The sequence below is a fragment of the Streptomyces sp. NPDC086147 genome (assembly GCF_040702165.1).
In the GTDB taxonomy this organism is placed as follows: Bacteria; Actinomycetota; Actinomycetes; order Streptomycetales; family Streptomycetaceae; genus Streptomyces.
In genome coordinates this window covers 55,449-277,167 of sequence record NZ_JBFBJO010000007.1, presented here as the reverse complement: position 1 = coordinate 277,167, position 221,719 = coordinate 55,449, and the positions used below count along the sequence as shown (strand labels likewise).

Annotated in this window: 222 protein-coding genes, 3 tRNA genes, 6 pseudogenes and 1 riboswitch (2 of these 232 only partly in view); of the genes and pseudogenes, 120 read left to right on the top strand and 111 right to left on the bottom strand. The window is 72.9% G+C overall.

Translation table 11 applies throughout. The annotated features are described in order from the left end of the window. Nucleotides 1–1,935 carry the 3' portion of a VCBS repeat-containing protein gene (locus tag AB0398_RS18640; RefSeq protein ID WP_366376333.1) on the top strand. The gene continues 360 nt to the left of window position 1, outside the view, so only the last 1,935 of its 2,295 coding nucleotides appear in the window; its start codon lies off the left edge, out of view; it ends in the stop codon at nt 1,933–1,935. Here AB0398_RS18640 and AB0398_RS18635 read toward each other — a convergent pair. Further along, nucleotides 1,926–2,339: an ATP-binding protein gene (locus tag AB0398_RS18635; RefSeq protein WP_366376331.1), complete on the bottom strand. Its 414-nt coding sequence runs from the start codon at nt 2,337–2,339 to the stop codon at nt 1,926–1,928. The two genes, AB0398_RS18640 and AB0398_RS18635, sit on opposite strands and share 10 nt — an antisense overlap. Before the next feature lie 90 nt (nt 2,340–2,429). On the opposite strand from AB0398_RS18635, the gene AB0398_RS18630 reads away from it, so the two are divergent. From AB0398_RS18630 to AB0398_RS18615, 4 genes are all read left to right on the top strand, one after another. Further along, complete coding sequence (locus tag AB0398_RS18630; RefSeq protein WP_366376329.1) at nt 2,430–3,293, top strand: helix-turn-helix transcriptional regulator; 864 nt, start codon at nt 2,430–2,432, stop codon at nt 3,291–3,293. Nucleotides 3,294–3,298: 5 nt separating this feature from the next. Continuing rightward, nucleotides 3,299–3,541 (top strand): DUF397 domain-containing protein, encoded by a 243-nt coding sequence (locus AB0398_RS18625; RefSeq protein WP_366376443.1) that lies wholly within the window; start codon nt 3,299–3,301, stop codon nt 3,539–3,541. A 531-nt stretch (nt 3,542–4,072) separates the two neighbouring features. Continuing rightward, a complete protein-coding gene (locus tag AB0398_RS18620; protein WP_366376327.1) occupies nt 4,073–6,064 on the top strand; it encodes a protein kinase in 1,992 nt (663 codons plus the stop codon). Nucleotides 6,065–6,154: 90 nt separating this feature from the next. Then, the gene (locus AB0398_RS18615) at nt 6,155–7,336 is read left to right on the top strand and encodes an NAD(P)/FAD-dependent oxidoreductase (protein ID WP_366376325.1); all 1,182 of its coding nucleotides are present in this window, start codon (nt 6,155–6,157) and stop codon (nt 7,334–7,336) included. Nucleotides 7,337–7,342: 6 nt separating this feature from the next. Here AB0398_RS18615 and AB0398_RS18610 read toward each other — a convergent pair whose 3' ends face one another. Together AB0398_RS18610 and AB0398_RS18605 are read right to left on the bottom strand one after the other, a co-directional pair. Continuing rightward, nucleotides 7,343–8,650: an MFS transporter gene (locus AB0398_RS18610; RefSeq protein WP_366376323.1), complete on the bottom strand. Its 1,308-nt coding sequence runs from the start codon at nt 8,648–8,650 to the stop codon at nt 7,343–7,345. Between the two features lie 92 nt (nt 8,651–8,742). Next, nucleotides 8,743–9,342 (bottom strand): TetR/AcrR family transcriptional regulator, encoded by a 600-nt coding sequence (locus AB0398_RS18605; protein WP_366376441.1) that lies wholly within the window; start codon nt 9,340–9,342, stop codon nt 8,743–8,745. A gap of 68 nt (nt 9,343–9,410) precedes the next feature. Between AB0398_RS18605 and AB0398_RS18600 the strand changes: the two genes are divergently transcribed. After that, nucleotides 9,411–9,848, top strand: a complete 438-nt coding sequence (locus AB0398_RS18600) for a hypothetical protein (protein ID WP_366376322.1) — start codon at nt 9,411–9,413, stop codon at nt 9,846–9,848. A 100-nt stretch (nt 9,849–9,948) separates the two neighbouring features. Then, nucleotides 9,949–10,941, top strand: a complete 993-nt coding sequence (locus AB0398_RS18595) for a helix-turn-helix domain-containing protein (protein WP_366376321.1) — start codon at nt 9,949–9,951, stop codon at nt 10,939–10,941. Nucleotides 10,942–11,053: 112 nt separating this feature from the next. On the opposite strand, the gene AB0398_RS18590 is transcribed toward AB0398_RS18595, so the two are convergent. Further along, complete coding sequence (locus AB0398_RS18590; RefSeq protein WP_366376319.1) at nt 11,054–11,506, bottom strand: ATP-binding protein; 453 nt, start codon at nt 11,504–11,506, stop codon at nt 11,054–11,056. Between the two features lie 537 nt (nt 11,507–12,043). Between AB0398_RS18590 and AB0398_RS18585 the strand changes: the two genes are divergently transcribed. Together AB0398_RS18585 and AB0398_RS18580 are read left to right on the top strand one after the other, a co-directional pair. After that, entirely contained in the window at nt 12,044–12,625 is a 582-nt protein-coding gene (locus AB0398_RS18585) for a sigma-70 family RNA polymerase sigma factor (RefSeq protein WP_366376317.1), read from the top strand. Then, nucleotides 12,622–13,938, top strand: coding sequence for a maleylpyruvate isomerase N-terminal domain-containing protein (locus AB0398_RS18580; protein ID WP_366376315.1), 1,317 nt, complete (start codon nt 12,622–12,624; stop codon nt 13,936–13,938). Before AB0398_RS18585 ends, AB0398_RS18580 begins: the two co-directional genes overlap by 4 nt. A 44-nt stretch (nt 13,939–13,982) precedes the next feature. On the opposite strand, the gene purU is transcribed toward AB0398_RS18580, so the two are convergent. Next, nucleotides 13,983–14,834: a formyltetrahydrofolate deformylase gene (gene purU / locus AB0398_RS18575; RefSeq protein WP_366376313.1), complete on the bottom strand. Its 852-nt coding sequence runs from the start codon at nt 14,832–14,834 to the stop codon at nt 13,983–13,985. Between the two features lie 59 nt (nt 14,835–14,893). Beyond that, nucleotides 14,894–15,337, bottom strand: a complete 444-nt coding sequence (locus AB0398_RS18570) for a hypothetical protein (RefSeq protein WP_366376439.1) — start codon at nt 15,335–15,337, stop codon at nt 14,894–14,896. 216 nt (nt 15,338–15,553) lie between these two features. Here AB0398_RS18570 and AB0398_RS18565 point away from each other — a divergent pair, with 216 nt between their 5' ends. Next, nucleotides 15,554–16,837 carry an ABC transporter substrate-binding protein gene (locus tag AB0398_RS18565; protein ID WP_366376312.1) on the top strand — a complete coding sequence of 428 codons (1,284 nt, stop codon included), beginning with the start codon at nt 15,554–15,556 and terminating at the stop codon, nt 16,835–16,837. A 46-nt stretch (nt 16,838–16,883) separates the two neighbouring features. On the opposite strand, the gene AB0398_RS18560 is transcribed toward AB0398_RS18565, so the two are convergent. Both AB0398_RS18560 and AB0398_RS18555 read right to left on the bottom strand, forming a co-directional pair. After that, nucleotides 16,884–18,287 (bottom strand): hypothetical protein, encoded by a 1,404-nt coding sequence (locus AB0398_RS18560; RefSeq protein WP_366376310.1) that lies wholly within the window; start codon nt 18,285–18,287, stop codon nt 16,884–16,886. Between the two features lie 133 nt (nt 18,288–18,420). Further along, nucleotides 18,421–19,803: a transcriptional regulator gene (locus AB0398_RS18555; protein WP_366376308.1), complete on the bottom strand. Its 1,383-nt coding sequence runs from the start codon at nt 19,801–19,803 to the stop codon at nt 18,421–18,423. A gap of 258 nt (nt 19,804–20,061) precedes the next feature. Between AB0398_RS18555 and AB0398_RS18550 the strand changes: the two genes are divergently transcribed. The 3 genes from AB0398_RS18550 (at nt 20,062) to AB0398_RS18540 (ending at nt 23,347) form a co-directional block, all read left to right on the top strand. Further along, a complete protein-coding gene (locus tag AB0398_RS18550) occupies nt 20,062–20,751 on the top strand; it encodes a bifunctional DNA primase/polymerase (RefSeq protein WP_366376306.1) in 690 nt (229 codons plus the stop codon). Nucleotides 20,752–20,825: 74 nt separating this feature from the next. Next, nucleotides 20,826–21,701 carry an ABC transporter ATP-binding protein gene (locus AB0398_RS18545; RefSeq protein ID WP_366376304.1) on the top strand — a complete coding sequence of 292 codons (876 nt, stop codon included), beginning with the start codon at nt 20,826–20,828 and terminating at the stop codon, nt 21,699–21,701. Continuing rightward, entirely contained in the window at nt 21,701–23,347 is a 1,647-nt protein-coding gene (locus tag AB0398_RS18540) for a transporter (protein WP_366376302.1), read from the top strand. The genes AB0398_RS18545 and AB0398_RS18540 overlap by 1 nt, the downstream gene beginning before the upstream one ends. Before the next feature lie 18 nt (nt 23,348–23,365). On the opposite strand, the gene AB0398_RS18535 is transcribed toward AB0398_RS18540, so the two are convergent. Beyond that, nucleotides 23,366–24,292, bottom strand: a complete 927-nt coding sequence (locus AB0398_RS18535) for a hypothetical protein (RefSeq protein ID WP_366376301.1) — start codon at nt 24,290–24,292, stop codon at nt 23,366–23,368. A 168-nt stretch (nt 24,293–24,460) separates the two neighbouring features. Here AB0398_RS18535 and AB0398_RS18530 point away from each other — a divergent pair, with 168 nt between their 5' ends. Continuing rightward, nucleotides 24,461–25,321, top strand: a complete 861-nt coding sequence (locus tag AB0398_RS18530) for a TetR/AcrR family transcriptional regulator (protein ID WP_366376300.1) — start codon at nt 24,461–24,463, stop codon at nt 25,319–25,321. On the opposite strand, the gene AB0398_RS18525 is transcribed toward AB0398_RS18530, so the two are convergent. Beyond that, the gene (locus AB0398_RS18525; protein ID WP_366376298.1) at nt 25,318–25,755 is read right to left on the bottom strand and encodes a GNAT family N-acetyltransferase; all 438 of its coding nucleotides are present in this window, start codon (nt 25,753–25,755) and stop codon (nt 25,318–25,320) included. The two genes, AB0398_RS18530 and AB0398_RS18525, sit on opposite strands and share 4 nt — an antisense overlap. A gap of 252 nt (nt 25,756–26,007) precedes the next feature. After that, a complete protein-coding gene (locus tag AB0398_RS18520) occupies nt 26,008–26,382 on the bottom strand; it encodes a cupin domain-containing protein (RefSeq protein ID WP_366376437.1) in 375 nt (124 codons plus the stop codon). Between the two features lie 68 nt (nt 26,383–26,450). Between AB0398_RS18520 and AB0398_RS18515 the strand changes: the two genes are divergently transcribed. Then, nucleotides 26,451–26,891: a MarR family winged helix-turn-helix transcriptional regulator gene (locus AB0398_RS18515; RefSeq protein ID WP_366376296.1), complete on the top strand. Its 441-nt coding sequence runs from the start codon at nt 26,451–26,453 to the stop codon at nt 26,889–26,891. Between the two features lie 16 nt (nt 26,892–26,907). Here the strand turns inward: AB0398_RS18515 and AB0398_RS18510 are convergent, their stop codons facing one another. Further along, nucleotides 26,908–27,909, bottom strand: coding sequence for an alpha/beta hydrolase (locus tag AB0398_RS18510; RefSeq protein WP_366376294.1), 1,002 nt, complete (start codon nt 27,907–27,909; stop codon nt 26,908–26,910). Between the two features lie 576 nt (nt 27,910–28,485). Beyond that, nucleotides 28,486–29,175 (bottom strand): metal-dependent transcriptional regulator, encoded by a 690-nt coding sequence (locus tag AB0398_RS18505; RefSeq protein WP_161372783.1) that lies wholly within the window; start codon nt 29,173–29,175, stop codon nt 28,486–28,488. A gap of 162 nt (nt 29,176–29,337) precedes the next feature. Between AB0398_RS18505 and AB0398_RS18500 the strand changes: the two genes are divergently transcribed. Further along, nucleotides 29,338–30,093, top strand: coding sequence for an SIS domain-containing protein (locus tag AB0398_RS18500; RefSeq protein ID WP_366376292.1), 756 nt, complete (start codon nt 29,338–29,340; stop codon nt 30,091–30,093). 60 nt (nt 30,094–30,153) lie between these two features. Here the strand turns inward: AB0398_RS18500 and AB0398_RS18495 are convergent, their stop codons facing one another. After that, a complete protein-coding gene (locus AB0398_RS18495) occupies nt 30,154–31,053 on the bottom strand; it encodes an NAD(P)-binding domain-containing protein (RefSeq protein ID WP_366376290.1) in 900 nt (299 codons plus the stop codon). Nucleotides 31,054–31,152: 99 nt separating this feature from the next. Here AB0398_RS18495 and AB0398_RS18490 point away from each other — a divergent pair, with 99 nt between their 5' ends. Next, nucleotides 31,153–31,503: a helix-turn-helix domain-containing protein gene (locus AB0398_RS18490; RefSeq protein ID WP_366376288.1), complete on the top strand. Its 351-nt coding sequence runs from the start codon at nt 31,153–31,155 to the stop codon at nt 31,501–31,503. 121 nt (nt 31,504–31,624) lie between these two features. Here AB0398_RS18490 and AB0398_RS18485 read toward each other — a convergent pair whose 3' ends face one another. Further along, nucleotides 31,625–32,959, bottom strand: coding sequence for a PAS domain-containing protein (locus AB0398_RS18485; protein ID WP_366376286.1), 1,335 nt, complete (start codon nt 32,957–32,959; stop codon nt 31,625–31,627). A gap of 434 nt (nt 32,960–33,393) precedes the next feature. After that, nucleotides 33,394–34,023, bottom strand: a complete 630-nt coding sequence (pdxH, locus tag AB0398_RS18480) for a pyridoxamine 5'-phosphate oxidase (protein ID WP_366376435.1) — start codon at nt 34,021–34,023, stop codon at nt 33,394–33,396. A 275-nt stretch (nt 34,024–34,298) separates the two neighbouring features. Here pdxH and AB0398_RS18475 point away from each other — a divergent pair, with 275 nt between their 5' ends. Further along, nucleotides 34,299–35,399 (top strand): citrate synthase 2, encoded by a 1,101-nt coding sequence (locus AB0398_RS18475; protein ID WP_030208616.1) that lies wholly within the window; start codon nt 34,299–34,301, stop codon nt 35,397–35,399. On the opposite strand, the gene AB0398_RS18470 is transcribed toward AB0398_RS18475, so the two are convergent. The 4 genes from AB0398_RS18470 to AB0398_RS18455 all read right to left on the bottom strand — a co-directional run bounded on the left by AB0398_RS18470 (nt 35,378) and on the right by AB0398_RS18455 (nt 39,701). Then, nucleotides 35,378–36,421: a 2-oxoglutarate and iron-dependent oxygenase domain-containing protein gene (locus AB0398_RS18470; RefSeq protein ID WP_366376284.1), complete on the bottom strand. Its 1,044-nt coding sequence runs from the start codon at nt 36,419–36,421 to the stop codon at nt 35,378–35,380. The two genes, AB0398_RS18475 and AB0398_RS18470, sit on opposite strands and share 22 nt — an antisense overlap. Nucleotides 36,422–36,826: 405 nt before the next feature. Further along, entirely contained in the window at nt 36,827–37,405 is a 579-nt protein-coding gene (locus tag AB0398_RS18465) for a TetR/AcrR family transcriptional regulator (RefSeq protein ID WP_366376283.1), read from the bottom strand. Beyond that, nucleotides 37,393–38,118 (bottom strand): enoyl-CoA hydratase family protein, encoded by a 726-nt coding sequence (locus AB0398_RS18460; protein WP_366376281.1) that lies wholly within the window; start codon nt 38,116–38,118, stop codon nt 37,393–37,395. Before AB0398_RS18460 ends, AB0398_RS18465 begins: the two co-directional genes overlap by 13 nt. Continuing rightward, a complete protein-coding gene (locus AB0398_RS18455) occupies nt 38,115–39,701 on the bottom strand; it encodes an AMP-binding protein (RefSeq protein ID WP_366376279.1) in 1,587 nt (528 codons plus the stop codon). Before AB0398_RS18455 ends, AB0398_RS18460 begins: the two co-directional genes overlap by 4 nt. Before the next feature lie 496 nt (nt 39,702–40,197). Between AB0398_RS18455 and AB0398_RS18450 the strand changes: the two genes are divergently transcribed. Beyond that, the gene (locus AB0398_RS18450; protein ID WP_366376278.1) at nt 40,198–41,004 is read left to right on the top strand and encodes a sporulation protein; all 807 of its coding nucleotides are present in this window, start codon (nt 40,198–40,200) and stop codon (nt 41,002–41,004) included. Between the two features lie 67 nt (nt 41,005–41,071). Here the strand turns inward: AB0398_RS18450 and AB0398_RS18445 are convergent, their stop codons facing one another. From AB0398_RS18445 to AB0398_RS18415, 7 genes and pseudogenes are all read right to left on the bottom strand, one after another. After that, on the bottom strand, nt 41,072–42,205 hold the full coding sequence (locus tag AB0398_RS18445; RefSeq protein WP_366376276.1) for an acyl-CoA dehydrogenase: 1,134 nt from the start codon (nt 42,203–42,205) through the stop codon (nt 41,072–41,074). After that, nucleotides 42,202–44,127, bottom strand: coding sequence for a biotin carboxylase N-terminal domain-containing protein (locus AB0398_RS18440; RefSeq protein ID WP_366376274.1), 1,926 nt, complete (start codon nt 44,125–44,127; stop codon nt 42,202–42,204). Before AB0398_RS18440 ends, AB0398_RS18445 begins: the two co-directional genes overlap by 4 nt. An 8-nt stretch (nt 44,128–44,135) precedes the next feature. Continuing rightward, complete coding sequence (locus tag AB0398_RS18435) at nt 44,136–45,740, bottom strand: carboxyl transferase domain-containing protein (RefSeq protein WP_366376272.1); 1,605 nt, start codon at nt 45,738–45,740, stop codon at nt 44,136–44,138. Between the two features lie 46 nt (nt 45,741–45,786). Further along, on the bottom strand, nt 45,787–47,484 hold the full coding sequence (locus AB0398_RS18430) for an acyclic terpene utilization AtuA family protein (protein ID WP_366376270.1): 1,698 nt from the start codon (nt 47,482–47,484) through the stop codon (nt 45,787–45,789). After that, nucleotides 47,484–48,284 (bottom strand): TIGR03084 family metal-binding protein, encoded by an 801-nt coding sequence (locus AB0398_RS18425; protein ID WP_366376269.1) that lies wholly within the window; start codon nt 48,282–48,284, stop codon nt 47,484–47,486. The genes AB0398_RS18430 and AB0398_RS18425 overlap by 1 nt, the downstream gene beginning before the upstream one ends. 129 nt (nt 48,285–48,413) lie before the next feature. Continuing rightward, complete coding sequence (locus AB0398_RS18420) at nt 48,414–48,833, bottom strand: hypothetical protein (RefSeq protein WP_366376267.1); 420 nt, start codon at nt 48,831–48,833, stop codon at nt 48,414–48,416. Nucleotides 48,834–49,010: 177 nt separating this feature from the next. Beyond that, a pseudogene (locus AB0398_RS18415) lies at nt 49,011–49,226 on the bottom strand (aminoglycoside phosphotransferase); the annotation flags it as partial. A gap of 73 nt (nt 49,227–49,299) precedes the next feature. Here AB0398_RS18415 and AB0398_RS18410 point away from each other — a divergent pair. Together AB0398_RS18410 and AB0398_RS18405 are read left to right on the top strand one after the other, a co-directional pair. Then, the gene (locus AB0398_RS18410) at nt 49,300–49,602 is read left to right on the top strand and encodes a hypothetical protein (protein ID WP_366376265.1); all 303 of its coding nucleotides are present in this window, start codon (nt 49,300–49,302) and stop codon (nt 49,600–49,602) included. Next, nucleotides 49,599–50,420: a class I SAM-dependent methyltransferase gene (locus tag AB0398_RS18405; protein WP_366376263.1), complete on the top strand. Its 822-nt coding sequence runs from the start codon at nt 49,599–49,601 to the stop codon at nt 50,418–50,420. Before AB0398_RS18410 ends, AB0398_RS18405 begins: the two co-directional genes overlap by 4 nt. 204 nt (nt 50,421–50,624) lie before the next feature. On the opposite strand, the gene AB0398_RS18400 is transcribed toward AB0398_RS18405, so the two are convergent. Both AB0398_RS18400 and AB0398_RS18395 read right to left on the bottom strand, forming a co-directional pair. Next, complete coding sequence (locus AB0398_RS18400; protein ID WP_366376262.1) at nt 50,625–52,964, bottom strand: excinuclease ABC subunit UvrA; 2,340 nt, start codon at nt 52,962–52,964, stop codon at nt 50,625–50,627. Between the two features lie 319 nt (nt 52,965–53,283). Then, entirely contained in the window at nt 53,284–53,472 is a 189-nt protein-coding gene (locus tag AB0398_RS18395) for a DUF1272 domain-containing protein (protein ID WP_366376260.1), read from the bottom strand. Nucleotides 53,473–53,610: 138 nt separating this feature from the next. Here AB0398_RS18395 and AB0398_RS18390 point away from each other — a divergent pair, with 138 nt between their 5' ends. Then, nucleotides 53,611–54,195, top strand: a complete 585-nt coding sequence (locus tag AB0398_RS18390; RefSeq protein WP_366376258.1) for a hypothetical protein — start codon at nt 53,611–53,613, stop codon at nt 54,193–54,195. Nucleotides 54,196–54,485: 290 nt separating this feature from the next. Here AB0398_RS18390 and AB0398_RS18385 read toward each other — a convergent pair whose 3' ends face one another. Together AB0398_RS18385 and AB0398_RS18380 are read right to left on the bottom strand one after the other, a co-directional pair. Beyond that, a complete protein-coding gene (locus AB0398_RS18385) occupies nt 54,486–55,022 on the bottom strand; it encodes a hypothetical protein (protein WP_366376256.1) in 537 nt (178 codons plus the stop codon). A gap of 47 nt (nt 55,023–55,069) precedes the next feature. Beyond that, nucleotides 55,070–55,447: a VOC family protein gene (locus AB0398_RS18380; protein ID WP_366376254.1), complete on the bottom strand. Its 378-nt coding sequence runs from the start codon at nt 55,445–55,447 to the stop codon at nt 55,070–55,072. A gap of 355 nt (nt 55,448–55,802) precedes the next feature. Between AB0398_RS18380 and AB0398_RS18375 the strand changes: the two genes are divergently transcribed. Then, the gene (locus tag AB0398_RS18375) at nt 55,803–57,770 is read left to right on the top strand and encodes an FG-GAP-like repeat-containing protein (RefSeq protein WP_366376252.1); all 1,968 of its coding nucleotides are present in this window, start codon (nt 55,803–55,805) and stop codon (nt 57,768–57,770) included. Nucleotides 57,771–57,824: 54 nt separating this feature from the next. Here AB0398_RS18375 and AB0398_RS18370 read toward each other — a convergent pair whose 3' ends face one another. Together AB0398_RS18370 and AB0398_RS18365 are read right to left on the bottom strand one after the other, a co-directional pair. After that, the gene (locus AB0398_RS18370; protein ID WP_366376433.1) at nt 57,825–58,118 is read right to left on the bottom strand and encodes a hypothetical protein; all 294 of its coding nucleotides are present in this window, start codon (nt 58,116–58,118) and stop codon (nt 57,825–57,827) included. A 203-nt stretch (nt 58,119–58,321) separates the two neighbouring features. Then, a complete protein-coding gene (locus AB0398_RS18365) occupies nt 58,322–59,227 on the bottom strand; it encodes an EamA family transporter (RefSeq protein ID WP_366376431.1) in 906 nt (301 codons plus the stop codon). A gap of 160 nt (nt 59,228–59,387) precedes the next feature. Between AB0398_RS18365 and AB0398_RS18360 the strand changes: the two genes are divergently transcribed. Then, nucleotides 59,388–60,266 carry a LysR family transcriptional regulator gene (locus AB0398_RS18360; RefSeq protein WP_366376250.1) on the top strand — a complete coding sequence of 293 codons (879 nt, stop codon included), beginning with the start codon at nt 59,388–59,390 and terminating at the stop codon, nt 60,264–60,266. A 97-nt stretch (nt 60,267–60,363) separates the two neighbouring features. Here the strand turns inward: AB0398_RS18360 and AB0398_RS18355 are convergent, their stop codons facing one another. Beyond that, nucleotides 60,364–63,207 carry an FAD-binding and (Fe-S)-binding domain-containing protein gene (locus tag AB0398_RS18355; protein WP_366376248.1) on the bottom strand — a complete coding sequence of 948 codons (2,844 nt, stop codon included), beginning with the start codon at nt 63,205–63,207 and terminating at the stop codon, nt 60,364–60,366. A 51-nt stretch (nt 63,208–63,258) separates the two neighbouring features. Here AB0398_RS18355 and serC point away from each other — a divergent pair, with 51 nt between their 5' ends. Next, entirely contained in the window at nt 63,259–64,377 is a 1,119-nt protein-coding gene (serC, locus tag AB0398_RS18350) for a phosphoserine transaminase (RefSeq protein WP_366376247.1), read from the top strand. 91 nt (nt 64,378–64,468) lie between these two features. Here serC and AB0398_RS18345 read toward each other — a convergent pair whose 3' ends face one another. Beyond that, nucleotides 64,469–65,296: an ABC transporter permease gene (locus tag AB0398_RS18345; protein WP_366376246.1), complete on the bottom strand. Its 828-nt coding sequence runs from the start codon at nt 65,294–65,296 to the stop codon at nt 64,469–64,471. Next, the gene (locus tag AB0398_RS18340; RefSeq protein WP_366376429.1) at nt 65,293–66,363 is read right to left on the bottom strand and encodes an ATP-binding cassette domain-containing protein; all 1,071 of its coding nucleotides are present in this window, start codon (nt 66,361–66,363) and stop codon (nt 65,293–65,295) included. Before AB0398_RS18340 ends, AB0398_RS18345 begins: the two co-directional genes overlap by 4 nt. Nucleotides 66,364–66,548: 185 nt before the next feature. Here AB0398_RS18340 and AB0398_RS18335 point away from each other — a divergent pair, with 185 nt between their 5' ends. Continuing rightward, nucleotides 66,549–67,292, top strand: a complete 744-nt coding sequence (locus tag AB0398_RS18335; RefSeq protein ID WP_366376245.1) for a TetR/AcrR family transcriptional regulator — start codon at nt 66,549–66,551, stop codon at nt 67,290–67,292. Here AB0398_RS18335 and AB0398_RS18330 read toward each other — a convergent pair. Further along, on the bottom strand, nt 67,279–68,277 hold the full coding sequence (locus tag AB0398_RS18330; RefSeq protein ID WP_366376244.1) for a WD40 repeat domain-containing protein: 999 nt from the start codon (nt 68,275–68,277) through the stop codon (nt 67,279–67,281). The genes AB0398_RS18335 and AB0398_RS18330 overlap by 14 nt on opposite strands. A 69-nt stretch (nt 68,278–68,346) precedes the next feature. Between AB0398_RS18330 and AB0398_RS18325 the strand changes: the two genes are divergently transcribed. Beyond that, the gene (locus tag AB0398_RS18325; RefSeq protein ID WP_366376243.1) at nt 68,347–69,186 is read left to right on the top strand and encodes an alpha/beta hydrolase; all 840 of its coding nucleotides are present in this window, start codon (nt 68,347–68,349) and stop codon (nt 69,184–69,186) included. A 69-nt stretch (nt 69,187–69,255) separates the two neighbouring features. Further along, nucleotides 69,256–69,945, top strand: coding sequence for a GDSL-type esterase/lipase family protein (locus AB0398_RS18320; protein WP_366376241.1), 690 nt, complete (start codon nt 69,256–69,258; stop codon nt 69,943–69,945). Between the two features lie 14 nt (nt 69,946–69,959). Here the strand turns inward: AB0398_RS18320 and AB0398_RS18315 are convergent, their stop codons facing one another. Both AB0398_RS18315 and thpR read right to left on the bottom strand, forming a co-directional pair. After that, nucleotides 69,960–70,949 (bottom strand): aldo/keto reductase, encoded by a 990-nt coding sequence (locus tag AB0398_RS18315; RefSeq protein WP_366376239.1) that lies wholly within the window; start codon nt 70,947–70,949, stop codon nt 69,960–69,962. A gap of 141 nt (nt 70,950–71,090) precedes the next feature. Next, nucleotides 71,091–71,669, bottom strand: coding sequence for an RNA 2',3'-cyclic phosphodiesterase (thpR, locus tag AB0398_RS18310; protein ID WP_366376237.1), 579 nt, complete (start codon nt 71,667–71,669; stop codon nt 71,091–71,093). A 33-nt stretch (nt 71,670–71,702) separates the two neighbouring features. Between thpR and AB0398_RS18305 the strand changes: the two genes are divergently transcribed. Next, on the top strand, nt 71,703–72,203 hold the full coding sequence (locus AB0398_RS18305; protein ID WP_366376236.1) for a GNAT family N-acetyltransferase: 501 nt from the start codon (nt 71,703–71,705) through the stop codon (nt 72,201–72,203). 144 nt (nt 72,204–72,347) lie between these two features. Here AB0398_RS18305 and AB0398_RS18300 read toward each other — a convergent pair whose 3' ends face one another. Both AB0398_RS18300 and AB0398_RS18295 read right to left on the bottom strand, forming a co-directional pair. Then, nucleotides 72,348–73,685 carry an MFS transporter gene (locus AB0398_RS18300; RefSeq protein WP_366376234.1) on the bottom strand — a complete coding sequence of 446 codons (1,338 nt, stop codon included), beginning with the start codon at nt 73,683–73,685 and terminating at the stop codon, nt 72,348–72,350. Between the two features lie 26 nt (nt 73,686–73,711). Continuing rightward, the gene (locus AB0398_RS18295) at nt 73,712–74,155 is read right to left on the bottom strand and encodes a MarR family transcriptional regulator (RefSeq protein WP_062753095.1); all 444 of its coding nucleotides are present in this window, start codon (nt 74,153–74,155) and stop codon (nt 73,712–73,714) included. Nucleotides 74,156–74,429: 274 nt separating this feature from the next. Between AB0398_RS18295 and AB0398_RS18290 the strand changes: the two genes are divergently transcribed. Continuing rightward, a complete protein-coding gene (locus AB0398_RS18290) occupies nt 74,430–74,684 on the top strand; it encodes a hypothetical protein (protein ID WP_366376232.1) in 255 nt (84 codons plus the stop codon). On the opposite strand, the gene AB0398_RS18285 is transcribed toward AB0398_RS18290, so the two are convergent. Next, nucleotides 74,654–76,105 (bottom strand): NCS2 family permease, encoded by a 1,452-nt coding sequence (locus AB0398_RS18285; protein WP_366376230.1) that lies wholly within the window; start codon nt 76,103–76,105, stop codon nt 74,654–74,656. The genes AB0398_RS18290 and AB0398_RS18285 overlap by 31 nt on opposite strands. A 158-nt stretch (nt 76,106–76,263) precedes the next feature. Here AB0398_RS18285 and AB0398_RS18280 point away from each other — a divergent pair, with 158 nt between their 5' ends. The 3 genes from AB0398_RS18280 (at nt 76,264) to AB0398_RS18270 (ending at nt 79,510) form a co-directional block, all read left to right on the top strand. Then, complete coding sequence (locus tag AB0398_RS18280; protein ID WP_366376228.1) at nt 76,264–76,563, top strand: DUF2530 domain-containing protein; 300 nt, start codon at nt 76,264–76,266, stop codon at nt 76,561–76,563. Nucleotides 76,564–76,724: 161 nt separating this feature from the next. Then, nucleotides 76,725–79,133 carry an HAD-IC family P-type ATPase gene (locus AB0398_RS18275; RefSeq protein ID WP_366376226.1) on the top strand — a complete coding sequence of 803 codons (2,409 nt, stop codon included), beginning with the start codon at nt 76,725–76,727 and terminating at the stop codon, nt 79,131–79,133. 38 nt (nt 79,134–79,171) lie between these two features. Beyond that, nucleotides 79,172–79,510 (top strand): VOC family protein, encoded by a 339-nt coding sequence (locus AB0398_RS18270; protein ID WP_366376224.1) that lies wholly within the window; start codon nt 79,172–79,174, stop codon nt 79,508–79,510. 269 nt (nt 79,511–79,779) lie between these two features. Here the strand turns inward: AB0398_RS18270 and AB0398_RS18265 are convergent, their stop codons facing one another. Together AB0398_RS18265 and AB0398_RS18260 are read right to left on the bottom strand one after the other, a co-directional pair. Next, nucleotides 79,780–82,935 carry a molecular chaperone Hsp90 gene (locus AB0398_RS18265; protein ID WP_366376222.1) on the bottom strand — a complete coding sequence of 1,052 codons (3,156 nt, stop codon included), beginning with the start codon at nt 82,933–82,935 and terminating at the stop codon, nt 79,780–79,782. A gap of 109 nt (nt 82,936–83,044) precedes the next feature. After that, complete coding sequence (locus tag AB0398_RS18260; RefSeq protein ID WP_366376220.1) at nt 83,045–83,974, bottom strand: DUF3027 domain-containing protein; 930 nt, start codon at nt 83,972–83,974, stop codon at nt 83,045–83,047. Nucleotides 83,975–84,573: 599 nt separating this feature from the next. Between AB0398_RS18260 and AB0398_RS18255 the strand changes: the two genes are divergently transcribed. The 4 genes from AB0398_RS18255 (at nt 84,574) to AB0398_RS18240 (ending at nt 88,213) form a co-directional block, all read left to right on the top strand. Further along, entirely contained in the window at nt 84,574–85,953 is a 1,380-nt protein-coding gene (locus tag AB0398_RS18255) for an MFS transporter (protein WP_366376218.1), read from the top strand. A gap of 154 nt (nt 85,954–86,107) precedes the next feature. Beyond that, nucleotides 86,108–86,590, top strand: coding sequence for a DUF2771 domain-containing protein (locus tag AB0398_RS18250; RefSeq protein ID WP_366376216.1), 483 nt, complete (start codon nt 86,108–86,110; stop codon nt 86,588–86,590). 7 nt (nt 86,591–86,597) lie between these two features. Continuing rightward, nucleotides 86,598–87,365, top strand: a complete 768-nt coding sequence (locus AB0398_RS18245; RefSeq protein WP_366376214.1) for a futalosine hydrolase — start codon at nt 86,598–86,600, stop codon at nt 87,363–87,365. After that, the gene (locus tag AB0398_RS18240; protein WP_366376213.1) at nt 87,362–88,213 is read left to right on the top strand and encodes a 1,4-dihydroxy-6-naphthoate synthase; all 852 of its coding nucleotides are present in this window, start codon (nt 87,362–87,364) and stop codon (nt 88,211–88,213) included. The genes AB0398_RS18245 and AB0398_RS18240 overlap by 4 nt, the downstream gene beginning before the upstream one ends. A gap of 6 nt (nt 88,214–88,219) precedes the next feature. Here the strand turns inward: AB0398_RS18240 and AB0398_RS18235 are convergent, their stop codons facing one another. Further along, a complete protein-coding gene (locus AB0398_RS18235; RefSeq protein ID WP_366376211.1) occupies nt 88,220–88,603 on the bottom strand; it encodes a cold-shock protein in 384 nt (127 codons plus the stop codon). 135 nt (nt 88,604–88,738) lie between these two features. Between AB0398_RS18235 and AB0398_RS18230 the strand changes: the two genes are divergently transcribed. Beyond that, nucleotides 88,739–89,017 carry a hypothetical protein gene (locus AB0398_RS18230; RefSeq protein WP_366376210.1) on the top strand — a complete coding sequence of 93 codons (279 nt, stop codon included), beginning with the start codon at nt 88,739–88,741 and terminating at the stop codon, nt 89,015–89,017. Here the strand turns inward: AB0398_RS18230 and AB0398_RS18225 are convergent. Both AB0398_RS18225 and AB0398_RS18220 read right to left on the bottom strand, forming a co-directional pair. Further along, nucleotides 89,005–89,625, bottom strand: coding sequence for an HAD hydrolase-like protein (locus tag AB0398_RS18225; RefSeq protein WP_366376209.1), 621 nt, complete (start codon nt 89,623–89,625; stop codon nt 89,005–89,007). The genes AB0398_RS18230 and AB0398_RS18225 overlap by 13 nt on opposite strands. 108 nt (nt 89,626–89,733) lie before the next feature. Beyond that, on the bottom strand, nt 89,734–90,951 hold the full coding sequence (locus tag AB0398_RS18220; RefSeq protein WP_366376208.1) for a hypothetical protein: 1,218 nt from the start codon (nt 90,949–90,951) through the stop codon (nt 89,734–89,736). A 72-nt stretch (nt 90,952–91,023) separates the two neighbouring features. Between AB0398_RS18220 and AB0398_RS18215 the strand changes: the two genes are divergently transcribed. Continuing rightward, nucleotides 91,024–93,597, top strand: a complete 2,574-nt coding sequence (locus AB0398_RS18215; RefSeq protein WP_366376206.1) for a helicase C-terminal domain-containing protein — start codon at nt 91,024–91,026, stop codon at nt 93,595–93,597. A gap of 26 nt (nt 93,598–93,623) precedes the next feature. On the opposite strand, the gene AB0398_RS18210 is transcribed toward AB0398_RS18215, so the two are convergent. After that, nucleotides 93,624–94,202: a Uma2 family endonuclease gene (locus AB0398_RS18210; protein WP_366376205.1), complete on the bottom strand. Its 579-nt coding sequence runs from the start codon at nt 94,200–94,202 to the stop codon at nt 93,624–93,626. Nucleotides 94,203–94,330: 128 nt separating this feature from the next. Between AB0398_RS18210 and AB0398_RS18205 the strand changes: the two genes are divergently transcribed. Beyond that, nucleotides 94,331–95,971 carry a DNA repair helicase XPB gene (locus AB0398_RS18205; protein WP_366376204.1) on the top strand — a complete coding sequence of 547 codons (1,641 nt, stop codon included), beginning with the start codon at nt 94,331–94,333 and terminating at the stop codon, nt 95,969–95,971. An 8-nt stretch (nt 95,972–95,979) separates the two neighbouring features. Here AB0398_RS18205 and AB0398_RS18200 read toward each other — a convergent pair whose 3' ends face one another. Continuing rightward, a complete protein-coding gene (locus AB0398_RS18200; RefSeq protein WP_366376202.1) occupies nt 95,980–96,300 on the bottom strand; it encodes a hypothetical protein in 321 nt (106 codons plus the stop codon). Between the two features lie 88 nt (nt 96,301–96,388). Further along, nucleotides 96,389–96,577 carry a hypothetical protein gene (locus AB0398_RS18195; RefSeq protein WP_366376200.1) on the bottom strand — a complete coding sequence of 63 codons (189 nt, stop codon included), beginning with the start codon at nt 96,575–96,577 and terminating at the stop codon, nt 96,389–96,391. 255 nt (nt 96,578–96,832) lie between these two features. On the opposite strand from AB0398_RS18195, the gene AB0398_RS18190 reads away from it, so the two are divergent. Then, nucleotides 96,833–98,896, top strand: a complete 2,064-nt coding sequence (locus tag AB0398_RS18190; protein WP_366376198.1) for a UvrD-helicase domain-containing protein — start codon at nt 96,833–96,835, stop codon at nt 98,894–98,896. Between the two features lie 10 nt (nt 98,897–98,906). On the opposite strand, the gene AB0398_RS18185 is transcribed toward AB0398_RS18190, so the two are convergent. From AB0398_RS18185 to AB0398_RS18175, 3 genes are all read right to left on the bottom strand, one after another. Beyond that, nucleotides 98,907–99,812, bottom strand: coding sequence for an aminoglycoside phosphotransferase family protein (locus tag AB0398_RS18185; protein WP_366376197.1), 906 nt, complete (start codon nt 99,810–99,812; stop codon nt 98,907–98,909). Nucleotides 99,813–99,952: 140 nt separating this feature from the next. Beyond that, nucleotides 99,953–100,660 carry a copper homeostasis protein CutC gene (locus AB0398_RS18180; protein WP_366376195.1) on the bottom strand — a complete coding sequence of 236 codons (708 nt, stop codon included), beginning with the start codon at nt 100,658–100,660 and terminating at the stop codon, nt 99,953–99,955. Nucleotides 100,661–100,712: 52 nt separating this feature from the next. Further along, a complete protein-coding gene (locus AB0398_RS18175) occupies nt 100,713–101,654 on the bottom strand; it encodes a hypothetical protein (protein WP_366376193.1) in 942 nt (313 codons plus the stop codon). A 199-nt stretch (nt 101,655–101,853) separates the two neighbouring features. Here AB0398_RS18175 and AB0398_RS18170 point away from each other — a divergent pair, with 199 nt between their 5' ends. The 5 genes from AB0398_RS18170 (at nt 101,854) to AB0398_RS18150 (ending at nt 107,432) form a co-directional block, all read left to right on the top strand. Next, nucleotides 101,854–102,141 (top strand): cation transporter, encoded by a 288-nt coding sequence (locus AB0398_RS18170; RefSeq protein WP_366376192.1) that lies wholly within the window; start codon nt 101,854–101,856, stop codon nt 102,139–102,141. Nucleotides 102,142–102,239: 98 nt separating this feature from the next. Beyond that, nucleotides 102,240–104,501, top strand: coding sequence for a heavy metal translocating P-type ATPase (locus AB0398_RS18165; protein WP_366376191.1), 2,262 nt, complete (start codon nt 102,240–102,242; stop codon nt 104,499–104,501). Between the two features lie 174 nt (nt 104,502–104,675). Continuing rightward, nucleotides 104,676–105,647, top strand: coding sequence for a helix-turn-helix domain-containing protein (locus AB0398_RS18160; RefSeq protein WP_366376190.1), 972 nt, complete (start codon nt 104,676–104,678; stop codon nt 105,645–105,647). Nucleotides 105,648–105,747: 100 nt separating this feature from the next. After that, entirely contained in the window at nt 105,748–106,989 is a 1,242-nt protein-coding gene (locus tag AB0398_RS18155; RefSeq protein WP_366376188.1) for a DUF418 domain-containing protein, read from the top strand. Between the two features lie 71 nt (nt 106,990–107,060). Then, entirely contained in the window at nt 107,061–107,432 is a 372-nt protein-coding gene (locus AB0398_RS18150) for a hypothetical protein (RefSeq protein WP_366376186.1), read from the top strand. A gap of 25 nt (nt 107,433–107,457) precedes the next feature. On the opposite strand, the gene AB0398_RS18145 is transcribed toward AB0398_RS18150, so the two are convergent. The 3 genes from AB0398_RS18145 to AB0398_RS18135 all read right to left on the bottom strand — a co-directional run bounded on the left by AB0398_RS18145 (nt 107,458) and on the right by AB0398_RS18135 (nt 108,772). Further along, nucleotides 107,458–108,072, bottom strand: coding sequence for a LysE family transporter (locus AB0398_RS18145; protein WP_366376184.1), 615 nt, complete (start codon nt 108,070–108,072; stop codon nt 107,458–107,460). Beyond that, a complete protein-coding gene (locus tag AB0398_RS18140; protein ID WP_053641508.1) occupies nt 108,069–108,389 on the bottom strand; it encodes a DUF2087 domain-containing protein in 321 nt (106 codons plus the stop codon). The genes AB0398_RS18145 and AB0398_RS18140 overlap by 4 nt, the downstream gene beginning before the upstream one ends. 104 nt (nt 108,390–108,493) lie before the next feature. After that, nucleotides 108,494–108,772, bottom strand: a complete 279-nt coding sequence (locus tag AB0398_RS18135) for a hypothetical protein (RefSeq protein ID WP_366376182.1) — start codon at nt 108,770–108,772, stop codon at nt 108,494–108,496. A 167-nt stretch (nt 108,773–108,939) separates the two neighbouring features. On the opposite strand from AB0398_RS18135, the gene AB0398_RS18130 reads away from it, so the two are divergent. Further along, nucleotides 108,940–109,464 carry a DUF6328 family protein gene (locus AB0398_RS18130; protein ID WP_366376180.1) on the top strand — a complete coding sequence of 175 codons (525 nt, stop codon included), beginning with the start codon at nt 108,940–108,942 and terminating at the stop codon, nt 109,462–109,464. A gap of 86 nt (nt 109,465–109,550) precedes the next feature. Here AB0398_RS18130 and AB0398_RS18125 read toward each other — a convergent pair whose 3' ends face one another. The 3 genes from AB0398_RS18125 to AB0398_RS18115 form a co-directional block, all read right to left on the bottom strand. Continuing rightward, nucleotides 109,551–109,865 carry a hypothetical protein gene (locus AB0398_RS18125; RefSeq protein WP_366376178.1) on the bottom strand — a complete coding sequence of 105 codons (315 nt, stop codon included), beginning with the start codon at nt 109,863–109,865 and terminating at the stop codon, nt 109,551–109,553. An 87-nt stretch (nt 109,866–109,952) separates the two neighbouring features. Then, complete coding sequence (locus tag AB0398_RS18120) at nt 109,953–110,135, bottom strand: DUF397 domain-containing protein (protein WP_366376176.1); 183 nt, start codon at nt 110,133–110,135, stop codon at nt 109,953–109,955. Next, nucleotides 110,132–110,938 carry a Scr1 family TA system antitoxin-like transcriptional regulator gene (locus tag AB0398_RS18115; protein WP_366376175.1) on the bottom strand — a complete coding sequence of 269 codons (807 nt, stop codon included), beginning with the start codon at nt 110,936–110,938 and terminating at the stop codon, nt 110,132–110,134. Before AB0398_RS18115 ends, AB0398_RS18120 begins: the two co-directional genes overlap by 4 nt. Before the next feature lie 192 nt (nt 110,939–111,130). On the opposite strand from AB0398_RS18115, the gene AB0398_RS18110 reads away from it, so the two are divergent. The 5 genes from AB0398_RS18110 (at nt 111,131) to AB0398_RS18090 (ending at nt 115,049) form a co-directional block, all read left to right on the top strand. Then, nucleotides 111,131–111,286, top strand: coding sequence for a hypothetical protein (locus tag AB0398_RS18110; RefSeq protein ID WP_366376173.1), 156 nt, complete (start codon nt 111,131–111,133; stop codon nt 111,284–111,286). Between the two features lie 20 nt (nt 111,287–111,306). Further along, nucleotides 111,307–111,519, top strand: coding sequence for a hypothetical protein (locus tag AB0398_RS18105; protein WP_366376171.1), 213 nt, complete (start codon nt 111,307–111,309; stop codon nt 111,517–111,519). Nucleotides 111,520–111,668: 149 nt separating this feature from the next. Beyond that, on the top strand, nt 111,669–112,682 hold the full coding sequence (locus tag AB0398_RS18100; protein WP_366376169.1) for a hypothetical protein: 1,014 nt from the start codon (nt 111,669–111,671) through the stop codon (nt 112,680–112,682). A gap of 241 nt (nt 112,683–112,923) precedes the next feature. Next, entirely contained in the window at nt 112,924–113,598 is a 675-nt protein-coding gene (locus AB0398_RS18095) for a hypothetical protein (RefSeq protein ID WP_366376168.1), read from the top strand. A 224-nt stretch (nt 113,599–113,822) separates the two neighbouring features. After that, a complete protein-coding gene (locus AB0398_RS18090; RefSeq protein WP_366376427.1) occupies nt 113,823–115,049 on the top strand; it encodes a Cmx/CmrA family chloramphenicol efflux MFS transporter in 1,227 nt (408 codons plus the stop codon). Between the two features lie 100 nt (nt 115,050–115,149). Here the strand turns inward: AB0398_RS18090 and AB0398_RS18085 are convergent, their stop codons facing one another. Together AB0398_RS18085 and AB0398_RS18080 are read right to left on the bottom strand one after the other, a co-directional pair. Beyond that, complete coding sequence (locus tag AB0398_RS18085; RefSeq protein WP_366376166.1) at nt 115,150–115,419, bottom strand: DUF4031 domain-containing protein; 270 nt, start codon at nt 115,417–115,419, stop codon at nt 115,150–115,152. Nucleotides 115,420–115,489: 70 nt separating this feature from the next. Further along, entirely contained in the window at nt 115,490–115,846 is a 357-nt protein-coding gene (locus AB0398_RS18080) for a hypothetical protein (protein WP_366376164.1), read from the bottom strand. A gap of 110 nt (nt 115,847–115,956) precedes the next feature. On the opposite strand from AB0398_RS18080, the gene AB0398_RS18075 reads away from it, so the two are divergent. The 5 genes from AB0398_RS18075 (at nt 115,957) to AB0398_RS18055 (ending at nt 121,399) form a co-directional block, all read left to right on the top strand. Next, a complete protein-coding gene (locus AB0398_RS18075; protein WP_366376162.1) occupies nt 115,957–116,874 on the top strand; it encodes a MurR/RpiR family transcriptional regulator in 918 nt (305 codons plus the stop codon). Between the two features lie 101 nt (nt 116,875–116,975). Continuing rightward, the gene (murQ, locus tag AB0398_RS18070; RefSeq protein ID WP_366376160.1) at nt 116,976–117,914 is read left to right on the top strand and encodes an N-acetylmuramic acid 6-phosphate etherase; all 939 of its coding nucleotides are present in this window, start codon (nt 116,976–116,978) and stop codon (nt 117,912–117,914) included. Between the two features lie 47 nt (nt 117,915–117,961). Beyond that, nucleotides 117,962–119,530, top strand: a complete 1,569-nt coding sequence (locus AB0398_RS18065; RefSeq protein ID WP_366376158.1) for a PTS transporter subunit EIIC — start codon at nt 117,962–117,964, stop codon at nt 119,528–119,530. Nucleotides 119,531–119,658: 128 nt separating this feature from the next. After that, nucleotides 119,659–120,630, top strand: a complete 972-nt coding sequence (locus AB0398_RS18060; protein ID WP_366376156.1) for an aldo/keto reductase — start codon at nt 119,659–119,661, stop codon at nt 120,628–120,630. A gap of 49 nt (nt 120,631–120,679) precedes the next feature. After that, the gene (locus AB0398_RS18055; RefSeq protein WP_366376155.1) at nt 120,680–121,399 is read left to right on the top strand and encodes a transporter substrate-binding domain-containing protein; all 720 of its coding nucleotides are present in this window, start codon (nt 120,680–120,682) and stop codon (nt 121,397–121,399) included. 54 nt (nt 121,400–121,453) lie between these two features. Here AB0398_RS18055 and AB0398_RS18050 read toward each other — a convergent pair whose 3' ends face one another. Further along, a complete protein-coding gene (locus tag AB0398_RS18050) occupies nt 121,454–124,588 on the bottom strand; it encodes a VCBS repeat-containing protein (protein ID WP_366376153.1) in 3,135 nt (1,044 codons plus the stop codon). 356 nt (nt 124,589–124,944) lie between these two features. Here AB0398_RS18050 and AB0398_RS18045 point away from each other — a divergent pair. Then, nucleotides 124,945–125,067, top strand: a pseudogene (locus tag AB0398_RS18045) (SAM-dependent methyltransferase); the annotation flags it as partial. Nucleotides 125,068–125,172: 105 nt separating this feature from the next. On the opposite strand, the gene groL reads toward AB0398_RS18045, so the two are convergent. From groL to thrC, 4 genes are all read right to left on the bottom strand, one after another. Further along, nucleotides 125,173–126,801: a chaperonin GroEL gene (gene groL / locus AB0398_RS18040; RefSeq protein ID WP_062753193.1), complete on the bottom strand. Its 1,629-nt coding sequence runs from the start codon at nt 126,799–126,801 to the stop codon at nt 125,173–125,175. A gap of 349 nt (nt 126,802–127,150) precedes the next feature. Beyond that, the gene (locus AB0398_RS18035; RefSeq protein ID WP_015035246.1) at nt 127,151–127,354 is read right to left on the bottom strand and encodes a cold-shock protein; all 204 of its coding nucleotides are present in this window, start codon (nt 127,352–127,354) and stop codon (nt 127,151–127,153) included. Nucleotides 127,355–127,765: 411 nt separating this feature from the next. Then, on the bottom strand, nt 127,766–128,044 hold the full coding sequence (locus tag AB0398_RS18030; RefSeq protein WP_366376150.1) for a MoaD/ThiS family protein: 279 nt from the start codon (nt 128,042–128,044) through the stop codon (nt 127,766–127,768). 47 nt (nt 128,045–128,091) lie between these two features. Then, the gene (gene thrC / locus AB0398_RS18025; protein ID WP_366376148.1) at nt 128,092–129,378 is read right to left on the bottom strand and encodes a threonine synthase; all 1,287 of its coding nucleotides are present in this window, start codon (nt 129,376–129,378) and stop codon (nt 128,092–128,094) included. Nucleotides 129,379–129,395: 17 nt separating this feature from the next. Further along, a riboswitch (SAM riboswitch) is annotated at nt 129,396–129,540 on the bottom strand. A gap of 149 nt (nt 129,541–129,689) precedes the next feature. Between thrC and AB0398_RS18020 the strand changes: the two genes are divergently transcribed. From AB0398_RS18020 to AB0398_RS18005, 4 genes and pseudogenes are all read left to right on the top strand, one after another. Then, nucleotides 129,690–130,631 carry a glucosyl-3-phosphoglycerate synthase gene (locus AB0398_RS18020; RefSeq protein WP_366376146.1) on the top strand — a complete coding sequence of 314 codons (942 nt, stop codon included), beginning with the start codon at nt 129,690–129,692 and terminating at the stop codon, nt 130,629–130,631. 47 nt (nt 130,632–130,678) lie between these two features. After that, complete coding sequence (locus tag AB0398_RS18015) at nt 130,679–130,939, top strand: hypothetical protein (RefSeq protein ID WP_366376145.1); 261 nt, start codon at nt 130,679–130,681, stop codon at nt 130,937–130,939. Between the two features lie 110 nt (nt 130,940–131,049). Further along, complete coding sequence (locus tag AB0398_RS18010; RefSeq protein WP_366376143.1) at nt 131,050–132,411, top strand: trehalose-6-phosphate synthase; 1,362 nt, start codon at nt 131,050–131,052, stop codon at nt 132,409–132,411. Nucleotides 132,412–132,414: 3 nt separating this feature from the next. Then, a pseudogene (locus tag AB0398_RS18005) lies at nt 132,415–132,919 on the top strand (GNAT family N-acetyltransferase). Nucleotides 132,920–132,931: 12 nt separating this feature from the next. Here the strand turns inward: AB0398_RS18005 and AB0398_RS18000 are convergent. From AB0398_RS18000 to AB0398_RS17975, 6 genes are all read right to left on the bottom strand, one after another. Then, nucleotides 132,932–133,315, bottom strand: a complete 384-nt coding sequence (locus AB0398_RS18000; protein ID WP_366376141.1) for a helix-turn-helix domain-containing protein — start codon at nt 133,313–133,315, stop codon at nt 132,932–132,934. Nucleotides 133,316–133,936: 621 nt separating this feature from the next. After that, a complete protein-coding gene (locus tag AB0398_RS17995) occupies nt 133,937–135,196 on the bottom strand; it encodes a hypothetical protein (RefSeq protein WP_366376139.1) in 1,260 nt (419 codons plus the stop codon). Between the two features lie 55 nt (nt 135,197–135,251). Continuing rightward, nucleotides 135,252–135,325, bottom strand: a tRNA-Arg gene (locus AB0398_RS17990). A gap of 60 nt (nt 135,326–135,385) precedes the next feature. Continuing rightward, a complete protein-coding gene (gene otsB, locus AB0398_RS17985) occupies nt 135,386–136,228 on the bottom strand; it encodes a trehalose-phosphatase (protein ID WP_366376137.1) in 843 nt (280 codons plus the stop codon). Nucleotides 136,229–136,290: 62 nt separating this feature from the next. Next, on the bottom strand, nt 136,291–136,563 hold the full coding sequence (locus AB0398_RS17980) for a DUF3263 domain-containing protein (protein WP_366376135.1): 273 nt from the start codon (nt 136,561–136,563) through the stop codon (nt 136,291–136,293). A gap of 12 nt (nt 136,564–136,575) precedes the next feature. After that, nucleotides 136,576–137,859 carry an extracellular solute-binding protein gene (locus AB0398_RS17975; RefSeq protein ID WP_366376132.1) on the bottom strand — a complete coding sequence of 428 codons (1,284 nt, stop codon included), beginning with the start codon at nt 137,857–137,859 and terminating at the stop codon, nt 136,576–136,578. Nucleotides 137,860–138,113: 254 nt separating this feature from the next. Between AB0398_RS17975 and AB0398_RS17970 the strand changes: the two genes are divergently transcribed. The 3 genes from AB0398_RS17970 (at nt 138,114) to AB0398_RS17960 (ending at nt 141,261) form a co-directional block, all read left to right on the top strand. After that, nucleotides 138,114–139,064, top strand: a complete 951-nt coding sequence (locus AB0398_RS17970; RefSeq protein ID WP_366376130.1) for an ROK family protein — start codon at nt 138,114–138,116, stop codon at nt 139,062–139,064. Continuing rightward, the gene (nagA, locus tag AB0398_RS17965; protein WP_366376128.1) at nt 139,064–140,218 is read left to right on the top strand and encodes an N-acetylglucosamine-6-phosphate deacetylase; all 1,155 of its coding nucleotides are present in this window, start codon (nt 139,064–139,066) and stop codon (nt 140,216–140,218) included. The genes AB0398_RS17970 and nagA overlap by 1 nt, the downstream gene beginning before the upstream one ends. Nucleotides 140,219–140,340: 122 nt before the next feature. Next, a complete protein-coding gene (locus tag AB0398_RS17960; protein ID WP_366376126.1) occupies nt 140,341–141,261 on the top strand; it encodes a 1-phosphofructokinase family hexose kinase in 921 nt (306 codons plus the stop codon). Between the two features lie 67 nt (nt 141,262–141,328). On the opposite strand, the gene AB0398_RS17955 is transcribed toward AB0398_RS17960, so the two are convergent. Together AB0398_RS17955 and cdgB are read right to left on the bottom strand one after the other, a co-directional pair. Beyond that, nucleotides 141,329–142,312, bottom strand: a complete 984-nt coding sequence (locus AB0398_RS17955) for a carbohydrate-binding protein (RefSeq protein ID WP_366376125.1) — start codon at nt 142,310–142,312, stop codon at nt 141,329–141,331. 142 nt (nt 142,313–142,454) lie between these two features. Next, on the bottom strand, nt 142,455–144,122 hold the full coding sequence (cdgB, locus tag AB0398_RS17950; RefSeq protein ID WP_366376123.1) for a diguanylate cyclase CdgB: 1,668 nt from the start codon (nt 144,120–144,122) through the stop codon (nt 142,455–142,457). A gap of 275 nt (nt 144,123–144,397) precedes the next feature. Here cdgB and AB0398_RS17945 point away from each other — a divergent pair, with 275 nt between their 5' ends. Further along, nucleotides 144,398–144,967, top strand: coding sequence for a flavin reductase family protein (locus AB0398_RS17945; RefSeq protein ID WP_366376121.1), 570 nt, complete (start codon nt 144,398–144,400; stop codon nt 144,965–144,967). Between the two features lie 12 nt (nt 144,968–144,979). Here the strand turns inward: AB0398_RS17945 and arfB are convergent, their stop codons facing one another. After that, complete coding sequence (arfB, locus tag AB0398_RS17940) at nt 144,980–145,417, bottom strand: alternative ribosome rescue aminoacyl-tRNA hydrolase ArfB (protein ID WP_366376120.1); 438 nt, start codon at nt 145,415–145,417, stop codon at nt 144,980–144,982. A gap of 116 nt (nt 145,418–145,533) precedes the next feature. Here arfB and AB0398_RS17935 point away from each other — a divergent pair, with 116 nt between their 5' ends. Further along, complete coding sequence (locus AB0398_RS17935; RefSeq protein WP_030221799.1) at nt 145,534–146,109, top strand: TerD family protein; 576 nt, start codon at nt 145,534–145,536, stop codon at nt 146,107–146,109. Between the two features lie 272 nt (nt 146,110–146,381). Beyond that, nucleotides 146,382–146,870 carry a hypothetical protein gene (locus AB0398_RS17930; RefSeq protein ID WP_366376118.1) on the top strand — a complete coding sequence of 163 codons (489 nt, stop codon included), beginning with the start codon at nt 146,382–146,384 and terminating at the stop codon, nt 146,868–146,870. Nucleotides 146,871–146,940: 70 nt separating this feature from the next. Here AB0398_RS17930 and AB0398_RS17925 read toward each other — a convergent pair whose 3' ends face one another. Together AB0398_RS17925 and AB0398_RS17920 are read right to left on the bottom strand one after the other, a co-directional pair. Then, complete coding sequence (locus AB0398_RS17925; RefSeq protein ID WP_366376425.1) at nt 146,941–148,287, bottom strand: M1 family metallopeptidase; 1,347 nt, start codon at nt 148,285–148,287, stop codon at nt 146,941–146,943. Between the two features lie 290 nt (nt 148,288–148,577). After that, nucleotides 148,578–149,117: a heme-binding protein gene (locus tag AB0398_RS17920; protein WP_366376116.1), complete on the bottom strand. Its 540-nt coding sequence runs from the start codon at nt 149,115–149,117 to the stop codon at nt 148,578–148,580. 285 nt (nt 149,118–149,402) lie between these two features. On the opposite strand from AB0398_RS17920, the gene AB0398_RS17915 reads away from it, so the two are divergent. The 4 genes from AB0398_RS17915 to AB0398_RS17900 all read left to right on the top strand — a co-directional run bounded on the left by AB0398_RS17915 (nt 149,403) and on the right by AB0398_RS17900 (nt 153,150). Beyond that, on the top strand, nt 149,403–150,575 hold the full coding sequence (locus tag AB0398_RS17915) for a sensor histidine kinase (protein WP_366376114.1): 1,173 nt from the start codon (nt 149,403–149,405) through the stop codon (nt 150,573–150,575). Nucleotides 150,576–150,624: 49 nt separating this feature from the next. After that, a complete protein-coding gene (locus AB0398_RS17910) occupies nt 150,625–151,248 on the top strand; it encodes a response regulator transcription factor (protein ID WP_366376112.1) in 624 nt (207 codons plus the stop codon). A 117-nt stretch (nt 151,249–151,365) separates the two neighbouring features. Next, nucleotides 151,366–152,577 (top strand): FAD-dependent monooxygenase, encoded by a 1,212-nt coding sequence (locus AB0398_RS17905; RefSeq protein WP_366376111.1) that lies wholly within the window; start codon nt 151,366–151,368, stop codon nt 152,575–152,577. A 63-nt stretch (nt 152,578–152,640) separates the two neighbouring features. Beyond that, nucleotides 152,641–153,150, top strand: coding sequence for a hypothetical protein (locus AB0398_RS17900; protein ID WP_366376109.1), 510 nt, complete (start codon nt 152,641–152,643; stop codon nt 153,148–153,150). A 24-nt stretch (nt 153,151–153,174) separates the two neighbouring features. Here the strand turns inward: AB0398_RS17900 and AB0398_RS17895 are convergent, their stop codons facing one another. Then, nucleotides 153,175–153,861 (bottom strand): pentapeptide repeat-containing protein, encoded by a 687-nt coding sequence (locus AB0398_RS17895; RefSeq protein ID WP_366376108.1) that lies wholly within the window; start codon nt 153,859–153,861, stop codon nt 153,175–153,177. Between the two features lie 101 nt (nt 153,862–153,962). Here AB0398_RS17895 and AB0398_RS17890 point away from each other — a divergent pair, with 101 nt between their 5' ends. Continuing rightward, a complete protein-coding gene (locus tag AB0398_RS17890; RefSeq protein ID WP_366376106.1) occupies nt 153,963–155,126 on the top strand; it encodes an NAD(P)-binding protein in 1,164 nt (387 codons plus the stop codon). Nucleotides 155,127–155,283: 157 nt separating this feature from the next. After that, nucleotides 155,284–156,294 carry a zinc-binding dehydrogenase gene (locus tag AB0398_RS17885; RefSeq protein WP_366376105.1) on the top strand — a complete coding sequence of 337 codons (1,011 nt, stop codon included), beginning with the start codon at nt 155,284–155,286 and terminating at the stop codon, nt 156,292–156,294. Between the two features lie 8 nt (nt 156,295–156,302). Here the strand turns inward: AB0398_RS17885 and AB0398_RS17880 are convergent, their stop codons facing one another. The 3 genes from AB0398_RS17880 to AB0398_RS17870 form a co-directional block, all read right to left on the bottom strand. Next, nucleotides 156,303–156,650, bottom strand: a complete 348-nt coding sequence (locus tag AB0398_RS17880) for a hypothetical protein (protein WP_366376103.1) — start codon at nt 156,648–156,650, stop codon at nt 156,303–156,305. A gap of 9 nt (nt 156,651–156,659) precedes the next feature. Beyond that, nucleotides 156,660–157,142, bottom strand: coding sequence for a GNAT family N-acetyltransferase (locus AB0398_RS17875; protein ID WP_366376101.1), 483 nt, complete (start codon nt 157,140–157,142; stop codon nt 156,660–156,662). Between the two features lie 175 nt (nt 157,143–157,317). Next, entirely contained in the window at nt 157,318–158,211 is an 894-nt protein-coding gene (locus AB0398_RS17870; RefSeq protein ID WP_366376100.1) for an aminoglycoside phosphotransferase family protein, read from the bottom strand. Between the two features lie 127 nt (nt 158,212–158,338). On the opposite strand from AB0398_RS17870, the gene AB0398_RS17865 reads away from it, so the two are divergent. Beyond that, nucleotides 158,339–159,727, top strand: coding sequence for an FAD-dependent oxidoreductase (locus AB0398_RS17865; RefSeq protein WP_366376098.1), 1,389 nt, complete (start codon nt 158,339–158,341; stop codon nt 159,725–159,727). A gap of 30 nt (nt 159,728–159,757) precedes the next feature. Here AB0398_RS17865 and AB0398_RS17860 read toward each other — a convergent pair whose 3' ends face one another. Further along, nucleotides 159,758–161,815, bottom strand: a complete 2,058-nt coding sequence (locus AB0398_RS17860) for a restriction endonuclease (protein WP_366376096.1) — start codon at nt 161,813–161,815, stop codon at nt 159,758–159,760. 34 nt (nt 161,816–161,849) lie between these two features. Here AB0398_RS17860 and AB0398_RS17855 point away from each other — a divergent pair, with 34 nt between their 5' ends. The 3 genes from AB0398_RS17855 to AB0398_RS17845 are packed head-to-tail and all read left to right on the top strand — an operon-like array spanning nt 161,850 to nt 163,856. Next, entirely contained in the window at nt 161,850–163,331 is a 1,482-nt protein-coding gene (locus tag AB0398_RS17855; RefSeq protein WP_366376094.1) for a hypothetical protein, read from the top strand. After that, nucleotides 163,253–163,693 (top strand): hypothetical protein, encoded by a 441-nt coding sequence (locus tag AB0398_RS17850; protein ID WP_366376092.1) that lies wholly within the window; start codon nt 163,253–163,255, stop codon nt 163,691–163,693. Before AB0398_RS17855 ends, AB0398_RS17850 begins: the two co-directional genes overlap by 79 nt. Before the next feature lie 34 nt (nt 163,694–163,727). Next, nucleotides 163,728–163,856, top strand: coding sequence for a hypothetical protein (locus tag AB0398_RS17845; RefSeq protein WP_366376091.1), 129 nt, complete (start codon nt 163,728–163,730; stop codon nt 163,854–163,856). 103 nt (nt 163,857–163,959) lie between these two features. Here the strand turns inward: AB0398_RS17845 and AB0398_RS17840 are convergent, their stop codons facing one another. After that, entirely contained in the window at nt 163,960–164,184 is a 225-nt protein-coding gene (locus tag AB0398_RS17840) for a cold shock domain-containing protein (RefSeq protein ID WP_366376089.1), read from the bottom strand. A gap of 287 nt (nt 164,185–164,471) precedes the next feature. Between AB0398_RS17840 and AB0398_RS17835 the strand changes: the two genes are divergently transcribed. Then, the gene (locus AB0398_RS17835) at nt 164,472–164,738 is read left to right on the top strand and encodes a hypothetical protein (RefSeq protein WP_366376087.1); all 267 of its coding nucleotides are present in this window, start codon (nt 164,472–164,474) and stop codon (nt 164,736–164,738) included. Between the two features lie 508 nt (nt 164,739–165,246). After that, nucleotides 165,247–165,846, top strand: coding sequence for a DUF6058 family natural product biosynthesis protein (locus tag AB0398_RS17830; RefSeq protein WP_366376085.1), 600 nt, complete (start codon nt 165,247–165,249; stop codon nt 165,844–165,846). A gap of 42 nt (nt 165,847–165,888) precedes the next feature. Here AB0398_RS17830 and AB0398_RS17825 read toward each other — a convergent pair. Beyond that, nucleotides 165,889–166,143: pseudogene (locus AB0398_RS17825) on the bottom strand (IS256 family transposase); the annotation flags it as partial. 258 nt (nt 166,144–166,401) lie between these two features. Continuing rightward, nucleotides 166,402–166,911 carry a hypothetical protein gene (locus AB0398_RS17820; RefSeq protein ID WP_366376083.1) on the bottom strand — a complete coding sequence of 170 codons (510 nt, stop codon included), beginning with the start codon at nt 166,909–166,911 and terminating at the stop codon, nt 166,402–166,404. Between the two features lie 323 nt (nt 166,912–167,234). Here AB0398_RS17820 and AB0398_RS17815 point away from each other — a divergent pair, with 323 nt between their 5' ends. Continuing rightward, entirely contained in the window at nt 167,235–167,996 is a 762-nt protein-coding gene (locus AB0398_RS17815; RefSeq protein WP_366376423.1) for an SDR family NAD(P)-dependent oxidoreductase, read from the top strand. A gap of 45 nt (nt 167,997–168,041) precedes the next feature. Then, a pseudogene (locus tag AB0398_RS17810) lies at nt 168,042–168,438 on the top strand (NUDIX domain-containing protein). Nucleotides 168,439–168,617: 179 nt separating this feature from the next. Here the strand turns inward: AB0398_RS17810 and AB0398_RS17805 are convergent. The 3 genes and pseudogenes from AB0398_RS17805 to AB0398_RS17795 all read right to left on the bottom strand — a co-directional run bounded on the left by AB0398_RS17805 (nt 168,618) and on the right by AB0398_RS17795 (nt 170,062). Further along, nucleotides 168,618–168,689 (bottom strand) — tRNA-Tyr (locus AB0398_RS17805). A gap of 390 nt (nt 168,690–169,079) precedes the next feature. Then, nucleotides 169,080–169,274: a hypothetical protein gene (locus AB0398_RS17800; protein WP_366376082.1), complete on the bottom strand. Its 195-nt coding sequence runs from the start codon at nt 169,272–169,274 to the stop codon at nt 169,080–169,082. A 24-nt stretch (nt 169,275–169,298) separates the two neighbouring features. Further along, a pseudogene (locus AB0398_RS17795) lies at nt 169,299–170,062 on the bottom strand (GntR family transcriptional regulator). Between the two features lie 78 nt (nt 170,063–170,140). On the opposite strand from AB0398_RS17795, the gene AB0398_RS17790 reads away from it, so the two are divergent. The 6 genes from AB0398_RS17790 (at nt 170,141) to AB0398_RS17765 (ending at nt 176,010) form a co-directional block, all read left to right on the top strand. Then, on the top strand, nt 170,141–170,419 hold the full coding sequence (locus AB0398_RS17790; protein WP_366376422.1) for a hypothetical protein: 279 nt from the start codon (nt 170,141–170,143) through the stop codon (nt 170,417–170,419). Between the two features lie 12 nt (nt 170,420–170,431). Beyond that, nucleotides 170,432–170,620 carry a hypothetical protein gene (locus AB0398_RS17785; protein WP_366376080.1) on the top strand — a complete coding sequence of 63 codons (189 nt, stop codon included), beginning with the start codon at nt 170,432–170,434 and terminating at the stop codon, nt 170,618–170,620. A 407-nt stretch (nt 170,621–171,027) separates the two neighbouring features. Then, a complete protein-coding gene (locus tag AB0398_RS17780; RefSeq protein WP_366376078.1) occupies nt 171,028–171,723 on the top strand; it encodes a GntR family transcriptional regulator in 696 nt (231 codons plus the stop codon). Continuing rightward, nucleotides 171,720–172,022: a hypothetical protein gene (locus AB0398_RS17775; protein WP_366376077.1), complete on the top strand. Its 303-nt coding sequence runs from the start codon at nt 171,720–171,722 to the stop codon at nt 172,020–172,022. Before AB0398_RS17780 ends, AB0398_RS17775 begins: the two co-directional genes overlap by 4 nt. Before the next feature lie 365 nt (nt 172,023–172,387). After that, entirely contained in the window at nt 172,388–174,358 is a 1,971-nt protein-coding gene (locus AB0398_RS17770; RefSeq protein WP_366376075.1) for an AAA family ATPase, read from the top strand. Continuing rightward, the gene (locus AB0398_RS17765) at nt 174,355–176,010 is read left to right on the top strand and encodes an ATP-dependent helicase (protein ID WP_366376073.1); all 1,656 of its coding nucleotides are present in this window, start codon (nt 174,355–174,357) and stop codon (nt 176,008–176,010) included. The genes AB0398_RS17770 and AB0398_RS17765 overlap by 4 nt, the downstream gene beginning before the upstream one ends. Nucleotides 176,011–176,384: 374 nt before the next feature. Here AB0398_RS17765 and AB0398_RS17760 read toward each other — a convergent pair whose 3' ends face one another. Then, nucleotides 176,385–176,873, bottom strand: a complete 489-nt coding sequence (locus AB0398_RS17760) for a hypothetical protein (protein ID WP_366376072.1) — start codon at nt 176,871–176,873, stop codon at nt 176,385–176,387. Between the two features lie 261 nt (nt 176,874–177,134). Between AB0398_RS17760 and AB0398_RS17755 the strand changes: the two genes are divergently transcribed. Next, a complete protein-coding gene (locus tag AB0398_RS17755) occupies nt 177,135–177,449 on the top strand; it encodes a PadR family transcriptional regulator (RefSeq protein WP_366376070.1) in 315 nt (104 codons plus the stop codon). A gap of 77 nt (nt 177,450–177,526) precedes the next feature. After that, nucleotides 177,527–178,255: a hypothetical protein gene (locus AB0398_RS17750; protein WP_366376068.1), complete on the top strand. Its 729-nt coding sequence runs from the start codon at nt 177,527–177,529 to the stop codon at nt 178,253–178,255. A gap of 520 nt (nt 178,256–178,775) precedes the next feature. Here AB0398_RS17750 and AB0398_RS17745 read toward each other — a convergent pair. Together AB0398_RS17745 and AB0398_RS17740 are read right to left on the bottom strand one after the other, a co-directional pair. Next, nucleotides 178,776–178,985, bottom strand: a complete 210-nt coding sequence (locus AB0398_RS17745; RefSeq protein WP_366376067.1) for a hypothetical protein — start codon at nt 178,983–178,985, stop codon at nt 178,776–178,778. Nucleotides 178,986–179,094: 109 nt separating this feature from the next. Then, the gene (locus AB0398_RS17740) at nt 179,095–179,565 is read right to left on the bottom strand and encodes an NUDIX domain-containing protein (RefSeq protein ID WP_366376066.1); all 471 of its coding nucleotides are present in this window, start codon (nt 179,563–179,565) and stop codon (nt 179,095–179,097) included. Nucleotides 179,566–179,583: 18 nt separating this feature from the next. Here AB0398_RS17740 and AB0398_RS17735 point away from each other — a divergent pair, with 18 nt between their 5' ends. The 10 genes from AB0398_RS17735 to AB0398_RS17690 all read left to right on the top strand — a co-directional run bounded on the left by AB0398_RS17735 (nt 179,584) and on the right by AB0398_RS17690 (nt 186,533). Then, a complete protein-coding gene (locus tag AB0398_RS17735) occupies nt 179,584–180,363 on the top strand; it encodes a GntR family transcriptional regulator (protein ID WP_366376064.1) in 780 nt (259 codons plus the stop codon). A gap of 137 nt (nt 180,364–180,500) precedes the next feature. Next, nucleotides 180,501–180,857 carry a hypothetical protein gene (locus AB0398_RS17730; protein ID WP_366376062.1) on the top strand — a complete coding sequence of 119 codons (357 nt, stop codon included), beginning with the start codon at nt 180,501–180,503 and terminating at the stop codon, nt 180,855–180,857. Between the two features lie 2 nt (nt 180,858–180,859). Continuing rightward, the gene (locus AB0398_RS17725) at nt 180,860–182,227 is read left to right on the top strand and encodes an FtsK/SpoIIIE domain-containing protein (protein ID WP_366376061.1); all 1,368 of its coding nucleotides are present in this window, start codon (nt 180,860–180,862) and stop codon (nt 182,225–182,227) included. 88 nt (nt 182,228–182,315) lie between these two features. Next, on the top strand, nt 182,316–182,972 hold the full coding sequence (locus tag AB0398_RS17720) for a DUF2637 domain-containing protein (RefSeq protein WP_366376059.1): 657 nt from the start codon (nt 182,316–182,318) through the stop codon (nt 182,970–182,972). A gap of 17 nt (nt 182,973–182,989) precedes the next feature. Then, nucleotides 182,990–183,184, top strand: coding sequence for a mobile element transfer protein (locus tag AB0398_RS17715; protein WP_366376058.1), 195 nt, complete (start codon nt 182,990–182,992; stop codon nt 183,182–183,184). A 13-nt stretch (nt 183,185–183,197) separates the two neighbouring features. Continuing rightward, nucleotides 183,198–183,356, top strand: coding sequence for a hypothetical protein (locus AB0398_RS17710; RefSeq protein WP_104860443.1), 159 nt, complete (start codon nt 183,198–183,200; stop codon nt 183,354–183,356). Nucleotides 183,357–183,382: 26 nt separating this feature from the next. After that, the gene (locus tag AB0398_RS17705; RefSeq protein ID WP_366376056.1) at nt 183,383–183,703 is read left to right on the top strand and encodes a SpdD-like protein; all 321 of its coding nucleotides are present in this window, start codon (nt 183,383–183,385) and stop codon (nt 183,701–183,703) included. Between the two features lie 90 nt (nt 183,704–183,793). After that, nucleotides 183,794–185,185, top strand: a complete 1,392-nt coding sequence (repSA, locus tag AB0398_RS17700; RefSeq protein ID WP_366376054.1) for a replication initiator protein RepSA — start codon at nt 183,794–183,796, stop codon at nt 185,183–185,185. Next, nucleotides 185,182–185,373: a helix-turn-helix domain-containing protein gene (locus AB0398_RS17695; protein ID WP_366376053.1), complete on the top strand. Its 192-nt coding sequence runs from the start codon at nt 185,182–185,184 to the stop codon at nt 185,371–185,373. Before repSA ends, AB0398_RS17695 begins: the two co-directional genes overlap by 4 nt. Beyond that, nucleotides 185,373–186,533, top strand: coding sequence for a site-specific integrase (locus AB0398_RS17690; RefSeq protein WP_366376051.1), 1,161 nt, complete (start codon nt 185,373–185,375; stop codon nt 186,531–186,533). The genes AB0398_RS17695 and AB0398_RS17690 overlap by 1 nt, the downstream gene beginning before the upstream one ends. Nucleotides 186,534–186,609: 76 nt before the next feature. Here the strand turns inward: AB0398_RS17690 and AB0398_RS17685 are convergent. Continuing rightward, nucleotides 186,610–186,686: transfer RNA gene (locus tag AB0398_RS17685), tRNA-Thr, on the bottom strand. 182 nt (nt 186,687–186,868) lie between these two features. On the opposite strand from AB0398_RS17685, the gene ugpC reads away from it, so the two are divergent. The 3 genes from ugpC to AB0398_RS17670 all read left to right on the top strand — a co-directional run bounded on the left by ugpC (nt 186,869) and on the right by AB0398_RS17670 (nt 189,469). After that, on the top strand, nt 186,869–187,966 hold the full coding sequence (gene ugpC / locus AB0398_RS17680) for a sn-glycerol-3-phosphate ABC transporter ATP-binding protein UgpC (RefSeq protein ID WP_366376049.1): 1,098 nt from the start codon (nt 186,869–186,871) through the stop codon (nt 187,964–187,966). Between the two features lie 224 nt (nt 187,967–188,190). Continuing rightward, nucleotides 188,191–188,601, top strand: a complete 411-nt coding sequence (locus AB0398_RS17675; RefSeq protein WP_366376048.1) for a hypothetical protein — start codon at nt 188,191–188,193, stop codon at nt 188,599–188,601. Between the two features lie 151 nt (nt 188,602–188,752). Beyond that, nucleotides 188,753–189,469 carry a nucleotidyltransferase family protein gene (locus tag AB0398_RS17670; protein WP_366376046.1) on the top strand — a complete coding sequence of 239 codons (717 nt, stop codon included), beginning with the start codon at nt 188,753–188,755 and terminating at the stop codon, nt 189,467–189,469. Nucleotides 189,470–189,559: 90 nt separating this feature from the next. On the opposite strand, the gene AB0398_RS17665 is transcribed toward AB0398_RS17670, so the two are convergent. The 6 genes from AB0398_RS17665 to AB0398_RS17640 all read right to left on the bottom strand — a co-directional run bounded on the left by AB0398_RS17665 (nt 189,560) and on the right by AB0398_RS17640 (nt 195,850). Further along, on the bottom strand, nt 189,560–191,158 hold the full coding sequence (locus AB0398_RS17665) for a DoxX family membrane protein (RefSeq protein WP_366376044.1): 1,599 nt from the start codon (nt 191,156–191,158) through the stop codon (nt 189,560–189,562). A gap of 106 nt (nt 191,159–191,264) precedes the next feature. Next, nucleotides 191,265–192,221 (bottom strand): 23S rRNA (guanosine(2251)-2'-O)-methyltransferase RlmB, encoded by a 957-nt coding sequence (rlmB, locus tag AB0398_RS17660; protein ID WP_366376042.1) that lies wholly within the window; start codon nt 192,219–192,221, stop codon nt 191,265–191,267. A 76-nt stretch (nt 192,222–192,297) separates the two neighbouring features. Continuing rightward, nucleotides 192,298–193,695, bottom strand: coding sequence for a cysteine--tRNA ligase (cysS, locus tag AB0398_RS17655; RefSeq protein WP_366376041.1), 1,398 nt, complete (start codon nt 193,693–193,695; stop codon nt 192,298–192,300). Between the two features lie 73 nt (nt 193,696–193,768). Next, on the bottom strand, nt 193,769–194,275 hold the full coding sequence (gene ispF, locus AB0398_RS17650) for a 2-C-methyl-D-erythritol 2,4-cyclodiphosphate synthase (protein WP_366376039.1): 507 nt from the start codon (nt 194,273–194,275) through the stop codon (nt 193,769–193,771). After that, nucleotides 194,265–195,014: a 2-C-methyl-D-erythritol 4-phosphate cytidylyltransferase gene (ispD, locus tag AB0398_RS17645; protein ID WP_366376037.1), complete on the bottom strand. Its 750-nt coding sequence runs from the start codon at nt 195,012–195,014 to the stop codon at nt 194,265–194,267. Before ispD ends, ispF begins: the two co-directional genes overlap by 11 nt. A 353-nt stretch (nt 195,015–195,367) precedes the next feature. Further along, a complete protein-coding gene (locus tag AB0398_RS17640; RefSeq protein WP_003953493.1) occupies nt 195,368–195,850 on the bottom strand; it encodes a CarD family transcriptional regulator in 483 nt (160 codons plus the stop codon). Nucleotides 195,851–196,477: 627 nt separating this feature from the next. Between AB0398_RS17640 and AB0398_RS17635 the strand changes: the two genes are divergently transcribed. Then, the gene (locus tag AB0398_RS17635) at nt 196,478–197,143 is read left to right on the top strand and encodes a DUF461 domain-containing protein (protein ID WP_366376035.1); all 666 of its coding nucleotides are present in this window, start codon (nt 196,478–196,480) and stop codon (nt 197,141–197,143) included. A 133-nt stretch (nt 197,144–197,276) separates the two neighbouring features. Here AB0398_RS17635 and AB0398_RS17630 read toward each other — a convergent pair whose 3' ends face one another. Together AB0398_RS17630 and AB0398_RS17625 are read right to left on the bottom strand one after the other, a co-directional pair. Continuing rightward, nucleotides 197,277–197,957, bottom strand: a complete 681-nt coding sequence (locus AB0398_RS17630; protein ID WP_017242433.1) for a response regulator transcription factor — start codon at nt 197,955–197,957, stop codon at nt 197,277–197,279. Then, nucleotides 197,954–199,180, bottom strand: a complete 1,227-nt coding sequence (locus AB0398_RS17625) for an ATP-binding protein (protein WP_366376033.1) — start codon at nt 199,178–199,180, stop codon at nt 197,954–197,956. Before AB0398_RS17625 ends, AB0398_RS17630 begins: the two co-directional genes overlap by 4 nt. Before the next feature lie 297 nt (nt 199,181–199,477). On the opposite strand from AB0398_RS17625, the gene phoU reads away from it, so the two are divergent. Together phoU and AB0398_RS17615 are read left to right on the top strand one after the other, a co-directional pair. Next, nucleotides 199,478–200,158 carry a phosphate signaling complex protein PhoU gene (gene phoU / locus AB0398_RS17620; protein WP_366376032.1) on the top strand — a complete coding sequence of 227 codons (681 nt, stop codon included), beginning with the start codon at nt 199,478–199,480 and terminating at the stop codon, nt 200,156–200,158. A gap of 110 nt (nt 200,159–200,268) precedes the next feature. Beyond that, nucleotides 200,269–200,421, top strand: a complete 153-nt coding sequence (locus AB0398_RS17615; RefSeq protein ID WP_366376031.1) for a hypothetical protein — start codon at nt 200,269–200,271, stop codon at nt 200,419–200,421. Between the two features lie 104 nt (nt 200,422–200,525). On the opposite strand, the gene AB0398_RS17610 is transcribed toward AB0398_RS17615, so the two are convergent. Further along, the gene (locus AB0398_RS17610; RefSeq protein WP_366376030.1) at nt 200,526–201,011 is read right to left on the bottom strand and encodes a GNAT family N-acetyltransferase; all 486 of its coding nucleotides are present in this window, start codon (nt 201,009–201,011) and stop codon (nt 200,526–200,528) included. Between the two features lie 100 nt (nt 201,012–201,111). On the opposite strand from AB0398_RS17610, the gene AB0398_RS17605 reads away from it, so the two are divergent. Further along, nucleotides 201,112–201,606, top strand: a complete 495-nt coding sequence (locus AB0398_RS17605) for a hypothetical protein (protein ID WP_366376028.1) — start codon at nt 201,112–201,114, stop codon at nt 201,604–201,606. Nucleotides 201,607–201,624: 18 nt separating this feature from the next. Continuing rightward, on the top strand, nt 201,625–202,746 hold the full coding sequence (locus tag AB0398_RS17600; protein ID WP_366376026.1) for an endonuclease NucS domain-containing protein: 1,122 nt from the start codon (nt 201,625–201,627) through the stop codon (nt 202,744–202,746). Between the two features lie 78 nt (nt 202,747–202,824). Here AB0398_RS17600 and AB0398_RS17595 read toward each other — a convergent pair whose 3' ends face one another. The 3 genes from AB0398_RS17595 to AB0398_RS17585 form a co-directional block, all read right to left on the bottom strand. Beyond that, nucleotides 202,825–203,274, bottom strand: a complete 450-nt coding sequence (locus AB0398_RS17595) for a hypothetical protein (protein ID WP_366376024.1) — start codon at nt 203,272–203,274, stop codon at nt 202,825–202,827. An 82-nt stretch (nt 203,275–203,356) separates the two neighbouring features. Further along, nucleotides 203,357–204,094: a dienelactone hydrolase family protein gene (locus AB0398_RS17590; RefSeq protein ID WP_366376420.1), complete on the bottom strand. Its 738-nt coding sequence runs from the start codon at nt 204,092–204,094 to the stop codon at nt 203,357–203,359. A gap of 196 nt (nt 204,095–204,290) precedes the next feature. Beyond that, the gene (locus AB0398_RS17585; protein WP_366376022.1) at nt 204,291–205,052 is read right to left on the bottom strand and encodes a phosphoglyceromutase; all 762 of its coding nucleotides are present in this window, start codon (nt 205,050–205,052) and stop codon (nt 204,291–204,293) included. A gap of 124 nt (nt 205,053–205,176) precedes the next feature. On the opposite strand from AB0398_RS17585, the gene AB0398_RS17580 reads away from it, so the two are divergent. Beyond that, complete coding sequence (locus tag AB0398_RS17580; RefSeq protein ID WP_366376020.1) at nt 205,177–206,502, top strand: MFS transporter; 1,326 nt, start codon at nt 205,177–205,179, stop codon at nt 206,500–206,502. Between the two features lie 33 nt (nt 206,503–206,535). On the opposite strand, the gene AB0398_RS17575 is transcribed toward AB0398_RS17580, so the two are convergent. Further along, on the bottom strand, nt 206,536–207,483 hold the full coding sequence (locus AB0398_RS17575) for an MBL fold metallo-hydrolase (protein WP_366376418.1): 948 nt from the start codon (nt 207,481–207,483) through the stop codon (nt 206,536–206,538). 159 nt (nt 207,484–207,642) lie between these two features. Here AB0398_RS17575 and AB0398_RS17570 point away from each other — a divergent pair, with 159 nt between their 5' ends. After that, nucleotides 207,643–208,656, top strand: a complete 1,014-nt coding sequence (locus AB0398_RS17570) for an AraC family transcriptional regulator (RefSeq protein WP_366376019.1) — start codon at nt 207,643–207,645, stop codon at nt 208,654–208,656. Here AB0398_RS17570 and AB0398_RS17565 read toward each other — a convergent pair. Both AB0398_RS17565 and mshA read right to left on the bottom strand, forming a co-directional pair. Beyond that, entirely contained in the window at nt 208,601–209,158 is a 558-nt protein-coding gene (locus AB0398_RS17565) for a YbjN domain-containing protein (protein WP_366376018.1), read from the bottom strand. The genes AB0398_RS17570 and AB0398_RS17565 overlap by 56 nt on opposite strands. Beyond that, nucleotides 209,151–210,518, bottom strand: a complete 1,368-nt coding sequence (mshA, locus tag AB0398_RS17560) for a D-inositol-3-phosphate glycosyltransferase (RefSeq protein WP_366376016.1) — start codon at nt 210,516–210,518, stop codon at nt 209,151–209,153. Before mshA ends, AB0398_RS17565 begins: the two co-directional genes overlap by 8 nt. 348 nt (nt 210,519–210,866) lie before the next feature. Between mshA and AB0398_RS17555 the strand changes: the two genes are divergently transcribed. The 3 genes from AB0398_RS17555 to AB0398_RS17545 all read left to right on the top strand — a co-directional run bounded on the left by AB0398_RS17555 (nt 210,867) and on the right by AB0398_RS17545 (nt 214,610). Further along, on the top strand, nt 210,867–211,661 hold the full coding sequence (locus AB0398_RS17555) for a class I SAM-dependent methyltransferase (protein WP_366376015.1): 795 nt from the start codon (nt 210,867–210,869) through the stop codon (nt 211,659–211,661). Nucleotides 211,662–211,893: 232 nt separating this feature from the next. Further along, nucleotides 211,894–212,940 carry a C40 family peptidase gene (locus AB0398_RS17550; protein ID WP_366376013.1) on the top strand — a complete coding sequence of 349 codons (1,047 nt, stop codon included), beginning with the start codon at nt 211,894–211,896 and terminating at the stop codon, nt 212,938–212,940. A 434-nt stretch (nt 212,941–213,374) separates the two neighbouring features. Next, the gene (locus AB0398_RS17545; protein WP_366376417.1) at nt 213,375–214,610 is read left to right on the top strand and encodes a PP2C family protein-serine/threonine phosphatase; all 1,236 of its coding nucleotides are present in this window, start codon (nt 213,375–213,377) and stop codon (nt 214,608–214,610) included. A 41-nt stretch (nt 214,611–214,651) separates the two neighbouring features. Here the strand turns inward: AB0398_RS17545 and AB0398_RS17540 are convergent, their stop codons facing one another. The 3 genes from AB0398_RS17540 to AB0398_RS17530 all read right to left on the bottom strand — a co-directional run bounded on the left by AB0398_RS17540 (nt 214,652) and on the right by AB0398_RS17530 (nt 216,153). Further along, nucleotides 214,652–214,996 carry a DUF2516 family protein gene (locus AB0398_RS17540; protein WP_366376011.1) on the bottom strand — a complete coding sequence of 115 codons (345 nt, stop codon included), beginning with the start codon at nt 214,994–214,996 and terminating at the stop codon, nt 214,652–214,654. 90 nt (nt 214,997–215,086) lie between these two features. After that, nucleotides 215,087–215,668, bottom strand: a complete 582-nt coding sequence (locus AB0398_RS17535) for a hypothetical protein (protein WP_366376009.1) — start codon at nt 215,666–215,668, stop codon at nt 215,087–215,089. A 35-nt stretch (nt 215,669–215,703) separates the two neighbouring features. Beyond that, nucleotides 215,704–216,153, bottom strand: a complete 450-nt coding sequence (locus tag AB0398_RS17530) for a helix-turn-helix transcriptional regulator (RefSeq protein WP_366376007.1) — start codon at nt 216,151–216,153, stop codon at nt 215,704–215,706. Between the two features lie 180 nt (nt 216,154–216,333). Here AB0398_RS17530 and AB0398_RS17525 point away from each other — a divergent pair, with 180 nt between their 5' ends. Beyond that, nucleotides 216,334–216,957, top strand: a complete 624-nt coding sequence (locus AB0398_RS17525; RefSeq protein WP_366376005.1) for a histidine phosphatase family protein — start codon at nt 216,334–216,336, stop codon at nt 216,955–216,957. Between the two features lie 96 nt (nt 216,958–217,053). Then, nucleotides 217,054–217,956 (top strand): endonuclease/exonuclease/phosphatase family protein, encoded by a 903-nt coding sequence (locus AB0398_RS17520; RefSeq protein WP_366376002.1) that lies wholly within the window; start codon nt 217,054–217,056, stop codon nt 217,954–217,956. Here AB0398_RS17520 and AB0398_RS17515 read toward each other — a convergent pair. Then, nucleotides 217,943–218,500: an HAD domain-containing protein gene (locus AB0398_RS17515; protein WP_366376415.1), complete on the bottom strand. Its 558-nt coding sequence runs from the start codon at nt 218,498–218,500 to the stop codon at nt 217,943–217,945. The two genes, AB0398_RS17520 and AB0398_RS17515, sit on opposite strands and share 14 nt — an antisense overlap. 111 nt (nt 218,501–218,611) lie before the next feature. On the opposite strand from AB0398_RS17515, the gene AB0398_RS17510 reads away from it, so the two are divergent. From AB0398_RS17510 to AB0398_RS17490, 5 genes are all read left to right on the top strand, one after another. Beyond that, complete coding sequence (locus AB0398_RS17510) at nt 218,612–219,007, top strand: helix-turn-helix transcriptional regulator (protein WP_366376000.1); 396 nt, start codon at nt 218,612–218,614, stop codon at nt 219,005–219,007. 121 nt (nt 219,008–219,128) lie between these two features. Then, nucleotides 219,129–219,545 (top strand): VOC family protein, encoded by a 417-nt coding sequence (locus tag AB0398_RS17505; RefSeq protein WP_366375998.1) that lies wholly within the window; start codon nt 219,129–219,131, stop codon nt 219,543–219,545. Nucleotides 219,546–219,604: 59 nt separating this feature from the next. After that, a complete protein-coding gene (locus AB0398_RS17500; protein ID WP_366375996.1) occupies nt 219,605–220,318 on the top strand; it encodes a DUF5710 domain-containing protein in 714 nt (237 codons plus the stop codon). A 176-nt stretch (nt 220,319–220,494) separates the two neighbouring features. Further along, nucleotides 220,495–220,980, top strand: coding sequence for a MarR family winged helix-turn-helix transcriptional regulator (locus AB0398_RS17495; protein WP_366375994.1), 486 nt, complete (start codon nt 220,495–220,497; stop codon nt 220,978–220,980). A 114-nt stretch (nt 220,981–221,094) separates the two neighbouring features. Then, a protein-coding gene (locus AB0398_RS17490) for an MFS transporter (protein WP_366375992.1) crosses the window boundary here: on the top strand, nt 221,095–221,719 show its 5' portion. Its footprint extends 851 nt past the window's final position; 625 of the gene's 1,476 nt are visible here — the first part of the coding sequence; its start codon is at nt 221,095–221,097; its stop codon lies beyond the right edge, outside the window.

Here is a 221,719-nt window from a genome sequence, read left to right as displayed (position 1 = left end):
ACGCTCCGGGACATGACGACCGACCAGGACGTCCTGTCCTTCTCGTCCGGAGTCGCCGGCCGCGACGGCCGCTACGTCGGGGCCGTCGGCCGGACCGCGTTCGTCAAGGTGCCCCACACCTCGGGCGGACACGACGTGCACCTGCTCTCCCGGGGCGACGGGGGCGTGCTCGCGGACCGGACCGTGACCGGCCTGCCGAAGGACGCGAGGGACCCGGTGGTCCGGCAGGGCACGTCCGACACCGCCCTGCTCACGTACCTCACCGGTACGGGCGCGGGTGCGCGGCTGCACTGGGCCACCGTGGACCTCGCCACCGCCGCGCTCACGAAGACCGCGCCCCTCCCGGGCGCTCCGGACCGGCAGCCCTCGATCGCCCTGTCGGGCGGGCACGTCGCCTGGCTGGAGTCCGGCGCCGGGGGCGCGGCCACGGCGGTCGTCACCGAGCGGGGCCCCGCCACCGGCACCCGGCGGATCGCCCTGCCCGCCGGCGTCGACTCCGTCGGCCTGGCCGGCGACTGGCTGACGTACGCGCGGAGCCGCGGCTACGAGGAGCGCAACCCGTCCCCGGCGTACGCCGTGACCGCGCGCCACCTGGGGAACGGCACGACCCGGAAGCTCATGGACGACATGACGCTCTCGGCCGTGGCCCCCGACGGCGCGCTGGTCGTGCAGGGCGGCACGATCGACGGCGGCGAGGGCCTGTACCGGATCGTCCCCGGCACGGGCGGCGTCCCGGCCGTCACCCGGGTCGCCTCCTCCGGCCTCTCGACCAAGGTCACGCTGCTCGGGCACGACGTCCCTAAGGTCGTCGACCTCGACAGGACCGGCGGCCGGTTCACCATGGTCTGGCGGCTCAGCCGGTCCGAGGTCGAGATGCGGGTCAAGATCCGCAACACCCGGACGGGCGAGACCCTGTCGGACGACGTCCTGCCGCTCAACGTGCCCGAGTACGACCCGCACGCGGCGCCTTACACCTGGGAGGGCCGGCTCGCCTGGAACGGGACCCGCGACCTGTGGACGGGCGCGTCGGACGGCCCGTACACCTGGGAGATCACGGCGAAGCCGCTCAACGGCATCGGGCCCGAACTGCGGTCCTCCGGCTCGTTCACGGTGACCCGCAGGCCCGGTCTCCACGACTACGACGCCGACGGCTCCCCGGACGTGCTGTCCCGGGACGCGGCGGGCCGCCTGTGGATCGGCGACACGCTCTTCTCGCCGTACGCGGACCAGCTCGACCAGAACCCGGGCCTGCTCGTCGGGGGCGGCTGGCAGGTCTACGACCGGATCGAGGCGGCCGGGAACCTCGGCGGCTCGGCGGTGTCCGACGTGGTGGCCCGGGACCGCTCGGGCGCCCTGTGGCTGTACCGGGGCACGGGCGACGGCAGGGCCCCGCTCGGCGGGCGGACGTGGATCGGCGGCGGCTGGGGGACGTACGACACGTTCACCGGCGGCTCCGACCTGACCGGCGACGGCCGCCCCGACCTCGTGGCCGCCGACCGCACGGGCGTCCTGTGGCTCCACCCGGCCACCGGCGACACGAGCGCCCCCTTCGGCGCCCGCAAGAGGATCGGCGGCGGCTGGGGCGCCTACAACCAGCTCACCGCCACCGGGAACATCGGCGGCGGAACCGCCGGGGACCTCGTCGCCCGCGACAAGGACGGCGTCCTCTGGCTGTACCTCGGCAAGGGCGACGGCACGTTCGCGCCCCGCGCGCGGATCGGCGGCGGCTGGAACACGTACGGCCACCTGGTCGGCATCGGGGACGCCGACCGCGACGGACGGCCCGACCTGTACGCCTCGCGCACCGACGGCAACCCCGCGAATGTCGTCCTCTACAAGGGGACCGGGGACTGGAAGCGACCGTTCCGGCCGGCGTCGACGGTCTCGGTGTATTCGACGACCGGAAACGATCCCGCCCGCAACCTCTACCTCTGAGGGGTCAGCGGGACGGTCGCCCAGACCGTCTTGCCGACCTCCCGCTCCTTCACGCCCCACGCCGTGGCGAGGGCGGCGACGAGCAGCAGCCCGTAGCCGCCCTCGTCGGGCGTCGCGGACGGTAACGGCCGCCGCTCGCCGCGCGCGTCGGACAGCTCGATCCGTACGTGGTCGTCGCCCCGCTCCATCCGCACCTCGAAGTCCCTCCCGGGCACCCGCCCGTGGAGGGCCGCGTTGTTGGCCAGCTCGGCGAGGACCAGCTCGGCGGCCTCGGTCGCCGGGCCGGTCACGCCCCAGTCCCGGAGCTGCTGCGCGCCCAGCAGACGCGCCAGGCGCGCGCCCCGGCGCGTCGCGGAGAGACGGAGCACGAACTCACCGGTCGGGGTGGTGGTTTCTGACTTCATGCCCCGAGCGTGGGCCCCCGCCCCTACGCTGACCAGCAGCGACGCGACGACGCTGCGTAACGGTACGGGCACGCCAAGAGGGCGGTACGGATGTCGGGAAACGAGGAGGAGAGGCCGGAACGGCCCTCCGAGGTGGACGGTACGGCGCACCTTTTCCAGGCGCTGGGCAAGATCCTGAAGGTCCTGCGCCGCAACGCGGGCCTGAGCCAGGCGGAGCTGTCCGACCTGGCGCATTGCAGCGAGGACCTGATCTCGTCGGTGGAACGGGGCGTACGGACTCCGCAGCCGGATTTCCTGGTGCGGGTGGATCCGCTGGTGAAGGCGGGCGGGGCGCTTGCCGCGACGGCGGACGACGTACGGGAGGCGCTGGCGAAAGCGCGGGTACGACACCCTGACTGGTTCCGGGACTTCGCCCACGAGGAGGCGAAGGCGGTCGCGCTGCACTACTACGAGGTCCAGGCGGTGCCCGGTGTCCTACAGACGCCCGCGTACGCGCGGTCGCTGTTCGAGCACCGCCGTCCCATGCTGGACGAGGACACGATCGAGAAGCGGGTGGCGGACCGGATCTCGCGGCAGGTACTGCTCGACCAGTGGCCCGCCCCGACGATCAGCTTCGTCCTGGAGGCTGCCGTCCTCCTCCGGCCGTTCGGCGGCCCGGAAGTACACCGCGAGCAGTTGCTGCGCATCCTCGAAGTGGCCAGGCGGCGCACGATCGAGCTCCAGATCATGCCGCAGGACAAGGACGAACACCCCTATCTGGAAGGCGCCTTCACCCTGCTCACCGCGAAGGGGCGGCGGGAGGTCGCGTACACCGAGATCTACGGGCACTCCCGGCTGATCACCGACCCGGAAGAGGTGCGCGCGTACACCGAGCGCTATGGGATCATCCGGGCGCAGGCACTCACCCCGCGCGAGTCCCTGGACTGGATCGAGAAACTGCTGGGAGAACGGTGAACACCATGGAACTGGCCTGGTTCAAGAGCAGCTACAGCGGTCCCGAGGGCGGCAACTGCGTCGAGGTCGCCTATGACTGGCGCAAGTCCAGCTACAGCAGCTCCGAAGGCGGCAACTGCGTCGAGGTCGCCACCCACCCCACCACCGTCCACGTCCGTGACTCCAAGGTCCCGCACGGCCCCCAGCTCGCCGTGGCCCCCGCCGCCTGGGCCGCGTTCGTGGGCGTGGCCTCCGCCGTGGACGCCTGACCCAGGCGTAATTCACGTGCCCCGGGCTCCTGATCCCGGTTACGCTCCTGCCGTCCCCGGGTGCTGACAAGCTCGGGGAACCCACCGGCGACCGCGTCCGCCTAGCTCCTCCTCGGAGCGGGGTCCGTCTCATGACGGGCGGTCGCCGGCACCTTTTCCCGAACCGGTCACCGCGATCTCGGTGGAACGACGTCGGCCGACCTCGGGGCCGGAGCCGCCTGTCACGCCGCCCACCTGGCCGTGCACCACGCTCCGGTCCGGGTCGACGCCGTGGACGCCTGGTCTTCTCCCCGCTCGCGCACCACCTGTCCGGGGCACCCGCGCAACCGAACGTCACGGCGGTCGGCATCCCGGTGAAGACCCCCGGGCCGCCGCCGCCTTTCTGATCGCCGCCGAGCACCCTTCCGCGCGGGCCTGACGCGGTCGTCGCCAGGTGCTTTCATCGCCTCTCCATCGTTTCTTCAACAGCCTTGCATCAATGAGCAGTTGGAGGACACCCGGTCGGCGAACCGCTCGGTTATCGTGGCGCGCATGCAGGGGGAACCGAACAACAATTCCAGTGCGGGCGGTCTGAGCGGCAGCGGAGCGATGCCGCTGGACGCCGAGGATCCCCGAAGGATCGGGGCGTTCAGGCTGCTCGGCGTGCTCGGGTCCGGCGGCATGGGGCGGGTCTACCTCGGCGCCGTGCCGGGGAAGTTCGCCGCCGTGAAGCGGGTGCTGCCGATCCTCGCGGAGGACGCGGACTTCCTGAGCCACTTCGGGCACGAGCTGGACAACCTGGCCCGGCTGCCCGGCGGCGCCAACACCAAGCTGCTCGCGAGCGACCGCACCTCGAAGCCGCCGTGGTTCGCGACCGAGTTCATCCCCGGCGTCACCCTCAACGAGGCCATCCGGCTCAACGGCGGCCCGCTGTCCGGCGGGGCCCTGTGGCGGCTGCTGCGGGGCGCGGCGACGGGCCTGCGGGTCGTGCACGGCGCCGACATGGTGCACCGCGACCTCAAGCCGTCCAACGTGATGCTGACCGGGGACGGGCTCTCCCTCATCGACTTCGGCGTCGCCCGCGCCGCCGACCAGAGCCGGCTGACCAGGACCGGCATGGTCATCGGCACCCCCGCCTACATGGCGCCCGAACAGGCCGTCGCGGAACGGGTCCTGACCGGCGCGGCCGACGTCTTCGCGCTCGGCAGCCTCCTGCTGTACGCGGCGAACGGGCGGCCTCCGTTCGGTGACGGTTCCGGCCCCGACCTGCTCTACCGGGTGGTCCACGGCGAGCCCGACTTCGGGGGCCTGGCCGAGGCCGACCCCGCACTCGCGGAGCTCGTACAGAAGTGTTTCTCCAAGGACCCGGCGGACCGGCCGACCGCCGCCGAGCTGGTGGAACTCACCGAGGAGCGGGCGGCGGGGGCCGTCTGGCCGGACGCCGTCGCCGCGCGGATCGGGGAGCGGGCGGCCTTCGCCGCCGGGGCGCCCACGGCCGAGCAGCTCGCGGAGCTGGAGGCGGCCGATCCCGCCCGGGACGTGCCGACGGCCTCGCTCACCCCGCAGGCCGGGAAGGAGCCCGCGACGGCCTCGCCGGACGTGCTCGCCGTGACCGCCGCCGCCGGGCCCGGGAAGCCGGAGCGGCGGCGCAACCGTTTCGTCATGCTCGCCGTGCCCGTCGTCGTCGCGACCGGCACCACCCTGACCGTCGCCCTCGGGCCGTACGAGGTCGGGCGGCTCGGCGCGGCCCCGCAGGACTCCGCGCCTCCGTCCACCGTGGCCTCGCAGCCGGCGGCGGTCCCGTCACCGGTCGGGCCGTCGGCCGGGTCCTCCGCCGCTCCTTCGGCGCCGAAGCCGTCGTCGGGAGCGCCGTCGGGGGTGCCGTCCGGGGCTCCGTCCGGGCAGCAGCCGCCGGGGGCGGTTCCGCCGCCGCCGGGTGATGGTGGCGGAGGTGTCCTGCCGGGCGGCTCGGGGTCGGGGTCGGGCGGTTCGGGCGGCTCGGGGTCTGGCGGCGGGGGGACGGCTCCCACCACGCCCTCCGGCGGCACGAGGACGACCCGGCCCCCGGCCCCGAAGCCGACGACCCAGAAGCCCGCCCCTCCCCCGTCGACCGGTGGCGGCAGCGGCGGTTCGACGCCCTCGGGGACGTACTCCCTGGAGAACGGGAGCAGCGGGAACTGCCTGGCGGAGTACAACTCGGGGTTCGGCCACGTCATCACGGCCGCCGCCTGCGGCTCCAAGAACCCCAATGGCACCCCCTACTGGTACTCCTGGACCTACCGGTCCGGGGCGAACGGCACGTTCCGTCTGGTCAACCGGACGAGCGGGCGCTGCCTCCAGCCCACGGGCGGCATGGGGCTCACCACCAACCCCTGCGACGGCTCCTCCGCCCAGTCATGGAAGGTCCTCTCCTCCACGTCCTCGGGGCGGACCATCAGGAACACGGGCGACGGGATGTGCCTGACGGCCGGGTCGATGGCGCTGACCTACACCTGCGGCGGGGCCCAGGGCAGCCAGGTGTGGCGGAACGTCAGGGCGTTGTAGCTCGCACGCGGGCGCGTGTATACCGATTCGCAACCGAAACCCCGCCCGGTCGAGACCCACTACGTGTACACGTCATTACGCTCGGTTCTCATGGTCACCACCCCGCACGAGCCCCCCGCCCACCCCGCCCCTCCGGTGTACGTCGTCGGCGGCGGCCCCGGCGGGCTCGCGGTCGCCGCCGCCCTGCGCGGGCGGGGCGTCCGGGCGGTCGTCCTGGAGAAGTCCGACGCCGTCGGCGCCTCCTGGCGCGCCCACTACGACCGGCTGCGGCTGCACACCACCCGGCGGCTCTCCGGGCTCCCGGGCCTGAGGATGCCCCGCTCGTTCGGCCGCTGGGTCGCCCGCGCCGACGTGGTGCGCTACCTGGAGAAGTACTCGGAGAAGCACGAGCTGGAGGTCGTGACCGGCGTCGAGGTCTTCGGCATCGAGCGGTCCGGCGCGGAGTGGGTCCTGCACGCGACCGGCGGGCGCCGGCTCGTCGGCAGCGCGGTGGTCGTGGCCACCGGCTTCAACCACACCCCGAACCTGCCCGAGTGGCCCGGTCTGGACGCGTACGGGGGCGAGGTGAGCCACGCGCGCGCGTACCGCGCCCCGGAGCCGTACGCGGGCAAGGACGTCCTGGTCGTGGGCGTCGGGAACACCGGCGCCGAGATCGCGGCCGACCTCGCCGGGGGCGGCGCGAAGCGGGTGCGGCTCGCGGTGCGGACGGTCCCGCACATCGTGCGGCGCACGACGGCCGGGTGGCCGGCCCAGCGCACCGGCATCCTGATCCGGCGGCTGCCGGTGCCGGTGGTCGACCGGCTGGGGGCCGTGATGGCCCGCGTCGCCGCGCCCGACCTCACGGCGTACGGACTGCCCCGGCCCGACACCGGCCTCGCCACCCGGCAGCGGCAGGGCGCGATCCCGGTGCAGGACGTGGGCCTGGTCGACGCCGTGCGGTCCGGGAAGGTCGAGGTCGTCGCGGCCGTCGAGGGCTTCGAGGGTGACGAGGTGCTCCTCGCGGACGGCACCCGGATCACCCCGGACGCCGTCATCGCCGCGACCGGCTACCGCCGCGCCCTGGAACCCCTGGTGGGCGACCTGGGCGTCCTCGACGCCCGGGGCCGCCCGGTCGTCCACGGCCCCCGCTGCTCCCCCGGCGCCCCGGGCCTGTACTTCACGGGCTTCACGAACCCGATCAGCGGCATGTTCCGGGAGCTGGCGATCGATGCGGAGAAGATCGCCCGCGCGATCGCGCGCCGGTCGGCGAAGGCGAAGGCGAAGGCGGCATGAAGACGCTCACCCTCCCGCCGGAAGCCCCGACTCCGTCCGGGGCCGGCTGATGACCAGGGCCATCAGGGCCGCCGCCGCGCACAGCGCGCCCGAGGCGTACCAGACGACGTCGTAGGTGCCGAAGACGTCGCGGGCCAGGCCGCCCGCGAAGGCGACGACAGCCGCGCCGACCTGGTGGGAGGCCAGGACCCAGCCGAAGACGATCGCCGAGTCCGCGCCGAAGTGCTCGCGGCACAGGGCCATCGTGGGCGGGACGGTGGCCACCCAGTCCAGTCCGTAGAAGACGATGAAGAACAGCATCGGCGGGTGCACGGACGGCGCGAGCAGGATCGGCAGGAAGCAGAGCGAGATCCCGCGCAGCGCGTAGTAGACCGCCAGCAGGCGGCGGGCGGAGAAGCGGTCGGTGAACCAGCCGGAGGCCACCGTGCCGACCACGTCGAAGACCCCGATGACGGCGAGCAGTCCGGCCGCCGCCGTGATCGGCATGCCGTGGTCGTGGGCGGCCGGCACGAAGTGGGTGCGGATCAGGCCGTTGGTGGAGGCGCCGCAGATCGCGAAGGACCCGGCGAGCAGCCAGAAGGGGCCGGTGCGGGCCGCCTTGAACAGGACGGTGACGGCCCGGCGGGCGGCGCCCGTGACGGGCGCCGGCTTCTCCACGTACTCCCCGCCGTACGGGGCGAGCCGGACGTCCGCCGGGTGGTCGCGGAGCAGCAGCCAGACGAACGGGACGACGGCGAGCGCGGCGAGGGCCACGGTCACGGCGGCGGGCCGCCAGCCGTGGCGCTCGACCAGCCAGGAGAGCAGCGGCAGGAAGATGAGCTGGCCCGAGGCCCCGGCGGCGGTGAGGACGCCGGTCACCAGGCCCCGGCGGGCGACGAACCAGCGGTTGGTGACGGTCGCGGCGAAGGCGAGGGCCATGGAGCCGCTGCCGAGGCCGACGAGGATCCCCCAGTAGAGGACGAGCTGCCAGGCGGCGGTCATCCACACCGTGAGGAGCGAGCCGAGCGCGATGACGGCGAGGGCGACGGCGACGACCCGGCGGATGCCGAAGCGGTCCATGAGCGCGGCGGCGAAGGGGGCGGTCAGGCCGTAGAGGGCGAGGTTCACCGAGACCGCGAACCCGATCGTGCCGCGCGACCAGTGCAGTTCGCCGTGGAGCGGCTCGATCAGGAGGCCGGGCAGGGAGGCGAAGGCCGCGGCTCCGATGATCGTGACGAAGGTGACCGCCGCGACGGACCAGGCGCGGTGGAAGCGGGGGGTGCGGACCGGTCCGCCGTCGGGTGTGCGGGCGGGGGTCTCGGTTGTCTGAGCCATGCCACCGAGCATCCCGGCCGCTCCCGCCCCCTGCCATTGGCCCGGACGACAGCTTTCCAACGGATCGGGCCATCCCCTGCCGGAAGGACGGCTCAGTCGTGCGCGCCGTCCGCCAGCGCCCGCGCCGCCTCCGCCCAGTGCTCCTCGTCCGCGTCCGCCGCGAGGCCGAGGACGACGCCCTGGCCGAGGCCGGCGAACAGGGCCCGGAGCGCGACCGCGAGGCGCCGCGCCCGCTCCGGTCCGACCGTGCCGCCCCGGTGGGCCCGCCCGGAGAGCAGCGCGATCAGGTGCTCCTCCCCCGCCCGGACGGACGCGGCGAGCCGCTCGCCCAGCTCCGGGTCGCGCAGGGCCATGTCGAGCAGGGTGACCTGGAGCGCGACGGCGGCGCGGGCTCCGGGGGCGTCGCAGTCGCGCCGCTGCCGGCGGGCGAGCGCGTCGACCGCTCCGAGCAGGTCCGCGCCGGCGGGCACGGCCCGTTCGATCTCCTCGTAGTGCGGCGCCAGATGGTCGGTCACCAGGGCGACGACCAGGCCGTTCTTGCTGCCGAAGAGCGAGTAGACGGCGCCGGTGGTCAGTCCGGCCCGCTCGGTGATCTCGGCCAGCGCGGCACGGTGCCCGTCCCGGGAGACCACGTGGAACGCCGCGTCCAGCAGGGCCCGCCGGTTGCGTTCCTTCGTCTCGGCCCTCGTCATTCGCATAACTTCATTATTACAGTAATCGAGTTACGAGAAAGAGGACGCCCGTACGAGGAGGAACGCCCATGGACCGCCACGCCGACACCACCGGAGCCACTGCCGCCGGAGCCCCCGCCACCGGAGCCACCGCCGTCGGCATCGTCGCCGACGGCGGCTTCAAGGTGCTGCTCGGCGCCGCCTTCGCCCTCGGCGCCGCCCCGCTCTCCCGGCCGCTCGGCGTGCCGCTCTGGCTGCTCGTCGTCTCCGGCGCGGCGCTCCTCGCCGGCGGCGCGGCGGAACTCGCGTACGCGCGCGTGCGCCCGGCCCGCGCGTACGTCCGCCTGATGATCGGCTACGACACCGGCTGGGCCCTCGCGACCCTCGTCGGCGTCCTGGTGGCGGCGCGGGGCGGCACCGCCGGGAGCGAGGTCTGGATCGGCTACCAGGCGGTCGCGCCCCTCCTGTTCACCGCGCTCCTGGCGAGCGCCGCCCCCGCGCGCCTCACGCCCTCGGCGGCGTCCTGACCGGGCGTACGCGGAGGTTACGGTTTCAGGACAGCCACCGGAAAACGGTCCGGACCACCACCGGTCCGCACCGCCGCCGCTCTCGGAGGGAGCACCGCCCGTGCCGTCGCCGCACCGCGTCGCCGTCCTCGCCCTGCCCGGCATCCTCCCCTTCGAACTGGGCATCCCGCACCGCATCTTCGGCGGCGCCCGGGACTCCGAGGGGCGGCGCCTGTACGAGATCGTCACCTGCGCGACGGCCGCGGGCCCGGTCCGCACCGACGCCGACTTCGCCGTCCAGGTGGAGCACGGCCCGGAGGCCCTCGCCACCGCCGACACGGTCGTGGTGCCCGCCTCGTACGAGCTCGGACCGGTCTACGAGGAGGGCAGGCTGCCCGCCGAACTGGCCGCCGCCCTCGCGCACATCCGGCCCGGCACCCGGCTGGTCTCCATCTGCACCGGCGGGTACGTGCTCGCCGCCGCGGGCTTCCTCGACGGGCGCCCGGCCACCACGCACTGGACCTCCGCCGAGCACTTCCAGCGCCTCTTCCCGAAGGTGCGGGTCGACGCGGACGTCCTCTTCGTCGACGACGGCGACGTGCTGACCTCGGCGGGCGTGGCCGCCGGGATCGACCTGTGCCTGCACCTGGTGCGCCGCGACCACGGGACGGGCGTCGCCAACGAGGTGGCCCGCAGGACGGTCGTGCCGCCGCACCGGGACGGCGGCCAGGCGCAGTACGTCGCGCGGCCCCTGCCGCAGGCCGGGACGCACACCACGACCGCGGCCCGCGCCTGGGCGCTGGCCCGCCTCCACGAGCCGATCCAGCTGCGGGACCTGGCGGAGCAGGAGGCGATGAGCGTACGGACGTTCACCCGCCGGTTCCGCGACGAGGTCGGCGTCAGCCCCGGCCAGTGGCTCACCCAGCAGCGCGTCGAACGCGCCCGGCACCTCCTGGAGTCCACCGACCTGCCCGTCGACCGGGTCGCGCGGGACGCCGGCTTCGGCACGGCCCAGTCGCTGCGGACGCACCTGATGAGCGCGATCGGGGTGACCCCCACCTCCTACCGGCGCACGTTCCGCGTCACGGGCGCGGAGGCCGTGTCGGGGGGCTGAACGCCCGCGCCCCGAAGGTCCGGAGGGAGAGGACACCCGCGCCCCGAAGGCCCGGAGGGAAGGGCGTCCGGACGGACGGCACCGGCCCCCGGGGCCCCACGGCCTCCCGCCGTCAGGCGGGCACGCGCCCCGGCGAGACCACACCCGTCGGCGTCACCGCGGGCGCGGGCTCGACCGGGATCCGGTCCACCTCGCACCAGATGCTCTTGCCGCGACCCTCGGGCTGCCAGCCCCACCGGTCCGCGAGGCCGTCCACCAGCTCCAGGCCGCGCCCGTTGGTGTCGTCGCCGTGCGCGTGCCGGGGCTTCGGCGGGCGGTCGCTCGCGTCGGCCACCTCCACCCGTACCCCGCCCTCCGCCGCGAACAGCATCCGCAGCACGGCCGGGCAGCCCGTGTGCACCACGGCGTTGGTCACGAGCTCGGAGATGATCAGCACCAGCGTCTCGGCCAGCGGTTCGTCCTCCCTTATGCCCGAGCCGGCGAGCCGCGACCGGGCCCACCTCCGGGCTCGCCCCACCTCCGCCGGGTCCGGCCCGACCTCCAACTGAACCTGAAGCACCTGCACCGTTCACACCATCCGAACCGGCGGACACATCGCCTCGCGCCCCACAGCCATCGACGCCCTTACGGAACGTGATTCCCTTGCGAGACAGCATGGTTGACGTACAGTCACCGCAACAAGCGCTTCGGGCATATTCCAGCGCGAAGGAGTACGCATGGTCCATACTGTGCGACGCACGCTGCGGGGAGTCGAACAGGAGGGCGCGGGGCGCCTCCAGGGGGCGCGAGCGGGGCGCATTCCGGGGCGCGGAGTCACCGCAGGGGCGACACCGGGACGATCCGGGTCAACGTGCGCTCGCATCCCACGCAGAGTACCGGAGCCGGAGGCCGACTCCGGGCCGTGACGGCCCCGCCGCGGGACACGACCCGGTATCGACGTTCCGTCACGCGGTGAGACCGCCGGACCGCGGGCCGGAGAGCGGCGCCTCCCTTATCACCCGGGCCTCCGTCAAGGGCGCACTTGCGGCAAACGGGGGTGCGCCGTCGGCACGGCGCATTACTTTGGAGGGGAACCGGAGGGTCGGCACGGGCGGAGGGTCGGATGGCGAAGGACACACCACCGCGCTGGGACCGCAGGATGCAGCAGCGGCTGGCGCGCGGGGAGGCCGCGGCCCTCGGCGAGCTGTACGACCGGTTCGCCTCGCTGGTGCACAGCCTCGCGCACCGGGTCCTCGACGACGACGCGGCGGCCGACCAGGTCACCCGCGAGGTCTTCGGCTACATCTGGGAGAACCCCGACGCGTACGACCCCCGTCAGGGGAACATGCGCGCGTGGGTGGCCGGGCTCGCCCAGCGGCAGGCCGTGCACCGGCTGCGGCTCGCGGAGGCGACGGCGTACGCGGAGACGGGGATCGGTTCCGCCGAGGAACTGGAGCAGAAGGTGCGCCGGGCCTCGATCGCGGCCCGCGCCGACTACATCGTGACGTCGATGCCCGCGCCGCTGCGGGCCGCGCTCGAACTCGCCCACTTCCAGCGGCGGGACTACCGCCAGACCGCCGCCGACCTCGGGGTCACCGAGGACGAGGCGCGCCGGCGCCTCCGGCTCGGCCTCCAGCTCCTCTCCACGGCGAACACCCGGCCGCTCGAAGGGACCTCCCCGCCCGGCTACGGACGGGCCCTGTGACCGGGGCGGACGACGACGCGGACGGCGTCGCGCGCACTCCCCGGATACCGGGCCCCCACCGGTCCGCGGACGACCACGCGGACCTGACGGCGCGGCCGGGACCGGAGGAACCGCGGCAACCGGACGAACCGGAGGGGGGTGGACCGGTGGAGGAGCCGGAGGGGGACGGATCGGTGGAAGGACCGGTGGAGGAGCCGGAGCCGGACGTGCCCGTCCTCGGCCACGGAGTGCTCAAGTCCCTGCTCGGGGCCTGGGCGCTCTCCGCGTGCTCCGCCGGGGAGACCGCGGCCGTCGAGGCGCACCTCACCGAGTGCGGCCCGTGCGCCGACGAGGCCCTGCGGCTGCGCGACGCCGTCGCCCTGCTCCACCGGGACCGCGACCTGGACCTCGATCCGCTGCTGCGCTCCCGGGTCCTGGAGAACTGTCTGGGCCGCCGCCCCGCCCGCATCCCGGTCCCCGACTGGGTTACGCCGTACGACGCGGAGACCGCCCGGCTCGACGCGCTGCTGCGGGACATCGGCGACTCCGAGTGGCACGCGCCGGTACGGCTCAAGTGGTACGAGGAGGACCGGCCGGTGCGCCGCAAGGCGACCGTCGCCGGGGTCATCGGCCACCTCTTCGCCGTGGACGGCCTGGTGGCCGGTGCCCTCGGGCTCGACGACCCGCTGGGCGCCGGCACGCCCGAGCTGTCGCCGTCCGAGCGGACCGAGGCGTTCTGGTCGGGCCTGGGGCGGCCGCCGGGCCGGGGGCTGCGGGAGCCCTGGCGGGACCAGAGCCACACCCTGATCCGCACGGTCTCCTTCGCCGGGCGCGGGGTGGCCGACCTCACGGTCACCTACAAGGACTTCGCGCTGCCGCTGCGGGACTCGCTCCTGGAGCGGGCCTTCGAGTGCTGGCTGCACGCGGACGACATCGCGAACGCGGTGGCGTACCCGTACGACCCGCCCTGCGGCGCCCATCTGCACGAGATGATCGGCCTGGCGACGCGGCTGCTCCCGGCGGCCCTGGCCGGCCGTCGCCGCACCGGTCTCGCCTCGCCCGCCCGGCACCTGGTCGCGGCGGGCGCGCCGGGCCGCTCGCTGCACCTGGAGGTCGAGGGCGCGGGCGGCGGCCACTGGTACATCGCCCTGGACTCCCCGGCCGCGATCGGCGACCCGGACCAGGCGGTGGCCCAGGTCGCCATGGAGGGCGTCGAGTTCTGCCAGCTCGTGGCGGGCCGCGTCTCCCCGGAGGAAGCGGCGGCGGGCCAGGACGGCGACCGCGAGGCGATCCGCGACGTCCTGGGCGCGGCGGCCTCCCTCAGCCGGCTGTAGAACGGGCCCCGGGGCGTGTCCGGCGAATCAGGGCCGGGGATGTTTCACGCGAAGACGACCGTGCGGCTGCCGTTCAGCAGGATGCGGTGCTCCGCGTGCCACTTGACCGCGCGGGCGAGCGCCTGGCACTCCACGTCGCGGCCGATGGCGACGAGCTGGTCCGGGGTCACCTCGTGGCCGACCCGCTCGACCTCCTGCTCGATGATCGGCCCCTCGTCGAGGTCGGCCGTCACGTAGTGCGCGGTCGCGCCGATCAGCTTCACGCCCCGGGTGTGCGCCTGGTGGTACGGCTTGGCGCCCTTGAAGCTCGGCAGGAAGGAGTGGTGGATGTTGATGATCCGGCCGGAGAGCTGCTTGCAGAGGTCGTCGGAGAGGACCTGCATGTAGCGGGCGAGGACGACCAGCTCGACGTCCTCCTCGCGCACGAGGTCGAGCAGCTCGCCCTCCGCCTCCGCCTTGTTGTCCTTGGTGACGGGGATGTGCCGGAACGGCAGCCCGTACGAGCCGACCAGCTCCTCGAAGTCCGTGTGGTTGGAGACCACGGCCACGATCTCCACCGGCAGCGCCCCGATCCGGGAGCGGAACAGCAGGTCGTTCAGGCAGTGCCCGAACTTCGACACCATGAGGACGACCCGCATGCGCTCGTCGGCCCGGTCGATCCGCCACTCCATGCCGAAGGCGTCGCCGACCGCCGCGAAGCTGGCCCGCAGCTTCTCCACGTTCACCGGCGCCTCGGCCGAGAAGTGGACGCGCATGAAGAAGAGCCCGGTGTCCCGGTCCCCGAACTGCTGGCTGTCCTCGATGTTGCACCCCGTGATGAAGAGGTAGCTCGACACGGCGTGCACGATGCCCTGCTTGTCGGGGCACGAGAGGGTGAGGACGTACTGGTCGGTCATCCCGCCAGCCTGCCACACCGGGGCGGGGGCGAGACGCACCGTCCGTCAGGCGGAACGGTTCAGGACCGCGTCATGATACGGAGCAGGTCGAGGGAGCGCGGGGGCGTGTCGGGGTCCTCGCCGTCGGCCAGCGCGAGGCGCACGTGGGCCTCGCGGGCGGCCCGTACGGCCTCCGGCCAGCCCTGGTGCTCCAGGTAGGCGGAGACGGGCGCGTCGGGTCCGACCTGGTGCAGGATGCGCAGCACCCGCAGGACGGCGACGTCGACGAGGGCGGCCTCGCCGGAGTCCCGGAAGATCGCGCCGACGTACTTCTCGGCGGACCAGCTGTCGAGCCAGGTGTCCTCGACCAGGCGGTAGACGGCGTCGGTGACGTCGCCGTATCCCTCCCGGCCGGCCAGCCAGGTCGTCTCGTGGAACGCGGGGTCGGAGAGCATGTGCAGCGCCGAGCGCACGTTGCTGCGCCAGCGCCACCACGGCATGTCGTTGAGCGGCATGCCGCCCATGGTGGAGGAGCGACGGCCGCGACGGGAAGGGTTCCCCGAACCGGGGCCCGGACCGGTGGTGGGGTCGATGGCTGGACTGGACACGTTTCGATCGTACGTTCCCCTGTCCGGCGGGCGGACCCGCCCCCGGCCGACCCCCGTAATTCACCCTCCCGTCACCCACCGTCGATCCGCGCTCACTCCCGCGTTACCCCTGGGGAGGAAATGTGCGTGTCCATGACCGGCAGGCGACTGACCCCACTCCTCGCGTACGTCACGGCCACGGCGGCCGGTGCGTCGCTGCTCACCGGATGCGGTGTGATCCCCGGGGCCACGGGGGGCTCCAGGGAGCCCATCACCGTGATGACCTGGGCACCCGACCGCACCAAGGCCACCAACATGCCCGGCATGCCCGCCATGGCGCAGGCCTTCGCCCGCTGGGTCAACTCCCAGGGCGGCATCGACGGGCACGAACTGCGCGTCCTCACCTGCAACGAGCGCAACACCTCCGAGGGCGCCGCCGACTGCGCCGGCCGGGCCATCGACGAGAAGGCGGTCGCCGTCGTCGGCTCGTACAGCCAGCAGGGGCGGATCTTCATGAACTCCCTCGAAGCGGCCGGCATCCCGTACATCGGCGGCTACGGCGTCACGGACGACGAGTTCACCAGCCCGCTGTCGTACCCGGTCAACGGCGGGCAGGCCTCGCTGGTCGCCGGGCACGGCATGCAGCTCGCCGACGCCTGCGAGAAGGTCGCGCTCGTCCGGCCCGACACCGTCGGCGGGGACAGGCTGCCCGCCCTCCTCGACTCCGGCCTGCGCGGGGCGAAGCACGGCGGGGCCCTCGACGTCCCGGCCGCCGAGGACGCCGCCGAGTACACCCGGCCGGCCGGGCGGGCCAGGGCCGGGGCGAAGGGCGCGGGCGGCTGCGTGGCCGCCGTCCTCGGCGAGCGCACCCAGACCTTCTTCGACTCCTTCCGGCGCCTGCCGGAGAAGGAGGGGCGGAGCGGGAGCGGGAAGGACGGGAAGGGCGGCGGCGTCCGCATCTCCTCGGTCCTCGGCAGCGTCGACCAGCCCGTGATCGACCGCACCGGCGGCGCCCACAGCCCCTTCGAGGGCGCGTTCGTCACCGGCTGGTACCCGGAGGCGGGCGACAAGAGCTGGGCGCCGATGCGCAAGGTCGTCCGGGAGCACGCGTTCGTCGACAACCGGGTCGACCCGGCCGACACGGGCGTCCAGACCACCTGGATCGCGTACACGGTCCTCAAGGCGGTCGTGGAGTCCCTGGACCGGGACCGGATCACGGCGACGGAGATCGCCCACGCCCTCGACCGGGGCGAGCGGATCGACACCGGGGGCCTCACCCCGGCCCTGCGCTGGAAGTACACGGACCTGCTCGGCGCCTCCGGCTTCCCCCGGATCGTCAACCACCAGGTGACCTTCCAGGTGGTGCGCCAGGGACGCCTGGTGGCGCAGAAGCCCGGCTTCGTCGACGTCGGCGCGACGCTCCTCGCCGTCCCCTGATCCCGGGTCCCCGGCCCCGGGGGCAAGGGGGGCCGGGGCGGGCCCCTCAGAGCTGGTGGTAGGCGCGCTTCTCCAGGCCGTACGTGTCGGCGGTCGGGTTCCACAGCCCGGCCGCCTTCTTCTTGGCCCTGGTGGCGGTGCCGCTGTCCTTCTCGGCCGCGCCCAGGTGGTTCGTCCTGCGGGCCTTGCCGCCCTTGCAGCCGTCCTTGGCCTTCACTTGGTCGGCCCAGGCGGCGTAGTGGTCGTCGGCGGACGCGGAGGCCTTCCAGGCCTCGACGAGCGCGGCGGTCAGCCCGGCGTTGTCCGGGACCTTGTCGACCGACAGCGACTGGAGCCTGGTGATCAGGCCCCGGCGCTGCTGGGCGGCGCCCCGCAGGTCCGCGGCGGCCTTGTCCAGGTTCTTGCACTGGTTGATGGCCGCGACCGAGTTGATCACCGTGTCGCGGCTGTCGCTGCTGGTCGCCAGCAGCTTGCTCAGTTCCTGGGCCTGGCCCTCCGCCGGATCGGCCGGCTTCTCCGACGCCTGTCCGGCGGCGGGCGCGGAGGAGGGCGCCGCCGCGGTCGCGCCGCCCTTCTCGGGCTTCTTCTCGTCGCCGTCGCCGCTGAGCAGCGCTCCGGCGCCGAGGCCGACGACCGCGCAGCCGACGACGACGGCGGCGATCAGGGCGACCGGCGACTTGCGGCGCGGCGCGGGCTCCTCCTCGTAGTACGCCTCGTCGTAGCCGTACCCCTGCTGCGGGGGCTGCGGCGGCTGCTGGTGCTGCGGGGGCTGCTGGTACAGGGCGGGGGCCGGGGACGGCGTCCGGTGGCCCTGCGGCTGCTGCGGGGCGCGGGGCGCCTCCGTGCGGAAGAGGCTGTCGAACTCGGCGGGCGGCTGGCGCTCGCCGGACGCGGCCGGGGGCACGGGGTCGATGTACCGGGTCGTGTCGGAGGCCCCGGCCGGGCCGGACCCGCCCTGGTGCGACAGCGGGCCCGTGCCCAGGAACTGGGTCGAGGCCCCGCCGTCCTGCTGCGGCGGCACCGGCGCGATGTGCTGGGTGGCCTGCACGTCGGCGGCGGCGGCCGGGTGCGGGTAGCCGTAGCCCGGCTGCGGCGCCTGGGCCTGGTGCGGATAGCCGTACCCCGGCTGCGGCGCCTGGGCCGGCGGCATCGCGCCCGGCACCGGCGCGATGTGCTGGGTCGCCTGCATGTCGGCGGCGGGCCCCGGGCCCGGGTAGCCGTAGCCGGGCTGCGGGGGTATCGGCGGCAGGTACTGGGTGGACTGCATGTCGGCGGCGCCCGGTGCCGCCTCCGGGGGCAGCGGCTGCGCGGGCGGCAGCGGCTGTCCGCCCGGCTGACCGCCGGCGGGGGCCCAGCCGCCGTCCCACGACCGCGCTCCCCCGTGGGCACCGTCGTGCGCGGGGGGCACCGCCGGGTACTGCGGTTCCGGACCCTGTCCGTTCTGCGTCACCGGGACTCCTACTGATGGACCTACGGAATCGTCGGTTCACGCTACCGGGTGGGCCCGGGGGTCCGCACACACGTGTGAGGCCGGTTACAGAACTGGTTCACGCGACCGACCCGGGCGCTCCCCCCGGCCGGGCTCAGGCCGCGTACAGCTCCATCCGCACCCCGAACTCCCGTACCGCGGGCTCCCCGGAGAACGGCTCCAGGCGGTCCCTCAGGTCCTCCAGGTACTCCATGCCGCGCGACGACCGCAGCGTGCCCAGGAGTTCGAGCGCCCGCGTCCCCGTCCGGCAGGCCTGCTCCACCTCCCGCTGCTGGATCCGCGCCGCCGCGAGCAGGGCGAGGCCGATCGCCCGCCGCCGCGCGCGCGTCTCCGGGTGCCCGGCGACCGACTCCTCCGCCGCCCGCGCCGCCGCCTCCGCGCGGCCCAGGTCCCGGTAGCAGTGGGCCAGTTCGTCCGCCAGATAAGCCCGGTCGAAGTGGGTGATCCACACGGGCTCGTCGCCCGCCTCCGGGTCGGCCCGCTCCAGGGCCCGCACGGCGGCGCCCGCCGCGGCCTCGAAGGCGCGGTCGTCGCCCATCAGGGCGTGCCCGCGCGCCTCCGCCGCGAAGAACATCGCCTCCGCCCGCGGCGGCACCTTCCCGCGCGCGCCCTCCTGCGCCGCCCGCGCCAACTGGGCGATCTCCCGGGGGTTTCCGAGCTGCGCGGCGAGGTGGCTCATGGAGGCGGCGAGGACGTAGCCGCCGTAGCCCCGGTCCCCGGCGGCCTGCGCGAGCCGCAGCGCCTGGATGTAGTACCGCTGGGCGAGGCCCGGTTCGCCGGTGTCCACCGCCATGTACCCGGCGAGCTCGGTCAGTCGGGCGGCCGCCGCGAAGAGCTGTCTGCCCACCGCCTCCCGGTACGAGCCGGACAGCATCCCCGCCACCACGCTGTCCAGGTAGTGCACCACCACCGGGCGCACGTGCCCGCTGCCGAACCGCCGGTCGAGGTCGACGAGCGCGGCCGTCGTCTCCCGCACGGCCGCCACGTCCGCGACCCCGACGCGGGCCCCGGCCGTCCGGGCCACGTGCGCGTCCGGCACCGTGATCAGCCAGTCGCGGCTGGGCTCGACCAGGGCGGAGGCCGCCACCGTGGAGCCGGACAGGAACTCGCGGCGCCCCACGTCGCTGCGCCACAGCTCGCAGACCTGCTCGATCGCCCCGGGCACGGTCGGCGCGAACTGGAGGCCCACCCCGGCGGCGAGGTTCCGGCCGTTAGCCATGCCGACCTCGTCGATGGTGACCGTGCGGCCCAGCTTGCGGCTCAGCGCCTCCGCGATGATCCCGGGCGCCCGGCCGCGCGGCTGCTGCCCGCGCAGCCAGCGCGCCACGGACGTCTTGTCGTACCGCAGGTCGAGGCCGCGCTCCGCGCCGACCGTGTTGACCCTGCGGGCGAGGCCGGCGTTGGAGCAGGCCGCCTCCTGGATGAGCGACCGGAGCCGTTCGTTGACCTGGCGCGGAACGAGTGGCCTGGCTGCCATGAAGTACCCCCTGAGGCCGTGCGGGTGATCGCTGGGAAGGGATCACTGCCCGGCGGATATCCGGTCAATGCCGATGTGAACACGCGAAACCGGACACGTCGGCCGTGTGCCCCGCCGGCGCCCCCACCTGTGCGTACCCGCCCCCGCGCCCCGGCCCTCCGCGCGCCCCCGTCCGTGCACCGGTGCGCCCCGCGTGCGGAATCGTTGCGTCACCCCGCTTCCCGCCCCCGCCCGTAACTCCGGGTGGTGCCGGGAGTTGTGCTCACCGTGGAAGAGACCATCGGAGTCACGGAGGCCGCACGGGTCCCCGAGCAGCGGAGCGAGCCGCTGCTGGACAGCGCCGTGCGGTACGCGGAAGAGCGGCACTGGGACGTCGTTCCAGGGACCTGGCTGGAAGCCGCCGAGGGCCGGGAGCGCTGCTCCTGCGGCGCGGACGACTGCGCGCTGCCGGGCGCCCATCCGTCCCGGCCCGACTGGTCGGCCCAGGCCACCGGCAGCGGGGTCGGCGCCCGGCGGATGTGGACGAAGCAGCCGGGGTCCTCGATCCTGCTGCCGACCGGCCGCACCTTCGACGCGATCGAGGTCTCCGAGTCGGCCGGTTTCCTCGCGCTCGCCCGCATGGAGCGGATGGAGCTGGCGCTCGGCCCGGTGACCTGCGCCCCGGACCGCCGGATGTACTTCTTCGTCCTGCCGGGCGCCGTCGCGAAGGTCCCGGACCTCGTCCGCAGGCTGGGCTGGATCCCGTCCTCCCTCGACCTCGTCACGCGCGGCGAGGGGTACTACGTGGCGGCCCCGCCGACCCGGGTCGGCGGCCGGGGCGCCGTGCAGTGGGCCCGCCGCCCCACCCCGGCGAACCGCTGGCTCCCCGACGCGGAGGAGCTGCTCAGCGCCCTCGCCTACGCGTGCGGCCGCGAGGCGGCGGACGCGAGGACGGCCCGGGCCTCCTGACTCCTGGGCCCCCGTGGGGCCCGCCCGTAGGGTGGGCCCCACAACGACGGGGACGACCGAGGGGCTGACGAAGCATGCCTGACCAGGCATCAGAGGGAGTGTTCGAGAAGACGGGCACGGCACCGGGGGACGGTGCCGTGCCCGCCGTGCGGGTCGAGGGGCTGTGGAAGCGCTTCGGGCAGCAGATCGCGGTGCAGGGGATCGACCTGGTCCTGCCCGCGGGCAAGTTCATCGGGCTCGTGGGGCCCAACGGAGCGGGCAAGACCACCACGCTCTCCATGATCACCGGCCTGCTGCGGCCCGACCAGGGACGGATCCTGGTCGCCGGGGACGACGTGTGGGCCGACCCCGGGTCGGTCGCCCGCGTCAAGGCCCGCATCGGCATCCTGCCGGAGGGCCTGCGGCTCTTCGAGCGCCTCTCGGGCCGTGAACTCCTCGCCTACAGCGGCCGGCTGCGGGGGCTGCCCGGCGCCGAGGTCGACAAGCGCGCCGACCAGCTCCTGGACGTGCTCGGCCTGACCGGCGCGCAGCACAAGCTGGTCGTGGACTACTCGACCGGCATGCGGAAGAAGATCGGCCTGGCGGCGGCCCTCCTCCACAACCCCGGGGTCCTCTTCCTCGACGAGCCCTTCGAGGGCGTCGACCCGGTCTCCGCGCAGACCATCCGGGGCGTCCTGGAGCGGTACACCGCGTCCGGCGCGACCGTCGTCTTCTCCAGCCACGTCATGGAGCTGGTCGAGTCGCTCTGCGACTGGGTCGCCGTGATGGCCGCGGGCCGGATCCGCGCCCAGGGCCCGCTGGCCGAGGTCCGGGGCGACGCGCCCTCGCTCCAGGCGGCCTTCCTTGAACTGGTGGGCGCGAACGAGCGCGCGGCGGCGGGGGATTCGCTGGACTGGCTCGGTGGCGGCAACGGTACGGGGTCGGATACGGGTTCGGGCGGGGCCCAGTGATGAGTGCCGTCCCCTCCGCCACCGCCCCCGCGCCCCCGTCCGCCGCCGTCCCCTCCCTCACCTCCGTCTTCGTACGGCTCAAGCTGTCGCTGCTGCGCAACGGGCTGCGGCAGTCGGGCGGGCGGACCGCCGCCTACGTCGTCTCCGCCGTCTTCGGCGCCCTCTTCGCGGCGGGGATGCTGCTCTCCTTCGTCCTCCTCCGGGGCAACGGCAACGCCGGCACGGTCGCGGTCCTCCTCACCGGGATGGTCGCGCTCTCGTGGGCGGTGATGCCGCTGTTCATGCCGGGCGGCGACGAGACCCTCGACCCGTCGCGGCTCGTGATGCTGCCGCTGCTCCCCCGCCCGCTGGTCCGGGCGCTGCTCGTGGCCTCGCTCGTGGGCATCGGCCCCGTACTGACGCTGCTCCTGGCGTTCGGCGCGGCGCTTTCCGTGGCGCACGGCGTCGCCGGGACGGTCGCCGCCGTGCTCGCCGTGCCGCTGGTGACGGTCACGTGCGTGGCGCTCTCGCGGGCCGTGGCCGCCGCCAACATCCGTCTCCTCACCTCCCGCAAGGGCCGTGACCTGGCCCTCCTAAGCGGTCTGGTCATCGCGGTCGGCATCCAGGTCGTGAACTTCGCGGCGCAGCGGCTCAGCGAGCCCGGCGGGCTGAACGCGATCGAGCCGGCGGCCTCCGTCGTCGGCTGGCTGCCGCCCGCCGCCGCGATCGGCGCGGTGGACGCGGCGAGCGACGGCGACCACGCGGTGGCGGCGGTACGGCTGCTGCTCACGGCGGCGACGCTCGCCGGGCTCCTGCACTGGTGGGAGCGGAGCCTCGTGCGGCTGATGGTCGAGCCGGACGGCTCCACGATCGGCGCGTCCCCGGACGCGGGCGCCCGGGGGAAGGACGGCGGCACGGGCCTCCTCGGCCGGGTCCTGCCGGGCGGGCGGACGGGCGCGGTCATGGAGCGCAGCCTGCGGTACGTGTGGCGGGACCCGAAGACGAAGGCCGCGTGGGTGACCTCGCTCGCCCTCGGCCTGATCGTGCCGGTGTTCAACGCGCTCCAGGGCGCGGGCTCGATCTACTGGGCGTGCTTCGCCTCCGGCATGCTCGGCATGCTGATGTACAACCAGTTCGGGCAGGACACGTCGGCGTTCTGGATGGTCGCGCAGACCATCTCGACCCCGGCCGACGCGTACGCGGAACTCCGGGCGCGGACGCTCGCGCTGCTCGCCGTCACCCTGCCGTTCACGGTGCTCGTGACGGTCCTGACGACCGCCGTCCTGGGCGACTGGGCGCGCCTCGCGGAGGGACTCGGCCTGGCGTTCGGCCTGCTCGGCGCGATGCTGGCGACGGGCGCGGTGGCCTCGGCCGTCTACCCGTACTCGATCCCGCAGGACAGCGGCTACAAGAACGTGGTGCCGGGGCAGGCGGGCCTGGCCTGGATCTCGATCTTCGGCGGCATGCTGGCGGCGGCGCTGCTGTGCGCCCCGCTGATCGGCGCGGCGGTCTACTTCCACGTCGCCGACCGCCAGTCCCTCCTCTGGACCCTCCTGCCGGCGGGCGCCCTCTACGGCGCGCTCCTCGTGTGGGCGGGCCTCAGGACGGCGGCGCCGCGCACGGCGAACCGCCTGCCGGAGATCCTGGCGGCGGTCAGCAAGGGCTGACGCCGCCGGGAGAGGGGGTCAGGCCGGGACGGCGAGCCGCTCGGTGTCCGGTGCCGCGTCGCGCCGGGCGTGCGCGCCCCGGCGGTCGGCGACCAGGAGCAGGACGAGGCCGAGGGCGACCCAGGCGGCGAGGGTCAGGGCCGGGACCGCCGCGCCGGTGCCGTCGAAGAAGGCGAGGGAGCGCAGCAGGCTGCCGGAGGCGCCGGGCGGCAGGACCTGGCCGAGGGTCGACCAGCCGGAGGGGAGCCAGTACGGGCCGCTGCCGAGGCCGGTGAGCCAGTGGTTCCCGGCGAGCGACCCCGTTCCGTACTGGAGGCACCCGGCGACGGCGAGTCCGGCGAGCAGCGAGAAGAGGACGACGCCGGTGACGCGGGTGCGCAGGCCGGAGTGGCCCGGGAAGAGCCGGGTGAGGACGACGGCGGGGAAGATCCCGCCGAAGACCAGCGGGAGCCCGGCGGCAGCGAGTCCGGCGCCGCGCGGGTCGTCCCCGGGGAAGGGCACGAGGTCGTGGACGGTGGCCTTCGTCTGCTGCTGCGCCGCCGCCGCGTTGCCGAGGGCGGTCAGGGCGCCGGTGGCCGTGGGGGCTCCGGCGGTGGCCGTGTAGACGTCGATCCCGCCGGTGCCGAGGGCCAGGCCGCCCGCCACCTCGCGCTCCTGGATCGCGGTGGTGAGGGCGGCGGTGTCCTCGTAGACGGTGACGTCCCACTCGGGTCCGTCGAGCTTCTTCTCGAACGCCTGGGCGGCGGCCTGGGGGCCGGTCACCCCCAGGGGGACCTCGTGGGGGCCGCCGTTGACGCCGGGCAGGGCGAAGGCGCAGAGCATCAGGACGACCACGGCGGTCAGGCCGAGCAGGACGGCCGCCAGCTTGCGGGGCGTGCTCGGGCCCGGCCCGGGGGCGTCGGTCTCCACGGCTTCCGCCGGGGGTGTGCGGTGCTGCTCGGACATGGGGGCCTCTTTCCGGTCCGTCCGGCGACCACCCCGCACGGCGGGAGCGGACCGGACGGTCGACGGGACGGGAGTGAACGGGAGCGGGCGCGGAGGAACACCGCGTCGCGGAAGACGGCCGGGTGGAACATCCGGCATGACACACGATTACAGGGTAGACTTATCCATGTGTCAAACCTCAGTGACCCGTCGCCCCCCGGTGGCCCGCGCCTCCTCGGCGATCCGCCGCCGCACGCCGTCCCCGACGACCTGGTGCGGGCCGCCCTGCGCGTCGCGCGCGCCCGGGACGTCCCCGTCGCCGACGTCCCCCTGATCGCGGTCGCCGAGGAGGCCGGGATCTCCCGGAGCACCCTGATGCGCCGCCTCGGGGGCTCCCGCCGCGCCCTGGACGAGGCGGTGCGCGCCGCCGGAGTGGACCCCGGCGGACAGCGGCCGGTCCGCGAGCGGGCCGTGGCCGCCGCCGCCGGCCTCATCAGCGAGCACGGACTCGTCGCGGCCACCCTGGAGCGGGTGGCCGACGGCGCCGGATGCTCCGTGCACAGCCTCTACGCGGCCTTCGGCGGCCGGGACGGCCTGCTGCACGCCGTGTACGAGCGCTACAGCCCGATCCTGGACGTCGAGGCCGTCCTCGCCGCGCCGCACGAGGACCTCCAGGAGACCGTCCGCACCCTCTACCGCCTGCTGACCGAGGCGCTCGTCCGCGAACCGCGCGTCGTGCCCGCCATGTTCGCCGACGCCCTCGCGCGCCCCGAGGACCCGGCCGTCCAGGCCGTCTTCCGGCACGCCTTCTCCCGCATGGTCGACGGCGTGGGGACGTGGCTCACCGACGAGATCGCCGCCGGCCGCATCCGCGACCTCCCCCCGCTGCTCCTCGTGCAGCAGATGCTCGGCCCCCTGGCCTCGCACTTCCTCATGCGCCCGGCGGCGGCCCAGCTGTCCGTGACGGACCTGCCCACGTCCGAGGAGGCCGTGGAGCTCTTCGCGGACAACTTCCTCCGTGCGGTGGGGAGTCGGCCTCCGACCTCCTAGAGCGCCTTGTACAGGTAGACGTCCTCCGCACCGCCCGGGACCCCCGGCACCCGGCCCTTCTCCACGTAGCCGTGCCGCTCGTAGAAGGCCGGGGCCTGGAAGGTGTACGAGGACACGCAGGCGCGGTCGCAGCCGCGTCGCCGGGCCTCGGCCTCGGCGGCGCGCAGGATCCTGCCGCCCCAGCCGTCGTGACGGCTGTCCTCGCGCACCCACAGCATGTCGACGGAGAGCAGCCCGCCCCAGGTCGAGGCCGTGAGCCCGCCGACGAGCACGCCCTCCGCGTCGACGACCTTCACGGACAGCTCGCCCAGGTCGTCGGTGGTGGTGCCGGTCGCTTCGAGGTTGTACGCGTCGAGCCGCTCGCCCAGGTACGTGCCGAGCTCGGTGTCCTCGGCGCCGACGCTCAGGGCCGCTTCGCGGTGGTCTTCCGTCATGCCTCCCGAGTCTGGCACGGCCGCCCGCCGCCCGTACGGCTCGGGTGACGGCCCCGCGGGCGACCTTGGCGACCTTGCCGAAGCGATCCCGCCGGACCGCCCCTCGGCCGGGACGGCCGCCGTCGCCTCCGGCGGGCGCTCCGGGAGCTTCACCGTCAGCCGGTGCCGGAGGAACCCGACCGCCGACCGCACGCCGTCGACAACCCCACGAGCCCCGAGGCCTTCGATCTGGAGCCGGTGGCGGGACAGCCTTCAACGGGCCCAGGGCGGCGCGAGGGTGGTGCCGTCGGGCAGGGCGGCGGTGAGGCCCGTACGGGTGGTGACCCACATGTGCGCGGGCCGGTCGGTCGCGTTGGTGACCGTCAGCGCGGAGCCGGCCGGGGCCACCGCCGCGTCGCCGGCGGCGAGTTCGGCGCTCTCGCCGTCGACGGTGAAGCGCAGGCGTCCGGACAGGACGTAGAACACCTCCTCCCGGCTGATCACATGGGGCCGGCCGGGCGTACCGGCCGGGACCTCGCCGCGCCAGGCGGCCAGGTCGCGACTGCCCGTGTCCGTACGGGCGTAGGAGACGAAGCGGACGCCGTGAATCTCGTGTACGGCGGCGTCGGTGCTGCGGATGAAGGGCATCTCGACCTCACTATGGACAAGGAGCTTGCCCATAAAGACAAGCAACTTGTCGAGTTATAGTCAAGGGCATGGACGACGCCCTGGCCTTCTCCTCACTCGTACTGGCGCTCTCCGGCCACCTGGTGCAGGAGATCCACGCCCGCGTGGCCCGGGAGGGGTTCGAGGACCTGCGGCCCGCGCACGGCTTCGCCTTCGTCCGGATCTCCCGGGGGGACGCCACCACTGCCGATCTGGCCGCGCACCTGGGGGTGACCAAGCAGGCCGCAGCGCAGCTCGTCGAGGAGCTGGTCCGCAAGGGGTACGTGGAGCGGCGCCCGCACCCCCGCGACGCCCGCGCCAAGCTCCTGGGACTGACCGGGACCGGGGTGGCCGCCACGCAGGCCGCCGACCGGGCGGCCCGGGAGGCCGTCGCGCCCTGGCGGGAGGCGCTGGGCGAGGAGCGCTTCGGCGCACTCGTCGGCGACCTCGCCCGGTTCGCCCCGCCGGGGCCGGTCCGGCCCGCCTGGTGAGCCGGGCCCTACCGGGTCACGGGGTCAGAACGCCGTTCAGGAAGGGCTCCACGGCCTCGCGCCACGCGTCCGGGTGCTCGTAGTGGAGGAGGTGGCCGGCGTCGGGGATCTCCGCGTACTCCCCGTGCGGGAGGACCCGGACCATCTCCTGGGCCTCGGCGCGGCCCAGTTCGCCGTCCAGGCCCCGGACGACGAGGGTCGGGCAGCGGACCTGGGCGAGCGAGTCCCAGTGGGCGTCGTGGACCCAGGTCTCGCGGGAGGTCAGCATCTGCTCCGGGTCGAAGACCGGGCGCCAGCCGTCGGCGCGCTCGGTCATCACCTCGGCGAAGAAGGCGCCCCGGGCCGGGTTCGGGGTCTCCACCCAGGGGTCCTCGTCGCCGAACCAGCGGTGGACGGCCTCCAGGGACGGGAAGGGCGCCGGCCAGCCCCGGAACCAGTCCTGCCAGGCGCGCTGCGAGGCCGCGCCGAGGGCGGAGGCACGCATGTCGCAGATGACGAGGGCGCGGACGAGGTCCGGCCGCTCGGCGGCGAGCTGCCAGGCCGTCAGGGCGCCCATGGAGTGGCCGATCAGGGTGACGGGGCCGAGGCCGAGCTGCTCGACGACGGCGGCCGCGTCCGCCACGTACGCCTCGCGCGTGAACGGTCCGGCGGCGGGCTTCTCGCTGCCGCCGTGGCCGCGCTGGTCGAGGGCGACGAGCCGGTGCCCGCCGGTGAGCCGGCTCGCGGCGCGGGCCCAGTGGCCGCCGTGGCCCATCAGTCCGTGGAGGAGTAACACGCCGGGGGCGGTGGCCGGGGTCCGGGGAGCGGGAGGCCCCGGGACGGGACGGCCGCCCGGGCGCGGGACGGCGCCCTGGCCGGGTCCGGGCTGCGGGACGATGCCGGGGGCGGGGGCGGCGGTGCGGCCGGGGGCGCCGCTGCCCGTGGTGCCGTTCGTGCCGCCGCCCTCGGGTCCGGCCGTGTAGTCCCAGGCCGTCAGCCGGACGCCGTCGGCCCCGGTGACGTCGAGTCGTCGCGCCATGTCTCCGGCACCCCCTCTTTTCCGTCGAACCTCGCCAGAGTATCGAACTCGCATTCGAAAATGCTCTCCCGCCACACAACACCCCTCGTTCGAGTGACAGGCCTCAAGGATTGACGCCCGCGACCGAGGGGAGATCTTGAGCGGGAGGCGGACCGCTCGGGGAAAAACGGTCCGAGGGGAACGACCTTGAGAGCTCGGGGCTCCAGGTCGTAACCGGGGAGGACAGGCCCCGGCGCCCAAGGGCGCCGGGGCCCTCTGTCTTCGGTGGCGTCGTTCGCGGCCCTCACGGCCCCACCCCCTCCACGCCCGGCTCGTACCAGCGTGGCACGCCGAAGGGGCGGGCGTGGCCATTCCGACGTAAACCGGGGCGGTGTCACGGGGGCGGCGACGGAATTCCGACGGCCCGTCACGAATCCCGGGCGGCCCGGCGGGGGTCCACACACGTGTGCCGGGCGCCCGCCCCCGTACCGCCCCTCACACGGAACCCCGTACACGCACACGCGAAAGGGCCGCCCCGGCCTCTCGGCCCGGGACGGCCCCGCTTCGCGCTCCGCCGCTCTCCGGCGGAGCCGCGTCTCAGCGCTTCGCGACGAACACGTGCGCCGCGACCTCCGCGTCCAGCTCGGCGGCCTCGCCGCTGCTGCCCACCAGGATGCCGCCCGCGGACTCCGAGACGGAGACCACGGAGCCGGGCTGCACGCCCGCGCGCCGCAGGGTGTACATCAGCTGGGCGTCCGTCTGGATCGGCTCGCCGATCCGGCGCACGACCACCGTCTTGCCGCCGCTCGCGTCCAGGTCCGCGAGGGAGACCATCGAGTCGTCGAGGAAGGCCTCGGCCTCCGCCTTCTCGCCCAGCTCCTCCAGGCCCGGGATCGGGTTCCCGTACGGCGACTCCGTCGGGTGCCGCAGCAGTTCCAGGACCCGCCGCTCCACGGCCTCGCTCATCACGTGCTCCCAGCGGCACGCCTCCGCGTGGACCTGCTCCCACTCCAGGCCGATCACGTCGACGAGCAGACACTCCGCGAGGCGGTGCTTGCGCATCACGCGGGTGGCGAGGCGGCGTCCCTCGTCCGTGAGCTCCAGGTGGCGGTCGCTCGCCACGGCCACCAGGCCGTCGCGCTCCATCCGGGCCACCGTCTGGCTCACCGTGGGGCCGCTCTGGTCGAGCCGCTCGGCGATCCGGGCACGCATGGGGACCACACCTTCCTCCTCAAGCTCGAGGATGGTGCGGAGATACATCTCCGTTGTGTCGATCAGTCCGGACATACGTGCCCCTCGATGAGTCGTGCGCTGGCCCTGCCCCAATTCTGACGCATCGGACGGACAACCGGGCCTCGCCCGGGTGAGGCGGTACCGGAGGCGGTATTGACAGAGCAATGGTCCAGACCGCACCGTGATCGGCGACCACGACGAGAAGGAGCCGCCGCGATGGGCGAGAGCAAGCTGGCCGGACAGTTCTTCGACGCCGCGATCAGGCTGCTCCAGGAGGTGCGCGACGGGGACTCCGCCGAGATCGCCGCCGCCGGGGCGGCCATCGCCGAGGCCGTCGCGAACGGCAACCGGCTCTTCGCGTTCGGCGCGGGCCACTCCTCCCTCGCCGCGCAGGACGTCGTCTACCGGGCCGGCGGCCTGGCCCTCATGAACCTGCTCGCCGTCCCCGGCGTCGTCGGCGTCGACGTCATGCCGGCCACCCTCGGCTCCGCCCTGGAGCGGGTCGACGGCCTCGCGGGCGCGGTCCTCGACTCCTCCCCCGCCAAGGCCGGGGACGTCCTGATCGTCATCTCCCTCTCCGGGCGCAACGCCCTGCCCGTCGAGATGGCCATGAACGCCCGCGCGCTCGGCCTCACCGTCATCGGGGTCACCTCGGTGGCGTACGCGACGGAGACGAAGTCCCGGCACGTCTCGGGCACGTACCTCAAGGACCACTGCGACGTCGTCCTCGACTCCCGGATCGCCGTCGGCGACGCGGAGCTGACCCACGAGGGCATCGAGGCCCCCTTCGCGCCCGCGTCCACCGTCGTCACCAGCGCCCTCATGCAGGCCACGCTCGCCGCCGCCGCCGAGGAGCTCGTACGGCGCGGCATCGAGCCGCCGCTGCTGCGCTCGGGGAACGTGGACGGCGGGCACGAGTGGAACGGGCGCGTCATGACGGAGTACGGGGACCGGATCTTCTACCGGCGCTGACGGCGGGCGGCCCCCCGGCCGGAACGGGCCCGGGAGGGGCCGGGCCCTCGCCCCCTCGCCTCAGCGGAGGTCCAGGAGCTCCGTCACCCGGGTGAAGCCGTCCGTGCCGTACCCCCGGTCCACGGCGCGGCGGGTCAGGGCGGCCGTGGCGCGCATGACGCTCGCGTCGATCCCGTGGCCCTCGGCGGCGTGCACCACGTGCTCCATGGTCGACAGGCCCGAGGTGAGCGGGTTCCCCTCGCCCGAGTACGTGCGGTCGTCCACGTCCCCCGCCCACTCCTCGAACAGCGGCGGCAGGATCGCCCCGATCCCCTGCGCGAACGGCGCCAGCTCCCGGGCCGTGATCCCCTCCGCGCGGGCGAGCGCGAGGGCGTGGACGTACCCCGACATCGACGTCCAGAAGATGTCGAGCAGCGCGACGTCGTACGCGGCGGCCCGGCCGATGTCCTCGCCCAGGTGCGTGTGGGAGCCGCTCAGCGCGTCGAGCACCGGGCGGTGTTCGAGATAGAGCGGCTCCGGACCCCCATACAGGAAAACGCCCTCGGGCGTGCCGATGCTCGGGGTCGGGGTCATGATGGCGCCGTCCAGGTACCCGATGCCGTGTTCCGCGGCCCAGCGGCCGGTGTCGCGCGCCCGGTCCGGGACGTCGGCGCTCAGGTTCGCCACCGTCCGGCCCTTGAGCGCGTCCGTGACGGCCGGCCGGCGCAGCACGGAGTCGGTGGCGTCGTAGTTGACCAGGCAGATCACCGTCAGGGCGCTCGCGGCGACCGCCTCCTCGGCGCTCGCGGCCAGGACCGCGCCCCGCTCGGCCAGGTCGCCCTCCCGGCCCGGGGTCCTGTTCCACACGGTGGTCCGGACCCCGGCGTCCAGGAACGCGCCGGCCAGCGCCCGGCCCATCGGCCCGAGTCCGAGGACGGTGACGGAGAGCTGTCCGGGGTTCGGCCGGAGGGAAGAAGACATGGCTGTGTTTCCTTTGTCCGTGGTGAAGGGTGTGTCGTGAAGGGCTTGTCCGTCGTGGAGCGGACACGCGGGCGACCGAACGAGGAGAGGGGCACGCGCATGGCGAGCCGCCGGGGCCAGGAAACGAACGTCTGCGGTGTCACGGCCGCGATCTCCGTGATCGACGGCAAGTGGAAGACGTCGCTGCTGTGGCTGCTGGAGTCCGGACCGCAACGGCCCGGCGAACTGCGCCGCAGGCTCCCCGGGATCAGCGAGAAGGTGCTGACCCAGGCGCTGCGGGAGATGACGGAGGACGACCTCGTCCACCGTGAGGCGCACGACGTCCTGCCGCCGAAGACCGTCTACTCGCTGACGGACGCCGGACGCGAACTGTCCGCACTACTCGGCCCCTTGTCGGACTGGGGCCACCGGCGGCTCGACCGGCTCGCGGAAGCGCGGACCGCTTCCTGAGGCCCCGTCGCTCCCCTCTCCGTCCGGGCCCACGACCAGGTTCTCCCGGGCGCCGGGGAGCGACAAGTACCCACAAAAAAGTGGGTGTCGCGGAGCGCGCCGGGCCCTGCCGGCACCCGGGTCAGTACGCCGCGGGCCCGTCCCCGAGCGCCAGGAACGACGCGACCCCCGTCGCCACCGACTCCGCGAAGACCGCGTCCTCGCGCTCGAAGGCCGGGCGGCAGGCGGCCCGCAGGAAGGTGAGGACGCCCAGGGTCCGGGCCCGGGAGCGCAGCACCACGCACAGGGCGTGCGCCGCGTCGCCGGGCCACTGGTGGGCCTCCGCCCACACCTCGGCGGTACGGCCCGCGCTCGCCCGGACCGTGCCCGTCCGGTCCCAGGCCTGGAGCGCCGGGTGCCTCGGCCCGTACCGCAGCGGGATGCCGCCGCCCACGGGCGGGGAGGACGGGCCGGGGGCGGTCGCCGGGACGGCCAGGGCCCGGGTCAGACGGCGGTCGCCCGCCACCCGGTCCACCAGGGCGTGGTCCGCGAACCCGGCGAGCGAGAACTCCAGGAGGACCGCCGCCGCCTCCGCCGGGTCCTCGCACTCGGCCGCCGCCGCGCCCGCCCGGTGGAGCTGGCTCCACCGGAACCGCAGCCGGTCCGCCTCGCGCGCCGCGAGCCGCTCCTCGGTCACGTCCTGGAACAGCCAGGCGACCCCCAGCGGCACCGCCGCCTCCGTCATCGGGGACGCGAGCCGCAGGAAGCCGCTGCGCCAGCAGCGCCGCCGCTCCCCCGAGGGTGTCCGCAGCGTCACCCACACCTCGGCGGGCGCGGGCGGGGTGCCCTCCGCCAGGACGTGCTGGAAGGCGGCCTCCAGCTCCTCGGCCCCGTGCACGACGACGTCGCCGAGCGGGCGCCCGAGCAGGGTCGTGCGCCCGGCCCCGAAGGACCGGGCCGCGTGGGCGTTGACCATGGCGGGGCGCAGGTCGGCGTCGACCAGGACGACGCCCCAGGAGGCGTCGTCGAACAGGGCCTCGCTGAGGGCGACCGAACGCTCCAGGTCGAGCTGGACGTGGACCTCGCTGAACGCGCAGTACACCCCGGCGGGCGCGCCGTCCGCGCCCCGCACCCCGGCCGCCTGGCTCCGCACGAGCACCCGCCCGCCGTCCTTGCGGAACAGCGTGAACTCGTGGACCTGCCGCCCGGCCCCCCTCATGGCCCCCATCAGGCGCCCCAGGGTCTCCTCGGCGTCCGCGCTCCGCGCCGCCCACCCCTCGAACCCGCGCCGCCCGACGGCCTCCCCGGCGGACCACCCGAGGATCCGCTCGGCCTCCCGGTTCCAGTGGGTGACCGTCCCGTCGGCGTCGAAGGCGCAGAGCGCCGCGTCCATCCCGTCGAGCAGCGCGGCCAGCAGATCGGCCCCCGCCCCGGGAACGGAAGCGGCCTCACTCGTGGACTCCGCGAAAGCACTCACCCGACACCCCCCATGCTGTGGACCATTCAACTGGAACGTGACGCAGAGCACACCACCTTCGTCCACATTGTTTCCTGCCGGAAACGAACGGGAGCGGGCGAACGAGCCCTTTCCGGAGGCGCGGATAAATCCCTTGAAGGGCGCCGGGGCGGTGCCTAGGGTGGGGGTACACGCGAAAGGAGGTGATCCGAAAAAATGGTTTCTTTTCGGACTCGTGAGGTGACTGCGGGCTAAGGCCTGCCGTCGCACTCTGTGCACCTCGGCAGGCCAGTCTGCCGAAGACCAACGCAGTCACCCGACCCGTGAGCCGCCGGTCAGTCCGGCCGGCTCCCGTCCGACCCAGGCGCCTGGGCGGACGGGACCAAGGCTCACGGGTCGTCTGCGTTTCCGGGGCCGTTTCAGGAGGCCGGAGGTCTTACGGGTCCCCGGGGCCCTTACGGGGCCAGGCGTTCCACGCGCCAGGTGGCGTCCGGCTCGCGGACGTAGCGCAGGCGGTCGTGGAGGCGGTTCTCGTGGCCCTGCCAGAACTCGACCGTGTCCGGGACGACCCGGACGCCGCCCCAGTGCGGGGGGACCGGGACCTGGGCGTCCTCGGGGTAGCGGGCCGCCAGTTCGTCGTAGCGGGCGAGCAGCTCCTCGCGGGAGGCGATCACCGAGGACTGCGGGCTGGCCCAGGCGCCGAGCCGGGAGCCGTGCGGGCGGGTGCGGAAGTACGCCACCGTCTCGTCGCGCCCGACGCGCTCGGCGCGGCCCGTGACGACGACCTGGCGGGCCGCCGGGTGCCAGGGGAAGAGCAGCGAGGCGTACGGGTTGGCCGCCAGCTCCCGGCCCTTGCGGGAGTCGTAGTTGGTGAAGAAGACGAAGCCGGCCCCGTCGTAGTGCTTGAGCAGGACCGTCCGGGAGGACGGGCGGCCGTCGGGGGTCGCGGTGGAGACCACCATCGCGTTCGGCTCGTGGATCGCCGGGTCCTCCGCCGCCTCCTTGAACCAGCGGGTGAACTGCGCGACCGGCTCGGGCGCGAGGTCGGCCGGGGAGAGTTCCGTGGTGCGGTACTGCTCGCGCATGTCGGCGGGGTCCGGGGCGCCGCCGGTCGCCGGACGGGTCGCCGGGCGGTGCGTGGGATCGTCGCTCGCGGAATCGGTCACGGGGCCATTCTGCGGCAGCGGGCCAGTCTGCCCGGCACCGGAGGGCCCTAATCCTTCGCCGCCGGATCGGCGGAGTGTGCCGGACGTCACGCTTCCCCGCATCATCGGAACCGTACAGACTCTTCGGCTGGATGACTGTTGATTCCCGCCATCGATCAACCCACTTGATCGATCATCGATAGAGGAGCCGCCTGATGTCCGACTTCGTACCCGGGCTTGAGGGAGTCGTCGCGTTCGAGACGGAGATCGCCGAACCCGACAAGGAGGGCGGCGCCCTCCGCTACCGCGGCGTCGACATCGAGGACCTCGTCGGCCACGTCTCGTTCGGCAACGTCTGGGGCCTGCTCGTCGACGGCGCCTTCAACCCCGGCCTGCCCGCCGCCGAGCCGTTCCCGATCCCCGTCCACTCCGGCGACATCCGCGTCGACGTGCAGTCCGCGCTCGCCATGCTCGCGCCCGTCTGGGGCCTCAAACCGCTCCTCGACATCTCGCCCGAGCAGGCCCGCGACGACCTCGCCCGCGCCGCCGTCATGGCCCTCTCGTACGTCGCGCAGTCCGCGCGCGGCCAGGGCCTCCCGATGGTCCCGCAGAGCGAGATCGACAAGGCGCAGTCCATCGTCGAGCGGTTCATGATCCGCTGGCGCGGCGAGCCCGACCCGAAGCACGTCAAGGCCGTCGACGCCTACTGGACCTCCGCCGCCGAGCACGGCATGAACGCCTCCACGTTCACCGCCCGCGTCATCGCCTCCACCGGCGCCGACGTGGCCGCCGCGCTCTCCGGCGCCGTCGGCGCCATGTCCGGCCCGCTGCACGGCGGCGCGCCCTCCCGCGTCCTCGGCATGATCGAGGAGATCGAGCGGACCGGCGACGCCACCGCGTACGTCAAGCAGGCCCTCGACAAGGGCGAGCGGCTCATGGGCTTCGGCCACCGCGTCTACCGCGCCGAGGACCCCCGCGCGCGCGTGCTCCGCCGTACCGCCAAGGAGCTGGCCGCGCCGCGCTTCGAGGTCGCCGAGGCCCTGGAGAAGGCCGCCCTGGAGGAGCTGCACAACCGGCGCCCCGACCGCGTCCTGGCGACCAACGTGGAGTTCTGGGCGGCCATCGTCCTCGACTTCGCCGAGGTCCCGGCGCACATGTTCACCTCGATGTTCTCCTGTGCCCGCACGGCCGGCTGGTCGGCGCACATCCTGGAGCAGAAGCGCACCGGCCGCCTGGTCCGCCCCTCGGCCCGCTACACGGGTCCCGGCCGCCGGGACCCGCGCGACATCGAGGGTTACGCCGACATCGCCGGCTGACCCTCGGGGTGCAGCAGGAGCTCCGCGTGGTGGCGGGCCGCCACCGACGGGTGGGCGCGGAGCTTCCCCTTCAGGGCGTTGCGCCCGTACTCCGCGAACAGCGGGTTCGACGGGTCCGTGGTGACGCCCGGAGCCGTGGAGGCGTGCGGGAAGTCCAGCGGGGCGATCCGGGCGTCGAGCCGCGGGTTGTAGAAGAACGGGACGGAGAAACGTTCCGTCGCGCCGGGCGGGGAGACCACCCGGTGGTTGGTGGCGATCAGGTAGCCGTTCGTGGCCACTTCGAGCAGCTCGCCCAGGTTGACGACGAACGCGCCCGGCAGCGGCGGCACGTCGTGGAAGTTCCCGTCCTCGCGCTGCACCTGGAGCCCGCCCACCTGGTCCTGGAGCAGCAGGGTCAGGAAGCCGTAGTCCTTGTGGGCGCCCACGCCCTGCTCGTCGCCCTCGCCGCTGCTGCCCGGGTAGCGCACCAGCTTGAGCTGCGGGTGGGCGTGCGGGCCGAAGATGTCGTCGTAGAAGTCCTCGGGCGCGCCGATGGAGGCAAGCAGCTCGTGCAGCAGGCGCTCGGCGACGCCGCTGAGGCGGTCGATCCAGTGCAGGGCGGCGGTGCGCAGCTCGGGCAGGGCCCCGGGCCACTGGTTGGGGCCTTCGAGCCACCAGTACGGGGCCTCCCAGGGCGCGGGGGCGTGCGCGGGGCGCTCGGCGCCGATGTCCAGCTGGTCGCGCCAGTCCCGGGCGCCCCGCGTCCGCTCGTCGCCGATGCGGGTGTAGCCCCGGAAGTGCGGCGAGTTGAGGTTGTCGAGGGCGAGCCGGTCGGCCTCGGGCAGCGCGAAGAAGGCGCGCATGGCGGAGGTGAGGGCCTCGGTCTCGGCCTCGGTCACCCCGTGCCCGACGAGCTGGAAGAAGCCCACGTCGTGGGCGGCCGAGTGGAGCTGGGCGTGGAGCAGCCTCCGGGCCTGCGGGCCGCGGTCGGCGGCGGAGAGATCCACGATGGGGAGCTGCGAGGAGTACGAGCTGCTGGTCATGAGGTGTCCGCGGGGTCTACGGGTGCCCGGGGCGGCCGCCGGGGGTGGGGCGGGTGCCGCGGGTGCCGGTCTGCTGGGGCTCGGTGACGGACCCGGAGGGGTGGGTGGAGTGGTACCCCGGAAGGTCTGGGAGGGCCGGGCGGGTCCGGAGGACCCGGGAGGCCCGGGGGCCGGAGAGGCCGGTGGCCTGCCGGGAGCCGGGAGGCCGGGGCCCGGGAGGCCGAGAGAGTCAGACGGAGCGTCGACAGCTCATGCTCGTGACGCGGACGAAGTCCACGTGGCGACGGCGTACGAGCGGAGGCATGCGAACAGAGTACTGCGGGGACCCCGGGAGGGGTGTGGCGCGGGTCACGTGACGGGGCGTCCTTCCTGATCCGGGCGCTCCTCCCGGTCGGGGCCGTACCCCTACGCCAGCGTCTCGTTCACCAGCCGTGCCCACTGGGTGACCACCCGTTCGCGGCGGGCGCGGTCGTCGGTGAGGAGGGTGGCGAGGCCGAGGCCGCGGGCCATGTCCAGGAGGCCCTGGACGGTCTCGCGGACGCCGGGGCGGGTCTCGTCGGCGCCGAGGACCTCGACGGCGATGCGGTGGGACTCGCGGCCGACGCGGGCCTCCAGCTCGGTGACGCGGGCGCGGAGCTGGTCCTCGCCGGTGGCGGCGACCCAGAGGTGGAGGGCGGCCCGGAAGAGGGGGCCGGTGTAGAGGTCCACGAGGGCGGCGACGGCCGCCTCGCGGTCGTCGGAGGGCAGCGCCCGCAGCGCCTGGGAGCGCTCCTCGGCGACGTACTCGACGGCGGCCGTGAAGAGGTCCTCGCGGGTGGGGAAGTGGTGCTGGGCGGCGCCACGGGAGACGCCGGCCCGTTCCGCCACCACGGAGACCGTCGAGCCCGCCCAGCCGTGCTCGGCCAGACAGGACACGGCGGCCTCCAGGAGCCGCTGCCGGGTGGCGCGGCTCCTGTCCTGCTTGGGTGCGGTCACAGCCGCCATGCGGGGTCCCGTCGTTCGAGGAAGGCCGTCATCCCTTCGCGCGCCTCGGCGGAGGCGAAGAGCGTGGCCGACCTCTGCACCAGGTCCTCCGCGTCGCTCTCGAAGGTCTCCAGGACTTTAGCGGTGACCAGCCGTTTCGATTCCCGCAGGCCCTGCGGGGAGGCCGCGCGCAGGGCGTCGAGGATGCCGTCGAGGGCGTCGTCGCCCGCCGTCACCAGGCCCATGGCGACGGCCTCCGGCACCCCGAACCGCTCGCCCGTCAGGTAGTAGCGGGCCGCCGCGCGCGGTTCCAGCCGGGGCAGGAGGGTCAGGGAGATGACGGCGGGCGCGACCCCGATCCGTACCTCCGTGAGGGCGAAGTCCGCCCCCTCCCCCGCCACCACCACGTCGCACGCGCCGAGCAGGCCGAGGCCGCCCGCGCGCGCGTGGCCGGTGACCCGGCCGACGACGGGCTTCGGCAGCTCGACGATCCGCCGGAGCAGGGCGACGAAGTCGTACGGGCTCGGGGGCGCCTTCAGGTCGGCGCCGGCGCTGAAGGTGGTACCGGCGTGGTCGAGGACCACGGCCCGTACGCCCGGGTCCTTGCCGCACGCGGCGAGCGCGTCGGCGAGCTCGCCGACGAGGGCGGCGGAGAGGGCGTTGCGGGTGGCGGGCGAGTTCAGCGTGAGGGTGGTGACGCCCCGTTCCTCGGACGTGGTGACGAGTGTGGTCATGCGCGTTCCCTCAGTTCCCTTCGGAGGATCTTCCCGGACGCGGCCCGGGGGACGGTGTCGACGAACTCCACGTCGCGGACCTTCTTGTACGGGGAGACGCGCGCGGCGACGTGCGCGACGACCTCCTCGGCGGTGAGGCCGGGCGCGGAGGGCTGGCGGACGACGAAGGCCTTGGGTATCTCGGTGCCCTCGGCGTCGGTGACGCCGATGACGGCGGCGTCGGCGATGCCCTCGTGGGTGAGGAGCAGCGCCTCCAGTTCGGCGGGGGCGACCTGGAAGCCCTTGTACTTGATGAGTTCCTTGACGCGGTCGACGACGAAGAGCCAGCCGTCGTCGTCGACGCGTCCGACGTCGCCGGTGTGGACCCAGCCGTCGGCGTCGATCATGGCGGCGGTGGCGTCGGGGCGGCCGAGGTAGCCCTTCATGACCTGGGGTCCCCGGATGGCGATCTCGCCCTCCTCGCCGGGCGCGGCGTCCTTCGCGGGGTCGTCCAGGGAGAGGATCCGCATCTCGGTGGAGGGCAGGAGCCTGCCGACGGTGCCGGGCGGGGGCGTCTCGGCGTCGAGCGGGACGACGTGGGTGCCCGGGGAGAGTTCGGTCATGCCGTACGCCTGCCGGACCGGCGGGAGTCCGAGCCGCTTCGAGCAGGCCTCGGCGAGGGCGGCGTCGAGCGGGGCGGCGGCGCTGACGATGTACTCCAGGGAGGACAGGTCGTAGTCGGCGACGGCCGGGTGCTTGGCGAGGGCGAGGACGATCGGCGGGGCGACGTACAGGCCGTTGATGCGGTGTTCCTGGACGGCGCGCAGGAAGGTGTCGAGCTCGAAGCGGGGCTGGACGACGACGGTCGCGCCCTGGCGCAGGGGCGCGTTCATGAGGGCGGTGAGGCCGTAGATATGAAAGAAGGGCAGCACGGCGAGGATCCGGTCGCCCGGCCCCATCGGGATGAACGGCTCCAGCTGGGCGAGGTTGGTCGCGATCGAGGTGTGCGTGAGCATCACCCCCTTGGGTACCCCGGTCGTGCCGGACGAATACGGGAGGGCGGCGACGTCCTCGTCGGGGTCGACCTCGATCTCGGGGACGGGTCCGGTGGAGCCGAGGAAGGCCTGGAGGGAGCGGACCGTCTCGCCCTCCGAGGGCTGGTCGCAGAGGAATATCTCCTCGATCCCGCCCGCGAGTTCGGCGGCCGCGCGGGCGGCGGGGAGCAGGGGCGAGACGGTGACGATCCAGCGGGCGGAGGAGTCGCGGAGCTGCTTGGCGAACTCGGCGGGGGTGGCGAGCGGGTGGACGGTGGTGACGGACGCGCCGGCGCGGGTGGCGGCGTAGAAGGCGATGGGGAAGAGCACGGTGTTGGGGCTGTGCAGGGCGAGCACGTCGCCCTTGCGGACGCCGGCCTCGGCGAGCCCGGCGGCGACGAGCCGGTGGAAGGCGTCGACCTGGGCGTACGTGAGGGTGAGCGCGCCCTCCGCGCCGGAGCCGTCGACGAGGGCCGGGGCGTCCCCGTACCCGGCGGCGCGGCCGAGCACCGCGTCGTGGATGGGGAGCGAGACGGCCCGGACGTCCTCGTACGCGCTGTGGAACACCATGTGTGACCCCCTGGAGAGGTGGAAGGTGAGCGACAGGATCGCGGGTGGGGCGGCGACTTGGGGAGACCTTGTCAGTACCCCGTAGAACAATCAAGCACGCATGCATGATTTCGGGGCGGTGCCTGTGCGGGCGCACGAGGAAACCGGTACGGCCCCGCACCGAAGCGCGGGGCCGTACCGGAACGAGTCCTCGCCGCCCTGTGAGGGCGACGCGGGAGACTTACATGCGCCCGTCCCGCACCGCGCCGGCATCTCGGCGACGACCTCAAGCCGCGGCCGACCTGGCCCGACGGCCACCGGAGCCGCGTCGAACGGCTCCCCCGGGCTCCGTCGTCGGTACGGCGGATCGCCCGGCTCGCCCGTACGCGCCCCCACCTGACGGCAAGGACGTCGTGGACGCCCATGAGCGGGGTCACCGCGCCGCGTCGTCCGAACCGGCCCGCGTACCTTCGAATTTCCGCTCCCGCCGAGGTCAACAGCCGGTTAGCCTGCCCGCATGGTCTTCAAACGTCTTCTCGGCATGGGCGGCATACCGCTCGAAATCGACACCCTCGTCCAGGCCGAGCCCGCGCTGCCCGGCGGCATCCTGAGCGGGGAGGTCGTGCTGCGTGCTCCCGACCGGCGCATCGAGGTGAAGTCGATCTACCTGCGGCTCGTCACCGACGCGCCGGTGGCCCACAAGGGCGACGGCGACGGCGACAGCGGTGACACCTTCGACTACCCGAGCGTGAGCGGCTACTTCACCCTGGAGAAGGGCGAGGAGAAGCGTCTCCGCATCCGTCACCGGCTCAAGTGGGAGACCCCGCTGAGCGAGGTGAAGGGACAGAAGCTCGGGGTCCACCTCGGCCTGCACACCGAGGTCGAGGCCGAGGGCGTCAAGGCCCAGACGGACGACGACCTCGTGCACATCACCGCGCTGCCGCTCCACGAAGCCGTCCTCGACGCCTTCGCCGCCGAGGGGTACGCCCTGCGGACCTCGCGCGTCCACAGCGGGAACATCCCCCGCACCGAGTACCACGTCTACCGGACGCAGGGGTTCCTGCTCGTCGACGAGCGGAGCTCCGGGCAGGGCCGCCCCAAGGAGCTGGAACTGCACTTCCACACCAACGCGGTCGGCTGCGAGATCTTCCTCCGCAAGGCCCGGATCGGCGAGCGCTACTGGAAGCAGAAGCCGCCGGCGCGCCGCTACGTCGCCGCCCACCACGAGGTCGGCCGGGTGGACTTCGGCGAGGCTGTCCGCCGCTGGATCGGCGAGGTCGGCCTCCTGGGCGACAGCCACGCCGCCGACGACGACGAGGACTGACCGTTCCCGTTCCCGCGGGCCGGGAACGGCAGGGCCCGCCCCGGCCCGGCCCGCGGGAGGCCCCGTCTCAGTACGACTTCGGCAGCCCCAGCGTCTGGTGGGACACGTAATTGAGGATCATCTCGCGGCTGACCGGCGCGATCCGGGCCACCCGGGCCGCCGTGATCAGGCGGGCGAGGCCGAACTCCTTGGTGAGGCCGTTGCCGCCGAGGGTGTGGACGGCCTGGTCGACGGCCTTCACGCAGGCCTCGGCGGCGGCGTACTTGGCCATGTTCGCGGCCTCGCCCGCGCCGAAGTCGTCGCCCGCGTCGTAGAGCTGCGCCGCCTTCGCCATCATCAGGCGGGCCAGCTCCAGCTCGATGTGCGCCTGGGCCAAGGGGTGCGCGACGGCCTGGTGGGCGCCGATCGGGGCCTTCCAGACCTGGCGCTCCTTCGCGTACTTCACGGCCTGCGCGAGCGCGTACCGGCCCATGCCGATCGCGAACGCGGCCGTCATGATCCGCTCCGGGTTGAGCCCCGCGAAGAGCTGGAGGAGGCCCGCGTCCTCGTCTCCCACGAGCGCGTCCTCCGGCAGGCGCACGTCGTCGAGGGTGAGCTCGAACTGCTTCTCGTCCGCGTCGAGTTCCATCTCGATGTGGCGGCGCCCGAAGCCGGGCGCGTCGCGCGGCACGATGAAGAGACAGGGCTTGAGCTTCCCCGTGCGCGCGTCCGACGTGCGGCCCACGATCAGGGTCGCGTCCGCGATGTCCACGCCCGAGACGAAGACCTTCCGGCCGTTGAGGACCCAGCCCTCCTCCGTGCGGGTCGCCGTGGTCGTGATGCGGTGCGAGTTCGAGCCGGCGTCGGGCTCGGTGATGCCGAACGCCATCGTCCTCGTGCCGTCCGCGAGCCCCGGCAGCCAGGCCCGCTTCTGCTCCTCCGTGCCGAAGCGGGCGATGACCGTGCCGCAGATCGCGGGCGACACGACCATCATCAGGAGCGGCGCGCCGGCCGCGCCCGCCTCCTCCAGGACGATCGACAGCTCGGCCATGCCGCCGCCCCCGCCGCCGTACTCCTCGGGCAGGTTCACGCCCAGGTAGCCGAGCTTCCCGGCCTCGGCCCACAGTCCGGCCCGGTCGAAGCCGGGGCCGTGGCGGTGGCCGAGCGCGGAGACGGCGGCGCGGAGCGCGGTGAGCTCTTCGGTCTCGATCATGGTGCTCATGCGGACGGGTCCTCCTGTGCTTCGGTCGGTACGGATGCCTGTGCGTGTACGACGGCGAGCAGGGCGCCGACCTCGACCTGGCGGCCGGGGGCGGCGTGGAGCGCGGTGAGCGTGCCGGAGGCCGGAGCGGTGACGCGGTGCTCCATCTTCATGGCCTCCAGCCAGAGGAGCGGCTGCCCGGCGGTGACCCGGTCGCCGACGGCGAGGCCGTCCGCGACCCGGACGACGGTGCCGGGCATGGGGGCGAGCAGGGAGCCGGGCGCGGTCTGCTCGCGGGGGTCGGTGAAGCGGGGGCGGGCGGTGAGGCGGTGGCCTCCCACGTGGACCGTTCCGTCCTCGTAGGCCGTCACGTCGAAGTGGCGGACCACACCCGCCGTTTCGAGGCTCACCCGGTCCGGGGCCGCCGCCACGACCCGTACCCCTTCCGGCGCGGTGACCTCGTACCCGCCGTCCCGTGTCGGCCGGTAGCGGACCTCGTGGTCTTCCCGGTGGCTCCCGTAGGGGTCCCCGTACGTCCGCGTCTCGTCCTGCGAGCGGAGGTTCCGCCAGCCGCCGCCGAAGCGGCCCCGGCGGGCGGAGGCGGCGGCGAGGGCGGCGGCGACGGCCGCGAGCTCCCCGCCCTCAGGGGCGGTGGTGAGGGCGGGCAGGTTGCGGTCGTAGAAGCCGGTGTCGAGGCGGTCCGCCGTCGCGTACTCCGGGTGGCGCAGGGACGCGACCAGCAGGTCCCGGTTGGTGACGGGGCCGTGGATCCGGGCCCGTTCCAGGGCGCGGGCGAGCTTGCGGACGGCCTCGGCGCGGGTGGCGGCGTGGACGGTGACCTTGGCGATCATCGGGTCGTAGTGGACGCCGATCGCGTCCCCCGAGGCGTAGCCGGTGTCGAGCCGGACCCCTTCCGGTACGTCGAAGAGGTGCAGGGCGCCCGTCTGCGGGGCCCAGCCCCGGGCCGGGTCCTCCGCGTAGAGCCTCGCCTCGATCGCGTGGCCGCGCGGCGCCGGGGTCTCCGGCGACAGCTTCTCGCCCTCGGCGACGGCGAGTTGGAGGGCGACGAGGTCGACCCCGTAGACCTCCTCCGTGACGGGGTGCTCGACCTGGAGGCGGGTGTTCATCTCCAGGAAGTGCGCCCGGCCGTCCGCGACGAGGAACTCGACCGTGCCCGCGCCGACGTAGCCGACGGCCTTGGCGGCGCGGACGGCCGCGTCCAGGAGGGAGGCCTCCAGGGCGGCGGGCAGACCGGGGGCCGGGGCCTCCTCGATCACCTTCTGGTGGCGGCGCTGGAGGGAGCAGTCGCGGGTGCCGAGCGCCCAGACCGTGCCGTGCGCGTCGCAGAGGAGCTGCACCTCGACGTGGCGGCCGTCCTCCACGTACGGCTCGACGAAGACCTCGCCGTCCCCGAACGCGCTCGCCGCCTCCGCCGACGCCGACTCCAACTCTCCTGTCAGATCGGCCAGTTCGCGTACGATCCGCATGCCCCGGCCGCCGCCGCCCGCCGCCGCCTTCACCAGGACGGGCAGGTCGGACTCCGTGACCCGGGCCGGGTCCAGGGGCTCGATGCCGAGGAGTTCCTTGGCGCGGGTCTTCGAGGCCATGGCCTCGATCGCGGCCGGGGGCGGGCCGATCCAGACGAGCCCGGCGTCGATGACCGCACGGGCGAAGCCGGCGTTCTCGGAGAGGAAGCCGTAGCCGGGGTGGACGGCGTCCGCGCCCGCCGCGAGGGCCGCCGCCACGATCAGGTCGCCGCGCAGGTACGTCTCCGAGGGCGCCGCCCCCGGCAGCCGTACCGCCGCGTCGGCCTCCCTGACGTGCAGCGCGTCGGCGTCCGCGTCCGCGTACACGGCGACGGTGGAGATGCCGAGGTCACGGCAGGTGCGGAAGACCCGGCAGGCGATCTCGCCCCGGTTCGCGACCAACAGCCTGGAGATCATGACTCGCCTCACATTCGGAAGACGCCGAAGCCGCCGCGCGCGCCCTCGACCGGTGCCGTGTGGATCGCGGAGAGGCACAGCCCGAGGACCGTGCGGGTGTCGCGGGGGTCGACGACCCCGTCGTCGTAGAGCCGTCCCGAGAGGAACATCGGCAGCGACTCGGACTCGATCTGCGCCTCGACGAGCGCCCGCAGACCGGCGTCGGCCTCGTCGTCGTACGGCTGCCCCTTCGCGGCGGCGGAGGCCCGCGCCACGATCGACAGGACGCCCGCGAGCTGCTGCGGGCCCATGACGGCCGACTTGGCGCTGGGCCAGGCGAAGAGGAAGCGGGGGTCGTAGGCCCGGCCGCACATGCCGTAGTGCCCGGCGCCGTAGCTCGCGCCCATGAGGACGGACAGGTGCGGGACCCTGGAGTTCGAGACCGCGTTGATCATCATCGCGCCGTGCTTGATGATGCCGCTCTGCTCGTACTCCTTGCCGACCATGTAGCCGGTGGTGTTGTGCAGGAAGACCAGCGGGACGTCCCGCTGGTTGGCGAGCTGGATGAACTGCGCGGCCTTCTGCGACTCGGGCCCGAAGAGGACGCCCTGCGCGTTGGCCAGGATGCCGACCGGGTAGCCGTGCAGCGACGCCCAGCCGGTGACCAGGCTCGGCCCGTACAGCGGCTTGAACTCGTCGAAGTCCGAGCCGTCGACGATCCGGGCGATCACCTCGCGCGGGTCGAACGGGGTCTTGAGGTCGCCGGGGACGATCCCGAGGAGTTCCTCCCCGTCGTACTTCGGCGGCTCGACGAAGGCCGGGTCCGGATCCGGGTGCGCCTTGCGGTGGTTGAGGCGGGCGACGATCCGGCGGGCCTGGCGCAGCGCGTCGGCCTCGTCCACGGCGTAGTGGTCGGCGAGGCCGGAGGTCCGGGCGTGCATCTCGGCGCCGCCGAGGGACTCGTCGTCGCTCTCCTCGCCCGTCGCCATCTTCACCAGCGGCGGTCCGCCGAGGAAGACCTTCGACCGCTCCTTGATCATCACGGCGTGGTCGGACATGCCGGGGACGTACGCGCCGCCGGCCGTCGAGTTGCCGAAGACGACCGCGATCGTGGGGATCCCGGCGGCGGAGAGCCGGGTGAGGTCGCGGAAGAGCGCCCCGCCCGGGATGAAGATCTCCTTCTGGGAGGGCAGGTCGGCGCCGCCGGACTCGACGAGCGAGACGACGGGGAGCCGGTTGGCGTACGCGATCTCGTTGGCGCGCAGGGCCTTCTTCAGGGTCCACGGGTTGGAGGCGCCGCCGCGCACGGTCGGGTCGTTGGCGGTGATCAGGCACTCGACGCCCTCGATCACCCCGATCCCGGTGATCAGGGAGGCCCCTACGGTGTAGTCGCTGCCCCAGGCGGCGAGCGGCGACAGCTCCAGGAAGGGGCTGTCGGGGTCGATCAGCAGCTCGATCCGCTCGCGGGCGAGCATCTTGCCGCGCTTCCGGTGCCGGGCCGTGTACTTCTCTCCGCCGCCCGCGAGGGCCTTGGCGTGCTCGGCGTCGAGGGCGGCGAGCTTGTCGAGCATGGCGGCGCGGGCGTCGGCGTAGTCGGATCCGCCGGTGTCGAGGGCGGAGGCGAGGACGGTCACGGGGATTCCTCTCGGGGGGCGCGGCGGGGTACGGGGCGGGCGGGGGTCACAGCAGCCCCTCCGGTACGTCCACGTGGCGGGAGCGGAGCCACTCGCCGAGGGCCTTGGCCTGGGGGTCGAAGCGGGCCTGGGAGGCGACGCCCTCGCCGAGGATCCCGGCGACGGTGAAGTTGAGGGCCCGCAGGTTCGGCAGGACGTGCCGGACGACGGGCAGGTCCGCCGTCTCGGGCAGCAGCGCGCGGAACCGTTCGACGGTGAGGGCGTGGACGAGCCAGCGCCACTCCTCCTCCGTGCGCACCCACACGCCCACGTTGGCGTCGCCGCCCTTGTCGCCGCTGCGGGCCCCGGCGATCCGGCCGAGGGGAACGCGGCGGACGGGCCCGTCGGCCGGCGGCTCCGGAAGCTCGGGCTCGGGCACGGGCTCCAGCTCACGGCTGTGGGCCGGTACGGGAATCCCCTGCCGGGTCCCGTCGGGGAGCACCGCCGTGTGCGGGACCTCGGCGGCGTCCACGTACACCGTCTCGAAGACCCCGTAGGGGGAACCCTTGGCGGGTGGGGCGGTGACGTGGAAGCCGGGGTAGCTGGCGAGGGCCAGTTCGATGGCCGCCCCCGTCAGGGTGCGGCCGACGGCGTCGGGGCCGGGGTCGCGGACGACGAGCCGGAGCAGGGCGCTCGCGGTCTCCTCGGTGGCGGCGTCGGGCCGGTCGGTGCGGACGAGGTCCCACCGCACCTCCGCCGGACGGGACCCGCCCCGTACGAAGGCGTCCTCGATCTGGTCCCGCACGAGCGCGGCCTTGGCCTCGGCGTCGAGGCCGGTGAGGACGAAGACGACCTCGTTGCGGAAGCCGCCGAGGCGGCTGAGCCCGGCCTTGAGGGTGGGCGGCGGGGCCTCGCCCCGGACGCCCTCGATCCGGACCCGGTCGGGGGCCTCCTGGACGAGCCGTACGGTGTCGAGCCGGGCGGTCGCGTCGGGTCCGGCGTACCGGGCGCCCGCCGTCTCGTAGAGGAGCTGGGCCGTCACCGTGCCGACGTCGACGAGGCCGCCGGTGCCGGGGTGCTTGGTGATGACGCAGGAGCCGTCGTCGTGGAGTTCGGCGACGGGGAAGCCGGGGCGGCGCAGGAGGGCGGGGTCGTGGTCGCGGAAGAAGGCGTAGTTGCCGCCGGTGGCCTGGGTGCCGCACTCCAGGACGTGCCCGGCGACGACCGCGCCCGCGAGCCGGTCGTACTCCTCCGGGCCCCAGCCGAAGTGCCACTGCGCGGGCCCGGTGACGAGGGCGGCGTCGGTGACGCGGCCGGTGACGACGACGTCGGCGCCGGCGGCGAGGCAGGCGGCGATGCCGGCGCCGCCGAGGTAGGCGTTGGCGGCGAGGGCGCCGTCCCGGGCGGGCAGCCGGTCGCCCTCGACGTGCGCGACCCGTACGGGCAGTCCGAGCTTGTCGGCGAGGGCGCGCAGGGCGTCGGCGAGTCCGGCGGGGTTGAGGCCGCCGGCGTTGGTGACGATCCGGGTCCCGCGCTCGTGGGCGAGGCCGAGGCCCTCCTCCATCTGGCGCAGGAAGGTCTTGGCGTACCCGGCGGCCGGGTCCTTGAGCCGGTCGCGGCCGAGGATGAGCATGGTCAGCTCGGCGAGGTAGTCGCCGGTGAGGACGTGCAGCTCGCCGCCGGGGCCGCCGCCGGTGAGCATCTCGCGGACGGCGTCGAAGCGGTCGCCGTAGAAGCCGGAGGCGTTGCCGATGCGGAGGACCACTAGGCCTCCCCGGGCGTGGTGCGGGCCGGGCGCCCCGCGCCCGCGGGTCCGGCGAAGGCCTGGGCGATGGTCAGCCAGTGCGCGGCGTCGAGGCCGTGGGCGACGAGGGCGGTGTCGTCGCGGTGGAGGCGCTGGGTGACGAGGAGGCAGAAGTCGAGGGCGGGCCCGGTGACCCGCTGGGCGGCGCCCTCGGGCCCGTACGTCCACAACTCCCCTCTCGGCGATACGAGTTCCACCCGGAAGGGTTCGGCGGGAGGCTGCTCGCCCCGGACGAAGTAGGCGTAGTCGCGGGCGCGGTGGCCGATCCAGGCGACGTGCCGGAGGCGGGCGGTCGGGGCGCGGACGACCCCGAGGGCGTCGGCGACGTCCTGGCCGTGCGCCCAGGTCTCCATCAGCCGGGCGGTGGCCAGGGCGGAGGCGCTCATCGGCGGCCCGTACCAGGGGAAGCGGGTGCCGGGCGGGGCGGTGCGCAGGGCCTCCTGGAGCCGTGCGCGGTCGGCGCGCCAGCGGGCGAGCAGCTCGGCGGGCGGCAGCGCGGCCCCCTCCTCGGCGCCCTCGTCGACGAAGCGGTCGGGTGCGACGAGGGCCTTCTCCGTCTCGGCGGCGAAGGCGTCGGCGTCGGTGGCGGCGAGGAGGGCGGCCCGGTCGGTCCAGGCGAGGTGGGCGATCTGATGGGCGACCGTCCAGCCGGGGGCGGGGGTCGGAGCCTCCCACTGCTCTCCACTCAACTCGCTTACGAGAAGGTCGAGTTCTTCACTCTCGTCGCGCAGGTCGTCGAGGAGGACGACGGGGTCGGACACGGTGCGCTCCCCTCGGGGACGGGCGGTCCCGGTCACGGGCCTTCGCGGAGGAGCATGGCAGCGGGGAGAGAAACAAGCAAGCGTGCTTGCTTTAGTTTTGGAAAGAGCTTGAACCGACCCCGCCCCGACCTACGCCCGGGACCGCCGCATCAACGAGGCGAGGGAGGCGGCGCCGACGACGAGGGCGAGGGAGCCGAGGGGGAGGATGGCACCGGGCCCGCTGTCGAGCACGTCGACGCCGTGGCCGACGGCGGCGACCCACCCCGCCGTCCCGACCGCCACCATCGGACCGACCTTTCGCTCCCCGGTGATCCGCATGCCGATCCACAGGACCAACGGCATGAGCAGGAAGGTGTTGACGAGGGCAGAGGTGAACGCCTGGTCGGAGGAGTAACCACCCCCGGCCCCGAGGGCGGTGGAGGCCTGGGCGGTGAACGACAAGTAGAGGGTGTCGGACAGGACCAGATGGGAGGCGGCGACGCCGACCGACGAGACGATCAGCGCTTTGAGGAGGCGGGGGAGGGCGGGGGTGGTTGCGGATGACGCCATGACACCCGACTATACGCACCATGTATACATCGAGTTTATAGACCCCGGACGTTGGTCATCGTCCGCGCGGAGGACACGCCCGTACGCCCACTCCCAGGCGGCGGCATCCGGCCGGTGGGAAGGCAGCGCGGTCCCGCCGCGCCGGAACGTTCGGCTCGCCCCGGTGAAGGGTTCGGTTCAACCGGTCCTGCGGTGTGCGTGCCAGGTCGTGGCGGCAGCCGCGAGGCGCAGGGTCCACGGGTCGGGGTCGGCGTTGCCGATCTCGGACCAGACGTTGGCGTTGGCGGCGGCAAAGGCGGTGACGCCCTCGGCGGGGGCGGTGTGCCAGGAGGGGATTTCGGCGGCCCAGCGCTCGGCGGATGCGGGGTCGTGACCGGCGGCGATGAGCCAGATGGCCGGTACCACCCTGCTGGCCGTCGGGAGCGACGAGCAGACCCGGCAAGCCGTAGGCGCTTCCCTTCGTGCCGTGGAGCTGTACCACGCCGGGCCGGAAGCCGACCGCTCCCCCGGCGATCTCCAAGCCGCCCACCTGGACCTGGCCACGGCCTATCTTGCCAGCGGCGAGGTTGAGAAAGCCGGTGCGAAGCTCTCGGAAGTGTTCACCGCTGAGGTATTCACGGCGAGCATCACCATCAGGCTCCGCAATCTGGCCGCGCTCCTCGGAAGCGAGCCGTACCGTGGCGCGCAGTCGGCAGTCGATCTCCGCGCGCACATTCACGAGGTGACCGTCCGGCCCGCTCTCGCCAGCAACCTCACGGAGGCCCGATGACCGCTCAACCCACGCCTGATCATTTGGTCACCGACCGCAGCCTCCTTTCCACCAAGGCGTACGGCACGGGTCAGCACCTGGCCGCCCGCCAATCCCTCTACCGGTGGCAGACCCCCAGCCACGACCTGCCGGGCATCGTCGTGAACGAACTGGCCGGCGTACGCGGGACGGTCGCGGACGTGGGGTGCGGAAACGGGAAGTTCGTCGCCCGGGTGCGGGAGGACCGTCCCGACCTGAACATGCTGGCCATGGATGTCTCTCACGGCATCCTCGCCGCGATCCCTGGAGCCGTCGTCGCGGACGCCCAGCAGTTGCCAATCGCGGATGGGGCCCTTGGTGCGGTCCTTGCGCTCCACATGCTGTACCACGTCGAGGACCAGGCCCAGGCCGTGCGGGAGCTGGGCCGTGTACTGGCGCCCGGCGGAATCGCGATCGTCTCCACCAACAGCAGGACCGACAAGCTGGAACTGGAGCACCTCTGGCGCCGAGCCGCGGGCGATGTGCTGGGCATCCAGGAGGGCCCGGCCCGAGTGCAGCTCTCTGCTCGCTTCACCCTGGAGGACGCGCCCGCGATCCTCGGTGCGGTCTTCGGCGAGATCCGTACGATCCCCCTGCCAGGAGTGATCGAGGTGACCGACGCCGAACCGGTCGTCGCGCACTTGGCCTCGTACGAAGCCTGGGCGGACAAGATGGGCGTTCCGTTCCGGGAGACGATCGAGCGCGCGCGGGAGCGGGTCGACGAGACCATCCAGACAGAGGGCGCCTTCCGGGTCACCTGCTTGGGCGGCATACTCGTCTGCCAGGGACCAGGTCGGTAGAAAGAGGTCACCCTCGGGCCCAGTGGGCCAGGCGTGGACCGCCATCGGCGGCGAGGGATCCCGGGGACGAGGAACCAGCAGGTCAGCCAGAGTGAAGGTGCTGCCCGCAGCACCCTCTCGAAAACCGCCGTGGACGCGATGTTCGGGACACGCGCCGACCGCCACCGCACCGGCCTCTTCCGGCGGTCACGGTGTCGTACGTCCTCACCCCTTCGCCGCAGCCGCCAACGCCCGCCCCGTCAACGAGTCCTCCCGCTCCGCCAGTTCAGCCGGCGGCCCGGCGAAGAGCAGGCGGCCTCCGTCCGCGCCCGCGCCCGGGCCGATGTCGATCACGTGATCGGCCTGGGCGACGACACGGAGGTTGTGTTCGACCACGACGAGGGTCGCGCCCGCGTCCACGAGGTCGGCGAAGAGCGCGTCGAGGCGTTCCACGTCGCTGGGGTGCAGGCCGGTCGTCGGCTCGTCGAGGACGATCCGCTCCTCGGTGAAGCCGGAGCCGAAACCGGAGCCGGAACCGGCCCCGGAGGCGGAAGCCGCGGCGCTGAGGTGGCGGGCCAGCAGCAGTCGCTGCTTCTCGCCGCCGGAGAGGGTGTCGAGCGACTGCCCGACGGCGGTGTAGCCGAGCCCGACGCGCTCCAGCCACCGCATCGGCCCCGCGATGCCGGGGTGGTCGGCGAAGAGGTCGGCCACGGGCCCCGCCGACATCCGCAGGACGTCGGCGATCGTGTGGCCGTCCAGCTCCGCCTTCAGGGTCGTGGGGTTGAAGCGCTCGCCCCCGCAGGCGTCGCAGGGGGTGGCGACGTCGTCCAGGAAGGCGAGTTCGGTGGTGATGTGGCCCTTGCCCCGGCAGGCGGGGCAGGCGCCCTTGGAGTTGAAGCTGAACCAGGACGGTTCGAGCCCGGACACGGCGGCGAACGCCTCGCGCACCCCGTCGGCGACGCCGAGGACGCTCAGCGACATCGACCGCACGCCGCCGCGCAGGGGGTCTTGTCCGACCACCGTGAACTCGCGGTGCTGACGCGGGAGTTCGTCGACGGCGAAGGAGCTCTTGCCGGAGCCGGCGACGCCCGTGACGGCGGTGAGGACGCCGATCGGGACGTCGACGTCGAAGCCGGTGAGGTTGTGCGCGGAGGCGCGCTCGACCCGGACCCGGCCGCGCGGCTCGCGGACCTCGCGCCGCAGCTCCAGCGGCGTCGAGAGCAGCCGCCCCGTGAGCGTGTCGCTCGCCCGCAGCTCCTCCGGCGTCCCCTCGAACCGTACGAGACCGCCCTCCGACCCCGCTCCCGGCCCCATGTCGACCACGTGGTCGGCGACGCGGATCACCTGGGGGTGGTGCTCCACGACGAGGACGGTGTTGCCGGCGTCGCGCAGCTTCAGCAGGAGCTGGTTGAGGCGCCGCACGTCGGCGGGGTGGAGACCGGTGGAGGGCTCGTCGAAGACGTAGGTGATGTCGGTGAGGGCGCTGCCGAGGTGCCGGACGATCTTCACGCGCTGCGCCTCGCCGCCCGAGAGCGTCGAGGACTCGCGGTCGAGCGAGAGGTAGCCGAGCCCGACCGAGAGCAGCGCGTCCAGGGTGTGGCGGACGCCGGCGAGGGCGGGCGCGACACGTGGATCGTCGAAGTCCCCCAGTACGCGGCGGAGTTCGGCGACCGACATCGCCGACCAGTCCACGATCGAACGCCCGTCGACGAGGCTGGCGCGGGCGGCCTCGTTCAGGCGCGTGCCGTCGCAGGCGGGGCAGACGCGGTGCGTGGTGAGGCGCTCCAGCTCCTCGTGGACCTGCGGGGAGATCTTGGCCGGGCGGTTCTTCACGTACACGTCGCGCATCCGGGTGACGACGCCGTCGAAGCGGGCGGTCTTGGGGAAGCGCGGGTCCGGATCCGGCAGCTTGAGCTGCTCGGCGTAGAGGAAGAGGTTCCTCTCCTCCTCCGTGTAGTCCTTCAGCGGCTTCTTCCGGTCGAAGAGGCCGGAGTAGGCGAAGCGCTTCCAGCGGTAGACGCCGGGCCGGAACTGGCTGAACCGCACGGGCCCCTCGTCGATGTTCTTCTCGGGGTCGATCAGCTCGTCCACGTCGATGTCGACGACGGTGCCGAGGCCCTCGCAGTCGGGGCACATGCCCGAGGGGTCGTTGAAGGAGTACGCGGGCGAGTACCCGGCGGAGGGCTCGCCGATCCGGGAGAACACGAGCCGGAGCAGCGGGGCGATGTCGGAGGCCGTGGCGACGGTGGACCGGGCGTTCCCGGTGAAGCGGCGCTGGTCGATGATGGCGGTGAAGGTGAGCCCGCTCATCGACTGCACCTCGGGCGCCGGCATGTGCGGGAGCCGGTTGCGCACGAAGGAGGGGTACGAGTCGTTCACGAGGCGCTGCGCCTCGGCGGCGACGGTGTCGAGCACGAGCGAGGACTTGCCGGACCCGGAGACGCCGGTGACGACCGTCAGGGCCTTCTTGGGCAGGTCGACGGTGACGTTCCTGAGGTTGTTGGCGGCCGCTCCCACGACACGGATGACGGATTCGTCTGCGACGTTGCGGGCGTTCGCGTTCATGGGCGCCATCATGGTGCGGCCGGGGGCCGGGGAGGTGCGCCACGCGCCCGGTGCGGCGAGGCCGACGAGGAAATCCCCCTACGGAACCCCTACGGAGAACGAACGGCGCGCGGCCCGTACCTCCGCCAGGTGTACGGGCCGCGCGCTCTGCTTCACCGGGCCCGCGGTACGGGGGGAACCACGGGCCCGGCGTTCTGGAGCGGTCCCACGCGCTCCCCCTCCGTGTGCCCGGGAAGCGGCGGGGCATGCGCGCCTCCACGCGAGGTTTCCAGAAAACTTTTCCCGGGCCCGGGCCCGGGCCCATCCCCGACCGACGGCCTCACCCGAGCCCGGTGAAACGGCGCGGCCGCGGGACGAGCTCGCCCCCGCAGTTGGGGCAGATGCTCCCCATCGCGTCGGCACACCCCACGCAGAAGCTGCACTCGTACGAGCAGATCCGCGCGGGCCCGTCCGCCGCCAGGACCACCGTCTCGCAGCGCTCGCACCGGTTCCGCATCTCCAGGGCCATGATCGGCTCCCCTCCCTCGTACGACTGTGACCACCCATGCTCCTCACCCGCCCCGCCCGCCTCAACAGTCCGGCGGCCAGGATTCGACGGAATCGGGCCGCCTGTTCGGCCCGTTCGGGCGGCGGATAGCGTGCGGGCATGACGACTACGGGGAAGCAGCGGGTCCTGTACCGGCAGGGCACCGGGTTCTGGCGGATGACGGCGAAGTGGGTCGTGGTCTTCGGGGCCCTGTACCTGTTGGACGGCGGGTTGGTCCGGTCGTGGGGCGACGCGCTCGTCTGGCCGCTGATCGGGATCCTGCTGTGGGTGCCGTTCGGGATCGGTGTCGTCTGGTACGCGCGGAAGGACCACCTGGTCACCCTGACGACGCGGGAACTGCGCGTACGGCGCAAGCGGCTGCCGATGGACCAGGTGAACCTGCTGCACGTGGCGCGGCTGTGGCTGGAGGGCCGGTCGACGGCGGACGAGCGGCCGGTGGCGGAGTGGACGCGGTCCGACCGGGTGGTGTGGGTGCCGCTGCACGACGGCCGGGCCTACGGCGTGGAGTTCCGCGACCCGGCCGCGTTCGCCAGGACCTTCGGCGACTTCGCGGTCACGGCGTGCGGCGGCCCGGAAGCGGTCCGCGCGAGGGCCGCGACGGCCACGTACCCGGAACCGCGCCCGATGCGGGCCCGCTCGGCCGACAACGGGTCGGGGACGGGTCTGCTGGATCTCTTCGACTGAGCACCGGAGGAATACTGAGCACCGGAGGAATACGGCAGGGGAGACGGGCCGCCGGATCGCCGGACTGACAGGCCGGCGGGCTCCGGCGGGATTCCCTCGATCCGGCCGGTACTCGGCGTGCGGGACCGCACGTGCCCACGCCGCCTCGTACGCCGTGACGTACCGCGCGGACAGGCGAACGGCCCCGTACGGTCAGGTGCCGTGCGGGGCGCCCGCCCCGGAGCGGGGGAGTTCACCGCACCGGGGCCGCGCCGCGACGCGCACGCGTCGCCCGGGTCCGGCGCGGGCGGTCACGGGCCCGTGCTTCCCTCGAACTCGCCCATGTTGATCAGGCTCACGCGATGGTCCCAGGCATCCCACCACACCTGCTTCCGCGAACCCCAGTAGTGAACGCCGTAGCTCATGAGCTCGCCGTGCGTCTTGTTCTCCCGCACCCGGTCGGGTCTGCCGAACGCGGTCAGGAGTTCCTCGTACGAGGTCAGGTGGGCGAAGTGGGACAGGTGCGGGCCGTGGAGGGCGAAGCCCACGACCGTTCCGCCACGCACCTTGTAGGTCAGCTCGTCGGCGCAGTACAGGAACCCGTCCGAGCGAACGGCGTGGTCGACGACCTCGTCGAGGGTCAGCCGCCGCCCTTCGGCGTCGAAGTACTCACTTCCGGTGGCGGTCCCCCCGCGGTACCGGGCGACCAGGGAGGACTGGGCCTGGACGATGCTCCGGCGCGGGACGTCGGTGGCCGGTGCCCCCAGGGCCGTGCCTCCCATCCCGACGGTCGTGAGGTCGATGTACGGCTGGAGCAGTACGTCGAGGTCGTCGAGGATTTCGATCACCACCGGAGTCTAATTCCCCCCGGCCCCGGAGCCGTTGAGCGCCGGACTCAGTGCCGGACCAGGCAGAACGGGTGCCCGGCCGGGTCCGCGTACACCAGCCGGCTCCGGTTTCCCTCCCCCGCGTCCAGGAGGGTCGCGCCCCGGGCGAGGACCTGGGTGTGGGCGGTGTCGAGGTCGGGGACGCCGAAGTCGAGGTGGGACCGCTGGGGGGCCGCCGGGTCCGGCCACGTCGGCGGGCGGTGGCCGGGGACGCCCTGGAAGCAGAGGACGAGGCCGCCCGGAGCGTGCAGCGTGGACCAGCCCTCGCCGAGGGCCCGGCGCCGGTCCGGGCGGTCGACCTCCCCGCCGAGCACGGCCCGGTAGAACTCCGCGAGCGCGCGGGGCTCGGGACAGTCGAGGACGAGACACCGGAGGTCGGCGATCACCTGGGGAGCCTGGGCCGTGTCCGGCGGATCAGGGCCGGGGCCGTTTCGTTCGGATCGTCCGGTCGTGCCGTCGACCGACGCGCGGTCGGCGCGGATCGAGCTCTCGCTTCCGGACCGGACGCCGAAACCGCGCACGCCGAACGCCACCGCGAGGCGGGGACGCCCGGTCTCCCGCTTCACCGGTCTCGGAAGGATCTTGGGTGATCTAATGACCGACGGCCCCGCGGGCGTCGGTCGTCATTTTTGTCATGAATGTGGCGAGATGAGGGGTCCGGCCGGGCGGGGCCCGCTCCCTACGCACCCCCGCCGAGGGGTGCGTTTTTCTCGTTCGACGTCAAGGGATGTGAAGAGCTGGATGAGGAGACCTTCCATAGCGGTGGGCTCGGTGGCGCTGTGCTTCGCTCTGCTCGGCCTGTCCACGAGCGCCGGTAGCGCGACCGCCACGCCCGGGCAACCGGCGGGGACGGCCGCGGCGTTCGACGGCGCGGCGGACACGCCGACCGGCAAGGCCGCCGGGCCGGGCACCGGTGTCCGCCACGACTACAACGGTGACGGCCGCAGCGATCTGGCCGCCTGGTACGACTACGCGGACGGGCACGACGCCGTACGCACCTTCCTCGCGGGCCCGACCGGCGCCTTCGCCGCGCCCGGGGTGGGCTGGGAGACCCCCGCGGGCAACTACTGGGCCGAGAACATGAAGCGCCTCACCGGCGACTTCAACGGCGACGGCGTGGGCGACCTCGCGGCCTTCTACGGTTACGAGGACGGCCGGGTCACCCTGCTGACCTGGCTCGGCCGGGGAGACGGCGGCTTCACGGGGCCCCTCCATTCCTGGACCGCCGCGCCGGGCAACTGGAACTTCGACGCCATGACCGCCCAGGCCGGCGACTTCAACGGGGACGGCCGTGACGACGTCGCCGTCTGGTACGCCTACGGGGACGGCAGCGACAAGCTCTTCACGATGCTCGCCCGCCCGGACGGCGGTTTCGGCGCGCACTCCTCCTCCTTCGAGCGGGCCCCCGGGGACGGCTGGCACGTCAACCGCATGAAGTTCGCCACCGGCGACTTCAACGGGGACGGCCGTGACGACCTCGCGGCGCTGTACGGGTACCGGGACGGCAGTGTGAAACTGATGTACTGGGCCGGGCGGACCGACGGCGGGTTCGCCGAGCCCGTGCACGGCTGGGAGTCCACGGGCTGGACGTTCCGGCAGGCGAGTCTGCACGCGGGTGACTTCGACGGTGACGGCCGTGACGAACTGGCCGCCTGGTACGACTACGCGGACGGGCACGACGCGGTGATCGGCTTCCGTCTCGGCACGGACGGAAGGTTCGGCGACCGGCGGGACATGCTGACCCTCCCGGCGGGCTCGTACGACCGTTCGCGCATGAAGATCGTCACCGGTGACTTCGACGGGGACGGCCGCGACGACCTGGCCACCCTCTACGGCTACGCCGACGGACGGGTGAAGACGATCACCTTCACCGCGAGGGCCGACGGTGCCCTCAACAGCCCCCTGCACAGCTGGGAGTCCGAGCCCGGCAACTGGACCTTCAGCCAGGTCCACATGATGGAGGGGTACACCAGCCCCGCCACGCTGCCCTACTGTCCCGCGGTGTTCGGGCACGGCGGGTGGCCCACGGAGGCGGACGGCTGGCGAGAGGACCAGATCCGTGCGGCGAACCACCCCAGGGGCCTCGCCCAGGAGAAGAGCTGGGGCGCGGCCGGGGTGGAGGCCGATCTGCGGCTGACCAAGGACGGCAGCAAGGCCGTGATGTGGCACAACAAAACCACCTACGGGCTGACCGGATCGTCCGCCTCCATCTCGGATCTGACGTGGTCGAACGGAACGAACCCGCTCAAGGGGCGCACCATCACGCGCGGCCCCTACCAGGGCGAGACCGTGTACACGTTCCGCGAGTGGCTCGACAGCGCCAAGTCCCTCGGCATGGTCGTGTTGGTGGAGGTGAAGGGCGAGACGAAGGAGTACCTCCTCCACAGCGACTCGTCGATCAGGGAGGCGGCCTGGAAGGAGGTGCTCGACCCGATCAAGGAGCGCATCGCGTCCCAGGAGATCATGATCTACACGAGTGACACGGACCTGGATCCGGAGCTCCGGAGCCGGGTCGGCGCCGCAGGCCTCTCCGCGACCCTCACCGGCCATCCCACGTGGGGGCTCGACACCGTCAAGTGGCAGGAGCCGCCCCTGCCGGCCTCCGGCAACTACGCCTCCTGGCAGCGGGCGCTGGACGCCGAGCCGACCCGTGTGGCCACCTCGTGGACGAAGGGCCTCACCGACTGGATGGACGGACGCTGCGTCTGACGTTCGCCCCGGGCCGTGGGGGAGGCGAGGGAGTTCGCCTCCCCCACGGCCCGGTCAGCCCGCCTCGGGCGCGTCGACGACGTTGCCGTCCTTGTCGACGGTGTGGGTGCGCCAGTACACGTCCCACTCGTCGTCCACCTTCCGCGGCACCTTGCCCTCGGGGTAGCGCGTGTAGCCCTCCGGGACCTTCTCGCCGTCCTTGACGCAGGCGGATCCGGTCCCGCCGACGGCCAGGACGGGGTACTCGCCCCCGCCGCAGACGGCGTCCTGGAAGGAGAGTCCGGAGCAGCCGGTCAGGGTCAGGACCGCGGCCGCTCCCGTGAGCGCAGTGGCCGCGAAGACGCGGATCCGGCGGCGGAGGGAAGGGGCCTTGCCGTTCAGGGGGGTGGTCACGGTGGTCTCCTGTCGGTCGTTCGGTCTGGCCCCACTCTCGTTCCCCGAAACCGCCGGAGCTTGAGTGCCGGTACTCGGACGGGCCGCCGCGCCCCTACTCAGGAGAGCCGGTATCGGCCACAGTTGGCCGGAAAGAGGCACGGCACGCGCCCGGACCCCTACCCCTTCCGGCGGGTCGTGCGGACCGCCCCGATGCTCGCCGCGATCACGAGGGCGATGGCCAGGGCGTCGACGGTCGACAGGGCCTGGCTGAGGACGAGGAAGCCCGCCATGGCCGCGATGGCCGGCTCCAGGCTCATCAGGATCGCGAAGGTCGGCGCCGGCATGCGGCGCAGCGCGAGGAGTTCCAGGGTGTACGGCAGGACCGACGACATCAGCGCGACCGCGAGGCCCAGGGCGAGCGTCGACGGCACCAGGAGCCGGCCGCCCGCCTCCGCGAGGCCGAGCGGCAGGCTGAGGAGGGCGCCGAAGGCCATGGCGAGCGCGAGCCCGTCGGCCTGCGGGAAGCGGCGGCCGGTGCGGGCGCCGAAGACGATGTACGCGGCCCACATGCCGCCCGCCCCGAGCGCGAAGGCCGCCCCCAGCGGGTCGAGGCGGTCGAAGCCGCCCCCGCCGAGCAGGACTACGCCGACGAGCGCGAGCCCGGCCCACAGCAGGTTCGCCCAGCGGCGCGAGGCGACCACGGAGAGGATCAGCGGGCCGAGGACCTCCAGGGTCACGGCGGCGCCCAGCGGGATCCGGCTCGACGACTGGTAGATGAGGATGTTCATCCCCGCCATCGCCGTGCCGAACGCGACGATCGTGCCCCAGTCCGCGCGGCCGTAGCCGCGGATCCGGGGCCGGCAGACGACGAGCAGCACGGCCGCGGCGAGCACGAGCCGCAGGGTCACCACGCCGAGGGCGCCCGCGCGCGGCATCAGGAGCACGGCGAAGGCGGCCCCGAACTGGATGGAGAGCCCGCTCGTGACGACCAGCGCGACCGGGCCGAGCCGGCGGCCCGGGCCCCCGTCCCCGTCCCGTACGGGAACGTCCCCGGGCCCCGCCGCCGTCGCGACCGGGGCCACGTCCTTGACCGGACTGTCCACCGGCTGCTCCTCAACACGACACGCGGCCACGCCGCGCACGAAGGTCCGCCGCACCGGGACCGATGCGGCACCACCTCACCGTACGGGCCCCCGCGCGGCAGCGGAAATGCCTCTTGCGCTGCGGTTATGCTCCGAGCGCATGAGCATCGAGCTACGCCACCTCCGCTGCTTCCTCGCCATCGCCGAGGAGTCCAGCCTGACCAGGGCGGCCGCCCGGCTCCACCTCACCCAGCCCGCCGTCTCCCGCACCCTCGCCGCCCTGGAACGCCACCTCGGCGTCCGGCTCGTCGACCGCTCCACCCACCACCTCGCCCTCACCTCCGAGGGCCTCGCCTTCCGGGACCGGGCCGCCGCCGCCCTCGCCGCCTTCGACGCCGCCGTCGACCCGGCCGGGCTCCGCCGCCGCCCCTTGCGCCTCGGCCACGCCTGGTCGGCCTTCGGCCCGTACACCACTCCCCTGCTCCGGCGCTGGCAGCGGGAGCACCCCGGCACCCCGCTCGAACTCCTCCGCGTCGACGACCGCACCGCCGGGCTCGTCCGCGGCGAGGTCGACGCCGCCCTGCTCCGGGGCTCCGTGGACGCCCCCGGCCTGGTCACCGAGGAACTCGCCACCGAGCCCCGGGTCGCCGCGCTGCCCGCCGACCACCCGCTCGCCGGCCGGCCCCGGCTCGCGCTCGGCGAGCTGGCCGGCGAGACGGTCGTCCTCAACACCGTCTCCGGCACCACCACCCTCACCCTGTGGCCCGCCGCCGCCCGCCCGGCGGCCACCCTGACCGTCGCCAACACCGACGACTGGCTCACCGCCATCGCCGCCGGCCGGGGCGTCGGCGTCTCCTCCGCCTCCACCGCCGCCCTCCACCCGTACCCCGGCGTCGTCTACCGCCCCCTGCCGGACGCGCCCCCGCTCCCGGTCGTCCTGGCCTGGCGGGACGCCTTCCCGCACCCGGCGACGGCGGCCCTGGCGGCGCTGGCCCGCGAGATCGCCACCCGGGAGGAGCCGGAACCGGCCGAAGAGTGAGATCCCCGAGGCCCCGCACCCCGCCGCGGCGGCCCCCGGCCCCTGCGCTCGATGCCCGGCGTGCTCATGACCACGCCGGACACGCCCCTAGGGGCCCTCAGACCCCGCTCGCCTTGTCCACCGCCTCCGCGAGCAGCTCCGCCACGTGCTGTCCCCGGCCGCCCGTCAGGTCGGCGATCTGCGTGCGGCAGGAGAAGCCGTCCGCCAGGACGGCGGCGTCCGGGGGCGCGTCCCGCAGCGCCGGCAGGAGCTGGTCCTCGGCGCAGGCGACCGAGACCTCGTAGTGGCCCGGCTCGAAGCCGAAGTTGCCCGCCAGACCGCAGCAGCCGCCCGCCAGGCCGCCGGTGAGGCCCGCGCGGGCGCGCAGCCGCCGGTCGGCCGCGTCGCCCAGGACGGCGTGCTGGTGGCAGTGGGTCTGGCCGGTGACCGGGCGGTCGACGCGCGGCGGGTCCCAGTCGGGGGCCAGCTCCTCCAGCGCCTCGGCGAAGGTGCGGACGGAGGCGGCGAGCCGGGCGGCCCGGGGGTCGTCCGGCAGCAGCTCGGGCAGATCGGTGCGGAGGGTCGCCGCGCAGGAGGGTTCGAGGACCACGACGGGCAGGCCCCCGTCCGGGGGGTCCAGCACGTCCAGCGTCCTGCGCATCACCCGCCTCGCCGCCCCCAACTGCCCCGTCGACACGTACGTGAGCCCGCAGCACACCCGCCCCTCCGGCAGCCGCACGCCCAGCCCCGCGTCCTCCAGGACCCGGACCGCCGCCCGGCCGACCTCCGGGGACAGGTGGTCGGTGAAGGTGTCGGGCCAGAGCGTCAGGGCCGGCGGGCGGTCCGAGGCGCGCTCCGCGAACCAGGACGTGAACGAGGCCGCCGCCACCCTCGGCATCGTCCGCTCCGGCGTCACCCCCGCGAGCCGCGCCGCGAACGGCAGCCGCATCGCCGCGTTCAGCCCCCGCCCGAACACGTCCAGCCAGTGCGGCAGCCTCCCCATCGTCCAGTGCGAGCGCGGCCGGCGCAGCGGACCGAGCGGGCCCGCGTAGTGCCGGTCCAGGAACTCCGCCTTGTACGCGGCCATGTCGACGCCCACCGGGCAGTCGCTGCGGCAGCCCTTGCAGGACAGGCACAGGTCGAGCGCCTCGCGGACCTCCTCCGAGCGCCAGCCGTCGGTGACGACCTCCCCGAGCGCCATCTCGTGCAGCAGCCGCGCCCGCCCCCGGGTCGAGTGCCGCTCCTCGCCCGTCGCCCGGTAGGAGGGGCACATCACGCCGGTCCCCGAACTCGGCCCCTCCACCCGGCACTTGGCCACCCCCACGCACCGGGCCGCCGCCCGCCCCACCGCCGCGACCGGAAGCCCGGCCAGGGCGAGCCCCTCCGACGGAGGGCCCTCCGACGAAGGCCCCACCACCGGAAGCCCCTCGAACCGCAGGCCCTCGAACCGCAGCCCCTCGTCCAGCCGCCCCGGCCGGACCAGCATCCCCGGGTTCAGGCCCCCGTCCGGGTCCCACACGTCCTTGACCGCGCCGAAGAGCCCGACCAGCTCCTCCCCGTACATCCTCGGCAGCAGTTCGGCCCGCGCCCGCCCGTCGCCGTGCTCGCCGGAGAGCGAGCCGCCGTGGGCGACCACCAGGTCGGCCACCGCCTCCGAGAAGCGGCGGAAGTGCCGCACCCCCTCCGGTGTCCACAGGTCGAAGTCGATCCGGACGTGGACGCAGCCGTCCCCGAAGTGCCCGTACGGGATCCCCCGGAGGCCGAAGTCGGCGAGGAGGGCGCGGAACGCGCGCAGATACGCGCCGAGCCGCGCCGGCGGCACCGCGCAGTCCTCCCACCCCGGCCACGCCTCGCCCCCGCCGAGCGCCCGGGTCGCCGTCCCCGCCGCGTCCTCCCGGATCCGCCACAGCGCCCGCTGCCCGGCCGGGTCCCGCACGACGGCCGCGTCCACCGCGTCCGCCGCCCGGACGAGCCGCCGGGCCGCCCCCTCGCCGTCCACCTCCACGAACAGCCACGCCCCGCCCCGGGGCAGCCCCACGGCGTCCGGCACGAGATCGAGGGCCATCCCCTCCACCGTCAGCGGCTCGTGCTCCAGGAGCCCCGGCGCCGCGTCCGCCGCCGCGCCCTCGTCCGCGTACCCCAGGACCACGAGCACCGGCTCGGCGGGCAGCGGCACGAGCCGTACGGTCGCCTCCGTGACCACCCCGAGCGTGCCCTCGCCGCCGCAGAAGGAGCGGACCACGTCCACGCCCCGCTCCGGGAGCAGCGCATCGAGGGCGTAGCCGGAGATCCGGCGCGGGAGCCCCTCCGGGTAACCGGTCCGCAGCAGGGCGAGGTGGCCCTCCACGAGCTCCCGCAGTCCGGGCGGCGCGCCCCGCCCCTCCCGCCCGAGCGTCAACTCCGCGCCCCGGTAGGTCACCACATCGAGGGAGCGCACGTTGTCCGCCGTGGTGCCCCACGCGACCGAGTGCGCCCCGCACGCGTTGTTGCCGATCATCCCGCCGAGCGTGCAGCGGCTGTGCGTGGACGGATCGGGGCCGAAGGTGAGCCCGTACGGGCGGGCCGCCGCCCGCAGCCGGTCGAGGACGAGCCCCGGCCGGACGACCGCCGTCCGCTCCTCCGGGTCCAGGGAGACGATCCCGCCCATGTGCCGTGTGAGGTCGAGCACGACGCCGGTGCCCGTGGCCTGCCCGCCGATGGACGTCCCGCCGCCCCGGGCGACCACGGGCGTGCCGTGCGCCCGGCAGACCTCCAGGGCCGCCGCGACGTCGGCGGCGTCGCGCGGGGCGACCGTACCGGCCGGAACGCGGCGGTAGTTGGAGGCGTCCATGGTGGTCAGGGCCCTGGCCGTGACGGAGAAGTCGACCTCTCCGGCGACGGCCGAACGCAGGGCGGCGGCGAGCTCGGACGCGTGTTCCCGGTGTCTTCCCACAACTCCAGGATCTCTCCTCGCTCGTCTCATCGGGCGGACATCCGGCGACCGTCCCCTCCCCGACCCGATACTCTCCGCCTCGTGGCTGATATCCAGATTCCCGCTGACATCAAGCCCGCCGACGGCCGTTTCGGCGCGGGCCCCTCCAAGGTGCGTACGGAGGCGCTGGACGCCCTGGCCGCCACCGGCACCTCCCTCCTCGGCACGTCCCACCGCCAGGCTCCGGTCAAGAACCTGGTCGGCGAGGTGCGTACCGGCATCCGTGACCTCTTCTCGCTGCCCGAGGGCTACGAGGTGATCCTGGGCAACGGCGGCTCCACCGCCTTCTGGGACATCGCGACCCACGGACTGATCGAGAACAAGTCCCAGCACCTCACCTTCGGCGAGTTCTCCTCCAAGTTCGCGAAGGCCGCCAAGCTGGCTCCCTGGCTGGCCGACCCGAGCGTGATCTCCTCCGACCCGGGCACCCACCCGGAGCCGGTGGCCGAGGCGGGCGTCGACGTCTACGCGTACACCCACAACGAGACCTCCACCGGTGTCGCGGCCCCGATCGAGCGGGTCGCGGGCGCCGACGAGGGTGCGCTCGTCCTGGTCGACGCGACCTCCGGCGCGGGCGGCCTGCCCGTCGACATCACCGAGTCGGACGTCTACTACTTCGCCCCGCAGAAGTCCTTCGCGGCCGACGGCGGCCTGTGGCTGGCGGCCTTCTCGCCCGCCGCCCTGGAGCGCGCGCAGCGGATCCACGACTCCGGCCGGCACATCCCGGAGTTCTTCTCGCTGCCGACCGCGATCGACAACTCCCTGAAGAACCAGACGTACAACACCCCGGCGCTCTCGACCCTCTTCCTGCTGAACGAGCAGCTCAAGTGGATCAACGGCCAGGGCGGTCTGGACTGGGCCGTGGCCCGGACGAAGGAGTCGTCGGACGCGCTGTACTCCTGGGCCGAGGAGTCCAAGTACGCCTCCCCGTTCGTGGCGGACGCGGCGAAGCGCTCGCAGGTCATCGGCACGATCGACTTCGCGGACGAGGTCGACGCGGCGGCGGTCGCGAAGGTGCTGCGCGCCAACGGCATCGTGGACACCGAGCCGTACCGCAAGCTGGGCCGCAACCAGCTGCGGATCGCGATGTTCCCGGCGATCGACCCGGCGGACGTGCGGGCCCTGACGGCCTGCGTGGACTACGTGATCGAGAAGCTGTAACTCCCCCGACTCTCAATTCGCGTACTTCGCGTACTTCGCGTACGGAGGGCCCGGCGCCGCGCTCGCGGTGCCGGGCCCTTTCGCGCGTACGTCACCGGCTCAGGGCCTGGTAGCGGCGGACCGCGAGGGGCAGGAAGAGCGCCACGAGGACGAGCGGCCAGACGACGGCCATGAGGACGGCGTGCTGCTCGATCCAGGAGCCGCCGCCCGCGCCCGGGTTGCCGAAGAGCTCGCGGGTGGCCGTCACGGTGGACGAGATCGGGTTCCAGGCGGCGACGGGCGCGAGCCAGGAGGGCATCAGGGACGGCGCCACGTACACGCTGGAGATCATCGTGACCGGGAAGACCACGGCGTAGAGGGCGCCGGCCGCCTCCGCGTTCGGCAGCACGAGGCCGCACCAGACGCCCGCCCAGATCAGGCTGAAGCGCAGCAGCAGGATCAGCCCGAAGCCGAGGACCGCGGGGCCGGGGCCGTTGCCCGGGGTCCAGCCGATGGCGAGGGCGGTGACGGCCAGGACGGCGAGTTCGGCGGTGGCGATCATGAGGTCGGAGAGGGCGCGGCCGGTGGCGACGGCCGAGGGGGCCATCGGCATGGACCGGAAGCGGTCCACGACCCCCTTGCCGCTGTCGGTGACGACGGCCACGGCGGTGTTCATGAGCCCGAAGGCCATGGCCATGGTGAACATGCCGGGCATCAGGAACGCGCGGTAGTCGCCGCCGCCGGGCACCCGCATCGCGCTGCCGAAGACGAACCCGTAGAGCAGCACGGAGACGATGGGGAAGCCGAGCTGCCAGAGGATGGCGACGGGGTTGCGGCGGTAGTTGAGCAGGGTGCGGCGGACGAGGGTGAGGCAGTCGGCGAGGGCCCAGTAGGCGCGCCCGCCGGTGGTGGCGGTGGTGGTGGTGACGGCGGTGCTCATGCGGCGGCCTCCTGGGCGTCGGTTCCACGGGCGGCGGTTCCACGGGAGGTGGCCTCCCGACCACCGGACCGGTCGGCCTCCCGGCCACCGGGCCGATCGACTCCCTCCCCACCGGACCGGTCGGCCTCCTCCCCACCGACGCGATCGGCCTCCTGCCCCGTCAGCCGGAGGAAGACGTCGTCGAGGGCCGGGCGGCGCAGGGCGAGGTCCTCGACGGCGATCCGCTCCTCCTGGAGGGTGCGCGCGACCTCGGTCAGGGCGGCGACCCGGTCGGTGACGGGCACGTGGACGCGCCGTTCGGCCTCGTCGGTGCGGGGTTCGGCGCCCGCGACCCGGGCGAGGACCGCGCGGACGGCGGGCAGGTCGGCGGCCTCGGCGACGACGACCTCGACGCGGTCGCCGCCGACGAGGTTCTTGAGGCCGTCGGGGCTGTCGTCGGCGATGGCCCGGCCCCGGTCCACGACGGTGATCCGGGAGGCGAGCCGGTCGGCCTCGTCGAGGTACTGGGTGGTGAGCAGCACGGTCGTGCCGCCCGCGACGAGGGTGCGGACGGCCTCCCAGACCTCGCCGCGGGCGCGCGGGTCGAGTCCGGTGGTCGGCTCGTCGAGGAAGAGGACGGCGGGGGCGAGGATCATCGAGGCGGCGAGGTCCAGCCGGCGCCGCATGCCCCCGCTGTACTGGCCGGCGCCCTTGTCGGCGGCCTCGGTGAGGGAGAAGCGGTCGAGGAGTTCGGCGGCGCGGTCACGGGCGCGGCGGGCACCGAGGTGGAAGAGGCGGCCGAAGACCTCCAGGTTCTGGCGGCCGGTCAGGCCCTCGTCGACGGCGGCGTACTGGCCGACGAGCCCGATGCGGGTGCGGACGGCGCGCGGGTCGCGGGTGACGTCGATCCCGGCGACCTCGGCGCGTCCGCCGTCGGCCCGGAGGAGGGTGGCGAGGATGCGGACGGCGGTGGTCTTCCCGGCGCCGTTGGGGCCGAGGAGCCCGTGGACGGTGCCGGGCCGGACGGCGAGGTCGAAGCCGTCGAGGGCGTGGGTGGCGCCGCCCCTGCCCCGGTACTCCTTGCGCAGGCCCTCGGCGAGGACGGCGTACTCGGGGACGCGGGCGGGCGCGTCGGTGCGTTCGGGCGTGACGGCGTGCTGGGACACGGAGGCCTCCGGTCGGTGGGTCTCTCGGAACACGTAACCGGGTACACCGTACTCCATTGTGAGTACACCGTACTCAGTTTCAAAACGGAGCGTTTTAAAGTGGCCGCATGACCAAGAGCAGCCTCGACCTCCTCTGGGGCACGGGCGAACGCCCCAGCCGCGGCCCCAAACCCGGCCTCACCGTCGACCGGATCGTCACGACGGCGGTCGGCCTCGCCGACGCGGAGGGGCTCGACGCGGTCTCGATGCGGCGGGTGGCGAACGAGCTGGGCGTGGGCACGATGTCGCTCTACCGGTACGTCCCCGGCAAGACCGAGCTCCTCGACCTGATGCTCGACCGGGTCCAGGGCGAGTCCCTGCCCGACGACCCGCCGCCCCCCGTCCACTGGCGGGAGACCGTCACGGCCCTGGCCCGCACCACCCTCGGCCTCTACCGGGCCCACCCCTGGCTGCTCCGGGTCAACCAGGCCCGCTCCGTCCTCGGCCCGAGCGCCCTGCGCGGCCTGGAGCTGTGCCTCACGGGGCTCAAGGGGCCGCGGGGCATGGGACTGAGCGACCCCGAGACCATCTCGGTGATCATCACCGTGCAGGGGTACGCGGCGGGCACGGCCCGCATGGAGCTCCAGGCCTCCGAGGCCGCGCGGGAGACCGGGATCAGCGACGACGCGTTCTGGGACGCGCAGCGCCCCTACCTGGAGCGGGCGATGCTCTCGGGCGACTACCCGCTGATGGCGGGGCTCGCGGACGACACCTTCGCCCGCGAGACCGACCACTTCGCCTTCGGCCTCGAACGGCTCCTGGACGGCTTCGAGGCCCTGGTGGAGCGGCGGAAGGGGGTCAGCGGCGCCTGACGAGCCGCTTCCCGGCCACCACCAGGAGCGTGGCGCCGGCGAGGACGAGGAAGCCGACGGTGACGTTCCCCTGATCGCCGCCCCCGGGGGCGGCGGACGGCGACGCGGAGGCGCCGGGGGTGGCCGGAGCGCCGGGGGCCTTCGTCTCCCGCCCGCCGCCGCCCGACGGCGGATCCACGCGCACGACCCGGCTGTTCCTGCCCTCCGAGCCGAACATGAGGGCCGAGCCGTCCGCCGTGTACGTCACCGACTCCGCCTGCCCCTGGAAGGGCGCCCCCACGGCCGTCCCCTCCCCCTCGATCCGCCCGTCCTTCCAGGCGTACTCCTGGGCGGTGAAGTAACCGCGCAGGACGAGCTGGCCGCCGTCCGGCGAGAAGGCGCCGTCGGTCACCCACGGCACCTCGCCCACGCGCCGGAAGACGTTCGTCCCCGACGACGAGAGCCGCTCGGGCCCGGCGTACAGGCCGCCGCCGTCCTGCTTCTTGCTCGCGACGTACACCCGGCCGGTCTTCGGATGGACCATCAGGGCCTCGGCGTCGCGCGGCCCGTCGGCGTACTTCACGACGTACTGCCGCGCCGCCACCTTCTGGTCCTTCAGGACCTTCGGCTCGGGGAAGCGGTAGATCCAGACGTGGTCCCAGGTGCCGTCGCGGTTGTCGCCGATGTCGCCGACGTAGACGTCCCCGTCGGGGCCGACGGAGATCGCCTCCATGTCCCGGGGCGTGCCGACCCCCTCCAGGGTCAGGGTCGCGACCGTCTCTCCCGTACGGGAGTCGACGCCATAGATCAGGGGCGCGTCCTGGTCGTTGTGCGTCCAGTAGATCCCGGGGTGGGCGCGGCTCGCGGCGAGGCCGCTGGACTCGGTGATCCGGGCGTCCCGGATCGTGAAGTCCCGGTCGGGATCCTGCCCTTCGGCACGGGCGTGAGCGGCCGGGAGCAGCACCAGGGCCGCCGCCGCGCCGAGGGCGCACAGAGCAGATCGCATGCCCCAAGCCTGCCACGGGCGGCGAGAACCCGGTTGACCATGATCGGCGCCACTGCCAGGGTCGCGTCCATGCCCACCTTCACCGCGCCCGACGGCACGGAACTCGCGTACCACGACTCCGGCTCCGGGGCCCCGCTGCTCTGCCTCCCCGGCGGCCCGATGCAGGACTCCGCCTACCTGGACGACCTCGGCGGCCCGGCGGCCCGCCGCCGCACGATCCGCCTCGACCTCCGGGGCACGGGCGCGTCCGCGACGCCGGCCGACCCGGCCTCGTACCGCTGCGACCGGCTGGTGGACGACGTGGAGGCGCTGCGGACCCACCTCGGCCTCGACGCCGTCGACCTGCTCGGCCACTCGGCGGGCGCCAACCTGGCCGCGCTCTACGTCTCCCGGCACCCCGGCCGCGTGAACCGCCTGGTGCTCGTCACCCCGGGCACGGCGGCGGTGGGGCTCGACACGCCCCCGGAGGAGCGGCTCGCGGCGGCGCGGCTGCGGAGCGCGGAACCGTGGTTCGGCCCGGCGTACGCGGCCCTGGAGGAGGTCACGGCGGGACGGGGCGGGGCGGAGGCGTTCGCGGCGGTCGCGCCGTTCCTGCACGGGACCTGGGACGCGCCCGCGCGGGAGCGGCACGCCGAGAGCGGCCGGCGGCGCAACGACGGGGCCGCGGCGGTCTACGCGGGCGAGGGCGCCTTCGACCCGCCCGTCACCCGCGCGGCGCTCGCGGGGTTCGACCGCCCGGTCCTGGTCGTGGCGGGCGAGGGCGACGTGAACACCCCGCCGCCAACGGCCGCCGCGTACGCGGCCCTGTTCCCGAAGGCGGAGCTGACCGTCCTGCCCGGCGCGGGCCACTTCCCCTGGCACGACGACCCGGAACGCTTCACCGAGACGCTGAACACCTTCCTCGCCTGAGGACGCCCGGGTCCCGAAGGTGCCCCGGATCACAACAGGCCCCGTCACACGATCCGCGATGATACGACCATGCGTTTTCTGTTCGTCGGCGACAGCATGACCATCGGACGCGCCGGCGACTGGACCTGGCGCTACCGGATGTGGCAGCACCTGGAGGCGACCCTCCCGGGCGGGTACGAGATCGTGGGCCCGCGCACGGGCCTGTACGACCCGGACGGCACCCACGCGCCCGAGGCGTACGCCGCCCCGGACTTCCCCGCCCCCGCCCGCCGCCACCTGGCCGGCTGGGGCGAGGGCTGGCTGCACATGGCACCGGTGATCGGGGAGACGGTCGCGGCGACCGGGGCGGACGTCCTCCTCGTCTCCCTCGGCCTGATCGACCTGGGCTTCTACACGAACAGCGACCAGACGGACGAGAACGTCCGGTCCTTCGTCGAAGCCGCCCGCGCCGCGAACCCGCGCGTGCAAGCGGTCCTCCTCCCGGTCATCCCGAACGTCCGCGCCACCTACGACGCCCCCTTCGCCGCCGAGTGCGCCCGCTTCAACGACCTCCTCGCGAAGGCCGTCGCCGACCTGGACGCCCCCGCGTCCCCGCTCCTCCTGGCGACGATCCCGAACGCGTACGCCCTCCCCGCCGACACCTACGACGGCACCCACCCGGGCCCCACCGGCGAACACAAACTGGCGTCGGCCTTCGCGGACGCGATGCACCAGGCGTGGGCCCTGGGCGGCCCGTACCGACCGGCGGGACGCCTCTGAGAAGAACTACGGGATCACCAGGCGAAGGCCTCCGGCGAAGGGCCGGGCCCGGGGAAGATCTCGTCCAGGGACGCCAGGAGCTCCTCGCCCAGCTCGACCTCCAGGGCCCTCAGCGCACCGGCGAGCTGCTCGGGCGTCCGGGGCCCCACGATCGGCCCCGTCACACCGGGCCGGGTGAGCAGCCACGCCAGGGCGGTCTCCCCCGGCGCGAGGCCGTGCTTGTCGAGCAGGTCCTCGTAGGCCTGGAGCTGCGCCCGGGCGGCCGGGTCGGCGAGCGTGGCCGCCGCGCGCCCCTCCGTACGCCGCCCGCCCTCGGCCTCCTTCTTCAGGACCCCGCCGAGCAGACCGCCGTGCAGCGGCGACCAGGCGATGACCCCGAGCCCGTACTCCCGCGCGGCCGGAACGACCTCCATCTCGGCGCGCCGCTCGAAGAGGTTGTACAGGCACTGCTCGCTCACGAGCCCGACCGATCCCCGCCGCGCCGCGATCTCGTTGGCCTGGGCGATCTTGTACCCGGGGAAGTTGGACGACCCCGCGTAAAGGATCTTCCCCTGCTGGATCAGCACGTCGACGGCCTGCCAGATCTCCTCGAAAGGAGTGGAGCGATCGACGTGATGGAACTGGTACAGGTCGATGTGATCGGTCCCGAGCCGCTTGAGACTGCCCTCGACCGCCCGCCGGATGTTGAGGGCGGAGAGCTTGTCGTGATTGGGCCAGGCCTCCCCGTCGGCGCCCATGTTCCCGTACACCTTGGTGGCGATGACGGTGCGGTCGCGACGGCCGCCGCCCTTGGCGAACCAGGAGCCGACGATCTCCTCGGTCCGCCCCTTGTTCTCACCCCACCCGTACACATTGGCGGTGTCGAAGAAGTTGAGCCCCGCGTCCAGCGCCGCGTCCATGATGGCGTGACTGGTGACTTCGTCCGTCTGGGGTCCGAAGTTCATCGTGCCGAGAACAAGTCGGCTGACCTTGAGTCCGGTGCGTCCGAGCTGCGTGTACTCCATGAGTCACCAGCCAACTACTTAGAACGCACTCCAGGCAAGCACCTACTGCCCGACCACCGACGCGACGGCGACGATGACGAACATCAGCACGAGAACACCGGCCATGATCCGGTTACGAGTCTTGGGGTCCACCCTTCGAGGTTAACCCGCCCCGCCACCGTCCCGGCCCAGGGGCCACCTTCCCACCACCTCGTACCGGGGCCGCTCCCCCCGCACCCCGCTCACCGGCAACAGAGACCGCACCAGAACCAACTCCCCCACCTCCCACCGCCCCCCTTCGAACCCACCGAGCACCTCCACGAAGGGCCCCACATCGACCCCCACCCCCCGCCCCACGGTCAGATGGCCCCGATACCGCCGGTGCTCCCCCATCCCGACCCCGGCCCGGCGCGCGGCCGCGTCGGACCGCTCGGCGAGGAGCCGCAGCACGTCCAGATCGCCGGCGACCCCGGCCCACAACGCCCGCCGCCCGAAGTGCCCGCCCCCGTGCAGCCGCAACGAGAAGCCGGGCGTGCGAGCGGCGGCCCGCCCGAGCCGCACCCGCAACTCGGGCACCAGAGCCTCGTCGACCTCCCCCATGAAGGCGAGCGTGAGGTGCCACCCGCCCGACGAGGTCCACCGCACGCCACCGGCCCCGGGCAGCTCCCGCAGCCGGTCGACCACACGCCCGAGCTCGTCCAACCGCTCCGAAGGCGGCAGGACGGCAGCGAAAAGCCTCATGGAAAAAGTGTGGCACCCCCTACCCTCACCCCCATGAAGATCCGTAAGGGCGGGCCCGAGGACATACCCGCGATACTCGCCATCCTGGACAGCGCCGTGATCTGGCTGAACGACAAGGGCATCACCGCCCAGTGGGGCACGGACCCCTTCACGGCCCGCCCCGCCGCCGTACGACAGGTGGAAGAGACGGTGGCCGAGGGCGACCTCTGGATAGCGGAGATCGACGGCACACCGGCGGGCACGATGACCCTGACCCCCCACCCCGGCAAGCACGTCCCCCACGCCGAAGAACCGGAGACCTACATCCGCCTCCTGGCCACGGACAAGAAATTCCACCACCAGAACGTGGGAGCGGCCCTCCTCCGACACGCCGCCGCGGAGACCCGCCGCAAAAACATCTCGCTCCTCCGCGTGGACTGCTTCGCGGGCAGCGAGGGCCGCCTGATCGCGTACTACGAGAAGCAGGGCTTCACCCGCACGGACACCTTCGCGGTGGGCGACTGGCAGGGCCAGATCCTGGAGCAGCGGGTCTGACGACGACGTACGGAGGGGGGCGGGGCCGGAGCGGGGCAGGTGGTGTCCGGGCGTAAAAGCGTCTTGAACCCGCGAAGCGTGGTGAGACGCAGCCCGGACACCACCTCCCCCGCGGAGGCCCCGCCCCCGTCACCCCGACGGGGGCTACGCCGCAGTCGTCAGCCGCTCCCGCGCCACGAACCGAACCTGCGGATGCCCCCGCCGCCACCCCACGGCGACCTTGAGACCCCCGACCCGAGCGAGCACGAGCCCCACGACCACAGCGGCGGCGAGCGAGATCAGCCCACCCGCGGCGAACCCGACCCGAGCCCCGTACACATCGGTGACCCACCCGAGCAGCGGCGCACCGATCGGCGTACCACCGGCGAAGACCATCATGTAGAGGCTCATCACCCGCCCCCGCATCGCGGGATCCGTGGCCATCTGCACGGCGGAGTTGGCGGTGACGTTGACCGTGAGCCCGATCATGCCGATCGGCACGAGCAGCAGCGCGAACAGCCAGAACGTCGGCGACAGGGCCGCGACGACCTCCAGCACACCGAAGACACCGGCGGCGATCACCAGCATCCGCAGCCGGGTCGAGCCGCGCCGGGCCGCCGCGAGGGCGCCCACGAGCGACCCGGCGGCCATCAGCGTGTTGAGGAACCCGTACGTACCGGCCCCGACATGAAAGACCCCGTCGGCGAAAGCGGTGAGCCAGATCGGAAAGTTGAACCCGAACGTCCCGATGAACCCCACAAGGACGATGGGCCACACCAGATCGGGCCGCCCGGCCACGTACCGCAGCCCCTCCCGGAGCTGCCCCTTCCCCCGCGGAACGCGCTCCACCTTGTGGAGCTCACCGGTCCGCATGAGCAACAGACCGACCACCGGCGCGACGAAGGAAAGACCGTTCAACAGAAAGGCCCACCCACTCCCGACCCCGGCGATGAGAACACCGGCGACGGCGGGCCCGACGAGCCGAGCGGACTGGAAGTTCGCCGAGTTCAGCGAAACGGCATTACGAAGCTGCTCGGGCCCGACCATCTCGGAGACGAAGGACTGCCGCGCCGGATTGTCGACAACGGTGACCATGCCCAACAGAAAAGCGATCAGATAGACATGCCAGACCTGCACGTGCCCCGACAGCGTAAGAACAGCAAGCGCCACACCACACAGCCCAAGGGCCGCCTGGCTGACGAGAAGCAGCTGCCGCTTCGGATACCGGTCGGCGATGACACCGCCGTACAGGCCGAAGAGCAGCATCGGCAGGAACTGGAGGGCCGTCGTGATGCCGACGGCGGCGGCCGAGCCGGTGAGGCTCAGGACGAGCCAGTCCTGGGTGATCCGGGCCATCCACGTACCGGTGTTGGAGACGATCGCTCCGGTGAAGAACAGCCGGTAGTTCCGGATCTTGAGCGAGGAGAAGGTCCCCCCGCCCCGACGGGTGTAGGTATCGGGTTTGTGGACGGGTGCGGAGTCTGCTCCGGGTCCCGTACTCAAAGTGCGTCGCCTCCTCGGCTCGTGGTCTACAGGTGCGCGAGCTTCTCCAGGACGGGGGCGGCCGCGCGCAGCTTGGCCCATTCGTCCTCGTCCAGACCCTCGGCGAGCGCGGCCAGCCAGGCGTTCCGCTTGCGGCGGGACTCCTCGAGCATGGCCTCGGCCTGCTCGGTCTGGCTGACCACCTTCTGCCGGCGGTCGTCGGGGTGCGGCTCCAGCCGGACCAGTCCCTTGGCTTCGAGCAGCGCGACGATGCGGGTCATCGAGGGCGGCTGGACGTGTTCCTTGCGGGCCAGCTCGCCGGGGGTCGCGGAGCCGCAGAGCGACAGGGTGCCGAGCACCGACATCTCGGTGGGGCTCAGCGATTCGTCGACGCGCTGGTGCTTGAGGCGTCGGCCCAGCCGCATGACGGAGGAGCGGAGCGCATTCACGGCCGCGACGTCGTCGGCGGTGCCGTGGGACAGGTCAGGCATGTTCGTTAGCATAACTCATTACCCTCTCTAAATACCACCGGAGCCCCACCGACGTCGCACGCATCACACCGCACACCCCCGCGCACCACACCCCCCGCACGCCCACGCGCCCCCGCACGCCCCCCACACCCACACCCGCACGCGCACCCGCGTGCCCGCGCGCGACAACACACACCGGCCCAGATCACGCTTCGGCATCCATGTATCACCCAAACGAGTGAGTCGGATCCAGAAAGTGACGCAAAGAAGCCCCGGGTGCCCCGACCCTGACGGCATGGGATCGACAGTGCTCAGCCTGCGCATCGACGGTGAGCTGCTCGACCGGCTCAGGAGTCACGCCGCGAAAAGAGGAATGAGCGTCCAGGACTACGTGGCCCGGACGCTCATTCGCGAGGATTTCGACGAGCGGTTCAAGACCGCCGTCGACGAGACGGAGAAGTTCTACGGTGCGGAGGGGGCGGAGGGGGAGCCGCCGCAGGCGCCCGCCCCGCCCCGGGATCACGTGAGGCCGAGCGCCGGCATCGCGTAGTAGAAGACGAACACCGCCGACACGACGTACATGGCGATCGGCACCTCACGGCCCCGGCCGGCCGCGAGCCGCAGCACGCTGAAGGCGATGAAGCCGATGCCGATGCCGTTCGTGATCGAGTACGTGAACGGCATCATCACCATGGCCAGGAACGCCGGCACCGCGATGGTGAAGTCGCTCCAGTCGATGTCCCTGACCGAACCGGCCATGATCAGGAAGCCGACCGCGAGCAGCGCGGGGGTGGCGGCCTGGGACGGGACCATGGTGGCCAGCGGCGTGAGGAACAGCGCCACGGAGAAGAGGCCGCCGGTGACCACGGAGGCGAGGCCGGTCCTGGCCCCCTCGCCGACGCCGGCCGTGGACTCCACGAAGCAGGTGGTGGCGGAGGAGGAGGTCGCGCCGCCGGAGGCGACGGCCAGGCCGTCGACGAGGAGCACCTTGTTGATGCCGGGGAAGTTGCCGTCCTTGTCGGTCAGCTTGGCCTCGTCGCCGACGCCGAGGATCGTGCCCATGGCGTCGAAGAAGCAGGACAGCAGCACGGTGAAGACGAAGAGGACGCCGGTCAGGACGCCGACCTTGTGGAAGCCGCCGAAGAGGCTGAACTGCCAGAAGAGGCCGAAGTCGGGCGAGGCGACCGGGTTGCCGGGCCACTCCGGGGTGGTCAGGCCCCAGGACGGGACGTCCGCGACCGCGTTGATCACCATGGCGGCGATGGTCATGACGACGATCGAGATGAGGATGGCGCCGGGGACCTTGCGGACGATCAGCGCGAGGGTGAGCAGGGCGCCCAGGACGAAGACGAGCACCGGCCAGCCGGTGAGGTGACCGTCGCCGCCGAGCTGGAGCGGGACGGTGGTGTGGGCGGCGTCGGGGATGCGGGAGACGAAGCCCGAGTCGACGAGGCCGATCAGCATGATGAAGAGGCCGATGCCGATCGCGATGCCCTTGCGGAGCCCGGCCGGGACGGCGCTCATCACGCGCTCGCGCAGACCGGTCGCGACGAGCAGCATGACGACGAGGCCGGCGAGGACGACCATGCCCATGGCGTCGGGCCAGGACATCCGGGGCGCGAGCTGGAGCGCGACGACGGTGTTGACGCCGAGGCCGGCGGCGAGGGCGATCGGGACGTTGCCGATGACGCCCATCAGGAGGGTGGTGAACGCCGCCGTGAGGACGGTGGCGGTGACGAGCTGGCCGCTGTCGAGCTGGTGCCCGTACATGTCCTTGGCGCTGCCGAGGATGATCGGGTTCAGCACGATGATGTAGGCCATCGCGAAGAAGGTGGCGAAGCCGCCCCGGACCTCGCGGGCGACGGTCGAACCGCGCTCGGAGATCTTGAAGAAGCGGTCGAGTCCGGAGGTCGGTTCGGGGGAACCGGACGGCTCGGGGGAAGGGGCCTTGGCGGTGGCCGTGGTGCTCATGGGAGTCCTCGTAGGAGAGTGTCCATTTTGGCGGTTCATACGAAGGAAACCCGCCACAGGCAAACCGTTTCAGTATGAACACATGAACGAGCGAGCGTCCATCTCCGCGCGTAGACAAGGATTCACGTCGCCCGAACCCGCCACCTAGACTGAGCCCCATGGCGAAGTGGACACCGAAGCACGAGGCACCCGAGCCCCTGGAAGGGCCCGTCGTCGCCACCATCACCGGCGGAACGATCCTCTGGTTCGTGCTCTTCCTCGTCCAGCTCCCCTTCTACGGCTGGTTCGACGACCGGGACCTGACCTGGTGGGTGTGGACCTGCCTGGCCGGGGCCGGGCTCGGCCTGATCGGCATCTGGTACGTACGGAAGCGCGACGCGGCGCTCAAGCGGCACGCGGCGGCAACGTCGGCGTCGGCGGCAACGGGGGAAGCCCCGGAGGAGCGCCCGGCTCCGTAACCCCGCCCGGCACCGTAACCCTGCCCGGCACCGGAAACGGCACCCGGAGTAGTACCACGGGACCACCCCCCCTCCCCCCACGGTCCGATCCCACCCCCTCTCCCCCCCATATCCCCCTCTCCGGCAGGTGAACGCCCCCTTCCGGTCGTACCGTCGAGAGCATGACGCAGCGGGCGAAGATCGACACCGACAGCAGGGGGACGGCGGGGGGCGGACCGCCCGTCGAGCACCGCCCCGCCGGACTCACCTCCGCCGAGGTCGCGGAGCGGGTCGCACGCGGGGAGGTCAACGACGTCCCCGTACGGAGTTCCCGCTCGGCCGTCGACATCGTCCGGGCCAACGTCTTCACCCGCTTCAACGCGATCATCGGCGTGCTGTGGGTGATCATGCTCTTCGTCGCGCCGATCCAGGACAGCCTGTTCGGCTTCGTGATCGTCGCGAACACCGGCATCGGCATCATCCAGGAGCTCCGGGCCAAGAAGACCCTCGACGGGCTCGCCGTCATCGGCGAAGCCAAGCCGACGGTCCGGCGCGACGGGACCGCCGCCGAGCTGTCCACCTCGGAGATCGTCCTCGGGGACCTGATCGAGCTGGGGCCTGGGGACAAGGTGGTCGTCGACGGGGTGGTGGCGGAGGCCGACAGCCTGGAGGTCGACGAGTCGCTGCTCACCGGCGAGGCCGACCCGGTGGTGAAGAAGCCGGGCGACCCGATGATGTCGGGCTCGTTCGTGGTGGCGGGCGGCGGCGCGTTCACGGCCACGAAGGTCGGCCGCGAGGCGTACGCGGCGCAGCTCGCGGAGGAGGCGTCCCGCTTCACGCTCGTCCACTCCGAGCTGCGCAGCGGCATCTCCACGATCCTGAAGTACGTGACGTGGATGATGATCCCGACCGCGACCGGTCTGATCATCAGCCAGCTGATCGTCAAGGACACCAACCTCAAGGACTCGATCGCCCGGACCGTCGGCGGCATCGTCCCGATGATCCCCGAGGGGCTCGTCCTCCTCACCTCCGTGGCGTTCGCGATCGGCGTGGTCCGGCTCGGCCGCAAGCAGTGCCTCGTGCAGGAGCTGCCGGCCATCGAGGGCCTGGCGCGGGTCGACGTCGTGTGCCTGGACAAGACGGGCACGCTGACCGAGGGCGGCATGGACGTGACGGCCCTGCGTCCGCTGAACGGCTCCGACGAGGCGTACGTACGCAAGGTCCTCGGCGCGCTCGGCGCGTCCGACCCGCATCCGAACGCCTCCCTCCAGGCGATCATCGAGGCCTACCCGGACGCGGACGGATGGCGCTGCACGGAGGCGCTGCCGTTCTCGTCGGCCCGCAAGTACAGCGGGGCGACGTTCGACGAGGGCGGCGGCGAGGAGTCGTCGTGGCTGCTGGGCGCGCCGGACGTGCTCCTGGAGGCCGGCGACCCGGCGCTCGCCGAGACCGACCACCTGAACGAGCAGGGCCTGCGGGTCCTCCTCCTGGCCCGTACGGACCGCGAGCCCGGCGCCCCCGGGGCGGCGGAGGCGGCCCGCCCGGCCGCGCTCGTGGTCCTGGAGCAGCGGCTGCGCCCGGACGCCTCCGACACCCTCGCGTACTTCGCGGACCAGAACGTCGCCACGAAGGTCATCTCCGGCGACAACGCGGTCTCGGTGGGGGCGGTGGCCGGGAAGCTGGAGCTGCCGGGGGCGGAGCACACGGTGGACGCCCGCACGCTCCCGGAGGACCGGGAGAAGATGGCGGAGGTGCTGGAGGAGAACGCGGTCTTCGGCCGGGTCACCCCGCAGCAGAAGCGGGACATGGTGGCGGCGCTCCAGTCGAAGGGCCACACGGTCGCGATGACCGGGGACGGCGTGAACGACGTCCTGGCCCTGAAGGACGCGGACATCGGCGTCTCGATGGGCTCGGGCTCGGAGGCGACCCGGGCGGTCGCGCAGATTGTCCTCCTGAACAACTCCTTCGCGACGCTGCCGTCGGTGGTGGCGGAGGGGCGCCGGGTCATCGGCAACATCACGCGCGTGGCGACCCTGTTCCTGACGAAGACGGTCTACTCGGTGCTGCTGGCGGTCCTGGTGGTCTGCTCCCAGGTGGAGTACCCCTTCCTCCCCCGCCACCTGACCCTGCTGTCCACCCTGACGATCGGCGTCCCGGCCTTCTTCCTGGCCCTGGCCCCGAACAAGGAGCGGGCGAAGCCGCACTTCGTGCGCCGGGTGATGCGGTACGCGATCCCGGGCGGGATCATCGCGGGGGCGGCCACCTTCACCACGTACCTCCTGGCCCGCCACCACTACAGCGGCGCGGACGCCCTGGGGGCCGAGACCAGCGCGGCGACCCTCACCCTCTTCCTGGTCTCCCTCTGGGTCCTCGCGATCATCGCCCGCCCCTACACCTGGTGGCGCCTCGCCCTGGTCGCCACCATGGCCGGCGCCTTCCTCCTGGTCCTCGTCGTCCCCTGGCTCCAGGACTTCTTCGCCCTGAAACTGGTCGGCACGACGATGCCGTGGGCGGCGGTCGCGATCGCGGCGACGGGCGCGGCGGTCCTGGAGGTCGCGTGGCGCTGGGTGGACCGGAGGTTCCCGGCGTAGCCGTACGACCGGCACATCGACTCCACCTGGAGGACACCATGCCCCTGGAACTCTTCGCGGGCGTCCCCGTGACCGACTACGCCTCGGCGCTGCCCTGGTACGAACGGTTCTTCGGCGCCCGGCCGTCGTTCCTGCCGAACGACACGGAGGCGGTGTGGCAGGTCGCCGAGGACCGGTACGTCTACATCGTCGAGGACGGCGAACGAGCGGGGAACGCGCTGGTGATGACGTTCGTCGACGACCTCGACACCCGGGTCGCCGAGCTCGCCCGGCACGACGTCGAACCCGTGCGACGCGAGACGTATGACGGCGTGACCAAGGTGACCTACCGGGACGCGGACGGCAACGAGATCAGCCTGGGCGGCGGGGCGCTCTGAGGCCCTGCCGGGGGCCGGTGCCCTCGGGAGCGCGGTTCCGGACCGGTCTCGCGGAGCGCTTCGAGCGGGTGACCGCGGTCAGCACCCTCACGACCGCCGTCGTGGCGATCGTCGAGTGGAGGGACAGGAAGGACCGGCGACCGGCCGAGTACGCGGAGACCGCCCCCGCCGTCGGGTTCGGCACGGTGTGTCCCCAGCAGATCGGCGTCGACAGGCTCACGGTCCGCCCGTGGCCGGGGCCCGGGACGAAGGCCCCGGCGGCCCGGCGGTCAGTCGAACCACCGGTCCCGCGAAAGCTCCTCCGTGCGGGTCGGGTCCTCCAGGAGGGCCGCGACCTCGAAGCGGCGGGGCCACTGGCCGGCGGCCCAGGCGAGGCCGGCGGCGACGCCTTCGAGGGTGGCGGCGTGGACGGTGCCGTCGGGGGTGCGGCGCCAGTCGAGCTCGACGCCGCCCGCGCGGAGTTCCTCGTGCTCGACGTAGAAGCCGGGGGTGGCGGGGCCGAGGAGGGCCGTCACGGAGTCCGGGACGCCGTGCTCCTCGCCGGTCGTCGTGACCTCCGCCTCCACCGTCTCGCTCAGGCGGCGCACCTGGAACAGGTCGGCCAGGTCCACCGCGCGGGACGGGGAGACCGGGAGGAGGGGGAGCCCGGCCGCCAGGGGCAGGAGGTCGGGGGTGTCCGCCACCACCGCGTCCGCCGCGTCGACCACGGTCACGACCCCGTCGACGACCGCCCGCAGCTCGTCCGGGAGGGTCACCTGCTCCGGGTCCAGGTCCGCGAGGGCCGTGTAGAGGGCGTGCAGCTGCGGGGCCGTCACCACGCGGTCCGGGTCCGCCAGGCGGCCGAGCAGCTCCGCCGCGCCGCCCGGCTCGTCCAGGAGCGCCGGGACCGAGGTGCGGACGCCGAGGGCCCGCAGGACCTGCTCGTCGTCGAAGCCGGTCGCGTCGGCGGAGTCGTACAGGCCGATCAGGAGGGGGTCGGTGCCGGCGGCGCGCAGTCCGGCCGGGCGGCGGCCGTCCAGTACGGGGTGGTCGCGGAGCCACCAGGCCGTGTACGGGCGGACCGTCTCCGTCGCGCCGTCCGGCAGGAGGACCCGTACGGGCTGGATCAGGGCGTCCCTCAGGGGCGGCACCGCGAGCAGGGCGAGCGCCCGCGGCCAGGCGTCGTCGTCGACCAGGTCCAGGTCCCGTACGGCGACGATCTCCGTCGCCACCGGCGGCACCGGGGTCTCCGGGAGGCGGTCGAGGACGTCCTCGCACCACACGTCGACCGCGTCGAGGAGCCCGGCGTCGTCCGGCTCCGGATAGTCGCCCTCGCGGGGCTCGACCTCGTCCGGGTCGAGGACGAGGTCGCTCGTGCGGACCAGGGCGAAGGTGGCGAGCACCCCGCACGCGGTGAGGGGCTGCTCGCCCCAGCGGGCGGCGAGGCCGGCGTCCACGAAGGCGATCTCGTCCTCGCGGACGACGGCGGCGAAGGGCGAGCCGGGGAGGACGAGTTCGCTGGCCGGGGCGAGCTCGCCGTCCTCGTCGGGAAGGGCGAGCGCGCCCAGCCACGGCTCCTCGCCCGGGGCGAGGTCCGCGTCGCGGGCCAGGCCGAGGACGGTCTCGGCCAGCTCCTCGGCGTCCAGGGCGTCGACGTCCTCGTCCCAGATCTCGCCCACGTCGAGGGAGGCGGCGACCGCGAGCCGCACCTGGTGGGTCGTCAGGATCGCGCGGGGCGTGGCGGGCAGGGCGCCCAGCTTCTCCAGGAGCGGGTGGGCGGCGTCCGGGTGCGCCACCTTCAGGCCGAGCCGGGCCAGCTCGGGCGGGGTGCCCTCCTGCGGCAGGAGGACCTGGCGGGGGCCGATCACCGTGCGGGACCGGGTGCCCTCCGTCTCCTCCGCCAGCGGCACCGGCAGGCCCGTGAGCCGGTCCGGGTCGACGCCCGCGAGGGAGTCGTACAGGCGCCACCACCAGCCGGCGGGCCGGTCGACCCCGGCCAGGCGGTCGATCGCCTCGGTCAGCGGCACCCGGCCGACGCCGAGCGTGCGCAGTTCCGGGCGGCGCTCCAGACCGGCCGGGAGGAGCGTCGGAAAGACCTCCGCGAGCACGTTCACGGTGTCCGCGCCCGCGCCCTCCACGACCTCCGCCTCGATCGGGCGGAGCGCGGGCAGCTCCTCGGTCGGGACGGCGGGCGCCAGGAACCCGACGCGCGGCAGCCGGTCGAGGATCGCCTCGCGCAGCGCCCCGTCGAGCGGGCCCTTGCCGAACGGGCCGGGCACGAGGTCGAGCGCGGCGGTCGTCACCGGCCGCCAGTCGGCGAGCAGTTCGGCGTACGCGTCGGCCGCCCGCTGCACCAGGAAGTCGGTGAGCGGCCCGGGCGCCGGGTGGCGGCGGGCGGTGTCGAGCGGCAGGGAGGCGATGAGGAGGGCGGGGATGCCCAGGGGTTCGTCCGTGGGGGTCGGGGCGTGCACGACCGGGGTGGTCTGCGGGTAGCGCGGAGCCCCCGCGTCGTCCACGGGCACGGCCCAGGTGACCGACCAGTGGGGGCGCAGGCGCTCCTCGACCGGGCGGTCCCTGAGGAGTTCGGGGTCGAGCGGGCCGGCGTGGCCGACGGTCCGCCAGCGGTGCGCGCCGCTCGCGGAGTCCTCGATACGGACGTAGCCGTCGGCCTCGGAGCGGCGGAGCGTTCGTACACCTTCGGGTGTCTCCACGACGACCTCGGACAGACCCGGAAGAGTGAGCAGCAGGGCGTCGTCGATCGAGGAGAGGAGCCGCTCGGTGAGGTCGTGGGCGGCCGCGTCGCGCAGCGGCAGGACCACGACGCTGTCGTACCCGTCGGGCGCGGTGCCCTCGGCGGGCAGCGGGAGGCGGAGCAGCGGCACGTGGCCGTCGCGGCGGCGCAGTTCGTCGCCGAGGCCCGGGCTGTGGCGGGCGGCCTCGGCGGCCAGTTCGCGGGCCTCGGCGAGGGACCAGCGGACGCCGCCGTGGCGGCCGAGGAGGGCGGGCTCGTCGGTGACGGCGAGGACGGCGGCGAAGCCGACGCCGAAGCGGCCCACGGCCCCCGTGTCCCCCTCGCCGCCCTGCTCGCGCTTGGCGGAGGCGCGGAGGGTGGACAGCGACTCGACGCCCGTGGCGTCCAGCGGGGCGCCGGTGTTGGCGGCGGCCAGGACGGCCGGGCCCTCGTGGTCCGCCGGGTGCAGGGTGAGGCGGAGGCGGCCGGGGACTCCGGCGCGGCGGGCGGCGTCGGCGGCGTTCTGGGCCAGCTCGACGACCAGCCGGTCGCGGTAGCCGCCGAGCGCGAGGTCCTCCTCGGCGTTGGCGTCCTCCCGGAACCGGGCGGGCGAGGCCCCCCAGGCGTCGAGGACGCCGCGGCGCAGTCGTGCGGTGCCGAAGGGGTCGGTTCCGTCGGTCGTCGTCCGGACGCTGACGCTCACGTCTGACTCCACTCTGCGGTGCGGTGAATCGGGGCGGGACCGGTACGGTGCCGTTCCGGAGGTCCCGGGGCCCGAAGGTACCGCGCCGCGCGGTACGGCCTTCCCGGCGGAGGGGCCGCCCCTACGAGTGGCCCAGGTCCTCCAGGACCTCGTCCGGTTCCGTCGTGGAGCCGGAGTCGCCGGAGGGGCGGAGGGGGAAGGCGTCGACGGCCGTCGAGTCGTGGACCGGGGGCGCGGGGCGCGGCGGCTTCGGCATGACGGCGGCCTCCGAGTGGCCCCCGCAGCCGTACGCCAGGGAGACGACCCGGCCGTCCGCCGGGGAGAACTCGTTGGCGCAGATGCCGAAGGCCTGCTTCAGGGAGCCGTCCAGCGGCACCAGGAAGGCGCAGGACTCGCAGGTGGCGGGGGCCGCCTGCGCCATCGGCGTCTTGGCGCCGAAGGCCTCGTCCCAGCGGTCCGCGGCCACGTGCAGGCCGTAGCGGGACAGGACCCGGGCCCGGCGCATGCCGAGCTCGTCGGCGACCGACGCGATCGCGCCCCGCGAGGGGGTACGGGTCACGATCTCGGCGTCCTCGGCGTCGAGGTGGTCCGCCAGCTCCTCCGAGACCGCGGAGTTCGGCGGCGGCGCGTCCTCGCCGGTGTAGCCGGGCTCCAGGCGCGGGTCGTCCTGCTCGGTCGGCAGCAGGTCGCCCGGACCCATGTCGCCGGGGCGCAGCCGCTCGCTCCACGGCACCCACTCGGGGGCGAGGAGGGAGTCGGGTCCCGGCAGCAGGACGGTTTCGTCAAGCGTGACGTTCTTGGCGCGGGAGGCGCGCGTGACGGTCACCGCCCAGCGCCAGCCCCGGTAGCCGGGCTCCTTGCACTCGAAGAAGTGGGTGACGACGCGGTCGCCCTCCGCGAGGACCTCCACGTGGGCGCCCACGATCCCCGGCGCGGCCGCCTCCTCGGCGGCCTCCCGGGCGAGTTCCACCGCCTCGGCGCACAGGCGGTCGGGGGTACGCGTGGCTCGCGGGGCACGCGGGGTACCGCTTCGCGTCGTCGCAGCACTCACAGGTATCGCTTCTCTCCTACGCCGTCTCACAGGTGCGCCGGCCGGGAGGCGGGAGCGAAGCAACGGGCGGCGGGCGGAGCGGACCAGAGGGCCGCATCGACGTCCGCACCCGACGTGTCTCGCGCGTCTCGGGCACACCTAACGCCATCCATTCTGCGGTATGCCGAAGAGGCGCGCGGCCGAGAGCTTCCGCCGGTGACGCGCTACGCACGCTACCCCGTTCGCGGGCCTCCGCCCACCTGCCCGTCCCAAGAGGGCCGCATCACGGACGACCGGGCCGGTCACGGAGCCCCGGGAACGGCCGGACGGACCGCGTGCGCGTCCGGTGGCGGAGGCCGGGAACGACGGGGCGGATCATGTACGCGCCCGGTCGCGGAGGCCCGGAATCACCGCGTCGGCCGTACGGTCCACGGGCTGCGGGCCCCGGCCGCCCGCACCGACCAACGGCGCGCCCGCGACACGCCCGGCGTGCGGGCCCGTTCGAGCGGGTCTCCGGCGCGCCTCCGGGTCCTCCGCCGGGCCGCGGGCGGCCCGGTCGGTCCGGATGTATCCCGCGTCACGCCACGGTTCGGGACCCGACCTTGGGGCACTATGACGGGGTGGCAGCCGCACGGTCCCCCGCACGATCCGAGGATCAGGCCGGGCCGCTCCGGAGAGCGGGCCGGGCGGTCGGGCGTGCCCTGCACCTGCCGTTCACCGGCACGGCGAAGGGCATCCGGAAGGCCACCCACGCGCACGGCGCGGGCGAGTCGGGGCTCGGCAAGCTGATCGAGCTGCACGCCGTGAACGGCGCCGGGGACGTCATGATCACCGTCGCCCTCGCCTCCACCGTCTTCTTCTCCGTGCCGACCGACGAGGCCCGCGGCCGCGTCGCCCTCTACCTCGCCATCACCATGGCCCCGTTCACCCTCCTCGCCCCCGTGATCGGCCCGCTCCTGGACCGCATCCCGCACGGCCGGCGCGCGGCGATGGCGGGCGCGATGGGGACCCGCGCGGTCCTGGCGATCATGATGTCCGGGGCCGTCGCGACCGGCGGCATCGAGCTGTACCCGGCCGCGCTCGGCGTGCTCGTGGCCTCCAAGGCGTACGGGGTGGTCCGCAGCGCGGTCGTGCCCCGGCTGCTGCCACCGGACTTCTCGCTCGTGAAGGCGAACTCCAGAGTCACCCTGGCCGGGCTGCTCGCCACCGGGGTCGCCGCGCCCGTCGGGGCGGGGCTCCAGATGATCGGGCCGGGCTGGCCGCTGTACGGCGCGTGCGCGCTGTTCCTGCTCGGCGTGTTCTGGGCGCTGCGGATGCCGCCGAAGGTGGACTCCGCGAAGGGCGAGCGGCGGGCGCACCTGCTGACCCACGGCGAGAAGAAGCCGAGCCTGCGGACGGTCGGCCCGGCGGTCCTGCACGGCCTGGCGGCCAACGCGGCCCAGCGCATGCTGTCGGGCTTCCTGATCTTCTTCCTGGCGTTCCTGCTGCGCGAGCACCCGCTCTCGGGTCAGAGCGCCGCCGTCTCCCTCGGCATCGTGGGCGTGGCGGCGGGCGTCGGCAACGCGTGCGGGACGGCGGTCGGCTCGCTGCTCCGGGACCGGGGCCACGGTCCCGAGGTGATCATCGCCACGATGATCAGCGTGGTCCTCGGCACCGCGATCTGCACGGCGATCTTCTTCGGCGGCGTGATGGTCGCCGTCCTCGGCGCGGTCGCGGGCCTCACCCAGGCCCTGTCGAAGCTGTCCCTGGACGCGCTGATCCAGCGGGACGTGCCGGAGGTGGTGCGGACCTCGGCGTTCGCGCGCTCCGAGACCGCGCTCCAGATGGCGTGGGTGGTGGGCGGCGCGATCGGCATCGCGCTCCCCCTGAACGGCACCCTCGGGATGTCCGTCGCCGCCGCGATCCTGGCCCTGGGCGCCTTCCTGGCCGTCCGCGGCCTGCTCTCGGCCGCCCGCCGCCGCCCGGGCCCGAAGAACCGCCCGAAGACCCGGGTGGCGTGACCGGGCGGTGGCCCCGGCGGCGTGGCCGGGTAGCGGCCCTCGCGGCGCGGAAGGGGCCTCCGGGCGTACGGATGGCCCAGCCCGTCCGGTACCGGGAGGCGGCACGCCGTACCCCCGCGTGGCGCGGAAGCGACGGCCCGATAGCCTTCGGCTCATGACCGTTGCGTTCTTCTCCGGCTCGCGCCGCCGGACCGCCGTCGCCCTCGGGGCCGTCTCCGCCGGGCTCCTCGTCCTCTCCGCCTGCGACAAGCCGACCCCGATCGCGACCCTGACGGTCGGATCCGACTCGGTCCACTCCGAGGCCGCCTGCTACAACGACGGCGACGCCATCAAGGAGTCGCAGGTCCAGGAGTGCCTCAACAAGAAGGCCGAGAAGACCATCACCGTCGCCCCGGACGACCGGATCCGCTTCGGCGTGGACCCCGAGATCGCCGACAACGGGTGGACGATCTTCCTCGGCGGCCAGCAGGCCGAGGCCGAGCCGTACAAGAAGACCTACCGGACCATTCCGGCCAGCGCCTTCTTCTCCAGCCAGCAGACCGGCGAGACCCTAGACCAGGCCCAGGTGACCATCGTCGAGAACACCGGCAAGAAGCTGACCGGCGTCTGGCACTTCCAGCTGAAGAAGGAATCCTGATCCGCCGGTGGTCCACCGGATCCTGATCGTGACGGCCGTGGCGGCGGAGGCGGACTCCGTCACCGCCGGCCTCGCCGCCGTCGCGACCGCCGCCCCGGAGCACGTCCCGCTGCCCGGGGGGTTCGCCCTGCGCCGCCACACGGACGGGGACCGCGCGCGCGTCGACGTCCTGGTCGGCGGGGTCGGCCCCGCGGCCGTCGCCGCCGCGACGGGAACGGCCCTGGCGCACGCCTCGACGAGGGCGACGGGCGCGGACCACCGGGAACGTCCCTACGACCTCGTCGTCTCCGCCGGGATCGCCGGCGGGTTCCAGCCGTCCGCCCCGCTCGGGACCCTCGTCGTCTCGTCCGCGATCGTCGCCGCCGACCTCGGGGCGGAGACCCCCGACGGGTACCTCGCCGTCGACGAGCTCGGCTTCGGGCGGTCCGTCCACCCCGTGCCCGAGGCGCTGACCGGCCGCCTCCGCGCCGCCCTGGCCGCCGAGGGCCTGCCGTGCGCCGTCGCGCCCGTCCTCACCGTCTCCACCGTCACCGGCAGCGCCCGGCGCGCCGCCGAGCTGGCCGAGCGGCACCCCGGGGCCGCCGCCGAGGCGATGGAGGGCTTCGGCGTCGCCGAGGCCGCCGCCGCGTACGGCGTGCCCGTCCTCGAACTCCGTGCCGTGTCGAACGCCGTCGGCCCCCGCGACCGCGCCGCCTGGCGCATCGGCGACGCCCTGGACGCGCTCCGCCGGGCCGCCGGGGCACTGAGCCGCACCGTCCCCGTGGAGACGCCGTGAAACTGAAGATCGCCTACTCGCCCTGCCCGAACGACACCTTCGTCTTCGACGCCTGGGCCCACGACCGCGTCCCCGGCGCCCCCCGGCTCGACGTGACCTTCGCCGACATCGACGTCACCAACGGCTGGGCCGAGAGCGGCACCGACGCGCACGACGTCCTCAAGGTGTCGTACGCCGTGCTGCCCTGGATCCTCGACGAGTACGCCCTGCTGCCCTGCGGCGGCGCGCTGGGCCGGGGCTGCGGGCCGCTCGTCCTGACCCGGGACGCCGGGACGGGCGCCGACCTGGCCGGGAGGACCGTCGCCGTGCCGAGCGAGCGCTCGACCGCGTACCTGCTGTTCCGGCTGTGGGCGGCCGAGGCCGTGCCCGGCGGGGTCGGCGAGGTGGTCGTGATGCCGTTCCACGAGATCATGCCCGCCGTCCGCGACGGCAAGGTCGACGCGGGGCTCGTCATCCACGAGGCCCGCTTCACGTACCAGGAGTACGGGCTGCACCGGCTCGCCGACATGGGCGAGCACTGGGAGTCGACGACGGGCCTGCCGATCCCGCTCGGCGCGATCGTCGCCCGCCGCTCGCTCGGCGCGGAGACCCTCCGGCTGCTCGCCGACGCGGCCCGCGCGTCCGTGCGGATGGCCTGGGACGACCCGGCCGCCTCCCGGCCGTACGTCATGGAGCACGCGCAGGAGATGGACCCGAAGGTGGCGGACCAGCACATCGGCCTGTACGTGAACGAGTTCACGGCCGACCTCGGCGAGCACGGCTACGCGGCGGTCCGCGGGCTGCTCACCCGCGCCGCGGCCGAGGGACTCGTACCGCCCCTCGGCCCGGACGCGCTCGCCTTCCCCTGAGAAGGTTCAGACGTCGAGCTGGTCCGCGACCGCCCGCAGCAGGCCGGCGATCTTCTTGCCCGCCGTCTTCTCCGGGTAGCGGCCGCGCTCCAGCATCGGCGTGATGTTCTCCAGGAGCGTCGTCAGGTCCTGCACGATGGAAGCGAGTTCGTCGGGCTTGCGACGCTGGGCCGCGGCGACGGACGGGGTGGGGTCGAGGATCACGACGGACAGCGCCTGGTCGCCGCGCTGGCCCGCGACGACGCCGAACTCCACCCGCTGGCCCGGCTTCAGCGCCTCGACTCCGGCGGGGAGCACCGACGAGTGGACGAAGACGTCGCCGCCGTCGTCACGGGAGAGGAAGCCGAAGCCCTTCTCGCTGTTGAACCATTTCACCTTGCCGGTAGGCACGTCCGTCCTCGTCCTCGTCGATGGGGATGGCGAACGGCGGGTCGACCGACCCGCCGGCACCAAGGCTAATGGTCCGGAGGCCGGTGACAAGACGTCGCCGATGTGTTCCTACGGCCTGGGAACTACCCTGGTCGAATGCGTAGTGAAACCCGCGCCGTGCCGGTGGACGACAGCGCCCCGGGCGACGGCCTCGTCAAGGCCGGCGGCATCCTCTTCGTGATCGGCGCGGTCGCGACGCTGGTCACCGTGGCTCCGCTGTTCCTCGGGACGGACCCGTTCCCCACCGTCGCGTACACCGTCTCGATGCTGATGGGGGTCGGATTCCTCGTCGCCGCCGCCGGCGTGATGCGCTCGATCGCGGCCCAGCGGCGCCAGGCCAGGGCCGGTACGGGCACGCCCGCTCAGCCCCGGTAGGCCTCCCACCAGGCACGGAAGTCCGTCAGGTCCGCCAGGACCACGTCCGCGCCGGCCTCCCGCAGCTCCTCGGCGGGGCAGGGGCCGGTCGCCACGGCCACCGAGAGGGCGCCCGCGGCGGCGGCGCCCCGGACGTCGCCGGTGTGGTCGCCCACGTACACCCGGGCGCCGTGGGCGCGCAGGGCCTCCGCCTTGCCCTCGGCCCACAGGCCGCCGACGACCGCGTCGGGCTCGATGCCGAGGTGCTCGAAGTGCAGTTCGGCGTGGGGGCCGTTCTTGGCGGTGACGACGAGCGTCCGGCCGCCCGCCTCGCGGACGGCCCGGAGCGCGTCCTCGGCGCCCGGCATCGGGACGGTGGGCCCGATCGCGTACTCCGGGTAGAGCGCGCGGTAGCGGGACACCATCTCCGGGACGCGCTCCTGCGGGAACCAGTACGCCATCTCGTGTTCGAGCGGCGGCCCGAGGCGGGTCACGACGAGGTCGGCGTCGATCGCGACCCCGGTCTCGGCGGCGAACGCCTCCCACGTGGCCTTGATGCCGGGGCGGGTGTCGAGGAGGGTCAGGTCGAGGTCGAAGCCGACGGTGAGCGGCGCGTCCGGAGAGGTCATGGCTCCCATTCTGGGCCAGGCGGTCAGGCGTTCGGGGGGCGGGCGGTCCGGGTGTTCCGGGGCGGGGCCGTGCCCGGTGAGTGGTGTCCCGGCCCGCGGTCCGGTGCCTCAGTGCTTGCGGGAGCGCCACAGCAGGAACAGGGCCGACGCGACCGCCGCCCCCCGCAGGACCCACGGCCAGGTCTCGGCGACCGCCGCGCCCATCGCCTCGCCGCCCGGGACCACCGGGTCGCCCCAGCGGCCCTGGACGCGGCCCCACAGCCAGAGCGTCCCGGAACCGGCGGCGAGGCCCGGGATCACCAGGACCGCGCCCTTGACCTCGCCGGGGGTCAGCCGGCGGGAGGCGTACGCGAGGAGCCAGCCCGCGGCGAGGGCGAGGAGCGAGCCGAAGACGGCGCCGCCGAGCAGGAGCAGCGCGGCGAGCAGTACGAAGGGGTTGGCGAGGCGGGCGCGGGGCGGGGCCTCCGCCACCGGCGCCTCCGCCTCGGGGGCCGGGACCAAGCCCTTGCGCCGGCGCAGGATCCGGGCCAGTACCCGGCGCTTCCCGGACGCGGAGGCTCCCGCCTCCTCCTCTTCCTCGTCCTCCTCGGGGGCGGGCGGCGTGAAGAGGTCCGGGCGTTCGATCCCCCCGAAGAAGCCGGGGACGCCGTCGGCGCCCTCCGTCCGCCACCAGTCGGGCTCCTCCGGACCGTCGAAGGCGCCCCGCTCCGCCCCGCCGTGGAACAGCGGCCGGTCCGGGCCCGACACGCCGGGACGCGGTGCCGGGATTCCGGGCTTGTCGGGGACGGCCCCCTCGCGGGGTGACCGGGTGTCGCGGTCCGCGCGGGCGTCGGAGCTCGTACGGGCGTCGGAGCCCTTGCGGATGCCGGAACTCGTACGGCTGCCGGAGCCCTTGCGGCCGTCCGGGGCCGTCCGTCCCGTTCGGCCCTCGCGACCTGCCCTTTCGCCCGTCCCGTCGCCCGCCGGAGCGTCCCCGGGCCCTCCCGCCGTACGGTCCTTCCTGCGCGTACGGGAGGAGTCCCCCCGCTCCGGGCCGCCCCCGCGCGGCTGCGGCACCGGGCCCCGGGCTTCCCCCGGTTTCCCGGCGCCCCCCGGCGCCCGCGCCCCCGCGCGGTCCACGACCTCGTCCGGGGTGCCCAGGGCGCCGAGGATGCCCCGTACCGCCGCGGGGGTCTCCTCGCCGTGGGTGGCGCGCCGGCGGTCGATCTCGTTCCGGAGCGTCGACACGAGCCGCATGCGGTCGCCCGCCGGCAGGTGGCGCTGCTGGGCCAGATCGCCGACCCGGCTCAGGTAGTCGTAGACCAACTGGTCGCTCTCGATGCCCACGGTGCCCCTCCACGGCCGGTTCGCCCGGTACGGCCCGACGTTAGCGCCTGCGCAGCGGTTAACGTGGTCCGGATGGGGATCGGTGGGCTCGACCGGGAGGCGCACGTGGCCGAGGGAACAGGCGCCGCCGCGGCGCCCCGCACGCTCGCGGAGGCGCTCCGCGCCCGGGGGGACGAGGGGCTCACCGCGCTGCTGCGCGCCCGCCCGGACCTGCTGAACCCCGTGCCGAACGACCTGACGCAGCTCGCGACCCGGGCCGGGACGCGGGGCTCGGTGGTGCGGGCCCTGGAGCGGCTCGACCGGTTCGCGCTCCAGACGGCCGAGGCGCTCGCCGTCGCCCCCGACCCGGCCCCGTACCCCGTGCTCCTCGCCCTGCTCACCGGCGACGAGGGCGATCCGGTGATCGAGGACGCGCTGCCGGGCGCGGTGGCGCTGCTGCGCGAACAGGCGCTCGTATGGGGCGAGGACGACCGGCTGCGGCTCGTGCGGACCGCGCGCGAGCTGCTCTCGCCGTCGCCGCAGCACCCCTCCCCGACCGGGCTCGGGCCGACGGTCGCCGAGGCGACGTCCGGCATGTCGCCGGGCCGGGTGCAGGAGATCATCGCGACGGCCGGGCTCGCCGCGACGCACGACCCGGTGTCGGCGGTGGCGGCCCTGACCGGGCTCTTCACCGACCGGGACCGGATGGGCGCGCTCCTCGACGAGGCGCCGCCGGAGGCGCTGGCCGTCCTGGACCGGCTCGTGTGGGGGCCGCCGTACGGCGAGGTGACGGCGAACCCGGCGCCGCCCGTGCGCTGGCTGCGCGACCGGGGCCTGCTGCTCCCGGTGTCGGCGCGGACGGTGGTGCTGCCGCGCGAGGTGGCGCTGCACCTGCGGGGCGGGCGGGCGCACCGGGTGCCGGAGCCGGTGGCGCCGGAGGTGGCCGTGCTGCGCGAGCACCGTCCCCAGGTGGTGGACGGCGCGGCGGCCGGACAGGCGTACACGGCGCTCGCGACCGTCGAGGAGCTGCTGAAGTCCTGGGACAAGGGGGGCCCGCAGGTGCTGCGGGCGGGCGGGCTCTCCGTGCGGGACCTGCGGCGGGCCGCCGCCGCCCTGGACGTGACGGAGCAGGTCGCCGCCTTCTGGCTGGAGCTCTGTCACGGGGCGGGGCTGCTCGCCTCGGACGGGGAGGCGGACGAGCGGTACGCGCCGACGCCCGCCTACGACGACTGGCTCGACCTGCCGCCCGCCGAGCGCTGGGCCCGGCTCGTCGCGCCCTGGCTCGCCTCGACCCGCACGCCGGGCCTGGCCGGCGGCCAGGACGCGAAGGGGCGTGCCCTCTCGGCGCTCGGTCCTGACCTGGATCGGGCGGCCGCGCCCGAGGTGCGGCACCGGGTGCTCGGCCTCCTGGCGACGCTGCCGCCGGGTGCGGCGGCCGACCCGGAGACGCTGTTCGCGCGGCTGCGGTGGGAGCGGCCGCTGCGGGGCTCCGCCGCGGGTCCCGGTGACTCCGGTTCCGGCTACGGCTCCGGGGACGAGGGTGCGGGCGCCGCCCTCCCCGACGACCTGCGGTCCCGGCTCGCGCGCTGGTCGCTCGCGGAGGCCGAACTCCTCGGGCTCACCGGCCGGGGCGCCCTGGCGGCCCCGGCGCGGGCGCTGCTCAACCTGCCGCTGGCCGAGGCCGCGTCGCCGGCCGACGAGGGCGGCGGGGTCGAGGAGTCGGTGGCCGCCGAGCGGGCGGCGACGCTGCTCGCGCCGCTGCTGCCCGAGGCCGTCGACCACGTACTGCTCCAGGCCGACCTGACGGCGGTCGCGCCCGGCCCGCTGCGGCGGCCCCTCGCGGACGCGCTCGCGGTCCTCGCGGACGTGGAGTCGAAGGGTGGCGCGACGGTCTACCGGTTCACGCCCGGCTCCGTGCGGCGGGCCCTCGACTCCGGCCTCGCCGCGTCCGACGTGCACGCCTTCCTCGTCGCGCACTCCCGCACGCCGGTGCCGCAGCCGCTCGCGTACCTCGTGGACGACGTGGCCCGGCGCCACGGGCACCTGCGGGTGGGGGCGGCGTCCGCGTACGTGCGCTGCGACGACGACACCGTCCTCGGCGAGATCCTGGCCGACCGGCGCTCCGCCGCCCTCGGCCTGCGGCGCCTGGCGCCGACGGTGCTCGCCGCGCAGACGGACCCGGCGGCGCTGCTCGAAGGGCTGCGGGCGATGGGGTACGCGCCGGCCGCCGAGTCGGCGGAGGGGGACGTCCTGGTCACCCGCGCCGACGCGTACCGCACGCCCGCGCGTACGGCCCCCGTTCCCGTGCCGGACGGCCCGCCCGCCCCGGACGCGACCCTGCTGCACGCGGCGGTGAAGGCGATCCGGGCGGGCGACCGGGCGGCGACGGCGGTCCGCCGGGAGCCGGCGGCCCCGGCTCCGGCCGGGACCCTCCCCCGCACCTCGTCCGCCGAGACCCTGGCGACCGTCCAGGCGGCCGCGATGACCGGCTCGGCGGTCTGGATCGGCTACGTGAACGCGGACGGCGCGGCGAGCCAGCGGGTCATCGCCCCGGTCCGCGTGGAGGGCGGCTTCGTGACGGGCTACGACCACACGGCCGACGAGATGCGCACGTACCCGCTGCACCGGATCACGGGCGTGGCGGAACTGGCGGACGACCAGGTGTGACGGGGCCGACGGGGCCGGGCCCGTCCTCAGCGGCGCGGGGCCACCAGGACGCCGGGGTCGAGCTTCAGCGGGAACGGCGCCTCCAGGGCCGTCTCGCGCCCGGCCTCGGCGACGAGTCGCTCCACGTAGTGGCCGTCCCGCAGCTCGGAGACGACGAGCGCGGGCACGGGCTCCAGTTCCAGGCGCCACAGGTGCTCGATGCCGGCCTCCGCGTAGTACGGCGGCTTGAGCAGCCGGTCCGTGCGGCGGCCGGAGGACGACGGGGAGACGATCTCGACGACGAGGAGCACGGCGTCGGCGTCGCACGTCACCGGGTTCTCGGCGGCGGCAGCGGCCTCGACCACCACGATGTCGGGGATGAACAGTCCGTCGGGAAGGACCACGTTCACGGCTTCGAGCACCTCGGCGGACGTACCGGCAGCCTGGACGGCGGAGTCGAGCAGACTCCACAGCCGCGACGAAGCCCGCTGGTGCAGGAATCCCGGAGCCGGTGACATCAAGAGTGCTTCCCCCATCAATTCGCGACGTTCACCAAGGTCCTCCCCCAGAGCCAGGACCTCCTCTATCGTCCAAGGCCCGTAATGCGGATCGTGAGCCACGCTCATCTCTCGCCACCTCCCTCGCGCGGAAACCGGTGCCTCCAGTGTGGCAGCCCCTGCCGACATCGGCCCCGTATCAGGCAGACTGGAGGATTGGCCGTCGTCGGAGCGGCCCGGGAAGGATCTGATCGCGCGTGAACGGACCACTGATCGTCCAGAGCGACAAGACGCTGCTCCTGGAGGTCGACCACGAGCTGGCCGAGGCCTGTCGGCGGGCCATCGCGCCCTTCGCGGAGCTGGAGCGGGCGCCGGAGCACATCCACACGTACCGCGTGACGCCGCTCGGACTGTGGAACGCGCGGGCCGCCGGGCACGACGCCGAGCAGGTCGTGGACGCGCTCGTCGAGTACTCGCGCTACCCCGTGCCGCACGCGCTGCTCGTCGACGTCGCCGAGACGATGGACCGGTACGGGCGCCTCACGCTCTCCAAGCACCCCGTCCACGGGCTCGTGCTCACCACCACCGACCGGCCCGTCCTGGAGGAGATCCTCCGGTCGAAGAAGGTGCAGCCGCTGGTCGGGGAGCGGATCGACCCGGACACCGTGGCCGTGCACCCCTCCGAGCGCGGGCAGATCAAGCAGACCCTGCTGAAGCTGGGCTGGCCGGCCGAGGACCTCGCCGGGTACGTGGACGGGGAGGCGCACCGGATCGACCTCGCCGAGGACGGCTGGAGCCTGCGGCCGTACCAGAAGCAGGCCGTGGAGGGCTTCTGGCACGGCGGCTCCGGCGTCGTCGTGCTGCCCTGCGGCGCGGGCAAGACGCTGGTCGGCGCCGGGGCGATGGCCGAGGCCAAGGCGACCACGCTGATCCTGGTGACCAACACCGTCTCCGCCCGGCAGTGGAAGCACGAGCTGGTGAAGCGGACCTCGCTGACCGAGGACGAGATCGGCGAGTACTCCGGTACGAGGAAGGAGATCCGGCCCGTCACCATCGCCACCTACCAGGTGCTCACGACCCGCCGGAAGGGCGTCTACCCGCACCTGGAGCTGTTCGACTCCCGCGACTGGGGCCTCATCGTCTACGACGAGGTGCACCTGCTGCCCGCGCCCGTCTTCAAGTTCACCGCCGACCTCCAGGCCCGCCGCCGCCTCGGCCTCACCGCGACCCTGGTGCGCGAGGACGGGCGCGAGTCGGACGTGTTCTCGCTGATCGGGCCGAAGCGGTTCGACGCGCCGTGGAAGGAGATCGAGGCGCAGGGGTACATCGCGCCCGCCGACTGCGTCGAGGTCCGGGTGAACCTGACCGACTCGGAGCGGCTCGCGTACGCGACGGCCGAGCCGGAGGAGAAGTACCGCTTCTGCGCGACGACGGCGACGAAGCGGAAGGTGACGGAGGCGCTGGTGAAGAGGTTCGCCGGGCAGCAGACCCTCGTCATCGGGCAGTACATCGACCAGCTCGACGAGCTGGGCGAGCACCTCGACGCGCCGGTCATCAAGGGCGAGACGTCGAACAAGGAGCGGGAGCGGCTCTTCGACGCGTTCCGCACCGGCGAGATCGGCGTGCTCGTCGTCTCGAAGGTCGCGAACTTCTCGATCGACCTGCCCGAGGCGACGGTCGCCATCCAGGTGTCCGGCACCTTCGGCTCCCGGCAGGAGGAGGCCCAGCGCCTGGGCCGCGTGCTGCGGCCGAAGGCCGACGGCCACCAGGCGCACTTCTACTCGGTGGTCGCCCGGGACACCATCGACCAGGACTTCGCGGCGCACCGGCAGCGGTTCCTGGCGGAGCAGGGGTACGCGTACCGGATCGTGGACGCGGACGAGCTGCTGGCGCCGTAGCGCGCCGCTCAGTCCAGGGCGGCGAGGAACGGGCCCGCGAACGCCAGGGCGTACTGGGCGGCGACGAGCGCGCGGCGTGGCACGGCGAGGGCGGCCGCGCCCGCGGCGGCTCCGAGGGCCAGGGCCCAGAAGCCGGCGGCGAGGAAGCCGTCGTCCGCGCCGTCGCCCTCGATGGCGTCGGTGAGTCCGAGGACGGCGGTGAGCACCAGGCACCCGGCGAGGAGGAGGAACCCGCAGAGCGCGAGGACGCGCGGGGCGCGGGTGCTCGGGGCGGTGGGGGTGGCGGGGTGGTCGGTGGTGGCGGACTCGGTGGTGTGCGGCGTCGTCATGCCCCGATCCCATCAGGGGGCGCGGGGGCCGCGTCAGGCGTCGGGGTACTCAGCCGGGCGGGGCGCGTACTCAGAACGGCGCACGCGCTCAGACGGACGTGCGCCCGGGCGCGTACTTCGGGCGCGGGTCTCTGACCCCCGCCTCCGGCGGGCCGTAGTCGCCGAGCAGGACGACCCCGGCCGCGGCGCCGCCGAAGGCGCGCAGCGCGCGGAGGGCGAGGCCCACGCGGTGGAGGCGGGGGAGGGCGGCCGTCTGGGTGAACGTCGTCGCGGACATGTTTCCATGATGGAATCCGGACATTGCGAACACATCGCCCTGAGGTGCGATCCGGGACGCACCCGGGGTCGGTCTCACGTCGGACCCCGTCCCCTACGGGATGGACGCGGGCGGAAAGCGTTCGCCCCGCCCGGCCCGCAGGGTCTACACTCGCCAGCTTCCCCGCCTCCCCCGTGGAGAGCCGCCGCCCGGTCGGAAACCGGCGGCCACCTCGACGTGTCCGCGTATCCGCGCATCCGCCCCGGAGGCTCCGCCGTGTCCGTGCCCGTGTCCGTGCCCGATCAGCCGCTGTCCGACGACGATCCGCTCGCGCGCGAACGCGCCCATCTGACCGCATCCCGCACCGCCCTGCGCGCGATGCGCGAGGACGTGGAGGCGCTCGACATCAAGGACGTCACCGCGAACTGGGTGAACGCCGTCGTCCTGGAGCGGCAGATCGAGGACCGGATCAAGGCGCTGGCCGACCTGGCCGGGACGCCGCTCTTCTTCGGGCGGCTCGACTACCTGCACACCACGCAGGAGGGACAGCGGTTCTACATCGGGCGGCGGCACGTCCACGACGCCGGCGGCGACCCGATGGTGATCGACTGGCGCGCCCCGGTGTCGCAGCCCTTCTACCGGGCCTCGCGCAAGGACCCGCAGGACGTGGGGCTGCGGCGCCGCTTCGGCTACACGGGCGGCGAGCTCACCGCGTACGAGGACGAGCACCTGTCCGACCCGGAGGAGCTGGAGCGCACCAGCCGGCTGCTCCAGACGGAGATCGAGCGGCCGCGCGTGGGTCCCATGCGGGACATCGTGGCGACGATCCAGCCCGAGCAGGACGAGATCGTCCGGTCGGACCTCTCGGGGTCGGTGTGCGTGCAGGGAGGGCCCGGGACCGGCAAGACGGCCGTGGGCCTGCACCGTGTCGCGTACCTCCTCTACGCGCACCGGGAGCGGCTCGCCCGCACCGGGACGCTGGTCATCGGGCCGAACCGTTCCTTCCTCCAGTACATCGAGCAGGTCCTCCCCGCGCTGGGCGAGCTGGAGGTCAGGCAGGCGACGGTGGACGACCTGGTGGCGCACGTCGAGGTGCGCGGGACGGACGGGGCGGCGACGGCGGTCGTGAAGGGCGACGCCCGGATGGCGGAGGTGCTGCGGCGGGCGGTCCGCTCGCACGTGAGGCTGCCGGAGGAGTCCCTGATGGTGGTGCGCGGCTCGCGCCGCTGGCGGGTCCCGGCGTACGAGATCGAGGAGATGGTGCGGGAGCTGCTCGACCGCGACATCCGGTACGGGGCGGCCCGCGAGGCGCTTCCGCAGCGGATCGCGCACGCCGTGCTCGTACGGATGGAGCAGGCGGGCGAGGCGCCGGACGACCGGGTGCAGAACGCGGTCGCGCGGAACGCGGCGGTGAAGGCGGTCGTGAAGGAGTGCTGGCCGCCGGTGGACCCGGCGAAGCTGGTGCTGCGGCTGCTGAGCGACGCGGAGTTCCTGGCGGAGCACGCCGAGGGGGTGCTGACGGAGGACGAGCAGAAGCTGCTCCTCTGGGAGAAGCCGGGCCGGAGCGTGAAGTCGGCGAAGTGGTCGGCGGCGGACGCGGTGCTCGTGGACGAGGCGAGGGACCTGGTGGAGCGGACGCACTCGCTCGGGCACGTGGTCCTCGACGAGGCGCAGGACCTGTCCCCGATGCAGTACCGGGCGGTGGGCCGGCGCTGCACGACCGGTTCGGCGACCGTCCTGGGCGACCTGGCGCAGGGGACGACGCCGTGGGCGACGGAGAGCTGGGCGCAGGCGCTCGGGCACCTGGGGAAGCCGGAGGCGGTGGTGGAGGAGCTGACGGCCGGTTTCCGCGTGCCGCGCGAGGTCATCGCGTACGCCTCGCGGCTCCTTCCGCACATGTCGCCGGGGCTCGCGCCGGTGGAGTCGGTCCGTGAGAACCCCGGTTCGCTGGCCGTCCGGCACGCGGCGGGCCCGGAGGACCTGGACGCGGACGTGGTCGCGGCCTGCGTCGAGGCGCTGGGCCACGAGGGCTCGATCGGCCTGATCGCCGCCGACGCGCGGATCGCGCCGCTCGCGGAGGCGCTGACGGCGGCGGGCCTGCCGCACCTCTCCCCCGGCGAGGAGACGACGGCCGCCTCCCGGCTGACCCTGGTCCCGGCGTCGCTCGCCAAGGGCCTGGAGTACGACTACGTGGTCCTGGACGAGCCGGCGGCGGTCGTCGACGGCGAACCCGACGAACGCACGGGCCTGCGCCGGCTGTACGTGGCGCTGACGCGCGCGGTGTCGGGCCTGACGGTCGTTCACTCCGCGCCCGTGCCGGAGCAGTTGGGGGAGATCTGATCCGGGGCGGTCAGGTGAGGTCCGCCAGGGCCTCGGTGCGGGTGCGGCGGGCGACCGACGCCAGGACCGGGTTCTTCTCCCGGTAGTACGCCTCGGTGACGACGCCCCAGCACAGGGCCCAGCCCCGGCCCCGGGCCCAGGTGGCGTCGTCGACGCGGGAGGCCTCGCGGAAGAGGGGGCGGGTGGCGGGGGTGAGGAGGGACCAGCCGGCCATCATGTCGCAGGCCGGGTCGCCCGTGCCGAGGCCGCCGAAGTCGATGACGGCGTGCAGGCGTCCGTCGCGGGTGAGGAGGTTGCCGGGGAGCAGGTCGGCGTGGACCCAGACCGGCGCGCCCCGCCACGGCGGGAGGCGGAGCACCGACTCCCAGGCCTCCGTGACGGCGGCGGCGTCGAGCGCGCCGTCCGCGCCGAGGGCCTCGATCGCCGGGGCCATCGCGCCCCGCTCCCAGTCGGTGACCGGGCCGCCCCGGAAGGAGACCGGTCCGCCGGTCGCGTCCGCCGCGCGCAGCGAGACGCCGAAGCGGCCCAGCTCGACGGCGGCGTGGGCGGGGTCGGTGATCGGGGCGTCGTACGCGTCGTCCCCGTCGATCCACGCGCACACCGACCAGGGCCGGTTGAACCCCTCCCCCGGCACGCCGTGCCCGACGGGCACGGGGACGGGCAGCGTCAGGTGCGGGGCGAGACGCGGCAGCCAGTACCGCTCCTTCTCCGCTTGCCCCTCGGACCCCCCGGCCTTCGGCAGGCGTACGGCGAGGCCGTCCCCGAGCCGGAACATGGCGTTGTCCGTCCCCGCCGAGTCCACGGCCCGTACGGGCAGGTGCGCCCAGTCGGGGAACTGCGCGGCGACCAGACGCTCGACGAGGGCGGTGTCGGCGGTGGGGGCGGGGGTCGCGCCGGGGGTGGGGGAAGCGGGCATGCGGGCGAGGCTAGTCGTGCGGCCGGGGCGGGGACCACGCGTTTTCCCGTCCGTGAGCAGGCCCCGGCGCCCGGGTGACCCCCGATGTCGAGACGCCCCCCGATGTCCGGGTGACCCCGGCGCCCAGGAGACCCCCGCACTCAGGAGAGCGGCGCGTCCACCGCCTCGCGCCACGTGCGGACCGCGGCCGCCGAGACCGGGGCCGTCCAGCCCTCCGGGCGGGCCGCGCCGCCGATGTGGAAGGCGTCGAGGCCCGCCGCGCGCAGTTCGGGGAGGTGGTCGAGGCGGAGGCCGCCGCCGACGAGGATCCGGGCCTCGTAGCCGGGCTCGCCCGCACGCGCGGCCTCGGCCTTGAGGGTGGCGAGGCCGTCGTCGACGCCGGTGGCGGAACCGGCCGTGAGGTAGGTGTCGAGGCCCGGCAGGTCCGCGAGGCTCTTGCGCAGTCCGTCGCGGTCGGCGGCGCGGTCGATCGCCCGGTGGAAGGTCCAGCGGCAGCCGTCGAGGACGGCGATCAGCCGCTCGACGGCGACCAGGTCCGGCGCGCCGTCGGGGGTGAGGAAGCCGAGGACGAACTCGTCCGCGCCCGCCTCCCGGAGGTCGGCGGCGCGCGCCACGAGGGCGTCGGTGCCCTCGGGGCCGCCGGCCGAGAATCCGTCGGTGAGCCGGAGCATCACGCGCAGCGGGATGTCGACGGCGGCGCGGATCGCGGCGAAGCCGGCCCCGGACGGGGTGAGCCCGTCCGCCGCCATGTCGGTGACGAGTTCGAGCCGGTCGGCGCCGCCGGTCTGGGCGGCGACCGCGTCCTGCTCGTCGAGGGCGATCACCTCAAGGACTGCACGGTTGCTCATCGAAGCCCATTCCTCCATGAATGACGGCTATAGGTCTAGTCCAATGACCAGCCTAGCCGTGCTCGTGGCCGCCCGCACCGTGCTCGGCCTCACCATCTGCGGAAACGGGTGCCCCGGAAGCGCCCGCCCACACCGTGAAGGCCGCCGTCCGCACCTCGCCGTCGTGCCGGAAGTCCAGGAACAGACGGTACGCGCCCGCGCTGGGCGCCGTCGCCGTGAAGGAGACGTCCGGGCCGGGACCGCCCTCGTTCGGGTGGACGTGGAGGTAGGCGAGGTCGCCCTCGCGCAGGGCGACGAGGTGCCCGTACGCCCCGAGGTACGGCTCCAGGTCGGTGACCGGCTTCCCGTCCTTGGAGACGGTGAGCCGCAGCTCACCGGGCTTCCCGGGGTCCAGGGTGCCGCCGAGGCGGACCTGGTATCCGTCCGTGTTCGCGGTCGGCGCGGCGGCGGGCAGCGGCTTCGGCGCGTACTCCCCCGGTACGGAGACGTCAGCGCCGAGCGTGAGGCCCCGGGCCCCGGGCGCGGCGGGCTTGAAGTCGGCGAAGGCCTTGTAGGGGCCGGCGGCGGGCAGGTCGGTCTCGGCCGTCCAGGTGCCGTCGGCGGCCTTCACCGGGTGCAGGTGCCGGAAGACGGTGAGGTCGCGCGAGGCGACGACGAAGTGCATCTCCTTCTCGTGCTCGGTGGCGAAGGCGGTGACCTTCTTCCCCGCCGCGTCCTCGACGGAGAACTTCAGGACGGTCCGGCCGGGGGCGGGGGTCGGGTCCTCCAGGGCGAGGGTGTAGCCGCCGTCGGAGATCTGGAGACCGCCGGGAGCACTCGGAGCGGGGGCGTCCGGGGTGGGCGCCGTCTCCTTCCCGTGGTCCGGGTGCCCGTCGGCCGCCGGGGCCTTCGCGGGGGCGGCGGACGGGCCGACGGCCGCACCGACCCCGTACGCCGTCCCGAAGGTCGCGGCGAGCGCGGCGGCAAAGGCGGTGATCTTCGCACCGGTGTTCATGACTGCTCTCCCGTAGGTCGTACGCGGGCGGCGCGGGTGACCGCGCCCTGAACCGTTCGACGCATGTCACGATACCCCCAGGGGGTATCAAGTCAAGCCGGGGATCCACTTGCCACGCATACGACCGGGGGGTATACATGGAGTCGTGAGCCGATACCCCCCTAGGGTATCGAGGAGAGAATCTACCGAGGAGGAAGCCATGGGCTCCTGCTGCACCCCCGACCGCGGCTGCTCGACCGGCGCGAACGGCACGGCCACCGTCGCCGTCGCCGACACCCTCACGACCGTCTACGCCGTCTCCGGCATGTCCTGCGGCCACTGCGAGGCCGCGGTCACCGACGCCGTCGGCGCGCTCCCGGGAGTCGTCTCCGTGGACGTCGACGTGGCCGGCGGTCTGGTGACCGTGACCACCGGCGGCGCGCCCGACGACGCCGCGATCGCCGCGGCCGTCGACGACGCGGGCTACGAGCTGACCGGCCGCGCCTGACCGCGCCGGTCCACCGCGTCGGCCCCGGCCGCCGGGGCCGCACCGCACCCCACCCGGGCCCCGGACCCGGACCCGTAACCCCACGAGGAGCAGAGTCCATGGCAACGACGACATCCGGCACGGCTCAGGTCGAGCTCGCCATCGGCGGCATGACCTGTGCCTCGTGCGCGGCCCGCATCGAGAAGAAGCTCAACCGCATGGACGGGGTCGAGGCCACCGTCAACTACGCCACCGAGAAGGCGAAGGTCACCTTCGACGCGGGCGTCGGCGTCGCCGACCTCATCGCCACCGTCGAGGCCACCGGCTACACCGCCGCCGAGCCCGAACCCCCGAGGGACGAGGCCGCCGACGCGGGTCCCTCCGACGAGGAGCGGGCCGACGAGGAGCTGCGGCCCCTCAGGCAGCGGCTGATCACCGCCGTCGTCCTCGCCGTCCCCGTCATCGCCATGGCCATGGTCCCGGCCCTCCAGTTCACGTACTGGCAGTGGCTGAGCCTCGCGCTCGCCGCACCGGTCGTCGTCTACGCCGCCTGGCCCTTCCACAAGGCCGCCTGGACCAACGCGAAGCACGGTGCGGCCACCATGGACACCCTGATCTCGGTCGGTACGGGCGCCGCGTTCCTGTGGTCGCTGTGGGCGCTGTTCCTCGGCACCGCCGGGACGCCCGGCATGACGCACCCCTTCGAGTTCACGATCGCCCGCACCGACGGCGCCGGGAACATCTACCTGGAGGCCGCCGCCGGCGTCACCGCCTTCATCCTGGCCGGCCGGTACTTCGAGGCCCGCTCCAAGCGCAAGGCGGGCGCCGCGCTCAAGGCCCTGATGCGGCTGGGCGCCAAGGAGGTCACCGTCCTGAAGGACGGCCGGGAGGTCACCGTACCGACCGCCGAACTCCGGGTCGGGGACCGCTTCCTGGTCCGCCCCGGCGAGAAGATCGCCACCGACGGCACCGTGGTCGAGGGCTCGTCCGCCGTGGACGCCTCCATGCTCACCGGCGAGTCCGTCCCGGTCGAGGTCGGCGTCGGGGACGCCGTCACCGGCGCCACCCTCAACGCCGGCGGCCGGCTCGTCGTCGAGGCCACCCGCGTCGGCTCCGACACCCAGCTCGCCCGGATGGCGAAGCTCGTCGAGGACGCGCAGAACGGCAAGGCCGCCGCCCAGCGCCTCGCGGACCGGATCTCGGCCGTCTTCGTGCCGGTCGTCATCGCGCTCGCCCTCGGCACCCTCGGCTTCTGGCTCGGCACCGGACAGGGCCTCACCGCCGCGTTCACCGCCGCCGTCGCCGTCCTGATCATCGCCTGCCCGTGCGCCCTGGGCCTGGCCACCCCGACCGCCCTCATGGTCGGCACCGGGCGCGGCGCGCAGCTCGGCATCCTCATCAAGGGCCCCGAGGTCCTGGAGACCACCCGCAGGGTCGACACGATCGTCCTGGACAAGACCGGCACCGTCACCACCGGCCGGATGACCCTCCTCGCCGTCCACACCGCCGACGGCGTGGACGAGAAGGACGTCCTGCGGCTCGCGGGCGCCCTGGAGCACGCCTCCGAGCACCCGATCGCCCAGGCCGTCGCCGCCGGCGCGGCCGACCGGGTGGGCACGCTGCCGGCCCCCGAGGACTTCGCGAACGTCCCCGGCCTCGGCGTGCAGGGCGTGGTCGAGGGCCACGCGGTCCTCGTCGGCCGCGAGAAGCTCCTGGAGGAGTGGGCGATGGCCCTCCCGTCCGGCCTCGGGTCCGCCAAGGACGCGGCCGAGAAGGCGGGGCGGACCGCCATCGCGGTCGCCTGGGACGGCGAGGCGCGCGCGGTCCTGGAGGTCGCGGACGCCGTCAAGGACACCAGCGCCGAGGCGGTCCGGCGGCTGCGCGGACTCGGCCTCACCCCGATCCTGCTCACCGGCGACAACCGGGCGGTCGCGGAGGCCGTGGCCGCCGAGGTCGGCATCGACGAGGTGATCGCGGAGGTCATGCCGCAGGACAAGGTCGACGTCGTCAAGCGCCTCCAGGGCGAGGGCCGTTCGGTCGCCATGGTCGGCGACGGCGTGAACGACGCCGCCGCGCTCGCCCAGGCGGACCTGGGCCTGGCGATGGGCACGGGCACGGACGCCGCCATCGAGGCCGGCGACCTGACCCTCGTACGGGGGGACCTGCGGGCGGCGGCCGACGCGATCCGGCTCTCCCGCCGGACCCTCGGCACCATCCGCTCGAACCTCTTCTGGGCCTTCGCCTACAACGTGGCGGCCCTGCCGCTCGCCGCGGCCGGACTGCTCAACCCGATGATCGCGGGCGCGGCCATGGCCTTCTCCTCGGTCTTCGTGGTGGGCAACAGCCTGCGGCTGCGCGGCTTCAAGGCGACCGACGGCTGAGCGGGGCGGCGCGCGGGGGCCGGGGCCGGAGCCGAGACCGGGGCCGAGGCCGGAGCCCCGGCCCGTCCGAAGCCGAAGCCAGAGCCGAAGCCGAAGCCAGAGCCGGGCCCGTCCGTTTCAGGACGGGCCCGGCTCGCGGGCGCCTCGGCGCACCCCGCTCCGTACACTCCCCGCATGACTTCTGTGGCGCTGGCGGCCCACGACGGGACGATGCTGTTCGAGACCGCGGCGGCCTGCGAGGTGTTCGGCGTGGATCGCGGGATCACCGACGGCTGGTACGACTTCAAGGTCTGCGCGGCGCCGGAGACCACCGCCGCCCGGCTCGACGGCTGGCTGCGGATCGACGCCCCGCACGGCCTCGACGCGCTCGCCGGCGCGGACACCGTCATCGTCCCGTCCTGCTCCGACGTCGACGCCGACCCGCCCGCCGGCCTCCTGGACGCCGTGCGCACGGCGCACGCGCGGGGCGCGCGGATCGTGTCGCTGTGCACGGGCGCGTTCGTCCTGGCGGCCGCGGGCGTACTGGACGGCCGCCGCGCCACCACCCACTGGGCGCACACCGGCGACCTGGCGGCCCGTCACCCCCGGGTCGAGGTCGACCCGGACATCCTCTACGTCGAGGACGGCAACGTCCTGACCTCGGCGGGCAAGGCCGCCGGGATGGACCTGTGCCTGCACCTGGTCAGCGCCGACCACGGCGCCGCCGTCGCCGCCGAACTGGCCCGGCGGCTCCTGGTCCCGGCCCGCCGCGCGGGCGGCCAGGCGCAGTACGTCGCCGCCCCGACGACCGCCGACACCGCCGACGCCTTCGCGGACCTGCTCGCCTGGGCGGGCGCCCGGCTCGACGAGCCCCTGACGGTGCCCGACCTCGCCCGCCGGATGAACATGAGCACCCGGAACCTCACCCGCCGCTTCACCGCGACCACCGGCACCACCCCGCTGCGCTGGCTGCACACCCAGCGCATCCACCGGGCCCAGGAGATCCTGGAGACCACGGACGACAGCGTCGAACTCGTCGCCGTCCGCACGGGGATGGGCACGGCGACGACCCTGCGCCGCCACTTCCACAACGCGCTCGGGGTGCCGCCGGACACGTACCGGCGCACGTTCCGGAGCGCGGCGCGGAGCACGGGGACGGTCTCCTGACGCACCGGGGCCTGCCCCCGGGGAACGTGCCGGGCGCACCCGCACCGAACGCCGTCCGATTACGCTGGTCACGCGGACCGACCACGGGGGGACAGTGCCGGTGACAGCGGCGACGACGGCGACGGACGTACGGGGGGCCCGGCCGCGGATAGCGGAGGTCGACGCCCTCCGGGGCTTCGCGCTCCTGGGCATCCTGCTGGTCAACGCGCCGATGGCGGCGGGCCCGTACGGCCTCCACGGCATCGCCGACCCGGACGCCTCCTCCCTCGACCGGGCCGTGGAGGCGGTCGTCCAGACCTTCGTGACCGGCAAGTTCTTCCTGCTGTTCTCGTTCCTCTTCGGCTACAGCCTCACCCTCCAGCTGGAGTCGGCCGCACGCGACGGCGCCGGGCCCGTGCCCCGGCTGCTGCGCCGCTCCCTGGGCCTGTTCGCCCTCGGGGCCCTGCACGCGGTGCTGCTGTTCTCCGGCGACATCCTCATGACGTACGCCGTGCTCGGCCTGGTCCTGGTAGCGGCGCGCGGCTGTTCGCCGGGGGCGGCCCGGACCGCCGCGCTGATCATGCACGGGTGCGCGAGCGCCCTGCTGCTGCTCGTGGGGCTCGTCCCGCTGCTCATGTCCGACGCCGAAATGGCCGCCGTGAACGCCGGGGTCACCGACGGGTTCCCCGCGCTCGTCGCCGCCTACCGCGGCGATCCCGCGTCCGTCGTGGCGGCCAACGCGGGACTGCTGCCCGAGGTGCTCCTCGCCCTCCCCCTGATGGGCGGCTTCGTCGTGACGGCCTTCCTGGCGGGCCTGTACTGCGGCAAGCGGCGCCTGCTCTCGGACGCGCCCGACGCCGCCACCGCGCGGATCCGCCACCGCCGGACGCGCCTCGTCTGCCTGCTCGGCGCCGCCGTGGGCCTGCCCGGCGGCGTCTTCGCGGCCCTGACCGCGGTCGGCCCGCTCGGCCCCCGCTGGGAGCTACTCGGCCACGCGGTGAACACGGTCACGGCCCCGGCGCTCACCGCCGCGTACGTCTGCGGGATGCTGCTGCTCCTGCGCACGGCGCGCGGCGCGCGGGTGACCGCCCTCCTCGCCCCCGCCGGCCGGATGGCCCTGACGAACTACCTGGCCCAGTCCCTGGTCCTGGCCCTCGTCTTCACCGGCTACGGCCTCGCCCTCTACGACCGCCTCGGCACGGCCGCCGTCACCCTCGGCGCGCTCGCCCTGTACGCCGCCCAACTCGCCCTCAGCGCCAGGCTGATGTCCACCCGCCGGCACGGCCCGGCGGAGTGGCTCCTGCGCACGGTCACCCTGGCCCGCCCGCCGCGCGACCGGGCGGCGCCCCGGGCATCCGCCTGAGCGGCACGAAGGGCGTTCGGGGCGGGTGCGTTCGGGGAGCGCGGTTCCCGGTGCGTCCCTAGGATCGGTCCATGGCCTCTCACCCCCGCTCCCGCCCGGGGACCTCGTCCCTCTCCCTCTGGTCCAGGGACTCGTTCCTCTCCATCGGTTCCGTGGGCTCGATGCTCTCCATCGGCTCGGTGGGCTCCTTCCTCTCCATCGGGTCGGTCGGCTCCGCCCACTCGTTCGCCTCGATCGGCTCCTGGGCGAGCGCCGGATCGGTCGGCTCGGCCCTGTCCGTGGGCTCGGTCGGGTCCTGGCTGAGCGTCGGCTCGGTCTTCTCAGCCCGGTCGAACGGGGCGGTCCTGTCCTGGCGCTCGCGCGGCGGGGTGCTGGCGGCGGGGGCGCTCGTGGGGCTGGCGGGGGCGGCGGCCCTGGCGGCGGGAGCGCGGCGGGGCCGCTGACCGGCCCGGCCGCCCCCGGCCCCGCTCAGACCACCACCCCCACCGCCAGCGCCACGATCAGCGCGCTCGACGCGAGGGCCGTCGCCAGGCGGCCCCGGGGGCCCGTGACGGTACGGCCCAGGAGCGTGCCCGTTCCCGCCAGGAGGAGCTGCCAGCTCGCGGAGGCGGCGAAGGCCGCGAGGACGAAGGCGGCGGCCCCGGCCGGGCCCGTCGCCGGACGGCCGCCGAGGACGAGGGCGGTGAAGTAGAGCACGGTCAGGGGGTTGAGGACCGTGATCCCCAGGAAGGCGAGGAACGCGCGCCGGGGAGCCGGCGGGAACTCCCGCCCCGGGGCCGTACCGCCGCGGTACGCCCGTACGGCCCGCCACGCGGAGTGCGCCGCGAGCGCGACGAGGACCAGGGCCGAGCCCAGGCGCAGGGGGGCCGCCACCGGGGCGAGGAGGGGGACGAGGGCCGCGCCGCCGAGGACGGCCAGCAGGGCGTACAGCCCGTCCGCGGTGGCGATGCCGAGCGCCGCGCCCGCTCCCGTACGCCACGGGGAGCGGGCCGCGACCGCCACCAGGTGGGCGCCGACGGCGCCGACCGGGATCGCGATGCCGTAGCCGGCCAGGAGGCCGGCCACCACCGGGCCCGCCGTCACGCGACGGCGGGGATCGCGCCTCCGGGAGTGCCGGTCCGCTGCTGTCGGCGGTAGGCGGCGCCGTCCTTCGTACGGGAGAGGAAGCCACCGGTCACGAGGTAGCGGCGCAGGGCCGGGAAGTCCTCGTGCACGCCCTTCAGCGCCTCGTTGACCTCGGACTCGCGGTAGGTCCGGCCGGTCTCGAAGAGGGTCGCGGCGAGGTGCGCGAGCAGCGCCTCGCGGCGGGCGGCCCGGCGCGGGACCGCCTTGAGGCGCCCGTCGGCGGCGAACAGGTCCGCGACGGACGCGACGGGCGGGTGCGGAGGATGACTGGTCATGGACGAGGAGCCTGGCCCCCGGGCCCCGCCCGCCGCAAAGGGTTTTCGACGGACCCGCGCGCCGGCGGTGCGGAAGGGTTTCGGCCGGGTCGTCCCGCGCGCCGTCAGCGCAGGACGACGTTCACGGCCTGCTGCACCGTCGGCAGCATCGACGAGATGCCGGCCCGCTCCATGATCGGCCGTGCCCGCTCCACGAAGGCGAGGAACTGGTCCTCGGAGTCCCAGAAGTCGACGACCTTCCAGCCCCCCTCCCCGTCGGGCCCGGCCGCGTGCGCGATGAGCCCGTCCGCCGGGAACCAGTCGGTGCCCCCGAGCTGCCGCATGATCTCCTCGTACTGCTCCTCGGTCCCACCGGGGATCTCGACGGTGACGATGACGGCCATGGTGTCGCTCCTGTACGCGCGGAGGGTGTCCCGCCCAGCACAGCAGCCGCCCCCGGGACCCGCACGGGGGCGGGGCCGAACGGACGAAGGGGCACGCCTCGCTCCCCGCGCGGGGCGGTGGGAGACTTTCCGTAGGGGCCGTGGGGAGACCTCGGCGAGGAGCGCGTATGGCACCGGAACCGGAAGGCGGCGGGGACGCCGTGCCCGGCCCCTCCGACCGGCGCCGGGGGCGCGACGAGTCGCCCGAGGAGCGCGCGGACCGGATGTGGGCCGACCTGCTCCAGGAGCTGCGGGTGGCCCAGACCGGCGTGCAGATCCTCTTCGGCGTCCTGTTCATCGCCGTCTTCCAGCCCGCCTTCACCGACCTGGGCGACACCGACCGTGCCCTCTACGTCACCGCGGTCGTCCTGGGCGCGGCCAGCGCGGGCTCCCTCATCGGCCCGGTGTCCCTGCACCGGATGGTCGCGGGCCGCCGCATCAAGCCGCAGACGGTGGTGATCGCCGCCCGGATGGCCCGGACGGGGCTGCTGCTGCTCGCGGTGACCACCGTCCTGACCCTGCTCATGCTGCTGCGGGTGGCCCTCGACGACGTGCTCGCCGCGTGGCTGGCGGGCGCCGTCGGTATCTGGCTGTTCACCCTGTGGTTCGCGCTCCCCCTCTGGGCGAGACGCCACTACACGAGCCGGGAGTAGCCCGGACGCGCCGCGGCGTGACGAGACCCTGGAGTGCCGGAGCGGTCAGACCGCGACGAGCCGGACCCGGGTGCCGCACAGCCTGCTCATGTCGTCGAGGACGAGTGTTTCGGGCGCCGGCTTGCGGCGGGCCACTGGTCCTCGTCCGCGAACACGTCGTCGAAGACCTGGCGTGCCCCGTGCCTCGCCTGATCGGAGACCGGCCCTTTGCGGCTCTCGTAGTCCGCCAGGTACTCGTCCAGCACCTGGCCCCGCAGTTCCCGCTCGACAGCCGCCGCGATGAACGCGGAGAACTCGCGCTTACCGACTCGGGCCCGGATCGCCTCTACCGTTCCTTCCGGCAGCGAAAGGCTGACACGCGTCGCCGGGCCTTCACCGATGTCGTACGTCGTCTCGGACATGCGTCCAGCGTGTCAAACGAGTGGGAGAAGCGAAACGGGCGCTCCGCGGCGTGACGAGCCCCTGGAGTGCCGGGATGCCGGGAGCGGTCAGACCGCGTGCGTCCGCGCGAACGCGGTGAACGCGGACCAGGCGGCCGGGGTGGCGGTCAGCTCGCCCCTGGCGTGGTCCTTGGTGTCCCGGACGTGGACGAGGGGGAGGTTGTCGGCGACCTCGACGCAGTTGTCGTTGTTCCCGCTGTACGTGCTCTTGTGCCACGTGGGCTCAGTCATCGTGCATCTCCAAGTACGTCACGCATGAACTTTCGCGATTCCTCGACCCCGAGCGCGTCGGCGTGGAGCCGATCATAGATCTTCTGGAAGAGAGCGACCTCTGTCGCTTCGATCACGTAGCGGCCGATGCCGAACCCCTCGGTGTAGGCGGTCCGATCACCCGAAGGCAGGGTCAGCAGGCTCACCGATCCACGGATGACCGCGCGGTCGGTGCGCAGGACCTGCACGTTGATGAACGGCCTTTCGGTGGCTTCGAGGAGCCATTCGATCTGGTCACGCATGACCCGCTTCGACCCCATCACCTTCGTGAAGGCCGACTCGTCGAGGACGACCCACAACCAAGGCGGATGCGGCCCGTCGAACACGGCTTGGCGTTCACTTCGCCGCTGCACGGAGCTTTCGATGTCGGTGACTTCGTCGGGGTCTTCCAACTTCATGATCGCTCTCGCGTACTCCGGGGTCTGGAGCAGGCCCGGTATCACCGGAGAGAACTCGTAGACGGCCAGCGCCCGCGCCTGGTCCCTGAGGAACCCCTGCGCGTAGTCACGGAAAGCGACCCGGTCCCGGATCGTCAGCAGGTTCGTCAGCTTCCCGCTCAGCTCAAGTACTTGGTCGATCTGGCGCCCGAGCTTCAGGTCCGGCGGATCACCGTTCTCGATCTCGGAGATGCGCGTCGTACTGCTGAACACCTTGGCCGCGAGGTCCTGTTGACGCCACCCGAGCTGCTTGCGTGCGTCCCGAACCAGGTCGGCGATGAAGCTCTCCAGGCTCTCGCTCGGGTCGATCTCGTTCTCCGCGGGCATATGCCACGTTCCCCGTTCCCCTCCGGAAACCCAACTCCTGGTGAGCGTAGGACGGCACACGCCATCGTGAAGGCGTCCGGAGAAGATCCACCAGAAAGAGGGCCCTCCATAGGTACACTCCCGCCCCCACCCCCCACCCGCCCCGTCACCGAGGCCGAAGCCACCCGTGTCTACCGGGAGCTCAAGGACGCCATGGGCACCGCCGGCCTCCCCACGAGCGGGCTCTACCGGGACGTCACGCACGGCCCCGGCGGGGACACGCACCGGTACGGGCTCGGGACCGTCGGTGTCGGCGGTGCCAAGCGGCTGACCGTGCTCCTGCGGACCGCGCGGGCGGCCGAGAAGTGAGGTACCGGATCGGCGACGTCGTGACCGACGCGCAGCGGGCGCTCACCGGGCAGGTCCGTTCCGTGAACGGGAACATGCTGGTCCTGGTCCGCCCCAGCGGCTACCTGTGGGAGGCGGCGGCCGAACAGTGCTGGACGGCGAGTCCGGAGGAGCGCGCGAGCCTGACCCCGCGCGGCGCCCTCCGCGTCATCAGCACCTCGCCCAGAGAGCCATCTCCGCTGCCTGAACGATGATGTGACCGCGCGTCACTCGAATGGGCGGTCTTCACTCTGCGTGCCTGTCCGGGCATATGCCAGCGCGGTACGTTCACGCAAAACGGCCCTCACCGATGACCTGAGAACCATCGGCGAGGGCCTGAACCACCAGTGGACAGGACCCACCCGTGATCTACCGCAACGTTATCGTGCCCTCGCGCGCCTTCGGCCAGTACTCGCACGACATCATCCGCCACCCCCGCCTCAACTCCGACGCCGTACGCATCCTCACCTGGCAGCTCTCCCTCCCCCGGGGAGCCCGCGAATCGCTCTCCCGCACCGCCCAGCGCGCCCGGATCGGGGCCTGCGCCTTCACACGCGCCAAACGGCAGCTGAAAGAAGAAGGGTTCGTGCACGAGCGGCGCGTCCAGGGCGCCGGTGGACTCTGGATCACCCAGCAGCTCGTCTCCAGCGCCCCCCTGACCGCCGACGAGGCCATCAAGCTCCTCGCCCAAAGCCCCCTCCCCACCTGCGAGGAAACGGTGTTCCCGCAGGTCGCACCGAGTCCCCGGAATCGAGCCGCCGGTGCCCCGGCCGCCGGTGCTCCGAAGACCCCGTCGACCGGCGGTCATCCAGAGAAAGACCTTGGAGAAGACACCTCCAACCTTCCGTCGCCCACCGCCGAGCCGGTCAGCGAACCCGCACCCCTCGTCAGCCCCCGGCAGGAAGAGGCCCACGCCCTCATCGGCGCCCTCCCCCTCCTCTCCCCCGCCCTCCGGCACATCCCGCCCGGCATGCGCGACGAACTCGCCCGCCTCGCCGCCCGCTGGCTCGACGCCGGGCACACCACCGCCGACGTCCACGAACACGTCCTGCGCGGCCTGCCCGGTGCCGGGACGCCCGTACACCGGCCCGGCGGGCTGGTCCGGTACCTGCTGCGGGAAGTACCGCCCCGCACCCTGCCCCAGCTCGCGTCACCGCTGCCCGACGGCCCCCGGCTGTCCACCCGGCTCGCCGGGACGCGGGAGTGCGCCGGGGAGCACACCCAGCCGATGCTGTTCCGGCCCCTCGCGGACGAGACGCACTGCCGGGAGTGCGCGGCCGGGGACGGGCCCGGGGCCGGGGCGAGGAGTCCGGGCGCGGACGGGGGCGCGGACGCGGCGGCGACGGGTACGAGCCCTTCGGCGAGGACGCGCTGCTGACCGCCCACGTGCTCGTCGTCGTGCTGGGCGTGGCCCGGCTGCTGTGGCGGCGACAACCGGGCTGCCGCCCTGGGCGCCGACGGCCCGCTGTGGGCGCACGTGACGGCGCAGGTGCTCTTCCTCGCCGGGCTCGCCTGCCACGTCGGCCTGGTCCTCAAGCACCAGCTCGTCGACCGCGACCGGCTCCTGCGCCGCATGCTCTGAACACGCACCGCCCGCGCCCGGCGGGCACAATGCCCCCATGACCGCAGACCCGCATCCCGCGCTCCTCCGGCACTGGAACGCCACCCTGCTCGCCGCCCGCGCCGGCCGCGAGGGCCCCGACCCCGCCCCGTACGGGCTGAACCTGCTCGCCCGCTGGGCCGAGCCGCAGCGCCGGTACCACACGGTCGACCACCTGCGGGCGGTCCTCGACCGCGTCGACGAACTGACCGACCAGGGCGGCGAGGGCGGCGAGCTGGAGCTCGTACGGCTCGCGGCCTGGTTCCACGACGCCGTCTACCGTCCCGACCGGTCCGAGAACGAGGAGCGCTCGGCGCTCCTGGCCGAGAAGGCCCTCGCCGAGGCGGGCCTGACCCCGCACGAGGTGGCCGAGGTCGCCCGCCTGGTCCGCCTGACCGTCACCCACGACCCGGCCGTGGGCGACCTGAACGGCGAGACCCTCTGCGACGCGGACCTGGCGATCCTGGCGAGCGACCCCGACACGTACGCGGGGTACGCGGCGGCGGTCCGCGAGGAGTACGGCTTCGTCCCCGACGACGCCTTCCGCGAGGGCCGCGCCGCCGTCCTGCGCCACCTCCTCGACCTGCCCCGGCTCTTCCGGACGCCGTACGGCGCGGCGGTGTGGGAGGAGAAGGCGCGGGAGAACGTGGAGCGGGAGCTGAAGGAGCTGACGGACGCGTCCGGGACGGGGTGAGCCCCCGCCGGGGAGGGGCGGGAAGGGCAGAAAGGGCCGGGGAGGGACCGGAGCGGCCGCCTCCGCGGCCCCGGCACCGTCCCGGCGCGCAGGTGACCGTCTCGTATGACAAGACGACCCGGCACCGAGGAATGACAGCAATGAATCACTCGTTGACCCATGTCATGCCGCCTTCCTCTCCCGAGCCCGTGACACCCGCCCCCGCCGCCCCCGCGTCCACCCGCATGCCGACGGCCGTCTACATCCTCGGCCTCTCCGTCTTCGCGCTCGGGACGAGCGAGTTCATGCTCTCCGGGCTGCTGCCGCCCATCGCGGAGGACATGAACGTCTCCATCCCGCAGGCCGGACTGCTCATCTCGGCCTTCGCGATCGGCATGGTGGTGGGTGCCCCGCTCCTCGCCGTGGCGACCCTGCGGCTCCCCCGCAAGACGACCCTGATCGCCCTGATCACCGTCTTCGGCCTGGGCCAGGTCGCGGGCGCCCTCGCGCCGAACTACGGCGTGCTCTTCGCCTCCCGGGTCGTGAGCGCGCTCGCCTGCGCCGGGTTCTGGGCGGTCGGCGCGGCCGTCGCCATCGCGATGGTGCCGGTGGGCGCGCGGGCCCGGGCCATGGCCGTGATGATCGGCGGGCTCTCCATAGCCAACGTCCTCGGCGTCCCCGCCGGCGCCTTCCTCGGCGAGCACCTCGGCTGGCGATCCGCCTTCTGGGCGGTCGGCCTCGCCTCCGCGATCGCCCTCGTCGGCGTCCTCACCCGCATCCCGCACATCCCGGTCCCCGAGACCCGGCCCCGGCTCAAGCGGGAGCTGACGATCTACCGCGACCGGCAGGTCCTGCTCTCGGTCGTCGTCACCGCGCTCGCGGCGGGCGGCGTCTTCTGCGCCTTCTCGTACCTCGCCCCGCTCCTCACCGACGTCTCCGGCCTCGACAAGGGCTGGGTCTCGGTCGTCCTCGGGCTCTTCGGCATCGGCGCCCTGGTCGGTACGACGATCGGCGGCCGGGTCGCGGACGCACACCTCTTCGGGGTGATGCTCAGCGGCATCGCCGCCTCGACCGTCTTCCTGGTCGCCCTGGCGCTCTTCGCGTCCAGCCCGGTCGTTACGGTCCTGCTGGCCTTCCTCCTCGGCGTCTCCGCCTTCTACACCGCCCCGGCCCTCAACGCCCGCATGTTCAACGTGGCCGGCGCCGCCCCCACCCTCGCGGGCGCCACCACCACCGCCGCCTTCAACCTCGGCAACACCGGCGGCCCCTGGCTCGGCGGCACCGTCATCGACGCGGGCCTCGGCTTCGCCTCCACGGCGTGGGCGGGCGCGGCGATGACGGCGGTGGGGCTGGTGGTGGCGGCGGTGGCCCTGAAGCTGTCCCGCCGGACACCGGGCGACGGCCACGTCGTGGCCGGGAGTCCGGCCACCGCCCCCGAGAGGGACGACCGGGAGTGCGCCCTGCCGGGCTGAGACGGAGGCGGGCCCGTAAGGCAAGAGGCCCGGGCCGGAGCAGGTCCGTATCCGGCCGGGGCGGGGACCTCTTCGCGTACGCCCCCGCTCCCGCCCCCCCTCAACCCGCCGGCCGCCCCTTGGGCCTCCGCAGGCCCGCCGCCGTGAGGCGGCGGAGGAGTTCCTTCGAGCCGACCTCGACCGCGCCGCCGGTCACCGCGGCCGCGTAGTGGTCGGCCGGGATGTCGTAGTGGTCCCGCTCGAAGGCGCGGCGCGGGGCGCCGATCGCGGCCGCGAAGGCGTGCAGCTCCTCGAAGGAGGCGTCGCTGACCAGGTGCGACCACATGCGGCCGTGTCCCGGCCAGGTCGGCGGATCGATGTAGAGGGTCACGCGCGGACTCCTCCCGCCGTCCCGGGCCCGCCGCCCACCCCGGCCTCGCCGCTCGCTCCAGACCCGCCGCTCACGTCAGCCCGCCCACCGGCGCCACCACGACGCCCTGCTCGGCGCAGACCCAGTGCGGGTCCGGGCCGAGCTCCGGCTCCACGTCGAGGGCGTGCGGGTCGCCCGAGGCGCAGACGGGGCAGAGCGGCCAGCGCCCGTACCGTTCGAGGAGGGCGTCCTGCACGTCCTGGGCGACGAGCCCCGCCACGTACGCCACTCCCTCCGGCCACTGCTCGACCCACCAGCGCCGGTGCGTGACCGAGTCCTCCACCATCGACACGACCTCGGCCGCCGCGACCTCGCGGGCCGCCAGATCGGCCAGTACGAGCGCGCGGGCGGTGTGCAGCGCCTGCTCCACCGTGTCGATGTCGTCCATTCCCTCATTGTCACCCGGCCCGGGAGGCGGCGGGAAGGGCGAAGGTCCCTTCCGGATCCGGACACCGGAAGGGGCTTGTCGCCCCACCCTTCCGAAAGTATCTTTCAGGCGTGACCAATGACGTGAAGGAAAGTTTCACCAGCGACGCGCCCCCGGCCCCCGCCGCCCTCGCGGCCAAGGTGCGGACCCTGGCGCCCTCCATGACCCGCTCCATGCAGCGGGTCGCCGAGGCCGTCGCCGGAGACCCGGCCGGCTGCGCCGCCCTCACGGTCACCGGCCTCGCCGAACTCACCGGCACCAGCGAGGCGACCGTCGTCCGCACCGCCCGCCTCCTCGGCTACCCCGGCTACCGCGACCTGCGCCTCGCCCTCGCCGGGCTCGCCGCCCAGCAGCAGTCGGGCCGCGCGCCCGCCGTCACCGCCGACATCGCCGTGGACGACCCCATCGCCGACGTCGTCGCCAAACTGGCCTACGACGAGCAGCAGACCCTCGCCGACACCGCCGCCGGACTCGACACCGTCCAGCTCGGCGCCGCCGTCGCCGCCCTCGCCACCGCCCGCCGCGTCGACATCTACGGCGTCGGCGCCTCCGGGCTCGTCGCCCAGGACCTCGGGCAGAAGCTGCTCCGCATCGGCCTGGTCGCGCACGCCCACAGCGACCCGCACCTCGCCGTCACCAACGCCGTGCAGCTCCGCTCCGGCGACGTCGCCATCGCCATCACCCACTCCGGCTCGACCGGCGACGTCATAGAACCGCTCCGGGTGGCCTTCGACCACGGCGCGACCACCGTCGCGATCACCGGCCGCCCGGACGGCCCCGTCACCCAGTACGCCGACCACGTCCTCACCACCTCCACCGCCCGCGAGAGCGAGCTGCGCCCGGCGGCCATGTCGTCCCGGACCAGCCAACTCCTGGTCGTGGATTGCCTGTTCACCTGCGTCACCCAGCGGACGTACGAGACGGCCGCCCCGGCCCTCGCCGCCTCGTACGAGGCCCTGGCCCACCGGCACGCGCCCCGCACCCGCTGAAACACCTCTGTCCGCCGAAGCACCCGTACCCACGCCCACCGAAGCACCCGCACCCGTAAAGCACCGGCGCCGACGACGCCGCCGTACCGAAAGAGCCGCACGTGTCCGCTTCCGCCTCCGCTTCCACGTACTCCGAACTCCGCGCCCAGCTCGCCACCCTCACCACCGAGGCCTTCCGCCCCGAGCTCGCGGAGATCGACCAGCTCCCGACCCTGGAGATCGCCCGGACCATGAACGGCGAGGACCAGTCCGTCCCCGCCGCCGTCGCCCGGCAGCTGCCCGCCATCGCCGCCGCCATCGACGCCACCGCCGAGCGGATGGCCCGCGGCGGCCGTCTGGTCTACCTGGGCGCCGGCACCGCCGGCCGGCTCGGCGTCCTCGACGCCAGCGAGTGCCCGCCCACCTTCAACACCGACCCCGCCGAGGTCGTCGGTCTCATCGCGGGCGGCCCCTCCGCCATGGTCAAGGCCGTCGAGGGCGCCGAGGACTCCAAGGAGCTCGCCGTCGCGGACCTCACCGCGCTCGGGCTCACCCCGGACGACACCGTCGTCGGCGTCTCCGCCTCCGGCCGCACCCCCTACGCGATCGGCGCCGTCGAGCACGCCCGCGCCCTCGGCGCGCTCACCGTCGGCCTGTCCTGCAACGCCGACAGCGCGCTCGCCGCCGCCGCCGAGCACGGCATCGAGGTCGTCACCGGGCCCGAGCTGCTCACCGGCTCCACCCGGCTCAAGGCCGGCACCGCCCAGAAGCTCGTCCTCAACATGATCTCGACGATCACGATGATCCGGCTCGGCAAGACGTACGGGAACCTGATGGTCGACGTCCGCGCCTCCAACGAGAAGCTCCAGGCCCGCTCGCGGCGGATCGTCGCCCTCGCCACCGGCGCGCCCGACGAGCGGATCGAGGCCGCGCTCGCCGCCGCCGACGGCGAGGTGAAGCACGCGATCCTCATGATCCTCGCGGACGTCGACGCCTCCACCGCCGCCGAGCTCCTCACCGGCTCCCGGGGCCACCTGCGCGCGGCGCTGCACGCCCGGTAGACCCCACCCGGCTCCACCTCCCCCACACAGCAAGGCACCACCGCACCATGAGCACTGACGACAAGAACCGCGCCGTCGCCGCCGCGATCCTCCCCCTCGTCGGCGGCGCCGGGAACATCACCTCCGTCGCCCACTGCATGACCCGCCTCCGCCTCGGCCTGCGGGACCGCTCGCTCGTCCGGGACGAGGCCCTGAAGGCCCTACCGGCCGTGATGGGCGTCGTCGAGGACGACACGTACCAGATCGTCCTCGGGCCGGGCACGGTCGCCCGCGTGACCCCGGAGTTCGAGGCCCTGGTGGCCGAGGCGCACGAGCAGGACCAGGAGGAGACCGGCGCCCCCGCGTCCTCCGCCGGAACCCCCGCGTCCTCCGCCGACGACCTCGCGGCGCAGGGCGCGGCGATCAGGGCGGCCCGGAAGGCGAGGAACCAGACCCCGTTCAAGCTGTTCCTCCGCCGCATCGCGAACGTCTTCGTCCCGCTGATCCCCGCCCTCATCGGCTGCGGCATCATCGCCGGCCTCAACGGCCTCCTCATCAACCTCGGTTGGCTGCCCTCCGTCACCCCCGCCCTCGCCGCGATCGCGAGCGGCTTCATGGCCCTCATCGCGGTCTTCGTCGGCTTCAACACGGCGAAGGAGTTCGGCGGCACGCCGATCCTGGGCGGCGCGGTCGCCGCCGTCATCGTCTTCCCGGGCGTCGCCAAGATCGACGCCTTCGGCCAGACCCTCTCCCCCGGACAGGGCGGTGTGCTCGGCGCGCTCGGCGCGGCGGTCCTCGCGGTGTACGTGGAGAAGTGGTGCCGCCGGTGGGTGCCGGAGTCCCTGGACGTCCTGGTCACCCCGACGCTCACGGTCCTGGTCTCCGGCCTGGTCACGATCTTCGGGCTGATGTTCGTCGCGGGCGAGGTCTCGACCGCGATCGGCGAGTTCGCCGACTGGCTCCTCGCGCACGCCGGCGCGGGCGCGGGCTTCGTCCTGGGCGGCCTGTTCCTGCCGCTGGTGATGCTGGGCCTGCACCAGGCCCTCATCCCGATCCACACCACGCTCATCGAACAGCAGGGCTCCACGGTCCTGCTGCCCATCCTCGCGATGGCGGGCGCGGGCCAGGTCGGCGCGGCGATGGCGGTCTACCTGAAGCTCCCGCGCAACGGCTCCATCCGCCGCACCGTCAAGTCCGCCCTCCCGGCCGGTTTCCTGGGCGTCGGCGAGCCCCTGATCTACGGCGTCTCGCTCCCCCTGGGCCGCCCCTTCGTCACCGCCTGCGTGGGCGGCGCCTTCGGCGGCGGCTTCATCGGCCTCTTCAGCATGCTGGGCGCCAAGGTCGGCTCGACCGCGATCGGCCCCTCCGGCTGGGCCCTGTTCCCCCTCCTCGACGGCGACGAGGGCCTCGGCCGCACGATCGCGATCTACGCGGGCGGCCTGCTCACCGGCTACCTGGCGGGCTTCGTGGCGACGTACTTCTGGGGGTTCAGCGACCGGCTCCTGGAGGAGTTCGACGTGGACACGGAGACGGCGGCGGAGACGGTGGTGGCCGCCGGAGGGGCAAGCGTCGGAGCGTCCGGTGCCTCCGGTGCGCCCGACACGCCCGCACCCGCGTCGGCGCCCGCCAAGGCCTGACGCCCGGGGCCGGCACCCGCCAAGGTATGGGCCCCCGGGGCCGGAGCGCGACCGCGCCGAGAACACGGTCGCGCTCCGGCCCCGTCTCCGTGCACAATGCGCCTTCCCCACCCCGGAAGGGCTCCTCGATGCACACCTCGGCCCACGCCCGTCCCCACACCGACACCCACGACCTCCCCCACGCCTCCGACTCCGGAACCTGGCTCCTCGGCGGCGAACTCCCCGTCCGCCGCATCGGGTTCGGCGCCATGCGGCTGCCGCAGCACGGCGAGGCCCTCGTCCCGCACGCCGTGCCGATGGACCGCGACCGGGCGATCAGGGTGCTCCGCGAGGCCGTCGACCTCGGCGTGAACCACATCGACACCGCCGCCTTCTACTTCTCCCCGCTCCGCTCCGCCAACGAGCTGATCAACAGCGCCCTCGGCGGCCCGTACCCCGACGACCTCGTCATCGCGACCAAGGTCGGCCCGTCCCGCGACGTCTCCGGCGCCTGGAGCGAGCACGCGCGCACCCCGGCCGCCCTGCGCGGCCAGGTCGAGGAGAACCTGCGGCAGCTCGGCCGCGACCACCTCGACCTGGTCAACCTCCGCGTCCTCGGCACCGATTCGATCGCCGAGCGCTTCGGCGCCCTCGCCGAACTCCGCGAGGCGGGGCTCATCCGCCACCTCGGCCTCTCCAACGTCACGCCCGACCAGCTCGCGGAGGCGCGGACCGTCGCTCCCGTCGTCTGCGTGCAGAACATGTACGGGATCGGGGTCCGCCCGGAGTACGAGGAGTTCGTCCGCCTCTGCGGCGCGCAGGACATCGCCTTCGTGCCCTTCTACGCGATCGCCGCCGCCGGCCGCGAGGCCGGTGCCACCGCGACCGAGAGCGAGGAGGTCCTCGCCGTCGCCGGGGCCCACGGCGCGAGCCCCGCCCAGGTCCGCATCGCCTGGACCCTCCACCAGGGCCCGCACCTGCTCGCGATCCCCGGCACCGGCGACCCCGCCCACCTGGCCGCCAACGTCGCGGCGGGCACCCTCCGCCTCACCCCCGGCGAACTCGACCTCCTGAACCGCCTCCACCGCGCTCCCGTACGGGAGAACCCCACCGCTCCCTGAGCCCTGCCCCCATACGGAAGGCCCCCGCCGCTCCCTAGACTCCACCCCCATGACGACCACGCAGCGCATCGCCGCCGACCTCGCCCCCGCCGGAGTCCTCCGCGCCTCCGTCAACCTCGGGAACCCGGTGCTCGCCCAGGGCACCCCCGAGGACCCCTCCGGGATCACCGTCGACCTGGCGCGGGAGATCGGGGCGCGGCTCGGGGTCGGGGTCGAGCTGCTCTGCTTCGACGCGGCGCGGAAGTCGTTCGGGGCGATGACGGACGGGCGGGCCGACCTCTGCTTCCTCGCCGTGGACCCGGCGCGCGAGGCGGAGGTCGCGTTCACCGCCCCGTACGTCGTCATCGAGGGGGTGTACGCCGTGCCGCGCGGCTCCGCGCTCACCACCGTCGGGGAGGTCGACGCCCCCGGGGTCCGCGTCGGGGTCAAGAAGGGCTCCGCCTACGACCTGTTCCTGTCCCGGACCCTCGCGCACGCGACCGTCGTGCGCGGGGACGAGGGCGTCGACGTCTTCCGGGCCGAGGGCCTGGAGGCGGGCGCGGGCATCCGGCAGCCGCTGACCGCGTACGTACGGGAGAACCCCGACGTCCGGCTGATCGAGGGCCGGTTCATGGAGATCCGGCAGGCGGTCGGCACGACGCCCTCACGTGCCCCGGAGACCCTCGCCTTCCTCCGCGACACGGTCGAGGAGCTGAAGGCGAACGGCTTCGTCACGGACGCGCTGCGCCGCGCCGGCCAGGACACCGGCCTGCTGGCCCTGCCCGCCTGACCCCTGAGGCGTGCCCGCCGCCCCGTGGGCCGTGGCCCACGGGGCGGCGGTGGATCAGTGGAGCTCCTTGAAACCGTTCCAGCCGCCGGCGCCGATCATGACCCGGGTGGCGTAGAGGCCGTTGCCGAGGTTGGTGTAGCGCCACAGCTTGCCGGTGGCCCGCTCCCGCGCGACCAGATCCCCGCGCTTGTCGCCGTTCAGGTCGCCGACGCCGACCAGGGACGAGTAGGCGCCCCAGCCGCCGCCGACCTTCACCCGGGCCGTCACACCGCCGGCCGCCGTGCCGTAGTACCGCCACAGGACGCCCGAGGCGTCCATGCCGAGCAGGTCGCCCCGCCCGTCGCCGTTCAGGTCACCGGCGCCCGCGATCTTCGTGTACAGCTTCCAGTTCACGCCGATCCGCACCCGGTTCCGCAACCGGTGGTCGGCCGTGCCACCGTAGAAGTACACGTCGCCGGTCGACGTCTGGCGGGCGACCAGGTCGGCGTACCCGTCGCCGTCCACGTCCCCCGGCGCGGTCAGCACGTCGTACTGGCCCCAGCCCCCGCCCACCGGGACGTACGGCGAGGAGGCCGACACGAACGTCCCGCAGGCCGGCCGGTACGACCGCAGCTGGTCGCCCACGCGCGCGTACACGTCGTTGCAGCCGTCGCCGTTCGTGTCGCCCGACGGGACGAGGACCGTGCCCGCCGGGAACTTCGCGCCCGTACCGGCGATCCGGGCCGAGACCCCGCCCGTGCCGTTGCCCCTGTAGAGCGAGACCAGGCCCGCCGGGTCCATCGCCAGCAGGTCGCCCAGTCCGTCGCTCCCGGCCATGTCGCGCCACGCGGCGGCACCGCCGGTCACGGACACCGCGCCGGACAGCGCGAGATCGGCGCCCTGGCCGTCGGCGGGCTTCACGGTCAGGGTCCAGGTGTACGCGCCGTCGGCGACGACCGCGCCCGCCGCGTCCTTGCCGTTCCAGACGGGCCCTGCGAGGCCGCGTCCCTCGCCGGTGAGGGTACGGACCTGCCTGCCCGACGCCTTGTGCCGGAGCGCGAGCGTCCAGGTGCCGGGCTTGGACAGGTTCCAACGCGGCTGCCAGGCCGACGACTTCAGGTTCACCGACGCCGGTACGGCCGCGTCGGTCACGGCGAGGCGGCCGGTGGCGCCGCCGAGGCCGACGACGCGGACCGCCTGCCGGGAGTCGACGAAGGCGACGCCCCCGCCGAACCGGTCGACCGTCCAGCCCCTGCCGTGGTCGGGCAGGGAGGACGCGACGGTGCCGAGGGTGCGGACCACCGGCGCGCCGGAACGGACGTCGGTCACGCTCAGCGTGTCACCGGCGTCGCCGGGCACGGTGTGGGCGACGAAGCCGTCGCCGAGGCTCGGCCGGGCGGACCGGGGCACCTGGAAGGAGACCCGGGTCCCCTTCTCCCGGTCGTACACGACGGCGGTCGTGCCGTCGCCGCAGCGGGCGTAGATCCACGTGCCGACGACGTCGAGGTCGGAGACGGCGCAGTCGGTGCCGAGGTCCACCGTCGCGACGGTGGCGCCCGTGCGCAGGTCGACCGCCGAGACGGTGTCGTCCTGCGTGGACGGCGTCCAGAGCCAGGTGCCCCACAGGGCCTGGTTCGTCCGGTCGGAGACCGAGAGGACCTTCCCCGTCTCGACGTCCGCGACGACCGAGCGGGGCTGCCGGTCCTCGGTGGCCAGGAAGTGCAGGTGGCGTCCGGCGGCGCCGAGGACGCGCACCGGGCTGATCCTCCGGGTGGTGTCCAGCTTGACGGCGCGGGTGCCGCCGCCGGGGCCGGGCGTGGTCACCCGTGCCGTGATGACGCAGCCGATGCACGGCGGGGAGCCGCGGAAGGGCGGGATGTCCTCGGTGAACAGGGTGACCAGCCGCCCGTCGCCCGTGTCGGCCCACCACTTCCCGCCGATGTCCGAGGCGCCGGCGGGCGGGCAGTTCGGGATGGTCCCGGTGCCGGTGGCGGGGTCGCAGCTCCAGCGCTCGACGGCCGTGCGCGGCTCGGTCGCGGAGAGGTCGTACCGGACGGCGCTCCGCTTGCCGAAGTCGTCGTGCCCGACCGTGAGGAGGCCGTTCGCCAGGGTCAGGCCGCCTCGGTCGACCGGCCGGTACGGGAGGGCCTGGAGCTGCTTGGCGGCCGGGGCGCCTCCGGTGCCCGGCGCCACGCGCCACAGGCCCCAGTGGCCGAGGTCGGTGCCGCCCTCGACGTACAGGCCGCCGTCCGCGCCGACCTCAAACCGGCGGTCGACGACGGTGGAGAAGCCCAGGGAGCGGGTCTCGCCGGTGACGAGGGAGGTCGCCCTGACCGTACGGGGTCCGTTCAGCGGGCCGTAGTGGCTGACCACCCAGTCGCCGAGGAGGGCGACCCGGCCGTGGTGGTCGCCGCCGCCGTCCGGCAGTCTCACGGTGGTGGCGGGCCCGCCGCTCCGGGGGAGGACGAGGACGTCCGAGGCGCCGGAGAGGCCGTACACGACGATCCGGTCCGCGCTCAGGCCGGCGTAGACGTAGGAGCCGGGCCGCTCGGGCAGGTCCGGCAGGGAGGTCAGGGCTCCCGTGGCGAAGTCGAGGACGCCGAGGCCCTTGCCGCCCGCGGCCCGCTGGTACTCGACGACCGCGCCCCGGGCGTCGGAGCCGAGAATGCCGGGCCATCCCACGACGGGCTCCGGCATCCGCACGGCGACGTCCTCGGGGGCGCCGGGACCGAGTCCGAGGAGGTGGAGCGTCGTGGCGCCCCCGGCGTCGGTGCTGTGGCTGAGCAGCCGGCTCGCGCCGCCGAGGATCTCGGCCCACCGGTGGCCGGCGGGGAGTTCGCGGGTGAGGGTGTCGCCGGTCGTCCAGTCGTGGACGGTGGCCGTGCCCGTGTCGTGGTGGGAGCTGAAGCACCCGAACCTGTCGCCCTGGAAGACGATCAGGCCGAGCGAGTCGCAGAGGTCGCGGGGGGCGGCGGTCCCTCCGCCCGCGAGGCTCTGCCAGCGCAGCTTCTCCACGGCCGGGTCGTAGGTCTGCAGGCCGGTCCCCACGCCGAAGAAGCGCTGGACCGGCGGGACGGCGCTGGGCGGCGCGTCGATCGCCACTTCGTACGGGGAGTCGGGCGCGGCCGTCGCGGCGGGCGCCGTGACGGCCAGGCCGGTGATTCCCAGCGCCGCGCTCAGCGCGAGCGCGACGGCTCTTCGGACGGACAAATGGGTCCCCTCGTGCGGCCGGGACGGCGCGTGCCGTGCGGCGTGGTGTCGGATGCGACAGGGGAGGCGGGAACGGCAGGGCGCGTACGCATACGGGTGCGTGTACGGGTGCGTGTACGGATACGGGTGTGTGTCCGCGTACGGGTACGCGCGCGCGTGCCGGAGCCGGGAGTCGGCCCGATGCCCCCCATCTGCCGACAGCCGGATCGTACAGGCGTGCGCGACCGGGACGCCACAGAGAAGATCGCGCCTCCGGCGCCGGGAGCGGAAACCCTCCCGGCGCACCCCGGAAAGGCCCCTTCCCGGGACCCGGGACGGGCTTCCGGGGACCCGTGCCGCCCCTCGCGCCCGCAGGGTCCCTGCGCGCGATCTTCGCGGACCTGGAGGAGGTCGAACTGCGCCGCATGCGCGACGAGCCCGCCGACTCGGCCGCCTTCGGCGAGTCCTTCCTGTGGGCGGGGCTCTTCCGGAAGGCGTAGACGGGTCCGGACAACGCCCGAGGGCGGCACCCCCACCAGGGGGTGCCGCCCTCGTTCGCGTTCAGCGATGAACCGCCGATCCCGGGATCAGGAGATCCCCGAGGATCAGAAGTCCATGTCACCGCCCGGCATGCCGCCGCCGGCCGGCGCGGCGGCCTTCTCCGGCTTGTCGGCGATGACGGCCTCGGTGGTGAGGAACAGCGCGGCGATCGACGCGGCGTTCTGCAGCGCGGAGCGCGTCACCTTCGCCGGGTCGATGATGCCCTCGGCGATGAGGTCGACGTACTCGTTGGTCGCGGCGTTCAGGCCGTGGCCGACGGGCAGGTTGCGGACCTTCTCCGCCACGACGCCGCCCTCGAGGCCGGCGTTGACCGCGATCTGCTTCAGCGGGGCCTCCAGGGCCAGCTTCACGATCGCGGCACCGGTGGCCTCGTCGCCGGAGAGGTCGGCCTCCAGCTTCTCGAAGACGGTCGACGCCTGGAGCAGGGCCACGCCACCGCCGGCGACGATGCCCTCCTCGACGGCCGCCTTCGCGTTGCGGACGGCGTCCTCGATGCGGTGCTTGCGCTCCTTGAGCTCGACCTCGGTCGCGGCACCGGCCTTGATGACGGCCACGCCGCCGGCCAGCTTCGCCAGGCGCTCCTGGAGCTTCTCGCGGTCGTAGTCCGAGTCGCTGTTCTCGATCTCGGCACGGATCTGGTTCACGCGACCGGCGACCTGCTCGCTGTCACCGGCACCGTCGACGATGGTGGTCTCGTCCTTGGTGATGACGACCTTGCGGGCGCGGCCCAGCAGGTCGAGGCCCGCGTTCTCCAGCTTGAGGCCGACCTCCTCGGAGATGACCGTGCCGCCGGTGAGGATGGCGATGTCGTTCAGCATGGCCTTGCGACGGTCGCCGAAGCCCGGGGCCTTGACCGCGACGGACTTGAAGGTGCCGCGGATCTTGTTGACGACCAGGGTCGACAGGGCCTCGCCCTCGACGTCCTCGGCGATGATCAGCAGCGGCTTGCCCGACTGCATGACCTTCTCCAGGAGCGGGAGGAGGTCCTTCACGGAGGAGATCTTGGAGTTGACGATCAGGAGGTAGGGGTCGTCGAGCGACGCCTCCATGCGCTCCATGTCGGTGGCGAAGTACGCCGAGATGTAGCCCTTGTCGAAGCGCATGCCCTCGGTGAGCTCCAGCTCCAGACCGAAGGTCTGGGACTCCTCGACGGTGATGACGCCTTCCTTGCCGACCTTGTCCATCGCCTCGGCGATGAGCTCGCCGATCTGGGTGTCGGCGGCGGAGATGGAGGCCGTGGAGGCGATCTGCTCCTTGGTCTCGACATCCTTCGCCTGCTCGAGGAGGGCGCCGGAGACGGCCTCGACGGCCTTCTCGATGCCGCGCTTGAGGGCCATCGGGTTGGCACCGGCGGCGACGTTGCGGAGGCCCTCGCGGACGAGCGCCTGGGCGAGGACGGTGGCGGTGGTCGTACCGTCGCCGGCGACGTCGTCCGTCTTCTTGGCGACTTCCTTGACCAGCTCGGCGCCGATCTTCTCGTACGGGTCCTCGAGCTCGATCTCCTTGGCGATGGAGACACCATCGTTGGTGATCGTGGGGGCGCCCCACTTCTTCTCGAGGACGACGTTGCGGCCCTTGGGGCCGAGGGTGACCTTGACGGCGTCAGCGAGCTGGTTCATGCCGCGCTCGAGACCGCGCCGGGCCTCCTCGTCGAACGCGATGATCTTGGCCATGTGAAGTGGTCCTCCCGGACATGGGGTGGATAACGCTCCAGGACCGCGCCGACGCCCGCGACGGACGGCCTCCGCGTGTCCGTGTGGTTCCTTGCCCCACCCGGCCGGCGGCCTCGTCTGCCCGATCCTCGTAGCACTCTCACCTGCCGAGTGCTAACGCCAATGATTAGCACTCGACCTAGGAGAGTGCAAGCGACTCTCGGGTTTCGGGAAGGGGGCACTGGGCTCCGGGGGGCGGGAGGGGCGCCCGGGAGCGGGCGGAAGCACCCGCGAACGCGCGAGGGGCCCGCGTCCCCTCAGGGATGCGGGCCCCTCGACGGCGTTGCGTCGTCGGCCGATCGCGCCGCGCTCAGACGGCGAGCTTGACCATGTCCGCCTGCGGACCCTTCTGGCCCTGCGAGATCTCGAACTCGACTCGCTGTCCCTCTTCGAGGCTGCGGTAGCCATCCATCTGGATCGCGCTGTAGTGGACGAAAACATCCGCACCACCGTCGACCGCGATGAAGCCGTAGCCCTTCTCCGCGTTGAACCACTTGACGGTGCCCTGAGCCATGCCTAACTCCCCTATTACTGGCCCTTGCGCGGGGCCGCACTTCACGAACCCCGGGTCAGACCCTGCGCCGGAACGCGTCGACCGCCGCTGAATGTATCTGTCCAACTGCCCTCTGCAACAGGCCATTCGGGCGAGAATTCTGGGCAGCGCGGAAAGGAGAATTGGGGAGGTTCCCTTGAATCGCCGGGCAAGTCGGGCCCGGCAAAGCGCGCAGAAGGTACACAACGCGCACACAGTTTGGCTGCTTCTTGTCAGGTCGAGGCGCGTTCTCATATGCGCCCGGCACGAGCAGCGGCGGGGACTTCCCCAACTCTACCGCGCTCAACCATGCAGAATTGCCCCTTCCGCTTATGGACGCGGAAGGGGCAATTCAATAAAACGGGACAGGAAGAGCGGTGCTCCTCCCTCGGCTCAGCAGCCGCCGGCGACCGCCGGGATGATCGAGACGCCCGAACCGGCCGGGGTGGCCGTCTCCAGGCCCTGCTCGAAGCGCACGTCGTCGTCGTTCACGTAGACGTTCACGAAGCGGCGCAGCTTGCCCTGGTCGTCCAGGACGCGGGCGGCGATGCCCGTGTGGTTCTTCTCCAGGTCCGCGATGACCTCGGCGAGGGTCGCGCCCTCGGCCTGGACCTCGGACTGCCCGCCGGTGTAGGTGCGGAGGATGGTGGGGATGCGGACGTTCACGGCCATGACTTACGTAACCTTTCGGAAAACCGAGGACCGGGGCCCTGAGGGGATCAGCGCGCCAGTCCGGCGTCGCGGAACGCGTCCAGGCTCGGTCGGATGGTGGCGGTCGCCTGAGAGGTGTCGGCCACCGCGTCCAGGGTCTTGAGCCCGTCGCCGGTGTTGAGGACGACGGTGGTGAGCTCCGGGTCGATGAGGCCGTTCTCCACCAGCTTGCGCGTGACGCCGACGGTCACGCCGCCCGCGGTCTCGGCGAAGATCCCCTCGGTCCGCGCGAGCAGCTTGATCGCGTCGACGACCTGCTCGTCGTTCACGTCCTCCACGGCGCCGCCGGTGCGGCGGGCGATGTCGAGGACGTACGGGCCGTCGGCCGGGTTGCCGATGGCGAGCGACTTGGCGATCGTGTTCGGCTTCTGGGGCCGTACGACGTCGTGCCCGGCCTTGAAGGCGGCGGACACCGGGGAGCAGCCCTCGGCCTGGGCGCCGAAGATCTTGTACGGCTTGTCCTCGACCAGGCCCAGCTTGACGAGCTCCTGGAGGCCCTTGTCGATCTTGGTGAGCTGGGAGCCGGAGGCGATCGGGATGACCAGCTGGTCGGGGATGACCCAGCCGAGCTGCTCGCAGATCTCGTACGCGAGCGTCTTGGAGCCCTCGCCGTAGTACGGGCGCAGGTTGACGTTCACGAAGCCCCAGCCCTCGCCGAGCGGGTCGCCGATGAGCTCCGAGCAGAAGCGGTTGACGTCGTCGTAGTTGCCCTCGATGGCGACGAGGTCACCGCCGTAGACGCCGGCCATGACGACCTTGCCCTGCTCCAAGTCGTGCGGGATGAACACGCAGGAGCGGAAGCCGGCGCGGGCGGCGGCGGCGCCGACGGCGCCGGCCAGGTTGCCGGTGGAGGAGCAGGAGAGAGTGGTGAAGCCGAAGGCGCGGGCGGCCTCGATGGCCTGGGCGACGACCCGGTCCTTGAAGGAGTGGGTCGGGTTCCCGGAGTCGTCCTTGACGAAGAGCTTGCCGGGGGCGACGCCGATCTCGCGGGCGAGGTTGTCGGCCTTGACGAGCGGGGTCCAGCCGGGGTTCAGGTTCGGCTTCTCGGCGACGTCGGCGGGGACGGGCAGGAGGGGGGCGTAGCGCCAGATGCTGGCGGGGCCGGCCTCGATGCGCTTCCGCAGCTCCTCGGGGTCCCCGGCGGGGAGGTCGTACGCGACTTCGAGCGGTCCGAAACAGAGTTCGCAGGCGAAGATCGGGCCGAGTGCGAAGACTTCACCGCATTCGCGACAGGAGAGCCCGGACGCGGGACCGAGGTCGACGGTGGTGGCGGGTGCGACGGTCTGTACAGCCATGGAGGCGAGGCCCTTTCTCCTCATCTTTCCCATGACGAATTTTTCGCCATGAGACGGATTTGGCACCTTCCCTAGCCGGGGACCTCGCTGGATGACGAGTGACCGACTGGAGGGTTGCCGGGGCTTCAACGGGCCGTTTCCCTCTGCCCCTCTGGATGAGCGGTATTCGATTGTGGGGAGGGCCGGACTTTCGTTCCTGCGCTCCGACGCGTACGCCACCCCGATGTGCGCGGGGTCGCTGCGTTGTTCAAGACTGTAACCGAAGGCCCGGGCGCTTGGACGGCCCGTCCGAACCGCGAGATGGAGATCACGTGCTGGAAGAGGTGGAGCGCTGGCTGTCCCGGCGGTCCTGGTCCGTGGCGGACCGGCCGCTGGAGCGGATCCTCGCCGCCAAGCGTGCGACGACGGTCAGCGTGGTGCTGCCGGCGCTGAACGAGGAGGCGACCGTCGGGGACATCGTGGGCGTGATCCGGCGCGAACTGATGTCGGAGGCGGTGCCGCTCGTCGACGAGCTGGTGGTCCTCGACTCGGGCTCCACGGACCGCACGGCGGAGGTCGCGGCGGCGGCCGGGGCGCGGGTGGTGGCGCGCGACGACGTACTCCCCCGGATACCGGCCGTGCCCGGCAAGGGCGAAGTGCTGTGGCGGTCACTGATGGTGACGAGCGGGGACGTCGTGTGCTTCGTGGACGCGGATCTGCGGGACTTCTCCGCGGACTTCGTGACGGGGATCGTGGGCCCGCTCCTGACCGACCCGGACGTGGACCTCGTCAAGGCGATGTACGACCGCCCGCTGGACGGCACTCCCGGTCAGGGCGGCCGGGTGACGGAGCTGGTGGCGCGCCCGCTGCTCAATCTGCACTGGCCGCTGCTGGCCGGCTTCGTGCAGCCGCTCGGCGGGGAGTACGCGGCCCGCCGCTCGCTCCTGGAGCGGCTGCCCTTCCCGGTCGGTTACGGAGTGGAGCTGGGCCTGCTCGTGGACGCGCTGCACACGGTGGGTCTGGACGGGCTCGCGCAGGTAGACGTGGGCGTCCGCAAGCACCGGCACCAGGACGGGCACGCGCTCGGCCGGATGGCGGCGGCGATCTACCGGACGGCGCAGCTGAGACTGTCGCGGGGGCACATGGTGCGGCCGTGGCTGACCCAGTTCGAGCGGGGCGAGCGGGGCTTCGAGCCGCGGACGTACGCGGTGGACACGGAGGAGCGGCCGCCGATGGCGGAGATCGCGGAGTACGCGGGGCGCCGCGTGGCGTAATGCGACCTTATGGTCCGTTTTACATACATTCACTTTCCATGGGTTCCATGGGCTTCGGACGACGGACGGGCAGGGCGCTGGCGGTGGCGGGCCTGACGGCGGTGGCGTGGGCGCCCGCGGCGGCGGGCGCGGTCCCGGCGCCGCCGGTCCACGCGTCCCCGGCGCCGGGCGCGCCGGGGAAGGCGACCACACCGCCGCACTCCCGGGGGAGCGAGGAACGCCTCTGGCTGCTCGGCGGCCTGGTGACGGCCGTCGCGGCGACGGGCCTGGTGGCGAGGGCGGCCCTGCGCGACCGCCCCGACCTCTGAACCACCGGCCCCCGCGAGGCCGCCGCCGCTCCCCGTGACCCTGGGTGGCCGGATCCCCCCGTCTTGTATACGTACGTTTGAGCGTTTACGGGACGGGCTAGGTTCGCCACATGGCTTCTGTGCTCGTGGCATCCAACCGGGGACCCGTCTCGTACGTACTGGGCGAGGACGGCTCGCTCGACGCCCGCAGGGGCGGCGGCGGCCTGGTCTCCGGCCTGAGCGCCGTCTCCTCGCAGGACAGCGTGTGGGTGTGCGCGGCCCTCGGCGAGGGCGACCGGGAGGCGGTCCGGCGCGGGGTCGGGGAGCCCGGCGTGCGGATGCTGGACATCGATCCGGACGTGTACGCGGACGCGTACAACGGCATCGCGAACTCGGTGCTGTGGTTCTTGCACCACCACCTGTACGACATCCCGCGCGAGCCCGTGTACGACGCGGAGTTCCGGCGCCGCTGGGAGTCGTACCGCGCCTACAACCGCGCCTTCGCGGAGGCGCTGGCCGGGGCGGCGGACGAGGGGGCGGCGGTCCTGGTGCAGGACTACCACCTGGCCCTGGTCCCCGGGCAGCTCCGCGAGCTCCGCCCGGACCTGCGGATCGCGCACTTCACCCACACCCCGTGGGCGTCCCCCGCGTACCTGCGGATGCTGCCGGACGACGTCCGCGAGGAGCTGCTGTGGGGCATGCTCGGCGCGGACGAGCTGGGCTTCCACACGTCGGCCTGGGCCGAGGCGTTCGCGGCCGGCGCGGACACGAAGGGCACCGGGACGCGCGTCGCGGTGTACCCGCTGGGCGTCGACGCCGAGGAGCTGCGGACGCTCGCGCACCGGCCGGCGGTGGACGAGCGGCTGGCGGAGCTGCGGGCCGAGGTCGGCGACCGGAAGACCATTGTCCGGGTGGACCGCACTGAGCTGTCGAAGAACATCCTGCGCGGCCTGCTGGCCTACCGCGAACTCCTGACCACCCGCCCGGAGTGGCGGGGCCGGGTGGTGCACCTGGCGTCGGCGTACCCCTCGCGCCAGGACCTGGAGGTCTACCGCTCGTACACGACCTCGGTGGCGGCCCTGGCGGAGGAGATCAACGCCGAGTTCGGCACGGAGGACTGGACGCCGGTCCTGGTCTCGGTGAAGGACGACTTCACCCGCTCCCTGGCGGCCTACCGCCTCGCGGACGTGGCCCTGGTGAACCCGGTCCGCGACGGCATGAACCTGGTGGCCAAGGAGATACCGGTGGTCTCGGAGGAGGGCTGCGCGCTGGTCCTCTCCCGGGAGGCGGGCGCGTACGAGGAACTGCGCGAGGACGCCCTCACGGTGAACCCGTACGACGTCTCGGAGACCGCCGAGGCCCTCCACACCGCCCTCACGATGCCCCACCCCGAACGCGCCGACCGCACGAAGCGCCTGGCGACGGCGGCGACGGCCCTGCCCCCGCAGCGCTGGTTCCTGAACCAGCTGGAGGCGCTCGGGAATCCCGTGTAGGGCCTGCGGCCCGGCGGAGAACCGAAAACGCGGAAGGCCCCGCGGACCTCACCGCCGCTGCTCCACCTGCCGAACTACGCGGTGCCGGTCTTCGCCGAGCGCCTGGAGCGCCGGCGGAGAGCCGGGCTTCGAAGCGGTGCTCGCGTTCGACGCCGAGGGACGACCGGTGGGCTACGCGTACGGCAACACGGTGGAGAGCGAGGACCGTTGGTGGCAGCGGATGGGCGACGTGGACCCCGCCTTCACCGGCGCCCCGGCCCTGGCCCTGAAGGAGATCGGCGTCACGGTCCCCCACCGGGGAACCGGACTGGCACGGCGCATCCACGACGAACTCCTCGCCGGCCGCGGCGAGGCGTACGTGTCCCTGATGGTCAACGCGTCGGCCGGTGACGGAAAGGTCCGGCGGGTCTACGAGTCCTGGGGGTACGAGGCGATCGGCACGAGCCGCCCGTCCCCGGAGTCGCCCGTGCTCACCGCGATGATCCGCCCGATCGGGGCGGAATCCTGACGAGGACCGGGTTCACTCATTCCCGTCGTCCCCGTTGTCGCCGCCGTCGATGACGGTCAGCCCGGCGCCCTTCCGCGTGTACGGGTCGGGGGCGTCGGCCGGAATGCTCTGGACGGCCCGGCCCTGGGCGGCTCCGTTGCCATTGAAGACGAAGTCGGGCCGGATGCGCCAGCTACGACCGTCGGGGTAGATGAACCCGGCTTCGGAGAGCTGCTTGAGGCCTCGCGAGACCGAGGACTGGGACATGCCGACCTGCTCCGCGAACTTCGCCTGGCTCTCCACCATGACCAAGCCGTGGTCCTTACGGTTCTGGATGGCGCACATCTTGTGGAACAGCTTGAAGGAGGCCGCGCTGAGGTCGGCGTCGGCGAGTGCCAGGTGTGCCGCGTATCCCATCGTGGTGAACCCTCCTCCTCTGAACCAGAGGCCCGCTGCGGTCGGGACCGACGAGAGGACGGTGAAGTCGGCCATCTCGCCCGTCGTCCGATTGACGGTCTCGATCCGGGTGACCTTCCGGGCCGCACGCACAGATTACCCCCACGGGTGAATAGAGGACGAGTAAGAACGCATCAACTCATTCATTCCTGACACGCTCCCATTCAGAACTGGGTAGAGCCTACCTCGTTTCATTCATCCATGGGTAGAATCACCCAAAAGTGAATGATCTTTCGAGTGTTCATGCAGGTCAGAGGCCCGCCCCGATCGCTCCGTCTTAAGTAGGCAAACGCACCCGCCGTACGGGAGCCCCTGCGGTACTCGCTCCGCTCCGTTCCTCGGGGGTGCCCCACCCTCGCCCCACGCTCCTGCGAGCCGTCGTGGGCCGAGGTCGTGGCATCGAGGAGAAGCGTGGCCGGGGCCGGTGGGTGGTCGCCGTGCACACGTGGCGGACGCCCGTCCGGCTCTCCCGCCGTCTGGGCGGGCTTTCGCGGGCCGAGGTCACGACGGGTTCCACGCGGCAGCCGCGGCAAGGGCCCCGCACCGCCACCCGGCAGCGGTTACGCGGGATGTCGAGCCGTCTCACCTCGACGGCCAGGGCCTGTTCCCCCGATCCGTATGCGGTGACCGGCCGGTGCCCGTCTGCCGCAGTCGCGCTCGGGCCGCGGCGTGTACTTCGGGCGTCTCCATCGGGTCGTCGCGCAGCAGGGCGACCCGGTCCAGGGTTTCGGGGTTCGCGGGTGCGGAGGCGATTCCCAGCAGTCGCGCCGTCTCCTCGCAGTCCCAGAGCGACTCGGTGTACGCGGAGTCCAGACCGTCGCCGTCGATGGCGGTGAGCGCCCGCAGGTACGCGGCGCGCTCGTAGGAGTGCGGGGTGTGCAGCCAGAAGCGCCACAGGTGGGGCACCGCGTCGGCGGCGTCGGGTCCGAACAGGGCCAGACGCCGTGCCGTCCGGTCCGGGCCGCACCAGGTCCGCGTCGCCCATTGCTCCGCGAGTTCTCTCACGAGTCCCGGCAGTTCCCCGGGCCCGGGGTGGTCGGCCAGGACGCCGGCTCCCAGCCGGGCGAGCCAGGGGTTCTCGTCTCGCGCCCAGTCGCGGGCCGCGGGTACGGCGGCGGTGCCGAGGCGCTCGACGGCCCGCCCGAGCCGGGGCAGGGGACGGCGGCCGTCCGAGGTGCCCAGCGAGGGGATGAGCGGAATCAGTTCTTCGGAGGGCTCCCGGCTGTTCAGCGCACGCAGCGCGTCGACTTTCGTGGCGTCCTCCGCGCGGGGATCGGCGAGCAGGGAGAAGAGGTCCACGGTCCTGAGCGCGCTCAGTGACGGCCGCGCCGGCGAAGGGCGGCTCCGCACTTCGATCCCGAACCTCGTCCACGGCTCGAAGAACCACGGAAGCTCCGGCTCTCCGCCGATTCGAGCGCGTGCGACGTCACCGAGGTCCTCCCACCACTCCACCGGCCAGCAGGCCGACACCGACTCCAGCACGCAGACCCAGTGATCGCCTGTGCGGACATACGCCCGGAGCCCCTCCCGGGCCTCTTCCGAGCCGGCCAGAGCCAGCAGCTCCAGGACCTCGCAAGCCCGCAGACAGGACTCCTCGTCCCCCGCCAGCCGCTCCACGACCGGCGCCGGGGACAGCTCCAGGTCCCGGATCAGCCGGGCCAGGTACGAGGACCGGTCGTCGGTCCCGTCCCACCGCCAGTCACGGCGAATCCCGTCGTACACGAATCCGGCGGCACCCTGCGGGTCCCGAAGCGCGCGCACCGCTCCCAGGCCACGCCCCCGTTGCAGCATGCCCTCGAGGAAGTCGGGGTGGGCGTACGTCATCTCGTACTCATCGCTCATCACCCGGAACCCTGCCCCACCCGGGCAGCGGCCCGCCAGGTGATATCGGGCGGAACGGGGCCGGCCGGATTCGAACCGGCGTCCTCCTACATGCGGTGGAGGCGCGACGACCACTGCGCTACGAGCCCCGTTCCGCCCGTGATCGTACGAGACTCCCGCGACCCGTCGCCTCCGTATGCGCGGACCCGGTCAGTCCCCCCGTACCGCCTCCGCCAAGGCCGTCAGGAAGTCGACCACGCCCGCCGGGCCCGGGACCGCGAGGTCGCCGCGGTCGGAGAGCTCCGGGACCTCGCCGGAGCCGCTGCAGACCAGGAGGCCGGGCGTGCCGTCGGAGCGGAGCTTCTCCACGGCGGCGAAGGCGGGCAGGTCGCCCAGGTCGTCGCCCGCGTAGAGCACGGACCCGGCGCCCGTCTCCCGTGCGTACGCGGCGAGCGCCACGCCCTTGTCCATGCCCGGGGGCCGCAGCTCCAGGACCATCCGGCCGGGCTCCAGGACGAGCCCGTGGTCGGCGGCCAGGTCGGCGAGGGGGCCCTTGAGCGCCTCGAAGGCGCCCTCCGGGTCGGTGGCCCTGCGGGTGTGGACCGCGACCGCGCGGCCCTTCTCCTCGATCCAGACGCCCTGCCACGCCCCGGCCCGGTCGAGGAAGCCGGGCAGCTCGGCGCGGACGGCGGCCACGCCCGGCGGGACGGGGGCGGCCCGGACCGTGCCGGTGGCGGCGTCCCAGCGTTCGGCGCCGTAGTGGCCGAGGACGACCAGGTGGTCCAGGCCGGGGACGCCGGCGAAGCCGCCGTAGCGGACGGCGACCCCGGCGGGCCGGCCGGTCACCACGGCGACGGAGGCGACCCGGGGCGCGAGGGCCGCGAGGGCGGTCACCGCGCCGGGGTGGGCGCGGGCCGACTCGGGGTCGGGCACGATGTCGGCGAGCGTGCCGTCGAAGTCGAGGGCGACGACGGTCTCCTCCGGCCGCGCGAGGATCGCGGCCAGGCCGTCACGGCCGGCGGACGTGGTCGGGTGCGGAAGGCTGTTGACCATGCTTCCGACCCTACCCACGGAGGGCCGCGCCTACCTTCTCCCGGCCTTCCCGCCGTCCGCGCTCACCTCCTGCGCTGGCGCTCCTCGCGCACCCGGCGCAGCCGGTTGACCGTCACCGGGTCGTGCGCCAGGGCGCGCGGGTCGTCGAGGAGCGCGTTGAGGAGCTGGTAGTAGCGGATCGGGGAGAGGCCGAGCCCCTCGCGGACGGCCCGCTCCTTGGCGCCGGGGCCCGGCCAGGAGCGGCGCTCGACGGCGAGGAGGGCCTGCTCCTGCTCGGTGAGGGCGGCGGGGCCCCCGCCGCCCTCACCCTGCGTCGCTTCCCGGTCCTCGCTCATAGGACCAACTTATTACTCGGCGGCCTCCGCCGCCGTCGCCACGCGTCCGATCGAGCCCAGGACCTCGGCGGGGCGCGCGTTCGGGACGACGGCCTTGCCGATGTTCTGCTTGACGTTCTCGCTGACCTTGGCCCACGAGGTCTTGCCGACCGGCGGGAGCTGCGCGTCGGGGAGGACCTTGAGGAAGACGTGCAGGTTGGCGTGCTCGGGGTCGGCCTCCATGCGGCCGGAGGCGGTGACGGTGACCGGCAGCAGGTCGTTGTCCCCGGCGAACTTCAGGACGTTGTCGTCGTTGAAGGCGAAGTTGAGGAAGTCGCCGATCTCCTTGCGGTGGCCGTTCTGCTTGAAGCCCATGATCCAGTCGGCGACGCCCATGGAGGTCCGGCTCGGGCCGTCGGGGCCGGGAAGCGGGACCTGTCCGACCTCGACGCCCTTCTTCGCGGCCTCCTTGAGGAGCGAGGGGTGGCCGTTGAGCATGCCGACCTCGCCGTTCGCGAAGGCGGTGAAGGCGGCCTTGCGGTCGAGCTTGCCGGGGGCGACGGGGCCGGTGAGGTCCTTGCCGACGAGGTTGGTGCGGAGCCACTCGAAGGTGCGCACGTTGGCCTCGGAGTCGACCGCGTAGTGGTCGGTGGCGTCGGTCCAGCCGCCCTCGCCCGCGAGCAGCCACATCATGGCCTCGGCCTGGGCCTCCTCGGGGCCCAGCGGCAGCGCGAAGGGGGTGCGGACGCCCTCCTTCTTGAGCTTCCCGGCGGCCTCGGCCAGCTCGTCCCAGGTGGTGGGCGGCTTGATGCCGGCCTTCGCGAAGAGGGCCTTGTTATAGAAGAGGGGGCGCGTGGAGGCGACGAACGGCAGGCCGTACTGGGTCTGCTTGTGCTCGCCCGCGGCGACGAGCCGGGGGAGGAAGTTGGCCTGGACGGGTATGGAGAGCAGGTCGTCGGCGGCGTAGAGCTGGCCGGCGGCCGCGTAGTCGGCGTAGGCGCCGATCTGCGCGATGTCGGGGGCCTCGCCCGCCTTGACCATCTCGGCGACCTTGCGGTCGACGTCGTCCCAGGACTCGACCTGGACCTGGACCTTGATCCCGGGGTGCTTCGCCTCGAAGGCGGTGGCGAGGTCGGTCCAGTACTTCTTGCTGGAGTCGCCGCCGGAGAGGTCGTACTCGGCGGCGACCAGCTTCAGGGTCACGTCGCCGGAGTCGCCGCCCAGGGATCCGCAGCCGGAGACCGTGGCGGTCAGTCCGAGGGCCGCGGCGGCCGCGGTCAGTCCAAGAAATCGTCGCCGCTCCACGGCTTCATCCACCTTTTGCTCGTCGTTGAGCTGCACTGAGCTGCACGTTTGCTCTCGTCAGGGCCGCAAGTCTGCCCCGCGCGCGCCCGTAAGGTCTACACCACTCGGATATCACTTCCGCAACACCCTTTCCGAAATGCCGCGGATCGGACGCCGGGGGAGGCGGCGGAACGGACCCCCGCGCCGGGAATCGAATTTGTATCCGTACGCAACAATCCTCAGCAGTGGACTAGACCTTTTGCCCCGCGGCGGCCAGACTATGCCCCGTGAAACACGTCATCGCCCTGGATGTGGGCGGCACCGGCATGAAGGCCGCCCTCGTCGGGGCGGACGGCACCCTGCTCCACGAGGCCCGCCGCGCCACCGGGCGCGACCGGGGTCCCGAGGCCGTGGTCGAGACGATCCTCGGCTTCGCGGCGGACCTCCGCCTCCTCGGCCAGGAGCGGTACGGAGAGCCCGCCGCGGCCGCCGGAGTCGCCGTCCCCGGAATCGTCGACGCCGAGAACGGCATCGCCGTCTACGCCGCCAACCTCGGCTGGCGCGACGTTCCCATGCGCGAACTCCTCAGCCGCCGCCTCGACGGCATCCCCGTCGCCCTCGGCCACGACGTGCGCACCGGCGGCCTCGCCGAAGGACGCATCGGCGCGGGCAACGGCGCCGACCGCTTCCTCTTCGTGCCCCTCGGCACCGGCATCGCCGGCGCCATCGGCATCGGCGACCGCATCGAGGCCGGCGCGCACGGCTACGCCGGCGAGATCGGCCACATCGTCGTCCGCCCCGGCGGCACCGCCTGCGGCTGCGGCCAGCGCGGCTGCCTGGAGCGCTACGCCTCCGCCTCCGCCGTCTCCCTCGCCTGGGCCGAGGCCGGCGGCGACCCGGAGGCCGACGCCGCCGACTGCGCCAAGGCCGTCGAGTCCGGCGACCCCACGGCCGTACGGATCTGGCAGGACGCCGTCGACGCCCTCGCGGACGGCCTGGTCACCGCGCTCACCCTCCTCGACCCCCGCACGCTCATCATCGGTGGCGGTCTCGCCGAAGCCGGGGAAACCTTGTTCACACCACTTCGGGCCGCGGTGGAGGAGCGAGTCACGTTCCAGAAGCTGCCCGCCATCGTCCCGGCGGCCCTCGGGGACACCGCCGGTTGCCTGGGCGCGGGCCTCCTCGCCTGGGACCTGCTCGCCGCCCAGCGCCCCACCGACTCGGAGGTTTCCGCCTGATGGCCGATCACAAGGTTCTCGCCGGCGCACACGTCGTGCTGCCCACCGGAATCGTCGAGAACGGACGCGTGATCGTCGACGGCGGCCGCATCGCGGGCAGCGCCCCGGAGGATGCCGAGCACATCGACCTGACCGGCCACTGGCTCGTCCCCGGCTTCGTGGACACGCACAACCACGGCGGCGGCGGCGCGTCCTTCACCTCCGGCACCGCCGAGGAGGTCCTCAAGGGCGTCCACACCCACCGCCTGCACGGCACCACCACCACCGTGGCCTCCCTCGTCACCGGCGAGATGGACTTCCTCACCGGGCGGGCCGGGCTCCTCTCCGAGCTGGCCGAGCAGGGCGAGATCGCCGGCATCCACTTCGAGGGCCCGTTCATCTCGCCCTGCCGCAAGGGCGCCCACGACGAGACGCTGCTGCGCTACCCGGACCCGGCCGAGGTCCGCAAGCTGGTCGACGCCGCCCACGGCCGGGCCAAGATGGTCACCCTCGCCACCGAGCTGCCCGGCGGCCTCGACTCCGTGCGCCTCCTCGCCGAGCACGGCGTGATCGCCGCCATCGGCCACACCGACGCCACGTACGAGCAGACCGTCGCCGCCATCGACGCGGGCGCCACCGTCGCCACCCACCTCTACAACGCGATGCCCGCCCTCGGCCACCGCGCCCCCGGCCCGATCGCCGCCCTCCTGGAGGACGAGCGGATCACCGTCGAGCTCATCAACGACGGCACCCACCTGCACCCCGCCGCCCTGGAGCTGGCCTTCCACCACGCGGGCCCCGGGCGCGTCGCCCTCATCACCGACGCCATGGACGCCGCCGGCTTCGGCGACGGCCGCTACATGCTCGGCCCTCTGGAGGTCGAGGTGAAGGACAGCGTCGCCCGGCTCGTCGAGGGCGGCTCCATCGCCGGCTCCACCCTCACCCTGGACCGCGCCTTCAAGCGCTCCGTCACCGTCGACGGCCTGCCCGTCGAGTCGGTCGTCCAGGCCATCTCCGCCAACCCGGCCCGCCTCCTCGGCGTGTACGACCGTGTCGGCTCCCTGGAGCCCGGCAAGGACGCCGACATCGTCGTCCTCGACGCCGACTTCAACCTGCGGGGCGTCATGCGCAAGGGTGCCTGGGTCGTCGAGCCGGCGGTCCCCGCGACCGTCTGATCAGGGGCCATGCGAAAGGGCGGCGGGCCGGGGTCTGGGCCTGCCGCCTTTCCTTTGGCATGATCAGGGGCCGTCGGAACGTACGTTCCAGCGGTCTTCACAGGGAGTACGGGGGTGGACAGGTGATCGTGACGGTCACCCTCAACACGGCGCTGGACCTGACCTACCGGGTCCCCGCCCTCACCCCGTACGCCTCCCACCGGGTCACCCAGGTGATCGAGCGCCCCGGCGGCAAGGGGCTCAACGTGGCCCGGGTCCTCGCCGCCCTCGGGTACGAGACCGTCGCCACCGGCTTCGCGGGCGGCGCCACCGGGGCCGTCCTGCGGGACGGGCTCGCGGCCACCCCGGTCCGGGACGAGCTGGTCGAGACCGCCGGGTCCACCCGCCGCACGGTCGCGGTCGTCGACGCCGCCGGCGGGGACACCACCCAGCTCAACGAGCCGGGACCGGCCGTCACCGCCGCCGAGTGGGACGCCTTCCGCGCCCGCTTCGCCGCGCTCCTCGACGGCGCCGCCGCCGTCGCCCTCTGCGGCAGCCTCCCGCCGGGCATCCACGTCGGCGCGTACGCGGAGCTCGTCCGGCTCGCCCGCGCCGCCGCCGTGCCCGTCCTCCTCGACACCAGCGGCGAGCCCCTGCGGCGGGGCATCGCCGCCCGCCCCGACCTGGTCAAGCCCAACGCGGACGAACTGGCCCGGCTCACCGGCGCCCGCGAACCCCGCCGGGCCACCCTCGACGCGCGCCGCCGGGGCGCCCACGCGGTGGTCTCCTCGCTCGGCCCCGAGGGCCTGCTCGCCGCGACCCCCGAGGGCCTGTGGCGCGCGGCCCCGCCGGCCCCCGTCCGGGGCAACCCGACGGGCGCGGGCGACTCGGCCGTCGCGGGCCTGCTCTCGGGCCTGGTCGACGGGATCCCCTGGCCGGACCGCCTGGTCCGCGCGGTCGCCCTCTCGGCGGCGACGGTCCTCTCGCCGGTGGCGGGGGAGTTCGACCGGACGGCGTACGAGGAACTGCTGACCCGGGTGAAGACGACGGAGGAGACCCCTTAGGGCCTCCTCCTCGAAAGAACTCAGGACCTCGGAAACTCAGGACCTCATGAGCTCATGACCTCGCGCGTCAGCGCTTTCCGGTCTGCCCGGCCTCCAGGTAGACCTGGTCCAGGATCGCGTCGCAGGAGTCGCCCGACTCGCAGGAGATCTTGAGCGAGTTCGAGCCCTTGTTGAGCTTCACGTAGGAGTAGGTGTAGGTCCACCCCTTCTCCCAGTCGCCCTCGGCGCCCTTCGCCCAGTTGTTCATCCGGATCTCGCGGGGCTTCTCGCCGTTGACCGTCAGCGAGGTCTTGGCGTCCTTGCCGGGCACGCTGTACACGATCCGGAGGGTGTAGTCCCCGGTGCTCGGCACGTCCACGGACCAGCTCGCGGAGCCGCCCTCGCCGTTGAAGACCACGTAGGAGCCGCCCGGGCCCTTCGCGCCCTTCACGGCCGTGTCGAGCTTCGCCGGGCCGCCGAGCTGGAGCGTGGCCGCGTCCTGCCTCGGCAGGTCGGTCGGGGTCGGCGCGGGCGAGCTGGGGTCGCCGCTCGGGGTCTCCGACGGCTGGGAGGACGCCGTCGGCGTGGGCGCGGTGCCGCCCGCCTTGTCGTCCGGGGTGTCCTTGTTCATGTTCGTGATCACCGCCGCCGCGATGCCGAGCACCACGACCGCGACGACCGCGACCGCGCCGATCAGCAGGCCCCGGGTGTTGGGTCCCCGGCCGGAGCCGCCGCGCTGCGGGGGCGGCGGGGTCTGGCGGGGCGGCTGCTGGCCGCCGTAGGTCTCGGGCGCGGCGTACTGCGCGTGCTGCTGCCCGTACGGCGTCTGCTGCTGCGGCGGCACGTACGCCTGCGCGTGCTGCTGGCCACCGCCGTACTGGCGGCGGTCGCCGACCGTTCTGACCTGGTTGTACGAGGTCCGGGGCACGCCCGGCTGCGCGGGGCCGGGACCGGGGTAGCCGTAGCCGCCGCCCTGCGGGGGCTGCGCGCCCGCCGCCCGTCCGTCCTCGTACAGGTAGCCGAACGGATCGTCGTCCTCGGGCTTGTTCGAGCCGTCGTTACCGGCAGCCATCCGGGTCATCCTCTCCATGCTCGCCAGCCGTCGCCGACCCGGCGAGCCTACCCCGAACGGACCATTCCCCGACTCGGACCCTTGACCTGCTACCCGTCGGCGTGCACGTCGGCCGGTGACCCATGACCGCCCGGCGCGTGCGTCAGCCGGCCCGGCGCTGGACCTTGGCGCGGGAGCGCTTCTCCACGTACATGCGCTGGTCGGCGGAGTTCAGGACCTCTTCCACGGTCATCCCGCACTCGGCCCAGCCGATGCCGAAACTGGCCCCGACGCGGACCGCGCGCCCGTCCACCCGGATAGGCGGGATGATCGCGTTGCGGAGGCGTACGGCCAGGTCGGCGGCGTCGGCCGCGCCGAGGCCGTCGGCGAGGACGACGAACTCGTCGCCGCCGAGCCGGGCGACGGTGTCCCCGTCCCGCACGCCGGTGGTGAGCCGCCGGGCCACCTCGATGAGGACGGCGTCGCCGGTGTGGTGCCCGAAGCGGTCGTTGATCGACTTGAAGCCGTCGAGGTCGCAGAAGAGGACCGCGAGCCCCTTGGTGCCGTCGTCGGTCTCGCCGCCCGAGGGGGCCACCATGTGGACGTGGTGGTCGTACGGCCCCGCGCCGCCCGCCGGCTCGAAGCCGAAGCCGTGCTCGTGTTCGTGCTCGTACGGCTCGTAGCCGGAGCCCGGTCCGGGCCCGTGGCCGTACCCGTAGCCGTCGCCGTACGCGCCGGGGGCGTCCGCCGGGCGCTCGCAGAGGCGCGCGGAGAGCCGGGAGCGCAGCTCGGCGCTGTTGGGCAGCCCGGTGAGGGCGTCGTGCGAGGCGCGGTGGGCGAGCTGGAGCTCGTGGCGCTTGCGCTCTTCGATGTCCTCGACGTGGGTGAGGAGGAAGCGGGGGCCGTCGGCGGTGTCGGCGACCACGGAGTTCCGCAGGGAGACCCAGACGTAGGTGCCGTCGCGGCGGGCGAGCCGCAGCTCGGCCCGGCCGCCCTCGGCGGAGGTCCGCAGCAGGGTGCCGATGTCCTCGGGGTGGACGAGGTCGGCGAAGGAGTAGCGGCGCATCACGGAGGCGGGGCGGCCGAGGAGCCGGCACAGGGCGTCGTTGGTGCGCAGGAGCCGGCCGTGCTGGTCGCCGCCCATCTCGGCGATGGCCATGCCGGAGGGGGCGTACTCGAAGGCCTGGCGGAAGGATTCCTCGCTGGCGCGCAGGGCCTGCTGCTCCCGTTCGAGCCGGACCAGGGCCCGCTGCATGTTGGAGCGGAGGCGGGCGTTGCTGATGGCGATGGCCGACTGCGAGGCGTACATCTGGAGCGCTTCTTGGCCCCAGGGGCCGGGGTGCCGCCCGTTGCGCGGGCGGTCGACGGATATGACGCCGAGGAGCTCGCGGCCGGAGCCGGAGGCGTACATCGGGGCGTAGAGCCGGTCGTGGGGGTGCCACTCGTCCTCGAAGCGGGGCGCGGGGCCGTCGGTGTGCCACTGGGGGACGTCGTCGTCCAGCAGGACCCAGCCCTCGGTGTGCGGTATGAACCGCAGGTCGCCCCAGGCGACGCCCATGGAGAGGCGGCGCTCCCAGGCCGCGCGGGAGCCGACCCGGCCGGTGATCAGGGCCTCGGCGGCGGAGCTTCCGGCGAAGGCGGCGACGACGAGGTCACCGTCGGGGCGCACCAGGTTGACGCAGGCGAGTTCGTAGTTGAGACCGGCGACCACGCCGTCCGCGACGGTCTGCAGGGTGTCCGCCAGGCTGCGGGCGGTGTTGAGGTCCGTCACGACCTGATGCAGCTGCCGCAGGGTCGAGAGACGGACGTACGGCTCCGACTCGGTCTCCATCGCTCGCTCTCCCCGAGACCTCGACAGCAACTCCAGGGTTCTGATCGGCTTCCTGTTGCACAATCGCGTTTCCATATGGACTGTGATTGCCACTGAATCACAGTGAGCTGCGCAGCCGGTACACAGGGTCAGCAAATACTGCCTGCTGTGACTCAAGTCACAGCAGGTCATGGCGGGTCGGCCGGGTTCCGGGGCGGGTCCTAGGACCGACGGGGGCGGAAGCCTGGTCCCCGCGCCCGATGCGGCCCGGGGGAAGCCGTCCTAGCGTCGGGAGGGTGCTGCAGAAGACCGCCTCCCCGCCCCCCGTGACCGACCTGGCGATCCCCCATGCTGAAGGGGTGAGCAACGAAGAGTTCCGGGCGGCCATGTCCCGCCTCGCGTCGGGCGTGGTCCTGGTGACCGCGCACGACCCCGACGACGGTCCGCGCGGCGAGGACGTCGGCATGACGGCCACCGCCTTCACGTCGGTCTCCCTCGACCCGCCGCTGGTCCTGATCAGCCTCCGCAACGGCTCCCGCATGGACGACCTGCTCACCGACGTCCCCGTCTGGGCGGTCTCGGTCCTCTCCGAGAACCAGCGGCACGTCGCCGGGCGCTTCTCGATGAAGAACCGCGTCAGCGACCGGCTGCTCTTCGCCGACCTGCCGTACACGCGCGGCGACGCGAGCGGCGCCCCGCTCATGGGCGGCGCGCTCGCGGTCCTGGAGTGCCGCACCGAGAACCGGGTCGTGGCCGGCGACCACACGCTCGTGGTGGGCCGGGTCCTGACGGCGGGGGCGTCCCCGGCGGACGGCAGCGGGCCCCTGACGTACTTCCAGGGGAAGTACCGGCAGCTGGGCCGATAGCCCGCCGCCGGTTCAGCCCCAGTCGCGGGACTGCCGGGTGCGCTTGGTCTCCGAGCGCTGCTTCTTCTCCCGCAGCCGCCGCTCGTTGATGCCGCGCGGGATCTTCGTCGGCCGGCGGGGCTTGGGCGGCGGGGCCGTCGCCTCGGCGAGGAGCGCGGCCAGGCGGACCGCCGCCGTCTCGCGGTTGCGCCACTGCGAGCGGTGCTCCGAGGCCCGTACGGTCACGACGCCGTCGACCAGGCGGGAGGCGAGCCGCTCCAGGGCGCGGGCCTTCCACACCTCGGGGAGCGCGTCGGTGGCCGCGAGGTCGAAGCGGAGCTCGACCCGCGAGTCGCTGGTGTTGACGTGCTGTCCGCCCGGGCCCGACGAACGCGAGAAACGCCACTGGAGCTCGGCCTCGGGGAGCGAGACGGAGCCGCGGATGGGATACGGACCGGACATGCCCTCCATGTTCCCCGCACTGGGCCGTCGGAGTCATCCTGATTTCCGTCCGGGACGGAACGGGAACCGTCGGAAGGCCGTGCGCGTTTCTCCAGGCGACGACACCACGATGAAAGGGACTTTCCATGGCTGTGAGCCTGTCCAAGGGCGGCAACGTCTCCCTGACCAAGGAGGCCCCGGGCCTCGCCGCCGTCACCGTGGGCCTCGGCTGGGACGTCCGCACCACCACCGGCACCGACTTCGACCTCGACGCCTCCGCGATCGGCGTGGACGCCGCCGGGAAGGTCGCCTCCGACGCCCACTTCGTCTTCTTCAACAACAAGTCGACGCCGGACCAGACCATCGTCCACACCGGTGACAACCGCACCGGCGAGGGCGGCGGCGACGACGAGCAGATCAACGTCAACCTCGCGGCCCTCCCGCCGAACGTCGACAAGATCGTCTTCCCGGTCTCCATCTACGACGCGGTCTCCCGCTCGCAGAACTTCGGCCAGGTCCGCAACGCGTACATCCGCATCGTGAACCAGGCCGGCGGCGCCGAGCTCGCCCGCTACGACCTCTCCGAGGACGCGGCCACCGAGACGGCCATGGTCTTCGGCGAGCTGTACCGCAACGGCGCCGAGTGGAAGTTCCGCGCCGTCGGCCAGGGTTACGCCTCGGGCCTGGAGGGCATCGCCCGCGACTTCGGCGTCAACCTCTGACGTCCGGCCGGCCCGTGGGCCGGCACTCCGACGCCGGTCTCCGGAACCACGCCCGTGGTTCCGGAGACCGGCGTCGTTTCGTTTTGAACAAGCTTCCCGCAAACCCTCCCGGAGGAGACGGTTTCTCCTCTAACGTGCGCTTCTTCGATCAGATGAACGACCCTGTGGGGGGCTCGATGTACGACACCGGCGAAGACGGCAGAGAATCCGGAGTCCGGGGCGGAGACGGAAGCGGACGGCGGCGCGGGCGGGGGTCCCGGGCGGCCCGGCTGGTGCGGCAGACGCTGACGGGCCTGGCGCTCGTCGGCGTCACCGTCGCCTGCGGGCCCGTCGCGGCCGACGAGTCCCCCGCCACCCCGGCCCCGGTCTCCACCTCGGCGACCCCGACGCCGACCCCGACCCCGACGCCCACGCCGAGCCCGTCGACCGCGGAGCCCACGCCCACCGCCACGGCCACGACTCCCGCGCCCACCACCGCGGCGCCCGCGCCGCCGAAGGCGAAGCCCACGACCCCGCCCCCGGCGACGGCGAAGGCGACCCGGGCCCCGAAGCCCACCACGCAGGCGCCCGCGCCGAAGCGCACGACCGCGGCCCCGACGGCGGCGGCCGAGGCCACCTGCGAGATCGTCTCCAACGCCGGAAACTGCTACAACGCCGGCCAGTTCTGCCGGAAGGCCGACCTGGGCAGGTCCACGCACGCGGCCAACCGCCGCATGATCCACTGCGTCATGGACGGCGACCGGGCCCGCTGGAAGTACTGAACCGTGCCCGGGGCGAAGGGGCCCGCCGGTGTCTCCGGCGGGCCCCTTCGCCCTGTCCGCGCGAGGCTCCTCAAGGCCGTTCCGGCCGCCCGTCCCCGTACAGCCACACGTCCCACAGCCCGTCGAGGTCCTTCCCCGCCACCTCCTCCGCGTAGGCGGTGAAGTCGGCGGTGGAGGCGTTGGCGTGGCGGTACTTCTCCGGCCAGCCGCGCAGGATCGCGTCGAAGGCCCCGTCCCCGACCGTCTCGCGCAGCTTGTGCAGGACCATCGCGCCGCGCTGGTAGACGGGCGGGTCGAAGAGGTTCGCCGCGCCGGGCGGAGCGGCGGGCGGGAAGGCCCAGTTGGCCTTCTGCGCGAAGGCCCGCTCGAAGGCGGTGCGGGCCGGGACGCCCTCGTGCTCCTCCGCGTACAGCCACTCCGCGTACGTCGCGAAGCCCTCGTTCAGCCACAGGTCCCGCCAGGTCGCGGGGGACACCGAGTTGCCGAACCACTGGTGGGCCAGCTCGTGGACGAGGGTCGTCCGGTCGAAGGAGGAGGCCGGGAAGACGGGCCGGGTCTGGGTCTCCAGGGCGTAGCCGAGGGTCCCGTCCTCCGTGACGACCGCCCCGGCGGCCGAGAAGGGGTACGGGCCGAAGCGCCGCACCTGCCGGGCGAGGAGCGCCGGGATCTCGGCCCGCAGCGCGGCGCTCTCCGCCGCGGCCTCCGGCTCGGCGGCGGTCAGCACGGGCACGGTGCCGAGGGCGGTCGCCGTCCCCGTCTCGTACCGCCCGATCATGACCGTCGCGAGGTAGCTCGCCATCGGCTCGGGCGTGTGCCAGACGGTGGTGACGCGCCCGTCCGCCTCCGTCCGCCGCTCGGTCCTGACGCCGTTGGAGAAGGCGTCGGTCCCGGCGGGAACGGTGAGGGAGACGTCGTACGCGGCCTTGTCGGAGGGGTGGTGGTTGCCGGGGAACCAGGTCGCGGAGCCGGCCGGTTCGCCGACCGCGACGACCCCGCCGTCCCCGTCGCGCAGCCAGCCCTCCTCGGAGCCGTCCGCGTCCGTGATCGGCTCGGGCACGCCCGCGTACGCGACGGTGGCGCGGAACTCGGCGCCCTTCGGGATCTCCTCGCGCGGGCGGAGCGTCAGCTCGTTCCCGGCCCGGTTGTGCGCGGCGGGCGCGCCGTCCACGCGCGCGGCGCCGACCGCGAGCCCGGACAGGTCGAGGTTGAAGGCGCTGAGGTCCTGGGTGGCGCGGGCGGTGATCTCGGCGGTGCCGTCGAGCCGCCCGGTGGCCGGGTCGTAGGCGAGGGAGAGGGCGTAGTGCCGCACGTCGTAGCCGCCGTTCCCGAGCTTCGGGAAGTACGGGTCGCGGAGCCCGGCGGCCCCGGGAGCGCCCCGGACCCCGCCGGTGGCACCGGTGCAGCCGCCCGCGAGCACCGCGAGGACGGCGAGGAGGGCGGCGGCGGTCCGGGTCCGACGGGTCTGCGGCCGGGGCCGGGTCCGGTGGAGGTGCTTCACGGACCGATCGTAAGCAGCGGAGCCGGGGAAAGGCCGTGGCGCCCGGCGGGGGGTCCGGGCGCCACGGCCGTTCGAGGGGCCGGTCGGGGCTTGGCGGCCGGGGGTCGCCTTGTCCGGCCGGGAGGCGTGCCGGCCCGGGGATTCGCCTTACCGGCCGAGGGGGCGTCTTACCGGCCGAGGGGGTGCCTTACCGGCCGGGGGGAGGCGTCTTACCGGCCGAGGGAGGCGACGCCGGCCTGGGCGAACTTCTCGTCGAGGTCGCCGGAGGGGGCGCCGGCGACGCCGATGCCGGCGACGGGCGCGCCCTTGGCGGTGACGGGGGCGCCGCCGGCCAGGAAGAGGGTGTTCGGGATGTCCTTGAGCGTGGGGGCGTTGGTCAGGCGCTTGGCGAGCTCGGAGGTCGGGGCGTTCCAGGAGACGGCGGTGTACGCCTTCTTCACGGCCGACTCGTAGGACTGCGGGCCGGCGCCGTCGCCGCGCAGGGTGACGACGGTGTTGCCGTTGCGGTCGACGACCGCGACCGAGACGCGCTGGTTCTCCTTCTCGGCGGCCTTCAGGGTCGCCTGCGCGGCCTTCGTCGCCGCCTCGATCGTCAGGTGCGTCGACTGCTGGAGGTTGCCGTTGGAGGCGTCGGCGCGGACGGCGGCGGGAGCGGCGGCGGCCGGGGCGGAGGCGTTCGCGGAGACGACGCCGAAGGTGCCGGCGGCGATGACGGCGGCGGCGGTGGCACCGAAGAGGATCTTCTTCATGGGGAACTCCGTGGGATCGGGGGGAGGGCGCGGGGCCGTCGGGCTGGGGCCTTGGGGCCGTGGGCCGAGCGATCCGTTCGTCCGTCTCGCTCTGTCATCCATCCTGTGGCCGCTCCCGGGCCCTCCCGGTCCACGGTCCGGCTGCCCTCCGGGCGCGCACCGGTGGACGCCCGGGTCAGCCGATCGGCTGATGCCGGACTGGTCCCGTCGGGCCAGGATGAAGGGGTGTGCGCAGGTGGGACCGTCACCGGGCGGGACCGTTACGGAGAGCGGAAGGGCCGGGACATGGAGGAGGGCACGGAGCGGGACCCGGACGCCCGCCGGCTGGCGCGGATCATGCACACCGCGTTCTTCCTCCTGCTCGGCGCCTCGCTCGCCCGCTTCCTGCTGCGGCACGACTGGGAGACCCGCAGCCCCTGGATCATCGCCCTCACCGGCGCCCTCGCCTCCCTCTACCTCCTCGGCCCCGTCCTCGGCACCCGCGCCACCCCGCGCCGCATCGCCTGGCTGGGCACGGTCGTGGCCGTCTGGGTCGTCCTCGTCGTCCTCGCGCCCAGCTTCGCCTGGTGCGCGGTGCCGCTCTTCTACACGGGCCTGCGCACCCTCCCGGCGCGCGCCGCGCTCGGCCTGGTCGCCCTGCTCACCGCCTTCGTGGTCTTCGCGCAGGTCCAGCTCTCGCACGGCGGCTGGGACCCGAACCTGATCGTCGCCCCGCCGGCCGTCGCCGCCCTGGCCACCGGGGTGTTCGTGTACTCCGACCGGCAGGCGGCGCGCCAGCGGGCCCTGATCGACGACCTGATCCGCACCCGCCGTGAGCTCGCCGCGATCGAGCGCCGCGAGGGGACCCTCGCCGAGCGGCAGCGGCTCTCCATGGAGATCCACGACACCCTGGCGCAGGGCCTGTCCAGCCAGCAGATGCTGCTCCAGGCGGCGGACCGCACCTGGGACGGCGACCCGGAGACCGCCCGCCGGCACGTCCGTACCGCCGAGTCCATCGCCGAGCGCAACCTCGCGGAGGCCCGCCGCTTCGTCCACGACCTCGCACCGGCCGACCTGGCCGGGGGCGGCGGCCTGGAGGAGGCGCTGCGGGACCTGGCCGCGCGCGAGTCGGCGGCGTTCCGGGTCGACGGACCGCCGGCGCCGCTGCCCGACCGGGCGCAGTCGGCGCTGCTGCGGATCGCGCAGGGCGCCCTGGCGAACATCCGCGAGCACGCGGGCGCGGAGTCGGCCGCCGTGACCCTGACGTACCTCGACGACCAGGTGGTCCTGGACGTCGCCGACGACGGGCGCGGCTTCGACCCGGCGGAGCGGCCGGGCGGGGTGCGCGGCCACGGGCTGCCCGCGATGCGGGTGCGGGCCGAACAGCTCGGTGGCACCCTGACCGTCGAGTCCGTCCCGGGCGAGGGCACGGTGCTCTCGGCCGCGCTCCCGCTCTCGCCGCCCTCCCCGGAGCCGTGATGCCCGCTCCCCCGCCGAACCCGCCGGTCCCGCCCTCCCTGGAGTCGTGATGTCCTCCGTACGAATCCTGCTCTGCGACGACCACGCGGTGGTCCGCGCCGGGCTGCTCGCCCTCCTCGGCAGCACCCCCGACATCGACGTCGTGGGCGAGGCCGGCAGCGGCGAGGAGGCCGTCGCAATGGCGGCGAAGCTGAAGCCGGACGTCGTCCTCATGGACCTCCAGCTCGGGGCCGGCATCGACGGCGTGGAGGCGACCCGCCGGATCGCGCCGACCGGCGTCCACGTCCTCGTCCTCACCACGTACGACACGGACGCCGACATCACGCGGGCGATCGAGGCGGGCGCCACCGGCTACCTCCTGAAGGCCGAACGGCCGGAGGAGCTGTTCGCGGCGATCCACGCCGCCGCGCAGGGCCGCACGGCCCTCTCGCCGCCGGTCGCCAGCCGGGTCATGGACCGGATGCGGGGCGCGGCGGCCCCGAGCCTCACCGACCGGGAGCGGGACATCCTCGGGCAGCTCGGGCGCGGGCTCGGCAACCGGGAGATCGCGCGGGCCCTGTTCATCAGCGAGGCGACGGTGAAGACCCACCTGGGCCGGATCTACGCCAAGCTCGGCGTGGACACGCGGGCGGGCGCGGTGGCGGTGGCGAAGGAGCGGCGACTGCTGCCGTAGGACCGGAACCGCTCCCGCGCGCCGTTCCGGGGAAGGCCCGGCGTCCCCCCCCTCCACTGCTACCGTGCGTTACTTCCCGACCGCACGGTGTCATGACCCAGTCCCAGTGGAGCGCACGTGAAGCTCGCGATCGTCGGCGGCGGTCCCGCCGGCCTCTACCTCTCGGTCCTGCTGAAGCGGCGGGACCCGTCGCACGAGATCACGGTGTACGAGCGGAACCCGGAGGGCTCGACGTACGGCTGGGGCGTCACGTACTGGGCCGGGCTCCTCGGCAGGCTGCGCGCGGGCGACCCGGAGTCCGCGCGGGCCGTCGCGGACGCCTCCGTGACCTGGACCGACGGGGTCGCGATCGTCCGTGACGAGCGGACCGTCCACCGGGGCGACGCGGGCTTCGGCATCGGGCGCCGGCGGATGCTGGCGCTGCTCGCGGACCGCGCCCGCGAGCTGGGCGTGCGGATCGCGTACGAGCACGGCGTGAGCGGCCCGGACGCGCCCGAACTCGCCGACGCGGACCTGGTCGTCGCCGCCGACGGGGTGAACAGCGCGCTCCGCGAGGCGTACGCGGACCACTTCGGCAGCGAGGTCACGAGCGGCCGGAACCGGTACGTCTGGCTCGGCACCACCAAGGTCTTCGACTCGTTCAGCTTCGCCTTCAAGGAGACGGAGCACGGCTGGATCTGGTGCTACGCCTACGGGTTCAGCGGCGAGCGCTCCACCTGCGTCGTCGAGTGCTCCCCGGAGACCTGGACCGGCCTGGGCCTCGACGCGCTCGGCGAGGCCGACAGCCTGAACCTCCTGGAGAAGCTCTTCCACGACCTGCTCGACGGGCACGAGCTGATCGGCCGGGACCGGGCCGGGGAGCCCGCCCAGTGGCTCGCCTTCCGCACCCTCACCAACCGCGTCTGGCACCGGGGCAACCTGGTCCTCCTCGGCGACGCCGCCCACACCACGCACTACTCGATCGGCGCGGGCACCACCCTGGCCCTGGAGGACGCGCTCGCCCTCGCGGACGCCCTGGACGCCCCCGGCCGGGACCTCGACACGGCCCTGACCCTGTACGGGAAGCGGCGCCGCGCCGAACTCGTCTCGGCCCAGAGCGCCGCCCGCTACAGCGCCCGCTGGTACGAGAACCTCCCCCGCTACATGCGCCTGGAGCCGGCCCGCATGTTCGCCCTCCTCGGCCAGCGCCACTCCCCCCTCCTCCCGCACGTCCCGCCCCAGCTCTACTACCGCCTCGACCGCGCCGCCGGCAGCCTGGAACCCCTCCGCCGCCTCAAGCGCTGGCTGGGACCCCGGGTGGCGAGGGCGGTGCACGGGCGCGGGCGCTGAGCCCGGACGCGTGCGGACCGGGCCCGGAGCCACGGGGTCCGGGACCGTGACACCATCGGTCCCGTGCTCGACATCGGCTACTCCCTCTCGCGTCGCTTCCCCGACCCCCCGCAGACCGACTACCGCCGCGCGGACGTCCACGCGCTGCGGCACGACCTGTTCTGCGGGGACGTGTACCTCGCGGACACGAAGACGGACCGGGAGGTGTCCACGGCCTGGGGGTGGGTGCCGGTGCTGGACTTCGCGTGGGCGCTCTGCGACATCGTCGAGCAGCTCGACCGGGACCCACGCGGGAGCCGGGCCGCGCAGCCGCAGTACGCGGAGCTCGACTTCACCGAGTCCACGGACCGGATGCTGTTCGAGCGCCGCTTCGGCTGGGTGGACGTCGAGGCCGACTGGATGCCGGGCGACGAGCCGCCGGTGACCTTCGACCACGCCGAACTGCGCCGCGAGGCCCGCGACTTCCTGCACGACCTGATCGCGGACCTCACCGACATGCACGAGGGCCTCGCCGACAACCCGGCCGTCTGGTCCCTCCAGGCCCGCTTCCCCCGCATGCCGGCCAAGGCCTAGACCGCCCGTCCTTCGACACACGCCCTATCCCTCCACCCGCACCCCCAGCTGCGCCGCGAGCACCGGTGCCAGGTCGAAGAGCTGGGGCGTCGAGATCACGGCCCCCGCCAGGGAGTCCACCCCGCGCGCGATCTCCAGGCGCCGGGCGCCCCTCAGGTCCACGTCCCGCAGCCGCGCGCCCGAGAAGTCGGCCCCGGTCAGGGCGCAGTCCACGAACTCGACCCGTTCGAGGACCGCGCCCCCGAAGTCCGGCTCGCTCAGCACGCACCCGTCGAAGACGACGTCCTTCAGCTTCGCCGACCGCAGGTTCAGGTAGTCGATCTTCCCGCCCCGCACCACGACCCGCTCCAGGACGGCGCCGTGCAGCTGCGTCCCGCCGAGCCGCGCCTCCACCACCTCCGCGTCCCGCAGCTGCGCCCCCGCCAGGTCCGTCCCCACGCCCCGCACCCCGCTCAGCAGCGAGTCGAGGAAGCGCGCGTTCGTCAGCCGCGTCCCGTCGAGGGCGCACTCCCGCAGCGCGCAGTCCAGGAACCGGGCCCCCTCCCCCGACTGCCCGGCCAGGTCGAGCCCGGACAGCTCCAGGCCGTCGTAGTCCCCGTCCGGCTCCAGACCGCCCCCGTACGGCTCCAGGGGCGGCAGCCGCAGCTCCGGCCGCCGCGCACCCGGCACCTTCCTCTTCCCCGTCGTCGCCCTCGTACCGTCGTTCGCCATCCCCCCATGGTGAGGTACGCCACCGACAACGCCCCCGTGTCACGAACGCCGCCCCCTGGCCCGTCCCCCTCGTAGGACCGACACTGGAACGGGAGAGCGACATGCGGAAACTCACGATCGTCGGCGGCGGCTTCGCCGGACTGACCGCGGCCGTCACCGCCGCCGAGGCCGGCACCGCCGTGACCCTGTACGAGGCCCACGAGGACCTCGGCGGACGGGCGCGCACCGCGAAGGGCCCGTACCGCACGAACGACGGCCCGCACGTGTTCTACGCCGGCGGCCCGCACTGGACCTGGCTGAAGCAGCGCAGCTTCGTCCGCCCGCTCGCGCCGCTGCCGCCCGCCGAGGTCCTCCGGCTGCGCTTCCACCGCGACGGCGCCCTCCGCCGCACCCCGCCGCCCGGCCTGCTGCGCCTGTCCCTGCGGGCCGCCCGCAAGGCCCCCGTCGACGTCGACTTCCGCACCTGGGCCACCGGGCTCGCGGGCGAGCGGACCGCCCGCGCCGCCGCCGCGTACAGCGGGGTCGCGCTCTTCCACCACGACCCGGGGTCGCTCTCCGCCCGCTTCGTGCAGGAACGGCTGCACCGGTCCGCCGCCCTGCCGCCCGAGGCGCACTACGTCCGGGGCGGCTGGGGCGAGCTGATCGGGCGGATGGCGGCCCGGGCCCGGGAGCTCGGCGTACGGATCGAGACCTCGTCCCGGATCGACGCGCTGCCGGCGGGCGGGGGCCCGGTGATCGTCGCCACCGCCCTGCCCGCCGCCGCCCGGCTCCTCGGCGACCCGTCGCTGACCTGGGAGAGCGGCCGTACGGTCCTGGTCGACCTGGCGCTGCGGGCCCGGAAGGGGGACCCGTTCGTCGTCTCCGACCTGGACGCGCCCGGCTGGATCGAGCGGTTCACCGGGCCGGACCCCTCGCTGGCCCCGGCCGGGCAGCAGCTCCTCCAGGCCCAGCTGCCCGTCGGCCCGGACGCGTCGAAGGCCGACGGGACCGCCCACGCGGAACGGCTCCTCGACCTCGGCTTCCCCGGCTGGCGCGAGCGGACGGTGTGGCGGCGCGAGTCGCTGGCCCAGGGACGCACGGGGGCGGTGGACCGCCCCGGCACCACCTGGCGCGACCGACCGGCCGTCGACCGGGGCGACGGGGTGTACCTGGTGGGCGACCAGGTCGCGGCGCCGGGCGTCCTGTCGGAGGTGTCGTTCACGAGCGCGGTCGAGGCGGTGTCGCTGGCGCTGCGCGCGGAGCGGCTGGTGCGCCCGGCACGGTGATCCGCGGAGTCCACGGTCCCCCTTGACCTCAAGCGCGCTTGAGGTCGGAGGCTTTCCCCGTCACGCCACTTCGTGATCCGTACGACCACATCCGTACGACGACGTCGGTACGACGCCATCCGTACGACCACATCGGTACGACGACAGGGGAACCGTCATGCACGCCGTCCGCCTCCACGCCTTCGGGCCCGCCGAGAACCTCACCTACGAGGAGGTGCCCGACCCCGTCCCGGGCCCCGGCCAGGTCCGCGTCCGGGTCACGGCGGCCGGGGTGCACCTCCTCGACACGGCGCTCCGGGAGGGCGCCCCCGGCCCCTTCCCGGCCCCCGCCGAGCTGCCCACGATCCCCGGCCGCGAGGTCGCCGGCACGGTCGACGCGCTCGGGGAGGGCACCGACCCGTCCTGGCTCGGCCGGCGGGTCGTCGCCCACCTCGGCATGGTCCCCGGGGGGTACGCGGAGCTCGCCGTCACCGACGCCGCCCGGCTCCACGCCCTGCCCGACGGCCTCGGCGAGGCGGAGGCGGTCGCCATGATCGGCACCGGCCGCACGACCCTGGGCATCCTCGGGTTCACGGAGCTCGGACCCGGGTCGGTCGCGATCGTCCCGGCGGCGGCGGGCGGCATCGGCACCCTGCTCGTCCAGTACGCCAAGAACGCCGGCGCCACCGTCGTCGGCCTCGCGGGCGGGCCCGCGAAGACCGCCCTGGTCCGGGAGAACGGCGCCGACCTGGCCGTCGACTACCTGGAGCCGGACTGGGCGGAGGAGGTCCGCGCGTACCTGGACGGGCCCCTCGGCGGACGCGCGGCCACGGTCGTCTTCGACTCGGTCGGCGGCGACACCGGCCGGGCCGCCGTGGACCTCCTCGGCAAGGGCGGGCAGCACGTCGTCTTCGGCTGGTCCGGGACCGGCCTCCACGACGGCGAACCGCTCACCTTCGCGCCGGAGGAGCTGGCGGAGCGCGGCATCACCTCGGAGTCCGTCCTCGGCCCGGTGATGCTGGAGAAGGCGGGCGGCGACATCCGGGACCTCGAACTCGCCGCCCTCGCCGCGGCGGCCGACGGCACCCTCCGCCCCGCGGTCCACCGCTTCCCCCTCGCGGAGGCGGCGGGGGCCCACCGCGCCCTGGAGAACCGGGGCACGACGGGCAAGGTGGTCCTGGTGCCCTGAGGCGCGTGTCAGACGGCCCCGACCACGTCCCAGGAGTGCGCCTTGAACTCCTTCCGGAAGTCCGGGTGGTCCTCCCACATCCGGGCCACGGAACGCAGCACGTCCCAGTTGTGTTCGAGGGCCTGGTCCACGACCTGCCGCAGCTCCGGCGCCGTCGCCCGCTTCTCCACGAGGCCGGAGACGGCCGACGCGGCCTGCACGGTGTAGCGGGCGGCCCGCAGCGCCCGGGAGGTGTCGTCCATGCCGAAGCCGTGGTCGCTGCCGTTCGCGGGGTCGAAGAGCGGCGTCAGGCGGGCCTCGATGAAGCCGGTGATCCGCCGGAAGCGCTGCTCGATGTCGTTGTCGTCGTTGTCCATGTCCCTTTCCTACACTCCCGGCGCACCGCCGAGCGCCGCCAGGGCCCCGTCCGTCAGCCGGTAGACCGTCCACTCGTCCTGCGGACGGGCGCCCAGGGACTCGTAGAAGTCGATCGAGGGCTTGTTCCAGTTCAGGACGGACCACTCCAGGCGCTCGTAGCCGCGCTCGACGCAGATCCGGGCGAGCTCGCGCAGCAGGGCCTTGCCGTGGCCGCCGCCGCGCGCCTCCGGACGGACGTACAGGTCCTCCAGGTAGATGCCGTGGACCCCGCGCCAGGTCGAGAAGTTGAGGAACCAGAGCGCGAAGCCGACCGGCTCGCCGGCCTCGTCCTCCGCGAGGAGCGCGAAGGCGGCGGGCCGCTCGCCGAAGAGGGCCTCGTGGAGCTGTTCGGGGGTGGTGCGGACCTCGTCGAGGGCCTTCTCGTACTCCGCGAGGTCGCGGATCAGGGCGTGGACGACGGGGACGTCGGCGGGGGTGACGGTACGGATCATGGGGCCAGGGTGCCCCGCGCGGGGCCTCCGTGACCAGCGGAATCCACGTCCTGGACCTGGCGGACGGGGGCGGGGCGGTCGGGGCCGGGCTCGGGTCCGTCGGGCCGGTCGGGGTCGGGCCCTCCGAAGTCAGCCCCCGTCGGCGTCGGGCCGACCGGCGTCGGGCCCGCCGACGTCACCCCCGCCGCTCCCGCAGGATCCGCGCGACCGCGACCTGCTCGGCGTCCAGGGACGGTTCGCCGTCCTCGACGTCCCACAGGCCGTTCTGGAGGACCCGGCCCAGCGTCCACGCCACCGCGCGCCGCCGGTCCCCGACGACCTCGGCGAGCAGGTCGAACCGCCACAGCACCTCGGCCGGGTCCGGGTCGAAGCGGTCCACGAGCGCCGGGAGGAGGTCGAAGCCGGGGTCGCCCGCGAGCGGCTTGGGGTCGATCGACAGCCAGGGCTCGCGCGCGGCGGCCAGGACGTTCCCGAGGTGCAGGTCCCAGTGGAGCAGCCGGTCGCCCGGTTCGCCCGCCACCTCCCGTACCGCCGCCGCGCAGTCCCGCAGGACCGCCGCGTCCTCCGGGCCGAGCCGGGCGGCGGCCCCGGGCACCTCCGCGAGCATCCCGGCCGCGATGCCGCCGAGCGTCCGCAGGCCCGGCGGCGCGGGGACGGCCGTGAGCCGGGCGAGGAGGCCCGCGACGGTCCGCATCGCCTCCCGGGTGTCCGCGAGGGACGACAGCGGCCGGGCCTCGTCCAGGCGCTCCAGGAGCATGGTCCCGGTGGCGGGGTCGTGGTCGAGGAGCCGTACGGCCCCCGCCCCGTCCCAGGCGCGCAGGCCGACCGGCTCGCCCTCGGTCTCCTCGTCGAGGATCTGCATCTTGAGGGCGGCGGGCACGCCGTCCGCGCGCCGCTCCACCGGAAGGACCAGCGAGGCCATCCCGTACATCGAGGGCCCGGTGACCCGCAGCCCCCACCGGTCGAGGAACTCCCCGGCCGCCCGGGGCAGTCCGGCGACGAACGCCCGCCCCGCCTCACCGTTGTACTTCGCCTGCGACCGCGCGAGTTCCTCCGGTACGTGGATCATGCCGCCGAGCCTAGACGGCGTACACGGTGTCGGGTCCGGCGCGGAATCCCTCGCCACGTCAGCCGTACCCACGGGCCGGAGGGCCGGGGTAACGTCCCGCCCACGCATTCCGAATCCAGGGGTACACATGAGCACGGTCAACGGCGGCATCTCGTTCTGGTACGCGCAGGAGGGCGCCCCCGCCCCCCGCGAGCCGCTCCCCGGCGACACCACCGCCGACGTCTGCATCGTGGGCGGCGGCTACACCGGCCTGTGGACCGCGTACTACCTGAAGAAGGCCGTGCCCTTCCTCGACATCACGGTCCTGGAGGCGAAGTTCTGCGGGTACGGCGCCTCCGGGCGCAACGGCGGCTGGCTCTACAACGGCATCGCCGGCCGCGACCGCTACGCGAAGCTGCACGGCCACGAGGCGGCCGTCCGCCTCCAGCAGGCCATGAACGCCACGGTCGCCGAGGTCGTCGACGTCTGCGAGCGGGAGAAGATCGACGCCGGCGTGCACCGGGGCGGCGTCCTCGAAGTCGCCCTCTCCCCCGCCCAGCTCGCCCGCCTCAAGGACTTCCACGCGGCCGAGCTCGCGTTCGGCGAGACCGACCGCGTGCTGTACGGGGCCCGCGAGACCGCCGCGCGCGTCCGCGTGACCGGCGCCGTCGGCTCCTCCTGGACCCCGCACGGCGCCCGCCTGCACCCGGTGAAGCTGGTGAAGGGGCTCGCGGCGGCGGTCGAGGCGCTGGGGGTCACGATCCACGAGTCGACGCCGGTGACGGAGATCAGGCCGAAGCACGCGGTCACCCCGTACGGCACGGTCCGCGCCCCGTACGTGCTGCGCTGCACCGAGGGCTTCACCGCCTCCCTCGCCGGGCAGCGCCGCGCCTGGCTCCCCATGAACTCCTCGATGATCGCCACCGAGCCGCTCACCGACGCGCAGTGGGAGTCCGTCGGCTGGGAGGGCCGCGAGACGCTCGGCGACATGGCGCACGCGTACATGTACGCCCAGCGCACCGCCGACGGCCGGATCGCGCTCGGCGGCCGGGGCGTCCCGTACCGCTTCGGCTCGAAGACCGACAACGACGGACGCACCCGGCCGCAGACGATCGAGGCCCTGCGCGAGATCCTGGTCCGCTTCTTCCCGCAGCTCGCGGGGGTACGGGTGGACCACGCCTGGTCCGGCGTGCTCGGCGTCCCGCGCGACTGGTGCGCGACGGTCACCCTCGACCGCTCCACGGGCCTGGGCTGGGCGGGCGGTTACGTCGGCTCGGGCGTCGCCACCGCCAACCTCGCCGCCCGCACCCTGCGCGACCTGATCCGACAGGACTCCGGCCAGTCGGGCCCGACCGACCTCACGGCCCTCCCCTGGGTCGGCCACAAGGTCCGCAAGTGGGAACCGGAGCCGCTGCGCTGGCTCGGCGTGCAGACCATGTACGCGGCGTTCCGGGGCGCGGACCGGCGCGAGGCGCTGGGGCACTCGGCGCGGACGGACAGGGTGGCGGTGCTGGCGAACAGGTTGAGCGGGAGGTAGACGGACGGACGGGCCCTCGAAGGGCGGACCTCACCGCACCTCGATGCCGAAGTCCCCCACCAGCTCCCCGAGCCCGCCGACGTACCCCTTCCCCCCGATCACGAAGTCCCAGTCGCCCCCGGCCCGTCGCCGGAACGACCCGAGGACGAGGGCGGTCTCGCCGTCCCGCCCGTCGGACACGTCGAGCCGGTCGAGCTCGCCGCCCGAGCCGTCCCGGAGCCGTATCCCGGCCTCGGTGAACCCGCGGAGGTCGGCGTCCGGATTGACCTCGGGGTCAACGGCGGCGACGAGGACGAGCCGGTCGGCCCGGGCGGGAAGGGCGTCGAACCCGACGCGCACGGCGGCGCGGTCGCCGGGGGCGGCGGTCACCATGGCGACGGAACCGTCGGGCGTGGCGGGGTTGTTGTAGAAGACGAACCAGTCGTCCCCGAGGACCCGGCCGCCTTCGCAGACGAGCGCGCAGACGTCGAGGGCGACGGAGCCCCGCCACACCATCCCTAGGAGGTTGAAGTCCTCGTCGGGTGCGGTCTCCGGAGCGGGTCGGGCCGCCGCCCCGGACGACGTCCCCGCCCCGGGAGCACCCAGCCGCCCCCGCAGCCCGTGCTGCCGCAGCAGGTCGACGAGTTCGGTCCCGGAGATCAGCGTCAGGGGCTTGCCGTTGGCGAAGGTGTAGGAGCCGGGCCCGAACTTCGAGGTGGTGACGAGGACGCCCTTGTTGGCGCCGGCGCCCTGCACGGTCCCGTAGAGGTCGCGCACGGCGGACGGCGGGACGGTGTTCCGGTACCGCTTGACCTGGACGACGATCGAGCCGCCGCTGATGGGGTCGGGATCGAGGGCCTCGACGTCGACCCCGCCGTCGTTGGAGCGGCGGGTGGTGACGGCCTGGAGCCCGCGGGCCCGGAAGAGCTCGGCGACGAGCCCCTCGAAGGCGATGGGGTCCATGGAGAGCAGGTCGGGCTCCTCCCCGTCCCCCTGCACGACGACGTCGCCCCCGACCTGGTCGGGCGTGCGGAACGGGGCGACGGCGACCCGCTCCTCGGGCTTCCCAGAGAGGCGCCCGGCGAGCGCGCCGGTCAGGCAGTCGACGGCGGCGACGAGTTCGAGGTTGAGCCGGTCGAAGTCCCGCCGGCCCACCACGACGGAGGCGACGCACACCCGGGAGGCGAGCCCGGTGGCCGGGTCGACGCCGCCCACGTACCCGTTGAGGGCGACGGACTCCAGGGCCCCGAAGCGGTCGGCGGCGAACAGCTCCCGCACGGCGAGCAGCACGCTCTGGGCGAGGACGCTCCGGTACAGCGCCCGCCGCTGCGTGACGGGCCGGGCGACCTCCTTCTCCTGGTCGGTGCTCGGCAGGTACTTGACGCCCTTGGTCTCGGGGACGACCTCGTAGCCGGGCAGGTCCCAGTCGAGGACGAACCCGCGCCCGCCCCGGTCGTACGCGGCGGAGACCTCGCGCGGAAAGCCGTCGGGCCAGCCGGTGGAGGAGAAGAGCACGGCGGAGAAGTAGTCGACGACGGTCTCGGCGTCACCGCCGGCGAGGGCCTCGCCGGTCCCGGCGACCCCCCGGTTGTACGCGCGGATCTCGGTGATCCGGGCGGCGGCCCAGGCGTCATACTCCCTCCGGTACGCGGCGAGCGACTCCAGGCGCCGCGCCTCGGCGGCCTGCGCGGCGTACCAGTCCCGCTCGAACCGCGCCCGCCCGTCGCGCCCGGAGTAGTGCCGCTGGTCGGGCAGGGGCACGGGCTGCGCGAGGGTCCCGGGCGCGAACGGCTCGACCTCCTCGGCCCGCCGCAGCGACTCCACCCGGAAGGCGGGCGCCCGGCACCCGGCGGCGAGCAGCCCTTCGAGCGCGGCGACCCGCTCGTCGATCTCGCGGGTCTTCCGCAGGGCGTCGGCGTCCCGGTGCCGCCGGTAGGCGGCCCGCTGCTCCCGCTGCATCCGGGACACGTCCCGCTCGTACGCCCGCTGCTGCCGCTCGGCCTCCCGCCGCTGCCGCACCACGGCCTGCTGCTGCCCCTCCCGCTGCCGCTGCGCCACCCTCTGCTGCTCGGCCCAGATCCCGATCAGCCCCCCGGAACGCCGCCCCATGCGCGCACCCCTCCCCGAAAACATCCCGTGCCACGTGAACACCCCCGTACGCCCAAGTGTCCCGGACGGCGGAGCGCCTGCACACGGAAACTCCACACCGGTCCGGAAGATCGCCACGAAGCACAAGCACGACGACCAGGGCCGGATCACCGAGGTCGTCGACGCGCTGGGCCACACGCGCTCCACGTCGTACGACGCGAACAACAACGTGCAGACCGCCACCGACGCCATGGGCACGGGCGGCGCCGGCGGCAACGTCACCACCTACGGCTGGGACGCGCGCTCCAACCCCACCTCCGCCATGCTCCCGACGGGCGCCACGGCGAGCATCTCGCAGTACCAGACCCTGTCGGGCGCGGACCTCCCCGGCTCCATGAAGACCATGGACGGGGAGAAGACCGACTACACGTACGACGCCGTCGGGAACACCACGTCGGTCGCGGTCACCGGATCCGGCGGCGGCAGCCGGACCTTCGACCACAACCCGGCCGCGCCGACGTGCGGCGGGTTCGAAGGACAACGCTGCAAGGTCACCACCAGGATGTCCTCGACGAAGTCGGTCTCGACGTCCTTCACCCACGACGCGCAGGGCAACCTGACCAAGGTCGTCCCGCCCGCGCCGCTCGGCGTCACGACCTACCGGTACGACGCGCTCGGACGGCCCGTGAGCGCCAAGGACGGCCGGGGCGTCACCGTCACGTACGAGTACGACGAGCGGGACCGGATCACCAGGGTCGACACCTCCAACTACGCCACGGTGACCTACTCCTACGACGGCGACGGGAACCTGAAGCAGCGGTCGGACGGGACCGGCGTGACGCGGTACGACTTCGACCCGCTGTCGCGCGAGACCGTGCGCACCCTCCAGAACGGCTCGCAGACCCGGCTGACGTACACCCCCGCGGGCAACGTCGACACCTACGAGGACCCGGCCGGCGTCACCGACTACACCTGGAACGCGGTCAACGGCCTCAGCGAGCTGAAGGACCCCACCGGCAAAATCACGAAGTACGCCTACGACGACAACGACGTCCGCACGAGGACCACGTACCCGGGCGGCACCGTCCAGGAGGTCACCGTCGACGAGTCCGGCCGGCCCGAGCGGATCAGGGCCAGCTCGCCCAAGGGCACCCTGGTCGACCTCGTCCACTCCTACAGCAGGGCGGGCACCGACGGGGCGAAGATCCGCACCCGCACGGACGCGGTCGCCGGCACGACGACCGCTTACACCTACGACGACGCGGGCCGCTTCTTCTACGCCGAGGAGAAGAAGGGCAGCGTGCTCGCCTCGTCCTGGCAGTACTGCTACGACCTGGCCGGAAACCTCACTCCCAGGGCGTGGACCCCGGCTGCCCCCGCGGCACCACCTACACGGTCGACGACACCCAGCAGATCACCGCGAAGAACGGCTCCACCGCCAGCTGGTCCTACGACAAGGTGGGCAACGAGACCGCCGGCGCCTCCACCCCCGAGGAGGCCCGCACCGCCGTCAAGTGGTCGGACCACTCGCAGATGACCTCGCTCACCGTGGGCGGCAGGACCTATGCCGGGCAGTACGGCTCCACCGACCAGAGCGAGCGCGTCAAGCTCGGCGACCCCGTCAACCGCATCGACCCCCGGGGCACCCTGAGCCTCGGCGGCGTGATGGACACGGTCGGCACCGTCGGCGACGTCATCGCCGTCGGCGAGTTCGCCGGCCAGGTGGCGAGCGGGGACTACGAGTCCGCCGCCGGAACGGCACTCAGCTTCGCCGCCGACAAGGGCTTCACCGCGGGCTGCACCTACCTGACCGGCGGTGCGGGAGCCGTGCCCTGCGCCGTCGGAGGCATGGCGGTCGGCGAGGCGACGGAACAGGCCTACGGGGAAGCCACCGGCTGACACACCGACACGAAACCCTTCGGAGGGAGTTCCCGTGCAACCGAACATCGACCCGACCGTACTGGCCTACAAGGGACTCGGCGGCATACCGATCTGGCTCCTGGTCGGAATCGCCGTCATCGTCCTGGTCGCGTTCGTGGTGAAGAACCGCGGGAGGAAGTAACCCCTCTCCCCACCAACGAAACGCACCGCCGGACCGGGGGGACCGTGAAGGACAACGGTCCCCCACACCCGAGAACACCGGCCGAGAACATCAGCCATGCCCGTCAATCACGCCGAGGAACGACCCCCACCGCGCGGTAGTCGTACCCGTCCTGCTTGAAGCCGGGAGCCTCCCAGGTGAGATCGACCCGCTGCCCGGGCGCCAGCGTGCGGAACCCGTCCGTCTCGATGTGGGAGTAGTGCCCCCAGCACCCACCGGGCGTCTCGGGCGAGTCGAGCACCCCCCACCCCTCCTCGTCGTGCCACTCACGAACGATCGCCGCCACCATGGAGGAGCCTTCCGGTTTCTATGTCTTCGGTACGAGCGTCTTCGGTACGAGCGTCTTCGGTACGGGCGCGAGCAACGGGAACTCCCGGTCTTCCGCCCCTCGATCGCCCGTCGTTGCAGCACCGGGATTGCAGCCGAAGCCGACGGTACCCCGGGACGGCGCCCACCTGCACGCGGCCGACTTCCGCGATGCCCGGCTTTGCGACGCGCACACTTACTTCACCCGCTGATACTGCTTGAGGTCCTGTACGAGACCGCACAAGACGCGACCCGAGGCGGAGGCCCGACATGGAGCGAGTGGAAGCAGAGCTGTTCACCGACGGCGGCAACGACGCCGTGGTACGCCTGCCGGGCCGCCGCTTCCCGGGCCTCCTGGTCCAGGGCGACACCCTGAGCACCCTCGCCGCCGACGTGACCGAACTCGTCGAACTCTGCGCCGCCGGCGACCTGGAGGAGGCGCGCCGGGCGGCGGCCCTCCTCCAACAGGACCTCGGGGAGAAACTCCAGCGCTACACCGACGCGCTCGACGCCCATGGGGAGCGACACCCCTTCTGACCCGGCCCCCGACCGAACCGGCCGGGTCGGGCCGTACCGGCACCTACGGGCCCGGGAGATCACGGCTATCGACCGAGATCCTCCACGAGATCCAGGAACAGGGATACGCCGAAGATGCCGACAGCCACGATCCCGACCACCAACAGGGTCACGATCAACGCGACCGCCATCATGACCCGCGTACGCCTCACGGCCGACCTGTACTCGCTGTCGTCGTCCCAGCCCTGATCACGCATGGCGCCCCCTTGCCGGGGACCGTACAAGAGACCTGCGAAGCGACTCCGGGCGGCCCGCCCCGCCCACCTCCCGGCGAAGGCGGTTCTCGACTTCGCGCTCTTCCTTGGGAGTAATTGTCAAGAGCTGTGGATCGGTGGGCGGAGCGAGGGCGAGGTGCCCTCGTGCTGTCGTGGTTCCGTCGATGGTTCGGTGAGTGCCGAACCGTCCGGCCGGTAGCGTGCCGAGTCCTGTGCGGGAGATGCCCGCGCCGGTGAAAGCCGGAGGCGACCCGATGTCGGAGACAGATCTGAAGCGGCAGCTCGCCGGGCGATTCCGCGAAGTCAACGGCGACCATCCGATGACCGATACCGATGACGCATACGTCAGCGCGCAGTTCGTTGCCCTGGAGGAACTGTGCGCGATTCATGGCCGTGATGCCGATGCGGTCCGCCGGCTGATGCTGGGGCGGCATCTGCCGCTTCCGGGATATCTGCGCTCCGACGGTGCCGAGATGGTGCCGGCCGACCTGTTCGCTCTCGCCGGCGAAGCCGGCGGCGTAGAGCTGCTCGAAGCGTGGTTCACCGCTCACTGGGCCGACCCGATCACCGGGAAGGCGGAGTGGAATGCGTATCTCAGCGGACAGTACGTGTGCCTGCGCTCGGTGACCCCGGCCGCCATTCAGCGCAAAGATTATCTGACGACAGCGATCAGCGCCGCAGCGAACGAGACGGATGCCGGTTCAGCACGGTGGTCTGAGCGGCTGCACGCACTGGTCGACGAACTCGACACGCTGGAACCGGCGTTCACGGCCTACGACCGTCTTCGGTTCGGCGGACCCACGTCCCGGGACACCTGCATCGACGCCCCGCGCGCCCGCTTCCCGCGCCCGTGACCCGGATCCATGGGTGGCGTTCTGCGGATCGGTTGCGATCACTCATGCCGCGCGGGCTTCGGGACGTTCGACGAGGTGGCCGCGCTCGAAGCGGGCTCCGGCGCGGACGAGGACGACGAGGTGGGGCGCGTTCACGGCCCGCCACCGGGCCTGGGTGGACTCAGCAAGCTTGAAGACCATCGTCAGGTCTGCAGTGCGGGAGCCGGCACCACGGGTGACCTCGGTCCGCAGCCGGACGGTGGCGAACGTGGACTCGATCGGGTTGGTCGTCCGCAGACGGATCCAGTGTTGGGCCGGCCTTGCTTGACGACCTATCGATCGATCCATCGGGAAGGTACGCCTCCTTCCGTCAGGGCTGATCCACAGGTATGGAGCATTGCTCGCCCTACCGGTTGCCGGGAGGCCAATGGGACTCAGTGGCGGACGTTGCCGGTTGCTGGGGTTGCTGTACTTCATTGCTGTACGCAGCGGCTATCCCGCCAGTCATCTGTGCTCTCGGCGCGGCTGATGTCTCACTTCGCTACGGAGCAAGGACAGCGAAACGGCGACAGTGGATCAGCACCAGGCAGATCCGTCATGGCTGGCCGTGACGTCCAGGCCGTAATTGCCGGCGCTGTCGCCGAGATCGCTGGGGAACCACACAGCAAGGTGGGCGGTAGTACCCGCGACGGTCTTCTCGAAGCAGAGCGCTGAGGTGTCGACCGCGAGGCTGTCAGGTGCCGGAGACGGCGAAGGATTGGCGCTCTCGAGTCGCCAACCGTCTTCTACAGCGGCCTGGCGGTAGAAGGACAGCACGCCAACCCGGGATGTCGTATATCGGTAATACTGCCCCGCGTAGGCGAACCCGTCATCTTCGTCGCATCCGGAATACCGTTCGTCCTGGGGCTGTGTCTGGCTCGGGTGTGCGTCGAGGATGGACAGGGACGCCAGGGTTGGCGCGAGTTCTTGGTCAGCTCCGGTACAGCCGTAGAGCCCACCCGACAGCGCCCACACGCCCGTTGCCGCGATCATGGCTATGCCGCCTGCGCCGACGAGGACCGGCGTAGCCACTTTCTTCAGCTCCATGGCGCGGAGCGTAACGCAATGGATCTACGGGACAAGGCGCGACCCAGGGACGGCCCAGCTCTGCCGTGCTCGACTGACGGTCGGCACCCTCGATGGCCTTGCCCGGACCCTCGCCGACGGCAGTCAGCCACTACGGCGGGCGCGGCGACCGACCACGCACGCGTGTGTCTCGCCGCATCCTCGATCAGCCTCAACAACGCTGTACTTCCGTCGACCAGAGAAAGTCGCGCCGGCGGAAGTGTGACGGTGAGACCTCGGGTGATGACCTCTTCGTCCCGAAGCAACTCGGGTCGGGCTATGCCTTGGCCTGGCATGCCTCTCAGCTGCGGGTACGGTTTACAGACGTTCGCGCTGGTTCAGGCCCGGGCGGGGCCACCGGCATCGGGAACGAGATCGGGCGGGCGGGCGCCGCCGGAGTGACAGTCGCGATCAACCACCTCGGCCGGGACCCCGGTGCCCACGCCCTCCTCGCCGCCTTCGAGCGCATCGGCAGCCCCGGGATCACGGTGAACGCCGACCTGGCCGACCCAAGCTCCGTCCGGACCATGGCCGACCTCGTCCGCGCCGAGATCGGCCCCGTCGACATCCTGGTGAACAACGCCGGCTCCTACCCCCGCGTCGCCTGGCCGGACACCGACGAAGCCGCCTGGAACCACTCCCTCGACGTGAACCTCACCGCCCACTACCGCACCTGCCACGCGCTCACACCCGGCATGATCGAACGCCGCTGGGGCCGGATCGTGAACATCGGCAGCGTCAACGCCCGCGCCGGCCGGACCAACCTCGTCACGTACAGCACCGCGAAGGCCGGACTCCTCGGCCTGACCCGCTCGCTCGCCCGCGAGCTGGGCCCGCACGGGATCTGTGTCAACACGGTCCTGCCCGGGGCCATCCAGGTCGAGGCCGAGAACGCCCTCCCCGCCCGGCACCCCGCGCGACCGGAGAACCAGATCAGGCGCCAGTGCGTCCCGCGCCGTGGCCGGTCCGAGGACGTCGCGGCCCTGGTGGCGTTCCTCGCGGGTCCCTCCGCCTCGTGCATCACGGGACAGTCCGTCCACGTCGACGGCGGCCGGCTGCTGCACTGAGGCCGCCGACAAACAACCCGTCAACAAGCAAGGAGACAGACCGAAATGATCGAACGAGTCCGCGCCGTCCTCGTCACCCCCGACGACACGATGCTGGTCATCCGCCGCACCAGGCCCGGCATCCCCGAGTACTGGGTCCTGCCCGGCGGCGGCGTCGAACCCGGCGACGCGTCCCGGGAAGGCCGACATCGCCCACCTTCTCCACACGATGGAGTCCGACGACGAGCGCCAGCTCTTCTACCTCGCCCGCATCACGACCTGGTCCTTCGACGACCGCACCGGCCCCGAGTTCAGCGCCGAGGGCCGCGGGGCGTACGCGCTGGAGGAGATCCCGCTGACCGTGGAAGGGCTCGACGGCATCGACCTAAAGCCCGAGGAGATCGCCCACGTCCTGCGGGGAGCCATCAGCGCCGGAAGTCTCGGAGCGGGGGCTGCGACGTAACCCCAGGGGCTGGAACACAACGAGGCCTCGGGGCGGAAGCCCGGGGCCTCGCGGAAGAACGGGCGACGGGAATCGAACCCACGCCACAGGCCTGGGACTCACCGGCCTTCCGGCCCCTCCCAGCACGCGAAAGGGCCGGCGTGAGGCAAAACACACCCGTACCGACCCTTCACCCGCAGAGCCCCCTGTCGGGTTCGAACCGACGACCCCCGCTTTACAAGTTCGGCCGGGCGGTCCTGAGTAAGGGAGGCGCACTGCTGGCGGCTGCTGAGGCGGTCCGGGGGTGACTGTCCCCGTCCACCGTCGTTGATGTCACCCGTGGATGTCAGCCGGGCCGACCCGGCGGCGCGCTACCGCTTCTTCCGGAGCTTCTTCATCTTGGCTTCGGCTTCCTTCTTCTTCCGCTGCTCGACCCCGTACGGGGACCATGGCCCCTGGTGCTTGGAGCACCGCGAGGTACCCATGATCGCCTTGTTCTGGCAGCGGCCTCCGCTCTGGGTAGGAGCACCGCACTTCGGCTGAACCATCCCGTTCCCCTTCGTCACCGGACGCGGGAATGCTTCCAGCGCTCGCCGTAGAAGGGGGAGGCGCAAGCGCGGCGGACAGCAGCACGCCGACAGCACACGCATCGAAGGATGTGTTCAGACTTCTTCCGTTGTGGCGACCGGCCGCCCGGACATGCGCTGCCTGTCCACCTCCAGCTCTTCGTTCTCCAGAGCCACGATGGCCTTCCGCCGCCACTGGCGCACCACGACGGACATGACCACCAAGGTCACGAGAGCGGCAGCGGGTGCGCCCCAGACCAGACCACCGATGAGAAGACCAAGTGATTCCACGAATCCCCCTTGCGCAATGCTCCGTCAGAGATTGATCGGGATCTCGTAGACGATCTCGCACAGGGCGGCCGGCACGACGATGTCCGCAGTTTCCACGGGCTGTCCCTGGTCGCTGTAGTACGTCCGCCGGATATGCGTGACAAGCGCGGCCTTCTGGATCCCAAGAAGCGATGCTTCCTCGCTTCCTCGGCGGTGGCCTGACGCGGCTCGGGCTGCTCGACGGCATGGCTCACGGTGACGCCGATCTCGGCCATCCGGTTCACGACACCGGCGCCGGCATGCGGCCCGCCCTCTGGGAGGACGATAAGGGTCCCACCGGTGAGGTCGTACGGCTCCCAGCTCGTTGACAACTGCACGGGCCGCCCGTCGGCGAGGAACTCGTACACGGTCCGGACGCACAGCTCGCCCTCACCGATCCCGAGCCGCGCAGCGATCTCCGCCGGCGCGGGCACCTTCGCATCGGTCCGGCTCTCCCAACCGCCGTTCCGTCCGACGGCCTTCATGTCGGCCCGGAACGGCGATCCGTCCGGCTGCTCGCGCGCCGCGGACCGCACCATCCGCACCCGTTGCCGGGGCTCGGCCACATAGGTCCCGGATCCTGCCCGCCCCTCCAGCACGCCCTGGGAGATCAACAACTCCTGGGCTCGGCGAACGACGTTCTCGCCCACCCCGCACTCCTGGCCGATCTGGGCCCGTGAGGGCAGCCGGTCTCCAGGAGTCCACTCGTGCTCCGTGATCCGCCGCCGCAGTTCGTCGGCGATGCGGAGGTATGGCGGCTGCTCAGGCATATGGAAAATCTAGTCCACTAGCTCTAATCTAGTTAACTAGCTTCACTGAAAGTGATCGCCGGTAACGGAGGCTGCCTTGTGCCTGCTCCAGAAGTAAGCGCGGAGGTCCTCGCCGCCCGGCTGTCCGCCCTGGGACTCACCACACGCGTGCTGGACCACATCAGACACACGTCGATCGAAGCGGAGGTACCGGAGGCACTCACCGCCGAGACATGGCGGGAGGTCCTGGAAGTCCTGGCACAGGCAGACCGCTTCGGCCTGCTCGCCACCAGCCTGGGCGGCCGAACCCTCTGGGCCGCCGTGAACAAAGCGGTCCCCGCGACAGGCGACGTCCGGGGACCTGGCCATCAGCGATAGGAGCTGATCAGCATGTTCAACCGTATCCGTCGCGCGCTCCGGCCCACCAGAGCACGGCACGCCCGAAACCCCCGCCGCTACACGGCCTTACCCCCCGGCATCCAGTTCGGTCCGGACACGATCCGCGGCGAGGAGACCATCCTGGTCCAACCGTACGTCCCGCCCGTCGAACGCCTCCTCACGTTCGCGGAGGCCATCTGATGCCCCATTCGAAGACTCCCCCGTACCGCTCATCCGCATGTCGAATCGGCACGCACCACGAGTGCGCTCACTCCTCTCCGACGACGGCCCCGGTCGACATCCCCGTCACCTACGAGGCGTGCGTCTGCCCCTGCCACACGCCGACCACTCACGCGCCCCGCACGGAGGCGACGGCATGAGGCCCTGGGTCCCGAACGCTGCCGTAGCCGCCCCCATCGAAATCACCTCGCTCAACGTCCAGCGAGGCGATGTCATCCAGATCGGCGGTGTGCCCTGCCGCGTGACCGACCTCCGACAACTCCCCCTCGGATCAAAGCGCCTTCTCTTCGAAACGGGCGAGCAACTGACGATGCACCCCCGCACCCGCCTGGTCGCCCTCCGCGTCCGCAGAAGGTGGTGACCGCTCTATGCCCACGCTCCGCGACACCATCGCCGACGACCTGCGCGCCCAGATCACCGCCGGCCGCCTCAAGCCCGGCGACCGCCTTCCCTCGGAACCGAAGCTCGCGGCCCACTACAAGGTCAGCACCCCAACCGTCCGGCAGGCCCTGGCCCTCCTCCAGACCGAGGGACTCATCGAGAAGAGCCACGGAAAGGGCAACTTCGTCCGCCCCCTGCTCCGCCGCATCACCTATACCAGCGGCGCCCGCATACCGCTCTCCCCGGACCTCCAGACCACCATCCGCACGACCAACCTCCGCGCCCGCGGACACCTCCGCACCTTGCTCCGGGTACCAGCGAACACCCCCCTGACCGAGTTCCACTGCACCACCTACGAGGGCGAGAACCCCAGAAGCATGGCCCGCATCTACATCCCGCGCTACCTCGCGCCGGTCTCGCAGCCCGACTCCACTTCATGGCCCAACGGACGAACGGCAGGCTGGGTGGAGACCCGAGAGACGGTCACTGCCCGCCTCCCTACCCCGGAGGAATCAGCAGCTCTCCGCATCAGCCCGACGCGGACGGTCCTCACCATCACGAGCGTTGCCACTGACGCCACAGGCCGCGTGATCGAAGCTGCGCTCCTGGCCCTCCCCGGCGACAACGCAGACGCAGTATTCATCAGCCACCCGGCACCAAAGGAAGGGAAGACCGACAGGTGACCTCCCACGACGAACTACGACTCCTGCCCTGGGCCGGTCCAGACGGCAAACCGTGCTTCCTGAGCACCGACGACAACGAGAGCCGCCTCTCCAACCTGGCCGACACTCTCGAAGCGACCTACCTCAACCTGGCAGCCGAGACTCTCGACCACGCGACCGAGGTGCTGAACCTGTCAGAGGTCAGCCCGGAAGACCTACGCGCCGTATCCACCGACCTCGCAGAAGCCCTGGACCACGTACTACGTGTGGCAGAGAGCCGCGGTCAACGTCTTCCGCAGGCAAGGTCCATCAGTAGCTAGGGGACGCCGTCCTCCTGCGGCCTCAAGTCGAGGCCGTTCCTCCCTGCCCCATCAAGGAGCCTCCAGCATCTGCCGGGGGCTTCTCTGGCAAACGGCTCCGGAAGCCCTGTTCGTATCATGAGTCTCCCCAGGTCAGCGGCCTATGACTGGCATTCTGAGCCCTGTCGGTCCACGAGTAGGCTGCACCTTCGCGAAAAGCGTTGCTGGACGTCACCCGCTGGTGACGTGGGCTCGGGCACTGCGCCACTGATACCAACCGGGCACGTCGACTTCTATAGCCGCCCCGAAGCACGATCGGCCGACTAGCGGACACCGAGCGATGCCACCTATACCCTATGCCTGGGTCGGCATGGCGATCAGGGGGCGTGGATCTAGTGAAGATTACGACGTTGCGACTGAGTAACTTTCAGTCTTTTGGTTCGAAACCGACATCGATCGCTCTCGATGATCTGACATATGTTCTCGGCCCGAACGGCTCAGGAAAGACCGCCGTCCTAGAGGCTCTGTCGCGGCTATTCAGTCCACTGGAGGCTCAGCGCAAGATACGCCTCACGGACTTCCACGTACCTCTCGACCAATCCACAGGCGAGCTGCAAGCCGCGGAACCCATGCTATGGCTGGAGGTGGATATCGAGTTCCCAGAAGCGGCAGCCGACGGGCAACATGCATCGATTCCGCCGAACTTTTCGCACATGGCGATCGACACCGCCGATGGCATTCCACGCACTCGCGTTCGATTGACAGCGTCGCTGGCTCTGGATGGTGTCATCGACGAAAAGATCGAGTACGTGCTGGAGGAGGACGAGAGGGGTATGCCGACTCGCTGCTCCAATATGTCCCGCTACGACCGTGGCCATATCGAGGTGCACTATCTCCCAGCCCGCAGGGACCCTGCCGACCATGTCTCGTACACGACAGCATCGCTTATCGGACGCGCCCTGCGAGCCGCTGACTGGACGGCAGAACGTAAGACGCTGAGCGGCCTCACTGCTCAGATCACCGCATCGCTAATCGAGAACGCCACGGTGGCGAGCATTGGGCTTCGGCTGGCCGGCGAGTGGCAGGGACTGCACCAGGGCGCGTACTTCAAGAATCCATCGATCGCCTTCGGGCGAGGTGAACTGGAAGGCGTGTTGCGCCTGCTGACCGTGTCTTTCTCGCCTACGCACGATGGGGCACCACTGCCTTACGAGCGGCTCAGTGACGGACAGAAGTCCTTGCTCTACATCTCGCTCGTGCTCGCCTGGCAGTCCTTCGCCCGGCGAGTCCTTAGCGGTGAGGAGACCTCTGTCGACGCCGACCGCCTGCGCCCGCCCGTCCACACCGTCATCGCCCTCGAGGAGCCTGAGAACAGCCTCGCGCCGCAGTACCTCGGTCGAATTATCCGCCAACTACGCAGCGCTTGCGCACACGGTGACGTGCAGTCCCTCATTGCTACGCATGCGCCCGCCCTCCTGCGCCGCGTCGATCCCAGCACTATCTGCTTCCTGAGATTGAACGCTATTCGAGAGACGACGGTCCGCCGCATCGTCCTGCCCGAGGGTGAGGACGAGGGATCGGCCGCCAAGTACGTACGCGAGGCAGTGCAGTCCTACCCTGAGCTGTACTTTTCTCGGTTCGTTGTGCTAGGTGAGGGCGATAGTGAGCAGGTAGTCTTGCCACGCGTCTTGGCAGCCTTCGGGCTCGCTGAGGAGGACTCATCCGTTTCAGTGGTCCCATTGGGTGGTCGGCATGTCAATCACTTCTGGCGTCTCCTAAACGAGTTGCAGATCCCGCACGTGACACTGCTTGACCTCGACGCAGGCCGCTATCAGGGCGGCTGGGGGCGGGTTCGCAACGCGCTGAAACAAGTCAATGTCGTCCGCCCGGGAACCTTTACACGGGAGGAGATCGACAAACTACCCAAGTGGAATGATGACTGCGCCTTCCCTGCATTCCTTGAAGGCGGATGGACTGGCTCGTACGGTTCAGTCGCGGACCTGGAGCGGGTAGGGGTCTTCTTCTCTCATCCGGTCGACCTTGACTTGATGCTCCTGGCGGCATATCCCGAGGCCTACGACTTCGTACCTGCTAAGGCAGGCGAGTCGCCCGAGCCTGACCACGCCACTATCGTGGCTGTGCTCGGTAAAAGTCATGCGAACCAGAATCGCCTTCCCGAAAATGTCCGCGCGCTCTTCAGCGCGTACCACGATAGGTTCGATCTTGGTAGCAAGCCCGCCGCGCACTTGTCTGCCCTCGCTGGCCTGAATGACGAGCAGTTGCTGAAGAATTTGCCCAAGGTACTGTCTCGATTGGTCGAGTACGTGCGCGCAAGCCTTGCGGAGCTGCCAGAATGATCCGTCCCGATGAGTGGCACCCAGTCGGCGGCCTTACCCTTGAACCAAACGCGATGTCAGCCGTCACAATGCTAGGCGGGAACGTGGTCGTTACCGCTGGCCCTGGAGCGGGGAAGACCGAGCTGCTTGCCCAACGGGCAGACTTCCTGCTGCGCTCCGGACAATGCCCTTATCCACGCAGGATCCTGGCGGTTTCGTTCAAAGTCGACGCTGCTCGCAACCTGCGAGAGCGGGTCCGACTGCGCTCTGGTCCTCGGCTCGCGTCCAGGTTCGACAGCTTCACCTTCCACGCTTTCGCCAAACGCATAATCGATAATTTTCGGCCCGCTCTAACCGGGTACAACGCTCTGAACCCGGACTATCGGATTGCTGACACCCGAATCGCGGGTGAGCAGATCACCTTCGCTGACCTCGTACCCTTGGCGTCGGAGATCATCGAGGCCAACGCCTACGCAAGAGGAGGAATTCGACAGACGTATAGCCACGTATTTCTCGATGAGTTCCAGGATTGCACCAGACAGCAGTACGGGTTGATCAGGACAGCTTTCGGTCACGCGACTGCCCATCTGACTGCAGTCGGTGACACTAAGCAACGAATTATGGCCTGGGCCGGAGCCCTGGACGGCGTAATGCAAACCTTCGCTGAGGACTTTTCAGCCAGGCCGCTTCCCTTGTATCAGAACTTCCGTTCAGCACCCCGGCTGCGACGCATGCAGAACCGAATGATTGCGCAGATGGACCCCGCGGCAGTCACCCCCTACGGGGAGCTGACGGGGGACGACGGCATCATCGAGGTACTCGCCTTCAACACTGAGTACGATGAGGCACAGGCTATTACGCAGCTAGTCATCGGCTGGCTCCAGGAGGGCACGGCGCCGAGCGAGATAGCCATCCTCGTGCGCCAACAACCCCATCTAGTCGCGGCAGCACTTGGCAGAGAACTCGGATCCCACGGAATTCCGTTTCGTAACGAACAAGACCGCCAGGATCTCACAGCGGAACCAGTAGCCGCTCTCATACTCAACTTGATCCGCGTCATTGTCGATGACAGACAGCCCGACGCATACGCCGAACTCATGAGGATCGCCACTCGATCAAGTGCGCTAGATCAGGAGGCATCACGCTTCGATGGCAAGCTGAAGCGAATGGTGGGAGAGGCTCGAGCGCTGGTGCGCAGCCCAACCTTCATCGCAGAAGATCCGACTGCATGGCGGCGCCTCGTCCACGAGTTCTTGAACTTGATTTCACGGCCGGCCCTGATGGCTCTGTCAACCGAGTACCAGCAAGGTACCCGGCTTGACGATCTGATCGAACAAGTGCTTGATTCTTTTGAGCGGGAGCTTGCCATTGATGGGAACGCCGCCCGAGCGCTCCGCCACCTCTCAGAGGTGGACGCCATCCGGTTCTTGACCATCCATAAATGCAAGGGCTTGGAGTTCGAGAAAGTCGTGGTCCTCGGGGTCGAGGAGCAGCTTTTCTGGAGTGCACCCACCGAGGCGATGTCGGAGTTCTTCGTTGCGATATCCCGCACGAAGCAGCATCTTGTACTGACTCATGCTACACACCGGGACCGGCCCCAAGGGGTAGCGGGGAGATGGAACGAGCAGCGTACGCCGCACCAACAGTTCTTGGGCTTCGCACACGAGGAATAGACACGAGTTACTTGATTACCTGTTAGACAGAAGCCAGTTGGCACCACCTTGCGGGTGAGGCAAGAGGGGCATAGGCAGCACCCGCCGTGTGTCGTAGGGCTGGTGGAATCAGCCCTGCCGGTCCGCGAGCATCCGCGGGGCCGACGGTGTCGTGTCCGTTGGCTCCCGTGTGGCTCTCGTGGGGAGCCACCAGGCGGCGCTGATATCTGCTTTGTAAGCCTGGCGCCACGCGTGGATACGTCCTCGCTGGTCATCGCGCGTGCCAGGCGACGAGTCTCTCGACGGGCATTTACCCCGCGACGGGCTCCGGGTGTCCGTGTTTGACCGCTCGTTCTGGCACGGATCTGGCACGAGAGCGCGCCGAGATCAAGGGGTCAGTCGCGTCGCGAAGCTGGTACACGGATGCCGGAACTAAGGTCGGTAAAAGCCGCCAACAAGTGGGCTACCGATTGCAGCTCGCGTTCCCATGCCGGGAGATCGTCCGGTTCCATCCATTCGCTGTACTCCGCTGCAACAGAGAGGAACTGCGTCTCCTCCTGGGTGCGTGCCGTGACGGTCATCGAGAGGCCGTCGCCCACTTCCTTGGGACTCAGCAGTCCATGCACGAGGCTGAGCGCGAGGCTCACGAGGAGACGTCGGCCGGCCGTCTCCTCGTCAGGAAGAGGCACGTCGAGCTCGCTCAACGCCTGGACGTACAGCTCACGGACCTCGGTCGCATCGCTCCGGCGCGGCAGGCCGGCCAACTCACGCAGGGCAGGAGAGTCGTGCCCGTCAACTAGCGCGTGCGCAGCGATCATCGGGAGATCCTCAGGGCGGAGCACCTCCGCCACGTACTGCCAAGCACTGCCCTGCAACCGGTCCACGACGGCCATCGTGGAGGGTGCGAGGCGTTTTGGCCAGCAGATTGCCGCTCGGTTCGGATACCTCGGCGGCTTCCCTGCACACGACTCCGGAGGACGCGTGCAGCCAACGCGTTCCAGCAGGTCAGAAGCGCGAAACCCGGCTAGATGGCAATCTCCGTCCGCAGATAGACCGCAACTAGCGGAAGAACTGGCTAGCCGAGCCTGACGTCGGATGCTTGATTCCCCTGGTGTCTCGTACTCGACATATGCTCTACTGAGTGCATGTCAACTCCCAGGCTGACAAAGCCAACCATCGCCGTGCTGGAGGCACTACTCGCAGCCACCAGCGACAGCCCAGCTTGGGGGCTCAGTATCTGTCGCGATGCAGACCTTGGCTCCGGCACCGTCTATCCGATCCTTGATCGACTCTCCGAGTATGGGTGGATCGCCAGTCGCAGCGAGAGTGCCCCCCATCCGGGCCGCCCTCCGCGCCGCTACTACGAACTCACGGGACTGGGGCGGCGACAGGCGCAGGCAGCCCTGGAGAAGCGGGCGGTCCGGCGGGTCAGGCTCGGTCTGGCAGGGGGGACCGCATGAGGGTGAGAAGTCGCGTGTCTCCAAGGTCGCTTCAGCGGGCCGGATTGGGAGCGATTGATGGCTGGCCTGGCGGTCCGATGAAAATCAGTATCACTGCCGTTGCGGATGCTGACGTCGCAGCCATAGGGCGCGATGGCCGCTCCATCTTCTTCGATTCCATAAAGCGCCTTCGTGACGGAGCGTTTCAACACCTCAGCGTCATTCGTTCTGGCAGCTTCGGATCTCGGCGACTTTTCGTCCTGCGCTGTGATAGGAATCTGCGCGCCGTATTCGTTTGTGACGATAGCGGGAATCTGCTGCTGCTGCGTGTCGTTGACCGTCGTGAACTGGTAAAGCTAACCCCCGATGCTTTGATGATGCCGGTATCTGTGAGCCCCACTGCTCGACGGGTTACGAATATTGCTGCCCGCATCGCCGGTCGCCGAAGGGCTCACCTGAACGACGAATGGCATACCATTCTTCTCGGTGACCCGGAGCACGGAATCCACGTTTCATCTCAAAGGAAGTTTGTTCTCCTTTCGGGTTTCCTGCTAGCTGCTCTTCGGATGCGTGCGCACGATGCTCTTGGCGCACTCTGGCGTCCTATCGATTGGCTTATTAGCACCGATCAGCGAGTCAACACCAGCATCGCCATGATCGTGGGTGGACAGGCGATCTACATCGTTGGTGACGGTGGATTTCAGGCTTTGATGACAGAGATCTGGGAGCCTTGCGGCATCCTGGGTGGAGGTCTGTATATCCTTGCTCGACACCTAAGGCGCCGCCGTGGTATCGAGCTCGCCACTCATGAGTCACCCAACGAATAACTTGACTCACATAGAGTGAGACGGTGCAACGACGGGTCGCTCCATTCGCTGCACCTTCACCCCTCAAACTCCCATCCCGTCTGCCGTCGGCCCACACACCGTGGAGCAGGCGCGGTGCCGGGCGTCCAGGTGGAGCGCGCCACTGTACGAACGACCTGGACGCCCGGTGCCGTGTCTGCTCGGCTCTGCCTGGGTCGACGGCAGACGGGATGGGAGTTCCCCACCGCCACACCCCACCGGCCGGCACCCGCGCACAAGCCCCCTCCCATCCCGGAGCCTGAGCGCCCCCGCCGGAGGCATCGTCTTGAGCCGCACTCGCGCACAGTCTCGGCGGTCGCCGTGTGGGCTCGTCACCCATCAACCCGAGCCGTCAGGCGTGCGGACGGCGTCCGGGCTGGAGCGGGGCGGAGACAGGAGCGCAGGCCCGGGCGACGGGCCGCGCGCACCGCGCCGTGCGCGGTGGTGCCTTGATGAAGTAGGGAAACTCTTACCGCGCTCTCTGCTGGCGCTCAGCTCGGAACTAGTCGAGCAAGGTGAAGAACAGCTCAATGGTTGGGATGCTGGCGGTCTCGGCTTCGCGCTCGATCTGTGTTGACCAACGCAGTGCGCTTGGACGACGGGCACGCTCGTTGAGCCAGGTGTCGAAAGGGGCATCCCCGTCAGGGGCCCAGAAGGAGAAGTCTTCTTCGGCGCTGTGCACCTCCATGGCTACCCGGTAGCCGAGGAGCATGGAATCCAAGTGCGTCAGAGAGCCGTTGAGGGCCCACGCTCGGGGCGGAGGCGGACTTGATCCAAGAAGTCGTAGACGTTCTCGAACTCAGCCAACGGCTTCGGATTGGTCATGCCGACTTCTCCAGGAGGTGCCGGCCGTTGTGGCTGCGGACGTGAGGGCCCCTGTCGTCCAGGGCGTCGAGGAGGCGGACCGCGTACACCTCGGTCATGCGGGCGGTGATCTCCTCCGGGGTGAGCCACTCGACCGCGGTCGACTCCGTGGAGGTTCGTTCCTCGCCGCCGGACGGCTTGCAGCGGAAGACCAGCGCCACGATGCCTCGCGTCGTGTTCTTGTAGACCCCGGTCAGTTCCTCGACCTCTACCCGGATGCCGGTCTCCTCCCAGACCTCGCGGGTCACGCCCTCTTCAGGGGCCTCCGTGAGTTCCAAGACCCCGCCCGGAAGCTCCCACGTGCCGTTGTCCGCACGGCGGATCGCCAGGAGCCGGCCGTCTTCGCGTACGACCGCGCCCGCGACCGACACGGAGTGCAGTGGCGTTGACGTCGTCTCTCGGGCGCTGTTACTCATGTACAGGAGCATAGGAGAGTGAGAAGGACTATGGGAACGACAGCAGGAGGTGGGAGGGCCGTACCCCGGTACGTCCAGATCGCCGAGGAGATCGTGCAGCAGATCAAGGCCGGTGTTCTCAAGCCCGGCGACCTGGTGCCGAGTGAGTCCGAGCTCGTCGAGCGGTACGGCGTCGCCGGTGGGACCATCCGTAAGGCGATGGTCGAGGTTCGCGCGAGCGGGCTCGTGGAGACACGGCACGGCAAGGGGTCGATCGTGAAGGACCGGCCGCCCGTGCGGCTGCGCTCATCGGACCGGTTCCGGGCCTCGCACCGCCGAGGCGGGAAGGCTGCCTACCTCGCCGAGTCCGCCCAGTCCGGTGCCACCGCCAAGGTGAGCGTCCTCTACATCGGGCCGATGGAGGCGCCGGAGGACATCGCCGAGCGCCTGGGCATCGACACCGGTACGCAGGTGCTCGCGCGGCGGCGTTTGTACTTCCGTAACGGCGTGCCCGTAGAGACCGCCTCCTCCTACCTCCCGTGGGACGTGGTCAAGGACATCCCCCAGCTCTTCTCCGAGAACCCCGGACCCGGCGGGATCTACGCCCGGCTGGAGGATGACGGGCACGTCTTCACCGAGTTCGTCGAGACGTTGCAGGCTCGGCCAGCCGCCAAGGCTGAAGCCTCCGAACTCGTCCTGAGCCCCGGAGCCCCCGTCGTTCACCTGCTGCGGAACGCCGTCACCAAGACCGGTCGCGTCGTCGAGGTCTGCGACACCCTCATGGCCGCTGACCAGTTCGTCTTCGAGTACCGGATCCCCGCCGCCGACTGACGCGCGGTCAACTCTCCTCAACCCGCTTGGACTTCTTCGTCCGGCGGGTTGACTCATGTATAGGAGTCAGGCACTCTTCTTCATGTCACTCATATACATGAGTGACAGAGTCAAACACTTCTAGAGGAGTGATCTCTGTGCGTCAGATCCCCGTCGACACCTCTGCGGCCTCCGTGATGGTCGCCCAGCCCCCGCAGCCCAAGGTGAAGGACCGCCGCACCGGCGAGCGCGCCATGGACGCCGAGACCGGCACCGCGCTGTCGACCGTGGACGTCATGTTCGCCGCGAATGGCGAGGTCGAGATCCTGACCGTGACCGTCCCGGAGACCGGTGTCTCCGCCGACCTCGCCATGGGCACCCCGGTCGCGGTCACCGGCCTGATCGCCCGGCCCTGGGAGAACGAGTTCAACGGCCAGCGTCGGCACGGAATCGCCTTCCGCGCCGTCGCGGTCACCTCGCTCGTCGGCAGTGCGGCGAACCCGAAGGCCGCCTGATCATGGAGTGGTTGATCCTCTCCGCCGTGGCGGTCGTCGTCGCCTTCGCCGGTCTCCTGCGGTGGCGGCGGCCCGCCTGGTACTGGCTGACCTTCGGGGTCGCGCTCGCCGCCCTTCGGGTCCTGGTCCGGTACTCCTCGGTCATGGACGCCTGCGGGCTGACCGTTCCTCCGCCTCGGTGGCGTCTCGCCATCGCTCGGATGGCCAACCGGCCCATGCCGGAGCCCCGGGCCCCGCGCATCCTGCGGCTTCGGCCCACCCGGACCGGCCTCGTCTTACGGCTGGGGCTCCGGCCCGGACAGGACGCCTTCGACGTGGCCGCCTCGTGCGATCGGCTGCGGCACTCGTTCGGCATGCATGGTGTGGCCTCGCGGGAGATCCGCTCCGGCGTCGTCGAACTGCGGATGACCGGTTACGACGTGCTCAAGCGGGTCCAAATGCCCGCCGGCGTCGAGCGCTCGACCATGCGCTTGCCGGTCGCCCTGCGCGAGGACGGCGCCGTTCATTACCGCGACTACCGCACCACCCCGCACGCCCTCACGATCGGAGCCACCAAGTCCGGGAAGTCCGTCTACCAACGGAACCTGGTCGCCGAACTCGCCGCCCAAGAAGTGGCCTTGATCGGGATCGACTGTAAGCAAGGGGTCGAGCTGTTCCCCCTGGCCCGTCGCTTCTCCGCCCTTGCCGACAACCCCGACACCGCCGCCGACCTCCTTGACGCCCTCATCACGCACATGGAAGGCGTCTACCAACTCATCCGCGCCGAGCAGCGCATCACCGCCGACACCCCGGACGCCGACATCGCCGCCGACATCTGGGACCTGCCCGACCACCTTCGCCCCGTTCCCGTTGTCGTCCTCGTCGACGAGGTCGCCGAACTCGCCCTCTTCGCGACGAAGGAGGAGGAGAAGCGGCGGGACCGGATCATCACCGCACTCGCTCGACTCGCCCAGCTCGGCCGCGCCGCCGGCATCTATCTGGAGATCTGCGGGCAGCGCTTCGGCTCCGAACTCGGTAAGGGCATCACCATGCTCCGCGCCCAGCTCAGCGTCCGTACCGCCCACCGCGTCAACGACGAGACCAGCGCCAACATGGCCTTCGGCGACATCGCACCGGACGCCGTCCTCGCCACCGTCCAGATCCCCGTCGACTCACCTGGCCTCGCGATCACCGGCGACGCCTCCGGCGGCTGGGCCCGCATCCGCACGCCGCACATTTCGCTCCGTACGGCCGTCAACGCCTGCAACAAGTACGCGCACCTCGCCCCGGACCTGCCCGGCCTCGCCGCCTTCCGGCCCGCCGTCGCGCCGCTCGTGCACCCGGTCAAGGTTCCGGCCCCGGCGTCCCCCGGGTCTCCGGCTACCGCCTGACCCTCCCCGTCCCACCCGGTCGGCGCGACCGCATCGCGTCACGTCCCTACCTCGCCATGCCCAGAACGCCCGCAAAGGAGGTGCCGACATGACCAGCAAGCTCCGCGTCGACGCCGTGCTGGTCCAAGCCCTGATCGCCGGTGCGCTGTCCTTCGCCCACCTGCACGACCTGGCCGCCGCTGCCGGTCAGACCGGATGGAAGGCGTGGGCCTACCCCGTCTCCGTCGACCTGCTCCTGGTCGCCGCCTGGCGCCGGCTCCGCTCGGACGGCTCGTCCCGGCTCGCTTGGTGCTGGTTCCTGGTCTCCCTGTTCGCCTCGCTCGGCGCGAACGTCGCCACCGCCGGGTTCCTCGACCTCGCCCATCCGCCCGGCTGGCTGCGCTTCGGCATCGCCGGATGGCCTGCGGTCGCGTTCCTCGGCGGCACGCTCCTCGCGCACTCACCGGCGCCGACGACGTCGGAGCCCCACCCGGTGGTCGAGCCAGAGCCGGCAGAAGGCATGTCGACCGAGGCGGAGAACGCCACTGAGACCGAGTCCGATGCCGTCGCCGAGCTGGAGCCGGCCCAGCCCGCGCCGACAGCAGCGCCCGCCGTGCCTGTCCCCGCCGCCCTGGTCGCGCACGCCCGCAAGCTCGCCGACGACCACCACGCCCGTACGGGCCACCCCATGGACACCGACACCCTGCGCGCCCGCCTCGGCGTCCCCGCGCCCATGGCGGACGCCATCGCCGCCCAACTCGCCTGATCAGAACGGAGAACGTCATGTCCCCTCGCGACCACTTCCACTCCGTCATGCGCATCGGCCCCGTACAGATCGGCAGCCACCGTGACCGCCGCGGCCGCACCAAGTACGCCGCCGTCTGCACTGCCGACCGCTGCGGCTGGTCCTCCGACTACTCGAGCTCCTCCGCCGCCCAGCTCGCGGCCCGCACCCACCGCTGCCGCATCTCCGACTGAACGGATACCACTCGTGGACGTCCCGCTCTGGCTCGCCCTGGTCGTCGTCGGCGCCCTCGGCATCAAGCTCATCCGCCCGCCCTGGTGGCTCGTCGCCGTGCTCCTCCTCGGCGGCTTCCTCCTCGCCGACAGCCTGCTGGCCCCCGTCATCGACACCGCGATCTCCAAGTGACCCGACCCGGAAAGGGGAACCACCTCATGCTCCGACCCAAGATCCCGACCATGCCGACGCCGACCGGTCTCGTCACCCCGCCCGCCGTCTTCACCCCGACCGCCGTCGTCCAGCCGGCCGCCGTGGAGCCCATGCAGTCGGCCCCGGCCCAGGCTGCCCAGCGACCCGCCGTCCAGATCACCCCCGGGACCGCGCTCGCCGTCCTCGGAGCCGGCACCGCCGTCGTCCTGGTTGTCGGAACGGTCCTGGTCTCGATGCTCCTCGCGACCGCCGTCACCGCCGCATCGGTGGCCGTCTGCGCCGTCGTCGTCCGTTCGCTGATCGCGTCCTCGGCCAAGCGCCGCTGACCGGCCCCCGGGCGGCTTCGATACCGCCAAGCATCCGCCGCCCGGGAGCCGTACCCCTCGCCGATCTCTCAACCGGAAGGAACACCCATCATGGATCAGCGCACCGCCGCCACCGCGGCGGGCCTGGACCCGGCCACCCTCCACGACGTCCTCCGAGTCGCCGCCGCCCCCGACTTCGACCGCTGGCGGGACCAGGTGCACCGCACCGGCGGCTGCTCCGATCCCGTCCACCTGACCGGTTGGTCCCTCGCCAAGGACCGCACGTCCGGCGAGACCCTCCGTCGCTACTCCACGGAGGCCGAGCCCGGCGGCCGTCTCCGTGTCGCCTGCGGCAACCGCCGGGCCTCCCGCTGCCCCTCCTGCGCCCACACATACGCGGGGGACACGTACCACCTGATCCGGGCGGGCCTGGCCGGCGACGAGTCCAAGGACATCCCCGCGACCGTCCGCGACCACCCCCGGGTCTTCGCCACCCTCACCGCCCCGTCCTTCGGCCCCGTCCACAACCGGCCCGACCGCGGCGCCTGCCGCTGCGGCACCCGCCACCCGGAGAACGACCCCGCCCTGGGCACGGCGCTCGACCCCGAGTCATACGACTACGCCGGAGCCGTCCTCTTCAACAACCACGCCGGTCAACTCTGGCAGCGCTTCACCAACCGACTGCGCCGCGAGCTCGCCGCCCGTGCCGGGCTCACCCAGCGCGAGCTGAAGGACGCCTTACGGGTCTCGTACGGGAAGGTCGCCGAGTTCCAGAAGCGCGGCGCCATCCACTTCCACGCCGTGATCCGGCTCGACGGACCGGACGGCCCCGGCACCACCCCACCCTCGTGGGCCACTGCGCGACTGCTCGACGAATCGATCCGCGCCGCCGCCGTCCACGCGTACACGACCATCACCGTCCCGGCCGCCGGAGACCAGCCGCGCCGGCGGTTCCAGTGGGGCCGCCAGCTAGACATCCGCCCGGTCAAAGCATTCGGTGACGGCTCCGACATCACCGAGCAGGCCGTGGCCGCGTACGTCGCGAAGTACGCCACCAAGGCCGCCGAGACCACCGGCAGCCTCGACCGGCGGATCGGCAACCGGGAGATGCTCGACCTCTTGGACGTCGCCGACCACCCCCGCCGCCTCATCGAGGCCTGCCTCGACCTGGCCCCGCTCTACCCGGACCGCAAGCTCACCGCCTGGGCCCACATGCTTGGCTTCCGCGGCCACTTCTCCACCAAGTCCCGCCGCTACTCGACCACCCTCGGCGCCCTCCGTCAGATCCGCGCCGACTACCGCGCCGCCCAGGAACACCTCGACATCGACCCGGACACCGTGCTCGTCCTTGCCTCCTGGCAGTACGCGGGCCACGGTCACTCCCCCGGTGAGGCCGCCCTCGCCGCGACCATCTCGCGCGGAATTCAGCTCAACCGCCAGACCGCCCGCGAAGCCCTGCGCAACCAACACGCCCTGGGCGCCCCGGAAGGAGCCGCAGCATGACCACCGCCACCACCGACGAACTGCTGACCGTGCCCGAGGTCATGGCCCGGCTCAAGCTCGGACGCTCCACCGTCTACGACCTCATCCGATCGCGCCGCCTCACCTCGATCACCGTCGGCCGCGCCCGCCGCGTACCCGTCGACGCCGTGCGGGACTTCATCACCTACAAGATCGGGGAGGCCGCCTGATGGCCGCTCAGCGCAAGCGCAACCCGAACGGCGCCGGCACCATCACCCAGCGCAAGGACGGCCGCTTCCAGGCCGCCGTCTACGTCCTCCAACCCGACGGCACCCGCGCCCGCAAGTTCGCGTACGGCAAGACCTGGGCCGAGTGCGACGCCAAGCGCCGCGCGCTCCTCGACAAGGTCGCGAGCGGCACCCCCGTGCCAACCCGCTCGGCGAAGCTCGCCGAGTGGCTGACGTACTGGCTGGACAGCGTCGTCCAGCCCCGCCGCAAGCTCAGCACGTACGACAAGTACGAGGCGCACGTCCGCCTCTACCTCTCCCCCATGCTCGGCACGAAGCGGCTGGAGTCCCTGAGCGTCCCCGACGTCCGGCGCTTCCTGCTCCAGCTGGAGAAGAAGACCACTGCGGCCACTGCCAAGGAGTCCCACCGCGTGCTGCGTACGGCGCTCTCCGCCGCCTGCCGGGAGGAGCTGATCGTGCGAAACGTCGCCAAGCTCGTGGAACCGCCCAGGGCCGCCGTACGCGACCTCAGCCCGTGGTCCCTCGACGAAACGCTCGACTTCCTCGCCGCCGCCCGCCGGGACCCGCTGTACGCCGCCTTCGTGCTCGCCATCGCGATGGGGCTGCGCCGGGGCGAAATCGTCGGACTGCGCTGGAACGACATCGACCTGGAGAACCGCGTCCTCCTGGTCCGCCAGCAGGTCCAGCGGCGCCGCGGAGTGCTCTACAACGACGAGACCAAGGGACGTCGCTCCCGAGCGATCCCGCTCCCCGCCATGTGCCTGGCTCCCCTGCGCTGGCACCGGATGCGTCAGAAGGCGACGTACGAAGCGGCCGGTACGGAGTGGTCGGCCACGGGTTACGTCTTCGCCACCCGCACCGGTCGTCCCGTCGAGCCCCGCAACGTCCACCGCTCCTTCGTTCGCGTCAGCGAGGCGGCCGGCCTCCGGCTCATCCGGCTCCACGACGCCCGGCACGGCTGCGCGACGCTCCTCACCGCGGCCGGGGTCGCACCCCGCGTCGTGATGGAAATCCTCGGGCACAGCCAGATCAGTCTGACCATGGACGTGTACACCCACGTCGTCCAGGACACCCAGCGCGAGGCCATCAGCCACATGGACCGGCTCCTCAAGCGGAAGCAGCCAAGGTCCGACCGTCCCTGACCGTCGCCGTTGATGTCACCCGTAGATGTCAAAGACCCCCAACCAAGATCGGTTGGGGGTCTTCGCGTTTCCTACCTGGAGCCCCCTGTCGGGTTCGAACCGACGACCCCCGCTTTACAAGAGCGGTGCTCTGGCCAGCTGAGCTAAGGAGGCAGCCTGTGCAGTGTATCCAACGACGCTCCCGCGGTGGTCGGGAATCTCACGGGGCGGGGAGTGCTGACAGATCCCGCGCCGCCAGGTAGCGTCACCCGTGGTTCACCCAGGTGGACTAGACCTCAATCCTTCCTTTACTCGGATCGTCCGGCACGTTCCTGCCGGTGAAGGGACACATCACCATGGCTTCCGTCACTTTCGACAAGGCGACCCGGGTGTACCCCGGTGCCACCAAGCCCTCCGTCGACCAGCTCGACATCGAGATCGCCGACGGCGAGTTCCTCGTCCTCGTCGGGCCCTCCGGCTGCGGCAAGTCGACCTCCCTGCGCATGCTCGCCGGCCTGGAGGACGTCAACGGCGGCTCCATCCGCATCGGTGACCGCGACGTCACGCACCTGCCGCCCAAGGACCGGGACATCGCCATGGTGTTCCAGAACTACGCGCTCTACCCGCACATGTCCGTCGGCGACAACATGGGCTTCGCGCTCAAGATCGCTGGCGTCAACAAGGCCGAGATCCGCGCCAAGGTCGAAGAGGCCGCGAAGATGCTCGACCTCACCGAGTACCTCGACCGCAAGCCGAAGGCGCTCTCCGGCGGTCAGCGCCAGCGCGTCGCCATGGGCCGCGCCATCGTCCGCGAGCCGCAGGTCTTCCTCATGGACGAGCCGCTGTCGAACCTCGACGCCAAGCTCCGCGTCTCGACCCGTACGCAGATCGCGAGCCTCCAGCGCCGTCTGGGCATCACCACGGTCTACGTCACCCACGACCAGACCGAGGCCCTCACCATGGGCGACCGCGTCGCCGTCCTCAAGGACGGTCTGCTCCAGCAGGTCGACTCCCCGCGCAACATGTACGACAAGCCCGCGAACCTCTTCGTCGCCGGCTTCATCGGCTCCCCCGCCATGAACCTCGTCGAGGTCCCGATCACCGACGGCGGCGTGAAGTTCGGCAACAGCGTCGTCCCGGTCTCCCGCGACGCCATCGCCGCCGCCTCCGCCAACGGCGACACCACCGTCACCGTCGGCGTCCGCCCCGAGCACTTCGACGTCTCGGGCCCGACGAGCAAGGACGGCCTCGCCGTCACCGTGAACGTCGTCGAGGAGCTCGGCTCCGACGGCTTCGTCTACGGCTCCACCCGCGTCGGCGGCGAGGACAAGGACCTGGTCGTCCGCGTCGGCGGCCGCGACGTCCCCGCCAAGGGCTCCACCCTCCACGTCGTGCCCCGCGCCGGCGAGCTGCACGTCTTCTCCACCTCCACGGGCGCCCGCCTCAGCGACTGACCCGCAGGCGACGAGAACGGCCCCGCGTCCGGGTGGACGCGGGGCCGTTCGGCCATTCGGCTTTCCCCAAGGGGTTTACGGGGGAAAACCCCGGCATTCCGGGCCCGCACCCGCCCCGGGCCTCCCTCCCGCGTCAACACGGAATTCGAAAAGCCGCCTCGAACCATCCCCCGCGAGAGTGACTAAATGTCGCCATATCACTACCGCCCGCTACGCTCGCCTGCGTGACCCACTCTGCCCGCCGAATCGGCCGCTCCCTCGCCCTCGTCCTGCCCGTCGTCCTGGTGCTCTCGGGAACGCTCGCGGTGTCCGCCGTTCCGTGGGCCGGCCAGGACTCCGCGACCCAGCTGACGGCGTCCGCCAAGGACGTCTCCGTCCCGGCCAAGTCCCGTGCCCCGCAGGACGTCCTGCGCGACCAGCTCCTCGCCGAACTCCAGGCGAAGGACCCCGGCACCGCCCTCACGCACCTCCAGCGCGAGGTCGAGAACCGGCCCTCCCTCGCCCAGCACTGCATGTCGATCGCCCGCGACCTCGGCCGCGCCGCCGTCCAGCGCTACGGCGCCGCCCGCGCCCAGTCCTTCTCCCGCCCGGTCTGCGACACCTCGTACGCGACCGGCGTCATGCGCGCGAGCTGAGCCCCGGCACGGGGCGGCGAACCGAGCACGCCGCCCCACGCGCCGAACACGTCACGGGGCCGCCGCCTCGCGCCCGGCCCCTCACCGGGCCGCCGCGAGCCGCCGAGCCCGTGGCGCGGAGAGCGCACACCGGGCGCCTATCGTTCCCCGTATGCACTCCACTCCGACGCAGGCCGTGGTCCTGGCGGGCGGCCAGGGCTCGCGGCTGCGCCCCTACACCGACGACCGCCCCAAGCCGATGGTCGAGATCCCGGGCACCGGGACCCCGATCATCGGCCATCAGCTTTCCTGGCTGGCCGCCGAGGGCGTGACCCACGCCGTCGTCTCCTGCGGCCACCTCGCCGAGGTCCTCCAGGAGTGGCTCGCCACCGCCGACCTCCCCCTCGACGTGACCACGGTCGTCGAGAGCGAGCCCCTGGGCCGCGGCGGCGGCCTCAAGTACGCCGCCCGGCGCCTCCCCTCGCCCGACGAGCCCTGGTACGCCACCAACGGCGACATCTGGACCCGCTTCTCGCTGCGCGAGATGGCCGCCTTCCACGCCGAGCGCGACGCCCTCGCCACCCTCGCCCTGGCCCGCCCCCGCATCCCGTGGGGCGCCGTCGAGACCGACGCCTTCGGGCACATCACCGACTTCATCGAGGCGCCGCCGTCGCCGTTCCTCATCAACGCCGGCGTGTACGTCTTCTCCGCCGACTTCGCCGCGTTCCTGCCCGACCTCGGCGACCACGAGCGGACCACCTTCCCCCACCTCGCCCGCGAGCGGCGCCTGGCCGGCTTCCCGCTGCCCCAGGGGGCGTACTGGCGGGCCATCGACACCGCCAAGGACCTCACCGAGGCCGCCAAGGAGCTTGCCGCGCAGAGGGGCTGACACCCGACGGCACCCGGGCCCGGCATGCGGAAGGGCGGCCCCGCTTCATAGCGGGACCGCCCTTTCCTTGCTTGCCGTACGGACGCCCTCTCAGCCCAGCAGACCGCCGATCGGGTTCCGGGCGCCGCCGTCCCCGCCGCCCGACGTCGGGCCGCTCTCCGACGGCGTGCCCGTCGAGCCGGTCGAGCCCGTGGAGCCGCCGCCCGACGTGCCGCCCGTGCTGCTCGGGGTGTCGCTGGTGGACGGCGGGGGCTCCGGGTTCGACCGGGTGGGCGTACGGCCGGCGGAGCCGGTGCCGGCGCCCTGCGTGGCGGTCGGGCGCTGCTCCTGGGTGCGGGTGGACTCGCGGGTCGGCTCGCTCGTGCGCTCCGCCTCCCGGGTCCGCTCGCTCTTCGCCGGGGCCTCGGTCGTCTTCTCGGCGGTCGCGGCCGGCTTCGGCGTGTCGGACGCCGGCCGGGAGGGGACGTCGCCGCGCGGCTCCTGGAGCGGACGGCCGGGGAGGCGGTTGATCGGGTCGTCGTTGGGGCCCGGGACGGTGACCATCTCGGTGGAGCGGACCGCGCCGCCGAGGACGGAGCCGACGAGGAGGGTGAGGCCGACGACGACGGCGGCGAGGAGGGTGCCGCGGCGCAGCACCCGGCGGCGCAGGTCCAGGAGGTCGGCGCGGGGGCCGAGGGTCCGCCAGGCCTCCCCGGCGAGACGCCCGTCGAGCGAGTAGACGGGGGCGCCCGCCATGATCAGCGGCGTCCAGGCGGCCAGGTAGATGATGTCGGCGGAGTCGTAGACCGGGACGCTCTTCCAGCTGACGGTGAGCAGCAGCGCGGCGGAGAGCAGGGCGCCGACGACGGCGGCGACGCGCTGCCAGAGGCCGAGGATCGTGAGGACGCCGACGACGACCTGGAGGAAGGCGACGGTGAGTCCGGCGCCGACGGGGTGCTGGAGGGCGAAGTCGCGGAGCGGTTCGGCGAGGCCCCAGGGGTGGAGGGAGTTGAGCCACTTCACCATGGAGCCGCGCTCGCCGCCGTCGAAGTAGACGGGGTCGCAGAGCTTGCCCATGCCCGCGTAGACCGAGATGAGACCGAGGAAGACGCGGAGCGGGAGGAGGACGACGCCGAGGTTCATCCGGCGGCCGGGGTAGTAGGCGTGCCGGACGGAGTCCTGCCCGGCGCGCCGGTCGGTCCGGCCGGGACGCTCCTCCTCGGTGCCGTACGGCTCCTCCGGCTCGGGCCGCGGCTCGTACAGGTCGTCGTAGGCGCCCTCGGCGCGCCGCATCGGGGGCAGCAGCGGTCCGGCGGGCACCACGGGGGTGGGCATCGTGTCGCCGACGCGCGGGATCGCCTGCGTGGCGCCGGCGTCCTGGCCGCCGACCGGTTCGAGCGTGGCGACGGAGGACTCGCGCACCGCCTGGAGGAGGCCGGTCGCGCCCGGGGACGACTTCCCGGTCCACACGACGGGGCGCCGGCGCGGGCCGCCGCCCGCCCGGGCCGCGGCCCCGGCCGCGACTCCGGCACCGGACAGGGCCGCGGCGCGGGCGCCGGGCGCGAACCTCGGCTGCGGGGCCGGCGCGAGCCGCACACGGAAGCTGGCGTGGTTCACGATCACCTGGGCGGGATCGGAATCCACCTTGACCATGCTCAGCGGGGGCTGATCGTCGAACCCCGGCCGGGGCGTTCTGGTGTCCACACTCATCTAACCGAGTGATCCGGGTTTAGGACACTGCCTTGACGGGCCGCAAATGTCCGAGACCCGTCAAGATCACGCCACGGCCGGGGCCGGGGTACTTCTGTGGCCGGTGTCAGCCCCTGCGGCGGCGGGCCGCCTCGTACAGCACGACACCGGCGGCGACACCGGCGTTGAGCGACTCGGCGCCGCCCGGCATCGGGATGCGGACGAGGAAGTCGCAGGTCTCGCCGACGAGCCGGGACAGGCCCTTGCCCTCGGAGCCGACCACGATGACGACCGGACCGGAGAGGGCCTCCAGCTCGTGGACCTCGGTGTCCCCGTCGGCGGACAGGCCGACGACCGTGAGACCGGCCTTCTGGTACTGCTCCAGACAGCGGGTCAGGTTGGTGGCACGGGCGACCGGGGTGCGGGCGGCGGTGCCGGCCGAGGTCTTCCAGGCGCCGGCGGTCATGCCGGCCGCGCGCCGCTCGGGGACGACGACGCCGTGGCCGCCGAAGGCGGAGACGGAGCGGACGACGGCGCCGAGGTTGCGCGGGTCGGTGACGCCGTCGAGGGCGACGATCAGCGGGTCGTCGTGGTCGTCGAACGCGGCGGCGGCCAGGTCCTCGGGGTGCGCGTACTCGTACGGCGGGACCTGGAGGACGAGGCCCTGGTGGTTCAGGCCGTTCGTCATCCGGTCCAGCTCGGGGCGCGGCGCCTCCATGATGTGGATGTTGCCGCGGCCGGTGGCGAGGTTCAGGGCCTCGCGCACGCGCTCGTCGTTGTCGATGAACTGCTGGACGTACAGGGTCGTGGCGGGCACGCCGTCGCGCAGGGCCTCGAAGACCGGGTTGCGGCCGACGACCATCTCGGACTGACCCTTGCCGCCGCGGCGGGCGACGGGCTTGCGCTTGGCCGCCTGCCGTGCCATCGCGTTGGAGACGCGGAACGCCTTGTGGCCCTTGCGGTCCTCGGCCCTGGGCGTCGGGCCCTTGCCTTCGAGGCCCTTGCGCCGCTGGCCACCGCTGCCGACCGTCGCACCCTTCTTGTTCGACGTGCGGCGGTTCCTGCGCTGGCTGTTCCCGGCCATGACTACCTGTTTCCTCTGCTGACGTACGAAGTCTGTAACTGAAGTGTGCCGCCCGGAGGTCCGAGCGGCACGTCTTCTAACGGTTGCCCAGCGTCCAGCGGGGGCCGTCGGGGCTGTCCTCGATGGCGAGGCCGGACTGGTTGAGCTGGTCGCGGATCGCGTCCGCGGTCGCCCAGTCCTTCCGCTCGCGCGCCGACTCGCGCTGCTGGAGCACGAGCCGTACGAGGGTGTCGACGACGCCGTGGAGCTCCTCGCCGCCGCCGGACTCCTCGGCCCAGTGCGGGTCGAGGGGGTCCAGGCCGAGGACGCCGAGCATGGCGCGGACCTCGGCGAGGCGGGCGATGGCCTCGTCCTTGTCGTCCGCGGCGAGGGCGCTGTTGCCCTGGCGGACGGTGGTGTGGATGATCGCGAGCGCGTGCGGCACGCCCAGGTCGTCGTCCATGGCCTCGGCGAAGGCCGGCGGCACCTCGGCGGCGGGGGCGACGGGCGACCCGGCCTTCTCGGTGGCGCGCTGGACGAAGCCCTCGATGCGGGCGAACGCCGACTCGGCGTCGCGCAGGGACTCCTCGCTGTACTCGATCATCGAGCGGTAGTGCGGAGTGCCCAGGTAGTAGCGGAGGACGATGGGGCGCCAGTTCTTCACCATCTCGGACACCAGCACGCTGTTGCCGAGCGACTTCGACATCTTCTCGCCGCTCATGGTGACCCAGGCGTTGTGCACCCAGTACCGGGCGAACGCGTCGCCGAAGGCCTTGGCCTGGGCGATCTCGTTCTCGTGGTGCGGGAAGATCAGGTCGAGGCCGCCGCCGTGGATGTCGAAGGCGGAGCCCAGGTACTTGTGGGCCATCGCCGAGCACTCCAGGTGCCAGCCGGGACGGCCGCGGCCCCACGGGGTCTCCCAGTCGGGCTCGCCCGGCTTGGTCGCCTTCCACATGGCGAAGTCGCGCGGGTCGCGCTTGCCGGAGACGCCCTCGTCGGGCTGGCGCAGGTCGTCGATGTCCTGGTTGGACAGCTCCAGGTAGCCCGGGAAGGAGCGCACGTCGAAGTAGACGCTGCCGTCCGCCTCGTAGGCGTGGCCGCGCTCGATGAGCCCGCGCATCATCTCGATCATCTCGGGGACGTGCCCGGTGGCGCGCGGCTCGTAGGTGGGCGGCAGGCAGCCGAGCGCGTCGTAACCGGCGTTGAACGCGCGCTCGTTCTCGTATCCGATGGACCACCAGGGGCGGCCCTGGTCCGCCGCCTTGGCGATGATCTTGTCGTCGATGTCGGTGACGTTGCGCACGAACGTGACGTCGTAGCCGCGGTACTCGAACCAGCGGCGCATGATGTCGAAGTTCAGCCCCGACCGGATGTGCCCGATGTGCGGGGCCGCCTGGACGGTGGCGCCACAGAGGTAGATCGAGACACAGCCCGGTGCGAGCGGGGTGAAGTCACGGATCTGCCGGGCGCTGGTGTCGTACAGGCGAATAGTCACCCCTCCAGGGTAGTGGGCGTGTGGTGGTGCCCCGCGACCTATTCCCGGCCACGGGGCACGTTTTTCGTCGCCCCTACTGCTGTACGGGGTAGACGAGGGCGGTCGCCAGCGCGGCGAGGCCCTCGGCGCGGCCGGTGAGGCCGAGGCCGTCCGTGGTGGTGCCGGAGACGGAGACCGGCGCTCCGGCCGCCTCGCTCAGCGCCTTCTGCGCCTCGTCGCGCCGCTTGCCGACCTTGGGGCGGACGCCGACGACCTGCACGGCGATGTTCCCGATCTCGTACCCCTCGGCGCGGACGATCCGGGCGGCCTCGGCGAGCAGGGTGGTGCCGGAGGCGCCGGACCACTCGGGGCGCGAGGTGCCGAAGTGGGCGCCGAGGTCGCCGATGCCAGCGGCGGAGAAGAGCGCGTCGCAGGCGGCGTGGGCGGCGACGTCGCCGTCGGAGTGCCCGGCGAGTCCGTACCCGTCGCTCTCGGAGGCCTCCCAGAGGAGGCCCGCGCACCAGAGTTCGCGGCCCTTCTCGAAGGCGTGGACGTCGGTGCCGATGCCGGTGCGGGGAAGGTTCATCGGCTCAGAAGCCATCGTTGGCCCTCCTGCGGGCGAGTACGGCCTCGGCGAGGACGAGGTCGAGGGGGCGGGTCACCTTGAAGGCCTCTTCGTGGCCGGGCACGACGACGACGGGCGCGCCGAGCATCTCGACCATGCCGGCGTCGTCGGTGGCGCCCTCTCCGGTGAGGGCGACGGTGGCGTGGGCGTTCACCAGGGTGTCCCGGTCGAAGCCCTGCGGGGTCTGGACCGCGCGGAGGCGGGCGCGGACCGGGGTGGCGACGACCTGCTCGGGGTCGCCGGGCCTCTCCGCCGGCTCGACCTCCTTGACGGTGTCGGCCACGGGCAGCGCGGGGACGACGGCGACGGCCCCGTCCCGTACGGCCTCGACGACGGCGTCCACGGTGTCGACGGGGACGAGCGGGCGGGCCGCGTCGTGGACGAGGACGGCGGTGATGCCCTCGGGGAGCGCTTCGAGGCCGAGTCGCACGGACTCCTGGCGGGTCTCGCCGCCGGGCACGACCAGGTAGTCGGTGCGCTCGGGGAGGGCGTGGGCGTCGAGCAGGTTCTTGACCTCGGCGGCGCCGTCGGGGGGCGCGACCACGACGACGAGCGAGACCGCGCGGGAGGCGGCCATCGCGCGGACGGCGTGGACGAGCATGGGGGTGCCGTTCAGCGCGCGCAGCGCCTTGGGGGCGCCCGGGCCGAGGCGTACGCCCCGTCCGGCCGCCGGGATCACGACGGCGGTACGGATGGGACGCGCTTCGTCTGACATCGGTTGCACTCCGGCAGGTTTGTTTCCGCGGCCGACATGGGTATGGCACTCACCGTGCCGGACGCTCCGCCTTGACCGGGCCCTTTCCGTGACGACGGTCGAGGCGTTGCCGCCCAGCACAGGGGGTTCGGACGGGGCGGGGATTCCCGGCGCATCGGGCTGTTCCGTGTGGGCAGGCCCGTGCGGAGGGGTCCGTGCGGGAAGCGGGAAAGCCGCGTCCGAGAAGTAGGAGTACGTGGGTAAGCGAACATGCCGCAGCGCCCGACGACAGCACTGTGTGGATCACAGCGCGCCAGCGGGCACCGCGGCATCGCTTCACTTGAGGAACGCGTTCCGGTGTGGCCGGATCACGCTCAGGACGCGAGGACCTCGTCGAGGAGAGCCTCGGCCTTGTCCTCGTTCGTGTTCTCCGCGAGGGCCAGCTCGCTTACCAGGATCTGCCGGGCCTTGGCGAGCATGCGCTTCTCACCTGCGGAGAGACCCCGCTCGCGCTCGCGCCGCCACAGGTCGCGCACCACTTCGGCGACCTTGATGACGTCGCCGGAGGCGAGCTTCTCGAGGTTTGCCTTGTAGCGACGGGACCAGTTCGTCGGCTCCTCGGCGTACGGCGCGCGCAGCACCTCGAAGACCCGGTCCAGCCCGTCCTGCCCGACCACGTCGCGGACCCCGACGAACTCCGCGTTGTCCGCCGGCACGCGGACCGTCAGGTCACCCTGCGCGACCTTGAGCACCAAGTAGGTCTTGTCCACGCCTTTGATCTGGCGAGTTTCGATGGCCTCGATCAGCGCGGCCCCGTGATGGGGATAGACCACGGTGTCGCCAACCTTGAACGTCATGTGACAGGTACCCCTTCCGTGGCTATCCAGAGTAACACGGATTCGGCTTCTTCTGAATGGCGTTTTCGCAGGTCAGGGCATATCTCGGGGCTTGACAACAGCGACGCGGGCGTGCTGCGGAGGGCTTCCGGAAGGGGGTATTCGCAGGTCGGAGCGGCTGTACGGACGGAGAGAAACGCGCACGTTACACCTACCCGGGCCTCCGTGACGAGGGGGTGATGTCCCGTTTTGTCGGGTTCGGAGTGGCCTTCTTCACGTACTCCGTTCGAGGATCGGTCACTCGTACGGATGCATCCCGGGGTGATTCCCGAAATTGATCAGCCGAGAGCGGCCGAGATCGTCCGAGATCGGTCCGGGATTTCCCGGAGGGGCGGCTCCGGGGAATGCGGGGCACCCTCGAATTGATCAAGGCGGTTATGTGAACAACAGGTCAATGGGTTGTGATCCGGCCACGCGGCGGGATGCCGTCCCGGGCGCCGCGGACCCGGCCGTGATCCGCCGGACATCCCCTAGGGGCGGGTCGGGTGCGGGACGGAGAGTGCGGCTCGGTAACCTAAGCGCGCCGACACGCCTTTAGTTGGCTTTGACACCCAAACCCGTCCGTACGTCCTAGGAGATGCCGCCGCCGTGAGCCGCAGCCTTCGACGCGGCGTCCTCGCCGCCACCGCCCTCGTGTTCTCCGTCGCCGCGCTGTCCGCCTGTGGGGCGGGCAACGACGCGCAGACGCTCGGCGTCCGGCCCGACAACGCCGCCGTCACCGTGGACGACGTCAAGATCCAGAACGCCCTGGTCATCACCCAGCCCGAGATCGGCGTCAAGGGTCCGGCGGCCGTATCGGCCACGGTCTTCAACAACGGCTCCCAGCCGCAGACCCTCGACGCCATCACCCTGCCGGGTTCGAGTGCGACCGTGAAGCTGACGGCGGCCGGCCGCTCCGGCGCGATCACCGTCCCGGCCAACGGCTCCGTCGTCATCGGCGGCGCGGGCAACGCCACCGCCGTGATCGAGAACGGCACCGAGTCCGCCCGCCTCGGCGACGCGCAGAAGGTCGTCTTCAAGCTGAGCCGGACCGGCGAGGTGGCCCTGGAGGCCTTCGTCGTCCCCGCGGACAGCTACTTCAAGGAGTTCGGCCCGGAGGTCGTCCCCGCTCCCCCGGGCGCCACGCCGACCGCCTCGGCGTCCCCGTCGGGCGAGGCCGGTCACGGCTCGGAGCACGGCGAGGAGGGCGCCGGGCACGGCGCCGAGGGCTCCGCGACGCCGTCGGGCGAGGCGAGCCACGAGGCCGGTCACTGACCCTCGTACGCACGTGAGAGGGGCGCCCCCCACCAGGGGGGCGCCCCTCTCACGTATTCGTACGGCGGGTCTCTACGGCTCGAACTTGTGGCCCGGGCCCCGGACCGTCACCAGGTGGCGCGGGGCGCCCGTTCTACGGCTCGAACTTGTAGCCCAGGCCCCGGACCGTCACCAGGTAGCGCGGGGCGCCCGGGTCCGGCTCGATCTTGGCGCGCAGGCGCTTGACGTGGACGTCGAGGGTCTTGGTGTCGCCGACGTAGTCCGCGCCCCACACCCGGTCGATGAGCTGCATGCGGGTCAGCACGCGGCCCGCGTTGCGCAGCAGCATCTCCAGGAGGTCGAACTCCTTCAGGGGCAGGTCGACCTTGCCGCCGGAGACCGTCACCACGTGCCGGTCGACGTCCATGCGGACCGGGCCGGCCTCCAGGGCCGCCGGGGTGACCTCCTCCGGCTCGCCGCGGCGGCGCAGCACCGCGCGGATGCGGGCGACCAGCTCCCGCGAGGAGAAGGGCTTGGTCACGTAGTCGTCGGCCCCTATCTCCAGGCCGACGACCTTGTCGATCTCGCTGTCCTTGGCGGTCACCATGATCACCGGGACGTTCGAGCGGCCGCGCAGCTGGCGGCACACCTCGGTACCGGGAAGGCCCGGAAGCATCAGGTCGAGGAGGACGAGGTCGGCTCCGTTGCGCTCGAACTCGTCGAGGCCATCGGGCCCGGTCGCCGCGACGGCGACCTCGAAGCCCTCTTTGCGGAGCATGTACGACAGGGCGTCGCTGAAGGATTCCTCATCCTCGACGACGAGCACTCGGGTCACGGAAGGACCTCCGGGGCGGGAAGCGGTTCGGTCATGAGATCGGGGGTGGGGGAGGCGGGCCGGCGGTCCCGTGCGGAGCCCGCCTCGGGCAGCCGCAGGGTGAAGGTGGAGCCCTGACCCTCGGTGCTCCAGACGGTGACCTCCCCGCCGTGCGAGGCGGCCACGTGCTTCACGATGGCGAGGCCCAGGCCCGTGCCGCCGGTGGCACGGGAGCGGGCGGGGTCGACGCGGTAGAAGCGCTCGAAGACGCGCTCCTTGTCCTTGTCGGGGATGCCGATGCCCTGGTCGGTGACGGCTATCTCGATGAGGTCGCCGCCGGGCGCGGCGATCTTGCGGGCCGCGATGCCGACGCGGGTGTGGGCCGGTGAGTAGTTGACGGCGTTCTCGACGAGGTTGCCGAGGGCGGCGGCGAGCTGGCCGCGGCTGCCCCAGACGTGCAGTCCGGCCGAGCCCCCGGAGGCCATCGTGATCTGCTTGGTGGTGGCGGTGTGCCGGGAGCGGTCGATCGCCTCGGCGACCAGCTCGTCCACGGACACCGGCTCGGAGTCCTCCAGCGGATCGTCGTTCTGCACGCGGGAGAGGTCGATCAGCTCCTGTACGAGGTTGGTGAGACGGGTCGCCTCGATCTGCATCCGGCCGGCGAAGCGGGTGACCGCCTCGGGGTCGTCCGAGGCGTCCATGACCGCCTCGGAGAGCAAGGAGAGCGCGCCCGTGGGCGTCTTCAGCTCATGGCTGACGTTGGCGACGAAGTCCCTCCGCACCGCCTCGATGCGCCGGGCCTCGGTGAGGTCCTCGACCAGGAGCAGTACGAGCCGGGAGCCCAGCGGGGCGACCCGGGCGGAGACGGCGAGGGCCTCGCCGCGTCCGGTGCCGCGCCGGGGCAGGTCCAGTTCGACCTGCCGTATCTCTCCGTCGCGGCGGGTGTCGCGGGCCATGTTGAGCATGGGCTCGACGGCCAGCTTGCCGCCGCGGACCAGACCGAGCGCGTACGCCGCCGAGCTGGCCTTCACCACGGAGTCGCTCTCGTCGAGGACGACGGCGGAGGAGCGCAGTACGGACAGCACGGTGTCGACGCCGGGCGGGAGCACGGCGTCGGTGTGCAGCGAGGTACGGGTGGGTCGCGTCTGGTCGCGTTCGCTCCAGCGGAACGCCAGCACGGCGATCACGCCGGTGCACACGCCGGCGATCGCTGCCAATGCGGCGACCGCCGCGTTCACGTCCATGCCCCAAGGTTATGCGGGCTTCCGGACACTCTCCCAGCCGTCCGAGTGGCTGCTCGAACAGTCGTCGCCCAGAGTTCACCGTGGAGACCCGGCCGGTTCACTTGTCCCGGGGGGCGCGGTGGCGTGCGTCGCCCAGAGTTCACCTGGGGGACGGGGGCGGTTCACACGAGGGGGTGGAGCCGGACGCGTAGGGGGCCGAACGTGGGAGCGTGGGGTTCGGACCCCACCCGTACCCCGGGGCCTCCGGAGCCCCCAGAGCCTCCGGAGCTTTGCAGCTTTGCGTAGAGAGGGACATCCATGCGGGACGCGTACCACGAGGAACTGGACTCGATCGGAGAGAGCCTGGTCGAGATGGCCCGGCTCGTCGGGTCGGCGATCGGGCGCGCCACGACGGCGATGCTCGACGCGGACCTGAAGCTCGCGGAGAGCGTGATCGCGGCGGACCAGAAGGTCGACGACCTCCAGCACGACCTGGAGGCGCGGGCGATAGCACTGCTCGCCCGCCAGCAGCCGGTGGCGACGGACCTGCGGATCGTGGTGACCTCGCTGCGGATGAGCGCCGACCTGGAGCGCTCGGGCGACCTGGCGCAGCACGTCGCGAAGCTGGCGCGGCTGCGGTTCCCGGAGGCGGCGGTGCCGCGGGACCTGCACGCGACCATCCTGGAGATGGGGCAGCTCGCGCAGCGCCTGATGGCGAAGGCGGCGGAGGTCATCATCACGAAGGACGTCGACCTGGCGCTCCAGCTGGAGCAGGACGACGACGAGATGGACCTGCTGCACCGGACGCTGTTCCGGCACCTGATGGACGACCGGTGGAAGCACGGCATCGAGACGGCGGTGGACGTGACGCTGCTCGGCCGGTACTACGAGCGGTTCGCGGACCACGCGGTGTCGGTGGCGAAGCGGGTGGTGTACCTGGTGACGGGCGAGCACGCGGACGACCTCCAGGCGGCGGACGCGCCGGTGGAGGGCGCGTAGGTCCTGCGGGGGGCGCGTGGTCGCACGGACTCCGGTGCGCCGTTGATGCGCCGGTGCGGGTGGGCATGCAATGGGGGGAGGCGATCCGCGCCTCGAAAGGGAGGGACCCCATGGCCGATTCCCCGATGACGACCGACTCCGGGACGGAGCCGCCGCGCGAGGCGGTCCTGCTGCCCGTCCTCGGCGCCTGCGGCTGCGGCTCGGGCTGCGGCTGCGGCTGCCAGTCGGGCGGGCCGTGCCAGTGCGGGGGCTGCTCGGGCTGACGCGGACGGGAACCTGCGCGTGCGGGTTCACGCGTGCGGGTTCACGCGTGCGGGTTCACGCGTACGGGAGGGGTGCGGCTTGCCGCACCCCTCCCTCTCTTTCCTTACAGGTCGAGCACGCCGACGACCTGCTGTCCGCTCGTCTCCCCGGTGGTGCGGAATCCGAGCCGGCGGTAGAACGCGCCGGGCCCGTCGTCGCCGGGCTGCCAGGTCACGTACATCCGCCGCACACCGCGCCGCCGCAGTTCGTCGGCGACGGAGAGGACGGCGAAGCGCCCGTACCCCTCGCCCTGCGCGTCGGCGGAGATGTTGAGCCGCCAGAGGCCGCTGCGCCGGTCGCCGGGGTCCTCCTCGCTCCACGGGAGGTCGAGGAAGGCCATGAGGAACCCGACGAGCCGCTCCCCGTCGAGGATCAGCCGGGGCCAGGCGGCCTCGCCGAAGGCGTAGGCCTCGGCGAGGGACCGCACGACGGGCGCGACGTTCCGCTCCTGGTGGGGGTGGACGCGGAGGTCGAGGGTGGCGTCAACGGTGGCGGGGGTGACCTGCTCCAGGCGGAGTGACGTACCGGGGGTGCCGGGGGCGCTGCTCATGATGCGGACGCTAGCGGGGGCGTACGGATCCGTCGTCCGATTTACGCTCCTCCGATCGATGCCCCCCCGCGCGTGTCCTCCCGTACGCCAGAATGCGCCCATGCCGATACGCCGTGCTCCGCTCGTCGCCACCGCCGCCGTGGGCGCGGTGTCGCTCCTCTCCGGCTGCACGGTGCCGATCGCGGGCGTCGCGGGGGTGACGGTGGGGAGGGACGGTTCGCCGGTCGGGGTGATCGCGATGTGCGAGGAGCACGTCGACGGGGCGACGCTGTACGCCGACGCCGAGGACCCCGAGGCGCAGAAGGACCTGGGCGTCTGGAGGCACGGCGCCCCGCTCACCGGCCTCATCACCTGGTCCCTGGCCTCCCCCGGCGACGGATGGACCGTGGAGAAACCGTTCGGGCGACTGGCGCCCGGGCAGGTGTACAGGTTGTACGGCTGGACCGAGGACGACTCCTGGTCGACTTCCGGCGTCTCGTTCACGACGAAGGACCTGGAGCTCCTGACCCCCGGTCAGGTGCGGTACGGGTCGGACGACATGGTCGGGACGGTGCCGCTGGAGGACTTCCGGGAGAAGGCCTGCGAGGAGTTCTGAGCGAAGGGAAGCGCACGCATGCCGCTGGAATTCGGACTGTGGCGGGTGGACGACAAGCCCGTACGGGTCGTCACGCGGCCGATGCCGCTGGAGTCCCGGCTCGAAGGGCTGATCGAGGCGGATCCGGAGATCCTGGGGACACCGCTGATGCTGATCGGCCGTCAAGTACCGAATTCGCACGGGAAGTTCGTGGACCTGCTCGGCATGGACGCCGAGGGGAGCCTGCACGTGCTCGAACTCAAGCGGGACCGCACGCCCCGTGACGTGGTCGCGCAGCTCCTCGACTACGGCTCCTGGGTCCAGGAGCTGTCCAACGAGCAGGTGCGCGACATCTACGGCGCGTACGCCCGCGAGCGAAACCTGCCGGAGGAGCTGGACGAGGCCTTCGCGCTGCGGTTCGGCGGCAGCCCGCCGGAGGCCCTGAACTCCACCCACTCCCTGACGATCGTCGCGAGCGAGGTCGACGCGGCGACGGAGCGGATCGTCGGCTATCTGGCCTCCGGGTTCCAGGTGCCGGTCAACGTCCTCTTCTTCCGGTACTTCGAGGACGAGGGGCGCTCCTATCTGGCGCGCACCTGGCTGATCGACGACGCGGAGGCGGCGGCGCCGTCGGCGGGGGCGAAGGCGCGCGGAAAGCAGGAACCCTGGAACGGGACGGACTGGTACGTCTCGTTCGGCGACGAGCGCGAGGGCCGGAGCTGGGACGACGCGCGCCGCTACGGCTTCGTGTCGGCCGGCGGCGGGGAGTGGTTCTCCCGCACGATCCGCTCCCTGCCGGTCGGCGCGCGCGTGTTCACCCACATCCCGAAGGTCGGGTACGTGGGGGTCGGCACGGTGTCGGGCGAGGCGCAGCCCTTCGAGGACGCCCTCCTCACCGTGGACGGCGAGGAGCGCCGCATGGCCGAGCTGCCCTTGACGGGCGCGTACCGTCCGGCCGGGCCGGACGCGCCGCAGGACGGGGAGGACCGGCGCGAGTGGGTCGTCCCGGTCACGTGGGAACGCGCCGTACCCCGCGAGCGGGCCCTGTGGCGTCCGGGCTTCTTCGCCAACCAGAACTCCGCCTGCAAGCTCCGCGCCCGCTTCACGCTCGACGAGGTCTCCCACCACTTCGGCGTCGCCGACGGTCCTGGCGGGGCCTGACCGGAATCGGGCTTTCCGTCGACGGAACGGTCACCGCCGCCGCCCTTCGGCGTCGTCACTCGGTGAGGTACTCACCGCTCAACCGGCTGTCACGGGTGTCTCGTCGCGGTGACGCTCGGTCTTCTTCGGGCCATCCGCCGGGGCCGTCCGTGCGGATGAGGATGCCGGGTCGTCCGGATCGAGCTCGCCCGTGTGGTGGTTCGGCCAGAAGGCCCGGCGGGTGCGCGGCAGAGGCACCTCGACGAGCCGGCCGTCGTGGATCATCCACAGGCCGAAGCACTCGTCCTCCTCGTCGTGCACCAGTACCTGCACCGAGTGCGGTGACGGCCAGGGCAACGATTCGAGGTGCTCAAGCAGTCCGATCCACCGGCACCGCCGCACGAACTCGATGGCCCAGCCGCCGAACATGCCGTGGCCGATGTCGGTGAAACATCCCGACCACTTCCGGCTGTCGTCCGGCCGGGTCAGCGGCTCCATGACCTCTTCCGCACCGCACGCCAGCACGATGACTTCGGCGAACCTGCTCATGCGGGAGTATGGCCGGCCGCCGGGACGGAACGGCAACCGGATTCTCGACGGGCCCACGGCGGGGCGCGGCCGGGTGGCCGGGTCACGCCCCCGGATCCCCCGTCACCGGCAGGCACTCGGCGAGCAGGTCGACGACGTCGCGCCAGGCTCGCCGCGCGTGCCGGGGGTGGTGGCCGACGCCGGGGACCGTGGGGTGGTCGACCGGCGGGTGGTGGAAGGCGTGCAGGGCGCCGCCGTAGACCGTGAGGCGCCAGTCGACGCCCGCGGCCTGCATCTCGGCGGTGAACGCCTCCCGTTGCGCAGGCGGCATGATCGGGTCCTCCGACCCGACCCCGGCCCACACCGGGCAGCGGATCCGCGCCGCCTCGCCCGGACGGCCCGTCGTGGTCGCGTTGACCGTCCCGATCGCGCGCAGGTCGACGCCGGCGCGCCCGAGTTCCAGCCCGACGGCGCCCCCGGTGCCGTAGCCGACGACGGCGATCCGGTCGGGGTCGGCCCTCGGTTCGGCGCGCAACACGTCGAGTGCCGCACGGCCGATGCCCCGCATCCGGTCGGGGTCGGCGAGCAGCGGCAGACAGCGGGCCAGCATCTCCTCGGGGTCGCCCAGATAGCGCCCGCCGTGAAGGTCGAAGGCCAGCGCTACGTATCCCAGCTCGGCGAGGGCGTCGGCCCGGCGGCGCTCGACGTCGCTGAGCCCCATGCCCTCCGGTCCGAGCAGCACCGCGGGCCGGCGGCCGTCACCGGCCGGTAGCGCGAGGTGCCCGACCATCGTCAGACCGTCCGCCGGGTACGCGACCGTACGCGTCGTGATTGTCGTGATCGTCGTCATGGGGCGGGACTGTAGTGAGCGTCCGGCCCGGTCCGGTCGCCGTTCCGCCACCGGCGGAACGGCGCGCGTGTCCTTCGTGTCCCTCGTGTCCCTCTGAGACACGGGGCCGACGGCGCATGGACGGCCCACGGAACGCGTCAGCCCCCCGCCGGCGGAGAATCCGCGGGCGGGGGGCCGATCACGCGGGCTACTTCTTCTTGCCCTGGTTCTTCACGGCCTCGATCGCCGCGGCCGCCGCCTCCGGGTCGAGGTACGTGCCGCCCGGGTTGAGGGGCTTGAAGTTCTCGTCGAGCTCGTAGACGAGGGGGATGCCGGTCGGGATGTTGAGGCCCGCGATGTCGGCGTCCGAGACGTCGTCCAGGTGCTTGACCAGGGCGCGGAGGCTGTTGCCGTGGGCGGCGACCAGGACCGTGCGGCCGGTGAGGAGGTCCGGGACGATGTTGTCGTACCAGTACGGGAGCATCCGCTCGACGACGTCCTTCAGGCACTCCGTGCGCGGGCGGAGCTCCGGCGGGATCGTCTGGTAGCGGGCGTCGTGCGCCTGCGAGTACTCGCTGTCGTCCGACAGCGGCGGCGGCGGGGTGTCGTACGAGCGGCGCCACAGCATGAACTGCTCCTCGCCGAACTCGGCGAGCGTCTGCGCCTTGTCCTTGCCCTGGAGCGCACCGTAGTGGCGCTCGTTCAGGCGCCAGGAGCGGTTCACCGGGATCCAGTGGCGGTCCGCCGACTCGAGGGCGAGCTGCGCCGTGCGGATGGCGCGCTTCTGGAGGGAGGTGTGCAGCACGTCGGGCAGCAGGCCGGCGTCCTTGAGCAGCTCGCCGCCGCGCGTCGCCTCCTTCTCGCCCTTCGCGGTGAGGTTCACGTCCACCCATCCGGTGAACAGGTTCTTCTCGTTCCACTCGCTCTCGCCGTGGCGGAGGAGGATCAGCTTGTACGGTGCGTCGGCCATGCGTACGAGCCTAATCGACCTCTGACGCTCGACGCGCGTCGTCAATTGAGTGGTGTCCGGCATGAGAGATGCGTAAGTTACGCAGAGCCGTATAGGGGCTTACTTACGCCAGGGGGCGCCACACATGTCCATCAGTACGCTCAGACGATCGGCCCGCGAGACGGTCTCCGGTCTTCCACCCGGCTTCTGGTGGCTCTGGCTCTCCACCCTCGTCAACCGGACCGGCGCCTTCGTCCTCACCTTCCTCTCCCTCTACCTGACCCTGGAACTCGGGCACTCCGCCTGGTTCGCCGGGCTCGTCGTCGCCCTCCACGGTCTCGGCGGCATCGCCGGCTCCCCGCTCGGCGGCGTGCTCACCGACCGCTGGGGCCGCCGCCCCACCATGGTCACCATGCACCTCGCGGGCGCCGCCTGCGCCGCCGCCCTCGCCGTCGTCACCAGCGCCTGGGGCATCGCCGTCGTCGTCCTGCTGATGGGCGTCGCCATGCAGGCCGTCCGGCCCCCCATCAACGCCACCATCGCCGACATGGTCCCCGCCCACGACGTGCGCCGGGCCTACGCCCTCAACTACTGGGCCCTCAACCTCGGCTTCGCCGTCGCCGCCATCGGCGGCGGCGCCGCGGCCTTCCTCGGCTACCGCACCCTCTTCGTCGTCGACGCCGCCGCCACCGTCCTGTGCGCCGTCATCGTCTTCCTCCGGCTCCCCGAGACCCGGCCCGAACGGCAGCCCCGGGAGGAGGGGAAGTCCGCCGCCGAGGAGAAGGTCAGCACGCTCACCGTGCTGCGCGACGCGCCCTTCCGGACGCTCGTCCTCCTCAACCTCCTCGTCTGTCTGGTCTTCACCGCTCCGTGGATCGGGCTTCCCCTGACCATGGCCGACCAGGGGCTCTCCCCCTCCTCCTACGGTGTCGTCATCGCCGTCAACGGCGTCGTCATCGTCGGCTTCCAGCTCCTCGTCAACAAGCTCACCGACAAGCGCTCCCCCGTCCTCCTCCTCGCCCTCTCCTCCCTCCTCTTCGGCCTCGGCACCGGCGCCACCGCCCTCGCCGGCTCCTCCGTCGCCTTCGCCGCGACCGTGGTCGTCTGGACCGTCGGCGAGATGATCCACGTCCCGACCAACGCCGCCGCCACCGCCCGCCTCGCCCCCGAGCACGCCCGCGGCCGCTACCAGGGCGTCATGGGCATCTCCTGGTCCGTCGCCGGTTTCGTCGCCCCGGTCCTCGCCGGCGCGATCGTCGACGGACCCGGCCCCGGCGTCCTCTGGGCGGCCACCGCCGTGATCGGCGTCCTCGCCGCCGCCGGTTACGCCACCCGGCTGCGGAAGGCCCTCGGGGAGGAGACCGAGGAGACCGGGGCCCCCGTTCCCGTGCCCGGTCCCCTGGCCTCGCCCGCGCCCGCTCCCGTCGTCGTGAAGGGCGGGGACGCCGAGGACTCCTCCGTCAGCTCCTGATCCGTCGGCGCCCGAGCCGTCAGACCCCGAGCCTCACCGGCCCGTCCACTCCGCCCAGTTCTTCAGGGCGAAGCCCCCGCCCTCCCTGCGCACCTCGGCCGCTCCCGCCCCGCCGAAGTGCGCGGGCACGACCAGTTCCCGGCGGTCCGCCGCCCGTTCGAGGATCCGGCGGCGGCTCGCCTCCGCCCCCGCCGGGTCCATGCAGAAGCAGCTTCCGTGCGAGGGGTCGAGGAGCTGTACGGGGCTGTGGACGAGGTCCCCGACGAAGACCGCCCGGTCTCCCCCGGATTCGAGCCGCAGCACCGCGGAGCCGGGCGTGTGGCCGGGCGCCGACTCCAGCACCAGGTTCCCGTCGATGCGGTGCTCCCCGTCCCACAGCACCGTCCGGCCCTCCCGGTGCACCGGCGCGACGCTGTCCTCGTAGACGAGCCGGTCCTGCGCGCGCAGCCCGCCGCCGTACGCGTTCCCCGGGCCGAAGTGGGCGTCGTCGGCCGCCGGGAGGAGGTACCGGGCGTTCGGGAACGCCGGCACCCACTCGCCCGGCCCGTCGCCGGGCCGGGTGTTCCAGCCGACGTGGTCCGCGTGCAGGTGCGTGTTCACGACCACGTCCACGTCCTCGGGCCGTACGCCCGCCCGCTCCAGGCTCCCGAGGAAACCGTCCCGCCGCCGGTGGAAGAGCGGCGCCCCCGGGCGCTCGCGCCCGTCGCCCACCCCCGTGTCGACCAGGACGGTCAGCCCCCCGCTGCGCAGCACCCAGCTCTGGAGCGCCATCTGCGCGCTGCCGTCGGCCGGGTTCCAGTGGTCCGGCACCAGCCACGCCTCGTTCTCCTCCCACAGACCGGGCCCGGCCCCCGGCACGAGGTCGCGGGCGGGCCCGAACGGGCCCCGCCACTCCACGACCCGGATGATCTCGACGTCCCCCAGGACCATGCGCCGCGCCTTCTCTTCGCTCGTGCCGTCGCCACTCGTGCCGTCGCTCATGCCGTCGCTCATGCCGTCGCTCATGCCGTCGCTCATGCCGTCGCTCATGCCGTCGCTCATGCCGTCGACCCTAGGGAGGCTTCGGTGAGCCGTTCAATGCCCGTACGGATCCCGTGGATACGCGTACGGCTCACGCCGGGTCGGCGGTACGGTGCCGCCATGGACGTGGTGAGCGACGCGATCTCGGCCGTACGGGTCGGGCGGCCCTTCTCCCACCGGCTGCGGACGGGCGGGCGCTGGTGCGCGCGGCTCGAACCGTACGACGGCGCCGGCTTCCACGTCCTCCTCGAAGGCTCCTGCTGGCTGCTGCCCGACGGCGGCGCCCCGGTCGCGCTCGGGCCGGGAGACGCCGTGCTGCTCCCGCACGGGACCGGGCACGTGATCGCCGACTCGCCCGCCGACGCGGAGACCGTCGCGCGGGCCGAGCCCTTCGTCCGCCGGGGCGACGGGGATCCGGCGAGCCGGACCGTGCCCGCGCCCCGGCCGGGAGAGCCCGCGGTGGTGATGCTCTGCGGCAAGTACCGGCTCGACCGCAGCCACGCGCACCCGCTCCTGGCCGAGCTCCCCTCCCTCGTCCACCTGCCGGACCGCGACGGCTCCTCCCCCGAACTCCGTTCCGCCGTAAGTCTGTTGGCGGGCGAGCTGGGTGAGGAGGAGGCCGAGCGGCCCGGGTCCGGCATCGCCCTGCCCAGCCTGCTCGACCTGCTGCTCGTCTACATGATCCGGTCCTGGATGGACGGGAGTACGGGCGGGAGCGCGGGCGGCGTCTGGCCTGCGGCCCTCGGCGACCCGGTGGCCGCCGCCGCGCTGCGCGCCCTGCACGCCGACCCGGCCGCGCCCTGGACCGTCGACCGGCTCGCGGCCGAGGCGGGCGTCTCCCGCGCCACCCTGGTCCGCCGCTTCACCGCCCGCGTCGGCCGGGCCCCGATGGCGTACCTCACCTGGTGGCGGCTGACCCGCGCCGCCGCCCTGCTCCGGAACGGCACGGACCCGCTGGGCACCGTCGCCCGCCTCGTCGGCTACAGCACGCCGTACGCGCTCTCGCACGCGTTCCGGCGCGAGTTCGGGGTCACGCCGGGGCGGTACCGGGAGAACGGGGAGGGGCGGAAGGACGCGCTCAGTCCGTCGGCTTCGTATCCGTATCCGTATCCGTATTCGTATTCGTATCCGTAGGAGACTTCTCCAGCAGGTTCTTGAACGCGTCCAGGTTCCGGGTCGACTCCCCCCGCGAGACCCGCCACGCGTACTCGCGCCGGATCGACGTCGCGAAGCCCAGCTCCAGGAGCGTGTTGAAGTCGCCGTCCGCCGCCTCCAGGACCGAGCCGAGCAGCCGGTCCAGCTCCTCGGGCGTGACGGCGGCGAGCGGGAGCTTGCCGGTGAGGTAGACGTCGCCGAGGCCGTCGATCGCGTAACCCACCCCGTACAGCTTGAGGTTGCGCTCCAGGAGCCAGCGGTGGACGCCCGCCTCGTTCTCGTCCGGGTGGCGGACGACGAAGGCGTTGAGGGAGAGGGAGTGGCGGCCCGCGCGGAGGGAGAGCGTCGTGAAGAGCTTGCGCGTGCCCGGGAGCTTGACGACGTAGGAGCCCGGTTCGGGGGACTCCCACTCCAGTTCCGCGTCGTCGAGCGTGGACTCGATCGTCTGCCTGACGTCCCCGGCGGTCTTGTCCTCAGCCATGGTGGGAGCGTACGCGACGCCGGTTGTCGCGCAGCCGGTGGTCGTGCACGGCGGCCGTGTAGACGTCCGCCGTGGCCGAGGCCGCCGTGTCCCAGCCGAAGGAGCTCGCGTGCGCCGCCGCCGCCTCGCCCATCCGGTCCGACAGGGCCGGGTCGTCCGCGAAGCGGCCGAGCGCCCGCGCGTAGTCCGCCGGGTCGTGGCCCTGCACGAGGAAGCCGGTCACGTCGTCCCGCACGGCCACGGGCAGGCCGCCCACCGCCGCCGCGACGACCGGGGTGCCGGCCGCCTGCGCCTCTATGGCGACCAGGCCGAACGACTCGCTGTACGAGGGCATGACGAGGACGCTGGCCGCGCGGAACCAGTCGGCGAGCCGCTCCTGGCCCACCGGCGGGTGGAAGCGCACGACGTCCGCGATGCCGAGCCGGGCGGCGAGCTTCTGGAGCCCCTCCGGCTTGGCCAGGCCGCTGCCGCTCGGGCCGCCGACCACGGGGACGACCATGCGGGAGCGCAGCGACGGGTCCCGGTCCAGGAGCCGGGCGGCCGCCCGGAGCAGGATGTCCGGGGCCTTCAACGGCTGTATCCGGCCGGCGAAGACCGGCACGAAGGCGTCCCGGGGCAGGCCGAGCCGGTCCCGGGCCGCGGCGCGGCCGTCGGCGGGGCGGAAGCGGTCGAGGTTGACGCCCGGGTGGACGACCGCGACCTTGCCGGGCTCCGCGTCGTAGAAGCGGGCCAGCTCGTCGGCCTCCTCGGCCGTGTTGGCGATCAGCCGGTCGGCGGCGGAGACGATCTGGGTCTCGCCGATCACGCGGGCCGCGGGCTCGGGCGTGTCGCCCTCGGCGAGCGAGGCGTTCTTGACCTTCGCCATGGTGTGCATGGCGTGGACGAGCGGGACGCCCCAGCGCTGGGCGGCGAGCCAGCCGACGTGGCCGGAGAGCCAGTAGTGGGAGTGGACGAGGTCGTAGTACCCCGGGCGGTGGCCCGCCCACGCCTGCATCACGCCGTGCGTGAAGGCGCAGAGCTGGGCCGGCAGCTCCTCCTTGGCCAGGCCCTCGTACGGGCCGGCGTCGACGTGCCGCACGAGCACGCCCGGCGTCAGCTCGACCACCGGGGGCAGGCCACCGGTGGTGGCCCGGGTGAAGATCTCCACCTCGATGTCGATGGCGGCGAGCCGCTTGGCCAGCTCGACGATGTAGACGTTCATGCCGCCCGCGTCGCCGGTGCCCGGCTGGTGCAGCGGCGAGGTGTGGACGCTGAGCATGGCCACGCGCCGGGGGGGCCGGGGCCGGCCGGGAAGCCGGAGCCGGGCCGGCGCCGGGTGCCGGTGCCGGGTACCGGCGAACCGGGACACGTACTGGCTCACGTCGGCGGTCCTTCCGCTCGGGGGCCGGGACCGGGGCCGGGGTCGGGACGCGGACCGGGGCCTTCGGTCTTCGGCGTGCGTTCGGCCGGTCGTCGGCCGGTCGTCTGCTGGTCTTCGGTTTTCGATCTGCTGGTCTGCTGGTCTTCGGTCTGCCGGTCTTCGGTTTTCGGGCCGCGCCGGACCGGGTCGTACCGGGTCGGGCATGGCGACAGGAGGACGCGGCACGTCCTCCAGCCGCGACAACACCGGAACGGTCCCTTTCATTTCCGGTGGCGGAGGCGTTTTGCCAATTCATTGCCGGAGGACGGAGCACGCGGCCCCCTCCCCCGCACCCCTTACGCTCTTGGCATGGCCCCGCGCACCACCCGCCCCGTCGGCACCCCGACCCGCGGGACCACCAACCCGAACCGGCTGCGCCGCATGGACCGCTGGATCGCCGCCGTCCACGGGCCCGCCCTCCGCCGCTCCCCCGAGCCGCCCCTCGCCGTCGACCTCGGGTACGGGGCCGCCCCCTGGACCGCCGTCGAACTGCTCGCCCGGCTGCGCACCGCCGAACCCCGCACCCGGCTGTACGGCGTCGAGATCGAGCCCGCCCGGGTCGAGGCCGCCCGGCCGTACGAGCACGAGGGGCTCTCCTTCCTGCACGGCGGCTTCGAGGTGCCGGTCCCCGGCCGGGTCGCCCTGGTCCGGGCCGCGAACGTGCTGCGCCAGTACGACGAGGAGCAGGTCGCGGCCGTCTGGGAGCGCCTGTGCCGGCGGCTCGCCCCGGGCGGGCTGCTCGTGGAGGGCACCTGCGACGAGATCGGGCGCCGGCACGTCTGGGTGGCGCTCGGTCCGGAGGGGCCCCGCACCGTGACCTTCGCCACCCGGCTCGGCTCGCTCGACCGTCCCTCCGACCTGGCGGAGCGGCTGCCGAAGGCGCTGATCCACCGGAACGTGCCGGGCGAGCCGGTGCACGCCTTCCTGCGGGACTTCGACCGGGCGTGGGCCGCGGCCGCCCCGTACGCCTCGCTCGGCGCGCGCCAGCGCTGGATCCGTTCCGTGCGCGACCTGGCGGCGGACTGGCCGCTGACGGACGGCCCGCGGCGGTGGCGCCAGGGGGAAGTGACGGTGCGGTGGGAGGCGTTGGCGCCTCGGGCGTGACGGCCGACCCGGGAACTCCGGCCGAACGGCCGACCCCTCCTCCGCCCCCTCTCCCACCGAATTCTCGCCATCCGTGGAACGCCACTCCCGCCCCATACGTCACCCATGGGGGGAACCCGTCCGACAGGCCTCGTTCTCCCTTGTTACTTTCCGGTTTCGCATGGCACTATCGCCAAGGTCACCGCCAGGTTACTGACGGTAAATCACTTGTGGGTCACCAGAGGGGGAGCTCGTGAACCGACGCCGCCGTGCCGCCGCGATCACCATGATCTGCGCCTTGGCCGTGCTGGCCTCCCCCGCGCTGACCCTCCAGGCCTCCGCCGCGCCGCTGCCCCCTCCCCCGCCGAAGAAGAGCCTGGAGGAGGTGCGCAAGGAGATCGACGGTCTGTACCGGCAGGCCGCCGTCGCCACCGACGCGTACAACCTCGCCGAGGAGAAGGCCAAGGAGCAGTCCACCGAGATCGTCCGGGTCAACCGGATGCTCGCGGAGGGGCGCGAGAAGATCGAGAGCCTCAAGGTCCAGGCCGGCGCCGCCGCCCGTTCCCAGTACCGCAACGGCGGGCTGCCCGAGGGCGCGCACCTCATCCTCACCAACGACCCGCAGCTCTTCCTCGACGCCGCGGGACGCATCAAGGACGGCGCGAAGGCCACCAAGGACCTCCTCGCCGAGATGACCCGCACCCAGGCCTCGCTGGACGTCTACGCCAAGGAGGCGAGCGACCACTGGACCAGGCTGGAGGCCAACCGCGTCCGGCAGGCCGCGGCGCGCAAGGAGATCAACGCCAAGATCGACGCGGCCAAGAAGCTGGAGTCCGAGCTCGCCGCCGAGGAGCGGGAGCGGCTGCGCCGCCTGGAGGAGCAGGCCCAGAAGGACGCCCAGCGGACCTGGCTCGACGCCGGCGCCCTCAAGGGGCTGAAGACGGAGGCGACCGCGGAGGGCCTGAGGGCGGTCGAGTTCGCGACGGCCCAGATCGGCAAGCCGTACGGCTGGGGCGACGAGGGCCCCGGCTCCTTCGACTGCTCCGGCCTCACCCAGAGCGCCTGGGGCGCGGCGGGCCTCCGGATCCCGCGCACCTCGCAGGAGCAGTGGCGGCTGCTGCCGCGCGTGGACGTCAAGGACATGCGGCCGGGCGACCTGATCGTCTACTTCGAGGACGCGAGCCACATCGGGATGTACGTCGGGAACGGGACGATGGTGCACGCACCGCGCCCGGGACGGAACATCACCCTCGCGGGCGCGGGCTCGATGGAGATCCTGGGAGTCGTCCGCCCGGTGTGAGCGGTGGGCCCGCGTAAGCAGCAGGTCCGCACGAACGGCGGGCGAGCGGGCGGCGTCCCGCGAGCCCCGCATCGCCCCTCCCGACGTGACGGAGAAAGCCCCGGCCGCAGGCCCGCCCGTCGCACCCGCGTGACCTTTCTCATTGCCCCCGGAACCGCTCCCACCTGCCCTACGGGGGCGAGTACCTCCCCTTCCGCGGCATATGCCAACCGTGGCGCGCGCACTCACAGCCGATCTCCATTCCGCTGCGCACCGTCCTGGCGCTAGGGTCCGGGACGGGCGGGGTGCCATCCGGTGCTCCGCGCCCCCTCGGGGGGAGGGAAGGAAAAACCGGACCGATGCCCGTATCCGTACCGCGTCAGAGAAACGTCTCTGCCGCCGCGGGCCCCGGCGACGACATCGACACGGACGCCACCGATACGGACGCCAGCGCCATGGACGCCACCGCTATGACAGGCACAGTCACCGGCACCGACCGCACCGATCTGACCCTCCTGGTCGTCGAGGACGACCCGGCGGGCGCCCTCGCCGTACCCGAACTCCTCGACGCGGCGGACGCCGTCGGCACCCGGGTCCGCATCCGTACCGCCCGCAACCTCACCGAGGCCGAGCGGCTGCTCACCGACGACGTCCACTGCGTCCTCGTCGACCTCTCGCTGCCCGGCCCCCGGGCCGCCGCCGGCGACGACCCGCTCGCCCCGCTCCGGCACATCCTGCGCCTGGCCCCGCGCCACGCCGTCCTCGCGCTCGCGGCCTCGGCCGACGCGGAGCTGGCCGCCGAGGCGGTACGGGTCGGGGCCCAGGACCACCTCTTCCGCGAGGAGCTCGACGGGCGGCTGCTCAGCCGGGCCATCCGGTACGCGGTCGAGCGCAAGCGGGCCGACGCCGTGCAGGTGAAGCTGGCCGAGTCCCGGCTGCGGGCCCAGGAGAACGCCCGCCTGGAGCGCGGACTGCTCCCGACGCCGCTCCTGGAGGGCTCCGACCTGCGGTTCGCGGCCCACTACCGGCCCGGCCGGTCCCGCGCGCTGCTCGGCGGCGACTTCTACGACGTCGTCCGCACCCCGGACGGCACCGTCCACGCCATGATCGGCGACGTCTGCGGCCACGGCCCGGACGAGGCGGCGCTCGGGGTCGAGCTGCGGATCGCCTGGCGGGCGCTGACCTTCGCGGGCCTGTGCGGGGACGAGCTGCTCTCGACGATGCAGCAGGTCCTGGAGCACGAGCGGGAGAGCGAGGAGATCTTCGCGACCCTCTGCACGGTCGACATCGCGCCCGACGGACGCCGGGCCGGCCTCTGCCTGGCCGGGCACCCCTCGCCCCTGATCGCCCGGCAGGGACGGGCCGCGCGGCTCCTGCCGTACGAGGACGGCGGCCCGGCCCTGGGGCTGCTGCCGCGCGCCCGCTGGCCGCGCCGCCAGGTGGAGCTGGGCGGGGCGTGGAGCCTGCTCATGTACACGGACGGGCTGATCGAGGGCCGCTCGGCCGGACCCGGTTCGCCGCGCCTCGGCCAGGAGGGGATGGTCGCGATGATGAACCGGCAGCTGGATGCGGGCCTGCGGGGCGAGGAGCTCCTGGAGGCGGCCGTGACGGAGGTCCGGTCCCTGAACGGCGGCGAGCTGACGGACGACGTGGCCGTCCTGGCCCTGGAAAGGGACAGGGCCCGGGGATAGCCCCGGGCCCTGTCGCCGCCTGCTTCGTCGCTCCCGCTCCGCTACCGGCCGCCGTTGTAGGGGCCGTACGGTCCGTCGCTGCTGGAACCGCCGCCCCGGGGACCGCGGCCGCCGCCCGACACCTGCGCGAGCGCGGGACGCACGTCCACCATGAACACGATGGCGGCGATCACTCCGGCGATCTGCAGGAACAGCATCGGCAGGAGCAGGTTCAGGACGAGGTTGACGGCCAGAATGATCAGCCAGAACTTCTTCGTCTGCTTGTCCGCGGCGCGGTAGGCGTCCTCGCGCGCCATGGCGGCGAAGACGAGCGCGGCGACGGCGAAGCCGGTGAAGACCAGGAACATCACCAGGTTAAGGAGGGAATCGAATCCCGCGCGCAACATGCTGAGCACCGCCTAGTGGGGATGGAGAGAGAGCGCCTCACGGTCAAGGTACCCGGTACGACGCTCCGTGTACCCGTACGGGGGCCGCCCCTACTCCTTCTCGGCGGCGACCGACACCTTCTTGGCGGGCGCCTTGCGGGCGGTGGTCTTCTTGGCGGCCGCCTTCTTCTCCTCGGCCTCGGCCTGGATCGTCCCGACCGTCTTGGCCCCGTCGGTCCCGTCGGCCTTCGGCTCCGCGTCGGGCTCGACGGCGATGGCGATCTCGGTGATCTCCTCGGCGGCCTCGCCGCGCCAGGCGCGGACGGTCTCCTCGCCGTGGGCGGCGACCTCCTCGTACTTCTCGCGCGCCTTGACCGCGTACTCGGCGGCGACGCCGACCCCGCGCAGGGCGAGGTCCTGGGCGGTCTCGCCGAGCTTCTTGAGGTCGGTGTCGAGGACCTCGACGACCTCGGCGAACTTCGTCCGGGCGGTGGCCTGGGCCTCCTTGGCCTGGGTCGTCACCCGCTCCTGCACGACCTTCGGGTCGGTCTTGCGGACGGCCTCGATGCGCGCGGGCGCCTCGGCCGCGATCTGCTCGATCAGGCCGGGAACCTTCCGGGCCTGCCGCACGGCGAGGTCGGCGGTGCCGGCGGCGAAGTAGAGGGGGGTACGCAGTTCGTCGATGATGGGCATGCTGGTGTTCCTCCCGGATGTGACGTACGTACTGGCTAGCGCGAAGGCGGTTCTTCGGCATCGGGCACGGGCGCGGGCACCTGCGCGGGCCCGGGGACGTCGTCCCCGGAGACGTTCGCGGAAGCGGCCTCGGCGGCGTTCTCCTTGCGGAACGAGTCGTAGATCTGGAGCAGCACCTGCTTCTGCCGCTCGTTGATCGAGGGATCGGCCAGGATGACGGCGCGCGTCTCCAGCTCCTCCCGCTCCTTCTCGTCGAGGATCCCGGCCCGTACGTAGAGCGTCTCGGCGGAGATCCGCAGCGCCTTCGCGACCTGCTGCAGCACCTCGGCGCTGGGCTTCCGCAGCCCCCGCTCGATCTGGCTCAGGTACGGATTCGACACCCCGGCGGCCTCGGCGAGCTGCCGCAGCGACAGCTGCGCGGTCCTCCGCTGCTCGCGGAGGTAGTCGCCGAGATTGCCGAGATTGCCGACGTTGAGCGATGCCATGCTCCGACCATGCCAGCCCTTGCTAACTATTGCAAGCGACTGCTTGCAATAGTGGCGCTCGTGTCAAGTGCGGGGAATGGGGCCGGGGAACGGGGCCAAGGCTCGGCGGAACCGGGCGGGGAGGGACCGGCGTCCCTCGCAGGCGTACGAGATCACCGGTCGGCGACGGAGGCCCGGGACATGACGGACACGGCTGCGCGATACCTCTACCTCGCCCGGCACGGGGAGGCGTCGGCGGACGAGAGCGCCCTGACGGAGAACGGGCGGCGCCAGGCCGTCCTGCTCGGCGAACGGCTCCGGGGCGCCCCGCTGTCGGTGATCCACCACGGCCCGCTGCCCCGCGCCGAGGAGACCGCCCGGCTGATCGGCGCACAGCTCGACGGCGTTCCGCTGCGGCGGTCGGAGGCGGCCGGCGACTACGTCCCCCACCTGCCGGCGAGGGAGGAACTGCCGCCGGACTCGGCCGACGCCCTGCTCGCCTTTCTCTCCGGCGTTACGGAGGAGGAGCGCGACCTCGGCCGGGAGCTGGCCCGGGAGGCGCTCGCGGAGTTCACGGGCCCGGTCGACGGCGAACACCCCCGCCACGAGCTGGTGGTCACGCACAACTTCCTCGTCGGCTGGCTCGTCCGGGCCGCCCTCGACGCGCCCGCGTGGCGCTGGCTGGGCCTCAACCAGGGCAACGCGGCCCTGACGGTCCTCCGCTACGCGCCCGGCCGGCCGGCCACCGTGCTGTTCTCCAACGACATGCGGCACCTGCCCGAGGAACTGCGCTGGACCGGCTTCCCGCCCGAGCTCTCCATCTGATCCTCCGTACGGCACCAGGGCGAGAGGGCGAGGGCGGGAGTGGCGGTGAGGTGGCGGGGAGCCCGGAGGACGGGGTCGGGGCGGAGGCCCGGGCGGGTGATCGGCGGGGTCGCGGTGGCGACCGCCGGCCTGCTGCTGTTCCACCGGGCCGTGCCCGGTCCCCCCGGCGGTCTCCTCGCCTCCTTCCTGCCCTGGCTCGGCCTGATCGTCGTGGTGCTGTCCGGGCTCGCGCTGCTGCGCCGTTCCGGCATCGCACTGGCCGCGCTCGTCCTGCCGGCGGCGGCCTGGGCGTACGCGTTCGGCGGGCTGCTCCTGCCCGGCGAGGGGCCGGGCGGCGGGCCGTACGGACTCGTCGTCGTGCAGCACAACGTGAGCGACGAGAACCCCGACCCGGCCGGCACCGCCCGCGCGCTGGCCGCCGCCGGGCCCGACCTCGTCGCCCTGGAGGAGCTGGTGCCCCCGGCGCTCTCCGTCTATGAGGAGGTGCTCACGCCGGAGTACCCGTACCGCGCCGTCCACGGCACGGTCGGGCTCTGGTCGAGGCATCCGCTCACGGGGGTGCGCCCGGTGGACATCAAGCCGCCGGAGATCACCGAGCCGTGGGAGCGGGGGCTGCGGGCCGTTGCCCGCACGCCGCGCGGCGACGTCGCGGTGTACGTCGCGCACCTGCCCTCGGTACGGATCGGGGCGGGCGGTCTGGCGTCCTCCCGGCGCGACGAGAGCGCCCGGCGGCTCGGGGACGCCGTCGCCGCCGAGGAGGTGGCGGCGGTGGTCCTGCTCGGCGACCTCAACGGCACCGTCGACGACCGCGGCCTCGACCCGCTGACCTCGCGCCTCGGCGCGGCCCGGCGCGGTCTCGCCCCCAGCTTCCCCGCCGCCTTCCCGGTGGCCCGCATCGACCAGGTCATGGCCCGCTCGGCGGCCGTCGGCCGGATCCGCACCCTGCCCGCCACCGGCAGCGATCACCTGCCGGTCCTCGCCCGGGTCACCCTGCGCTGAGACCCAGGGCGTCCAGCCACCCTGCGAGGGCCGTGAAGTCCGCGTCCGTGAGGCCGTCGCGGGGGTCGACGCGCCGGAGGAGGGCCGGGGCCCGGTGGTGGGCGGCCACCCAGGCCCGGTCGGCCCCGGTGATCTCGTCGTCCACCCAGACGAAGGGGCGGCCGGCGGCCCGGGCGACGAGGGGGCGGGTCTTCCAGTGGAGGCCCGTGCGCTCGCGCTCGGCCACGTCCTCGTCGGTCTCGTCCGGCCAGAGCACCACCGGAAGGTCCGGCAGGCCCAGCCAGGGCGCGACGTACGCGTTCGCGTCGTCCATCCACGTCGTCGCCCACACCAGCTCGCACCCCGTCGCCGCCAGACGCGGACCGAGCCCGGGGTCTACCCGCGCGAGGAGCGGGTTCATGCCGTCGTCCGGTCCTCCCGCGGGCGGGAGGTACGTCGGGTAGCCCCCGGGGTGCCGCGTCGACGGCCCTCCGAAGGGGATGAGAGGGCCGTCGACGTCCAGGAAGAGGAGGGGGAGGGGCGAGGGGTTCCCTCGGCGGGGGATCGGCGGGTGCGGGGACACGTCCTCACCGTACGCGGCCGGGAAGGCCTCACCCACCGGGCCGGAAAGGGCGTACCCCCGGTCCCGGACCCCCTGCCGTGCCATCCTGGGAAGGTGAACCTGGAGGACCTGGTACGGCTGCGGCGCGCACGCGACACGATGGACCGCGACTACGCGTCGCCCCTGGACGTACCGGCCCTGGCGAAGGTGGCCCTGATGTCGACCGGGCACTTCGCGCGGAGCTTCCGCGCCGCCTTCGGGGAGACGCCCTACAGCTATCTGATGACCCGTCGCGTCGAGCGGGCCAAGGCGCTGCTGCGGCGGGGCGACCTGAGCGTCACCGAGGTCTGCTTCGAGGTGGGGTGCACCTCGCTCGGGTCGTTCAGCTCGCGCTTCACCGAGCTGGTCGGGGAGACCCCGAGCGCGTACCGGGCCCGCGACCACGCGGAGGGCGCCGAGATCCCCGCGTGCGTCGCCAAGGTCCTCACCCGGCCCGTCAGGAACGGGTAGCGGATCGGCCGGGGCGGAAGGGCCGGGACCGGGAGGCCGGGGACCGGTCGGGAACGGCCGCCGGGCGAACGGTCAGGATCGGAGAAGCGGGAGCCCGGGCCCCCGCCGTAGCGTCGATCCCATGGACATCACACTCTCGCAGTGCTTCATCGCCGTCGACGACCACGACAAGGCGCTCTCCTTCTACCGCGACGCCCTCGGGCTCGACGTGCGCGACGACGTCGGCTTCGAGGGGATGCGCTGGGTGACCCTCGGCTCGCCCGCGCAGCCCGGCGTGGAGATCGTCCTCGAACCGCCGCTCGCCGACCCGGGCGCCTCCCCCGCCGACCGGCAGGCCGTCGCGGAGCTGCTCGCCAAGGGCCTGCTGCGCGGCGTGATCTTCTCCACCGACGACGTCGACGCCACCTTCGAGCGGATCCGGGAGTCCGGCGCCGAGGTCCTCCAGGAGCCGTTCGACCAGCCGTACGGCGTCCGCGACTGCGCCTTCCGCGACCCGGCCGGGAACATGATCCGCTTCGCCCGGCGCCGTACCGGCTGACCCTCGCCCCGGTGCCCGGCCCGTGGCAGCATGGGCCGGGGCCGACAGGGAGGGCGGGCATGGCGGTCGAACGGATCTGGCTGGACGTTCCGTACGCCGAGAAGGACGAGGCGAAGCGCGGCGGCGCCCGCTGGGACCCGGCGGCCAGGCGGTGGTACGCGCCCCGGCCGGGGATGGCGGAGCTCGCCCGCTGGACCGCCGCCGCCGACGTCCCCGAGCTGCTGCCCGGGGAGGACCGGAGCCTCGGCAGCGGTCTGTTCGTCGACCTCGTGCCCCGGACCTGCTGGTTCACCAACGTGCGGTCCTGCGTCGCCCCCGCCGACTGGGAGCGGCTGCGCCGGATGATCACCCGCCGGGCCGGGCAGCGCTGCGAGGCCTGCGGGGCGGGCGAGGACCGTGGGGCCCGGCGGTGGCTGGAGGCCCACGAGCGCTGGACCTTCGACGAGGCCGCCCGCGTCCAGACCCTCAAGCGGCTCATCTGCCTGTGCACCGACTGCCACACCGTCACGCACTTCGGCCTCGCCCAGGTGCGCGGCCTCCAGGACCGGGCCCTCGCCCACCTGCGGAAGGTCACCGGGATGGGCGAGGCGCAGGCGCGCGAGCACGTGGAGATCGCCTTCGAGGTCTGGGACCACCGCTCCCGGCACGACTGGGAGCTCGACCTCGGCATCCTCACCGGCGCGGGCGTCACCCTCGCCGCGCCCCCGCACGCGGACGCGCGCGCCCGGGTCGCGGTGGAGACGCTGAACCGGCTGGGCGGCGGGAGGCCGTAGCCGGTCCCGGGCGGGGAGGCGGTAGCCGGTCCCGGGCGGGGAGGCGGTAGCCGGTCCCGGGCCGGGAGGCCGTGGCCCCGGCGCGCACCGCGTCCCCGTCCCCACCCCCGTACGGAACCCCACTTCCTCCGCTTCTCGACGATCCGTCACGGATCGTTCCTCGCTACCCTGGCCGCATGACCTCCATGGCCCCCGCCCGCACCGAGCCCGACCTCTCCTACCTCCTCGACCACACCAGCCACGTCCTGCGGACCCGGATGGCGGCCGCGCTGGGCGAGATCGGGCTCACCGCCCGCATGCACTGCGTCCTGGTGCACGCCCTGGAGGAGGAGCGCACGCAGGCACAGCTCGCCGAGATCGGGGACATGGACAAGACGACCATGGTGGTGACCGTCGACGCCCTGGAGAAGGCCGGGCTCGCCGAGCGGCGGCCGTCGAGCACGGACCGGCGGGCGCGGATCATCGCCGTGACCGGGGCGGGGGCGGAGGTCGCGGCGGAGAGTCAGAGGATCGTCGACCGGGTGCACGACGAGGCCCTCTCCTCGCTCCCCGACGACGAGCGCGCGGTCCTGCTCCGCGCCCTGGACCGCCTGGCCACCGGCCATCTGGAGACCCCCGTCGAGAGCCCGAGGCCCACCCGCAGGGCCCGTCAGCGCGGGTGAGCGGCCCCGGGCCCCGTTCCGCGCACCCCGCGACCTCCTCCCGTAAAAAACAGTCTGCAACAAAACCTTCTGCTAACGTCTCTCCTGTCGCCTTCCTCCGACAGGAGAGTTCCCATGCGCACGCCCACACCCGCCACCCCCTCCCGCCGCCTCGCCCTCGGCGTCCTCGCCACCGGCCTGCTGATGACGGTCCTCGACGGCAGCATCGTCACCGTCGCGATGCCCGCCATCCAGGGCGATCTCGGCTTCACCCCCGCCGGCCTGAGCTGGGTCGTCAACGCCTACCTGATCGCCTTCGGCGCGCTCCTCCTCCTCGCCGGCCGCCTCGGCGACCTGATCGGCCGCCGGAAGATGTTCCTCGCGGGCACCGCGCTCTTCACCGCCGCCTCGCTCCTCGCGGGGGCCGCCGACTCCCCCGGCGTCCTCGTCGCCGCCCGCTTCCTCCAGGGCGCCGGCAGCGCGATGGCCTCGGCCGTCGGCCTCGGCATCCTCGTGACCCTCTTCACCGGGGAGCGCGAACGGGCCCGCGCCATCGCCGTGTTCAGCTTCACCGGGGCCGCCGGCGCCTCCCTCGGCCAGGTCCTCGGCGGCGTCCTCACCGATGCCCTCGCCTGGAACTGGATCTTCCTGATCAACCTGCCCATCGGCGTCGCGACCCTCCTCACCGCCCTCCGCGCCCTCCCCGCCGACCGGGGCCTCGGACTCCGCGCCGGCGCCGACGTCAGCGGCGCGCTGCTCG

Bases quoted from the DNA above. Each gene is read 5' to 3' on its own strand.
- pdxH (WP_366376435.1), bottom strand. From the start codon at position 34,023: ATGCGCGAGCAGTACCGCACCACGGAACTCTCCCCGGCCGACCTCGCG.
- ispD (WP_366376037.1), bottom strand. From the start codon at position 195,014: ATGTCAGACGAAGCGCGTCCCATCCGTACCGCCGTCGTGATCCCGGCG.
- AB0398_RS17835 (WP_366376087.1), top strand. From the start codon at position 164,472: ATGGAGCGAGTGGAAGCAGAGCTGTTCACCGACGGCGGCAACGACGCC.
- AB0398_RS17605 (WP_366376028.1), top strand. From the start codon at position 201,112: ATGCCGATACGCCGTGCTCCGCTCGTCGCCACCGCCGCCGTGGGCGCG.
- AB0398_RS18200 (WP_366376202.1), bottom strand. From the start codon at position 96,300: ATGACGACGCCGCACACCACCGAGTCCGCCACCACCGACCACCCCGCC.
- AB0398_RS18035 (WP_015035246.1), bottom strand. From the start codon at position 127,354: ATGGCTCAGGGCACCGTCAAGTGGTTCAACGCGGAGAAGGGCTACGGC.
- AB0398_RS17830 (WP_366376085.1), top strand. From the start codon at position 165,247: ATGTCGGAGACAGATCTGAAGCGGCAGCTCGCCGGGCGATTCCGCGAA.
- AB0398_RS17525 (WP_366376005.1), top strand. From the start codon at position 216,334: ATGACGGACACGGCTGCGCGATACCTCTACCTCGCCCGGCACGGGGAG.
- AB0398_RS18490 (WP_366376288.1), top strand. From the start codon at position 31,153: ATGGCGAGCCGCCGGGGCCAGGAAACGAACGTCTGCGGTGTCACGGCC.
- AB0398_RS17915 (WP_366376114.1), top strand. From the start codon at position 149,403: ATGGAGGAGGGCACGGAGCGGGACCCGGACGCCCGCCGGCTGGCGCGG.
- arfB (WP_366376120.1), bottom strand. From the start codon at position 145,417: ATGGAGGGCATGTCCGGTCCGTATCCCATCCGCGGCTCCGTCTCGCTC.
- AB0398_RS18305 (WP_366376236.1), top strand. From the start codon at position 71,703: ATGAAGATCCGTAAGGGCGGGCCCGAGGACATACCCGCGATACTCGCC.
- AB0398_RS17955 (WP_366376125.1), bottom strand. From the start codon at position 142,312: ATGGCTGCCGGTAACGACGGCTCGAACAAGCCCGAGGACGACGATCCG.
- AB0398_RS18015 (WP_366376145.1), top strand. From the start codon at position 130,679: ATGGGCTTCGGACGACGGACGGGCAGGGCGCTGGCGGTGGCGGGCCTG.
- AB0398_RS18345 (WP_366376246.1), bottom strand. From the start codon at position 65,296: ATGAGCACCGCCGTCACCACCACCACCGCCACCACCGGCGGGCGCGCC.
- AB0398_RS17665 (WP_366376044.1), bottom strand. From the start codon at position 191,158: ATGAGTGTGGACACCAGAACGCCCCGGCCGGGGTTCGACGATCAGCCC.
- AB0398_RS18405 (WP_366376263.1), top strand. From the start codon at position 49,599: ATGACCGCTCAACCCACGCCTGATCATTTGGTCACCGACCGCAGCCTC.
- AB0398_RS17860 (WP_366376096.1), bottom strand. From the start codon at position 161,815: ATGGGGCGGCGTTCCGGGGGGCTGATCGGGATCTGGGCCGAGCAGCAG.
- AB0398_RS17545 (WP_366376417.1), top strand. From the start codon at position 213,375: ATGGACGCCACCGCTATGACAGGCACAGTCACCGGCACCGACCGCACC.
- AB0398_RS18360 (WP_366376250.1), top strand. From the start codon at position 59,388: ATGAGCATCGAGCTACGCCACCTCCGCTGCTTCCTCGCCATCGCCGAG.
- AB0398_RS17695 (WP_366376053.1), top strand. From the start codon at position 185,182: ATGACCACCGCCACCACCGACGAACTGCTGACCGTGCCCGAGGTCATG.
- AB0398_RS17745 (WP_366376067.1), bottom strand. From the start codon at position 178,985: ATGCTCCTCGGCTACCGGGTAGCCATGGAGGTGCACAGCGCCGAAGAA.
- thpR (WP_366376237.1), bottom strand. From the start codon at position 71,669: ATGAGGCTTTTCGCTGCCGTCCTGCCGCCTTCGGAGCGGTTGGACGAG.
- AB0398_RS18010 (WP_366376143.1), top strand. From the start codon at position 131,050: ATGGCTTCTGTGCTCGTGGCATCCAACCGGGGACCCGTCTCGTACGTA.
- AB0398_RS18000 (WP_366376141.1), bottom strand. From the start codon at position 133,315: ATGGGATACGCGGCACACCTGGCACTCGCCGACGCCGACCTCAGCGCG.
- AB0398_RS18635 (WP_366376331.1), bottom strand. From the start codon at position 2,339: ATGAAGTCAGAAACCACCACCCCGACCGGTGAGTTCGTGCTCCGTCTC.
- AB0398_RS18230 (WP_366376210.1), top strand. From the start codon at position 88,739: ATGCGTAGTGAAACCCGCGCCGTGCCGGTGGACGACAGCGCCCCGGGC.
- AB0398_RS18095 (WP_366376168.1), top strand. From the start codon at position 112,924: ATGACCGCAGACCCGCATCCCGCGCTCCTCCGGCACTGGAACGCCACC.
- AB0398_RS18540 (WP_366376302.1), top strand. From the start codon at position 21,701: ATGAGTGCCGTCCCCTCCGCCACCGCCCCCGCGCCCCCGTCCGCCGCC.
- AB0398_RS17880 (WP_366376103.1), bottom strand. From the start codon at position 156,650: ATGGACAACGACGACAACGACATCGAGCAGCGCTTCCGGCGGATCACC.
- AB0398_RS18120 (WP_366376176.1), bottom strand. From the start codon at position 110,135: ATGACTGAGCCCACGTGGCACAAGAGCACGTACAGCGGGAACAACGAC.
- AB0398_RS17840 (WP_366376089.1), bottom strand. From the start codon at position 164,184: ATGGTGGCGGCGATCGTTCGTGAGTGGCACGACGAGGAGGGGTGGGGG.
- AB0398_RS18620 (WP_366376327.1), top strand. From the start codon at position 4,073: ATGCAGGGGGAACCGAACAACAATTCCAGTGCGGGCGGTCTGAGCGGC.
- AB0398_RS18400 (WP_366376262.1), bottom strand. From the start codon at position 52,964: ATGAACGCGAACGCCCGCAACGTCGCAGACGAATCCGTCATCCGTGTC.
- AB0398_RS17980 (WP_366376135.1), bottom strand. From the start codon at position 136,563: ATGAGCGAGGACCGGGAAGCGACGCAGGGTGAGGGCGGCGGGGGCCCC.
- AB0398_RS17535 (WP_366376009.1), bottom strand. From the start codon at position 215,668: ATGCCCATCATCGACGAACTGCGTACCCCCCTCTACTTCGCCGCCGGC.
- AB0398_RS18465 (WP_366376283.1), bottom strand. From the start codon at position 37,405: ATGGCGGCTGTGACCGCACCCAAGCAGGACAGGAGCCGCGCCACCCGG.
- thrC (WP_366376148.1), bottom strand. From the start codon at position 129,378: ATGGCTGTACAGACCGTCGCACCCGCCACCACCGTCGACCTCGGTCCC.
- AB0398_RS18315 (WP_366376239.1), bottom strand. From the start codon at position 70,949: ATGGAGTACACGCAGCTCGGACGCACCGGACTCAAGGTCAGCCGACTT.
- AB0398_RS17595 (WP_366376024.1), bottom strand. From the start codon at position 203,274: ATGAGCAGGTTCGCCGAAGTCATCGTGCTGGCGTGCGGTGCGGAAGAG.
- AB0398_RS18055 (WP_366376155.1), top strand. From the start codon at position 120,680: ATGACGACCACGCAGCGCATCGCCGCCGACCTCGCCCCCGCCGGAGTC.
- AB0398_RS17920 (WP_366376116.1), bottom strand. From the start codon at position 149,117: ATGAAGAAGATCCTCTTCGGTGCCACCGCCGCCGCCGTCATCGCCGCC.
- AB0398_RS18470 (WP_366376284.1), bottom strand. From the start codon at position 36,421: ATGACCAGCAGCTCGTACTCCTCGCAGCTCCCCATCGTGGATCTCTCC.
- AB0398_RS18225 (WP_366376209.1), bottom strand. From the start codon at position 89,625: ATGACCTCTCCGGACGCGCCGCTCACCGTCGGCTTCGACCTCGACCTG.
- AB0398_RS18605 (WP_366376441.1), bottom strand. From the start codon at position 9,342: ATGACGAGGGCCGAGACGAAGGAACGCAACCGGCGGGCCCTGCTGGAC.
- AB0398_RS17530 (WP_366376007.1), bottom strand. From the start codon at position 216,153: ATGGCATCGCTCAACGTCGGCAATCTCGGCAATCTCGGCGACTACCTC.
- AB0398_RS18585 (WP_366376317.1), top strand. From the start codon at position 12,044: ATGGCGAAGGACACACCACCGCGCTGGGACCGCAGGATGCAGCAGCGG.
- AB0398_RS18270 (WP_366376224.1), top strand. From the start codon at position 79,172: ATGCCCCTGGAACTCTTCGCGGGCGTCCCCGTGACCGACTACGCCTCG.
- AB0398_RS18210 (WP_366376205.1), bottom strand. From the start codon at position 94,202: ATGAGCGTGGCTCACGATCCGCATTACGGGCCTTGGACGATAGAGGAG.
- AB0398_RS18030 (WP_366376150.1), bottom strand. From the start codon at position 128,044: ATGGCCGTGAACGTCCGCATCCCCACCATCCTCCGCACCTACACCGGC.
- AB0398_RS18110 (WP_366376173.1), top strand. From the start codon at position 111,131: ATGGGCACCGCCGGCCTCCCCACGAGCGGGCTCTACCGGGACGTCACG.
- AB0398_RS18525 (WP_366376298.1), bottom strand. From the start codon at position 25,755: ATGACGGAAGACCACCGCGAAGCGGCCCTGAGCGTCGGCGCCGAGGAC.
- AB0398_RS17785 (WP_366376080.1), top strand. From the start codon at position 170,432: ATGTTCAACCGTATCCGTCGCGCGCTCCGGCCCACCAGAGCACGGCAC.
- cdgB (WP_366376123.1), bottom strand. From the start codon at position 144,122: ATGGAGACCGAGTCGGAGCCGTACGTCCGTCTCTCGACCCTGCGGCAG.
- AB0398_RS18290 (WP_366376232.1), top strand. From the start codon at position 74,430: ATGGGATCGACAGTGCTCAGCCTGCGCATCGACGGTGAGCTGCTCGAC.
- AB0398_RS18515 (WP_366376296.1), top strand. From the start codon at position 26,451: ATGGACGACGCCCTGGCCTTCTCCTCACTCGTACTGGCGCTCTCCGGC.
- AB0398_RS18185 (WP_366376197.1), bottom strand. From the start codon at position 99,812: ATGCCCGCTTCCCCCACCCCCGGCGCGACCCCCGCCCCCACCGCCGAC.
- AB0398_RS17705 (WP_366376056.1), top strand. From the start codon at position 183,383: ATGCTCCGACCCAAGATCCCGACCATGCCGACGCCGACCGGTCTCGTC.
- AB0398_RS18420 (WP_366376267.1), bottom strand. From the start codon at position 48,833: ATGGCGTCATCCGCAACCACCCCCGCCCTCCCCCGCCTCCTCAAAGCG.
- AB0398_RS18535 (WP_366376301.1), bottom strand. From the start codon at position 24,292: ATGTCCGAGCAGCACCGCACACCCCCGGCGGAAGCCGTGGAGACCGAC.
- AB0398_RS18125 (WP_366376178.1), bottom strand. From the start codon at position 109,865: ATGTCCGAGACGACGTACGACATCGGTGAAGGCCCGGCGACGCGTGTC.
- AB0398_RS18565 (WP_366376312.1), top strand. From the start codon at position 15,554: ATGACCGGCAGGCGACTGACCCCACTCCTCGCGTACGTCACGGCCACG.
- AB0398_RS18390 (WP_366376258.1), top strand. From the start codon at position 53,611: ATGACGACTACGGGGAAGCAGCGGGTCCTGTACCGGCAGGGCACCGGG.
- AB0398_RS18195 (WP_366376200.1), bottom strand. From the start codon at position 96,577: ATGTCCGCGACGACGTTCACCCAGACGGCCGCCCTCCCCCGCCTCCAC.
- otsB (WP_366376137.1), bottom strand. From the start codon at position 136,228: ATGGTCAACAGCCTTCCGCACCCGACCACGTCCGCCGGCCGTGACGGC.
- AB0398_RS18355 (WP_366376248.1), bottom strand. From the start codon at position 63,207: ATGAGACGAGCGAGGAGAGATCCTGGAGTTGTGGGAAGACACCGGGAA.
- AB0398_RS18150 (WP_366376186.1), top strand. From the start codon at position 107,061: ATGGCCTCTCACCCCCGCTCCCGCCCGGGGACCTCGTCCCTCTCCCTC.
- AB0398_RS17765 (WP_366376073.1), top strand. From the start codon at position 174,355: ATGATCCGTCCCGATGAGTGGCACCCAGTCGGCGGCCTTACCCTTGAA.
- AB0398_RS18545 (WP_366376304.1), top strand. From the start codon at position 20,826: ATGCCTGACCAGGCATCAGAGGGAGTGTTCGAGAAGACGGGCACGGCA.
- AB0398_RS18115 (WP_366376175.1), bottom strand. From the start codon at position 110,938: ATGCCCGCGGAGAACGAGATCGACCCGAGCGAGAGCCTGGAGAGCTTC.
- AB0398_RS17935 (WP_030221799.1), top strand. From the start codon at position 145,534: ATGGCTGTGAGCCTGTCCAAGGGCGGCAACGTCTCCCTGACCAAGGAG.
- AB0398_RS18570 (WP_366376439.1), bottom strand. From the start codon at position 15,337: ATGGGCGGCATGCCGCTCAACGACATGCCGTGGTGGCGCTGGCGCAGC.
- ugpC (WP_366376049.1), top strand. From the start codon at position 186,869: ATGGCTTCCGTCACTTTCGACAAGGCGACCCGGGTGTACCCCGGTGCC.
- AB0398_RS18455 (WP_366376279.1), bottom strand. From the start codon at position 39,701: ATGGTGTTCCACAGCGCGTACGAGGACGTCCGGGCCGTCTCGCTCCCC.
- repSA (WP_366376054.1), top strand. From the start codon at position 183,794: ATGGATCAGCGCACCGCCGCCACCGCGGCGGGCCTGGACCCGGCCACC.
- AB0398_RS17570 (WP_366376019.1), top strand. From the start codon at position 207,643: ATGGACGTGGTGAGCGACGCGATCTCGGCCGTACGGGTCGGGCGGCCC.
- AB0398_RS17720 (WP_366376059.1), top strand. From the start codon at position 182,316: ATGACCAGCAAGCTCCGCGTCGACGCCGTGCTGGTCCAAGCCCTGATC.
- AB0398_RS18600 (WP_366376322.1), top strand. From the start codon at position 9,411: ATGGACCGCCACGCCGACACCACCGGAGCCACTGCCGCCGGAGCCCCC.
- AB0398_RS18615 (WP_366376325.1), top strand. From the start codon at position 6,155: ATGGTCACCACCCCGCACGAGCCCCCCGCCCACCCCGCCCCTCCGGTG.
- AB0398_RS18285 (WP_366376230.1), bottom strand. From the start codon at position 76,105: ATGAGCACCACGGCCACCGCCAAGGCCCCTTCCCCCGAGCCGTCCGGT.
- purU (WP_366376313.1), bottom strand. From the start codon at position 14,834: ATGACCGACCAGTACGTCCTCACCCTCTCGTGCCCCGACAAGCAGGGC.
- AB0398_RS18180 (WP_366376195.1), bottom strand. From the start codon at position 100,660: ATGAGCAACCGTGCAGTCCTTGAGGTGATCGCCCTCGACGAGCAGGAC.
- AB0398_RS17670 (WP_366376046.1), top strand. From the start codon at position 188,753: ATGCACTCCACTCCGACGCAGGCCGTGGTCCTGGCGGGCGGCCAGGGC.
- AB0398_RS18630 (WP_366376329.1), top strand. From the start codon at position 2,430: ATGTCGGGAAACGAGGAGGAGAGGCCGGAACGGCCCTCCGAGGTGGAC.
- AB0398_RS17885 (WP_366376105.1), top strand. From the start codon at position 155,284: ATGCACGCCGTCCGCCTCCACGCCTTCGGGCCCGCCGAGAACCTCACC.
- AB0398_RS17580 (WP_366376020.1), top strand. From the start codon at position 205,177: ATGTCCATCAGTACGCTCAGACGATCGGCCCGCGAGACGGTCTCCGGT.
- AB0398_RS18440 (WP_366376274.1), bottom strand. From the start codon at position 44,127: ATGATCTCCAGGCTGTTGGTCGCGAACCGGGGCGAGATCGCCTGCCGG.
- nagA (WP_366376128.1), top strand. From the start codon at position 139,064: ATGGCCGATCACAAGGTTCTCGCCGGCGCACACGTCGTGCTGCCCACC.
- AB0398_RS17780 (WP_366376078.1), top strand. From the start codon at position 171,028: ATGCCCACGCTCCGCGACACCATCGCCGACGACCTGCGCGCCCAGATC.
- AB0398_RS18065 (WP_366376158.1), top strand. From the start codon at position 117,962: ATGAGCACTGACGACAAGAACCGCGCCGTCGCCGCCGCGATCCTCCCC.
- AB0398_RS18625 (WP_366376443.1), top strand. From the start codon at position 3,299: ATGGAACTGGCCTGGTTCAAGAGCAGCTACAGCGGTCCCGAGGGCGGC.
- AB0398_RS18215 (WP_366376206.1), top strand. From the start codon at position 91,024: ATGGGGATCGGTGGGCTCGACCGGGAGGCGCACGTGGCCGAGGGAACA.
- AB0398_RS17495 (WP_366375994.1), top strand. From the start codon at position 220,495: ATGACCTCCATGGCCCCCGCCCGCACCGAGCCCGACCTCTCCTACCTC.
- AB0398_RS18160 (WP_366376190.1), top strand. From the start codon at position 104,676: ATGACTTCTGTGGCGCTGGCGGCCCACGACGGGACGATGCTGTTCGAG.
- AB0398_RS17820 (WP_366376083.1), bottom strand. From the start codon at position 166,911: ATGGAGCTGAAGAAAGTGGCTACGCCGGTCCTCGTCGGCGCAGGCGGC.
- AB0398_RS17615 (WP_366376031.1), top strand. From the start codon at position 200,269: ATGGCCGATTCCCCGATGACGACCGACTCCGGGACGGAGCCGCCGCGC.
- AB0398_RS17585 (WP_366376022.1), bottom strand. From the start codon at position 205,052: ATGGCCGACGCACCGTACAAGCTGATCCTCCTCCGCCACGGCGAGAGC.
- AB0398_RS17715 (WP_366376058.1), top strand. From the start codon at position 182,990: ATGTCCCCTCGCGACCACTTCCACTCCGTCATGCGCATCGGCCCCGTA.
- AB0398_RS18520 (WP_366376437.1), bottom strand. From the start codon at position 26,382: ATGCCCTTCATCCGCAGCACCGACGCCGCCGTACACGAGATTCACGGC.
- AB0398_RS17500 (WP_366375996.1), top strand. From the start codon at position 219,605: ATGGCGGTCGAACGGATCTGGCTGGACGTTCCGTACGCCGAGAAGGAC.
- AB0398_RS17565 (WP_366376018.1), bottom strand. From the start codon at position 209,158: ATGGCTGAGGACAAGACCGCCGGGGACGTCAGGCAGACGATCGAGTCC.
- AB0398_RS18275 (WP_366376226.1), top strand. From the start codon at position 76,725: ATGACGCAGCGGGCGAAGATCGACACCGACAGCAGGGGGACGGCGGGG.
- AB0398_RS18610 (WP_366376323.1), bottom strand. From the start codon at position 8,650: ATGGCTCAGACAACCGAGACCCCCGCCCGCACACCCGACGGCGGACCG.
- AB0398_RS18500 (WP_366376292.1), top strand. From the start codon at position 29,338: ATGGGCGAGAGCAAGCTGGCCGGACAGTTCTTCGACGCCGCGATCAGG.
- AB0398_RS17640 (WP_003953493.1), bottom strand. From the start codon at position 195,850: ATGACGTTCAAGGTTGGCGACACCGTGGTCTATCCCCATCACGGGGCC.
- AB0398_RS18090 (WP_366376427.1), top strand. From the start codon at position 113,823: ATGCCGACGGCCGTCTACATCCTCGGCCTCTCCGTCTTCGCGCTCGGG.
- AB0398_RS18505 (WP_161372783.1), bottom strand. From the start codon at position 29,175: ATGTCCGGACTGATCGACACAACGGAGATGTATCTCCGCACCATCCTC.
- AB0398_RS17995 (WP_366376139.1), bottom strand. From the start codon at position 135,196: ATGAGCGATGAGTACGAGATGACGTACGCCCACCCCGACTTCCTCGAG.
- AB0398_RS18445 (WP_366376276.1), bottom strand. From the start codon at position 42,205: ATGAGCACCATGATCGAGACCGAAGAGCTCACCGCGCTCCGCGCCGCC.
- AB0398_RS17755 (WP_366376070.1), top strand. From the start codon at position 177,135: ATGTCAACTCCCAGGCTGACAAAGCCAACCATCGCCGTGCTGGAGGCA.
- AB0398_RS17540 (WP_366376011.1), bottom strand. From the start codon at position 214,996: ATGTTGCGCGCGGGATTCGATTCCCTCCTTAACCTGGTGATGTTCCTG.
- AB0398_RS18375 (WP_366376252.1), top strand. From the start codon at position 55,803: ATGAGGAGACCTTCCATAGCGGTGGGCTCGGTGGCGCTGTGCTTCGCT.
- AB0398_RS17750 (WP_366376068.1), top strand. From the start codon at position 177,527: ATGAAAATCAGTATCACTGCCGTTGCGGATGCTGACGTCGCAGCCATA.
- AB0398_RS18555 (WP_366376308.1), bottom strand. From the start codon at position 19,803: ATGGCAGCCAGGCCACTCGTTCCGCGCCAGGTCAACGAACGGCTCCGG.
- AB0398_RS17600 (WP_366376026.1), top strand. From the start codon at position 201,625: ATGCCGCTGGAATTCGGACTGTGGCGGGTGGACGACAAGCCCGTACGG.
- AB0398_RS18280 (WP_366376228.1), top strand. From the start codon at position 76,264: ATGGCGAAGTGGACACCGAAGCACGAGGCACCCGAGCCCCTGGAAGGG.
- AB0398_RS18140 (WP_053641508.1), bottom strand. From the start codon at position 108,389: ATGACCAGTCATCCTCCGCACCCGCCCGTCGCGTCCGTCGCGGACCTG.
- AB0398_RS18325 (WP_366376243.1), top strand. From the start codon at position 68,347: ATGCCCACCTTCACCGCGCCCGACGGCACGGAACTCGCGTACCACGAC.
- rlmB (WP_366376042.1), bottom strand. From the start codon at position 192,221: ATGGCCGGGAACAGCCAGCGCAGGAACCGCCGCACGTCGAACAAGAAG.
- AB0398_RS17610 (WP_366376030.1), bottom strand. From the start codon at position 201,011: ATGAGCAGCGCCCCCGGCACCCCCGGTACGTCACTCCGCCTGGAGCAG.
- AB0398_RS18170 (WP_366376192.1), top strand. From the start codon at position 101,854: ATGGGCTCCTGCTGCACCCCCGACCGCGGCTGCTCGACCGGCGCGAAC.
- AB0398_RS18395 (WP_366376260.1), bottom strand. From the start codon at position 53,472: ATGGCCCTGGAGATGCGGAACCGGTGCGAGCGCTGCGAGACGGTGGTC.
- AB0398_RS18165 (WP_366376191.1), top strand. From the start codon at position 102,240: ATGGCAACGACGACATCCGGCACGGCTCAGGTCGAGCTCGCCATCGGC.
- AB0398_RS18175 (WP_366376193.1), bottom strand. From the start codon at position 101,654: ATGAACACCGGTGCGAAGATCACCGCCTTTGCCGCCGCGCTCGCCGCG.
- AB0398_RS17725 (WP_366376061.1), top strand. From the start codon at position 180,860: ATGGAGTGGTTGATCCTCTCCGCCGTGGCGGTCGTCGTCGCCTTCGCC.
- phoU (WP_366376032.1), top strand. From the start codon at position 199,478: ATGCGGGACGCGTACCACGAGGAACTGGACTCGATCGGAGAGAGCCTG.
- AB0398_RS18080 (WP_366376164.1), bottom strand. From the start codon at position 115,846: ATGGACGACATCGACACGGTGGAGCAGGCGCTGCACACCGCCCGCGCG.
- AB0398_RS17690 (WP_366376051.1), top strand. From the start codon at position 185,373: ATGGCCGCTCAGCGCAAGCGCAACCCGAACGGCGCCGGCACCATCACC.
- AB0398_RS17890 (WP_366376106.1), top strand. From the start codon at position 153,963: ATGCGGAAACTCACGATCGTCGGCGGCGGCTTCGCCGGACTGACCGCG.
- AB0398_RS17505 (WP_366375998.1), top strand. From the start codon at position 219,129: ATGGACATCACACTCTCGCAGTGCTTCATCGCCGTCGACGACCACGAC.
- ispF (WP_366376039.1), bottom strand. From the start codon at position 194,275: ATGGCTTCTGAGCCGATGAACCTTCCCCGCACCGGCATCGGCACCGAC.
- AB0398_RS17865 (WP_366376098.1), top strand. From the start codon at position 158,339: ATGAGCACGGTCAACGGCGGCATCTCGTTCTGGTACGCGCAGGAGGGC.
- AB0398_RS18330 (WP_366376244.1), bottom strand. From the start codon at position 68,277: ATGCGATCTGCTCTGTGCGCCCTCGGCGCGGCGGCGGCCCTGGTGCTG.
- AB0398_RS17875 (WP_366376101.1), bottom strand. From the start codon at position 157,142: ATGATCCGTACCGTCACCCCCGCCGACGTCCCCGTCGTCCACGCCCTG.
- AB0398_RS18250 (WP_366376216.1), top strand. From the start codon at position 86,108: ATGACCGTTGCGTTCTTCTCCGGCTCGCGCCGCCGGACCGCCGTCGCC.
- AB0398_RS18320 (WP_366376241.1), top strand. From the start codon at position 69,256: ATGCGTTTTCTGTTCGTCGGCGACAGCATGACCATCGGACGCGCCGGC.
- AB0398_RS17895 (WP_366376108.1), bottom strand. From the start codon at position 153,861: ATGGCGAACGACGGTACGAGGGCGACGACGGGGAAGAGGAAGGTGCCG.
- AB0398_RS17555 (WP_366376015.1), top strand. From the start codon at position 210,867: ATGGCCCCGCGCACCACCCGCCCCGTCGGCACCCCGACCCGCGGGACC.
- AB0398_RS17870 (WP_366376100.1), bottom strand. From the start codon at position 158,211: ATGATCCACGTACCGGAGGAACTCGCGCGGTCGCAGGCGAAGTACAAC.
- AB0398_RS18460 (WP_366376281.1), bottom strand. From the start codon at position 38,118: ATGACCACACTCGTCACCACGTCCGAGGAACGGGGCGTCACCACCCTC.
- AB0398_RS18130 (WP_366376180.1), top strand. From the start codon at position 108,940: ATGGCACCGGAACCGGAAGGCGGCGGGGACGCCGTGCCCGGCCCCTCC.
- AB0398_RS18295 (WP_062753095.1), bottom strand. From the start codon at position 74,155: ATGCCTGACCTGTCCCACGGCACCGCCGACGACGTCGCGGCCGTGAAT.
- AB0398_RS17735 (WP_366376064.1), top strand. From the start codon at position 179,584: ATGGGAACGACAGCAGGAGGTGGGAGGGCCGTACCCCGGTACGTCCAG.
- AB0398_RS18450 (WP_366376278.1), top strand. From the start codon at position 40,198: ATGGTCTTCAAACGTCTTCTCGGCATGGGCGGCATACCGCTCGAAATC.
- AB0398_RS18335 (WP_366376245.1), top strand. From the start codon at position 66,549: ATGACCAAGAGCAGCCTCGACCTCCTCTGGGGCACGGGCGAACGCCCC.
- AB0398_RS17740 (WP_366376066.1), bottom strand. From the start codon at position 179,565: ATGCTCCTGTACATGAGTAACAGCGCCCGAGAGACGACGTCAACGCCA.
- AB0398_RS18495 (WP_366376290.1), bottom strand. From the start codon at position 31,053: ATGTCTTCTTCCCTCCGGCCGAACCCCGGACAGCTCTCCGTCACCGTC.
- AB0398_RS17575 (WP_366376418.1), bottom strand. From the start codon at position 207,483: ATGAGCGACGGCACGAGTGGCGACGGCACGAGCGAAGAGAAGGCGCGG.
- AB0398_RS17625 (WP_366376033.1), bottom strand. From the start codon at position 199,180: ATGGACGTGAACGCGGCGGTCGCCGCATTGGCAGCGATCGCCGGCGTG.
- groL (WP_062753193.1), bottom strand. From the start codon at position 126,801: ATGGCCAAGATCATCGCGTTCGACGAGGAGGCCCGGCGCGGTCTCGAG.
- AB0398_RS17910 (WP_366376112.1), top strand. From the start codon at position 150,625: ATGTCCTCCGTACGAATCCTGCTCTGCGACGACCACGCGGTGGTCCGC.
- AB0398_RS18510 (WP_366376294.1), bottom strand. From the start codon at position 27,909: ATGGCGCGACGACTCGACGTCACCGGGGCCGACGGCGTCCGGCTGACG.
- AB0398_RS18475 (WP_030208616.1), top strand. From the start codon at position 34,299: ATGTCCGACTTCGTACCCGGGCTTGAGGGAGTCGTCGCGTTCGAGACG.
- AB0398_RS18135 (WP_366376182.1), bottom strand. From the start codon at position 108,772: ATGGCCGTCATCGTCACCGTCGAGATCCCCGGTGGGACCGAGGAGCAG.
- AB0398_RS18060 (WP_366376156.1), top strand. From the start codon at position 119,659: ATGCACACCTCGGCCCACGCCCGTCCCCACACCGACACCCACGACCTC.